This is a genomic window from Mycobacterium stomatepiae, from assembly GCF_010731715.1.
In the GTDB taxonomy this organism is placed as follows: Bacteria; Actinomycetota; Actinomycetes; order Mycobacteriales; family Mycobacteriaceae; genus Mycobacterium; species Mycobacterium stomatepiae.
Genome location: NZ_AP022587.1, coordinates 5,737,180 through 5,967,865 on the forward strand (window position 1 = coordinate 5,737,180; position 230,686 = coordinate 5,967,865).

Genomic DNA, 230,686 nt, shown 5'->3' on the forward strand with positions numbered 1-230,686 from the left:
GAACGCGTGGAGCGCGGCCTTCGCCCGCTACGGCCGCACGGTCGGGCAGGTGCTGCTGACCGCGCAAGACATTTCGATGCGGGCCCAGCACACCAACGCCCAACGCACCCTGGACCGGTTGCGCGCGCTGCACGCGGTGGCGATCGTCAACGAGAACGACACGGTGGCCACCAACGAGATCCGGTTCGGCGACAACGACCGCCTCTCGGCATTGGTGGCCCACCTGGTCGGCGCCGAGGCGCTGGTATTGCTCTCCGACATCGACGGCCTGTACGACACCGACCCGCGAAAGACCGAGGGGGCGCGCTTCATTCCGGAGGTGGCTGCGGCGTCGGATCTTGATGGTGTGGTGGCCGGGCCGGGCAGTGCTCTGGGCACCGGGGGCATGGCCTCGAAGATGTCCTCGGCTCTGCTGGCCGCCGACGCCGGAGTGCCGGTGCTGTTGGCGGCGGCAACGGACGCCGCGACGGCGCTGACCGATGCCTCGTCGGGGACGGTGTTCGCCGCTCGGCCACAACGGATGTCAGCCCGCCGGTTCTGGTTGCGCTACGCCGCCGATTCGACCGGCTCCCTGACCCTCGACGAGGGTGCGGTGCGTGCGGTCGTCGGGCAACGCCGTTCGCTGCTGGCAGCGGGTATCACGGCGGTGTCCGGGCAGTTTCACGGCGGCGATGTGGTCGAATTGCACGGGCCGAATGCGACTGTGGTGGCCCGCGGCGTGGTTGCCTACGACGCGACCGAGCTCGCGACGATTATCGGCCGGTCTACTTCGGAGCTGCCCGACGAGCTGCGCCGGCCCGCGGTACATGCCGACGACCTGGTCGCGGTGTAGCGTCTCAGCTCGATTGGGACTTGAGATACAAAGTGGCCCAGATTATTTCGGCTAACGTGGCGAATAGTTCGGCGTCGTAGGACTCCGGTGCGCCCGGCAGATTCTGCTGGCAGGTCCGCTCCACCATCCAGGTCAGCGCGCTGGCCGTGGTGACCGCGGGCAGCTCGGGCCGGATGGAACCGTCGGCCTGGCCGTCTTCGATGACGCGCGTCAGCCGCCCGGCGACCGCGGTCAACAGGTTGCCGTAGGTCGCGCCCACCACCGAGTCGTAGGCGGCCATCTCGTTGAGTGCGACGAGCACCGGCTGGTGGCGGCGATAGCTGGCAACCAAGCCCGCCATGGCCGCGCGGACATCGGCGGGATCGTGGCGGCCCGCCACGCTCCACCAGCGATCCGCGCTCTCGGCCAGGTCGGCGAACACCTGGCCGGCCAGCCGGCGCAGCAGATGGCCCTTGTCCTCGAAGTAGATGTAGAAGCTCGCCCGCGAGATACCGGCCTCGGTCGACAGCCGGTCCACGCTCAGTTCGGTGAAACTGGCCCCGCCGCGCATCAGCCGCTCGGTGGCGTCCAACAGCTGGCGTTCCATCTCCTCGCGCCGCTGCTGGCGCGACTGCTCGCGCTTGGGCTGCGGCTTGCGGGTCACCGACGGCATTTCCCGAGCATAACCGACGGTTCAACATATTGACTAGACATACCGTCTAGGCATACTGTCGACAACGTTCGCGACAGGGACTACATGACGGAGGACGAACGATGGCAGTGCTGACCGGGCGGTCCAGTCGCCCCCGCGCGTATGACGCGATCGACCTGTCCTCGCGCGCGTTTTGGTCGACGACGGCCGCCGACAGGGAGCGCTCGTTTGCGGTGCTGCGGGCCGAGCGGCCGGTGAGCTGGCATCCCCCGGTCGAGGACTCCCTGATGCCCGATCCCGATGATCCCGGTTATTGGGCGGTCACCCGGCGTGCGGACATCGTCGCGGTCAGCCGCAATAATGAGGTGTTCCTGTCCGGCAAGGGCGTGATGTTCGAAAGCATTCCGGTGGAACTGCTGGAGGCATCGCAATCCTTCTTGGCGATGGATCCACCGCGGCACACCAAGCTGCGTAAGCTCGCCCATGCCGCATTCACGCCTCGGCAGGTGCGCCGCATCGAGGAGTCGATCCAGGCGAATGCGAAGACGATTGTCGAGGAGCTTCGCGAGGCCAGCAGCGGTGCGGATTTCGTCAATCTCTGCGCCAAGGAGCTGCCCATCCGCACGCTGTCGGACATGGTGGGTATCCCGGATTCCGAGCGAGAGCGCATGGCGCATGCCACCGACGCACTGGTGTCGTGGGCCGACCCCGAATTCCTCAACGGCCGGCCCGCACTGGAAGTCGTCCTCGAACAGCAGATGTACCTTCACCAGGTCGTCGGTGCGCTCGCGGCCGAGCGCCGCGAAAAGCCGGGGGAAGACCTGATCAGTAGCCTGGTACACGCCGAGGTGGACGGTGACCGGCTCACCGATGCCGAGGTGGCCGCGTTCTTTGTGTTGCTCTCGGTGGCGGGCAATGACACCACCCGACAGACGATGAGCCACACTATGAAAGCCCTTACCGACTTCCCGGCCCAAAGGGCTTGGCTGCTAGCCGATTACGACAACCGGATCGGTGTGGCGGTCGAGGAGTTTGTGCGCTGGGCGACCCCGGTGATGACCTTCCGTCGCACGGCGGCAACAGATTTCGAGCTCGGGGGTCAGACCGTCGCCGCGGGGGAGAAGGTGGTGATGTTCTATTCATCGGGCAACTGGGACACCGAGGCGTTCCAGCGTCCGGATCACTTCGACCTGAGCCGCAGCCCCAACCCGCACGTCGGGTTTGGCGGTGGCGGGCTGCATTTCTGCCTCGGCGCCCACGTGGCACGCGCGCAACTGCGCGCGATCTTCGGTGAGTTGTTCCGCCAGCTGCCGGACATCCGGGCAACCGATGCGACATACGTGGCGGGTAACTTCGTGCACGCCGTGCGCAGCCTGCCGTGTGAGTTCTAGCGTTTTACCGCAAGGCCAGTGGCGCCAGCGCACCTCCCAGTTCGGAGGCGAGCAGCACCAACAATTCCGAGCAGCCGGCGTCGAGTTTGACGGTGGCCAGATCGTCGCCTCGGGTGGGCCCGCGGTTGACGATGGCGATCGGTAGGCCGAGTGCGGCGGCGTGCCGCACGAATCGGTAGCCGGAGAATACGGTCAGCGACGAGCCCGCGACCAGCAGTTCGTCGGATGTGCCGACCATCGAAAAAGACCGTGCCACAGTGTCTTTAGGGACGTTTTCACCGAAGTAGACGATGTCGGGCTTCAGCATGCCGGTGCAGCGCGGGCAGTCCAGATAGCGAAACGACCCGGTATCGGTGACGACGGCGTCGGCGTCGGGTGCCACCGCCAGCCCACCGATCGTCTCCGCGCGCTCGATGAATCCCGGATTGAGTGCCTCGAGCTCTTCGGCCAACGCCGCGCGACTCATCGTGTGGCCGCAGCTCAGGCAGATCACCTGCGCATAGGTGCCGTGCAGGTTGATCACGTTTTCGCTGCCGGCCTTGGTGTGCAGCAGGTCGACGTTCTGGGTGATCACGCCGCTGACCACGCCGGCGCGCTCCAGCGCGGCCAGCGCCCGGTGCCCCGCGTTGGGCTCGGTGTCGTTCATGTGCCGCCAGCCGACGTGGTTGCGCGCCCAGTACCGCTGCCGGAACGCGGCATCGGAGGTGAACTGCCGTATCGTCATCGGGTTGCTCGGCGGCGAATCCGGGCCCCGGTAGTCGGGAATGCCCGAGTCGGTGGAAATCCCGGCGCCGGTCAGCACCGCGATTCGGCGTCCAGCCAACAGCGCGACCAGTTCCGGAGATTCGGGGCGCGCTGTCACCTGTTCGAGAGTACGGGCCCAATCGATGCGTATGCCAACGCGACTTCAGAGGCTAGCAAGCCTTACGTTTCGCCCAGTGGTGCGGTCGTCTCGATCAATGTGCGGCCGGCGGTGCTGCACTTGCCGGCGTTCATGGGGTACTTCCTGGCCCACCTGCTGTTCTTGGACAAGCTCAGGGACATTCCGCTCTACGAACTCGACTGGCAGGAGCTACGACGCGAATCGCCGGTGGCATTCCCGTATGTGCTCATCGCACTGGTCCAGCACAACCTGAGCCTGATCTACGACAACGTCCCAAGCGGCGTATTCAAGGAGTACGGCCTCGATTCGATACTTGGTACCGCTACCGTGCCGCTTGCCGAGCCCGATACGGTTCCTGCTCACGCACCGCCGCGAATGCGAACGCCATGTTCTCGACACGGTGCGCGAGAGATTCCAAATCCGTTGCCGTCCAATCAATGAGCAGCGGGTAGCCGGCCAAACCGGATGAGTGGATCAAGCTGCTCAACCACGGCGCCGGTTATGCCCCTTACGATTTGGCGAGTTCTCGGGGATCCGCAGATGCGCGCTGACGACGGGTGCAACGCGATCCGTGAGTTCGGCGACCGGCGCGTAGGCAAGGGGCTCGACCTGCAGGATGTATCGCAAGAAGGCGACACCGAGCAGCTGGGCCATCGCCAGATCGATTCCGATCTCGGCATCCGGCCCGGGAAGCTGCGATGCGATCTGCTGGTACAACTGGCCCTGGATGAATTGCCGCACCAACGTGGCCGACTCCTCATGCGTGGCGGCCCCACGCAGAATCGCCAGCAATGAGGCGCGGCTGTCGGGGTGCTCCCAAAACTCGAGGAACACCTCACTGAGTCGTCGGCCCATCTCGTCACGGCCCTCTTCCGCGATGCGACCGGCGACTTGCTGCGGATCGAACGGCCACCCGATCGTGGTCCGGAACAGGTCGTCCTTGGTGCCGAAATAGTGCCGAATCAGCGCGGTGTCCACCTGCGCCTCGGTGGCGATGTCCCGAAGCGACGTCTTGTCGTAACCGCGTTCGGAAAACAAGCGGCGAGCGGTCAGCAGGATCTGATCGCGCGTATCGGTTTTTCCCGGCCGCCGGCCGACGGGTGACATGCGACAAAACTCTACAGCTGTGGACTTTCTGGCCGCGCGGGGCTATCGTCGACCATAGAATTCCACAAGCGGGGAATTATTAGGAGGAAGACCATGCGAACAACTGTGGCCAGCGCCGGGTCAGCGGCGTTCTTTGTGGTGGCTCCGGGCACCGTTGTGGGTCTGATCCCCTGGTTGATCACCGGGTGGGCGCTGCCCCACGGCGGCGCGCCGTTACGGGTGGCGCAGGCAGTGGGCGTCGTGCTGATCGCAGCGGGGCTGATCCCGCTGCTGCACGCGTTCACGCAATTCGCCAGGGCCGGAGGAACTCCCGCGCCCGTTGCGCCGACGGAACATCTGGTGGTCACCGGGTTCAACCGCTATGTCCGCAACCCGATGTATGTCGGACTCGTGCTGGCAATTCTCGGGCAGGCATTGCTCTTTCGTAGTCCGGAGCTGGTGGTCTATGCCGTGATCGTGTGGATTGCCACCGCATCTTTTGTTCTTCTGTACGAACAGCCGACCCTGACAAGGCGATACGGGAACCAGTACGAGGAGTACAAACTCAACGTGCCGGCCTGGCTGCCGCGGCTACGGCCCTGGTGACCAGGGCGCGAAAGGTCAGGGGATCAGGATGTAGCTCATCCCCGGTACTTGTGCGACGGTGCGTGTGTCGAATTCGTGGAAGCCCGTGGTGCGGTAGCCGTTTGACACGGTGGCCCCATAACCAGTGTTCATTTCGGTGATAGTGATGGTGTTGCCGTTCACGGCATCGACCCAGGCGACGTGTCCGACGCCCCCGACGAGCGTGCTGCTGAACACGGCGATCGAGTGGGGCTGCGCTTCGTTGACTACCGTCCAGCCTGCCGCTTGGGCTTGGCTGGCCCAGTTTTCGGCATTTCCGGTGAGCGCTCGGATGTAGTAACCGGTGTGGGTGTGGATTTGTTCTTGGGCGCCCCAGGTGCAGTAGCCCTCGAAGTCGCCGCTAAAGGGGTTGTGATCGGTCGTGCGGCTTATGCTCGATGCCGGATCCCCGCTGGCCGGGGCCGGCGCCATCGACGCTCCCAGGGAGAGTGCGCTTGTCACCGCGGCGGCGGCCAGAACTGCGCTGCGCTTCATCCGCGTCCTCTCGCCGCCTCATCAACCCGTTATCTTCCTGTTATCGCAGCGAGACCAGAATTCGTTTCGCGCGGTCGCTCTTTGCTCAAAGGGGACCGCTTCAGCGCTGCCGAATAGTCGGCTAATCGCGGCGGTGATTTCGATCCCATTCGTTGGTCAGGAAGCATGAAGGCATGACCCTGGTTCGCGCGGGACTGGCTGAGGGTTACTACTTTGGCGAGGACGCGGCGTTGTTGGCCTTAGACGCCGGCGGAGTGACTATCTTTCTCGCGGCACTGATTCAAGCGAAGCAAGAGGGGGCTTCGCACCTAGAAATCGGCCGGACGACGTACGAGTTCTTCATCGAGGGCAGCGCGTCAGACATTGAGTTTCATGATAACGACGACACGGTGGTGTGGCGCCTCGGCGGTGGGAAGGCGCAAGAAAGTAAAATTGCTTTCCGATTCCGATCCGGTCGGTGGGATGCGGCGCTAACCCATCAGCGCCCGGGCTGCTTGTTCCCCAGCGGGATTGAGTTGGAGCCAAATCCGGAAGTCATACAAATCCGGCTCGTCGTAGTGGTCGACGAAGAGGTCACGGACGCGGTCCATGGCGGCATCGATTGAGAGGTCCCACGGCACGACGCGTTCATCAGAAGCGCCGAATATGTCGCCGATCTTCATGAGCCCGTCGTCGAGCAACGATCGGATGGTGCGCAGTACTAAGTCCTGGTGGGCAGCGACATTGTCGGCGAGGTTTTCGCGGCTGATGATCGCTGTGACTTGTGCCATCGGTATGCACATTGCCGTTCCATCGAGCAACAGCTCATTGCGCAGGATGTCGTCGGCGTTCAACCGGAGCTCGTCACGATCGCGAAACGGGTCAAAAGGTCCAGTCATCGCTCTCCCCACTCCTGCCGATATCTTGCGTTGCCTGCAATCGTCACTCTTCGGGCCCTACGAATTCTTCTGGGATCTCGCCCAATAGTGGGAATCGGTGATCCTTGGTGTGCGGTATGTGGATGGGGTGAGGTCCAGTTGCTGGCGAATTCGGGGGTAGGCCGCCGAAAAGCGATCCCGGCAATCCTCCGCCGCTATTTGCCTTTCCGGGAATGGGCTTAGGCGACGGTGCCACTTCAGTCGGCTGGTGGGCTGGCGCTTGAGGAGTGGTGGCAGGTTCTCCTGCCGCGGGAGGGCCGACAGACCGCGGCGGGGAGGGTGCCGCTAGTGCCGGTACGCCCCCTCGTGGGTTGATATGGATTTTCGTGTAGTCCCCTCGATCGGGGAACTTGATGTCGAGAACTTGTTGTCCGTTGGACTCGGCGCTCCAGCGCCGCCCAACCCTCGTCCCGTCGGGTAGCTGGTATTCGACGCCCTTACTCGGGTCGCCGTATGCATTTGGGATCTCGGCTCCGTGTTGCTTGGCCCAATTCAATATATTCTCAAGGTCCTGAGGCGTGCGGACCTCTCTGATGGATGGTCGGTTGCCAGCGGGCAGTTTGTCGAGCACCCGGCGGATATCGTCTCCGCTCGGACCGTCGCTTTGCCCGGGTTCCGGGTTCGGAGCGTCTTTGAACGTGAGTAAATCAACTGTTTGAATTTTCGGCTTGTCGTCGCCGGGCGCGGACGGAGATTCAGGGAAGGTCACAGCGTAGAGGGGCGCGGTGGCGGCGGTGATTTTGGCGGCGATCTCTTGGTCGTGGACGGCCAGCTGGACGGCGCGTTCTTGAATCTGTGCGGCGTACAGCTGCGCTTGCGCCCGCGCGGCGGCGCCACTGCGCGACGGTGACACCGAAAGGTCTTCGCCCACCACATAACCGGCGGCGCTCGCCTCCCTGGCTACGTCCAGCACGCTCTGCTTGGCCGAATAGAGGGTCTCGGCTCCCCGGCGCGCTACGGCCGCGGATTCGTGCAGCGCATCGGCCAATCCCCGAACTTTTACGAGATCAGCGAAGGCGCGTTCCTGTGCGGCTTCGGCAGCGACGCCTTCCCAGACCGTCCCGCCCGGCGACACGGACGCCCGATGAATCGAGCTAAACGATGTTTCCCAATGCCGGGCGGTGGCCGTCCAGTCCCTGGCCGCGTTTTCGAGGTGGGCGACGTCCCACGCTTGAATCTCTGACAAGCTGGGCGCCCCGACGCCAACAACGCCGACCACTGGTCACGCCTGAGTGATCGAGCTACCTAGTGCGGCAACGCTCTGCGCCCCAGTGCTGTCGCTGGCAACGAACTCAGCGCCGGCTACGGCGGCCTTGATCGCGCTTGCCTGCGATCTTCCCGCCAAGGTGGCGATTATGCCGTCGAGCACCGCATATGCGGATCCGACGGCGTGAGAAGTCGCCTGGAATGGTAGCCCCACAATGGGTACTGGAGTCGCTACCGCAAAACGCGCTGAAACCGCGTCGCAATGCGCCGCCAGCACCTGCAGCCCCTCATTGCTCACGTGCAGCACGTCTGCCACCTTGCAAAGTCTAAAGCTCACGCGGAAATAAGCTAGTCACTTCACCGCGAATCGCGCGGTGCGCCGACTCCGAGATCACGGTCGCGGTCCGTAGTCCAACCACATGCGTTGCTAGCCAACCCTTTTGATTGGACGATTGTGAGAAGGATCTGGTGAATGCCTCGCTACTCACGGCGATCGAGCAAGAGAAATTACGTTTCGGAGCTCTGAACACCCACTACGCCGGTACGGTAAGTGCACCCACAGTCTTCGGTGAGGAGGCGTTTCGTGCGGCGAAAACTATTCATGCTCACGGGGGTGGTGGCCACCGCGGTGCTGATCGCGGGATGCTCGAGCGGCAAGTCGGGGTCGAGTCAGACGCCGTCGTCGAGTTCATCTGTCACGCAGACAGGTTCGGCGGCCCAGGCGCCCGACGCGTCGACGTGCCTGGACATCTCGTTTGCCAAAGACAGCCTCATGCTGTCCACCAAACGGGAGGATGCGCGCAAGAACGCCGACATCCTCGAGAAGTACAACCCTCCCGACAACGTCAAGGCCGCGATCGAGCATTTCGTCAACACCGTCGGCGCAGCCCCCGGCGACCCGGACCGCGAAGCCAACGACCACCTGATCGCCAATTGGCTCAAGCAAATGTGCCCCAATGTGAACACGTACTGATTCACTGAAACCCCGCGCAGACGGAAAGGATGGGTCAGGTTTGGGTGAGACGGATTCCGCGGACGTCGTCAGACTTGTGTCGGAGGATGGTCCTTAGCCGAGGCAGTCGGCCGCGGTCGTCAACTCGGCTGACATGTTCTCCGCCATCATCTTCAACGCTGCCGCGCCGAGCTCGTCGTCGATGTGGGCGACGGCGTCCGTCGGAACCACGACTTGCAGGTGGCGTACGTAGGCGTCCAGTGCGGTGTAGAGGATGCACTGCTCGGTGACCTGGCCGGTCAGGATCAAGCGATCGGTGTCGAGACGGGTGAGCAGATACTCCAGCGAGGTCGAATAGAACGCGCTGTGGCGGACCTTGGTCAGCAGCAGGCTACCCTTCGCCGGCACGATCGGCTCCACGAGGTCCGGACGTGCGCCGTGGCATGCGGATTCGACGAGATCGTGGAATTGCGCGGTGAAGTCGCCATAGTTGTCGTTGACATAAACCAGGTCGACGTCGTCGGATTCGCGCGCACGACGGACCAAGTCGGCCAGCGGATCGATGATTTTGCCGACATTGGGTATCAGTACTTCGGCGTCCTCATGCTGATAGCTATTCATCATGTCGACAACCACCACAGCGATTTTGCTCATGTTGGGGTGATACCCGGCGAATACTTGTTGACACCGGTTGCGGGACAATGGAAGGGCGATGGACTTTTACAACAGCTACAGCCAGGGCTTTGTCCGGGTCGCCGCGTGCACGCACCACACCACGCTGGGTGACCCGGCGGCCAACGCCGCCTCGGTGTTGCGGTTGGCCGCCGACTGCCACGACGACGGTATCGCGCTGGCCGTCTTCCCCGAATTGACGCTGTCCGGCTATTCGATCGAGGACATCGTCCTGCAGGACGTTTTGCTCGACGACGTCGAAACCGCCCTTGCCGACATCGTCACCGGATCCACCGAGCTGCTGCCGATCCTGGTGGTCGGCGCGCCGCTGCGCTACCGACAGCGCATCTACAACACCGCGGTCGTCATCCACCGCGGTGTGGTGCTCGGGGTGGCCCCCAAGTCGTACCTGCCCACCTACCGCGAGTTCTACGAGCACCGCCAAGTCGCACCCGGCGACGACGAGCACGGCGTCATCCGCTTCGGCGACATCGAAGCGCCCTTCGGGCCCGACCTGCTGTTCACGGCCACCGACTTTCCCGATTTCGTACTGCACGTGGAAATCTGCGAGGACATGTTCGTGCCGATTCCGCCTAGCGCGGAAGCGGCCCTGGCCGGTGCGACGGTGCTGGCGAACCTGTCCGGCAGCCCGATCACGATCGGGCGGGCCGAGGACCGTTGCCTGCTGGCGCGTTCGGCATCGTCGCGATGCCTGGCCGCCTACGTCTACGCCGCCGCGGGCGAGGGGGAGTCGACGACCGACCTGGCCTGGGACGGGCAGACCATGGTCTACGAAAACGGGGTGCTGCTGGCCGAATCCGAACGTTTCCCCAAGGGGGAGCGTCGTTCGGTGGCGGACGTCGACACCGGGCTGCTGCGCTCGGAGCGGCTGCGGATGGGCACTTTCGACGACAACCGGCGCCATCACCGGCCATCAGTGGAGTCGTTCCGGCGCATCGAGTTTCGGCTCGATCCGCCCACCGGTGACATCGGACTCCGCCGAACGATCGAGCGTTTCCCGTTCGTCCCCGCCGATCCGCAACGGCTGGAACAGGATTGCTACGAGGCCTACAACATCCAGGTCTCTGGGCTCGAGCAGCGGTTGCGTGCGCTGAACTACCCCAAGGTCGTCATCGGGATTTCCGGGGGGTTGGATTCGACGCACGCGTTGATCGTTGCCGCCCGCGCGATGGACCGCGAAAACCGCCCGCGCAGTGACATTCTGGCGTTCACCCTGCCCGGCTTCGCGACCGGCGAGCGCACCAAGCGCAATGCGATCGAACTATGCCGTCCACTCGGCGTGACCTTCGCCGAGATCGACATCCGCGACACCGCGGCGCTGATGCTCAAGGAGATGGATCACCCGTTCTCCCGCGGCGAGAAGGTCTACGACGTCACCTTCGAGAACGTCCAGGCCGGTCTGCGCACCGATTACCTATTCCGGCTGGCCAATCAGCGCGGCGGCATCGTGCTGGGCACCGGTGATCTCTCCGAGCTAGGCCTGGGATGGTCGACTTATGGTGTCGGCGACCAGATGTCGCATTACAACGTCAACGCCGGTGTGCCCAAGACGCTGATTCAGCACCTGATCCGCTGGGTCATCGCGTCGGGACAGTTCCCGTCCGACGTCGACGCGGTGCTGCAATCGGTGCTCGACACCGAGATCACTCCCGAACTCATACCGACCGGTGAGGAAGAAGAACTGCAGAGCAGCGAGGCCAAGATCGGACCGTATGCGCTGCAGGACTTTTCGTTGTTCCACGTGTTGCGTTACGGATTCCGGCCGTCGAAGATCGCGTTCCTGGCCTGGCACGCGTGGAACGATCCCGAGCAAGGGAACTGGCCGCCCGGGTTCCCCGAGGACAAGCGGCCGTCCTATCAGCTCAAGGAAATCCGCCATTGGTTGCAGATCTTCGTGCAGCGGTTCTACTCGTTTAGCCAGTTCAAACGTTCGGCATTGCCCAACGGCCCCAAGGTGTCCTACGGCGGCGCGCTGTCGCCGCGTGGAGACTGGCGCGCCCCGTCGGACATGTCGGCGCGCATTTGGCTCGACGAGATCGACCGTGAGGTCCCCGAGGACTAGCGCCTACTCGAATCGGGTTGCCGCGAGCGTAAACCCACTGCGAAAAATCGGGCTTGAGTTCAAGGGGTGGTTGCAACACTTCGTAGTTAGGGGTGTTGATGACGGGTCAGCCTCAGTTGTTGGTGGTGCAGCGGCGGTATTGGGATTTGATCGCTGCGGGATGGTCCTCGGAGGATGCCGGGGTGGCGGTCGGCGTGTCGGCGACGTGCGGTAGCAAGTGGTTTCGCAGGTTTGGTGGTGTGAATCCACGATGGTCAAAGCCTCAAGGACAGCGACGGCCGCGGCTGTCGGCGGATGAGCGTGAACAGATCATGATCGGCACCGCGCACGGTGAGTCGATCCGTTCGATGGCGCGCCGGTTGGGCCGGGCGCCGTCGACGATCATGCGCGAGATTGCCCACAACGGTGTCATGCGAGGGCATGTGGGCCGTTATCGCGCCCGGTATCGGTTCGGGCCCGCCGGGCCGGTTGGGACGCGAAGTCGGGCTACTCGGCGCGCATCGCTCAGCGGCGCAGCGAGCAACGGGCGCGTCGACCCAAGACCGGCAAGTTGGGCCGCTGTGAGCAATTGCGGGCCGAGGTGCAAGCGTTGTTGGTCAACAAGTACAGCCCCGAACAGATCGCCGGGGTATTGACCGCGACCTATCCTGACCGCCCGGAGATGCAGGTGTCCCACGAAACCATCTACCAGGCGCTTTACGTGCAAGGGCGCGGAGAACTGCGCCGGGAACTGAGGACATGCCTGCGCACCGGGCGCGCGTTGCGTAAACCGCGCCGACGGGCCCGCGCCGGTGACGGCCGCGGCCGTATCCAAGGCATGGTCAACATCAGTGAGCGGCCCGCCGAAGCTAACGACCGCGCCGTGCCAGGCCATTGGGAAGGAGACCTGATCATCGGCAAGGACCAGGCCTCTCAAATCGGCACGCTGGTTGAACGTTCCACCGGATATGTCCGACTGCTGCACCTACCCCATACCCGTAGCGCCGAGGCCGTCGCCGAGGCCATGATCGCCGCGGTCAAAGACCTGCCCGCCACCTTGCGCCGCACCGTGACCTGGGACCAAGGCCACGAAATGGCCCACCACGCCCGCATCAGCATCGACACCGGCATCGAGGTTTACTTCTGCGATCCCCACTCACCCTGGCAGCGCGGTAGCAATGAGAACACCAACGGCCTACTACGGCAATACTTTCCAAAGGGCACCGACCTTTCGGTGCACGACGCCGAACACCTCGCCTACGTCGCCGACGAACTCAACGGACGACCCCGAAAACGCTTCAACTGGGACAACCCCACCAACCGCCTCAACAAGCTACTGTCCACCCCGACAGACACAACTGTTGCAACCAAACCTTGAATCCACCGGCGAGAATTCGCAGTGGGCTTACGCTCGCTAAGCAGCTACGTCCGTGCGCGGCGCCAGCCCTGGTATTGCAGCTCGGCGAAGAACAGCGTGTAGAGGCCGGAGCCCAAGGTGACGACCACACCGGTGGCGGTCAACGGGAAGACCTCGGCGAGCACCAGAACGACGGAAGCGACGGTGAAAAGCAGGTTGCCGATCACGACGGCCATACCGGCACGGCGTACCGACGGCAGCGAGGCCAGCCAGAGCACCAGTACGCCGTAACCGATCAAGAACGCGGCCATGCCGTACTCGAACGCCTTCGTGGTGCCGGAGGTCGTGGCCAGGTAGCCGGCCAACGGGATGCCGGCGAGGCCGACCAGGCCGCTGATGGCGGCGTCGGCGCGCATCGCGAGGCGAAGCAAACCGTCGCGGGTGCCTTTGCGGTCAAGAGTGGTGGCGGGCATGGGGTTCCCTTCTGTTGGGTGTGATACCGATGCCACCGACGTTGCTCGCAAAGCACTGCCAGATCGACGCCAGGCGCTGCCAAGTACTGCCAACCGCAGGTCAGCAGGCGTGCGGCGGACGCAGCGATTGCCGCGAGCCTGACGCCACTGCGAAAGATCGAGCGTGGATTCGCAGCAGCGTTAGGCTCGCGAACGGAGGTGCTTCCAGTTCGCTGACGCCGCGGCCTAGCGTTCATAGGTTCCGGTCAGCGTGCCGCGAGCCAGTACGTGCCCGGTCATCGCGGCCAGCAGAGCCTTCGCGCTACTTACCTCGGCCGGAATCGCGACCTCGATCGCGAACACATGGAAGCGGTAATGGTGCAGCCCGTGGCCAGGAATCGGTCGTGGGCCGGCATAGCAGCGATGCCCTAGATCAGCGCGGACAAACCGGATCCCCGCCGTCCCCGGCTGCAATCCGCCCGCCGCGACGCGGTCAACCGTCGGGTCGATCACGGCGACCGTGTGCAGCAGCGGACGGGGGAGCGGAACGTCGACGTCGTCGATGATCAGCACCGTCTGCCGGGTCGCGGGCGGCAGCCCCTCCCAGCGCAGCGGAGGCGACGTGTTGTCACCCACGCCCTTGCCCGCACTCGACGACGGCATCGCCGCACCGTCGGCGAATGCCGTGCTGGTGACGGTGATGGAATGCGCCGCGTCAAAGCCGCTGCCGGACAGCGGTCCTCGTTGTGCACCGGCCCGGACGCCACGCAGCAGCCTGCCCAGCAACGCCATCACGCTCCGCTTCCGGCGCCGCGCATGGCGACCGCGCTGGAGCGCAGCAGCTCGCCAAGTTCGGCGGGCAGGTATCCCTGCGCCGCCAGCCGGGGCATGACGCCTCCGCTCTCGATGATCTCGAGAATCAGGTCGGGCAGTTTGGGAACCATCCCGGACTCTCCGGTGCTGTCATTGCGCCAGCCGCCGTCGGTCAGATTGAAGGCCCCGATATCGCCCTCGCTGAACACGGTGGTGGCATGAGGAATGGTGATCGCGGGCAGCCCGGCGTTGACGGCGTTACGGAAAAACAGCGAGTTGAATTCCTCGGCAACGAGCCCGGCGACGCCGAGTTCTATGAAAAGCGAAGCGACCGGTCGCGACGAGCCGAGTCCGAAGTTCTTGCCCGCCAGAACGATATCGCCTGGCGAAACCTGATCGGTCCAACCCGGCCGCACCTCGTAGAAGATGTGCTTGGCCGCTTCGGCGGGCTCCATTTTCATCGCGAACGCGGGGTACATGGCGTCGGTGTTCAGGTTGTCGCCGAACACCCATACCTTGCCGGAGAAGTTCAGCGTCATGCCGCCACATTCCGCGGGTCGGTGATGTACCCGGCGATCGCCGATGCGGCAACCGTCGCCGGTGAGGCCATGAAGATCTCGGCCTCGGTGCTGCCCATGCGGCCGGTGAAGTTGCGCGTGCTCGACGTGATGCACACCTCGCCGGGCCCGATGACCCCCATGTGATAGCCAAAGCACGCGCCGCAGGTCGAATTGGTGACGACGCCGCCCGCATCGGCGATGTCCTGCAGGTAGCCCAGTCGCATGGCCTGGCGGTACACCGCCTGGGAGGCCGGCGTCACCAGCAGTCGCACACCCGGAGCAATGGTCTTGCCGCGCAACACCCTTGCGGCGATCTCGAGATCCTCGAGTTGACTGTTCGCGCATGATCCGATGAACGCCTGGTCCACCTTCTGCCTGCCCAACTGCGAGACGGGCAACCCGTTGCGGCTCACGGTGCCCGGCCGGGCCACATAGGGTTCCAGGGCGGACAGGTCGATGTGCCGCACATCGTGGTAACCCGCGTCGGGATCCGGCGCCGCCGCGTCATATCCGGTGACGCCGGTGTCGTCGAGGAATCGGGCCAGCACGTCGTCGGCTTCGAAGGTGCTGAAATCGGCCGACACCTCGGCGCCCTGGGTCGCGATGGTGCGACGGTCGTGCATCGGTATGCCGGCCAGGCCCGGTCCGCCGAATTCCAGGTTGAGGTTGGCGGCGTCGCCGTACTTGTCGGCGATGTGCAGGAAGATGTCCTTGCCGCTCAGCGTGTTCGGCTTGGCGCCCTCGAGTTCATAGCGCACCGTCGGGGCGACCTGGAACCAGGTGGTGCCGGTGCACATGATCGAGTAGATCTCGGCGGGACCCAGTCCGCGGGCAGCAGTGTTGTAGGCGCCCGCGGCACAGGTGTGAGAATCGGTGCAGGCCAAGATTTCTCCCGGCCGTGCCAGGCCGTTCTCGGCGATGACCTGATGGCAGATGCCGTGCCGGCCGACATCGTAGAAGCGTTCGATGCCGAAGTCGGCCACGAACTTGCGCGCATGCGGGCCGCCGGCAGCATCCTTGATGGTCGGTGCGGGCACGGCGTGGTCCATCACGACGGCCAGCTTGTCGGGGTCGTGAATCCGGTTGGGCTGGATCCACATGGTGGCGAACTGCAGATCGATCAGCACGGTCATGTCGACGTCGACGACGGTGTCGCCCGGCGTCACGGAGTCCAGACCAACCTTGCGCGCGAAGATCTTTTCGATGATGGTCATGCTCATGAGGCGTCCTTAGTCGCGTACCTGGTGTCGAGCTCCAGCCACTCGGCCATGCCGACCAGGTTGAAGAAGTCGGTGGGGCTGGTGGGCAGGTGAGCCGCTAGAGCGTTTGGGTCGCTGCCGTTGAGCTGGCAAAGGGTTTGGAGCATACCGAACGTCGCTTGCATCAACAGGTTGCCCGGGTGAATCGCGATCGCGTAACCCAACTCTTGCAGCCGGGAGGCCGACTCCAGCGGGGTGAGCCCGCCCAGTACCAGATTGATCAGCAGGGGAGCGTCGACCTCGCGTGCGACGCGCTCGACCTCTTGCTCGTCCTGCGGCGCCTCGACGAAGATGATGTCCGCCCCCGCCTCGGCATAACGATTCGCTCGTTCGATCGCGGCGTCCAACCTGAGCGGCGCGCGGGCGTCGGTGCGGGCCACGACGAGCAGGTCGTCGTCGGAGCGAGCGTCCAGCGCGGCCGCCAGCGTCTGTTCGAACACCGTGGCATCGACGACCTGCTTGTCCGGCAGATGGCCGCAGCGTTTGGGAAACACCTGATCTTCCAACTGGATTGCGGCCGCCCCGGCAGCTTCGTAGGCGCGCACGGTGCGCACCACGTTCATCGGCGCGCCGTAGCCGGTGTCGGCGTCGGCGATCAACGGAATGTCGCCCAACGCGCCGGTGATCATCCGGACCCGGTCGGCCATCTCGGTCGCGGTGACCAATCCGATGTCGGGCAGGCCGAATCCGGACGCCGCGACTCCCGCGCCGGTCAGGTACGCCGCGACGTGCCCGGTACGTTTCGTCAGCTGTGCGGAGATGCCGTCGAAAACCCCCGGCGCGACTACGAGTTCGTGATTGTCCAACAGCTCACGCAGCCGTTGCCTTGCCGGTGTGCTGGCCATTGAGAGTCCTTTCAGTCCAGGGCGCCTGCGACGGGCGCGGCGAGCAGATCGATGAGATGCCCGATGTCATCGAGGTTTTCCAGGCCAACCACCGCGCACTCGATCGCGTTGGCGCGGCCCCGGTTGGTCACCCGATCGGCCAAGGAGTGAAACTTCGCAGCGAGTTCATCGTTGGTGACCGGGTCGGTGGGCCCGCCGTGCGGCAGGTCGACGCGCGCACGGTGTACCGTGCCGTCCCTCGAGGTCACTGAGACATCGGTGCGAAACCGCTCGGTGATCGGCGCGCCGGCCAATGACTCGTCCAGGTGCACCGATGTGTTGGCGATCAGCGACCAGATGTCGTCGGAGTCCAGCCGGGATGCGGTGAACTGCTCCGGCAGTACGTTGCCGTCCAGCAGTGCAGCGGCGGTGGCGTACCCGATATTCATCTGAGCGCCGATCGGCGTGAGGGGACGCTGTGGATTCCACCAGCCGTGCTTGTAGACAGTCTCGCCGACGGTGATGTCGGCCTTCGAGATATCTTCGGGTGCAACCGAACTCCGTAACTGCCGGCCCGCGTCGATCGCGCCGTGAAGGCCGCCCATCGCGGCGTAGGACTTGACCATGATGATCGTGATCTCCCAGCGCTCGCCGAGCTCGGCGGTCAAGACAGCGGCGTCAGGATCGTGGCCTTCCCCGAAAACGCTCAGGAATCCGCCATATTCACGCTCGAACACCCGCTTGATACCGGTATAGCCGGCGGCGGCCAGCCCGGCCGCGTAGAAGCCGTTGCGGGCCGCGAGGCCGTGGTGCATGCGCTTGCTCATCGCCTCGTACTGTGCGGCCATCAGTCCCGCCGATTGGGTGCCGGCCAAACCGAGCGCATCCTCGAGCTGCGCGGGCGGCAGACCGCGCAACTTGCCCGACGCCATGGCCGCCGAGTGTGTGCCGAAGACCGGCCCCGAGTGCCAGCCACGGTCCAGCATCTGGGTTCCGTGCAACGTGTATCCGACGCGCGGACCCACCTCGAACCCGGCGACCGCCGCGAGCAGGAGTTCGGCACCGGTCGTCGAATGCGGCCGCACCGAGGCCGTCGAGAGCAACGCCGGAATCAGCAGCGAGCAGCTGTGCAACGGCGCCAGCGGATGGAAGTCGTCGAGTTCGAAGCCCTGGATGAAGGTGCCGTTGAGCACCGCGGCCGCGGGTGCGCCGGTGGTGTGGCCGGTGCCGATCACCACTGAGTCGCCGGGGCTCTCCAGCCCCAGGACCGCGCCGGTGGCGACACGTGACCAGGGCAATTGGGCACCGACCAGGGCACAGCCCAGCCCGTCGAGCAGGAGATATTTCGCCCGCTCGACCACGCCCGGCGGGACATCAGCGAGCGTGAGGCCGGCGACCCAGGTGGCCAATCGTCCGGTCGGGCCCGCCGGGTCGGTGGCGGCGTGCTGTGGCACCGCGGTCATCGGATCTCCCCACCATGTCAGTTGTTATATACATATAACAACTGAACCACCGGCGCAAGGGAGGCGGTGTGAGAGCATGACGACCATGCAGGGGGCCAATGCCGAAGGCGGCCCGGTATCCGCCGGCGCCGGGGTGCCGCTACACCGGCAGCTCTTTTTGGTGCTACACGACGAGATCGACCGCGGCGTGCTGGCTCCCGGCGACGCGTTGCCCACCGAGCAGACGCTCTGCGACCAGTTCGGCGTTTCGCGCATCACGGTGCGCCGCGCGCTGGCCGACCTGGCCGACCAGGGATACATCGAGCGCCGGCACGGCGTCGGTTCGTTCGTGCGCCAGCACGCCCCGGCCGACCTACCGGTGGCGGGTGGTTCCTACCTGGATGGACTGCGCCAGGCACAGTTCGAGACCGAGGTCGACGTGCTCGAACTCGGTCCGCGCCGGCCTTCGCGGCTCGTCGGCGACGCGCTCGAGACGTCCGGCGAGCTGCTGTACGTAGTGCGGGTGCGGCGCCAGCGCCGAACCGGCGAGCCGTTGATGGTCACCGAGGCGTGGCTGCCAAATCAATTGGCGGACAAGCTGACCGAGTCGGCGTTGCGGAGCGAACCACTCTACGAGCTGCTATCGAATCTCGGGATCGTGGTGGAGCGAATGCGACACGAGATCACCGCCGAGGTTGCTGGCCCGCGTCACGCCCGCCTACTCGAGACGGCGATCGGTGCCGCGCTGCTGCGCGTCAACCGCCTCGCGTTCGTGGCGGGCCGGCCGCATCACTACCTGTCGATTCTGTTGTCTCCGAGCCGCAGTCGGGTGTTGATGAGTCAGTCGGCGGCCGAACTGGAAACGGGCGACGGCTTGGCGATCGCCCACGATGTGCGCTGGGACTCGTGCTAACGCATCAGTCCGACGCCCGGGATGAAGCGACCGACGGTCGCCGCAAAGCCCCGATAGGCGTCGCCGTGGGCTCGCAACAGGTGCGGCTCCTTCACGCGGCGCACCTGCAGTTCGACAGCGGCAATAAGCAGGATAAAGCCAGTGCAGGCAGCAAGATTCGTGGTTGCCAGTGCGATCTCGAAGCCGAACGCGAACATCGCGGTGTAGATCGGATTGCGCACTTGCCCGAACACGCCGGTCCGCACCAGGGTGGTCTCCCGTTCGTCGACGACGGCGGCGTTCATTGCGCGGGGTCGGGCACGGCCGCGTCGATGGCGGCGGAATCCGGTGCGCAGTCACCGGCCCCGGGCACCAGTGTCGACAGCGCCGCCGCGGCGCAGGCGCGTTGCAAGGCGGTCAGCCGCCGCGTCCGCGAACCCGGGTCGGAAGGCCAGTTCGCTGCCAGTACGCCGGCGAAAACGTCGCCGGCACCGGTGGTGTCTACCGCGCTGACCGTGGGTGCGGGTACCCAGAGCTCGTCGTCGGGACTGACGTAGCGGGCGCCTCGGGCACCGAGAGTGGTCACCAAATGGGCCGGGCGCCAGGGCAATTCCTCGGCTTCGGCTTCGTTGGCAATCACCACGTCCGCGAGCTCAGCCAGTTCGGCCAGCGCGCTTCGCTGTTGGGGGGTCGGTGAGGCGTTGACGATGACGACCGCGCCTGCCGTTTTTGCTTCGCGTGCGGCGGCCACCGCGGTGGCGATCGGAATCTCCAACTGGGTCAACAGCACATCGCAGTCGGCGACCGTGCGGGTGGACGCGGCGGTCAGGGTCAGCTGCGCGTTGGCGCCCGGCGCCACGACGATGGTGTTCTCGGCGCCGGCATCCACCACGATGATCGCCGTCCCGCTGGGACCGGCCACCGCCACTGTCGCGTCCAGCCCAACGCCGTTGGCTACCAGATGCGCCCGCAACGATTCGGCCGCGGCGTCGTCGCCGAGCGCGCCGACGAATTGCACCTGTGCCCCCGCGCGGGCGGCGGCCACGGCCTGGTTGCCACCCTTGCCGCCGGGTGCGTGATTCAACGACGACGCGAGCACCGTTTCGCCCGGGCGAGGCAGGGTGTCGACGTCGCAGGTGATGTCCATGTTCACGCTGCCCACGACGCAGACCCGAGCCATCTGGTCGACGTTAGTCGCGTCCGGCTTACCTTTTGAAGGCGATCGCAAGCCTCAAACGCCAATTTTGTGATGTCCGCGCGCTAATGTGCTGCGTGAGCAGCGCCTCTTTGGGAAGGGGAAGCGAGTGACACCCAGTGAGCTGGCCGACGCCAAGTCGGCCACCGACTCCGTCCCGGCGCAAGAGGCGGCGGCTGCCGAGGACGGGTCGCGCAAGGGTCGCAGGTTTCGCCGCCGCCGATTTGTGCGGGTGGGCATCCAGTCCAAGCTGTTGATGACGCTGCTGATCTGCAGCATTTTTTCCGTGGCGGTCGTCGGCCTCATCGGTGCCATCACCGGCCGTGACGCCCTGCGGCAGGTCGAGGCTGAGCGGCTGACCGAGTTGCGTGAGTCGCAGAAGCGGCAGTTGGATGCGCTGTTCAAGCAGATGACGAATTCGCTGATCGTCTACAGCGGCGGGTTCAGCGTTGTCCAGGCGATGCAGGCCTTCACCACAAGTTTCGATCAGTTGGGCAATGCGACGATCAGTCCCGCGCAGCAGCAGTCACTGGTCAACTACTACGACAACCAGATGATCAAACCGATCAAACGGATCACCGGTGACACGATCGATATCAATGCGGTGATGCCGAGTTCCAACGCGCAGAAATACCTTCAGGCGAACTACACCGCGCCGCCGCGGCCCGGCGCCGACGGATTGCCGGTCGTGGATGCCGGCGACGGCAGTGCGTGGTCGGCGGCGAACGCCCGGTTCGACTTCTACATGCGCGGCATCGTTACCCGCTTCGACTATCGCGATGTGCTGTTGCTGGATAACGACGGCAATGTCGTCTACTCGGTGGCCAAGGGGCCCGACCTCGGCACCAATGTCCTCACCGGCCCGTATCGCGAATCCAATTTGCGCGAAGCATTCCAAAAGGCGTTGCGCTCCAACGACGTCGACTTCGTCTGGATAACCGACTTCCAGACGTATCAACCGGCACTGGATGTTCCCACAGGTTGGGTCGTGTCGCCGATCGGGATGAACGGAAAGATCGAAGGCGTCATGGCGTGGCCGCTGCCGACTGCGAAGATCAACCGGATCATGACCGCCGACAGGCAGTGGGACGCCGCGGGCATGGGTCCGTCCACTGAGTCGTACCTGGTGGGTCCAGACGGTTTGATGCGCTCGGACTCTCGGCTTTTCCTCGAGGATCCGGAGGAATATCGCAAGGAGGCCGTCGCTGCCGGAACTCCGCCCGACGTGGTGAACAGGGCGATCCAGTTGGGCACCACGATCCTCGTGCAGCCGGCACAAACCGCGGGATTTCGCGCGTCCCAGCGCGGCCAGACCGGAACCGTCACCGCCACCGACTACACGGGCAACAGCGAGATGGAGGCCGATACCCCGTTGGTGGTGGCGGATTCTGACCTGCATTGGTCGATTCTGGTGACGCGCGACGACTCCGATGCTTTCGCGCGGCTGGGCAGGTTCAGCCAAACGTTGGTGGTCGGCGTCGCGTCGATGATCTTCGTCGTGTGCGTCGCTTCGATGCTGCTGGCCCAGATCATGCTGCGGCCGGTCCGGCGTCTCCAGGCCGGTACGCAGAAGATCAGCTCCGGTGACTACGAGGTCAACATCCCGGTCACGTCGCGCGACGAAATCGGTGACCTCACTCAGGCTTTCAACGAGATGAGCCGGAATCTCGCGATCAAGGACGAGTTGCTCAACGAGCAGCGGAAGGAAAACGATCGTCTGTTGCTGGCGCTCATGCCGGAGTCGGTCGCACAACGCTACCGCGAGGGTCAGGAGACCATCGCGCAAAAACACCAGGACGTAGCCATCATCTACGCCGATATCGTTGGCCTGGACGAGATTTCGATCGACCTCTCCGGCAGCGAACTGGTGGGCATCGTCGACGAGTTATTCCGGCAGTTCGACGCGGCGGCCGAAGCTCTTGGCGTCGAACGGATTCGTACCTTCCACAACGGCTACCCCGCCAGCTGCGGGGTAGTCACGCCGCAGCTGGACAGCATTTACCGAAGCCTCGACTTCGCGCTGGAGATGCGTCAGATCATCGAGCGGTTCAACGGTCAAACCTCGCACGAACTGAAGCTGCGAGTCGGCATCAACACCGGCAATGTGATCAGCGGACTGGTGGGACGATCGAGTCTTGTCTATGACATGTGGGGCGGGGCGGTAAGCCTGGCCTACCAAATGCACAGTGGCGCACCGCAGCCCGGCATCTACGTCACCTCGAGTGTGTACGAGACGATGCGGGATGTCCGGCAATTCACGCCGGCCGGCACGATCTCGGTCGCCGGAAAAGATCAGGCGATCTACCAGTTGTCGGAGCGGTAATGAACGCCTTCCACTCCTCGTGGTTCTACTGGGCAATCGGCGTGGCGATCGGATTCCCGGTCACTGTGATCCTGCTGACCGAGGTGCACCACGCACTCGTTCGCCGAAACAATCGGCTGGCCCGGCAAGTCAGCCTGCTGCGCAACTTCTTGCTGCCGCTCGGCGCACTGTTGCTGCTGCTGGTCAATGCCGCACAGATCCCGGCCGGAGACGGCCTGGTGCGCATCCTGTCCACGCTGTTCGGCTTCCTGGTGTTGGTCATGTTGCTGTCCGGGCTCAATGCGACCGTATTCGAGGGTGCACCCCAGGGCAGCTGGCGCAAACGACTACCCACGATTTTCCTCGACGTCGCGCGCTTCGCGCTGATCGGCGCCGGCCTGGCCGTCATCTTGTCCGTCGTTTGGGGTGTGCGGGTCGGCGGCCTGTTCACCGCGCTGGGCGTGACGTCTGTCGTGCTGGGTTTGATGCTGCAGAATTCCGTCGGCCAGATCGTGTCGGGCCTGTTCATGTTGTTCGAGCAGCCCTTCCGCATCGACGATTGGCTCGACGCGTCCAACGAGCGCGGGCGAGTCGTCGAGGTCAACTGGCGGGCCGTGCACATCCAAACCGGCAGCGGAATACGGGTCATGCCGAACTCGATGCTGGCCAGTACCTCGTTCACCAATCTCAGCCGCCCGTCCGGCACCCACAAACTGTCGATCACGACGACATTCGCCGCCGCCGACCCGCCCGACCGGGTCTGCGCGATGTTGACCCGTGTCGCCTCTGAGCTGCCGCAACTCAAGACCGGCAGCGTTCCCCGGTCCGTCCCGCTGGGCAAGGGCGAATACTCCACGAGCATCGGGCTGAACTCGCCCGGCGACGACGGCGGCGCGCGATCGACCTTTCTGCGCTGGATCTGGTACGCCGCCCGGCGCGAGGAACTGCACCTCGACGAGGCCGACGACGACTATTCGACCAGGGAACGGGTGGAAGACGCTCTGCGATCCGTGGTGGCACCCGCGCTGCGGCTCAGCGTTGCCGATCAGCAGGCGCTGCACTCCTCGGCGCGAATCGTCCTCTACGGCGCCGACGAAATCGTCGAGTACGCCGGGCAGGTGCCGATCGGGATGACCTTCGTGATCGCCGGGCGGGTGCAGATGATGGCGACCGCCGAGGACGGGGCGGTCGTGCCGATCAGCACGCTGGAGGCTGGTTCGTTCCTGGGCCTGACCGCACTCACCCGGCAACCGAACCTCGCCAGCGCGTACGCGTTGGAGGAGGTCACCGCGTTGATCATCGATCGCGACCACCTCGAGCATCTGGTGATGCGTGAACCGTTGCTGCTACAGGACTTTGGCAACATCCTGGAAGAGCGGCAGAGCAAAGTGCGCCAGGCCGAGCGTGGTGAGCGCGTCGGCTGAGCCCGACCGGCACCCAGGCCGCCTTACCTGACCGGCTCAGGCCCGTTACCCTGGATCAATGAGTCTGCAAGCGCCATCGCGTCCTGACTTGCGTCAGGAGGTCCACAACGCCGCCCGGCGCGCCCGCGCCGCGTCCCGCGCACTGGCGTTGTTGCCGACGGTCGCCAAGGACCAGGCGCTGAAGTCCGCGGCCGACGCGATCACCGCCAACACCAGGCAGATCCTGGCTGCCAATGACGAAGATCTGAAGGTTGCCCGGGCCGCCGGGACACCCAACGCGATGCTCGACCGGTTGGCGTTGAACCCCAACCGGGTGGATGGAATCGCTGCAGGTCTGCGCCAGGTTGCCGGGCTCCCGGACCCGGTCGGCGAGGTGCTGCGCGGTTACACGTTGCCCAATGGGCTGCAGTTGCGTCAGCAGCGGGTTCCGCTCGGCGTGATCGGCATGATCTACGAGGGCCGGCCCAATGTCACCGTCGACGCTTTCGGGTTGGCGCTCAAGTCCGGCAATGCCGTACTGCTGCGCGGCAGTTCGTCGGCGGCGCGCTCGAATCAGGCACTGGTCGAGGCGCTGCGTGCGTCACTGGTCAGCGAGGATCTGCCCGCCGACGCGGTCCAGCTGCTTTCGTCCGACGACCGATCCACGGTCACGCACCTGATCCAGGCGCGCGGCCTTGTCGATGTGGTGATCCCGCGTGGGGGAGCGAGCCTGATCGACGCCGTGGTCCGCGACGCCCAGGTGCCCACGATCGAGACCGGGGTCGGCAACTGTCATGTCTATGTGGACGGGGGCGCAGACCTGGATGTAGCCGAACGGATTCTGCTGAACTCCAAGACCCGCCGGCCCAGCGTGTGCAACGCGGCCGAGACGCTGTTGGTGGACACCGCGATCGCCGCGAACGCGGTGCCCCGGCTGGTGGCGGCCCTGCAGGACGCCGGTGTGACGGTGCATCTCGACCCGGACGAGGACAACCTGCGCCGCGAGTACCTGTCGATGGACATCGCGGTGGCGGTGGTCGACGGCGTCGATGCCGCGATCGCTCACATCAACGAATACGGGACCGGGCACACCGAGGCCATTGTGACCACCAATATGGCTGCGGCCCAACGGTTTTCTGATGGCGTCGATGCGGCCGCCGTGATGGTCAACGCTTCGACGTCGTTCACCGACGGCGAGCAATTCGGTTTCGGCGCCGAGATCGGCATCTCGACGCAGAAGCTGCACGCCCGCGGTCCGATGGGCCTGCCCGAACTGACCTCGACAAAATGGATCGCGTGGGGTGACGGCCAGGTTCGTCCGGCCTGACCCCGAGCTACCAAAAGCGTTTTAGGAGAACTGAGATTGTGAGCGTGCCCGCCCGGCCCACTCCGCTGTTCGCGGACATCGCCGACGTCTCCCGGCGGTTGGCCGAGACCGGTTACCTGCCCGACACCGCCACCGCAACGGCGGTGTTTCTTGCCGACCGGCTGGGCAAGCCGTTGCTGGTCGAAGGTCCCGCTGGCGTCGGCAAGACCGAGCTGGCCCGCGCCATCGCGCAGGCCACCGGCTCGGGTCTGGTTCGGCTGCAGTGCTACGAGGGTGTCGACGAGGCTCGCGCCCTCTACGAATGGAATCACGCCAAGCAGATACTCCGTATTCAAACCGGCAACGCTGCCGGACAAGGCGACTGGGACCAGACCAAGGACGATGTGTTCAGCGAGGAGTTCCTGCTGCAGCGTCCACTGCTGACCGCGATCCGGCGCACCGAGCCGACGGTGCTGCTGATCGACGAAACCGACAAGGCCGACATCGAGATCGAGGGCCTGCTGCTCGAGGTGCTCTCCGATTTCGCGGTGACCGTGCCGGAGTTGGGCACGATCACCGCCGCGCGCACGCCGCTGGTTGTGCTGACCTCCAACGCCACCCGGGAACTGTCCGAGGCGCTCAAGCGTCGCTGCCTGTTTTTGCACATCGACTTCCCCACGCCCGACCTGGAACGGCGCATCCTGTTGTCCCGGGTCCCGGAGTTGCCCGCGCATCTCGCCGAAGAGCTGGTGCGCATCATCGGCGTCCTGCGTGCCATGCAGTTGAAGAAGGTGCCGTCCGTCGCCGAGACCATCGACTGGGGCCGCACGCTGCTGGCGCTGGGACTGGACACCATCGACGACGCGGTCGTCGCCCAGACACTCGGCGTGGTGCTCAAACACCAATCCGATCAGCAACGCGCGGCCGGGGAACTGAGGCTGAACTGATGCCCCCGCGGCGCGTCCGCCCCACCAGACCCCTCGCCCCGTACGGGTTGCCGGGCCACCTGGTGGGCTTCGTGGAAGCGCTTCGTGGAAGCGGGATTTCGGTGGGACCGTCGGAGACGGTGGATGCTGGCCGGGTGATGGCCACCCTCGGCCTCAGCGATCGCGACGTGCTGCGCGAAGGTATCGCGTGTGCGGTGCTACGCCAGCCCGACCATCGCGACACCTACGACGCGATGTTCGACCTGTGGTTCCCCGCGGCGATCGGTGCGCGCGCGGTCGTCCTCGATGACGGCGGGGCCGGCCAAGACAGCGAGGCCCTGCCCGCCGACGACGTCGACGCGATGCGGCAGATGCTGCTGGACCTGCTGACCCAGAACGAGGACCTGGCCGACCTGGACGAACGACTCATCGCGATGATCGCGCGGATCGTGGAGGCCTACGGCAAATACAGTTCCAGCCGCGGCCCGTCATTTTCGTCGTATCAGGCGCTCAAGGCGATGGCGCTAGACGAGCTGGAGGGCAAGCTGCTCGCGGGCCTGCTCGCCCCGTACGGCGACGAGCCCACGCCCACTCAAGAGCAGATTGCTAAAGCGCTTGCCGCGCAGCGGATTACTCAGCTGCGCAAGATGGTCGACGCCGAGACCAAGCGGCGCACCGCCGAGCAGCTCGGCCGCGATCACGTCCAGATGTACGGCATCCCGCAGCTTGCGGAGAACGTCGAGTTCCTGCGGGCATCCGGTGACCAGCTGCGTCAGATGCAGCGAGTGGTGGCGCCGTTAGCCCGCACGCTGGCCACTCGGCTGGCGGCACGACGGCGTCGCAGCCGCGCCGGCACGATCGACCTGCGCAAAACGCTGCGCAAGTCGATGTCCACCGGCGGCGTGCCGATCGATCTGGTGTTGGCCAAACCTCGTCCGGCACGCCCGGAACTGGTTGTGCTGTGCGACGTGTCGGGTTCGGTGGCCGGATTCAGCCACTTCACCCTGCTGCTGGTACACGCTCTGCGCCAACAGTTTTCGCGCGTGAGAGTGTTCGCCTTCATCGACACCACCGACGAGGTCACCCACATGTTCGGGCCGGAAGCCGACCTCCCCGTGGCGATCCAGCGGATCACCCGCGAGGCCGGCGTCTACAGCCGCGACGGTCACTCCGATTACGGCAACGCATTCGTCTCGTTCCTGCAGGCCAATCCGAACGCCTTGTCGCCGCGCAGCTCCCTGCTGGTGCTGGGGGACGGCCGCACCAACTACCGCGACCCGGCCATCGACGTGCTGTCCGACATGGTCACCGCCGCCCGGCACGCGCACTGGCTCAACCCCGAGCCCAAACACCTTTGGGGCAGTGGCGATTCGGCGGTGCCGCGCTACGAAGAAGTGATCACCATGCACGAATGCCGTTCCGCCAAGCAACTCGCCACGGTGATCGACCAACTGCTGCCGGTGTGAACCCTTCGTCTTCTGATAGACGAGCCAGCACATCTCGATCGGGCTCATCTCACCAACGATAGGAAAAGCGTTGATGCCACGAATCGACCCGGGGTACCAACGCGTGGCCGGCCAAGCGCCGGGCAGGGGTCACCTCCGCACCCGGGCATCGGGTTGCTCACCGAACAGCGACGGCCCCGGGGCGGCCGCGAAGATCCGCATAGATCCGCACACACACGGTCTGGTATTCGTCGATCGGCCCCGGGCGGCAGGTCGACGGCTGTGGCGATGTCCCCGACTGTCGCGGCGTCGAGCAATCACGCGACGATCGACTCCCGCGCCTTCACCGATTCGGATCGGGAACTGTCCACCCGGTTCTGCTACCCGGCCGGGTAGACGTGAGCTCGCGAATCGGCCCGATTCGGACGGCCCGGTAAGCTGGCAAATCGTGCAAAAGCGCCGTCGCAGACTAGGAGTAATGGGTGGGACATTCGACCCCATCCATTACGGGCACCTGGTTGCAGCGAGTGAGGTAGCCGACCTGTTCGACCTCGACGAAGTGGTGTTCGTGCCCAGCGGCCAGCCATGGCAGAAGACCCGCAATGTCTCCGCCGCCGAGGACCGGTACCTGATGACGGTGATCGCGACCGCCTCCAATCCGCGGTTCTCGGTCAGCCGGGTCGACATCGACCGCGGTGGCCCCACCTACACCAAGGACACCCTGCAGGACCTGCACGCGCTGAACCCGGATTCCGAACTGTTCTTCATCACTGGAGCAGACGCGCTGTCGTCCATCCTGTCCTGGCATGGCTGGGAAGCGCTGTTCGAGCTGGCGCGGTTCATCGGCGTTAGCCGGCCCGGCTACGAGCTGCGCCACGAGCACATCACCGAGGTGCTCGGCGAACTGGCCAAGGACGCGCTGACCCTCGTTGAGGTTCCGGCACTGGCGATCTCGTCGACCGACTGCCGTCAGCGCGCCGCCGAACGCCGTCCGCTGTGGTACCTGATGCCCGACGGCGTCGTGCAGTACGTCTCCAAGCGCCGGCTTTACCGCGGCCCGGTCGAGGGCGAGGCCAAAGCCACACTCGGCCCATCGCAGTCCAGCCTTTCGACGGGGAACAACCCATGAGCGCCACCCAGGAAGCCATCGACATGGCGACGATCGCGGCCAACGCGGCGGCTTCGAAGCTGGCCAACGACGTTGTGGTGATCGACGTCTCCGGGCAATTGGTCATCACCGACTGCTTCGTCATCGCCTCGGCGTCCAACGAGCGGCAAGTCAACGCGATCGTCGACGAGGTCGAGGAGAAAATGCAGAAGGCCGGCTACAAACCCGCACGCCGCGAGGGCGCTCGGGAGGGACGCTGGACGCTGCTGGATTACCGCGACATCGTCGTACACGTCCAGCACCAGGACGACCGCAACGTCTACGCCCTGGACCGCCTATGGGGTGACTGCCCGGTGATACCGGTGGACTTGGCGGCCGATTCCCAGGATTCGGCGAGCGCGCAATGAGCATTCGTCGCCTGGTGATGTTGCGGCACGGCCAAACCGACTTCAACGCCGGCAGCCGCATGCAGGGGCAGTTGGACTCCGCGCTGACCGAACTCGGCCGCGCCCAGGCGATCGCCGCCGCCGAGGTGCTGGGCAAGTTGCAGCCGCTGCTTATCGTGTCGTCGGATCTGCATCGCGCCTACGACACCGCGGTCAAGCTCGGGGAGCGGACCGGGCTACAGGTGCGGGCGGATGAACGGCTCCGCGAGACGCACCTGGGCGAGTGGCAGGGCCTGACCCACACCGAGGTCGACGGGCAGGCCCCGGGCGCCCGGATCACCTGGCGCGACGACGCCACCTGGGCACCGCACGGCGGGGAAAGCAGGGTCGACGTTGCCGCCCGCAGCGTGCCGCTGGTCGCTGAGCTGGTGGCCGGCGAGCCCGAATGGGGAGACTCCGACGAGCCCGACCGGCCGGTGGTGCTGGTTGCCCATGGCGGGCTGATCGCCGCGTTATCGGCTGCGCTGCTGAAGCTTCCGGTCGCCAACTGGCCGATCCTGGGTGGGATGGGCAATGCTAGCTGGGTGCAGCTCTCCGGCCACTCGCAGGACTCTGGTGCCCACTTCGGCAGCATCCGTTGGCGCCTCGATGTGTGGAATGCTTCGGCGCAGGGCTGAAAACGATGTCCTCTGAGGTACGGCGCACGCTGCTGGTCTTCGCCGACTCTTTGTCCTACTACGGCCCCACCGGGGGACTGCCCGCCGATGATCCACGCATCTGGCCCAATATCGTTGCCTCCCAACTAGATTGGGATGTAGAGCTGATCGGGCGCATCGGCTGGACCTGTCGCGACGTGTGGTGGGCCGCCACGCAGGACCCGCGGGCCTGGGCGGCGCTACCCAAAGCGGGTGCGGTGATTTTCGCGACCAGTGGGATGGATTCACTGCCATCGGTGCTGCCGACCGCGCTGCGTGAACTGATCCGCTACGTCCGCCCGCCGTGGCTGCGGCGCTGGGTCCGCGACGGCTACGGGTGGCTGCAGCCGAGGCTATCGCCGATGGCCCGGGCCGCCCTGCCACCGCATTTGACGGCCGACTATCTCGAGCAGACGCGGGGCGCAATCGATTTCAACCGTCCCGGCATCCCGATCGTGGCGTCGCTGCCGTCGGTGCACATCGCCGAGACCTACGGCAAGGCCCACCACGGGCGCGCCGGGACCGTGGCGGCCATCACTAAGTGGGCACAGCAGCATGACGTGTCCCTGGTCGACCTCAAAGCCGCTGTGGCCGAGCAGGTTATGAGCGGGCGTGGTAATCCCGACGGCATCCACTGGAATTTCGAAGCCCATCAGCGGGTCGCGGAGCTGATGCTAAAGGCGCTGGCCGAAGCCGGCGTGGCAACGATGCAGAGCGCGCAGCGCGATGAGGAGGCGCCGCGCAATCAGGCCGGCGTTGCTTCCGAGAAGCCGCGCGGCTGAACACATGACCCGCGCCGACGACGATGCAGAGCGAAGCGATGGGAAGGAGCGGCGCTCGTGACCGTCGTCGTGGTGACCGATGCCTCGTCGCGCCTCCCGGCCGATCTGCTCGAAAAGTGGGCGATACGCGTTGTCCCACTGCATGTCCTGCTCGACGGCGGCGACCTGCGCGACGGGGTCGACGAGATCCCCGACGAGGTCTATCGGCACCACGCCACGACGGCGGCAGCCACCCCGGCTGAACTCGAGAAGGCCTACCGCCAAGCGTTGGCCGACTCCGACGGGGATGGCGTGGTGGCCGTGCACATTTCGTCGGCGCTGTCGGGCACCTGTGGCGTGGGTGAACGTACGGCAGCCGAAATCGGCCAGGCCGTCCGGGTTGTCGATTCGCGCTCGGCGGCCATGGGTACCGGCTTCGTCGCACTGGCCGCCGCACGCGCCGCGGCGGCGGGCGCCGACCTGGACGCCGTGGCCACCGCCGCGAACGCCGCGGTAAACCGCACTCACGCGTTCATCGTGGTGCACGGTCTGGACAACCTCCGGCGCAGCGGCCGCATCGGTGGCGCCAAGGCATGGCTGGGCACGGCGCTGTCTCTCAAGCCGCTGCTGCGCATCGACGACGGTAAACTCGTTCTGGCCCAACGGGTAAGGACCGTCAGCAAGGCGACGGCAGCGATGCTGGACCGGGTCTGCGAAATCGTGGGCGATAGTTCCGCGGCGGTGGCGGTGCATCACGTCGTCAACCCGGACGGCGCGAACGAGGCGGCGGCCGCATTGGCTCGCCGGCTACCGGCCTGCGAGCCGGCGATCGTCACATCGCTGGGACCGGTGCTGGGTGTCCATGTCGGCCCCGGAGCCGTCGCGGTGTGCGTGGATGTGCACACGCCTTAGCCCGGCAACGATGCCGCCCGCGGCGGACGCTGAGGAGCCCGGCAATCAGGCTCGGGCGGATGCCGGCTTTCGGGCGTTGTCACCGCGCGGATGCACGACCTGTGGCCACCAGAACCAGCGTCCGAGCAGCGTCGCGATCGAGGGCATCAAGAGGGTCCGCACGATCAGCGTGTCGAGCAACAGACCGATGCAGACCGTGGACCCGAACTGGCCGAGAATCGTCAGGTTGCTGCCCAGCATCGACGCCATCGTGAAGGCGAACACCAGGCCGGCCGCCGTGACCACCCCGCCGGTGCCGGCCATCGAACGGATGATCCCGGTCTTGAGCCCGGCGTGGATCTCCTCCTTGAATCGCGAGACCAGCAGCAGGTTGTAGTCCGATCCGACGGCCAGCAGGATGATCACCGACAGGGCCATCACGATCCAGTGCACCTTGATACCGAACAGGTCCTGCCAAATCAGCACGGACAGACCGAATGACGCGGCGATCGAGCTGGCCGCGGTGCCGACGATCACCAGTGCGGCAACCGCGCTTCGAGTCAGCAGCAGCATGATCATGAAGATCAGCGTCAGTGCCGACACCACCGCGATCATCAGGTCGTATTTGGCACCGTCGGCCATGTCCTTGAAGGTCGCGGCGGTCCCGCCGAGATACACCTTGGCGTCGGCGAGCGAGGATTGCTTCAGCCCTTCCTGGGCCGCCGTTCGCTCGGCGCCGACCCGCGAAATGCCTTCGGGGGTCATCGGATCGCCCTGATGGGTGATGAAGAAGCGCGCCGACTTACCGTCTGGGGACAAGAACATCCGCAGCCCGGTCTGGAAATCGGGGTTGTCGAAGGCCTCCGGCGGCAGATAGAAGAAGTCGTCGTTCTTGGACTGGTCGAAGCTCTGGCCCATCACGATCGCGGTGTTGCTCATCGACTCCATCTGGTTGATCATCGCCCGGAAGGTCTGATAGAGCGTCAACGTGATGCCCCGGGTGGTCTTCAGCGTCGTGATCAGCGTGGGAAACAGCGCATTCAGGTCGTGGGTGGCCTGGGCGGTGTGCTTGATGTCGGCCGTGAGGTAGTGGAACTGCTCGGCAAGTTGGTCGAAGCCATCCAACGTGTCGAACAGCGATCGCAGCCCGTAGCACAGCGGGATGTCGTAGCAGTGCTTCTCCCAATAGAAGTAGGTGCGCACCGGCCGGAAGGTGTCATCGAAATCCGCGATGTGGTCGCGCAGGCTATCGGTGATTTGTGACGTCACCGCCGTGGTCGCCGCGCTGTCGTCGGCGGCATGGGCCAGATCCAGCGACACCTCGTACTGGCGTTGCGTGGTGTCGATCTGGGTCTGCAGGTCATCAGCCATCTTGAGGATGTCGTTCATGCGCTCCTTGAGGAAGCCCATGTTCTGCATGGTCGTCTGGCTTTGGATGCTGTTCTGGAGCGGTATCGAGCTGTGCTGAATCGGAATCCCCAGCGGCCTGGTGATGTCCATGGATCATGGCGATGCCCAGGACGCGAATAACGTTGTGCGTCACCCTGTCCAGTACCAGCATGTCGGCCGGATTCCGCATGTCGTGTTCGGCCTCGATCATCAACATGTCGGGGTTCATCCGGGCTTGGGAGAAGTGCCGGTCCGCGGCGGCCTGTCCCAGGTTGGACGGCGCGGAGGCGGGCAGGTAGTGACTGTCGTTGTAGCTCGTGTGGTAACTCGGCAGCGCGACCATGCCGACCAGGACGACCGCGGCGCTGACCGCCAAAACCGCTGCGGGCCACCGCACTACCGCGGTGCCGACCCGCCGCCAGAGCCGGCCTTGCTTGGCGGCACGCTTGGACTCGAAACGGCCGAACTTACTGCCCAGGAACACGATCGCGGGACCCAGCGTGACGCCGGCCAACACCACGACCAGCATCCCGATCGCCACCGGTGCACCCATGGTGTTGAACCACGGCAGCCGCGCGAAACTCAGGCAGTAGGTCGCACCGGCAATCGTCAGGCCCGACCCAAGCACCACCGGGGTGACACTGCGAAACGTCGTGTAATACGCGGCTTCTCGATCCTCGCCACTACGGCGCGCCTCTTGATATCGGCCGACGAGGAAGATCCCGTAGTCGGTGGCCGCGGCGATCGCCAGCATGGTGAGGATATTCGCGGCGAACGTCGTGAGCCCGAATGCGTTGTTATAGGCGAGAACCGCCACGACTCCGCGCGCGCACGCCAGTGAAACCAGGGTCATGAACAGCTGGATCAGGGTGGTGGCAATCGAGCGGTAGACCAGCAGCAGCATGATCGCGATCGCGCCCAGGGTGAACAGCGTGATCTTGGCCAGGCTCGCGTTCCCGATGACGTGTGAGTCGTCGCTGAACGCTGCGGGGCCGGTGACATAGACCTTGAGTCCGGGCGGTGTGGCGTTCTTTTCGATGACCTTGCGGACCGCCTCGACCGACTCGTTGGCCTGGGTGGTGCCCTGGTTGCCGGCCAGGTTCAGCATCACGTAGGCGCCCTTGCCGTCGGCGCTTTGAGCGCCCGCCGCCGTCAACCGGTCACCCCAGAAGTCCTGGATGTGCTGGATGTGGTTGTGGTCCTGCTGCAGTTGGTGAATCAGGTTGTCGTAATAGCGATGTGCGTCCGGGCCCAGCGACTCCTGACTCTCCAGGACGATCATGATCGTGCTGTTCGAGTCGAATTCCTTGAAGTTGTGCCCCAGCCGCATCATCGCCTTCATCGACGGCGCGTCCAAGGGTGCCATCGGCGCCGAGTGCGCCTCACCGACGACCTCGAGGGGAGGGACGGCCGGACGGTGACGAGCAACCAGCCCAACAGGACCGGCACCGCGAACAGACGGATCATGTGCGGGATAACGGGCCGGTGCGGGTGCTGGGGGTCCGCCTGGGCCGGTGCACCGATCGGTCCGGTGTCGGTGTCGTCCAGGCCGGTGTGACTCTTGTTGTTCAGGTCGCTCACGCGGATTTCACCAGGCGGAACGTCTGAGCGTTGTGGCCATCGGAGTTTTGCTGGTCGCGGACGACGTTGTCCACCGTGATCTTGCAGCTGATGCGGTTGCCGTCACTTTGGGCCATGATGTTGGCGCTTACCGATGGCAGCGTGGTCGAGATCGTCGTCGACCACGGCAGCGGCGCGTTGTCGATCTGGTGGGTGTTGGCGTTCTCGTCCCAGTAGTTGATGTTCGCGGTGGCGCCCGGCGGGCCGGAGATTTCGTAGACGACGACCTTCGGGTTGAACTGCACGATTTCGATGCCCTTGCCGGCATTGGCGTTGAGGTCCTGCGAGCCGAAGATCTTGTGCAGCCGCGACACGACCAATGCCGAGACGGCCAGTACCACAATTAACAGCAGGGGAATCCACGCCCGCTTGAGCGCCCGAGTTATCGCGTCCGGGTTCGGCGAAGCCCGCATCTTGACCGCCTTCCGCTCACCGCTGCGGGGCCTGCCGTCCTGCTATGGAAGGCTCACCACCGTCGTCGACAACCTTAGTTGTCGGCGGAACCTTTGCTCGGCTAAGTACTCTAAGCCTAAAGGACGGAAGCGTTCCTCCGGGGTGCCCCGGCTGTGGCCGGCTTCGTACGCCTAGCGAGCCAGGCGCCCGGTGACCGGCGGTAAGTCGGCGAGGGTCGCGATCCCTGGTTTGGCGGCCACCACGGCGGGGACGGCGTTGGTGACCGGCATCGCGGTATAGATCATGCCGAGGCCCATGAACCCGGGCTCCGTCCAATCCTTCGGCGGCAGGCAGTGCAGCACGGTCCGCATGTTGGGCAAGCCGAAGACCTGAATGACGTGGCCGTGCTCGAGCGGCTTGGGCGGGACGATGTGATTACCCATGGTCCAGTTGAATCCGACGCTGACGACGTTGCGATCGCCTTCCCAGCCGCGATGAAAGCCGTACACGCCGCCGACCGTGCCCGCGGGGATCTTCATGAAGCCCAGGTCGGAGTCGCCGGTGGCCGCGGTGAACGTGACGTCGAAGGTCATCTTGTCCAGCTTGGCGCCGATCGCGTCGGCCATCATCGCCGCCGACTCGGCGAAGACTTCGCTTTCCCGCCGCACGTTCTCCGCCAGTCCCGGTGTGTCAGAGTCTTGCGAGAAGCCCATCGCCGTCTGGGTCTCCGCGGATTCGTAGGTCGAGCAGTCCACCGACTCGGTGATCCGGATTTCGTCGACGCGCTCGCATGAGGCGGACAGCACCATGCCGACCATGTTCGTCATGCCGGGATGCGCGCCGCTGCCGAAGATAGTCGAATTGCCTTTGGCGCAAGCATCTTCGATGCGTTTGCGGTCCTGTGGTGTCTGCTTGCCGCCGGTGATCCAGGCCGCGCTGGAGCACACGTTGACCCCTGACTCCAGCAGCCGCACCAATTCGTCGACGTTGGGCCACAACGGGTTATAGCAACATGCATCCGCGCGCAGCGCGATCAGCGCATCGATGTCGTTGGTGGCCTGCACCCCGGTCGGCTCCGGCCAGCCGGAGAGTTCCGCGGCATCGACACCGACCTTGTCCGCCCCGTGGGCGTACACCCCGACCAGCTCCATGTCGGGCCGGCCGATGATCGCGTGCAGCGAGCGGCGCCCGATGTTCCCCGTCGTCCACTGGATGACGCGTAAGGGACGGTCTGTGCTGGCTGTGCTCATCGTGGCTCCTTTGCCGCTGCGGGGGTGGAACCATTATGCGAACGCCGCAGCCGGGTGCGGCGTTCGGGCGTGCCGGGTCAGGCGTCCAGCCGAATGAACTGGTCCTGGCGGTACTGCTCGACGCACGCGGCGCGGCGGATCTTGCCGCTCGTCGTGGTGGGAATCGAGCCGGGAGGCACCAGCACCAGATCCCCGACGTTGAGTCCGTGCGCATTGGAGATCGCCGCCGTGACCTGGCTCGTGACGTCACCCAGCCAGCGCATCGCATCGACGTCGGATCGCTTCTTGAGCTCGATGACGGCGACCAGCTGCTCGGTGCCGTCCACCGGGACCGAGATAGCCGCGACCCGGCCACGGGTGATCTCTTGGATCGTCGCCTCGATGTCTTCGGGATAGTGATTGCGCCCGCGGATGATCAGCAGGTCCTTGATGCGGCCGACGATGAACAATTCGCCGGAGTAGGTGAAACCCAGATCGCCGGTGCGCAGCCACGGCCCGTCGGGCGTGCCGGGCGACGGGTCGACGAGTGTTGCGCCGAAGCAGCGCTGCTCTTCCGGTGGCCTGCGCCAGTAGCCGTCGGCGACGTTCTCGCCGTGCACCCAGATTTCACCGATCGAGTCCGGCGGGCATTCCCGGTTCGTCTGACTGTCGACGATCCGCACCGTGGGCGATGGCGGCACCTGGTACTTCACCAGTGCCGTGCCCTTCCGTGGCGCGCATGGCTCTACCCGCCCCGCGCCGAGCGCTTCGGTGTCGAAATGCGCCGCCGGCGCCGATTCACTCCAGGTACCCGTCGCCACGAAGACGGTGGCCTCGGCCATACCGTAGGAAGGACGCATCATGTAATCGCGAAAGTTGAAGTGCGCGAACCGATCTACGAAGCGACGCAAGGTAACCGGCTCGACCCGCTCGGCGCCGCTGATGATGCCCAGCACGCCGCCGAGATCGAGCCCGGCCAGGTCTTCGTCGGTGGTCTTGCGAGCGGCCAAGTCAAAGGCGAAGTTGGGCGCCGACGACCACGTGTGGGGGTTTTCGGCGAGCGCTCGCACCCACCTGGCGGGCCGCTCCAAGAATCCGAGCGGACTGGTCAGCTCGGCACGCTGGCCGCTCAGGATCGGAGCGCAGACTCCCAGCACCAAACCCATGTCGTGGTAGAAGGGCAACCACGACACGATCGTGGCTTCCGACGGGATTTTGGTTCGTGAGTCCGCGAAGAAGCTGCGCATCAGCTGGTCGAAATTCACTTCGAGATTTCGGTGCGAGATCATCACTCCGGTTGGCGTTCGGGTCGAGCCCGAGCTGTACTGCAAATACGCGATGCCAGGCAAATCTGTTGTCTGGAAGCTGGTTTCGCGATCGCTATCCAGATTGAGCGAGTCGATTGCGACGATCTTCGGAACGTCGGCCATCCTTGCTCGATCGACATATTCGGCCACGTCTTCGGCGTGCACGGATGTGGTGAGAACAACCGAAGGCGAGGTATCGGCAAGGACCGCGCCCACCCGCTCGTCACTCGAGCCGCGATGCGGCAACGGAAGTGGAACAGCGATGAGCCCGGCCTGCATGGCTCCCAGGAACGCCGCGATGTAATCAAGCCCCTGTGGAGCCAGGATTACCGCCCGGTCGCCGACCGAGCCGTGCGGGCCGAGATCGCGTGCCGCATTGAGTGTTCGACGGGATATCTGCGACCACGTCAGGCTCTCGCGAACACCGTCCCAATTGCCTTCGTAATTGGTGAACGTGTACGCCACATCATGCGGGCGCATGCTGGCGCGCCCATGCAGCATGGCGAGAATCGACGATCCAGACATAGGCGCGTGGTCAGTGGTCGACTTGGCCTGCGCCGTGCGACAACACGGACGTGGCACCGGCAAGGATCTGGGAAAGCGGGTCGGCGCCGCCGCCGAACGTCGCCTGGTTGGCGGGCGCGGTGACTTCCGCCGGGTCGAAGCCGTGCACCGGGTCCACCTGAACCGGCGCGGTCGCCGGGTCGTCGTTGCGCGAGTAGCCCGCGTTCACCCGGGGAATCAGGATCGCGTCCAGCTTGTTGAGCGTGCCTTCGTCGATCCCGACGTACTTCAACGGCATGACAAGCGGCAGGTGCTTCTCCGGGACCATGATCGTCGTGTCTTTCGCGCCCCGGGAGTTGATCGTCGTTCTGATGTTCTGTGGCGGCACCATGCTCGCGTTGGTGAAGGCCACCGCGGTGTGACCCGTGGCGAGGCCCAGCAGCGTGTTGGCCAGCGCGAACAGGTTGTCCGGCCGGTCGGGGAAGTCCGCGATCGAGTCGTATGCGGCCACGAATCTGTTTGTGTCGTACTGACTCTCATACGGCGGGGGCATGGTGTAGTCGAGGGCTGGAACAACGGTGCCGACCGGGAACATGGCACTCAGGAAGCTCTGACCGAAAGCATGACGCCCGATCGGGTCGCCGAATGTGGCGAAGTTCAGTTTGTCCGGCGGGGGAGCAGTCGGGTCGTTGGCCAGGCGCGCCTGCTCGCCGTCGACCACGAACCCGCCCTCGGACAAGCCGATCGCGGTTCCGGGGCGACCGGCGCGGATCGCCGCATCGAGGTTGTCGACGCCCACGTCGACCGACTCGCCGACGCTGGGGCCGTCCAGACCAAGGCCGGGGAAGAGTTCATCGAACCGGCCGATGCCGGGGAAGAGCCGTTCCAGCACGTGACCCTGCACCTGGCCCGCCGGGTAGCGGACGATTTCGCGTTTCTGGCCGGGGAACCATTGGGCACCCTCCTGACGGATGTACTCGTCGTAAGGGATGCCCAGCACGTGAGCGCCGCCGAGCGCGAACGCGGTCTGGTCGCCCGGTGCTCCGGGTGTCGGCGGCCCGCCGATGGGCGTGTCGTCAGCCGACGCGGTACCGACACCGAAATAACCTGTGGCGCCGACGGTTACCAGCGCCGAAACTCCTGCGAGTAGTTTCTTCATTCCTAATCCTGACCGCTCGGATTCGTTTCGTAGTCTCACATAGATCATGCGTACGCCCTAACCGGGTTGCGGCTCGGCGCGTCGGACGGTTGAGTGCCGCTCGCTCCGTTGCGATGGCCACCAGTTTGCCCGTCCGAGCAGTGCCGCGATGGCCGGAACCGTGATGGTGCGGACCAAGAAGGTATCCAGCAAAATTCCGACACCGATCACGACACCGCCCTGGACCACGGTGCCAATGCTGGAGAACAACAGGCCGCACATCGAGGCGGCGAAAATCAGACCCGCCGCGGTGATCACACCGCCCGTCGAACTCAGCGTGCGAATAATGCTGTAGCGCATGCTCTGCGGCGATTCCTCACGCATTCGCGAAACCAGCAGCATGTTGTAGTCGGCTCCCACCGCGACCAGCACCACGAATGCCAGCGGCGGTACGCTCCAATGCAATTGCTGGCCCAGTAGGTATTGAAAGACGAGGACGCCGATACCGACTGCCGACAAATACGAAATGACCACGGAAGCAACCAGATACAGTGGCGCGACTATCGCACGCAGCAACGCGACCAAGGTCACCAGAACGACGAGCAGCGTAACCGCGATGATGAACCGGATGTCGTGTTGGTAGTAGTCACGGGTGTCCTTCAGGGCGACGGTGTACCCCGACATCGAAATCGTGGCGTCCGAGAGCGCGGTATTCGGCTGTGCTCCGCGAGCGGCCGCACTGATCGCACTGACCTGGTCCATGGCTTCGGTGCTGAACGGATTCAGTTTGGTTTGAACTAAATACCGCACCGAGTGGCCGTCCGGGGAAATGAATACCTTGGCGGCCTTCTGGAACTGTTCTAACTGCAGCAGCTGGGGCGGAATGTTGAATCCGGCCATTGCCGGTTGTGCCGCATCCCGTTTCAGCGAGAGCAGAAATGCCGCCGACTCGCTGAGCCCAGTGCCGAGCTGTTTGACTTGGTCGACGAGTTGCGCCACCGCATCGGCGACTTGCCGGCTCCCGCCGGCGAGCTTGTTTGCGCCATCCTGCACGCTGTTCAGATTTGCCTGCAGGCCGCCGGGTTTGTCCATCCCCATGGAGTGCATCACCTTGGTGAGCTTGCCCAACGCGGCACGCACGCGGTCCGTCGACGCTTTCAGCGCCTTCTTGTCCTGGTAGTCCTGCAGCTGGTGGGCCAAATCGTTGATCGCGTCGAGGTCGGCTTGATCGCGCGAACCAACCAGCTGCTCGAACGCTCCGCGGGTGGTGCTGCACGATTGATCGGCGTCGCAAACCGGGTTGCCCTGCAGCGCCGTCAACACCGGACCGATCCAGGCGAACACGTTCTTGGCCGCCGAGAAATTCCAGCCCATGGCATTGCTGAGCGAGTTGACATGGTCGACGAGCTGGGCGGCGATATCGACCTGCTTGACCAGGGCGTCGCCGCTGTACTGGCTCTTCGCCGACGAGAAGGCACTTTGCAACTCCTCGAGGCTGGCCGCGAGCTGGGTGACCTGGCCACGGACGTCACCGAGGCTGTTGGCCAGCGTGCCCGCCCCATTGACCAGCCGGTTGAGGTCATTGGTGTGGTCGTTGATCATGGTGGACCCGCCGGCCAGCAGGGTGCCGATAGCCCCCGCCTGATAGGTGGCCCGGAATTGTTCGGGCACGATTCCGGTGGGACGCGTAATACCGCTTACCGCAGCAATATTCGGCAATTGGCTGACCCGGTCGGCCATCTGCTCCAGGTCCGCGAGGGCTTTCGGTGTGCGAAGGTCATGCGGCGACTGGATGAGGATGTACTCCGGAATGGATTGATTCACCGGGAAATGACGATCCAGCGCGGCATAGCCAATCGAGCTCGGCGCCGACGAACTCAAGGCCTTGCGGTCGTCGTAGTTGTAGCGCACCAAGCCGGCGCAGCTGGCCAGGATGATCAGCACCAGCACACTGGCAACCAGATTGGCCCTGGGCCGGCGCACGATGCGGATGCCGGAACGTCGCCAGAACCGCGCGGTCAACTCGCGTCGTGGCTTGACCCAACCGCGGGGGCCCGCGAGCACCAGAATCGCCGGCAGCAACGTCAGCGCGGCGAGGAACGCCACGCCGACCCCGATCGCCGACGACGCGCCGACCGTTTTGAAGACTCCCATGCGAGCGAAGCTGATCAGCAGAAAAGTGATTCCGACGGTCGCCGCGGAGGCACCGATCACTTTTCCGATCGAGATCATTGATCGCCTGATCGCTTGATCGGAATCCGCACCGGACCGCAAGTAATCGTGATAGCGACTGATCAGAAAGACCGCGTAATCCGTTCCGGCACCGGCCATGATGGCGCTCAGAAATACGATCGACTGGTTCGAGACGCCCGAGCCGGTGAATTGGGAGTAACCCGCCACCACCGCCTGCGCGATTACCAGGGATATCCCGATCGTCAGCAACGGCAGCAGCATGGTGACCACGCTGCGATAAATCACCAACAGGACGATGAGCACCAGCACGGCGATCGCCAGCTCGATCGGAAGCCGATCCTTTTCGCCCGCGACGGTGAGGTCGGCGACGGTCGCCGCGGGGCCGGTGACGTTCACCGCCAACGGAGCTCCGGCGACCGAGCGTGCCACGATGTCGCTGATCCGGTTGAACGCGGCGTACGACTGTGGAGTGCCCAACTCACCGGCGACGCCGACCGGCAGCACCCAAGACTTGTGATCCTTGCTGGTCACGACCGAGCGCAGCGGCGGTGTGCTGATGAAATCCTGCACCATTACGACATCGCGGGTGTCCTGGCGCAGCGTATCCACCAGTTTGCGGTAAGCGGCTTCGTCGGCGGGGCCAAGCCCCTTGTCGTCGGTCAGAACCACCAATAGCAGGTCTTCTGAACCGGATTCGTGAAACGCCTTGGTCATCTCTCGAGCAGTGACGCTCGACGGTGCATCGGCGGGCAAGAGGGCCAGCGGGTGCTTCTGCGCCATCTCGCCCAGCGACGGCAAAGTCAGCGGCAGCGCGACCGCAACCGCGACCCACAGCCCGATCACGACCCAGGGCCACCGCACCACGAAATCGGCTAGCCGTCGCATATTGCCCTCGCCCCTGGTCGGCGCAATCGTGTGCGCCCGCCGGCGACGCTCGCCGGCGCTTTGTCGCGCCGCGCTAGTTCGCAGCGCGCCCGATCGAAATTCGCGCACCGCGGAAAACCCCTAGCCATCGGATGACCCACGCTACGCGACGCGCCCCCAGTGTCCGCTGCCAGCGACACGCTCGCACACAGACTTCATTGCCGCCATGTACCGGCCAACTGATTTCTGTGCAATCGGATTGTCGGGATGCATGATCGCCATGACCGTGCCTTCGCCGTACCGGAATACATAAATCGTCAGCTGATACGAATACCGACCGTCGGGATAGATTCCGATATTGTTGGCCAGGCCTAGGTCGGCCGCGGCGAGAACGGCGTTCAGTGGCGCGGCGCCGCCGTGAAAAAAGTTCGACACCGGAAAGTTCGGTCGTGGCCAGCTCAACCACGGCGCCAATTCCAATACGCGGTAGTAGGGCACTTTCGCCATGTCCAGACTTGAATCGAAAGAAGCCTGTGCAGCCCACGCGGCATCGCCGAATGAGGCGGCGGCGATGGGCACGGTGATCGGAATCAAGCCGGTGAACCAGCCTTGCGTCATCAAATTGTCCGCGGCTGTCCGGGAATCTCGGGGAGTAAGCCCGTAATACGTGAGCGCGCCGGTGAATTCATGCTCCAGCAGGGCGAAGCAGGCAAATAGGCCGCCGACGAAGCGCGCGCCGGCCGACTGGCAGGCCGATTCGAATCGCTCCGTCTGCGCTACATCCATCAGAAGTTCGGAGGCCATCGTGCTGCTACTCGACTCGCGCGGGTTACCCAGGGGGAGTGGGAATTCGGGAAACCCACCATTGTTGTTCTCCGCGAACTCAATCCACGCCCGCACCTCGGGCGAATCCAAGGTCAGTGTTGACGTGAATTCGCGTTCGCGGATGCAGAAATCATCGAAGCTGCCGGCATCGGGAAGCGCGAGTGCCTCACCGCCGCCGCTCAGCGCCGTGTACATCCCGTTGGCTTCCATCATCGTGGTGCCGATCAGCGTCGCGTCCCCGTGCACGTGGTCCATGGCCGCAAAGAATGTGAAGTGGCTCTCACTTTGGATGATCCCGAACGTGAAGCAGCCCCATTCCAGTGGGTCCGGGATGGACACGACATGAGCGCGTATCTCGTCCACGGTCATCTGACCGTGAGCGGTTGGGGTGAACTCGATATCGGCCGGATCGCGCAACGTATGCCGGACGAACTCTCCGCTGCCGGTGTGCTCGAACCAACTGCGGAACGTGTCGTGTCGGCGCAGGTAGGCGTTGACTGCGTGGTCCATCGCGGCGACATCACAAGTCCCAGGTAACTCACAGGTGGCGATGATCTGCCGGGAGAAATTCAGCCCCTCGGCCGCCCGTTCGCAGTAATTGCGAAGGTGTTGGCCCTGCATGTAGCTGACCGGTACGGAGCTGACGGGCGCCCGCCGGACCTTGTCCTTTGCCGCGTCGGTGGGGTGCCACGAGGTGACCGAGCCAGGGGTCAGCGTCCAATCGTCGAGTGCGCCGATCGTAATTTTCCCGATGCGCAAAACTACGTCCCCCTCGGTTAAAACGGTCCCGGTCCGGCCACTGGCGGCGACACCAAGATAACTCGCCCGGCGATCACCTCCGCAGCCATACGCGGCCCACCGCCTACACTCACTCAGGGATCCGACGGGCTGTTGTGACGATCGAACGGCCGGGCCAGAGACGCAGGGCGGCAGCCGCACTGACTGTCGTTACGCGGTGCGAGCACTGCAATTGCGGTGCTGGCCTTCGGAAAGTTGCTTCTGAAGCGCAATCGGGCCGGCGGGTGGGTCGAACCCTTCATCGGCCAGGGCAGGGGAGGTCAAGGACGTGGCATCCGTAGAAGATCTGAGCGAGCAGACCTCGGGTTTTGCGATTGTCGGCTACGCCGCCCGGTTTCCGGGTGCCGCGGATGCCGATGAATTCTGGGATGTGTTGCGGCACGGCCGGGATGCGATATCCGAGGTGCCGCAGGACCGCTGGGACGTCGACGAATTCTTCGACCCGGAACCCGGTGCGCCCGGAAAGGTCGTGACCCGCCGTGCGGGTTTCGTCGACGACGTGACGGGCTTCGACGCGCCGTTCTTCGGGATGTCGACGCGCGAGGTCAGGTTGATGGATCCGCAGCACCGGATGTTGTTGGAGACGGCATGGCGGGCGGTCGAGCATTCGGGCACCGCGCCAACGTCCCTGGCTAACAGCAACACTGGCGTCTTCGTCGGTTTGGCCACCCACGACTACCTGGGCATGGCATCCGACGAACTGACCTACCCCGAGATCGAGGCCTACATGGCCATCGGGACATCGAATGCCGCGGCAGCGGGCCGGATCAGCTATCGGCTGGGGCTGCAAGGGCCCGCGGTCGCGGTCGACACCGCGTGCAGCTCGTCGCTGGTGGCAATCCATCAGGCCTGCCAAGCCCTGCGCTTGGGAGAATGCGACCTCGCGCTGGCCGGCGGAGCGAACGTTCTGCTCACCCCGGCAACCATGATCACGTTCTCCAGCGCACACATGCTCGCACCGGACGGCCGGTGCAAGACGTTCGACGCGGCAGCGGACGGCTATGTACGCGGCGAGGGTTGCGGCGTCATCGTGATCAAGCGCCTCGACGACGCGATTCGCGATGGCGACCGGATTCGGGCCGTGATCCGCGGCAGCGCGATCAACCAGGACGGTGCGTCGGGCGGATTGACGGTCCCGAATGGCGTTGCCCAGCAACGGGTTATCGCCGAGGCGCTGAAGCGCGCCGACCTCGAACCCCACGATGTCGGGTATCTGGAGGCACATGGCACCGGGACGTCGTTGGGTGACCCGATCGAGGCCCAGGCCGCGGGTGCGGTGCTCGGCGCCGGACGCGAACCCAGCCAGCCGCTGCTGATGGGCTCGGTGAAGACAAACATCGGGCACTTGGAGGCTGCCGCGGGAATCGCCGGTGTGATCAAAGTCATTCTGTCGCTCGAAAACGAGTTGCTGCCGCAGCACCTGCACTTCGAGAACCCGTCCCCGCACATTCCCTGGGATCGGCTCGCGGTGCAAGTGGTCAAGGAGGCCACGGCCTGGGAACGCAACGGGCGCCCGCGCATCGCGGGAATCAGTTCATTCGGATTCGCGGGGACAAACGCTCACGTCATCGTCTCCGAAGCGCCCGAGCAACACGCGCAGCCTTTCGCGGCACCGGTCCCGATCGAGCAGTCCGGGGGCCGGCGGTTCAGCATTCTCCCGCTCTCGGCGCGAACACCCGCCGCGCTGGTGCGGCTCGCCGAGGAATACCGCAGCTGGATGAGCGCACACCCGGAGGCCACCCTGGCGGACGTGTGCCACACCGCCGGGACAGCGCGGGCACACTTGGAGCACCGCGCCGCGCTGGTGGTCAATTCGCGAGAATCCGCGATGGAGCTACTCGGCGCCCTCGCGGACGACCGCCCGGCACCCGGCTTGTTCCGCGGGGAATCCCATGACACGCCGAAGACGGCGTGGCTGTTCACCGGTCAAGGAAGCCAATGCCCCGGCATGGCCCGGGAGCTGTTCGACACCGAGCCCGTATTCGCCGAGACGCTGAATCGTTGCGCCGCAGCGGTCGACGACGTTCTCGAAAAGCCGCTGATCGAGTTGATTTTCGATAGGGACAGCCCGGACAGCGAAGCGACGCTGCGGCAGACGTCGTACGCACAGCCCGCGTTGTTCGCGGTCGAGATGGGCCTGGCCCGTCTTTGGCAGTCGTGGGGCTTCGAACCGGACGTCGTGCTGGGCCACAGTGTCGGCCAGTATTCGGCGGCCTGCGTCGCGGGCGTGCTCAATCTCGAGGACGGCGCCCGGCTGATGGCCGAACGCGGCCGCCTCTTTGGCAGTTTGCCCGCGGGCGGGCGGATGGTTGCGGTGTTTGCCGCCGCCGAGCGTGTCGAGAACCTGACCAACGAGTTCCCGACTCTGTCGGTCGCGGCCTACAACGGTGCGAACACCGTATTGTCCGGCCCCGCAGGCGATCTGGAACAAGCCGTGACCCCTCTGGCGGCTGACGGTGTCCGGTGTGACTGGCTCGACACCAGCCACGCATTCCACTCGGCGCTGCTCGACCCGATTCTGGACGAATTCGAGTGGTATGCGGATCAGTTCGAATTCGGTACACCGCAACGGATTCTGATCGACAATCGCACCGGCGCCGCGCTCGGCCGCAGCGTTAAGCTCGACGGTGCCTATTGGCGACGTCACGCACGTCAGCCGGTGCAATTCGCCAAGAGCGCGCGGACCCTGGCTGAGCTCAATTGCAAGGTGTTGCTGGAGATTGGCCCGCGACCCGTGCTCGCCGCAGCGGCGCTGAGTGCCTGGCCGGACCAAGCCGCCGCGCCGCGCGCGATCACGTCGCTGCGCCGAAACACCGCCGACCACCGACAGATCAGCGAAGCCGTTGCCGAGGCCTATGTTCTGGGCCACCTACCCGAATTCGACACCTTCCGTCGGGCGCACGCGCGAAAGCTCGACCTGCCGACCTATCCGTTCGAGCGCCGCCAGTACTGGTTTCGCGACAATCAGGATTCCGCCGGTCAACCGGCGCAGCTGCCCGCGCGTACCCAGGCCATCCGCCTGCTCGAGGACGGCCGGATCGAGGAGCTCGCGGCCCTGCTCGACGGCGCAAGCGATCATCGAACCGTCGATGTGCTCACTAAGCTTGCGGCACAGCACAACCACGAACGGACCAGCCAGTCCATCGCCGACGACCGTTACGAGATCCGCTGGGAGACAGTCACAGCGGATCACTGCGCCGCGCAAGCGGGCGAGGGATCCAGCTGGCTGCTGATCGGCGAGGAGTCCGCGGCGCTTGCGCCGTTGGTCGACGAGCTCATCGCACGGGGCCAGCGGCATCGGTTCCTCGGGTTGCCTGCTTCGGATGCCGACACCGAACAGCTCACGGTCGCGTTGCGCGCTGCCGCGGCAGAGGAGTCGACGCTGCGCATCGTTCATGTCGCGGCGGTCGATGCGGATGCGGCCTCGCAGATCGTGCCGTCGATGCAGTCACTGTTGCGGATGCAACACCGGATCCTGGCCGGGACGCGGCGGTTCTTCAGTGCCGCGGTCGCCGCCGACCTGCGTGCCCCGATCTGGCTGATAACCCGCCGCGCACAGCGAGTCACCGACGCGGACACCGTGGCGCCGGATCAGAGCTGCGTGTGGGGCTTCGGACGTGCTGCGTCGCTGGAGCATCCGCAGCTATGGGGCGGGCTGGCCGACCTGGCGCAGGGCACTGCCGCCGAGTGGGCTCGCTTGATCGACGGCATAACGACGCCCAGCGAGCTCAGCGAAGACCAAATCGCGCTGCGTGATCAAGCGGTCTACGTGCCCCGGCTGGTTCGGCGAGATGGGCAGCCGACCGGGACAGCGCTGGAATTGCGCGACGATGCAACATATTTGGTCACCGGCGGGCTGGGGTCGATCGGACTGGAAATCGCCGGCTATCTCGCCGCGCACGGCGCCAAACATCTGGTGCTGACCAGCCGGCGCCCCCCCGGCGAGGCCGCGCGGCAGCGAATCGATGCATTCGGCGAACAGTACGACTGCGAATTCCGGGTCGTTACCGCCGATGTCGCGGATGCGCACGACGTCGCCCGCCTGCTGGCGGGCGTGCGGGCCGAACTGCCACCGCTGGCCGGCATCGTCCATGCCGCGGGCGAGATCGGTACCACGCCGCTGAGCGGCGCCGACTTCGACTCTCATCAAGCCGAGGTCGATCGGGTCTTCGCTGGAAAAGTTTGGGGTGCTTGGCATTTGAGCCAAGCAGTGACCGACTTGCAGCTCGACTTCTTCATCAGCACCTCCTCGATCGCCTCGGTGTGGGGCGGATACGGTCAGACCGCCTACGGCGCGGCCAACGCATTCCTCGACGGGCTGGCCTGGCGCTTGCGCGAGCAGGGCACCGCCGGGATCAGCGTCAACTTCGGCCCCTGGTCGGCCGGTATGGCCGACGCGGAATCCCGTGCCCGACTGGATCAGCGCGGGGTCCGGACGCTGACACCCGCCGACGCCTTGGCGGGCCTGGCCGACGTCGTCGCGGCGTCGTCGGCTCAAGGTGTGGTGGCCCGGATCGACTGGACCCGTTTCCTGCCGCTCTACCAGCAGGCCGGCCGTCGGGCATTCCTGGCCGAATTGGACCGCGAGGTACCCGATGCGGCGCCGACCGTGCTGCCTTCTGGGAAGACACAACTGGTCGAGCGACTGGCGGGCGCGCCGGTACAGCAGCGCAAGAAACTGCTGACCGATTACCTGCGTGAAGCGGTGGCGGAGATCACGCGCGTGGACGCCGCGGAGATCCGCGAGGACGCGGGGTTCTTCGACCTCGGCATGGATTCGCTGATGGCCGTCGAATTGCGGCAGCGCATCGAGCAAGGCGTGGGCAAGCAGGTACCGGCCACCCTGGCGATGGACCACCCCCGGTTGTCCGACGTGGCCGACTACCTGCTCGGCGAGGTGCTCGGACTCGGCGGGCAGGCGGCGCCATCGAGCCCGCGGCCGGAGTCGGTGGTGACGCGGACCGACGAGCCGATCGCGATCGTCTCGGTGTCGTGCCGTTTCCCCGGTGCGCCCGACCCAGAAGCCTTCTGGGAGTTACTCTCCGGCGGTGTTGATGCAATCCGGGAGGTCCCGGAGGAGCGATTCGACATCGACGAGTTCTATGATCCCGATCCCGAGACGCCGGGCAAGACCTACACGCGGTTCGGTGGATTCCTCGATGAGATCGACGGATTCGATCCCGAATTCTTCGGCATCTCGCCGCGTGAGGCGGTCTGGATCGAGCCGCAGCAGCGGCTGATGCTCGAAACGGTCTGGGAGGGGCTGGAACGCGCCGGCTACTCACCGGGGGCGTTGCGCGGCAGCCGGACCAGCGTTTTCGCGGGGGTGGCGGCCAACGAGTATGCGCATCTACTGTCCGCCGAGCCGATCGACAAGATCGAGCCGTACTTCATCACCGGCAATGCGCTCAATGCCATCTCGGGTCGCGTTGCCTTTGCGCTGGGACTCGAAGGGCCGGCCGTGGCGGTCGATACCGCATGCAGTTCGGCCCTGGTGGCCGTGCATCAGGCCTGCCAGGCGTTGCATTCCGGTGACTGCGACCTAGCGGTGGCCGGCGGTGTGAACGTCTTGCTCTCCCCGGTGACGGTCATCGCGGCCTCGCGTGCGCGGATGCTTTCCCCGGTCGGTCGGTGCAAGACGTTCGACGCCTCCGCCGACGGCTATGTACGCAGTGAGGGCTGCGGAATTCTAGTGCTCAAGCGGCTGAGCGACGCGCAGCGCGACGGCGATCGGGTGCTGGCCGTGATTCCGGGCAGCGCGGTCAACCAGGATGGCGCATCCAGCGGACTGACGGTGCCCAACGGTGGTGCACAGCAACGACTTATCGGTGCTGCACTGACCCGGGCCGGTCTGGCCGGCGGGGATGTCGACTACCTCGAAGCGCACGGAACGGGTACCCCGCTGGGTGACCCGATCGAGGTGCAGGCGGCCGCGGCCGCCTACGGAGGCTCGCGTGACGCGGACCGGCCGCTGCTGATGGGATCGGTGAAGACCAATATCGGGCACACCGAATCGGCATCGGGGGCGGCGGGCCTGATCAAGGTCGTGTTGTCGCTACAGCACGAATTGCTGCCGCAGAGCCTGCATTTCGACACACCGTCGCCGCACATCCCATGGGACTCGCTGCCGGTGCGTGTGGTGGGCGAGTCGACGCCGTGGCGAGCCAACGGCAGGCCGCGACGCGCCGGCGTGAGTTCCTTCGGGTTCACCGGCACGAACGCGCACGTGCTGATCGAGGAGGCCCCCGCCGCGGCGGCATCACCCGCGCAGGATCTGCCGGAACCGGCGGACGACGCCGCGGTCACCGACACCCAGTCGGTCAATGTGCTGGCGCTGTCCGCCCGCTCACCGGAAGCACTGACGGCGCTGGCGCAGCGTTACGAGTCCTGGCTGAGCGAGCACCCGGATGTGGACCTCGCCGAGGTATGCCTCACCGCCGGGACGGGCCGGTCACACTTCGAGCATCGCGCCGCGCTGGTGGTGGATTCGGTCGAGGCTGCGCGCGACGGCCTGGCCGAGTTGGCCGAGAACCGGCTGCGGCCCGGTGCGGTACGTGACGAGCACACGCACCACCCGACGACGGCGTGGTTGTTCACCGGGCAGGGCAGCCAGTACCCGGGGATGGCGCGTGAATTGTTCGAATCCGAACCGGTGTTCGCCAAAACCGTGACACGGTGTGCGGACGCGGTCAAGGACATGCTGCCGCGTCCATTGCTTGAGGTGTTGTTCGCCACCGATCGCGAGGCTGGAGAAACACTGCGGCACACGTCGTTTGCCCAGCCTGCTTTGTTCGCCGTCGAGATGGGACTGGCGCGCCTGTGGCAGTCGTGGGGCATCGTGCCGGACGTGGTGCTGGGGCACAGCGTGGGCCAGTACGCGGCGGCATGTGTGGCAGGGGTTTTCAGTCTCGAGGACGGCGCCCGGCTGATGGCCGAGCGCGGCCGGATGTTCGGCAGTCTGCCCGAGGGCGGGCGCATGGTGGCGGTGTTCACCGACGCCAAGCACGTCGAGCATATTGCCGGTGAGTTCCCGCGGGTGTCGGTCGGCGCGTACAACGGACCCAACACCGTGCTCTCGGGACCGGCCGACGACCTCGAGCAGATCGTCGCCAAGTCCGGTGACGAGGGCATCCGCTGCACCTGGCTGGAGACCAGCCACGCTTTTCACTCGGAGCTGCTGGATCCCGTTCTCAACGAATTCGAGTCCTACGCAGCACAGTTGGAGTTCGCGGCCCCGACGCTGCCGTTGGTGTGCAACCGGACCGGCGCGGTGCTCACGACCCAGACCCCGCTCGACGCCGGGTACTGGCGGCGGCATTCCCGCCAGCCGGTGCAGTTTGCCGAAAGTGTGCGCACCGTGGCGGCGCTCGGCTGCTCGGTCGTGATGGAGATCGGTCCGCAGCCGGTGCTGACCGCGGCAGCGGTGCAGATCTGGCCGGAGCACCTGGCGGCACCGCGGGCGATCGTCTCGCTGCGGAAGGGTGTCGGCGATCGCCGTCAGATCGCCGACGCACTGGCGGCGACCTACATCAGTGGGCACCGACCCGATTTCGCCGCGCTGAATCGTCAGGCCCGTCGCCGACTCGAATTACCCACCTATCCGTTCCAGCGCCGCCGCTTCTGGCCGAAGTCGTCCGGGATCGCGGTCGATGGACCCGCGGTGTCCGGAATCCTGGGTAGCACAAAGGAACTCGCCTCCGGCGACTCGGTGTACACCAGCAGGCTGTCGGTCAAATCTCAGCCATGGCTTTGCGACCACGTCATCTACGGCACCGTAGTCGTCCCCGGAGCGACGTACGCGGCGATGGCCTTGGCCGCGGTCGGTACGCCGGCACGGGCGAAGGATGTCTTCTTTTACGAGCCGATCATCTTGCCCGAGAAGAGTTCTCGCGAGGTGCAGCTGACCTTGCACCCGCAGGAGGACGGCGACGGCTGGAAGTTCCAGGTGCACAGCCGTCCGTACGGCGAACGCGGTGCGGAGTGGTCGTTGAATGCCGAGGGTGCTGTGGTCGCCGGTGTCGGCGACGAGCAGGCCACCGAAGAAGCGGATCCCGTCGACGAAGCGATCGAGCGGCTGAACCGGATGCGGCCGCAGGAATTGTTCGAGACCTTTGCCGACTTGGAGTTGGCATGGGGTCCAACCTGGTCCGGCTCGCTGAAGTCGCTGTGGCTCGGTGACGGTGAGGCGATCGGCGACATCGTCGTCGGCGAAGAACTCGCCGAACAACTCGGCGCCGAGCCGATGCACCCGGTGCTGATGGACCTTTGCACCGGTGTCGCGTTCCCCGCGTTCCCCGCACTTCTGGCGGCCGAGCAGGGCGTCAACGATCTGTTCCTGCCGCTGCGGTACGGGCAGGTGACGCTGCGCGAGAAGATGCCGCGACGGTTCTACTGCCGCGCGAAGTGGCACACCAGCGCCCTCGACAGCGAAACCCAGGTCTTCGACCTCGAATACATCGATCGAGATGGTCGGCAGCTGGGCGGGATTCGCGACTTCACGGTCAAGCGTGCACCCCGCGAGGCCCTGCTGCGCGGTCTGGGCGGCGACGCCACCAGGCTGCTCTACACCCTCGGCTGGCACGAGGTGCCGTCCCCGGCACCGGACCAGGACGCCGCCGTTGCGAACGGCACCTGGCTGATTGCGGGTTTCGACGAGCTTGCCGCGAACGTACCCGGGTGTATCCCGTTCGACCGCAACACCGATCCGGAGCCGTTGGGACGGGTGTTGGCACAGGCTCACGAGCGTGGCCTGCCGTTCTCCGGTGTGGTCTGGCGCAGCGCTGCGCCGAACGGAACAGATATCGCCGCGCGGGTCGAGACCGAAATCGCCAACCTGCTCAGCGCCGTGCATACGGTGCAAAGTGGTGAGGTGAAACTGCCTGGCGGCCTGTGGATCATCACCGAGCGTGCCGTGGCCACCGAATCCGGCGAGCCGGTCGACCCGGGGCAGGCGGCGCTGTGGGGATTCGGGCGCACCACGATCAACGAGGAACCGGCGCTGCGCTGCAAGCTCGTCGATTGCGACGGATCCGAGGAGGCGGTGCGGGCACTGGCCGGTCTGATTTCCACACCGGTCGACGAACCGGAACTGGCTCTGCGGCAGGGGAAGTTGCTGGCCTCGCGGTTGCTGCCGTGGGCGCGCAGTGGCCATCTCACGGTGCCACGCTCGTCGGACTACGTGCTGGCGCCCACCGAACGCGGTGCGATCGACAATCTGCGGCTGACCGAGGCGGAGGTGCCCGCGCCGGACGACGGCTACGTGCAGGTGCGGGTGGAGGCCGCCGGCCTCAACTTCCGGGACGTACTCAACGTCCTGGGCCTCTACCCGGGTGACCCGGGCCCGATCGGCGGGGACTTCGCCGGAACCGTTACCCAATTAGGCGGTGGTGTAACAGGACTCGAGGTCGGTCAGCGCGTCTACGGCTTCATGCAGGGCGCATTCGCCAGCCGGTTCAATGTGCCGGCCCAGCTGCTGGCGCCGATTCCCGCCGGCCTGAGCGCGGTGGACGCGGCGACGATTCCCGCCGCGGCATTGACGGTCCGGCTCGCGTTCGACTGGGCGCAAGTGCGGCCCGGCGATCGTGTGCTCATTCACGCCGCCAGTGGCGGTGTCGGCCTGGCCGCGATCCAGATGGCACAGCAGTGCGGTGCCACGGTCTTCGCCACGGCCAGCACGTACAAACGCGCGACGCTGCGCAAGTTGGGCGTGAAGCACGTATACGATTCGCGCACAACTGATTTCGCCGACCAGATCCTAGCCGATACTGGCGGCGCCGGCGTCGACGTGGTGCTCAACAGCCTGACCAACGAGGGTTTCCTCGAGGCGACCGTGCGGGCCACCGCCAAGAACGGCCGGTTCGCCGAGATCGCCAAACGCGACATCTGGACGCCCGAGCAGATGGCGGCGGTCCGCCCGGACATCGCTTACGAGATCGTGGCGCTGGACACGGTGACCTTCCAGGAGCCCGAGCGGATTCGCGGCTTGTTGACCGAAGTGTCGGAGGGACTGGGCAAGGGCGAGTGGACGCCACTGCCCGCCGAGATCTACCCGCTCACCGAGGCGAGGGCCGCGTTCCGTCGCATGCAGCAGGCGCGGCACATCGGAAAGATCGTGGTGCAGATTCCGAATCGGTTGCAACCGAAGGCCGATCGGAGCTATCTGATCACCGGCGGGCTGGGCGCGATCGGCCTGCACACGGCGTCGTATCTGGCCCAACTCGGGGCCGGTGACATCGTGTTGACCAGCCGGCGCGCGCCCGACGCGGACGCGCTGCGCGCTATCGAGGAGATCGGCGAACGCTCCAAGTGCCGAGTCCATGTGTTCGCGGCCGACGTCGGCGACGAGTCCGAGGTTGAGAAGCTGTTGGAGCGAATCCGCGCGGAACTACCGCCGCTCGCGGGTGTGGCCCATTTGGCGGGCGTGCTCGATGATGCGCTGCTGTCCGAGCAAAGTCTCGAGCGATTCCGAACGACGTTGGCGCCCAAGGCGTTCGGCGCTTGCCACTTGGACAAGTTGACGAAGGACGACGAGCTGGACTTCTTCATCGTGTCCTCCTCGGTGTCCAGCCTGTTCGGTTCACCGGGTCAGTCCAACTACGCGACCGCCAATGCGTTGCTTGACGGCCTGGTTGCGCAACGACGGGCCCGGGGCCTGCCAGCCACCGGGGTCAACTTCGGTCCGTGGGCGCAGGGCGGCATGGCCTCGTCGGAAGCGGCGATCGCCAATATCACTGCCCAGGGCCTGATTCCGCTGGAACCGTCGGCGGCGCTGAACGCTCTCGCCGAGGTCGTCGCCAACGGCACCGGGCAGGTCACCGTCCTCAAGGCCAATTGGCAGCGTGCCGCCAAGGTGCTGGGCAGTTCGCGTCCACCGATCCTCGACCTGGTGTTGCCCAGCGCCGTCGGGGAGGTGACCGGCGACAGTGAGTTGCTCAAGCAACTGATGGAGGTACCGGTGCCGCAGCGGGCGGGTTTCGTGACCGAGTTCCTGCAGCGCGAGGTGCAGAACTTCCTGCGGCTCGCGCAGCCGCCGGCCGCGACCAGTCGATTCCTGGACCTGGGTACGGATTCGCTGATGGCGATCGAATTGCGCAACCGCTTGCACAGTCAGTTCGGCGGCAAGTTCACGATCAACGCCACCGCGGTGTTCGACTATCCGACCATCGGGGGCCTGGCCGAGTACCTCGTCGCTCAGCTGCCCGACGCCCAAGCGGCACCACAGGACGCGGGACCGGTTACGACGCCGTCCGAGGAAGCGGAACTGGAATCGCCGCCCGCGGAAACGGATTTGCTCGCGGAGGAGCCGGAATCGGACGAGGAGCGAGAGGCGAGCTGAGCTGGCGAGTCAGGGCGCTGAAGGGTACCGGCCGTGATTTCCGACGGCTCGCCGGCATCGTTGACTATCCGTAGTCCGAGCGATGACGACTGGCCTGCGATGGACCTGTTGGAGGCGGCGAGTTTCGGCAACCCCATGGCTTCCGAGCTGACCGTGTGGCGATCCTTGTTGATCGCCGACGGTGCTGTCGTGGCCTGCGACGGCTCGGATGTAGTGGGGATGGCGCTGGCGGTGGATCTGCGGATGACGGTGCCGGGCGGAGCGGAGCTTTCGACTGCTGGCCTGACTTGCGTCGCGGTCGCACCCACACATCGGCGACGTGGAGCACTGCGTGCGATGTGCGCCGAATTGCACCGGCGCATAGCAATTTCTGGTCGTCCAATGGCGGCGCTGTACGCCACCGAGGGCGGTATTTATGGCCGGTTCGGCCACGGTCCCGCCACTGTGGTCCACGAATTCGCCGTTGAGCGACGTTTCGCCGAATTCCATGCTGACGTGCCCCGCGTTGACGGGGTCCGCTTGGTCCGGCCCGCGGAGCGCCGCCGCGAGTTGGCGGCAATCCACGACCGCTGGCGTCAGCAGGTGCCGGGCGGGCTGGCGCGCACAGCGGCGCTGTGGGACTTGCTACTGGCCGAAACTAAAGCCTTCGCGTTGCTGCATCCCGACGGCTATGTGCTCTACCAGGTGGACGAAATGAATCCGAGGGTGGTTCAGGTCGCCGAGTTCAAAGCGTTGACCTCCGACGCACACATTGCGTTGTACCGCGTGCTGTTTGGGCTCGACCGAATGGAACAGGTGATCATTCCTACCCATCCGGACGACGCGATGCCGTACTTGTTGACCGATCCTCGGGTGGCGCGCACGAGCGGGCGCAGGGATGCAGTCTGGCTACGCATCATGGATGTGGCCGTCGCCCTCGAGGCACGCACCTATGATGCGGATCTTACGGTGGTGCTTGATGTTTCGGGCAGCGGGCGGTTCGCGCTCGAGATTCGTGACGGCCACGCTCGCTGTACTCCGACCGACGAGACCGCCGAAGTCGGGTTGGATCAAGACGTCCTAGGCAGCCTGTACCTGGGCGCGCACCGTGCGTCGACACTTGCCGCAGCGAACCGATTGCGCAGCAAGGATTCGCACCTGCTGCGTCGCCTCGACGCTGCGTTTGCTACCGATGTCCCGGCCGCGGCCGGGCTAGCGTTCTAACTAGAGCCGGGCCAAGTCGTAGTCGCCGAGGTGGTCGATCAGGTTGTGCACGTGATCGCCCGAGGTGCCTAGGGTGTGCTCGATCGCGGTGAGCCGGGCCGCGTAGTGGCTCACCGGGTATTCCGCCGTCACGCCGATTCCGCCGTGCATCTGGATCGACTCCTGCGCGATGTGGCGACCCGACCGGCCGATCTGCAGCTTGGCCCGCGACGCGATCAACGGGTCGAGGTTGCCGTCGGCGATCGACATCGCGGCGTACAGGCTCATGCTGCGGGCCATTTCCAGCGACACATACATGTCGGCGGCCCGCTGGGTGAGCGTCTGAAATTTGTTGAGCGTGACGCCGAACTGTTTGCGGGTCTTGAGGTAATCGGTGGTCAGCCGCAGCGCTTCCTCCATCGCCCCGAGCGCTTCGGCGCACAGCCCCGACTGGATGCGAACGATCGCACCGCTGATCGCACCCGACGCGTCGACCGCCTCGCCCAGTGGTTCGGCGGGTGTGCCGTCCAAGTCGATCTGCGCGCCGCGCTGCCCGTCGAAGGTCCGGAAGGGGTGACGGGTGACCGCGTTGGCGTCGACCAGGAACAGGCCGGTGCCGCCGTCCGGCAACGCGGCGCTGACCACCAACGCGTCGGCGCAGTCCCCGGCGAGCACGGGGTTCTTAGCTCCGGTCAAGGCCCATGAATCACCCTGCCGCGCAGCCTGAGTCGTGACCGTCGTGGTCGGCTTGCGGTGGCCGGGCTCCAGGTGGGCGAAGGCCAGCAGCCGTTGACCCGCCGCCACCTCGTCGAGCTGTTCCTTCTGGGCGTCGGTGCCCAGCTCGGCGATCAACCCACCCGGGGCCAGCGCGGCGTGCAGGATCGGCTCGGGGGCCAACCGCCGCCCGGCCTCGGTGAGCACGACCATGATCTCGAGCTGGCCGGCCTCCTCCGGGTCGAAACCCAGGCCGAGAATTCCGGTGTCGGCGAGCTGATTCCAGACCTCACGGCTCCAGCCGAGATCGGAGCCGATCACCTTGTTGCGGCTTTCCGGGTCGTAGGCGCGGGATAGCAGATCGCGCGTCGTGTCGCGTAGCAGGCTCTGCTCGTCGTTCAACTGAAAGTCCATGGCTGCCTCACAATCCCAGAATGGTGGACGCGATGATGTTGCGCTGCACCTCGCTGCTGCCGCCGTAGATCGACGTCTTGCGGTAGTTGAGGTAACGCGGCGCGCTGTGTTGTGCCCAGTCCGGGGAAGCGATGCCGTCGCCGTCGGCGGGCAGCGCGTCCGGGCCGGCCACTTCGACCAGTAGCTCGGTGGCGATCTGCTGCAATTGGCTGCCGCGCAGTTTGAGCACCGACGACGCCGGGTTGGGCTGCCCGTCCGCGGAATCCGTCACCACCCGTGACTGGGTGAGTTCCAGTGCCAGCAGCTCGTTTTCGGCCTCGGCCAGCCGGGCCGCGAACAGGGGGTCGTCGAGCACCCCGACTTCGGCCGCGTACTTCTTCACCTCGGCGAGGCGCACCTTCGTCCGCCCCACGCCGGCGATGCCGGTGCGCTCGTTGCCCAGCAGGAACTTCGCGTACGTCCAGCCCTGATTCTCTTCTCCGACAAGCTGATTGGCGGGCACGCGAACGTCGGAGAAGAACAACTCGTTGACCTCGTGGCCGCCGTCGATCGTCTTGATGGGCCGCACGGTGATGCCCGGAGTTTTCATGTCGAACAGCAGGAAGGAGATACCGGCCTGGCGCTTGGGCGCCTGCGGGTCGGTGCGGACCAGGCAGAAGATCCAGTCGGCGTACTGGCCGAGCGTCGTCCATGTCTTCTGGCCGTTGACGACGTAGCTGTCGCCGTCCCGCACCGCCGTGGTGCGCAGCGACGCCAGGTCGGAGCCGGCCTCGGGCTCAGAAAAGCCCTGACACCACCAGATGTCGAGGCTGGCCGTCGGCGGCAGGAAGCGTTCCTTGATCTCCTGAGACCCGAACTCGGCGATCACCGGGCCCACCATCTTGGTGTTGAAGTTCAGTGGCTCCGGGACGCACGCCAATTGCATCTCGTCGGCCCAGATCTGGTGCTGAGTGGGCGTCCAGTCCTTGCCGCCCCACTCGACCGGCCAGCTCGGTACCGCCAGGCCGTGTTCGTGCAGGATTTTGTGGCTGGTTACGACGTCGTCGTGGACGACTTCCGCCGAACCCCGGCGTACCCGATCGCGCATCTCCTGCGGAATCTTGGTGGTGTAGATGGTGCGGAGCTCGTCGCGGAATGCGGCTTCCTCCGGCGTCAGCGCCAGTTGCATTGCAGACTCCTTTGCCTGGGTCGAGCGTGGCGACCGCTTTTTGCGACGGATGGGCGATCCCGTGCGGTCGTGCGCTCCGAGTTCCATCTTGACCCATCCGGCGCTGTGCTTGTGCACAGCCTCCGGTTAATCCACAGCAAGCGATGCAGACGCCGACGGTCGGGCCGTTACGGCGGTCGGCGCCCCTACCGTCGGCGCATGCGAACAGAACAACCCGGCGAGCGACTGCACCGGCGGCTCGGCGCCGCCCCGGATGCCGATGTGCGAGCCGAGGAACCGGGCCCGGACGCACCCGATGAGGATCAGAACTCGTTGCTGCCGCGCTGGCTTCCCGACGCGTCGGAGGGCGGGAGCTGGCGGGCCCGGCTGCGGGCCGATCCGGGCCGCGCCGGCGCGGTCGCGTTAGCGGTGGTGGCCGCCCTGGCGGTGCTGATCACGATCTTCACCCTGGTCCGTGACCACCCTGCGCCGGTGATGTCGGCGAAACTGCCGCCGGTCGAAAAGGCGAGCTCCAAAACGTCGGCGAGCGTCGGCCCGGACCGGCCGGTAGTGGTCAGCGTGGTGGGGCTGGTGCACAAGCCCGGGCTGGTCACGTTGACGCCCGGCGCGCGGATCGCCGACGCGGTGCAAGCCGCCGGGGGTGCGATGGACGGCGCCGACACCATCGGACTGAACATGGCGCGCCCGCTCGGAGACGGCGAGCAGATCGTGGTCGGGCTGGCGCCCGTGTCGGGGCACCCCGCGCTGGGCAGCTCGGTGGCCGGTGCGACTCCGGCTACCAAGACGCCGGCACCGACGGGGCCGGTCAAGGGATCGGCCCGGCCGAAACCCGGCGAGGTGCTCGACCTGAATACCGCGACCGTGGAGCAGCTGGACGACCTGCCCGGGGTCGGGCCGATCACCGCGGCCGCGATCCTGCGGTGGCGGCAGGCCAACGGCAAGTTCACCAGCGTCGACCAGCTCGCCGACGTCGATGGCATCGGGCCGTCGCGACTGGACAAGCTGCGCGCCCTGGTCCGTGTCTGACAGCGTCGCGCCGCGAATCTCCTCGGAGCTCGCTCGCCTCGATGTGCGGCTGGTCCCGGCCGCACTCACCGGCTGGATCGTCACTGCCGCCGGGATCGTATGGCCGGTTGGCCGCGCGCTGGGCGTGTGCTGCGTCGCGTTGGTCGCCGTGGCAGGGGTGCTGGCCCGCTACCCGGTGTGCGGAGGGCTTCCGCGGCCGCGGGCCGTCGGTGCCGGTCTGGCGGCGATCGGAGTGGTCGGCGTGGGGTTCGGATTCGCGATCGCGCTGCGCGCCGACGCGGTGGCGCGCCACCCGATCACCGCGGCGTTCGGGACGGTGGCGCCGGCGGCGCTGTTGCCGGCGCTGGTCCTCGGCGACACCTCGGGGCTCACGGCCGACACCGGCCGGGAATTCCGGGCCGCCGGCATGACGCACCTGACGGCCGTTTCGGGAGCCAACGTCACGATCGTGTGCGCGGCGGTGCTGTTCTGCGCGCGGCTGATCGGCCCGCGGGCGGCCGTGCTGCTCGCCGCGCTGGCGTTGGTGGCATTCGTGATCGTCGTCCAGCCCACGGCAAGTGTGTTGCGGGCGGCGGTGATGGCCGCCATCGCGCTGGCGGGCATGCTGACTTCGCGCCGGCGACAAGCGATTCCGGCGTTGTCGGCCACCGTCCTGATACTGCTCGCGGTGGCTCCCCAACTGGCCGTCGATGCCGGCTTCGCGCTGTCGGTGCTGGCGACCGGCACGCTGATCGTCGTCGCGCCGGTCTGGTCGCGGCGCCTGGCGGCCAAAGGTTGGCCCAAGCCGCTGGCGGACGGGCTCGCGGTCGCGTTGGCCGCGCAGGTGGTCACCGCGCCGCTGGTTGCCGGTATCTCGGGCCGGTTCAGCCTGGTGGCCGTGGCCGCCAACCTGGCCGCGGCACCCGTCATCGCGCCCATCACCGTGCTGGGCAGTGCGGCGGCCGTGCTGTGCATGCTGTGGCCGCCGGGTGCACAGCTGCTGATGCGTTTCACCGGCCCGGAGGTGTGGTGGGTGTCAACGGTGGCACACGTCGCGGCCGGTGCGCCCGCCGCGACCGTGCCGGTGCCCGACGGCGTGGCCGGTGTGCTGCTCGTCGGTTGTGCCACCGCACTGCTGCTGACGCTGTCGACGGTGCTGTGGCGGCGCGCCTGGTTTCGCGCTTCGACCCGGGTGGCCGGGCTGGCCGCGGTGGCGTGCGCGCTGGCCTGGTCGGCATCGGAGCTGCTGGATCCCCGAGCGGATTGGTCGGCCCTTCGTGACACCATCGTGGGGTGAGCGAGGCTTCGCCGTTGCACTTGGTCCTGGGGGACGAGGATCTGCTGGTCGAACGCGCCGTGGCCGACGTGCTGCGGGCGGCGCGCAAACGCGCCGGCACCGACGACGTCCCGGTCAATCGCATGCGGGCCGGTGATGTCAGCAGCTACGAGCTCGCGGAGCTGCTCAGTCCGTCGCTGTTCGCCGAAGAACGCATCGTCGTGCTCGATGCCGCGGCCGAGGCGGGCAAGGATGCGGTCGCGATGATCGCGGCGGCCGCCGCCGACCTGCCGCCGGCCACGATGCTGGTGGTGGTGCACTCGGGCGGCGGCCGGGCCAAGGCGCTGGCCGACCAGCTCAAGTCGCTGGGCGCCGAGGTTCACCCGTGCGCGCGGATCACCAAGTTGAGCGAACGCGTCGACTTCATCCGCAAGGAGTTCCGCGCGCTGCGCGTCAAGGTCGACGAGGACACCGTGACCGCCCTGCTCGATGCCGTGGGCTCCGACGTGCGCGAACTGGCCTCGGCCTGCTCGCAGCTGGTCGCCGACACCGGCGGTGAGGTCGACGAGGCCGCGGTGCGCCGCTACCACAGCGGCAAGGCCGAGGTGAAGGGCTTCGATATCGCCGACAAGGCCGTGGCCGGGGATGTCGCTGGCGCGGCCGAGGCGCTGCGGTGGGCGATGATGCGCGGCGAGCCGCTGGTGGTGCTGGCCGACGCGCTGGCCGAAGCCATCCACACCATCGGCCGGGTGGGGCCGCTCTCCGGCGATCCGTACCGGCTGGCGGGTCAGCTGGGCATGCCGCCCTGGCGGGTGAAGAAAGCGCAGAAGCAGGCCCGGCGGTGGTCGCGCGACAGTGTGGCAACCGCGATGAAAGTGGTCGCCGAACTCAATGCCAACGTCAAGGGCGCCGCGGCGGACCCCGACTACGCGCTGGAATCAGCGGTCAGAAAGGTGGCCGAGCTGGTAGCCGACCGGGGCCGGTAGCCCAGGGCTCAGATCTTGTTGAGGGACCGCGCCAGCGCCGACTTCTTGTTGGCGGCCTGGTTCTTGTGGATGACGCCCTTGGTGGCCGCCTTGTCCAGCTTGCGATTGGTCGACACCAGCAATTCGGCGGCCTTGTCCTTGTCGCCTGCCTCAGCGGCCTCACGAAACGCGCGCACGGCGGTGCGCAGCGACGACTTCACCGACTTGTTGCGCAGTCGGGCGCGCTCGTTCGTCTTGATGCGCTTCTGCTGCGACTTGATGTTGGCCACGCGGAACTTTCCTTCGCTAACTTGGTCTGTGCGGTATTCGTTTCGGGGGGCGCCCCACACCCGATTGCGACTGCTCAGGTTAGCAGTCGGTTACGTTTTCTCCCAAAACGGGAACTCGTGGCCTGCCATAACCTCGATTTGAGGCAGCATCCTAAAAGTGAGTCTTGCGAACCAGGTTGAAACAGCCAGGCGCGGGTCGCGTAGCGCTGCGCGCGCGCAGGTGCGCTCCGAGCGCATATTCGGCGGATACAACTCGTCGGACGCCTATCAAATGGCTTTCGACGAGATGTTCGATGCGCAGGGCAACGTCCGGGGCCCCTACAAGGGCATCTACGCGGAGCTGGCGCCGTCGGACGCCTCGGACCTGCGGGCCCGCGCAGACGCGCTGGCCCGTGCGTTCATCGACCAGGGCATTACCTTTTCGCTATCGGGCCAGGAGCGGCCGTTTCCGCTGGACCTGGTGCCGCGGGTGCTGTCGGCGGCCGAATGGACCCGGCTCGAGCGCGGCATCGTCCAACGGGTCAAAGCCCTCGAGATGTATCTCGATGACATCTACGGCGACCAGGAGATCCTGAACGACGGCGTGATCCCGCGTCGCCTGGTCACGTCCTGCGAGCATTTTCACCGTCAGGCCTTCGGCATCGTCCCGCCCAATGGCGTGCGCATCCACGTCGCCGGCATCGACCTGATCAAGGACGAAAAGGGCACCTGGCGGGTGCTGGAGGACAACCTGCGCTCGCCGTCGGGCGTGTCGTACGTGATGGAGAACCGGCGCACGATGGCGCGGGTCTTCCCGAACCTGTTCGCCACCCACCGGGTGCGCGCCGTCGACGACTACGCCTCGCACCTGCTGCGGGCGCTGCGCAATTCCGCGGCGACCAATGAGGCCGACCCGACCGTCGTGGTGCTGACGCCCGGGGTCTATAACTCCGCGTACTTCGAGCACTCGCTGTTGGCCAGGCAGATGGGTGTCGAACTGGTCGAGGGCCGTGACCTGTTCTGCCGCGACAACCAGGTTTACATGCGCACCACCGAGGGGGAACGCCAGGTCGACGTGATCTATCGGCGTATCGACGACATCTACCTCGACCCACTACAGTTCCGCGCCGACTCGGTGCTGGGGGTGGCCGGGCTGGTCAACGCCGCCCGCGCCGGCAACGTCGTGATCTCCAGCGCGATCGGCAACGGCGTCGGCGACGACAAGCTGGTCTATACGTACGTGCCGACGATGATCGAGTACTACCTCGGCGAGAAGCCGCTGCTGGCGAATGTGGACACCTACCGGTGCTGGCTGGACGACGAACGCGAGGAGGTGCTCGACCGGGTCGACGAGCTGGTCATCAAGCCGGTCGAGGGATCCGGCGGCTATGGCATCGTGTTCGGTCCGGAGGCGTCCGAGAAAGAACGGGCGGCCGTCAGCAAGAAGATCCGCGACGACCCCCGCAGCTGGATTGCGCAGCCGATGATGGAGCTGTCGACCGTGCCGACCCGGATCGGCAACTCGTTGGCACCGCGCTACGTCGACCTGCGGCCGTTCGCGGTCAACGACGGTGACGAGGTGTGGGTGCTGCCGGGCGGGTTGAGCCGGGTGGCGTTGGTCGAGGGCTCGCGGGTGGTCAACTCCAGCCAGGGCGGCGGCTCCAAGGACACCTGGGTGTTGGCGCCGCGCACCTCGGCTGCCGACCGTGAGCTGGGCGCCGCCGAGGTGGTGCGGTCGCTGCCGAAGTCCATGGCCGAGCCCGAGCCCGACGGTTCGCCGGAGTCGGCGCACCAACAGCCGCTGCAGGCCGAACAACCGCAGGACGGAAAGTCTCCGAAAAAGCCGAAGCAAAAGCAGCAACAGCAACAACAGCAGAAGATGGTGCTGTGATGTTGGCCAGAAACGCAGAGGCGCTCTACTGGATCGGCCGCTACGTCGAGCGGGCCGACGACACCGCGCGCATTCTCGATGTGGCGCTGCACCAACTTCTCGAGGACTCCAGCGTCGATCCCGACCAGGCGTCCAGGCTGTTGTTGCGGGTGCTCGGCATCGAGCTGCCCAAGCACGACTTGGATGTCTGGTCGTTGACCGACCTCGTCGCCTACAACACCGACAACAAGGGTGGTTCCTCGATCGTCGAGGCGATCACGGCGGCACGCGAAAACGCCAAGTCGGCCCGCGAAGTGACCTCCATCGAAATCTGGGAATGCCTCAACACCACCTTCCATGCCCTGTCCGAACGCGAACGTGCCGCCAAACGCCTTGGGCCACACGAGTTTCTGTCCTTCATCGAGGGCAGGGCAGCGATGTTCGCCGGCCTGGCGGACTCGACGCTCTCGCGGGACGACGGATACCGGTTCATGTTGTTGGGCCGGGCGATCGAGCGCGTCGATATGACCGTGCGGCTCTTGCTGTCTCGGGTCGGTGACAGCGCGTCCTCGCCCGCATGGGTGACGCTGTTGCGCTCGGCGGGCGCTCACGACACCTATCTGCGCACCTATCGCGGGGTGCTGGATGCCGGCCGCGTGGTCGAGTTCATGCTGCTCGATCGGTTGTTCCCCCGATCGGTCTTCTATTCACTGAAGCTGGCCGAAGAAAGCATCGAAGAGCTGGTGCGCAACCCGACGAGCCGGGTGGGAGCCACCCCCGAAGCGCAACGACTGCTCGGGCAGGCCCGCAGTGAACTGGAATTCATGCCGCCCGGGGTGTTGCTCGACACGCTGGAGACGCGTTTGGCCGGCTTGCAGACAACCTGCCGCGATGTCGGAGATGCTTTGTCGCAGCAGTACTTCCACGTGACGCCGTGGGTGGCGTGGTCGGATGCCGGCCATGGCGCCGGCCTGGTCACCCGGAACGGAGACACCTGATGTGGCGGCTGCGAGTAGTGCACACGACGGGGTTCGCCTACCAGTCGGCGGTGACCGCCTCCTATAACGAGGCCAGGCTGACCCCGAGCTCGGACACCCGGCAAAACGTGATCCTCAACCGTGTCGAAACCATTCCGGCAACCCGGTCCTACCGGTACATCGACTACTGGGGGACCGCCGTCACGGCCTTCGACCTGCACGCGCCGCACAGCGACCTGACGGTCACGTCTTCGTCGGTCGTCGAGACCGAGCAGCCCGAACCGCCCGCCAAGGACGTCAGCTGGAGCGACCTGCATTCCGCGGCGGTGATCGATCGGTTCGACGAGTTACTGCAGCCCACCGAGTACACGCCGGCCAGCAAACGGCTCCGGTCGGTCGGCAAGAGAATCGCCAAAAGCAACGAGCCGCAGGAAGCCGTTATGGCCGCGGCCAGTTGGGTGCACGAGGAGTTGGACTACCTTCCGGGGACCACCGGAGTGCGCTCGTCCGGGCTGGACGCTCTGCGGGAGGGCAAGGGCGTCTGCCAAGATTTCGTTCACCTGTCATTAATGCTATTGCGCGACATGGGAATTCCGGCCCGCTACGTGTCGGGCTATCTGCACCCGGCGCGCAACGCCGTCGTCGGGGACACCGTAGAAGGCCGAAGCCACGCCTGGCTGCAGGCGTGGACCGGCGGCTGGTGGAATTACGACCCCACCAACGACACCGAGATCACCGAGCAATACATCAGCGTCGGTGTCGGCCGCGACTACACCGATGTGTCCCCACTGAAGGGCATCTACTCGGGGCAGGGTGCAACCGATCTCGACGTGGTCGTGGAAGTCACTCGACTGGCCTAGCGGTTCAGAGCTTTTCCGAAACGGCTCCGGTCGGCGGGACTTCCACCCGATGCAAGTCGTCGCCGAGCTCGATGCGCCCGCCGAATTCCGAGGCGGCCAGCGTCCGCCACTGTTCCTCCTGTCCGGGCACTAGCGCCGGCACGTAGTGGGTCATGACTAAAGTCCCGACTCCCGCGCGCGCCGCGGTCGCCGCGGCCTCTTCGACCGACGAGTGGTAGTCGCAGATGTCCTGCAGCCGCTGCTGTGGGATTTGCGTGACGATGTCTTTGCGAATCGCGGTGTGCACCAACGCGCCCGCCCCGACCGCCAGTTCGTCGAGGCCCGCGCATGGCACCGTGTCCCCGGCCAGCACCACCGACGCGCCATTGGTGTCGATCCGGAACCCGATGGTCGGCGCCACCGGCCGGTGGTCGGTGGGTGCCACCCGAATCGAGACGCCGTCGCGGTCCCACACCGGGCCCTCGGTGTGTTCGTGCACCTCGATCGGTGGCGGCGTGTTCAGGTCGTCGTGGTGGGCGATTCGGTAACCGATGTCGTGGCCGAATGCCTTCAGGATGGCCTCGACCGTCTCCGCGGTGCCGGGCGGCCCGATGATCGGGAACGGCGCGGGATCCGGGGTGAACGTGGTGATCCACCGCGTGATGAGCAGGTCGCCCAGATCGCCGATGTGGTCGCTGTGCAGGTGGGTGAGCAGCAGCGCCGACAGCCCGGCGGCGCCCACGCCGACGGCCGCCGCGCGCTGCAGGACGCCGCGCCCGCAATCCACCAGGAACACCTGCCCGCCGGCCCGCACCAGCGTCGCCGGACCCGCCCGGTTGGGGTCGGGGATGGGACTGCCGGTTCCCAACAGGGTGATCTCGATCATGGCCCTCATCCTTCAAGACGCGTCGGCGGATTGTGGGCCATTCGGGTGAACGAAGGGGATCGGCCGTTGTCAGTGGCGCGTTTGACCCGCGGGCCCGCGGGTATCGGGTGATGATCGGTTAAGGGTTTTCGCGTTGCCTTTCCCGCCGCGCGAGATAGCCGTAGCCTGGTGTGAAGCAGATCACAACGAGCTGGAGGCTTGATGCGGATAGCGGACGTTTTGCGTAACAAGGGCGCGGCGGTCACGACGATCAATCCGGATGCGACTGTCCGGGAGCTGCTCGCCGGCCTCGCCGAGCAAAACATCGGCGCCATGGTGGTGGTCGGCGACGAGGGAGTGGTCGGCATCGTGTCCGAGCGCGACGTCGTGCGCCAACTGCACGCGCATGGCTCCAGCATGCTGACCCGCCCGGTCTCCAAGATCATGACCGCAACGGTCGCGACATGCACGAAGTCCGACACGGTCGACGAGATCAGCGTGCTGATGACCAAAAACCGGGTGCGCCACGTGCCCGTGCTCGACGGTAAGAAGTTGATCGGCATCGTCAGCATCGGTGACGTCGTGAAGACGCGCATGGAAGAACTCGAGGCCGAACAGCAGCAGTTGCAGTCCTACATCACCCAGGGCTGATCGCCCTTTTCGCCGTTGGCGATGGCACGAGTCAGCGCCAGGCGTAGTCGGTGCGCAGGCGGGCGGCCACCACGTCGAAGACCTCGCGTTGCAGGATCGCGCCCTCGCGGCGGATGCCCTCTTCGGGCACGTCGAGCACCCGATCCAGCCGCACCCAGCTTTCCCGGCCCTCGTAATCCCAGTCGCCGGCGCCGATCGCGACCCAATCCGGGTCGGAGGCGTGGTGCTCCTGGCTGGACAGCATCAGCCCGAGCAGGACGCCACGGTCACGGCCCACGACGAGGACCGGGCGGTCCTTTCCGCGGGTGGGATCGTCCTCGTAGACCACCCACGTCCAGACGATTTCCCCGGGATCGGCCCGGCCGTCGAGGTCTGGGGCGTAGACGACCTTGCGGGCCCGTTGTGCGGTGGGGAAGCTGTCGCTGGTCACCGGCCGGCCCTCGGTGAGCGACGCCGACCCCGCGTCGGCGCCGGAAGCCCGCGCGTTCGCGGTGGTCTTCACCACCTGCTCGATCTCGCGGTACACCGCATGCGCGGTCTGTACCTGCTGAATGAGTCGCGGAACCCCGTAGACGATCGCGTTCTGGGCAAACCGCTGGAAGGTCCTCCATTGCGATTTCCGGCCGGACGCCATAGGTGCAGTTTAGACGCGAGTGACCGATGGCGACTGTGTCCGAGTGTGTCTCGACCAGCCTGCATAGATACCCTGGACATACCGCGAACCGCCGGTCAAGCGCCTGAACTCTCACCAGCACAGGAGATCCCCATCAGCAGTTTCGCCGACAAGACATTCACCGCGCCGGCGCAGATCAGGAACTTCTGCATCATCGCTCATATCGACCACGGCAAGTCCACGCTGGCCGACCGGATGCTTCAGCTCACCGGCGTCGTCGACGAACGGTCGATGCGTGCTCAGTACCTGGACCGGATGGACATCGAACGGGAGCGCGGCATCACGATCAAGGCGCAGAACGTGCGGCTGCCCTGGCAACTCGACGGGACCGACTACGTGTTGCACCTGATCGACACCCCCGGCCACGTCGACTTCACCTACGAGGTGTCGCGCGCGCTGGAGGCGTGCGAGGGCGCGGTGCTGCTGGTCGACGCGGCACAGGGCATCGAGGCTCAGACGCTGGCCAACCTCTACCTGGCGCTGGACCGTGACCTGCACATCATTCCGGTACTCAACAAGATCGACCTACCGGCCGCGGACCCGGAGCGCTACGCGGGCGAGATCGCGCACATCATCGGCTGCGAACCCGGCGACGTGCTGCGGGTGTCCGGCAAGACCGGCGAGGGTGTGACCGACCTGCTCGACCACGTCGTGCGCGAGGTGCCGCCGCCGCAGGGCGACGCCGACGCGCCCGCTCGCGCGATGATCTTCGACTCCGTCTACGACATCTACCGCGGCGTGGTGACCTACGTCCGGGTGGTGGACGGCAAGATCACGCCCCGCGAGCGCATCGCGATGATGTCCACCGGCGCCACGCACGAGCTGCTCGAGGTCGGCATCGTCTCGCCCGAACCCAAGCCCAGCGCGGGGCTGGGCGTGGGGGAGGTGGGCTACCTGATCACCGGGGTCAAGGACGTCCGCCAGTCCAAGGTCGGTGACACGGTGACGACGGCCCGCAACGGCGCCAAGGAGGCGCTGACGGGTTATCGCGAACCCAAGCCGATGGTCTACTCGGGGCTGTATCCGGTGGACGGTTCGGATTACCCGGACCTGCGCGATGCGCTGGAAAAACTACAACTCAACGACGCGGCCCTGACCTACGAGCCAGAGACGTCGGTGGCGCTGGGCTTCGGATTCCGTTGTGGCTTCCTGGGTCTGCTGCATATGGAGATCACCCGCGAACGGCTGGAGCGCGAGTTCGACCTCGACCTGATCTCGACGTCGCCCAACGTCGTCTACCGGGTGATCAAGGAGGACAACACCGAAATCGTGGTGACGAACCCATCGGACTGGCCCGAAGGAAAGGTCCGCGAGGTCTACGAGCCGGTGGTCAAGACCACCGTCATCGCGCCCAGCGAGTTCATCGGCACCATCATGGAGCTGTGCCAGTCGCGTCGCGGCGAGCTCGGCGGTATGGACTACTTGTCGCCGGAGCGCGTCGAGCTGCGCTACTCGATGCCGTTGGGGGAGATCATCTTTGACTTCTTCGACTCGCTGAAGTCGCGCACCCGCGGCTACGCCAGCCTCGACTACGAGGAGGCCGGCGAGCAGCTGGCCGATCTGGTCAAGGTCGACATCCTGCTGCAGGGCGAGGCGGTCGACGCGTTCAGTGCGATCGTGCACAAGGACGGAGCCTCAGCCTACGGCAACAAGATGACCACCAAGCTCAAGGAACTGATCCCGCGCCAGCAGTTCGAGGTGCCGGTGCAGGCGGCGATCGGGTCGAAAATCATTGCCCGCGAGAATATCCGCGCGATCCGCAAAGACGTACTCTCCAAGTGCTATGGGGGAGACATCACCCGCAAGCGCAAACTTCTGGAAAAGCAGAAGGAAGGCAAGAAGCGGATGAAAACCATCGGACGCGTGGATGTTCCGCAGGAGGCTTTCGTCGCGGCGCTGTCCACCGATGCGGCCGGGGATAAAGCCAAGAAATGAGCGGCCGCCGGTGGTGCAGGGTGGCGCCGCTGGTCGCTGTCGTGCTGGTCGCCGGCTGTACCGCGGCAACCGGTGGCAAGGCGGTTCCGGCACGAAATCAGCTGCCCCATCCGGTGCTTGGTGAAACGGTCAAGCAGGTACTGCTGGATGCCGGTGCCGTGTCGAAACTTCTGGGCCGCACGTTTCAGGTCGTCTCGCAATTCCCGCCGTCCTTCGGTGGCATCGAGATGTTGGTCGACGACTACCCATTGGCTTCGCCCGCCGAGTGCGTGGGCGTCGTCTACATGACGCATAAAGCCGCTTACCCGTCGGCCAGCGTCAAGAACATCGCTCGGGCGCTGTGGCAGCAGGCAGGGGCCTCGGCAACCGCGACCGATGTCGCAGAGGGCGTCGTCGCGTTCCCCACCGCGGCGGACGCCAACGCGTTGTTCGCGAAGTTCACCGATCAGTGGCGGCGCTGCGATGGCACGACGTTGACGGTGCCCTCGAGCAGTTTTGCCCAGGACGGCATCAGCGGCGTGCGTGTTACGGATTCGGTTGTCGCGGCGAGTGTTTCGCGAGACCCCGGCGAGAATTCGATTCTGCAGGCCGTCCCTGAAGTTCGTGCCGTTGGAGTGCGGGGGAACTGCTTGGTCGAGGTCGAGGTCGCCTTGGTCGGCAGCACCGACCTGACGGATCAGCCGTCCGCCATGGCCGATGCGGTTGCCGTCGCGCACGCCATGATGGACAAGGTGAGCGCGCTGAGCTGACGGTTACACCTGCTTGTTGGCGATCACGTCCGAAGACACCGCATCGATCGTGACCCGATGTTCGACGATGTAGCTGTCCCAGGCGACGGCTTGCCACACGGTGGTGCCGTTGCTGTCGCCTAGGCTCAGCTCGCTGATCGAGGCGCCCGCGATGGTGGCCAGAATCTTTTCCGCCGCCGCCCGGTAGTCCACCCGCGCGGCCTGCGCCCAGGCGCGGGTCTGGGCTTTGTCGGTGTCGCTTTCGTTCGTCGGGGTCGGCCCGACCATCAGGGTGACTCCGTCAGACGACACGTCCATGGATTGATCCGTCCCGTCCGGAGCGGCCACCACGACCCGCCATGATCCGGTGTCCTGAGACCTGATCAACGTCACCTTGCCGTTCGGCACCGTCGCCAGCGCAACGGATCCGGCGTGCAGCGGCGTCTGCGGGTCGGGCGGTGCGGCCGCCCTCATCGCCCCGCCTATCGTGTCGAGTGAAAGGCTTTGCTGAACAACGACTTACGTTACATGGGCGCGTTGGCGGGCTGGAACATCCCGGAGCCGTCGGACTCCTCCTCGGCGCGGATCACGTGTACCACCGCGTTGATGAGCGCCAGGTGGGTGAACGCCTGCGGGAAGTTGCCCAGGTGCCGGCCGGTGCGCGGCTCGATCTCCTCGGCGTAGAGATGCAGCGGACTGGCGTACGACAGCAGCCGCTCACACAGTCGCTTGGCCCGTGCCACCTCACCGATTTCGACCAGCGCGGACACCAGCCAGAACGAGCAAATGGTGAATGTGCCTTCCTCGCCGGACAATCCGTCGTCGGTCTGCTCGACGCGGTAACGCAGCACCAGACCTTCCTCGGTGAGTTCGTTGGCGATCGCCAGCACGGTGTTGCGCACCCGAGGGTCGTCGGGCGGCAGGAACCGCGTCAGCACCACCAGCAGCAGCGAGGCGTCCAGCGCGTCGTGGCCGTAGCGCTGGGTGAACACGCCGCGGGAGTCCACTCCGTTCTTGAGGATGTCGGCCTTGATCTCCTCGGCGATGACCCGCCACTGTTGGGCATAGCTCTTCTCGCCCTGCCGTTCGGCCAGTTTGGCCCCGCGGTCCAGCGCCACCCAGCACATCACCTTCGACGACGTGAAGTGCTGCGGCTCGCCGCGTACCTCCCAGATGCCGCGATCGGGCTCCCGCCAGTGCGCGATCGCCTCTTCCACCTGCTTCTTGAGCACCGGCCACAACGTCTCGGGAACCTGCTCGCGTGACTTGGCGTGTAGGTAGAAGGAATCCAGGATCGAGCCCCAAATGTCGTGCTGGATCTGGTCATACGCGCCGTTGCCGATCCGCACCGGCCGCGCGTGGTCGTAGCCGGAAAGGTGGTTCAGTTCCTCTTCGACCAGGCTGCGTTCGCCGCCGACCCCGTACATCACCTGCAGCGGATGGCGCTCGTTGTTGTTGGCTCCCGACACGTCGGCGATGAACGCGAAGAAATCGTCGGCCTCGCGATCCAGGCCCAGCGTGTACAGGCCCCACAGCGCGAAGGTCGAGTCGCGGATCCAGGCGTAGCGGTAGTCCCAGTTGCGCTCGCCCCGCGGTGTCTCCGGCAACGATGTGGTGCTGGCGGCCAGCAGCGCACCGGTGGGAGAGTAGGTCAGGCCCTTCAGGGTGAGCGCGCTGCGCTGCAGATAGGCCCGCCACGGATGGTCCGGGAAGTTGCCGATATTGATCCACTGCCGCCAGCACTCGGTGGTCTGCCACATCTTCTCGGCGGCCTCTTCGTAGGTCTGCGGCGCCGGGTGCTTGGTCCAGCTGAGCGCGACGAACACGTCGTCGCCCTCCTTCATCCGGGTGCGCGCCCGTGCTTCGCGGCCCTCTAGCCCGATGTTCAGGTTGCTGGTCAGGCGCAACTCGGGGTGGTCGTCCGGTTGCTTGCTGGCGCGAGCGAGCGCCTCGCCATAGGCGTTGGCGGAGTATTCCCAGGTGGGGCCGATGCGGTGGTAGTCGAAGGCCGGTTCGCAGCTCATGACCAGCTCGACGGTGCCGCTGACACAGCGCACGGTGCGAAGCAGGATGTGCTCGGCGTCCCAGTCCATCGGTGTGCGGCGGTGCGTCTTGGACCGTCGCTCGATGTCATGCCAGGGACCCATCACCAGCGCGTCGCGCACGATCAGCCAGCCGGTGTGGGTTTGCCAGGTCGTTTCCATGATCAGGCTGCCGGGCAGGTAACGGCGGGCCGAGGGCACCGAGACGCCGTACGGGCCGAGCCGGAAATGGCCGGCGCTGCGGTCCAGGATCGCGCCGAACACGCTCGGCGAGTCCGGCCGGGGCACGCACAGCCACTCGACCGAACCGGCGGGGGAGATCAGGCACGTCGTTTCCCAGTCGGACAGAAATGCGTAGTCGGCGATCGGCGGAAACGGGTTGCGCAGCGCGCTGCCGGACGTGAATGCCGCCGGCGCGCTGAAATCGAGCGGCGACGCCAGCGGCGACTGACGGTCGGGAGGAAACCCCTGCGCGGGAGCTGCGGCGGCGGGCTGGTCGGCGGGTTCGGCGTGCATGACCATCTCGCCATCATCATCTGTCGACCCGCCCGGCGTCCATTTTTTGCCGAGCTGGGCCGTGGCGGCGTGTGCCGGCGGATTACCCGTGGGGTCGGGCGAACTCCGGCGCGTGCTCGGACACCGGACCGATCGCCACCAAGTAGGCGAGGGCTCGCCGCAGGGCCGGCAACCGGCCTGCCAGCCGAACGCCCCGCGGCGCCTCGCCATCGCTACCGGCCACCACCTCGGCGACCACCTGCGCGTGGATCGTCCGCTGCACGGCCTGGATGATCGCGGTGGGTATCCAGCGCCTTACCTGCACCCGCAACAGTTCTCGTGTGGTTACCCGGCCGGTTTGCAGCGGGCCGGCCAGCAAGCGCGCGGTGGCCACCGCATCGGCGACCGCGAGGTTGATTCCGACCCCGCCGACCGGCGACATCGCATGCGCCGCGTCGCCGATGCACAGGGCGCCGTCGGTGTACCAGCGGCGCAGCCGATTGAGTTGCACGTCAAGCAGTTTCACGTCGTCGAACGAAGCCAGCGCGCCGACCCGGTCGGCCAGCCAGGGCACCAGTCCCACCAGCACCTGGTGCAGCGCTTCGATGCCCTCGGCTCGCATCTCGGTGTCGGCACCCTTGGGAATGATGTAGGCGATCTGGTAGTAGTCGCCGCGGTCGATCATGATGAGCCCGTGTCCGGACACGAACCTGCCGGCGAGTCCGCTCGGGTCGTCGGGATGCCGGGGCAACCGGAACCACCACACGTCCATCGGGGCGCCGAACCGCCGCGGTTCGAATCCGATCGCCGAGCGCACCGTGGACCCGCGCCCGTCGCAGGCCACCGTCAGCAACGAGCGCATCTGCTTGCTCTCACCGCTCGAGTCGCGGTAGGTGACGCCGCTGACGCGGTCGCCGTCGCGAACCACCCCGGTCACCTCGCTGCGGCGTAACAGCTGGAAGCAGGGTTCGGCCTCGGCCGCGCTGGCAAACATCTCCAAAAAGTCCCACTGGGGCACCAGGGCGATGTGCTGATGCGCGCCCGGCAGCCGGGAGAGGTCGAGGTTCAACGGCTGGCCTTGCATCTCCAATTGGATACTGTCGATCAGACGGTGGGGGAGCTCGGTGAAGCGCGATCCCAAACCGAGTTCGTCGAGCAGCCGCAGCGTGCTGGCGTGCACGGTGTCGCCGCGGAAGTCGCGCAGGAAATCCGCGTGTTTTTCCATCACGGTGACTCTTACGCCGCCGCGTGCCAACAGCAGGCCAAGCACCATGCCGGCCGGACCGCCGCCGGCAATCACACAGGTGGTTTCCTCGGATGCGACCGCCACCCGCCGATCTTCACATATTGGAGTTTCGGGTTCCGCGACGAATAGGGTGAGCCCGGTGAGCGGGTTCCTCAATTGGTGGGACGGAAATGAGCTGTGGATTTCCGGACTTCCCTTCGTGCTGCAGGCGATGGTGGTGATGCCCGTCGTGCTGGCGGTGGCCTACTTTGCGGCGGTGGCCCTGGACGCGGTGCTCAGCAAAGGGATCGAACTGTTGCGGCGCGCCCGTCAGGTCGATGGGACGTCCAGGTAATCGGGGATGCCTCGGTCTCATGTGACGTTGGTTCTCGTCACGCTCGTCGTGTTGGTGATCGTCGCGTGGTGGGTGACGCACTGAGGCGGGTGTGCCGACTTGCGCCGGGGGCCGGTCCGGTGGCGGGACAGTGAATTCCTGTTAGGCTTCGCGCCATGCACCTGACATCCGCAGCCCCGGAATGTGATGTCTTCGTGCACTGTTGTCGCTGAACTACCACCCGCGCGCGGTTTGGTAGGGAGTTCGCGAATTTCCCTGACGTTTTCAATGCCTTTCCGCAGCAATGGGACCGATATCCATAAGCCCGCACCGAAAGGCCGTCAATGCATATGGACAGCGTCAGCGCATCGCGCTGGCGACCTTTCGGCGCGCTCGCACTGATCTCGGTTGTCGTCGCGGCGTGTAGCCCCGGTCCCAGCGACGCGGTGGGCGGCGGTGGCCTGTCCAATGCGCATACGACGATCACCCTGGTCGCTTATTCGGTCCCAGAACCGGGGTGGAGCAAGGTGATTCCCGCGTTCAATGGTTCGGAAGAGGGCAAGAGCGTGCAGGTGATCACGTCGTACGGAGCCTCCGGCGACCAATCCCGCGGCGTGGCCGACGGCAAGCCGGCCGACCTGGTCAACTTCTCGGTGGAACCCGACATCACCCGCTTGGTCAAGGCGGGCAAGGTCTCCAAGGATTGGAATACCGATGCGACCAAGGGCATCCCGTTCGGGTCGGTGGTGTCGTTGGTGGTGCGCAAGGGCAATCCGAAGAACATTCGGGATTGGGACGACCTGCTGCGACCCGGCGTGGAGGTCATCACACCCAGCCCGTTGAGTTCGGGTTCGGCGAAGTGGAACCTGCTGGCGCCCTACGCCGCAAAGAGCGATGGCGGCAGGAACAGCCAGGCCGGCATCGACTTCATCAGCCAGTTGGTGCATGAACATGTCAAATTGCGCCCCGGCTCGGGACGCGAAGCCACCGATGTTTTCATCCAGGGCAGCGGCGACGTGCTGATCAGTTACGAGAACGAGGCCATCGTCGCGGAACGGGCCGGCAAACCGGTCGAACACGTCAACCCGAGCCAGACCTTCAAGATCGAGAATCCGGTGGCGGTGGTGACGACCAGCGCGCACCTGGACGCCGCGACCGCGTTCAAGAACTTCCAATACACCGCCGCGGCGCAGAGGGTATGGGCGCAGACCGGTTTCCGGCCGGTCGATCCCGCGGTCGCCGCCGAGTTCCGGAACCAGTTCCCGGTTCCGGCGAAACTCTGGACCATCGCCGACCTGGGCGGCTGGGCCACGGTGGATCCGCAGTTGTTCGACAAGAACAACGGCAGCATCACCAAGATCTACACGAAGGCCACCGGATGACGGCGGCGATCCTCCCGGATCCCGAAGCGATCCGGGCCCAGCCCGACGAGCCCGAGGGCAACGGACCGCGCCGGCCGGTGGATTCCTTCGTCCGGCCGGGCACCACCTCGCTGCGGGTCGGGGTGGCGACGGTATGGCTCTCGGTGATCGTGCTGCTCCCGCTGGCCGCAATCGCTTGGCAGGCCGCCGGTGGTGGCTGGCACGCCTTCTGGCTGGCGGTCACCTCGCACGCGGCAGTGGATTCGTTTCGGGTGACCCTGACCATCAGTCTCGGTGTCACGGTGGTCAACGTCGTGTTCGGTCTGTTGATCGCCTGGATTCTGGTGCGCGACGACTTCTTCGGTAAACGACTTGTCGATACGGTCATCGACTTGCCGTTCGCGCTGCCCACAATCGTGGCCAGCCTGGTGATGCTGGCCCTCTACGGGAACCACAGCCCCGTGGGCTTGCACCTGCAGCACACCGCGTGGGGTGTGGCGGTGGCGCTGGCGTTCGTGACGTTGCCCTTCGTGGTGCGCGCGGTTCAGCCGGTGCTGCTGGAAATCGACCGTGAGACCGAAGAGGCGGCGGCGTCGCTGGGCGCCAGTGGCCCGAAGATCTTCACCTCCGTCATCCTGCCGTCGCTGCTGCCGTCTCTGTTGTCCGGCGCCGGCCTGGCATTTTCGCGGGCGATCGGCGAGTTCGGTTCGGTGGTGCTGATCGGTGGGGCCGTCCCCGGCAAGACCGAAGTCTCGTCGCAGTGGATCCGGACCTTGATCGAGAACGACGACCGAACCGGCGCCGCGGCGATATCGATTGTGTTGTTGCTGATTTCGTTCGTCCTGCTCTTCATTTTGCGGCTGGTGGGTGCCCGGGCCGCGCGACGAGAGGAGAGCTCGTGACGTCGTCACCGTGGGTTCGTTACCTCACTCGCTATCTTGGCCTGTCGTACCTCTTTGTGCTGCTGATCGTTCCGGTTTCCGTGATCCTCTGGCGGACCTTCGAGCCGGGATTGGGTCAGTTCTACGACTGGGTGAGTACGCCGGCAGCGCAATCGGCGCTGGACTTGTCGCTGCTGGTGGTGGCGATCGTGGTGCCGCTCAACGTGGTCTTCGGCATCCCCACTGCATTGGTGCTGGCGCGCAACAAGTTTCGTGGCAAGGGGGCGTTGCAGGCCGTCATCGACCTGCCCTTCGCTGTCTCGCCGGTCATCGTCGGCGTCGCGCTGATCCTGTTGTGGGGATCGGCGGGTGCGTTCGGATTTTTCGAGCGAGACTTCGGGTTGAAGATCATCTTCGGCCTGCCGGGTATCGTCCTCGCCAGTATTTTCGTCACGCTGCCGTTCGTGGTCCGTGAAGTCGAGCCGGTGCTACACGAGTTGGGCACCGACCAGGAGCAGGCGGCCGCGACACTGGGTTCTAGTTGGTGGCAGACCTTTTGGCGGATCACACTGCCGTCTATCCGGTGGGGCCTGACCTACGGCATCATGCTGACCATCGCCCGTACCCTCGGCGAATTCGGCGCGGTGACCATCGTGTCGTCCAACCTTCCGGGGAAGTCGCAGACACTGACGCCGCTGGTCTCGGACCGATACAACCGGGGCGCCGAGTACGGCGCCTACGCGCTATCCACACTGCTGATGGGAGTCGCGGTGGCGGTTCTGATCGTCCAGGTGATTCTCGACGTTCGCCGAGCACGGGCGAATAAGGTTGCTTGACAAGGAGACACGGATATGACCGCCATCAAGACAGACAACGCGATCATCGTTCGCGACGCCAACAAGCGCTACAACGACTTCGTGGCCTTGGATCATGTGGACTTCGTGGTTCCCACTGGGTCGCTGACCGCATTGCTCGGCCCTAGCGGTTCGGGTAAGTCGACCCTGCTGCGCACCATCGCCGGTCTCGACCAGCCGGACACCGGGACCGTGACGATCAACGGAATCGACGTCACCCGGGTTCCGCCGCAGCGGCGCGGCATCGGCTTCGTGTTTCAGCACTACGCCGCGTTCAAGCACATGACGGTCCGCGACAATGTCGCGTACGGATTGAAGATCCGCAAGCGACCCAAGGCCGAGGTCAAGGAGAAGGTCGACAACCTGCTAGAAGTGGTGGGGCTCAGCGGATTTCAAGGTCGCTACCCAAACCAGCTCTCCGGCGGTCAGCGCCAGCGGATGGCCCTGGCGCGAGCGCTGGCTGTCGACCCACAGGTGCTGCTGCTCGACGAGCCGTTCGGCGCGCTGGACGCCAAGGTTCGCGAGGATCTGCGGGCCTGGCTGCGCCGTCTGCACGACGAGGTCCATGTCACCACGGTGCTGGTCACCCACGATCAGGCCGAGGCGCTGGATGTGGCCGATCGGATCGCGGTGCTCAACAAGGGCCGCATCGAGCAGGTCGGGTCCCCGACCGAGGTGTACGACGCGCCCGCGAACGCGTTCGTGATGTCGTTCCTGGGTGCGGTCTCGACACTGAACGGCAGTTTGGTTCGCCCGCACGACATTCGGGTCGGCCGCAATCCCGAGATGGCGATCGCCGGCGGAGACAGCGCCGCCGAGTCCATCGGGGTGGTCCGGGCTACCGTCGACCGGGTGGTGGCACTTGGTTTCGAGGTGCGCGTCGAATTGACCAGCGCGGCCACCGGTGGCAGTTTCACCGCCCAAATCACCCGGGGCGACGCCGAGGCGCTGGCCCTGAAGGACGGGGACACCGTCTACGTGCGCGCGACCCGCGTGCCGTCCACGATCACCGATGCCGCGCCGTCCGGCAGCGCCGACGAGGACCAGAGCACGTTGACGTCGGCCTGAGTGTTATTGCAGCGTCGACCAATAAGGCGGTTGCTGCGTTAGCCGCTCGATATATTCGGTCACCGTCAGCTCGTCGGATTCGGACGTGTCGTCGCCATGGGCGAACGGGCACCAGCGCGGATCGGCTTCGGTAATCCACACCGCTACCAGTTCCACCTCGGGGACCGGGGCGCCCGGCGGCGGTGAAATCAGGTCCGCGGCGAATCCTTCGGCGCCCGGCCAGGTGAGGCCGTCGCTGTAAATGACCTCGTTGTTCCGGTTTTGAGCGACGACGTGATAGTGCGGCAGCCCGGCCAAATGCTCGGCAAGGCCGTGCGTGTCGCGGTCGCCCATCTCTCCATGTTAGTGCTGCAAGCGATTCGATGGAGGGTTAGGCCGCAATCTGCTCGGCGGCCGTCGTGGCGAAGCGATCCAGCACGGTCTCGGCCACCAAACGGTGAGCACCCAGCGGGGCCGCCATCTCGATGCCGGCCTTCGCGGCGAATCTTTGCACCCGGTCGGGGAGCAGTCCCGGCGCCAAGAACCACGGCGCGATGATTACCCGGCGGGCACGCTGGCGGCGCAGCCTGCCCAGGGCTTCGGACAGCGAGCGTTCCTGGTGGGTGGCGAAAGCGGTGGTTGCGCCCGCCCAACCCGTGCCCGCCAACAGCTTTGGAGCGACCCGGCCCGTGCGCTCGTTCACCGCCGGGTCGGACGTGCCGATCGCCACTATGAGGACACCGACACTATCGTCGAGGCGCGAGACTCCCAACTCCGTCACGCGCCGGCGCAGCACCGACACCAGCCGGTCGTCCTCGCCGAGCACCGGAGCCTGCGATATGTGTTGGTTCGTAACGCAACTGGCGATCTGGGCAGGCATGTCCACCCGAGCGTGGTAGGCGTTGGCCAACAGTAGCGGAGTGACCACCGCTGGGCCATCCAGCGACGTGAGCACGTCGGTCAGGCTCGGTGAACTGTGTTCCAGGAATGCCAGTCGCACATCGAGATTCGGCCGCATGACCGTCAGCCGGTCGGCGACGGCCTGCGTATTGGCCACCGACCGTGGATCCTTGCTTCCATGTGCTGTCAGCACGAGCTGAGGCTGGATGGCGCCGCCCCTCCGTATCGCTTCGCTCTGCATCGTCGCCGACGCGATCACGACGCGTGCAACCCGCATTCGGTTTTTGCCTGCCCCTGCCAACGCCCGCTGCGCGGGTCGGCACCCTCCTCGGGCTTGGCCGTGCAGGGGGCGCAGCCAATCGACGGATATCCTTCGTAGACAAGCGGATTGACCAGGACATCGTGCTCGTCGATGTAGTTCTGCATGTCGTCGTCGGTCCATGCCGCCAGCGGGTTGATCTTCACCAGTTTGAACGCCTCGTCGAAACTGATCAGCGGCGCGTTGGCGCGGGTCGGTGCCTCGACCCGGCGTATCCCGGTCACCCAGGCGGAGTAGCCGCTGAGCGCCTTGCTCAGCGGGACGACCTTGCGCAGCCGGCAGCATTCGCCGGGGTCTCGTGCGAACAGGTCCTTGCCCTTGAGTTCGTCTTGCTCGGCAACTGTGTGTTCCGGCGTGACGTTGAGAACCCGTACGTCGTAGACGGATTCGACCGCGTCGCGAGTGCCGACCGTTTCGACGAAGTGATAGCCGGTGTCCAGGAACAGCACCGGTACGCCGGGGCGCACCTTGGACGCCATATCCACCAGCACGGCGTCCTGCATGTTGGAGGCGACGATGTAATTGCACGTCGCCCAGCCGCGTGGCCCGTTGATACCGCCGAAGTTCTCGTCGGTCCAGCGCAGCAGCTCGGTCGCGCTGGCGCCCTCCAATTCGGCCGCGCCTCGGGCGGCGAGCTCACGCAGGGCGGCGTAGGCCGGATCGGCCACATCGCTGCTCATCGCAGATCGCCCTCCTCGGCGCGAAGTGCCCATTGCGCGAACCGCTCCCCGTCGCTGCGGTGCTTGAGGAAGTTGCGCACCACTCGATCGATGTAGTCGCCCAGCTCGTCGCTGGTGACCTTGTGCTGGCGCAGTTTTCGGCCGAATCCGCTGTCGAGGCCGAGGCTGCCGCCCAGATGCACCTGGAAGCCCTCGACAGAGTTCCCGTCGCCGTCGTCCACCATCTGGCCCTTGAAGCCGATGTCGGCGACCTGAATGCGCGCACACGAGTTGGGGCAGCCGTTGATGTTGACGGTGATCGGAACATTGAGTCGCGAGTTGATGTCTTCGAGCCGGGCTTCCAGCTCGGGCACCAACGTCTGTGCCTTGACCCGGGTTTCGGCGAAGGACAACTTGCAGTACTCAATCCCCGTGCACGCCATCAGGTTTCGGCGCCAGTGCGACGGCTGTGACTGCAATCCGAGTGCCTCCAAGCCGGCGATCAAATCGTCGAGCTTGTCGTCGGGAATGTCGAGGATGACCAGCTTCTGGTAGGGCGTGAACCGGATCCGGTCGGAGCCGGCCTGCTCGGCGAGGTCGGCCACCGCGGTGAGGATGGTGCCGGACACGCGTCCCGCGATCGCGGCGACCCCGACCGCGTTGAGCCCGTTCTTGAGCCGCTGAACGCCGACGTGGTCGATCGGATGCTTGACCGGCTCGGGCGCCGGGCCGTCGATCAGCGGACGCTTCAGGTACTCGGTTTCCAGAACTTCCCGGAACTTCTCGATGCCCCAGTCCTTGATCAGGAACTTCAGCCGCGCCTTGGCCCGCAGTCGCCGGTAGCCGTAGTCGCGGAAGATCGACGTCACCGCGTGCCATACCTCGGGCACCTCTTCGAGCGGGACCCAGGCGCCGACCCGCTGGCCGAGCATGGGGTTGGTGGAGAGTCCGCCACCGACCCAGAGGTCGAGGCCGGGGCCGTGCTCGGGGTGGTTGACACCGATGAATGCGATGTCGTTGACCTCGTGCACCACATCTTGCAGTCCCGAGATCGCGGTCTTGTGCTTGCGAGGCAGGTCGGCGAAGGCGGGGTCGCCGATGTAGCGGCGCACGATCTCGTCGATCGCCCAGGTCGGGTCGAGCACCTCGTCGAGCGACTCACCGGCCAACGGTGACCCCAGGATGACGCGCGGGCAATCCCCGCACGCCTCGGCGGTCTGCAGTCCGACCTCGGCAAGCCGACGCCAGATCTCGGGGACGTCCTCCACCCGTATCCAGTGGTACTGCACGTTCTCTCGATCGGAGATGTCGGCGGTGTCGCGGGCGAATTCGGTGGAGATCTGGCCCACGGTGCGCAGTGCCGCCGCCGACAGCGCGCCGCCGTCGCAGCGCACCCGCATCATGAAGTATTTGGCTTCCAGCAAATCGGCATTGTCGTCGCCGGTGAACGAGCCGTCGTAGCCCTGCTCGCGCTGGGTGTATAGACCCCACCAACGCATCCGGCCGCGTAGATCGTTCTTCTCGATGCTGTCGAAGCCCTCTTTGGCGTAGACGTTTTCGATGCGTTCCCGCACCTCAAGCGGGGGGCCGGCCTGCTTGAACTCCTCGTTGGGGTTGAGCGGCTCTCGATCCCCCAGCGCCCACTGGCCCTCGCTTCGAGTCTTTTTGTCGGGCGCAGCGGGACGGGCTGTGGTCATTCGAAGGTCTCCTTCGCGGGCTGTGCAAGCGTGGACGGGCGACTCACCGGGGATTTGCGGCGGCCGCAGATCCGGCGCCAGCTGGACGTACAGGTGGGCGGGTCTACGGGGTCAAGCCGGACAGCTACAGCTGCAGACACGCTTGAGATCGATGTGCCGCCGCGCCACTAACGCAATGCGCAAGCTGGGCTGGGCGACGGTCACGGCCCCATTCTGCCACGGATAACGACGAGCCATGCCACCAGGTCGGATTTGTTCTCACGGTGAGCAAAACTACCCGACAATCCTGGGTAATTCGACGTACAAAACCGAGAAATCCCTGTGAGGCCGCCGCCCGTTTGTCTACGTGCCCAATTAGCTGACCGTCCGGGCCGGGCGATCGGGCGTCGGGCCGGGGTGAATTTGCTCACCTACGCATTCGTCGCGCGAGCGGGGCGACCCGGCGAACGTGCAATCATTTGGGCATGGCCCTTCGCGCGGCAGCGGTTGAGTTGCCCGGGATGCAGCGCAGTCCCGAACAGTCGTTCGGGGTGTACGTCCATGTCCCTTTCTGCATAACCCGTTGCGGCTATTGCGATTTCAATACCTACACACCCGCCGAGTTGGGCGGCGTCAACCCGGACGGGTGGCTGGAGGCGCTGCGCACCGAGCTGGCGCTGGCCGCCGCACGACTCGATGCGCCGACGGTGAACACGGTGTTCGTCGGGGGTGGGACGCCGTCGCTGCTGGGCCCGGCGCGCATCGTCGCGCTGCTGGACATGGTGCGCGAGCACTTCGTCCTGGCGCCGGATGCCGAGATCACCACCGAGGCCAACCCGGAGTCCGCCTGGCCGGACTTCTTCGAGGCTGCCCGGGCGGCCGGATACACCCGGGTGTCCCTCGGCATGCAGTCGGTGTCCCCGTTCGTGCTGGGTGTGCTCGACCGGATTCACACGCCGAACCGGTCGGCGGCGGCCGCCCGCGAGGCGTTGGAGGCGGGCTTCGAACACGTCAGCCTCGACCTGATCTATGGAACGCCGGTCGAGACCGACGACGAGCTGCTGCGCTCGGTCGACACGGCGATCGCGACCGGCGTCGACCATGTGTCCGCCTATGCGCTGGTCGTCGAGGAGGGAACCGCGTTGGCGCGCAGGGTTCGCAGCGGCGAGCTGGCGGCACCGGACGACGACGTGTTGGCCCACCGCTACGAGCTGCTGGACGAGCGCCTGTCCGCGGCCGGCTTCGATTGGTATGAGGTGTCCAACTGGTCGCGGCTGGGCGGGGAGTGCCGGCACAACCTCGGCTACTGGGACGGTGGTCAGTGGTGGGGTGCGGGACCGGGTGCACACGGATACGTGGGCGCAACGCGGTGGTGGAATGTCAAGCACCCCAACAGTTACGCGGAGGCGCTGGCCGGTTCGGTGTTACCGGTGGCGGGCTTCGAGCAGCTCGACGCCGAGGCGTTACATACCGAGGATGTGCTGCTGAAAACCCGTCTGCGCCAAGGCCTCCCGTTGGAAGTGCTAGACGCTGACGAGCGGGAACGAGCCAAAACCGTTGTTGCCGATGGCTTGCTGGTAGCTGACGCCGACCGGCTGGTCCTCACGCCGCGCGGCCGGTTGCTGGCCGACGCGGCCGTGCGGACGCTGCTGGGATGAGGCGTCAAACGCCGAACCACTGTTCGATGACGCGGGCGATCTCGATGTAGAGCGGGATTCCGATCGTGACGTTGTAGGAGAGCGTCAGACCGAGCGACGCCGCGAGCGGCAAGGTCGGACTCGCTTCCGGGATTGCCAGTCGCTGGACCGCGGGCACGGCGATGTAGGACGCCGCACCGCACAAGACCGCGAACAGCACATACGTGCCCGTCTTGAAGTCGGTATGGGTCACGCTGGCATAGGCGCAGGCGACGAAGATCCCCAGTGTGGCAAAGACATTCGGGGCCAGCACGGCAAAGAAGATGAATCCGGGCCCCGCCGTTCTCAGGTCCTTCAACTTCCGCGATGCCGTCATCCCCATCTCGAGCAGGAACAGACACAGCACACCCTGGAACGCCATGACGAAGAACTTGTCGTCGTCCTGCACGACCTTCTGGCCCTGCAGACCACTGATCAGGCCGATTACGATCCCGCCGATCAGCAGCACCAACCCGGGGTTAAGGAAGACCTCCTGGAACAGCTCGCGGGAGAACAGGGACGGCTTTTTCTTGGTGAGTTGGGCACTCGGGCTGACGTCGAGTTCCACTGTGCGCTCGCCCTTTTCCAGCGAAAGCTCGAGTTCCTCCTCGATCCCCAATGCGCGCTCGGTCTCCAGGCTCTGGCCCTGCGGGGGCCGGGCTGCGGTGCCCGGACCGACGCCGACCTTGACCGGCGTGTAGCCCGGCTCGTCGGCCATGTTGCCCGCCGAGTCGATTCCCCGGTGTCGCAGGTGGGCCACCAGATAGAGCGCCACCAGGCAGCCGGGAATCTCCATGACGGCCAGCATCACCGGCATGTAAGCGTTGAAGGCGATGTTCACTGCGGCAAGGACCGCCACGCAGGTGGCGAACGTTCCAGCCGAGTCCGACCCGTAATAACCGGCGATGGTTGCCCGGTCGATTCTGCGCAATTTGGTAACCCAACCGAGCAGGTAGTAGGCGATGATGCCGATCACGAAGTTCAGCACGAAGCCCAGCACCATGAATCCGATGATCGCCCCGATGCTGGAGGCATTGACCTCGGCGAGTTCCTCACCACCGTGCCAGCCGATAGCCAACAGCAGGTACATGGTGAGGCCTTGATAGATCACATAAGGGAACTCGAACCGGACCTTCAAGATCGGAATCAGGAATCCGAAGTAGAAGAAAAGCAGCAGCGGCTTGAACAGGTTATGCGTGAAGTTATGCCAGAACTCTTGCAGCATTGGTGCCTCTCTTATCCATCCGGTGGCCCGGGGGAAGCACTGTCCGCAAGGGGCTACCACGAATGTCCCGACGACCGTGAAAAATTTAGCTCCGCTGCTGCCGATCCGCCACTCGGATCTGAGCCGAAATGTGGATGGCGTTCCAAGCCGCGTCGAAATGCCGGCGCCTTACAAAACCCGTGGTCACAGCGATGCTGGTAGGACCAGGTGAGGTGCGGCTAGCGTGAATCTGGTGTGAGTTCGCTGTGCATTTACTGTCAGGATTAGCGTGTCGACGCTCAACCGGAAATTAGCGAGGGTCTGACCCCGGCGCCTCGTTTGCGGTGCGTCACCGAAAGCCATGCGGACGGCGAGTAATGCGTCGTAATTTCTTCGAATCCATCGACCCGCGAAACCGTAAGCACGCCGGTTTCTTGATTAATTTCGAGTTCGTCGCCCTCGGATGCGTGGACTTCCTCACCGTTGGCGAGCCTGATCACGAACATGACGTTCCTCTCCGTCGATGGGAGCTAATCGCGATCGGGCATTTGCTGGGTCATTTCCCGCCCGGCCGGGATTAAGCCTCCGTTACGTTTTCTGTCAGCGGCCAACGGGGCGTCCGGCACGCGGCGCGCGGCCCTCAGGCGCACGCGGGTGCTTCGAATCCTTTTGGGGTCCACCCGAACTCCCCCTTCTGCGCGCCGATCGGCTTGGTAAGCCCCCGATGCAGACGGCGCCGGAGGAAGTGATGGTACGGGGAACACAGACATGGTAGCCCGTTCCTATGCACTTGGCAGCTGAACGAGAGGCAAACGTTTAGGCTCCGCGACTCCGCCGCGGCGCTCGCCGCACCGACCCTGACGCGATAGCATTCATCGCCACTGCCTGCCGAAACGTGCGATGAGTGAAAGCCGCGCGGCGAACTGCCCGGATCCGGTGCGGGGGTGATGCCGGATTAATTCCGAGCGAGTTCTGACTGAGTGCGGCGGCTTGAGAGACCCGACTTTATGAGGCGGGTATGTTAGGTTAGCCTTACCAATTGTGACAGAAGCTAGCGTCGAGACAAATTCGGTCGGTGCGGCGTTCCCGCTGATTCCCATGCCGGCCCGCGTCGACCCCGCGGATCTGGCCGCCGAGTTGGCAGCGGCGCTGCATGAGCGGGTCGGCGAGCAGTATTTGCTCTACGAGCACACCGGCCAATGGGTGCTGGCCGGCGGGGTCGAGGCGATGATCGAGCTGGACAGCGACGAATTGCGCGTTATCCGTGACGGCAAGACGCTGCGACAACAGTGGTCCGGGCGCCCCGGATCGATTCTCGGTGCGGCGATTGACGCGCTGCTGGAAGAAACAGACCAGGTTTTCGGATGGATCGCATTCGAATTCGGCGTCTACAAATACGGGCTGCAGCAGCGGCTGGCTCCGGGCACGCCGCTGGCCAGGCTGTTCTGGCCGAGCTCGCGGATTGTGGTGAGTCAGGACGGCATCTCGCTTTCCTCGGACGCGCATCGCGAAGTGGTTCTCGAATTGTTGCGCGGGGGCGTGCCCGACCTGCGGGAAACCCGCGGGATCGATATCTTCGCCGACGGATCGAAGTACCGCGATCGGGTAAATACGGCGATCGGCGAGATCGCGGCCGGACAGTACGACAAGGTGATTCTTTCCCGTTCCGTGGAAGTGCCTTTCGCGCTGGACTTTCCGTCCACCTATCGGTTGGGCCGTCGGCACAACACGCCGGTGAGGTCGTTTCTGCTGCAGCTGGGCGGAATCCGGGCGCTGGGCTACAGCCCCGAGCTCGTCACGGCCGTCCGCCGGGACGGCGAGGTGATCACCGAGCCGTTGGCCGGCACCCGCGCGCTCGGTCGCGGACCGGCGAACGACCGTCAAGCTCGCGACGACCTGGAGTCGAATTCGAAAGAGATTGTCGAGCATGCCATCTCGTTGCGTACCTCGCTGCAGGAGATGATTGAGATCGCCGAACCCGGAACGGCGGTCGTCACCGATTTCATGACCGTGCGGGAGCGGGGGAGTGTGCAACACCTGGGCTCCACCGTCGCCGGGCGTTTGGATGCGTCCAGCGACCGGATGGACGCATTGGAGGCGCTGTTCCCGGCGGTCACCGCCTCGGGCATCCCGAAGGGCGCGGGCGTCGAGGCCATCATGCGTCTCGACGAAGGGCCGCGCGGGCTCTATTCCGGTGCGGTGGTGATCGTCTCGGCCGACGGAGCTCTGGATGCCGCACTGACGTTGCGGGCGGCCTACGAATCCCCCGGAAAGACGTGGCTGCGGGCCGGCGCTGGGATCATCGAAGAGTCGTTGGCCGAGCGGGAATTCGAGGAGACCTGCGAGAAGCTGTCCACGCTGGCGCCGTATCTGATTGCGCGCCAGTAGCTCTCAGTTGGCTGTTCGCCGGCGCGCCGCCAACTCGTCGAGCGGTGTGTCGGCTCCGGCTTCCGGCGAGCGTTCGAGGTAGTCGGCGAGGATGCGGCTGGCCAACGACTCGATGTTCGATTCGATCGAGGATGCCAGCGTGGCGGTGACGGTGGCGACCGCCTGAGTCCGGAACCGAACCAGCATCGTGATTAACTCGGCGATCTCGGCATCCGCCGGCAGCGCGTGGCCCGCCTTGATCTTGTCGAGGACGTGTTCGGCGCCGGCGCGCACCAGCAGGTCGCTGATCTTGTCGATCTCCGGAACGATCTGCTCGTGCAGGTCTACGAGCTTTTCCAACTCGACACCGTAGCCTCGGATCTCGTTGAACGCCTCGATCAGTTTGGGCCGGGTAACGGTGGCTTGCTCGCCGTCCACCCGGATCACCTGCAAGGCGACCAGCCGGTCGAACGCGGTCGGGTCGTCGACGAGCCGCTGGGCATCGCCGAGCGGCATGGTTTGCGGCTTCTCGGTGGTCCAGCTGCCCATGATGGCCGTCTCCAGGCCTAGTACATCGCCGAGGCTCTTGCCTTCCTCCCACGCGCCGAGCATTTCCCGTACGTGTGCGATGTTGTAGCCGCGATCGAGCATCGAGGTGATCAGCCGCAGCCGGGTCAGATGGGTGTCGTTGAACAGGGCGATGCGGCCGACCCGCATCGGCGGCGGCATCAGCCCCCGATCGCGGTAAACCCGGATGTTGCGGGTGGTGGTGCCGGCCAGCCGGGCCAGGTCGTCGATCCGGTACTCCCCGGAAGTCCCGTGCGGATGGCGCGCGGCCGCGTCGAAGAGTTGAGCGACCGCCGTCTCGATGAAGTCCCGCGATTGGCGGCGAACGCGTTTCGGTGCCCGTCGCACGTTGTACAGGACGCTGGCGATGGTGCCGGGCTCCGGGCGGTTCTGTGCCATCTCGGCCTCAGACGGTGGAGGCGATGCGCGCCGTGGCCCGGCGCGCCACCGCCTGGTAGTCCGCGTAGCGGAAATCGTTCATCTGGCGAAGATACTGCGTCGCAAAACCCGGGTACATCGAGCCGTTGAACCCGTCCTTGGTCAGATACCAACTGCGGCACCCCGACATCCAGGTCGTCTTGGTGAGCCGGCGCTGGATGTCCTCGTTGTGGCGTAGTTGGACGTCTTCGCGCACGTCGAGATAGCGCAGGTCGTCGTCGAGGATGGTGCGGATGCCGCGCACCGCGTAATCGAGCTGGCCCTCGATGTAGACCAGCAGCGAGTTGTGACCCGGCCCGGAGTTGGGGCCGGTCATGAAGAACAAGTTCGGAAAGCCGTGCGCGTTGATGCTCTTGTAAGCCTGTGCGCCGTCGGCCCATTCGTGGGCCAGCGAGCGTCCGCCGAGACCGGTCACGGCGAACGGTGGGCCAGTGAGGTGCACGTCGTAGCCGGTGGCGAACACGATCGCGTCGAGGTGGTGTTCGATGCCGTCGCTGGTGCGGATGCCGACCGGGCTCAGCGTCGCGATGGCCCACGAGATCAGTTTGCAGTTGTCGCGCTGTAGCGCGGGGTAGTAGTCGCTGGAGACCAGCATCCGCTTGCAGCCGGGGGCGAAATCGGGCGTCAGTTGCCGGCGCAACCACGGGTCGGAGACCGTGGCGCGCAGATGGGCCTGGCCGAGACGCGCGACCAGCGAGGTGAGCGGCGTATTCCACACCAGTGCCGTGGCACTGGCTTCGTGGCCCCAGAACAGCACCTGCCGGGCAAGTTGTTGGACGGCTGGAACTTTGGCGAACAGGGTCTGCACCGCGGTTGGGGTCGCCACGTCCAGACGGGGCAGCACCCAACCGGGAGTACGTTGGAACACCCTGACGAACCCGGCCTGCTTGACCAATTCGGGAATGATCTGGATGGCGCTGGCGCCGGTTCCGATCACGGCGACGCGCTTGCCCGCGAAGTCGTAGTCGTGATCCCAGCGGGCGCTGTGGATCTTGTGTCCGCGGTAGCTGTCCAGGCCGGGGATGTTCGGGAAGCAGACATCCGAAAGGGGGCCTGACGCCAGCACGACGGTGCGGGCCCGAAAACGCTTGCGGTTCTTGGTCTTGGCCGTCCACAACCCGGCCTCCTCGTCGAAGCTCATGCCGACGACCTCGTGCTTGAACCGGATATGGCGACGGATGTCGAATTTCGTCGCCATGTCTTCGAGGTGACGGCAGATCTCCGGGGCGGGCGAGTAGGTTCGCGACCACGTCGGATTCTTCACGAAGGAGTACGAGTACAGCAGCGACGGGACATCACAGCTGGCCCCCGGATAGGTGGTGTCGCGCCACGTGCCGCCCACCCGGTCGGCGCGCTCCAGTATGACGATGTCGGTAATCCCGGCCTCGGCCAACCGAATTGCGGCACCGAGTCCGGTGAAGCCGGCTCCGACGATCAGGGTTGCGTAGATGTGGTCTGCCACGATCACGCCGCCGGGTCGTGGGTGAGTTCCTTCGACCAGCTCGGCGCCGGTCGCAGCAGTGGCTTGGGATAGAAATCCGACAGCCACACCATGGAATTGGCCAGTAGTTGATAGGGGTGTCGCGGGTTGACCACCCACATGCCGTGCCGCTTGAGCAGCTTATAGGTGGGCACTCGGCGGGCGTGCTCGCCGCGGTCGCCCAGTTGCTTGAAGCGGTTGACCGCGTTGAACAACCGTTCGCTGTCCATGCCCATGCCGGCCATCTCGTTGCGGACGCGGTTGAGCAGTGGCACGTACATGATCATCCCGAGGATCAGGCCGGGCGAGGCGAAGCGGCCGACGAAGTCGATGGCCAGCCGCCGCGCTTTAGCTTGGCCGATCATCTCCAGCACTTCGAAATCGACCGCGATGTGCCGGGATTCGTCATTGTTGATTTTCTCGAAGACCTGGTGACAGACGGGGTCCTCCACGGACTCGAGCAGGAACTTCAGCAACGCGCCGTCGAGGGCCACCTCCAGCATCGGAATGACCGTGCCCAGCACCGACAGCGGCATGTCGTCGGCGAAGGTGTCCAGCCACTCGATGGCCAGCTTGATGTTGACGTTGGGCTTGGGGATCTCGCCGTCGTCGAGCATGCCCCAGCGCTTCATCAGCGCCAACTCCGCATTGGCATGGCGCTGCTCCTCCGCGTGGAAGTACCGGTAGATTTCGGCGATCGTCGGGGTAGGCGCCTTCTTGGCCAGCGCCGCAAATCCGCGGGCGCCGATGTTCTCGATCCAGCACAGGTCGGCCATGAAGGCCTTGAGCTTGGGCCGGAATTCGGGCCGAATGGTGTCGGCACCCGGTGCGTCCCAGTCGATATCGGCGAGTGCCCACTGCCGATCCTTGATCTTGGCGAGCATGGCTTCCATGTCGATGGCCACTTCTGGCTCCCTTCCCCTTGTCTGTCAGTGCATGTTTGCGCGGGATACCAGGCCGACCGCTCGGGTATAGGCCTGTGGGGCAATATGTTTGATGTTCCAACCGACCTTGGCGTCGAGTTGTGGCATGCTGTAGAGCTCGCCGCGGTCATGAGCATCCAGGCAGATCCGCGCCACCTTCTGCGCCGAGAACCCGTTCCAGCGCATCAGTTTGTTGGCGAGATCGCTGGATTCCTCGGTGATGCGGCCTGATGCGACGATGTTGGTCTTGACGAACGTCGGGCATAGGACGGTGACCCGGATTCCGGTGCCGGACAGCTCGGCGGCCAGTGTTTCGGACAGCGAAAGCACGCCGGCCTTGCTGACGTTGTAGGCGGCCATGCCGGGAGCGGCACCGAACGCCGCCGCCGAGGCGACATTGATGATGCCCCTTGGGGCATGCCCGGATTCACAAGGCCCGGCCGCGCGCAGGATCGGGGTGAACACGTGGCAGCTGTGTATCGGACCCCACAGGTTGACGCCCAGGGTCCACACCCAATCATCCAGGGGCACATCGCCGATGGCCGCGCCGCCGGCACCGACGCCGGCGTTGTTGATGACCAGCGTGGGTGCGGACCCGAAGAAGGTCTGTGCCGCTTCGGCCAGCGCGCTGACGTCGTCGATCCGCGAGACGTCGCAGCGCATCGCCATCGCCTTCGCGCTCAGCCCGGCGATCGTATCGGCGGTCTCTTGCGCGGCGGCTTCGTCAATGTCGCTGCAGACCACCGCGCCGCCGCGGCGGCCCAGCTCGACCGCGAACGCGGCGCCGATCCCGCTGCCGGCCCCGGTCACCACCGCCAACGCGCTGTTGCTGGTGGTCTTGGACGAGCGGAGCAGGTTGCCCAGTGGTCCGAGCATCGTCAGCCCGCCTCGTCGGCCAGGACGCGCGCATCCTGCAACGCGTGAGCGATGAACCGTACGACGTAGGCCATGGCCTTGGCGGCTTCGGGTGTCATCCGCGGAAGTGCTTGGAACACATGGACTTGGTGCGGCCACACTTGCAGCTCGCAGCGGCCGTCGGCCGCCTTGATGTCCGCGGCCAGCTGCCGTGCGTCGTCCTGCAGTATTTCGGCCCCGCCGGCCTGAACAAGCGTCGGGGGCAGCGTCGGTCCGCCGGCGACGTCGAGCGTCAACCGGGGGTGGGTGAGGTCGACACCCGGGTGATAGAGCGCGACCAGGCGGACCGCGTCGGCCACCCGGATGGCGGGATCGGGGCGAATCTTCTCGCGGGCGAGCGAGCGCGCGAACGTCATGTCGATCAGCGGCGAGAACAGCACCAGGGCGGCCGGAGATTGCGCCGCGACCTCGGGTTGCAACAGCATATCGACCGTCAGGTGGCCGCCCGCCGAATCACCGGCGATCACAATCTGTTTCGCCGGTACGCCACACGTTTGTACCAGCCAATCCCAGCCCGCCCGAACATCGTCGGCGGCGGTCGGGAAGTGATGGCGCGGCGCCAGCCGGTAGTCGATGCTGAACACCGGCAGCCCGGTGAGCGACGACAGCCACGATGTCAACCGCCGGTGGGTCTTTGGTGAACACACGGCGTAACCGCTGCCGTGCACGTAGTAGATGGCTTCGGTGACGGTCGACGAGCGGGGGGTCTCGCTCGTTGGGGTGCGGGGGCCGTACACCCATTCGCCCTTGACCCGGCGGCCGTCGGGCAACCTCGTGTCGACCTGTTGGGCGCGGGTTCCTGTCAGCGAGGGGCCGAAGGTGGCCATGACCCGCGCGATCATCCGACGTGACAACCAGATTCCCCATGCCCGTTCGGGCGGCACCAGTCCGCTGAACGGCCGCAAGGTGTACGCACTCACCGCTGCCGCTGCCGCGCCGCGAGACCGCAGCGACCCGCGGGCCGGGACGACCATGTCCGCCATGCCAGGTAGTCAACCGCAAATGGTGACATTCGCCAATGGCAGCTTTGCGGAGTCGGCGGGCGCCTGTAGACGCGGTTGGTCGGAGTAGGGGGGGTCGGGGTGCGCTCAGTCGACGATCGAGGACAGAGCCGTGGTGAGGTCTTCTTCCTCGACAGCATCGGTGAAGTGGGTCAGATAGGTGCCGTCGGGTCCGAGGACGTAGGTGAACGCCGAATGTGGCATCCGGTAGCCGCCGGGTTCGTCATGGTCGGAGACCTCGGTGGAAAAGACCCGAAACGTTCTCTTCGCCCACTCGATCTGCTGCGGCGATCCGGTGAGACCCGTGAAGCGCGGATGTGCCTCTGCCAGAAACTCTTTCATCACCGCGGGAGTGTCGCGCTGCGGGTCCACCGTCAGGTACAGCGGCTGGATGCGCTCGGCTCGTGGACCCAGCCGATCGAGCACCGCCGAGAGCCGGGCCAGAGCCCGGGGGCATACCGCCTTGCAGTGCGTGAAACCGAAAAAGATCACGACATACTTGCCGCGGTAGGTCCGTCCGTTGACTTGGTGTCCATTGTCATCGACCAAGTCGAAGGTGCCGCGAACGTGGTGAGCGGCAACCTTGGGCAAGGGCGTATTCATCGGAGGATCTAGCCGCGGCGCTGCAGCGTGAACACCGGGATGGTGCGCGTGGTCTTCGCTTGGTAGTCACCGAAATACGGTGCGACGGACACAATCTCGCCGAACAGCCGATCGCGCTCGTCACCCTCGGCTTCCCGGGCCGTGGCCGGGAACGACTCGGTGCCCACCTCCACGCGGACTTCCGGAGTAGCGCGCAAGTTGTGCACCCAGGCGGGGTCTTTGGGCGCACCGCCACGGGAGCCGGCGACCACCATGGCGCCATCGATCGTGAAATATGCCAACGCCGTTAGGCGCGAAAGACCCGACTTGGCGCCGGTCGTGGTCAGCAACAACACCCCGATGTCTTCGAAGACGCCACCGACGTTGCCGTCGTTTTCCCGAAACTCCTGGATGATCTGGTCGTTGAACGTCTGCAGCGCCACCGTATCGGTGCGGAATCGTTCAGGATCAAACTCTTGCATCCTCTCGAAAGTAGAGCGGTTGGTGCCGGGTGGGGGACTGCCGACCGTCAAGACAACGATTGTTGTCCCGACGGTGGGCAGTTGGGACGCACCGTCACGTCGCGTCAGTGCGTCCTTCGTCAGTGCGACGAGGAGGGACGATCACACCACTTGAGACCAGGGATGACCAGGGCCGAGAGATGCCTGCGGCGGCGTCAGTCTGGGCTTCGGGCAATCATGGTCGCGTTGGTCTCTTGGTTTGGGGGCGTGAACGGAGCCACTGTCGACGCCGCCCCGGATGCGGCCGCGTAGCCATCCATCGCCGTCACATCCTGTCCCCACATCTGTGCGTAGTCGGCCTCCGTCGTGGCGATCGCCGTGCCGTTCTGGCCGAGGAAGTTGGTGGCGACCAACGCCTGCAGGAAGCTGCGATTGGCCGGATCCGCTGCCGGAGGCACCGTCATTGCGAACGTTGTTTCAAAGGCCGCCGTTGTCTCTTGCGCCTTGGCTGCGGTGAGGTCTACGGTTGCGGCCGACGTCGCCGTCCACTCCGCATACTTTCCAACTGCGGCGGTTGCCGCCGCCGCATCCCATCCCAAGACGAATCTGTGAGCTCAGACATCGCCGACTGACAAAAACACGCCATCGAATACAAGTCCTCGGCCAGGTTGCCCCAGGCTGTCGCGGCGGCTCTCATCGGTGCCGAGCCCGGGCCGGCATATATTCGCGCGGAATTGATTTCCGGTGCGAGCGCGAAATCCATTGCGAGAATTCGTTGTCAGCGCAGGTCGGTTCATGCCATCGATATTGCGCGCTACAAGTCCGCGGCAGTAAAGGTTCCACTGTTGTGGACTCACAATGTGCGTTTGTGATTGGATTGATTATGGTCCTCAGCCCTCGCATGCCGGAACTGTCGGCGTTTGAAGTCTTTCTCGCGGTCGCCAAGACAGGCAGCCTTGGCGCCGCGGCTCGAGAACTTGGCTTGACGCAGCAGGCGGTTTCGGCGCGAATCTCGTCGATCGAATCGCAAACCGGTGTGCGGCTTGCAATTCGAAGTGTTCGCGGCACCGACCTGACCTCGGCGGGGGTTGTTGTCGCGGAATGGGCTCAGCGGTTGATCGATGTTGCGTATCACGTCGATGCTGGATTGGCATCGCTGCGAACCGAAAGTCGTCAGAAGATAAAAGTGGTCGCGAGCTTGACCATTGCCGAGCAGCTGATGCCTCGCTGGCTGGTGTTAATGCACGCGGAGGCGTCCCGTCGTGGCCAATCCCCACCGGAAGTAATTCTTACCGCCACCAACAGCGAGCACGCAATTTCAGAAGTCCGCAACGGGACCGCAGACCTCGGATTCATCGAAAGCCCAGGCGTGCCAAAGGCGCTCCGTAGTCGCGTTGTCGCGCAGGACGAACTCGTCGTCATCGTGTCGCCCGACCACAAGTGGGCTCGTCGCTCGAGAATCCTAAGTGCGCGTGAACTTTGCGACACGCCGCTTGTTGCGCGAGAGCCGGGGTCGGGTACCCGCGATTGGCTAACCGGTGCGCTGCGCGAAGTTCTCGGTGACGGGGTGGAACAGGCAATCCCGATGCTGGAGTTGTCGTCGGCGGCGGCGGTGCGCGGAGCCGTCGTTGCCGGTGCCGGGCCCGCTGTGATGAGCAGGCTTGCCGTGGCCGACGATCTTGCCGTCGGACGACTACGCGCCGTCGAAGTGCCGGAGCTTCGCTTGCGTCGTCAGCTGAGAGCCATATGGATTGGCGGACGCACTCCGCCCGCTGGGGCCATCCGAGATCTGCTGAACCACATCAGTACTAACGCAGTGTGAGTGCTACGCCGTCAGCGAGACGACTCGCGTCCTGCTGGCAGCTCATCCACAGCGGCAAGACGTCGTTCAGTCGCTGCATGAACTTTGCCAGGCCAATCCGATAATGCCCAGATTCCAGCCGGTCGATCCGGTACTCGGGGAATGCGATTCCCACACCGAACAGCCCAGGGGCCAGAATGCCATTCGCGGTGTCGCATTCTAGCGATCCCCACTGTGGCGTTTCCGGGAGCCGCCTGCGTTGGAATCCGACCGTGTAGACAACGTGGTCGCACGCGCGAAGCCGCTCTTGAAACTCCGGACTCAGCACGGAGTGCCTTTCCAGGCGTTCCGGGCATCTGCCGTCGATGTTCTCGCGGGCCCAACGAGCGGCCTGCCCTTTGAGGCCGGTGCCGTCGAATAGTATCCAACCTTTAACGGAGACCGCGTATTTGAGTGGACTACGGTAGAAGTTGACGATATTTTTCACCGGTGTCCCCAAGAGGTTTGGCAACACGACCATCGTCGAGTGAGAAGATCCGAAGACGGCGACTGTGGCGCCTTCGAGGGAGAGACGTTCGAGCTTGTCTGGATCGAGCGCCGTTTCGATCGGAATCTCCTCCAACTCGGGGTATGACAGCTTCTTGGGAACCGCGCCAACCGCGAGGATCACGTTTTTCGAGGTGATTTCGTCACGGTTGGTCTTCACGGTCCACCGGTTGTCGTGTAGTGAAAGCTCCACTGCGATGTCTCGGTAGCTGCACACCTGCTCACGGAGGTGTTTGGTGATCCACACCAGGGGATCGGCGACTAGCCCGAGCGGGCATGTTCGATGTGGTTCGATGCTGCTCAGTTCGAAGGCAGGCGCATCCGCAAAGCGAAACGAGGGCGAGGCCGTCAAGAACTCGAGAAACTGCGCGACTGTAGTGTTGCCGGGCACTGCGCGCCATTTGCCGCCGAAGTCGCCCGCCGCGAAATCGGGATCGAGCCAAGCGATTTCCTCGGCCGCTACGCCGCAGTCGAGCAACTTGGCAACCGCGGCGATGCCCGCGGGCCCTGCTCCGATCACCGTCCAGTTGTACATAGTCATTTCGGGTCTCCCGGGTAGAAGGGAATTCGATGCGCTGGGTCGGATCACGATCGGCATGAACGAAAGCCTGCACTCCAACACTCACTTCGATGGTTCACCGAGCGTGCCCGCGCGAGTAGGGATGCCGTCCTTGTTGGATCACAAGCGGAGCTTGTGGGTCCCCGGTTACTCCGGCCGATAGCGATAGGTCGACGTCCGGATCTGATTCCCGCCGGCGCGTTTGGCCTCGTACATCGCGGCGTCGGCGGCCTCGACGAGGCTTTCGATGATGCGCCGGCCGGGATCTTCGATAACCATCGGCAGACGCGTGCTGCTGATGCCCAAGCTGGCGGTCACGTACCAGGGGGTGGCAGCAATCGCCACTCGCATGGCTTCGGCGGTCTCGAGCGCTTCCGGTAATCCGATGCTCTCGGCGACCAGAAATTCCTCGCCGCCGACGCGGGCGATCACCGCCTTGCCGTCACGGATTTGGCGGAGGTTGTCGGCGACGGCCACCAAGATCCGGTCTCCAGTGCCGTGACCGTAGGTGTCGTTGATGCGCTTGAAATTGTCGAGATCGATCATCAATACGCTTACGCAATGCGGGCGCTCTCCGTCGGTGAGCAGTCTGGGCGCCGTCCGATAAAAGCCCCGGCGGTTGCGCAGGCCGGTGAGCGGATCGGTCGAGGACTTCAGGGCGTCCACGGACAGCCAATGCACGAGTACCTGTCCGCAGAACGGCACGGCCAGAATCCCCGCGCCGAGCACCAGCCAGTCGGCGGCCGCGATCAATGCGTCGCCGTTCGCGGCGATCCGGGCGGCGCAGATTGCCGCGGCGCCCGACGCGGTGCCGAGGATAAATACCAATAAGCGAGCGGAGTGGAAGAACGCGACATAGCCGGCCAGGCCACCGAATGCCGCGCACCCGAGCATTCCGTTGCGCGGGTCGTTCTGCAGGACGCAGATCGCGGCGATGCTCAGGGCCCCGACCGCCGCAAAGCTCTGAGATTGAACACGCGTCGGCCAGCGCAGCAGGTATACCAGGGCGAATCCGGCGAGGACGACTACGGCCGCCACCGCGATCGCGCGCTGCGCGGGTGCGTGGGGGCCCGACGGGCTGCTGAGCATCAGCACCGCGGCGGCCGCCAGGGTGGTCAGGATGGCCACGAGTAGAAAGCGGACGAACAGCTTCAGCCCACGCCCGGCGAGGTAGTCCGACAACCAGTCGTAGTGGTCGGGCTGTCGCCACCACGCGCTGATCCACCCCATGTACCGACGCCCCCCGCCCCGGTGACGTCAGGAAACGACGCTACCGACCAAACCTCCGGTCGCATGTTACTTAGCAGTAGCGCAGGTGCACGGTGGTTCGCGCAAAAGCGGGCCGGAAGCCGGGCCGCCCGATGGGAACTGATCGGCCCGGATAACGGGTTTTGCTCCTAGCGGCCCGGCAGCGCGAACGGCGTCGGCGCAGCGGGGCCCGCCCCTGGCAGCGGGAACGGATTGATGCCGGCACCTGGCAGCGGGAACGGCATGGCGCCGGGAAGTTGCATCGGGAACGGCATCTTGCCGTTGGCCAGCGATGTCATTACGCCCGGGCATTCCATCTGAATCGCCATGCTGGCGACCATTCCGGCCATATTCGGCGGAAGACCTTTGATCAGACCCAACTGCGATGTTACCGACGCAAGGGTCGCTCCCGGCTTGACCAGCGCCGGGCAGATCGACTGGCCGATCCCCGCAAGACTGTTGGTCAGCGAGCCGTTGGTGCCGTTTCCCATACCGTTCAGCGCAGCGGTGACGGGGTCGGGGGACGGGTCGGCCTGCGCGAGAGCGGGCAAGGCCGCCCCGGCGGTGAGTATGCCCGCCGCGACCGCGAGCGGACGGATCGCCGCCGCAGCCGCACTGATGAAATCTGCCCATACCGTCGGTTGGCGATCCCCTGAGGAGCGACGAGCCGTCTGCGGAGTCCATGGGCGGTATAGCATCAGTGCGGTCATATTGCTCCTAGGTGATTGCGAACGCGCACAGCGGCGCACTGCCTAGAACTTCGGTAACAATCCGCAAGCTGTTACAAAACGAATCGATATACCGCTGCCCCGCTGGTGGGGCGGGGTGCGGAGTCTGGTGGGGTGGGGTGCGGAATCGCCCCGACGGATAGTCAATCCGGTGTCGCCGAGATCCGCCAAGAAGGGAAAATCGCCGATGGTCCGCGGAAAGTCCGTCGTCGTAACGGGTTCCACGTCTGGTATCGGTCTTGCCGTCGCGCGGACCTTCGCCGCGGAGGGAGCGAACGTCACCCTCAATGGCTTCGGCGACCCGGACGCCATCGAGCAGCTACGGCGCGATATCGAGGAGACTTTCGGGACGACGGCGGCCTACTCGGGTGCCGACGTGACCAAGCCGGTCGAGATCGCCGAGATGATCGCCGAGGCCGAAGAGACCTTCGGATCGGTCGATGTCCTCGTCAACAATGCCGGCGTCCAGTTCGTGGCGAAGCTGGAGGACTTTCCGGTCGAGAAGTGGGACGCGGTGATCGCGACGAATTTGTCGGCCGTTTTCCACACGTCTCGGTGCGCACTGCCCGGGATGAAACGCCGCGGCTGGGGCCGAATCATCAACATCGCCTCAGCGCACGGCCTTGTCGCAAGCGCCGAGAAGTCGGCCTACGTCGCAGCCAAGCACGGCGTCGTCGGACTGACCAAGGTAGCGGCGATCGAAACCGCCGACCACGGCATCACCTGCAACGCAATCTGTCCCGGGTGGGTCATGACACCTCTGATAGCGCAGCAAATCGAAACGTTCGCCGCCGCGACGGGAAAGTCCTTTGACGAGGCCAAGCAGGAATTCGTCGCCGAAAAGCAGCCGATGGCCCGGTTCACCCGCCCGGAAGACGTTGGCGCACTAGCGGTTTTCCTGTCCGGCGACGCGGCCGCCACCATAACCGGCGCGAGCTACTCCATCGACGGTGGGTGGACCGCCCAATAATGCCCAGTGCGGCTACGTGGTTTGTGGCTGCGGCAGCGGACGGCTACGCACCAGCGTCGGCCACCAGAACCACGGCCCGAGGATCCGTAGGATCGCCGGCACCACGAACGACCGCACGATCAGCGTGTCCAGCAGCAGGCCGATGCACACGGTGGAACCCACCTGACCGATCGTTCGCAGATCGCTTGTCAGCATTGCCAGCATCGTGAAGGCGAACACCAACCCCGCCGACGTGACCACGCCACCCGTGCTGCCGAGCGCGCGGATCAGACCGGTGTGAATTCCGGCGTGCAGCTCCTCTTTGACGCGAAGGATCAACAGCAGGTTGTAGTCCGAACCCACCGCCACCAAGATGATGAACGTCAGCGGCAATATCAACCAGTGCAAAGGCAGACCGATCAGATGCTGCCACACGAGTATGGAAAGCCCGAACGCGCCGGCGTAAGAGAAGGCCACCGTGAGGGGAATGACCAAGGCGGCCATCAGACTTCGCGTCAGGAATAACATGATCAAGAAGATCAGCACGAAGGCGGCGATCGCCACGATCAGCAGATCGGACGCGGCGTATTGCTTGATGTCCTTGTTGGTCGCTCCCGAACCGCCGATATAAACCTTGGAGCCAGCCAGCGAGGTCTCTTTGAGCGCCACGGTTATTGCGGTGGGGAACTGTTCGACGTGCTGCACACCTTCGGGCCCGTTGGCGTCTCCCTCATGGGTGACGATGATGCGGGCCGCCTTGCCGTCCGGTGACATCAGCAGCTGCATACCGGTTTTGACGTCCTCGTTGTCGAAACCCTCGTGTGGGATATAGAAGAAGTCATCGCTGCGGGCTTGGTCGAAGTCGAGGCCCACATTGATCTGGTCGTCGAATGTCTGGTCGGTCTGAGTGGACTGCAGCGACGACTGACCGTAGGTGCTGACCAGAAGACTGGCCAACGCCTCCGAGTCGTCGGCGGTGAGTTTCAGCTGCGTGATGATTTGCGGCAAGGTCTTGTCGATTACCTCGAGCGAGGCTACGGCGTCCTTGATGTCGTCGGCCATCTTGTCGAGGCCGTCGATCGACTCGAACAGCGACCTGAATGCGTAACAAACCGGAATATCGAAACAGTGCTTCTCCCAATAGAAATAGCTGCGCATCGGCCGGAAGAAGTCTTCGAGGTTCGCAAGGTTCGACCTCAACTCGTCGGTGACCTGTTGCATGTCCACCATCGTGAGGACCGTCTTGTGCATCTCGTCCGACATCGTCTGGAAGAAGGTGATCTCCTTGCGCAAGACCGCGACGGTATGGTTCGTAATCTCCGCTTGCTCTTGGGTATTGGCGTTTTGTTGCTGGGTGAACGGGAGCTGTTGGCCACTGCCGCTGCCTTGGGTGGTGAACAGGTAGGGGATGGTGGCGTGTTCCAACGCTCGTCCCATCGGCCTGGTGATGCTTTGCACCATCGCGACGCCGGGAAGACGTTCGAGAGCCTTGGCCGCGCGGTCCAACGAGATGAAGTCGCCCGAATTGCGTAGGTCATGATCCGACTCGATCATCAGCATCTCGGAAAACAGCTTGCTCTTCGGGAAGTGCCGATCTGCCGCCTGGAAACCAAGATTGGCGGGGGAATCGTGCGGCTGATACTGACGGTCGTCGTAGTTCTGCCGGTACGTCGGGACGAAGATCGCTCCGAGCATGACGGCAGCGGTGCTGGCCACCAGGATGGGCACCGGCCACCGCACCACGCTGGTCCCGATCCGTCGGTACAGATGCGCCTTGGCTTTGCTTTTCGGGTCGAAGAGCCCGAACAGGCTGCCCACGGTCAGAAATGCCGGGCCAAGCGTCAGCGCCGCCGCGATCGTGAACAGCATGCTGATCGCAACGGCTGGCCCCATCGTGTGGAAGTAGTTGAGACGCGCGAAAGTCAGGCAGTAACACGCTCCGGCGATCGTCAGGCCCGAGCCGAGGATGACGGGCGTGACGCTCTTGTATGCGGTGTAGAACGCCTGCTCCCTGCCTTCGCCGTCATGTCGTGCCTCGTGGTAGCGGCCTATCAAGAAGATGCCGTAGTCCGTGCCCGCTCCCAGGGTCAGCGCGACGACGATGTTCACCGCGAAGGACGAAAGCTCGATGTACCCGAGATGCCCGAGGGTTGCGATGACCCCCTTCGCGACCAGCATCTCGAACAGGACTCCGGCCAACGGCACGAAGAGGGTGACGATGGAGCGGTACACCAGTAGCAGCATCGCGATGATGAGAAAGATCGTCACGATCGTGATGTTGTTCAGGCTGGAATTCGCAATCCCCACCGTGTCCGAGGCGAGCGGGGCCGCCCCGCTGACATAGACCTTGAGCCCGGGTGGGGGCGTGTCCTTCGCGACGATATCCCGAACGGCCGCAACGGATTCGTTCGCTTGCATTTGGCCGATGTCACCGGCGAGACGCAACAGCACATACGCGCACTTGCCGTCGAGGCTCTGTGCCCCCGCGGCGGTGATCGGCTTGCCCCACAGATCCATCACGTACTGCACATGCTTGGGGTCTTGCTTGAACCGGCGCATCAAATCGTTGTAGTACTGGTGATCTGCGTCGCCCAGCGGCCGATTGGCTTCCAGCACGATCATGGCCAAGCTGGTCGAATTCGACTCCTGGAACTTCGCACCGATGGACAACAACGCCCGCTGCGATGCGCGTAGTGAGGAACCACCGGCCCCGCGAGCTCCTCGGCGACCCGCTCGACCTGAGGCATGAAGGTATTCGTCGACACGGCCAGCAGGGCCCAGAAGACGATGATCGGTATCGCGAAGATGCGGACCATTCGGGGGATGAAGGGTCGCTTCACCGGAGGCTGCGACCGATGCTCGCTCATGCGGACTTCACCAGGCAAAAGACGTGAGCGTCTTGATGGGCATCGGACTGTTCAGCGCGGACAACGCCATTCACCCGCAGCCGGCACCCGACTTGGCCACCATGGACCTGCGCCGAGATGCTGCCGGACACCACGGTGAGGGTGGTCGACTCGGTGTGCGACCACGGCAAAGTCGTCAGATCGACCCGGTGCGGATGTCCGTTGACGTCCACCCAGACGAGCATCCCGCCTTCCCCGACCGAGCCGAACAGCTCATACGTGACCCGTTTGATGCTGAACTCCGGTGGGGCCGCGGGCTGGTTGACGGTGATCACGGGTGGGGGATCGGAGAATTCGTGCACCTTCCACATGGCCACCCCGCCGACAGTGAGTGCGATGACGGCAACCAATGGCATCCAGACTCGCGCCAAGACGGTCCTGCCGACCGAACGAGGGCTCGCTCGATCACCTCTTCGAATTCCGGCTCAGACCTTGCGCGCCCATTCCACCCTTGCCCTCACGCCACCCGGATAGTAGACGATCATGTACCTAACGCGACGACTGATCGTCAAGAGTAGCGGCTTTTCGCGAAAACGAGAACACAATGACCACGGACGTTGCCATCCGCCGCATCTCGCGGCAACATCAACAGGCCAAATCAAACCCACGGCGGCTCGAAACGGCCCGACCAGGCCTTTGCTGATCATGTTGTCGGCGTGACGAAATCCGACGTCGAGCGGATATGGCTAACGGCCTCGCCGTTGCTCAAGGCAGTTGCCGCAGGCGCCTTTTCAACCTCACGCTGCGGAGAATCTGAGTCGTGAAGTTCATGGAGGCAAGCATCGGGAACACCCCGAGGAATGTCCGCTCCGACGGCGTCGCCCCATGCAAGTGGTACAGGCTGCCGAACACGTAGAAGCAACCGATCGAGAATAATGCGCCGGGGATGTAGAACGTCATCACGGAGCTGCGGACACCGATGATTTGCTTCGCGTACTCCAGCTCATCCGGCGACAGGGGTTCGCGTTTACGCACCTTCTGAGTGACCGTTCTGGCGATTCCGATTTCGTCGCCGATCGCAGTAGGCGTCAGGTCCCCCAGGCGTTTGATGTATACGGCAGCAAACGTGGCGAATACCAAGGCCAGGGCAAAGGCGACGACGGCCAGCAGTCCATACAGTCCCTGCGCCATTGCTCGCTCCTTCGCTTTTGCTCAGCCCCTTGTGGACGCGATCGATCACTAGCGTAAGCCCGATCCGGCGCCACGGGGAATCCCGCTGCCAGCGTTCGGTCAGGTGCGGGTAACGGTTCGGGCTCGTTTCGGTTATGCCGCCGCACGTCGGGCACTGTCGCGGATCCCGAGGTTTAACAATGCGGGACATGACGCAATCGCGGGAGTCCGACGATGGCGCGTGAGATCTCGCGGCAGACGTTCCTGCGCGGCGCCGCCGGGGCGCTAGCGGCCGGGGCGGTGTTCGGCACCGGCCGGCTCGGTTCCGCGCCGGCTACCGCAGCACCGAATGCCACTGGCTGGGAAGGTCTTTCGTCCGCCCTCGGTGGCAAGGTGCTGCTCCCCGACAGTGCGCAATTCAGCGCGGCCAAGCAGGTTTTCAACACCAATTACAACGGCTTGACCCCGGCGGCGATCGTCACTCCGACCTCGGCGGCCGATGTACAGAAGGCGATGGCGTTCGCCGCGGCCAATCACCTCAAAGTCGCTCCCCGCAGCGGCGGGCACTCCTACATCGGTGCGTCAACGGCCAACGGCGCCATGGTGTTTGACCTGCGCCAGCTGCCCGGGGGTGCCAATTACGACGCCGCCACCGGGCAAGTGACGGTGACACCGGCGACGACTCTGTACTCGATGCACGAGACGCTGGCCGGTGCCGGCCGCGGAGTGCCGACAGGCACCTGCCCGTCGGTGGGCGCCGCGGGACACGCGCTGGGCGGCGGGATGGGTGCCGATTCCCGGCATGCCGGGCTGCTCTGCGACCAACTGACCTCGGCGCAGGTGGTGCTGCCCGGCGGGCAGGCCGTCACCGCGTCCGCCAATAGCAACCCAGACCTGTTCTGGGCGCTGCGCGGCGGTGGGGGCGGCAACTTCGGGGTGACCACCTCGCTGACCTTCAACACGTTCCCCACCCGCGACCTCGACGCCGTCAACCTCGATTTCCCGGCGCAGGCGTTCGCGCAGGTGCTGGTCGGTTGGGCCAACTGGCTGCGCACCGCCGACCGCAACAGCTGGGCACTGGCGGACAGCACCACCGACGGATTCGGCACCCACTGCCGCATTCTCGCGACCTGCCCGGCCGGGTCGGGACCGAGCGTGGCGAACGCGATCGTTTCCGCCGTCGGCCTGCAACCGTCCGGGACCGACACCCACACGTTCAACCGCATGGACATGGTCAGATATCTGGCCGTCAACAACCTGAACCCGCAGCCGCTCGGCTACGTCGGCGGGTCCGATGTGTTTCAGAGCCTCACCCCGGCCGCCGCCCAGGGAATCGCCGCCGCGGTCAGCGCTTTTCCGCGCGGTGCGGGCCGCATGCTGGCAATCATGCACGCCCTCGACGGTGCGCTGGCCACCGTCGCCCCGGGTGCCACCGCGTATCCGTGGCGCCAGCAGGCCGCGCTGGTGCAGTGGTACGTCGAGACCGGCGACGCGGCGGCGGCGACCAACTGGCTGAGCACCGCACACCAGGCGGTGCGACCGTATTCGGTCGGCGGCTACGTCAACTACATCGAGGCCAACCAGCCGCCGGCGCGCTACTTCGGCCAAAACCTGTCCCGGCTGTCGGCCGTGCGACAGAAGTTCGACCCGGGCCGGGTCATGTTCTCGGGGCTGAGCGGCTAGCCGCTCCGCGCCGCTAGCCGCCTCGCGCCGTTCTGGCGTGGAGTGTGCACGAAGGTCGGCGCCTGCACTCAGGGCGTGACTTCACACTCCAAGCCTTGGGCCGGCGCGTGATGCGGCCGAACATGCTGTGCACGCGCGATTCGACATTTGCCATCCCGATTTGCCATCCCGCGCCCGCTCGCCGGGTTCACGAGCTGGCGGGCGTGAGCCTCCGGCACAGTCGCTTCGTCTGCCCGCCGCCAGCGGGCAGACGGGTGTGCAATCGCTGGCCGCAGGACGGTTCGGGAGGCCGGGGAACGACGTAAACCCCTGCCACGGGCTGCGCTGTGTCCGGGATCACCGGGGTTCCTTAACGGGGGCTTGGTAGCAACGGCGCAGGGAGAGAGGATAGGGTAGCCAAAAAATTAGGGCAGCCTGTGCTAATTCAGGGAGGATTCGTGGTGCGTGCCCCCGCGGGCTCGGAGGACATCCGTGCGGAGGTAGCCGAACTGGTCGGCATCGGTGTTGGCGCTGTTCAGCCAGCTGACAGCCTGACGTGTCAGGACCTGACCTCCGTCCGGACGTTGTCGCTGGCCGACCGGTCAGGGCTGGTAGCCGCAGGCTCCGCCGCCGCCGCCGGCGGGGCGGACGTCAGTAGCAACGTCGCCCGGGCCCTCAGTGAGCACCATGACATTCCGTGATCTGATCAGCATGCCGTCCACCTTCCCGTCCTGGATCAAGCTCGTGCCGGGCCGCAGCGAGAAATCGACCGTGGGCGCCACAGTGGTGTTTCCGCACGCAGGAGCGGCCGCCGCGAGCTACCGGGTGCTGGCCGCCGCGCTGGCCGCGGGTGGCGACACGTACATCGTGCAGTACCCGCAGCGCGCCGACCGGCTGGCCGAGCCCGCCCACGAGACGGTGCACGACCTTGCCCTCGGACTCTTTGAGGCCGGGCCTTGGCGCAGCGTCGCACCCTTGCGGTTGTTCGGGCACAGCATGGGCGCCGTCGTGGCGTTCGAGTTTGCCCGGGTGGCCGAAGAGCGCGACGTCGACGTGCAGAAGCTGTGGGCTTCCGCGGGTCCGCCGCCGTGCGTCGTCGCCGAGATGCCGGAGCTGCCGACCAGTGACGACGAAGTGCTGGCCGAACTCGCCGACCTGGGCGGCACGGATCCCGAGCTGCTTGCCGACGAGGAATTTTCCGAGCTGCTGACCACCGCGATGCGCACCGATTACCAGGCCTTCAACCGCTACGACCCCAGTCCCGACATCCGGGTCGGTACCGACATCCACGTCCTGGGTGGCCACGACGATCACCGCATCGCGATCGATGTGCTGCGGCGCTGGGAACGGCACACCGCCGGGTCCTTCGAGCTGTCGCTGTACGACGGCGGGCACTTCTACGTCTACGACCACGTCGACGCGATCGCCGCACGGGTGAACGCCGATGTCTGAGCGCGGGTTAGAACCCATCGATATCGACCCCATCGTGATCGTCGGGATGGCCGTCGAAGCACCCGGCGGCATCGACACCGCCGACAGCTACTGGGACATGCTGGCACACGGTCGCGAAGCGCTAGGCCCGTTTCCGGCCGACCGCGGCTGGTCGGTCGCCGACCTGCTCGCCGGATCGCGTCGCAGTGGATTCAAACAGATCCACGACCGCGGTGGATTCCTCAGCGGGGCAGCAACATTCGACCCGGAATTCTTCGGCATCTCGCCGCGCGAGGCGATCGCGATGGACCCACAGCAGCGGGTGACGCTGCGGGTGTCTTGGCGCGCGCTGGAGAACAGCGGCATCAATCCCGACGACCTTGCCGGCCACGATGTGGGGTGCTTTGTCGGCGCGTCCATGACCGGCTACGGGCCCGAGATGGCCGAGTTCTCCCGCCACAGTGGCCATCTGCTCGCCGGGACGGCGCTGAGCGTGATCTCGGGCCGGGTCGCGTACACGCTGGGCTTGACCGGTCCGGCGCTCACCCTCGACTCCTCGTGCGCGTCGGCGCTGGTGGCCTTCCACGTTGCGGTGCGCGCCCTGCGCGACGGCGACTGCGACCTGGCGCTGGCCGGTGGGGTCAATGTGCTGGGCTCGCCGGGTTTCTTTGTCGAGTTCTCCAAGCAGCATGCGCTCTCCGATGACGGTTACTGCCGTCCGTACAGCGCGCAGGCCAGCGGCACGGTGTGGGCCGAGGGATCGGCAATGTTTGTGCTGCAACGCAAATCGGCCGCGCTGCGGGCCGACCGGCAGATCATCGCCGAAGTCCGTGCCACCGCCGTCAACCAGGACGGCCGCAGCGCGGGCCTGTCCGCCCCCAGCGAGGAGGCGCAGGTCCGGCTGTTCCGCCGCGCGATCACCCAAGCCGGGATCACGCCCGAGGAAGTCGGGATGATCGAGGGGCACGGCACCGGTACCCGGCTCGGCGACCGCACCGAATTACGTTCGCTGGCAGAAACATACGGCGACACCGAACCCGGCTCCGGAGCGCTGCTGGGTTCGGTGAAATCCAACGTCGGCCACTCGTTGGCCGCCGCCGGCGCGCTCGGCCTGGCCAAGGTTCTCGTCTCGGCCGCACATGGCGCCATCCCCGCCACCCCGCACGCCACCGAGGCCAGCCCCGAAATCGACTGGGAAGGACAGGGTTTACGCCTAGCGCAGACTCTGACGCCCTGGCCGGTGATCGCCGGCCGACGGACGGCCGTGGCGTCGGCATTTGGGATCGCGGGCACCAACGCACATCTGATCGTCTCCATGCCTGAGGTGGCGTAGTGCTCGATCGTGTGTTGCCCGACGGCCGTGTGCCGGTGCTGTTCAGCTCGCACGACAAGGAGCTGATCCGCCGAGATGCGGCGGCCATCCTGGACTATCTGGACCGCACCGGTAACGCCGCACCGGATGTGGCTGCGGCGATCGCGTCGACCCTGCTGCGGCTGCGGCGAGTGCGACGTCACCGCGCGGTGCTACGCGCGGGCGATCGCACCGAACTCCTCGACGGCCTGACCGCGCTCGCCGGCGACGAAGAGCACCCCCTGATCACTTGGTCCGCTAAAACCTCGACGCCGCGGATCGCGTTCGTTCTTCCCGGCCAGGGCAACCAATGGCAGGGGATGGGCGCCGACGCTTACCGGCGGCTGCCGGCCTATCGGGAGACCGCGGACGAGTGCGGAGCGGCGTTCGTCGCGGCCGGGCTGCCCTCACCGCTGCCGTACCTGACCGACGAGCTGGAGCAGAACTGGTCGCGGACCCAGATCCAGGGAGCGCAGTTCACGCACGCGGTCAGCCTGGCCGCGGCGTGGCGAAACCACGGGGTGGTTCCCGAGGTCGCCATCGGGCACAGCCTCGGCGAGGTGGCGGCGTCGTATGTGGCCGCCACCATCACGCTGCCGGACGCGGTCAGGTTGGTCGGTGCGCGCGCGACCGTCGTCGACCGGCTGACCGGACGGTACGCGATGGTGGTGCTCGGAGTGGGCGTCGAAGAGGCGGAGTCGCTGCTGGCCGATGCACCGGGTTGGCTGGAAGTGTCGGCGGTCAACGGGCCGTCGTCGACCGTGGTGTCCGGTGACCACGACGCGGTCGCCGCCGCGGTGCAACTGGCCGAGCGCCGGGGCATCTTCAATCATCAACTGTCGGTAGACTATCCGGGCCATACCAGTGCGCTGCGGCCGTTGCGCACGCCGCTGATCGAGCTGGTACCCGATTCGGTCTTTCGGCGCGGGGACGCGCGGTTCGTCGGCTCCACGTTCGGTACCGAGGTGGAACTCGACACCGACTTCTCCGAGTATTGGTATGAGAATCTCTGTGGCACGGTGCAATTCGATCGCGCCGTGCGGCACGCGCAGAAACTCGGGGTCGACACGTTCGTCGAGCTGTCCGCTCACCCGTCGCTGCTGTATCCGCTCGCCGACATCGTCGACGAGGAGTCGGCCGTGATCGTCGGGTCGGGGCACCGCGACAAATCCATCACTGACTCGCTGTCTGCGAACATCGCCGCCGTCGCGGCCGCCGACCCGGGTAGCCGGTGGGCCAACGCGATTCCGAACGGGATCCAGCCGCCGCTGCCGCGGTTCCCGAACGCGCCGATGCGGGCGGTGCATCTGTGGGCGACACCGGAACCGCTGACCGACACGGTCGCGGTTCCCGTGCTGACCGCCGCCGTCGAGGACTGGCGGCAGGTCACGTCACCGACCGCCTCCGGCGCAACCGGTTGTGCCATCGGCTTTTTCGGCGAGACCGCCGCGAGTGACCTGACCCGGCAACTGATCGACACCGTTGCCGCCCTCAACGGTTGCTGGGCGGTCCCGCTGCACGAGGCCGAAGTCGTCGTGGTCATCGCCCCGGAACTCCACGAGCTGGATGCGCTGGCGGCGATTGACCAGATCGCCGGCCGGGCCGACGCGGGTTTACCCGACTACGCCGCGATCATCGGACCACGCTGCCGCGCCGTCTGGTTGCTCACCGTGGGCGCCGAACAGGTCGATCGCGATGAACCGGACGTCTCACCGGCACAGGCCGCGCTGGCCGCGATGCACCGCAGCGTCGGTTTCGAATTCCCGGACCAGGCCTTCGGGCACCTGGACCTGCCCGGCCGCGACGTCGACGCCCCGACCGCGCTCGCGGCCGTCGACGTGTTGATCGGTGACGGAGCCGAGATCGCGTTGCGGGGCACCGAATTGCCGCGACGCTATGTCCGGACGTTCCGTGAATGCGGCGGATCGGCGACCAGCCGGCCACTGGATGCCGCCGCGCTGGACAATGTGGTGATCACCGGTGGTAGCGGCGCGATCGGCCTGCAATACGCACGGTACTGCATCGAGCACGGGGCGCGCACCGTTATCCTGTTGAGCCGCAACGGTGTTGACCCGGACGCGTTGGCGCGGCTGTCGGAGAATTCCGACGCGGTGGTCCACGCCCCGCTGTGCGACATCACCGATCCCGCCGCGGTGTCCGCCGTCGCCTTCGAATATGGCGGCCCCGGTGCGTCATTGCTGATCCACACCGCCGGCATCGCCAAAGCGCTGCTGCGCGAGGAACTCACCGGCACGGATGTGGCCGAGGTATGTGACGCGAAGGTTCGCGGACTGGTGGTGCTGGCCGAAGCCTGGCCGACGCAACCCGACTGCCGGATTCTGGCCTGCTCGTCGGTGTTCGGCGTCTGGGGCGGCTACCACCACGCGGCGTACGCGGCCTCCAACCGGATGCTCGACGTCCTGGCCGCCCAGTTGCGGGCCCGCGGCCGGGATTGCGTGGCGATCCGGTGGGGACTGTGGCAGGCCGCCGGTGTGGTGGGGGCCAACGAGATCACCCGCACCGAGCGTTCCGGTCTGATAGCGATGGACCCCGAACTGGCGATCGAAGCTAGCCTGTACGGTTACGACGGTGATCCTCTGATTTTCGACGCGGAATTCGACAGGCTCGCGGTCTTCTTCGAAAGCCAGGGAATGCCAACGCCATTCACCGGATCCGGCAGCGGCGAAAGCTCCGAGCGTGACAACGGCTCTGCTGCGAAACCGCTCGCCGAGGTGGTGCGTGCCGAACTGGCCGCGACCTTGCACTTGGGTGATTCGTCTTCGATTGACCCGAGTGCCTCTCTGATCGACCTTGGTGTGGACTCGTTGCTGGCGCTGGATCTGCGCAAACGCCTACGCCGGACGGTGGGGAGCTCGGTTCCGGTGGCCCGCATGCTCGGCGGGATCACCGTGCACGAATTGATCACTGCCTTGAGCGCGGGCGGGGCCGGCGGGCCCAAGGCGCCGCCGAGGTTAGGAGCCGGCGCCGCTGGAATCGGGCCGCAACACACGACGCTCCCGATGCTAGAAAGGTTGGACTCCTAGCGTGACTGAAACCACCAATGCCAGCACCCAGCTCGACGAGAAGCGCCTGGAATTGTTGCGCCGCAAAATCGCCGAGCGCGGCCTGGCCAGGCCCGAGGCCGAGGCTGCGGTGCCGACCTTCGACGAACCGCGCATGTCCGGCGGTCAACACCGGATGTGGTTCGTGCAGTCGGTTGACCCCGACAGCGCGCTGCTGAACGTCTGTGTCTCGTACCGAGTTACCGGCACCGTTGACGTGGCACGCCTGGGAGACGCGGTCAAGGCCGTCGCCGCGCGCCACCCGGTGCTGCACACCACCTACGAGACCGACACGGACGGTGTGCCGTATCCGGTGATCCGCGAGGACCTGCGGCCGGACTGGGCCGAGCACGACTTGTCGGGCCTGACGGATCAGTCGCGGCGGCTGCGGCTGGACGTGCTGGCGCAGCGGGACTTCTGCCGGCCCTTCGACCTGGCCAAGGATTCGCCGCTGCGGGTCACCGTGGCGCGCTTGGCGGCCGACGAACTGATGCTGCTGTTCACCGCTCACCACATCGCATGGGACGACGGGTCGTGGGCGCCGTTCTTCGCCGACCTCACGCGCGCGTACTCCGATCCGGACGGTTTTGCCGCCGCGCCGGCTGCGCGGGCTCCCGCCGTCCACCCGGCATTCACCGACGCCCCCAATCACCAGGAGGACGCCGAGTACTGGCGGCCGCTGATCGCCAATCTGCCGGAACCACTTGAGCTTCCGGGCCCCAACGGCTCGGTGGTGCCGAGCACCTGGCGCGCGCAGCGCACCACGACGCGGTTGTCGTCCGACATTGCCGAGCGGGTAGCGGCACTGGCCCGGGAAACCGGCGCCACGCCCTACATGGTGTTGATGTCCGCATTCGCCGCGCTGATCCAGCGCTACACGCAATCGAATGACTTCCTGGTCGCGGTCCCGGTGCTGAATCGCGGCGTCGGAACCGAGGACGCGATCGGCTACTACGGCAACACCGTGATCATTCGGCTACAACCGCACTCCCACCAGACATTCCGGGAACTGCTGACCCAAACCCGGGACAGCGCCGTAGGCGCTTTCGCGCATGCACGCGCCGACCTGGATTGGCTGGTGCGCGAATCCAATCCCGATCGTCGCCGCGGCGCGGACCGGATGACCCGAGTGAGCTTTGGGCAGCGCGACGCCGACGGCCCCGGCTTCTGCCCGCCGGGTGTGTAGTGCGCGCGCGCCGAGCTGCGCGGTCACTTCAACCAGCTGCCACTGAGTTTCATGGTCGAGCTGGAGCGCTCGGCGCGCGGCGGCGGGCTGGTCGAAGCCGAGTATCTGGTCGAGGTGCTGGATCGCCCGTTGGTCGAGCAGCTGCTGCGGCACTATGTCGTCCTGCTGGACAGCGCGCTGAGCAACCCCGACGCGAAGCTGGCCGCGTGCGCGCTGATGAGCGGCGAAGACGCCGAGTGGCTGCGGCAAATGTCGACGGGCGAAGAGTTCACCACCCCGGCGGCCACGTTGCCGGAGTTGGTCAGCCGGCGCGCCGCGCAGTCGCCCGATGCCGTCGCCGTCGGCTACGAGGGTCGCAACTACACCTATCGGGAGATCGACGAGGAGTCGAACCGGGTGGCGCACTGGCTCATCCAGCAAGGTATCGGTACCGAGAACCGGGTCGCGCTCCTGCTGGACAAGTCGCCCGAACTCGTCATCACGGCGCTGGGCATCCTCAAAGCGGGCGCGGTGTACATGCCGGTGGACCCCACCTACCCACAGGATCGGATCGCGTTCATCCTAAGCGATGCGGACGCGAAACTGGTCGTGCGCGAACCGGTTACCGGCTTGTCGAATTACCCTGTCACCGCACCCGAGTTGATTCGCCCGCTGAGCCCGCACAACACCGCCTACCTGATCTACACGTCAGGTTCGACCGGGCTGCCCAAGGGTGTTCCGGTGCCGCACGCGCCGATCGCCGAGTACTTCGTCTGGTTCGGCGACGAATACCAGATCGATGCGACCGAATCGCTGCTGCAGGTCGCGTCGCCGAGCTTCGACGTATCGATGGGCGAGATCTTCGGCACGCTGATCATGGGCGCCCGGCTGGTCATTCCGCGCCCGGACGGGCTGCGCGACATCGGTTATCTGACCGATCTGCTCAGTCGCGAAGGTATCACCTTGATGCACTTCGTGCCGTCGCTGCTGGGACTGTTCCTGTCGCTACCCGGCGTCAGCCAGTGGCGCACGCTGCGGCGCGTCCCGATCGGTGGGGAGGCCCTGCCTGGCGAGATCGCCGACAAGTTCCACGCCACCTTCGACGCGTTGTTGTACAACTTCTACGGACCGACCGAGACCGTGGTCAACTGCACCAGCTTTCCGGTACAGGGCACGCAGGGCACCCGGATCGTGCCGATCGGCAAGCCCAAGATCAACACCCAGGTGTATCTGCTCGACGACGCGCTACAACCGGTTCCGGTCGGTGTGATTGGCGAAATCTACATCGCCGGAAAACATGTCGCGCAGGGCTACCACCGCCGCCCGGGACTGACATCCGAGCGGTTCGTCGCCGACCCGTTCACCGCATGCGGGCGGATGTACCGCTCGGGCGACCTGGCCCGGCGCAACGCCGACGGAGATATCGAGTTCGTCGGCCGCGCCGACGAGCAGGTCAAGATCCGTGGCTTCCGCATCGAGCTCGGCGAGATCGCCGCCGCCATCTCGGTCGACCCCAGCGTCGGACAAGCCGTGGTGCTGGCCGTCGACCTGCCGCGGCTGGGGAAGAGCCTGGTCGGATACGTGACCCCGGCACCAGGCTGCGGCACCGAATCCGTTGACGTCGAACGTATTCGCGCCCGGGTGGCCGCGGCGCTGCCGGACTACATGACGCCGGCCGGCTACGTGGTGCTCGACGAGATCCCGATCACCGCGCACCAGAAGATCGACCGGTCCGCGCTGCCGCAGCCCGAGATCGCGGCCAATGCCGAATACCGCGAACCGACGACAGCGACCGAGCGCCGCATCGCCGGACTATTTTCCACCCTGCTCGGCCATGATCGGGTGGGTGTCGACGACTCGTTCTTCGATTTGGGCGGCCACTCACTGGTGGCGACCAGATTGGTCACCGCGATCCGCTCGGATTGCGGTGTGGAGCTTGGTATCCGCGACATCTTCGAGCTGGGGACGGTGGGCCGGCTGGCCGAGCGGGTCGACCAGCTGGGGTCCGGTGCGCTCGTCGAGTCGCGCCCGAAGCTGATCGCGACCGCTCACGACGAGCCGCTGCCGCTCTCGGCGTCACAGCTGCGCAGCTGGTTCGCGTACCGCATCGACGGGCCCAGCTGGGTCAACAACATTCCGTTCGCCGCGAAGCTGAGCGGGCCGTGGGATATCGAGGCGCTGATCGCCGCCATCGGCGACGTCGTTGCCCGTCACGAAATCCTGCGCACCAGCTACGTCGAAATCGACGGCGTGCCCTACCAAGTGGTCAATCCGGCCGGCGACCTGCCGATCCGCCGCGCGTCGTTCGACGGCCTCGCCCAGGACAACGAGGCCTGGCTGACCGAACAGCTCGACGTCGAGCGTCAGCACTGCTTCGAGCTCGACAGCGAGCGACCCATCCGGATCGCCTTGCTGCGCAACGGCATTGACACGTGCGAACACGTGATGTCGTTCGTGGTCCATCACATCGCGTCCGACCACTGGTCGGCGGGCGTGCTGTTCTCCGATGTGTTCACCGCGTACCGGGCGCGGCGGGCCGGGGAGGTTCCGTCGTGGGCACCGCTTCGGGTCCAGTACGCCGACTACGCGGCGTGGCAGGGCGCGTTCCTGGGTGACTCGAGCGGTCACGAGTCCGCGGTTGCCAGCGAGCAACGGGAGTACTGGACCCATCAGCTGGCCGGAATGCCGGAGGACGCCGGGCTGCGGCCGGACTTCGCCCGCCAGCCGGTGCCCAGCGGTGCGGGTGAATCCGTCGACTTCCGCATCGACTCGGCTACCCGCGGCAAGCTTGCCGAGTTGTGCCGCGAGCTGGGCATCACCGAATTCATGCTGCTGCAAACGGCCGTCGCCGTGGTGCTGCACAAGGCGGGCGGCGGCACCGACATTCCGTTGGGCACCCCGGTTGCCGGGCGCACCGAAGCCGAATTAGACCAGCTGATCGGCTTTTTCGTCAACATCCTGGTACTGCGCAACGACCTCGGCGGCAACCCGACGCTGCGCGAGGTGCTGGCGCGGGCGCGGGAGACCGCACTGGCCGCCTACGCCCACCAGGATCTGCCGTTCGACCGCGTGGTCGACAGCGTCAGCCCGGTGCGTTCGCTGTCGCGCAATCCGTTGTTCCAGGTCGTGGTGCACGTGCGGGATCACCTACCCGCCATCCGGGTCATCGATTCGGGGTCCGACGGCAGCGAGGACACGGTGTGCACCTCGCTGGACCCCGTCTTCGACATGGCGCATGCCGACCTCAGCGTCAACTTCCTGGGCGTCGACGGCACCGACGGCACCGGATACAGCTGCAACGTCATCTACCGCACCGAGCTGTACAGCCGGTCCACGATCGAGCGGCTGGCCAGCTGGCTGGCCCGGATCATCACCGAGTTCGCCAACAACGTTGACCAGACGTTGCGCGACGTCGCGGTGATCGACGACGAGGAGCAGCGCCGCATCCTCGACGAGTGGAGCCGCGGCGCCCCGGCGCCGCAGGACCGGCCGCGGACCATTCCGGAATTGCTGGCTCCCAGCCGGAAATGGGGTACCGACCGGATCGCGGTGCGCTGCGGTGACGAGCAGCTCGATTACCCCGCGCTGCATCGTCGTTCGGACAACCTGGCGGCGCTGCTCGCCGAACACGGGGTGGCCCCGGGGTCACTGGTCGGGCTCTCGACACGGCGGGGCATCGACATGGTGGTGGCGCTGGTGGCCATCATGAAAGCCGGTGCCGGTTACTTCCCGATCGACCCGGGCTACCCGCTGGCACGCAAGCAATTCATGCTCGACGACGTGGTGCCCCCGGTGGTGCTGGCGACGGCCGCGGCCGCGGATAGTGCGCCGGAAGTTCACGGGGTCACCGTGATTTCGCTGGACGACCCGCGGGTGCGTGCGGCGGTGGAGAGCAGTGCCGCGGTGGCGCCACCCGCGACCCTGCCCCACCCCGACGACCCGATGTTTCTGGTGTTCACCTCCGGGTCCACCGGCAAGCCGAAGGGCGCGTTGGGCACCCATCGGTCGATGTCGGCCCGGCTGGATTGGCAGTTGCGGCATTACCCGCCCTGCGCCAACGACATTCGCCTGGCGCAGGCCTCGATCACCTTCCTCGAGGGCGGCATGGAGATGCTGGCCGGCCTGGCGGCGGGGGCCACGATGATCCTGGCCGACGACGCCGAGCACCGGGACGCCGAAGCGCTTGGGGCGCTGATGGATCGGCATTCGGTGGCGCAGGTGACCGCGGTGCCCAGCCTGGTCTCCGCGCTGGTCGACACCCGGTTCGATGCGGTGCGATCCCTGTCACGGCTGGTCTGCGGCGGCGAGCCGGTGAGCGCGTCGCTGCTGGAGCGGCTGGTGGCCGCGTGTGCAGACGGCTCAGACATCCAGCTGTTGAACAACATCGGCTCCACCGAGACCTCCGGCGCGATGTCGCGTGGGCCGCTCGGCCCACCGACTCCGCGGGTGGGCAGACCGGTGCCGGGTGGGGATGCCTTCCTGCTCGACGACGGTCTGCGCCCGGTGCCGGTCGGTGTGGTCGGCGAACTGTATTACGCCGGCGACCAGCTGGCCCGCGGCTACTGGAAACGTCCCGCTCTGACCGCGACGCGGTTCGTCGCCAATCCGTATGCGCTGGAGCCCGGTTCGCGGCTGTACCGCAGTGGCGACCTGGCCCGGTGGACCGAGGACGGGCAGCTGGAGTTCGCCGGCCGGATCGACCACCAGGTCAACGTGCGCGGTTTCCGGATCGAGCTGGGTGAACTCGAGGCCGCATTGACCGCGGTCGACGGCGTCGCCGCAGCGGCGGCGTGCACCTGGGAGGTGCACGGCGGTCTCTCGCTGGCCGGATATGTTGTGCCGCAACAGCCGATCGTCGACGACGCCGACAAGGCAACCTTCGCGGGCGCGGTGCGCGCCGCGATCGCGACGACGCTGCCTGGCTACATGATGCCCTCGTCGTTGACGGTGCTCGACGCGATGCCCAAGACCGACTCGGGCAAGCTGAACCGGCCCGGGCTGCCCAAGCCGGCGGTCAACACCGGCGGACAGATCGAGCCGCCGCGCACCGACACCGAGCGGGCGCTGGCCACTGTGTTCGCCGAACTGCTGTCGACTCCGGAGATCGGGCGGTTCGACGACTTCTTCTCCCTCGGCGGCGACAGCATCCTGTCGGTGCAGCTGTCGGCGCGGGCCCGAGCCGCCGGGCTGGCGGTCAGCCCGCGCATGGTCTTCGAGCATCCGACGCCTGCGCAGCTGGCGGCCGCCCTGGACGCCCCGCGCGACGGGCAGACCGACACCGATCAAGCCGACGTGCCGGCGGACACCCGCTTCGAGCCGATGGCGGTGTCCGGACTGTCGGCCGACGATCTGGCTGCCGTGTCGCGGCTGTGGTCGTCGTCGCGTGACGGCACCTCGTGACCGCCACCAAAAGCGATGTCGCGCCTGACATCGAGGACCTGATGGCGTTGAGCCCCCTGCAAGAGGGGCTGTATTCGCTGAGCGCGCTCACCGAATTCGTCGAAGGTGAAGCGGCCGACGATCCGTACATGATCGGGATGGCGGCAGACATCTCCGGCGCGCTCGACGTCGGGCTGCTACACGATTGCGCGGCAAAGTTGTTGGCCAGACACCCGAATCTGCGGGCCAGCTTCTTCAGCCGTGGGATTGCGCGTCCGGTGCAGATCGTGCCTGCTCGGGTCGAATTGCCGTGGCGAGTGGTCCAGGCCGCGCCCGACGGGGTCGAAGCGCTGGAGGTGGCCGAACGCCGGCGACCGTTCAATCTGGAGCGCGGGCCGGCGATCCGCTTCTTGCTGATCGAATTGCCCGGCCCGCGTTGGCGTTTGGTGATCACCGCCCACCACATTGTGATCGACGGTTGGTCGTTGCCGGTGTTCGTCAACGAGCTGATGATCTTGTACGGCGCCGGGGGAGACCCGGCCGCGTTGCCCGCCGCACCGCGGCCGTACCGGGATTACATCGGTTGGTTGGCAAGCCGCGATCCCGAAGCCAGCCAACAGGTTTGGCGTCACCACCTGCCCGGCCTGCCCGGCCCCACGCTGCTGTCGGCTTCGCTTGGTTCGGCCGAGGCGGCCGACGGGCAGCAGACCGGCCTGCCGCACACCACCGAGCTGCGGCTGCCCGCCGAAGACGCCGATCGACTGGTCGAGGGCACCCGTTCGCGCGGCATCACCGTCAGCACCCTGATGCAAATAGCCTGGGCGCTGGTGTTGTCGAGGCTGACCGACACCCATGACGTGGTCTTCGGGGTCACCGTCTCCGGCCGTCCGCCCGAACTCGCCGGCGTCGAGACGATGATCGGACTGTTCATCAACACCGTCCCGATGCGGGTGCGGCTCGACCCGGCCGTCGGCGTCGGCGATCAGTGTCGTGCCGTGCAGCGCAACGCCGCGCTGCTGCGCGAGCACGGCTATCTCGGGCATGCGCAATTGCGCGCGCTGGGCGGGGTGGGCGAGATGTTCGACACCCTGCTGGTCTACGAGAACTTCCCGTTGGACGGCCTGGTCGCTGGTGGCGAATTGACCGCCGGGGCGGCCAAATTCCGGCCGGCCGCGCTGCAGAGCCTGTCCCACTTCCCGGTCGCGATCGCCGCCCACATGGAGGGCCGCGAACTGGTGGTCCTGGTCGAGGTGCTCGACGGCGCGCTGGGGGCCACCTCCGCCGAGCTGCTGGGCAACCGAGTGCTGAGCACCGCCGAGCGGCTGCTGCAAGCCTGGGAGCGCCCGCTACGTGAGGTCAGCGTCCTCTTCGAGGACGAGGCGGTGACGGGCGCGGGTGCGACGGCCCCACCGGCCGCCGGCATCCACACCCGGTTCGCCGGGGTCGCGGCGACAACGCCCGACAACCTCGCGGTCAGCTGGGCGGGTGGCACGCTGAGTTACCGCGAGCTCGACACCCGCGCCAATGCCCTGGCAGCCCGGCTGTCCGAACGCGGGGTGAAGCCCGAAACACCGGTGGCCATAAGGCTTTCCCGTGGCCCGGAGTACATCGTCGCTATGCTGGCGGTGCTCAAGGCCGGCGGCATGTGCGTGCCGATGGAGCCGGGGCTGCCGCCCGAACGGGTGGAGTCGATCCTGCGGCAAACCGGCGCGTCGATCATCGTCGACGAGGAACTGCCGGCGGCGATGGAACGGGATGCCGGGGACTTCCAGCCGGTCGAGGTGCCGCCGGAGCAGGCCGCATATGTCGTCTTCACCTCGGGGACGACAGGAGAACCCAAGGGCCTCATAGGAACTCACGCGGCGCTCGGAGCATATGCCGACGATCATCTGGACAGCGTGTTACGGCCCGCGGCTGCGCGGCTGGCTCGCCCGCTGCGCATCGCGCACGCGTGGTCGTTCGCGTTCGACGCCGCCTGGCAGCCGCTGGTCGCGCTGCTCGACGGCCACGGCGTGCACGTCATCGACGAGCGGACCCAGACCGACGCCGAGGCCTTGGTCGCGGCGATAGCCGAGCACCGCGTCGACATGATCGACACCACGCCGTCGATGTTCGCCCAACTCACCGCGTGCGGTCTGCTCACGACGGTTCCGCTGACGGTGCTGGCGCTGGGCGGGGAAGCGCTGGGCAAGTCCGCCTGGGCCCAGATCCGCGGCGAGTGCGAGCGAACTCAGCTGCGCGCCTACAACTGTTACGGCCCAACCGAAACGACCGTCGAGGCGGTGGTGGCCGACATCACGGAGTACGACGAGCCGGCGATCGGGCGGCCGACCCGGCACACCCGCGGTTACGTGCTGGACTCGGGGCTAAATCCGGTGCCGGTCGGGGCTACCGGCGAGCTCTATCTGGCCGGCGCGCAGTTGGCCCGCGGCTATCTGGGCCGCCCGGGGGAGACCAGTCATCGATTCCTCGCCGATCCGTTCGTCGCCGGGGAGCGGATGTACCGCACCGGCGATCTGGTGCGCCGCGGGACCGCCGGGGCGCTGCAGTACGTCGGGCGCGCCGACGCACAGGTGAAGATTCGCGGCTATCGGGTGGAACCGGGTGAGATCGCCGCGGCGCTCGAATCCCACCCCGCGGTCCAGCACGCCGGTGTCCTGGTGCGACGTCTGCAATCCGGGGCGCGGCTGACCGCTTACGTGGTGATCGCCCAAACCGCCGCGCCCAAGCCGTCGGCGGCCGCGCTGCGCGACGCCCTCGGGACCCGATTGCCGCGCTACATGATTCCGCAGCGCATCGTCACCGTCGACGAAATCCCGCTGACGGCCAACGGCAAGCTGGACGAAGCCGCGCTGAGCGCATTCGATGGGGCCGGGGCCGCCGAAGCCGGGGCCGAGCCGGAAACCCCCACGGAAGTCGCACTGACCGAACTGCTTTCGGAGCTGTTGCACCAGCCCCGGATCGACGTCGCCGCCGACTTCTTGCAGCTGGGCCTGGACAGCATCATGGCACTGTCGGTGGTGCAGGCGGCGCGGGCGCGGGGTATCGCGCTGCGCGCCAGGCTCATCCTCGAATGCGCCAACGTCCGGGAACTGGCGGAGGTGATCGATTCCGAAACGGAGTCTGCGGCAACGGAAGTCGAAGACAGCGTCGGGCCGATGCCGGTGCTGCCCAACGGCCGCTGGCTCTACGAATACGGCGAGCCTCGCCGGCTGGCGCAGACCGAAGCCATCCGGCTGCCCGACGACGTCAGCCGCGAACAACTGGATGCCGCGCTGGCCGGCATCATCGCCGGACACGAAGTGCTGCGCACCCGACTGGACCGGGCCGCCATGACCCTGGTTCCCGCGGAACCCACCGAGACTCTGATCGACGAGGTATCGGCGCCCGAGGATCTGCGGGCCGTGGTCCCCGAGCACGTCGCCGCGGCCGTCGACCGTCTCGACCCAGAGCGCGGAAGACTGCTGGCCGCGGTGTGGCTTTGCCCCGCGGCCGGACCGAGTGTGCTGCTGCTGGCCGCCCACGTGTTGGCGATGGATCCGGCCTCCTGGCGGGTCGTTCTCGGCGAACTGGATTCCGCGCTAACGGCTTTGGGCACCGGCCATTCGCCCGCGCCGATCCGCGAGCACACCAGCTACCGCCGCTGGGTCGGCGCGCTGGCCCAGCGCGCCGACCAGTTGGACACCGCGCAGTTCTGGGCGGCGCAACTGGAGGGCGACGATCCCAATCTCGGTGCCCGACGGGTGAACCCGGGCCGCGATCGGGCCCGCGATCTGATCGTGCGCATGGTCGCCGCCGATGCGGAGACCACCCACCGGCTTTGGGATTGCGGGCTGCCGCTGCCGCATCTGCTGGTGGCGGCCACGGCGGCAATGGTGACGCGCTGGCGCCAGCGTAGCGGACAGCCCACCCCGCCGCCGCTGCTGGCCTTGGAAACCCACGGCCGCGCAGAGAGTTTGGTAGACGGGCCCGGCGCGCGCACCATCGATACGGGCGACACGATCGGTCTGCTCAGCTCCATCTATCCGGTCCGGGTTGCCTCGGCCGACCCGCGTCACGTCGGTGAGCAGTTGGCGGCCATTCCGGGCGACGGACTCGACTACGGCCTGTTGCGCTACCTGCGCGCCGATACCGCCGCGCTTCTGGGCCGGCTGCCCGGTCCGCAGCTGCTGTTGAACTATCTCGGCGCCGCCCACACCGGAGGCGGGACCGTGCTGAAGCCGGAGCGCGCACTGCTGGCCGGGGTATCGCCGCAGCCGGAACCGGATCTCGCGGTGCGCCACGAACTCACGATCATGGCCGCCGTGCTGCCGTTCGACGGGCAGCGTGTCCTCGCCGCGCAGTGGCGCGCGCTGCCCGACATTCTCGACGACGCGGACATCTCGGCGTTGCAACAACTTTGGATTGAATCACTGCGGGAGGTGGTGACATGAGCACGCTAGCGATCCTCGGCGCCGGAGCCAAGGCGGTGGCCGTCGCGGCCAAGGCCAGGGCATTGCGCGACATGGGCGTCGAGGTCCCCGACGTGATCGCCGTCGAACGCACCGGGGTCGGGGCGAACTGGCAGGCGAGCGGCGGCTGGACCGACGGGGCGCACCGGCTGGGGACCAGCCCGGAAAAGGACGTCGGCTTCCCCTACCGGTCGGCGCTGGTGCCGCGCCGCAACGGCGAACTCGACGAGCTGATGATGCGGTACAGCTGGCAGTCCTATCTGATTGCGACCGCGTCGTTCGCCGAATGGATCGATCGGGGCAGACCCGCTCCGCCACACCGCAAATGGAGCCAATACCTGGGCTGGGTCGCCGACCAGGTCGGTATGCAAGTGGTGCACGGCGACGTCGATGGACTCGGCGTCGCCGGCGACCGCTGGGCGCTGTACACCCGCGAGACCACCGTGCACGCGGACGCGTTGATGATCACCGGGCCGGGCCAGGCGGAGAAATCGCTGCTGCCCGGGAACCCGCGAATGATGTCGATCGCCCAGTTCTGGGACCGCGCCGCCGGCCACGACCGGATCACCGCGGAGCGGGTCGCGGTGATCGGCGGCGGTGAGACCGCCGCCTCGATGCTCAACGAGCTTTTCCGGCACCGGGTTTCGACGATCACGGTGATCTCGCCGCAGGTGACGCTGTTCACCCGGGGCGAGAGCTTCTTCGAGAACTCGTTGTTCTCCGATCCGACAGACTGGACCGCGCTGACCCTGGACGAGCGCCGCGACGCGCTGTCCCGCACCGACCGCGGCGTGTTCTCGGCGAATGTGCAGGAAGCCCTGCTGGCCGACGACCGCATCCGTCATCTGCGCGGCCGGGTCGCGCACGCGGTGGGCCGCGACGGGCAGATCCGGCTGACGCTGTCCACCAACCGGTTCAGCGAGAACCTGGAGACGGTGCACGGTTTCGATCTCGTCATCGACGGTTCCGGCGCCGACGCGCTCTGGTTTACCTCGCTGTTCAGCCAGGACGCGCTCGACACGCTCGAACTGGGTCTGGGCGGACAGCTGGACTCCGAGCGCCTGCAAGAGGGGATCGGCTACGACCTGTCTCTCACCGAGGTGACCCCCAAGTTGTTCCTGCCCACCCTGTCCGGCCTCACCCAGGGGCCGGGGTTTCCCAACCTGAGCTGTCTCGGCCTGCTGTCGGACCGGGTGCTGGGGTCGTGGGTCGGTCCGGCGGGTTTGTCCAGATACCAAGCGATGGTGGAGAAGCGATGAGTACTAACCCTTTCGACGACGACAACGGCACCTTCTTCGTGCTGCTGAATGACGAGGAGCAGCACAGTCTGTGGCCGACGTTCACCGACGTTCCGGCGGGCTGGCGCGTGGTGTTCGGCGAAGCATCCCGGGCCGAGTGCCTGGACTATGTCGAACAGAACTGGCCCGACATCCGGCCGAAGAGCCTGCGGGATCCATCGGCGGAAGCCGGTCGGCTGGTTAGCCAGCAAACCCCAAATTCTGGGCTGCTACACAGGTTGCGCACAGATTAGTCGGCGATATCCGGAGTAGCATCTGTCACAACGTGCACAACCACACCATCTACACCAGTGTGGGTGACATTCCCGTCACGACGCTGCACACCGAAGGGGGAATCATGAAATCCGTCAAAGCCATCGTGACAGGTGTGGCCGCTCTGGGTGCCCTTGGCGCCGCAGCCGTCGGCGTCACTTCTGTCGCCGCCGTCCCGGCCGCCCAGGTGCAGCTCGCCGCCGTCGGCGCCCCGCTGCCGCAGGATCCGCCGCCCGTGCCTGTCCCGGACCCCGCTGCCGGCGTTCCGACCGCGGACCAGCTGACCGGCCTGCTCAACAGCCTCGCCGACCCGAGCGTGTCGTTCGCGAACAAGGGCAATCTCGTCGAAGGCGGCATCAGCGGAACCGTGGCGCACGTCGCGGACCACAAATTGCAGAAGGCCGCTAAGAACGGTGACCTGCCGTTGACGTTCAACATCACCAACATTCAGCCGGGCGCTGCGGGAACGGTGACGGCGGACGTCGCGGTTTCCGGCCCGAAGCTGCCGAACCCGGTGATGCAGAACGTCACTTTCGTCAACCAGGGCAGCTGGATGTTGTCGCGCGCTTCGGCGATGGAGCTGATTCAGGCCGCTGGACAGTGATTAACATCTGGCAGGTTGGCCCGATGAAGGGCACTGAAGGGGGAACCGTGAAGTCCGTAGCTCTGAGCGTGGCGGCGCTGGCCGTCGTCGGCGGCGCGGCCGTCGGAATCGCTTCGGTCGCAGCACCCGTGAGTCAGGTGCAACTGGCCGCACTGGGTGCGCCTTTGGCACCGGCACTGCCGCAAGAACCACCGCCACCTCCCGCGCCCGCGCCGGTGGTGCCGGGCCTTCCGACGGCTGAGCAGCTGAGCAACCTGTGCATACAGGCCACCGATCCCGGCGTGGGCTACTCGACGAAGGTCGGCCTGGTCGAAAACGGCATCAATCCCGACGAGGGCCACGTTGCCGACCACGATTTGCGCAAGGCCTACCGGAACGGCAATTTCCCGGAGACCTTCACCGTGACGAACATCGTGCCGGCCGGCCCGAACATGGCCGGCGCCCAGGTGGCCATCACGGGTCCCAAGTTCGCCGGACCGGTCAACAAGCAACTGGTCTTCGTCCAACAGGGCGGCAACTGGGTGCTGCAACACGACGCCGCGCTGGCGTTGCTGCAGGCCGCGTCCGCGGTGAACTAGCCGGAGGCGGCGCTCAGGTCGAGCCGGGCGATGCGCTCCGGGTCGGCCAGCACGTCGATCGCGGCGACCACGCCGTCGCGCACCACGAACGCCATGACCGAGGCGGGCCGGCCGCCGACGAATACGACCGCGCCCGCCGCGCCGTTGACGGTTGCCGCGCGCACCTCGCGTTCGGGGCCCGCGTAGCCGCGGGCCAGCTTGGCCACCGACGATGCACCCTCGGCGCGGAAAAGCCCTGCGCCGGAACCGAAGTCGCCACGTAGCACCACGTCGGGATGCAGCACCGACACCAGCCGTTCGAAGTCACCGGAGCGCCCGGCCGCGAAGAAGGCGTCGACGGCCTCGCGTTGTGCGGCGATGTCGGAGTCGGGAAGCGGATCCGCCTCCTGGATTCGTCGTCGCGCGCGGCTGGCCAGCTTGCGGGTCGCCTCCGGCGTACGGTCGACGATCGGCGCGATCTGGTCGAACGGCACGGTGAAGACGTCGTGCAGGACGAACGCCAGCCGCTCGGCCGGCGTCAGGGTGTCCAGCACGACGAACAACGCCAGGCCCACCGCCTCGGCCAGCATCGCGCGGTGCTCGGGGTCGAATTCGCCGGCGGTGTCCACGATCGGGTCCGGCAGCTGGGCGACCGGCTCCTCGCGACGACGGGCATGACGGTCGCGCAAGGTGTTCAGGCAGATGCGGGCGACCACGGTGGTCAGCCAGGCGTCCAGGTTGACGATGTCGTCGACGGAGCCGCGGTTCAACCGCAGCCAGGCCTCCTGCACGGCGTCCTGAGCGTCGTCGATCGAACCCAGCATGCGGTAGGCGAGGGCACCCAGCCGCGGCCGTGCCGCCTCGAAGCGGGCCGTCGCTGCGGCCGTCATCGGCGGGGGGCTTCGGGCAGCGCGCACACCCGGCCGGCGGAGAAGCCGGCCGACCCGATGCCCAGCGCGATGTTGAACCGGGCCCGCATGTTGCCCAGGTTGATGACGTGCGTGAGGCCGACCAGCTGCGGCGTGTCGAAGTGGGCGCGCAGCGCGTCGAACAGCTCGTCGGTCACCTCGACCGGGGTCCGGCTCATCGCGGTGGCGTACTCGAGGATCAGCTTGTCGGCGTCGGAGAAGCACGCCGCGTTGCGGTAGTCCGCCAGCGCCAGCAGTTCCTCGTCGGTCACATCCCACTGGCGGGCGATCTGCGAGCCGAGGTCGATGCAGTATTCGCAACGCACCGTCGCCGCCGCCTTCAACTCCGCCAGCGCGAGGTGGCGCGGGCGCAGGATGTCCAGCTTCGATTCGGCCTGTTCGAGCTTGCCGTAGGCGCTGAGCAGCCGGGGAATGTGGGCATACATCCGCAGCGGTTCGAGCATGCCGGCCGTCTCCTGACCGGCCATCTGCGCGAGCTTGCGCTTGGTGAAGAAGAAGGCGATCTTGGCGCCGAGGCCGGCGTCGTGGTCGGAGACTCCTTGAAGGCGGGACATGGCGAACCTCCCGAATTGTCCTGGATGGTCCCTGGATGGTCGTAGTGCGGACCTCGCGGAAACTCCGCGGCCCTCATTACGTCGACACCCGGCGACGCGCAAACGTGACCGGGCTAGTGCCCGAACGTCGAACCCGATCCCTGGGTCTGCGCGCTGAGCGGCACGTCCATGTCGTATACCCGGGCATGCAGCACGGTGCGATTCCGCAGCGCCGCGCGCACCGCGCGATGCAGGCCGTCCTCGAGATAGATGACGCCCCGCCACCGCACCGCGTGCGGGAAGAGATCGCCGTAGAAGGTCGAGTCCTCCGAGAGCAGCCGGTCCAGCGCGAGCACCGTTGTGGTGGTGACCAATTCGTCGAGCCGGATCTGCTGCGGCGGTATCTGCGACCAGTCCCGGTAGGACAGGCCGTGTTCCGGGTAGGGCTTCCGTTCACGTACGCCCTTGAAAATCATTGGCGGATCTTCTCCGATGCGTGGTCGAGGCCCTGCCGATACCTGCTGGACAAGGCTAGCCGCAAAGTCGCCGGCAATGCGCGGCGAACGCGTGCGCAACGAGGTCAGCGCGTCGTGTGAGACCGTAAAATGGACGCGATCAAGGAGGTAGCAACCAATGGGTAGTGCTGACGACCGGCGCTTCGAGGTGTTGCGTGCCATCGTCGCCGACTTCGTCGCCACCAAGGAGCCCATCGGTTCGAAGTCGCTCGTCGAGCGGCACAACCTCGGCGTGTCCAGTGCCACCATCCGCAACGACATGGCGGTGCTGGAGGCCGAGGGCTACATCACCCAGCCGCACACCAGCTCCGGGCGGGTGCCCACCGAGAAGGGCTACCGCGAATTCGTCGACCGGATCGACGACGTCAAGCCGTTGTCGTCGGCCGAGCGGCGCGCGATCCAAAGCTTCCTGGAATCCGGCGTCGACCTCGACGACGTGCTGCGCCGGGCGGTGCGGCTGCTGGCTCAGCTGACCCGTCAGGTGGCCGTGGTGCAGTACCCGACGTTGTCGACGTCGACGGTTCGGCATCTTGAGGTGATCGCGTTGACGCCGGCCCGGTTGCTGATGGTGGTCATCACCGAATCCGGGCGGGTGGATCAGCGCATCGTTGAACTCGGTGACGTCATCGACGATCACGAGCTCTCCCAGCTGCGCGAGATCCTGGGCCAGGCCCTGGAAGGCAAGAAGCTCGCCGCGGCGTCGGTCGCCGTGGCCGACCTTGCCCAGCAGTTGGGCGGCGCCGGCGGGCTGGGCGACGCGATCGGTCGGTCCGCGACCGTGTTGCTGGAGTCGCTGGTGGAGCACACCGAAGAACGCCTGCTGATGGGCGGCACCGCGAACCTGACCCGCAACTCCGCGGACTTCGGCGGTTCGCTGCGCTCCATTCTGGAGGCGCTCGAGGAGCAGGTGGTGGTGCTGCGGTTGCTGGCGGCGCAGCAGGAGGCCGGCAAGGTGACGGTGCGCATCGGCCATGAGACGGCGGCCGAGCAGATGGCGGGCACTTCGATGGTGTCTACCGTGTACGGCACCATGGACACCGTGTACGGCGGGATGGGTGTGCTGGGACCGACGCGGATGGACTATCCGGGAACTATCGCCAGCGTGGCCGCGGTTGCTCTTTATATTGGCGAAGTCCTGGGTGCTCGATGACAGCGCACCCGCAGGGTTTGAGGACAGCCGCGTAACGGCGCGGCACAAGAAAGGTCAGGCGTGGCACGCGACTATTACGGGCTGCTCGGCGTGAGCAAAAACGCCGGCGACGCGGAGATCAAACGCGCATACCGGAAGCTGGCGCGCGAGCTGCATCCGGATATCAACCCCGACGAGGCCGCGCAGGCGAAGTTCAAGGAAATCAGCGTCGCCTACGAGGTGCTCAGCGATCCCGAGAAGCGCCGGATCGTCGACCTGGGCGGGGACCCGCTGGAGAACGCGGCCGCGGGCGGCGGGTTCGGTGGGTTCGGCGGCCTTGGTGACGTGTTCGAGGCGTTCTTCGCCGGCGGCTTCAGCGGCGGCGGGACATCTCGCGGCCCGATCGGCCGGGTTCGGCCGGGCTCGGACTCGCTGCTGCGGATGCGGCTGGATCTCGAGGAGTGCGCGACCGGCGTGACCAAGCAGGTCACCGTCGACACCGCAGTGTTGTGCGACCGCTGCCAGGGCAAGGGCACCAACGGCGATTCCGCGCCGATCCCGTGCGACACCTGCGGCGGCCGTGGCGAGGTGCAGTCGGTGCAGCGCTCGTTGCTGGGCCAGATGGTGACGTCGCGGCCGTGCCCCACCTGTCGCGGCGTCGGCGTGGTCATCCCCGACCCGTGCCATCAGTGCGTGGGCGACGGCCGGGTGCGTGCTCGCCGCGAGATCAGCGTCAAGATCCCCGCCGGTGTCGGCGACGGCATGCGTGTGCGGCTCGCCGCGCAGGGTGAGGTCGGGCCCGGGGGCGGGCCGGCCGGCGACCTCTACGTCGAGGTGCACGAGCAGGCCCACGACATCTTTGTCCGCGACGGCGACGACCTGCACTGCACGGTTTCGGTGCCGATGGTCGACGCCGCACTCGGCGCCACGCTGAGCGTCGACGCCATCCTCGACGGGACCAGCGAGATCGCCATTCCGCCTGGCACCCAACCGGGTTCGGTCATCACGCTGCGCGGCCACGGGATGCCGCAGCTGCGCTCGGCCGCCCGGGGCAATCTGCACGTCCACGTCGAGGTGGTGGTTCCCACCCGGCTGGACCACCAGGACAGCGAACTGTTGCGCGAGCTGAAGAGCCGGCGCAGCCGCGACGTGCCCGAGGTCCGCTCGACGCACAGCGGCGGTGGCCTGTTCAGCCGGCTGCGCGAGACCTTCACCGGGCGCTAGCGACGACCCGAGGGCCCGCGCATGGTGGCGACGCTGTTCTACGTCGAAGCACTGCCCGACGCCGGTGGGCTGGCCGTCGTCGACGGCGATGAGGGGTTTCACGCCGCGACCGTGCGGCGGATCCGGTCCGGGGAGGAATTGGTGCTCGGCGACGGCCACGGCGACCTGGCCCGCTGCGTGGTCGAGCAATCCGGGCGCGACGGGCTGCGGGCCCGGGTGCTGGACCGCTGGACCGTCGACCCGCCGTGGCCGCCGGTGACGGTGGTGCAGGCGCTGCCGAAGTCCGAGCGCTCGGAGTTGGCGATCGAATTGGCCACCGAGGCCGGGGCGGATGCGTTCGTGGCCTGGCAGGCGGCCCGCTGCGTGGCCAGCTGGCAGGGGGCCCGCGTCGAGAAGGGGCTGCGCCGGTGGCGCGCGGTGGCCCGGTCGGCGGCCCGGCAATCGCGGCGGGCACACATCCCGCCTGTCGACGGCGTGTTGTCGACGGCGGCGCTGGTCCAGCGGGTCCGCGACGAGGTGGCCGGCGGTGCGGCGGTCGTGGTGCTGCACGAGTCGGCGGCCGAGCGGATCGCCGACGTCGCGGTCGCGCGGGCACCCTCGCTGTTCCTCGTGGTCGGCCCCGAGGGAGGCATCACGCCTGACGAGCTGGCGGCGCTGACCGACGCGGGCGCCGGCGTGATCCGGCTGGGCCCGCAGGTGCTGCGGACTTCGACGGCCGCCGCGGTGGCCCTGGGCGCCCTGGGCGTGCTCACCGGCCGATGGGAGCAAATCGCCGAGGTCGGGGCGCCTGGACCGCTCGCGGCTGACCAGGCGGAGCCCTCGGCGTAGACTAAGACATCCGCACAACCACCTGACGAGCCGAGAAGGCAGGCACCGGAAACCACGTGACGCCACGCGAGACCAACGCTGCTGACGCAGCAGGGGCCCTGCAGGCCGACGCTCAGGTTCGCAGCAGTATCGACATTCCCCCTGATCTCGTCGTCGGTTTGCTGGGCTCGTCAGACGAGAATCTGCGCGCCCTCGAGCGCATACTCAGCGCCGACCTGCATGTTCGCGGCAACGCCGTCACGATCTCGGGCGAACCGGCCGACGTCGCGCTCGCGGAGCGCGCGATCTCCGAGCTGATCGCGATCGCGGCCAGCGGCCAGTCGCTGACCCCAGAGGCAGTGCGCCACAGTGTCGCGATGCTCGTCGGCAGCGGCGACGAGTCACCCGCGGAGGTGCTCACCCTCGACATCCTGGCGCGCCGGGGTAAGACGATCCGGCCCAAGACGCTCAACCAGAAGCGCTACGTGGACGCCATCGACGCCCACACCATCGTGTTCGGCATCGGGCCGGCCGGTACCGGCAAGACGTATCTGGCCATGGCCAAGGCGGTCAACGCGCTGCAGTCCAAACAAGTCACCCGCATCATCCTGACCCGGCCGGCCGTGGAAGCCGGTGAGCGCCTTGGCTTCTTGCCCGGCACGCTGAGCGAGAAGATCGACCCCTATCTGCGGCCGCTGTACGACGCGCTCTACGACATGATGGATCCCGAGCTCATCCCCAAGCTGATGTCGGCCGGTGTGATCGAGGTGGCACCGCTGGCCTACATGCGGGGACGCAGCCTCAACTCCGCGCTCATCGTGCTCGACGAGGCGCAGAACACCACCCCCGAGCAGATGAAGATGTTCCTCACCCGGCTGGGGTTCGGCTCCAAGATGGTCGTCACCGGGGACATCACCCAGATCGACCTGCCGGGCGGAGCGAAGTCGGGCCTGCGGGCGGCCGTCGACATCCTCGAAGACATCGACGACATTCAGGTCGCCGAGCTGACCAGCGCGGACGTGGTGCGCCACCGGCTGGTGTCGGAGATCGTCGACGCCTATGCTCGCCACGAGGACATGGACGCCGGCATGAATCGAGCCGCACGGCGAGCGTCCGGAACCCGAAACCGCCGATGAATGATGCGGTGAGCAGCCCATGACTATCGAAGTGTCCAACGAATCGGGCATCGACGTCTCCGAAGCCGAATTGGTGAGCGTCGCGCGATTCGTCATCGCCAGAATGGACGTCAATCCGAGCGCCGAACTGTCGATGGTGCTGTTGGACACGGCGGCGATGGCCGACCTACACATGCGCTGGATGGACCTGCCCGGTCCGACCGACGTGATGAGCTTCCCGATGGACGAGCTCGAGCCCGGCGGCCGTCCGGATGCGCCGGAGCCGGGACCGTCGATGCTGGGTGACATCGTGCTGTGCCCGGAATTCGCGGCCGACCAGGCCGCCGCGGCTGGCCACAGTCTCGGACACGAGTTGGCGCTGTTGACAATTCACGGCGTGCTACACCTGCTCGGCTACGACCACGCCGAGCATGACGAGGAGAAGGAGATGTTCGCCCTGCAGGGGCGGCTTCTCGAAGAGTGGGTAGCCGACCAGGTCGAGGCGTACCACTACGACCGGCAGGACGAGAAAGATCGCCGGTTGCTGGACAAGTCAAGGTATTTCGACAATTGAACCTTTTGAAGAGAGCACTTTGGATCACGGTGTCCGCTGCGATGGCGTTGGCGCCGTCGGTGGTGCTGGCCACCACAGCCGGTGTGGCACAAGCCTCTCCGTGCGCCGGCGAGGGGTCGAACCCCGTGTCGTGCCAGCACTGCCTGTTCTATGTGAACGCGTATCACACCGCGAACGTGTGTAACGCCCCCGCGCCGCGACCGGCCCCGGCGCCGACGAGCACCCCGGTGTATATCCCGGAGCCGCCGCCGCTGCCCCTGCCGCCCAGTTCCACCCGCCCGGCGCCGACGCCGGTGCAAACCCCGAAGATCAATCCGCAGGCCCCGGGGGCGCCCCGAAACGTCGGGGTGATGGCACCGCCGAAGAAGCTGGATGCGCCGCCGCAGGCGGTCGCGGCGGCCAAGGCCGCACCCGCGGCGCGGCTCAATCCCGCGGACCCGCCGAAGCCGCCCACCCCGACCGATTTCAACCAGCAGGTGCAGAACGTCATCAGCGCCCACAGCGAAAACATCGACCAGGTTAGGGCCGATAACAAGGTGCTGGTCCGCCCCCGGCACTGGGACTTCATCGACTACGACGAGTACCACCGCCCGATGCTGTACAACCCGCTCAGTCAGGCGATGACGTTCCGCTACACCTACGACGGCGCCTCCCAGGAGGCCTACCTTCCGGCCGGTGGTCGGATCGTGCTGGATGCCGGCACCGTGGGCCTGGTCTCGTTCACCGCGGTCGGCGATAGCTATCTGGCGGCGGGCAGCTTCTACGGCGGGGCCTTCGTACCGCCGCCCAACTGGCAGGGTCCGCCGCCCCCGGAGTACGTCGCACCGGCACCGCCGACCCTCTATCAGAACGTCTTGGCCGACGTCCCCGCCGACAACCAGATCGTGCAGATCGGCCAGGTGGCGGTGGTAGGCCGCGACGAAAGCCAACCCGTGGGCAGTCAGGACACCTTCCTGCTTGACGACACCACCGTGGCCTGGGGCCAGGTCAACGATCCCACCAGCGGCGTGCAGATCAGGGTGAGCAAGACCCAGTCGCTGCCGGGCTTCGGGCCCACCGACAACGGCGACTTCCTGGCGGCACTGGCGGTCCGCGGAGACCAAAGCCAGCCCGCACAGCCCGCGCCGCCCGCCCAACCCTGGTGGCCCTGGGCGATGCGGTACGGCCTGCTGGTGCTGGCAGTCGTCTTGATCGCCGGGTTGCTCAACCGGCGGGCCAAGAATGACGAGGCCAAAGAAGAGTCCGCGTCCGAGCCAAGGCATTAGCGCCGTTGACGGGGATACCTCAGCTGCTCGGCGCGTTGGCACTGATCATTCTGGGTGGGGTCTTCGCGGCGATCGACGGTGCCATCAGCACGGTGTCGCTGGCTCGGGTCGCCGAGCTGGTGCGCGACGAGCGCCCCGGGGCGCGGTCCCTGTCGAAGGTGATGGCCGATCGCCCGCGCTACATCAACCTGGTGGTGCTGTTGCGCATCGTGTGCGAGGTCACCGCGACCGTGCTGCTGGTCGTCTTTTTCTACGACAACTTCGGCCTGAACTGGGCGGTGTTCGGCGCCGCGACCATCATGGTGCTGACCAGCTTCATCGTCATCGGCGTGGGTCCGCGGACGCTCGGCCGTCAGCACGCCTATCAGATCTCGCTGGTGCTGGCGATCCCGCTGCAGGTGGTTTCGTCGCTGCTGATGCCGGTCAGCCGGCTGCTGGTGGTCATCGGTAACGCGCTCACCCCGGGCCGCGGCCTGCGAAATGGGCCGTTCGCGTCCGAGATCGAGTTGCGCGAAGTCGTCGACCTGGCCCAGCAGCGTGGCGTCGTCGCCGCCGACGAGCGCCGGATGATCGAGTCGGTGTTCGAACTCGGTGACACCCCGGCGCGTGAGGTGATGGTGCCGCGCACCGAAATGATCTGGATCGAGAGTGACAAATTCGCCAGCCAAGCGACCGTCTTGGCCGTGCGCAGTGGGCATTCCCGCATCCCGGTGATCGGCGAGAACGTCGACGACATCGTCGGGGTGGTCTACCTGAAAGACCTTGTCGAGCAGACGTTTTTGGCCGCTGACGGCGGCCGGGACATCAAGGTCGCCCAGGTGATGCGCCCGGCGGTGTTCGTGCCGGACTCCAAGCCCCTGGATGCGCTGCTGCGCGAAATGCAGCGCGACCGCAATCACATGGCGCTGCTCGTCGACGAGTACGGGGCGATCGCCGGTCTGGTCAGCATCGAAGACGTGCTGGAGGAGATCGTCGGCGAGATCGCCGACGAGTACGACGAGGCAGAGGTCGCTCCGATAGAAGACCTGGGGGACAAGCACTTTCGGGTGTCGTCGCGGTTGCCGATCGAAGACGTCGGCGAACTCTACGACGTCGAGTTCGACGACGATCTCGACGTAGATACGGTCGGCGGCCTGATGGCACTGGAATTGGGCCGCGTTCCGCTGCCCGGCGCCGAAGTGGTTTCGCACGGCCTGCGGTTGCGCGCCGAGGGCGGCCCCGACCATCGCGGGCGGTTGCGGATCGGCACCGTGCTGCTGAGCCCGGCCGAATCGCAGGAACACGAGCTCGAGGGCACGCGCCATGGCTGAGCAAGTCGACTCGGCCGGCCGCACCGGGATTCCGATATGAGTGAATTCCGTTCAGGTTTCGTCTGTTTGGTGGGCCGGCCGAACACCGGCAAGTCGACGCTGACGAACGCGCTGGTCGGCGCCAAGGTCGCGATTACCTCCAAGCGCCCGCAGACCACCCGCCACACCATCCGGGGCATCGTGCACCGGGAGAACTTTCAGATCATCCTGGTCGACACTCCGGGTCTGCACCGGCCGCGCACCCTGCTGGGCAAACGCCTCAACGACCTGGTCCGGGACACCTATACCGAGGTCGACGTGATCGGGTTGTGCATCCCGGCCGACGAGGCGATCGGTCCCGGAGACCGCTGGATCCTCGACCAGATTCGTTCGGTCGCAACGAAAACGGCCCTCGTGGTGATCGTCACCAAGATCGACAAGGTGCCCAAGGACCGGGTGGCCGCGCAGCTGGTCGCGGTCAGTGAACTCATAGAACACTCGGCCGGCTCGGCCGAAATCGTCCCGGTGTCGGCGGTGGCCGGCACCCAGGTCGACGTCCTGATCGACGTGCTGGCAGCGGCGTTGCCTCCGGGGCCGGCGTATTACCCCGACGGCGAGCTGACCGACGAGCCCGAAGAGATCCTGATGGCCGAGCTGATTCGCGAGGCCGCGCTGGAGGGCGTTCGCGACGAGCTTCCGCACTCGCTGGCGGTGGTGATCGACGAGGTCAACCCGCGCGAGGACCGCGACGACCTGATCGACGTGCACGCGCTGCTCTACGTCGAGCGGGACAGTCAGAAGGGCATCATCATCGGCAAGGGGGGCGCCCGGCTGCGTGAAGTCGGGACGGCAGCGCGCGGCCAGATCGAAAAGCTGCTGGGCACCAAGGTCTATCTCGACCTGCGCGTCAAGGTCGCCAAGAACTGGCAGAGTGACCCCAAACAGCTTGGGCGGCTTGGCTTTTAGTCGACTCCTTCGCGGCATCGAGTTTTCGGCCGACGCCAACGCTTCTAGTCGTGCGGACGGAAGTGTTCGTGCTCCCACCACACCTTCGGCTGCTTGGCGGCCCAGCCGCAGACGGCCTCCAGTTCGGCGGCCAGCGAGATCAGCATTCCCTCGCTGTTGGCCGGGCCCATCAACTGCACACCGATCGGCAAGCCCTCCGAGGTGAAGCCCGCCGGCACGTTGATCGACGGCCAACCCAGCACATTCCACGGCCAGGTCGCCGGGCACGCCTTGATCATGGCGCGGTCGGTGCCGAAACCGCTCAGCCGGTCGAAGGAGCGGGCCAGCGGGGGTGGCTGGGCGGTCGTCGGGGCTACCACCACGTCGACGATGTCGAAGATCGAGCCGACCCGGCGCTGCAGCGCGGCTTCGTGTACTCGCGCGTTGCGCAGGATCGCTTGCCCCAGCACATGACCCATCCGCAGGTTGGACAGGGTACGGCGATCCAGGACCACGCCGTCGCCCAGCCGCTCCTCCCATTCCCGCAGTCCCGCAGTCGATCTGGCCAGGAAGTCCCACGCCAGCCGCACGCCGTAGTCCGGGTTGCCGGTGACGATCGTATGACCGAGCAATTGGAGCTGCTTACCCACGGCTCGAGTGGCGGCCAGGATCTCGGGATGCAGCTTGGCGCGAAAGAACGTGTACGCGAACCGGGTTGACAGTGCGATGTTCAACGGGCCGGGAGCGATGCTGACATAGTCGGACGCCCGCAGCGGCGGCGGCTGGTGCCGATCGCCCTCGACATTGCCCGACGCGGCGTCGAGCACCAGGGCCGCGTCGGCCACCGTGCGGGCCAGCACGCCGTTGACCGTGATTCCGTTGAACGACTCCGGCAGCGGCCACGTCGAGATGCGGCCGCGCTGCGGCTTGATCCCGACCAGGTGCGTCCACGCCGCGGGGATGCGGATGCTGCCGGCGCCGTCGGAGCCGATCGCGGCGGTGACCAGACCCGCGGCTACCGCGGCCGCGCTGCCGCCCGACGACCCGCCGGGAGTGTGTCGCCGTGACCACGGATTGCGGGTGTGGCCGAACCCGGGCCCGCTGGTGAACGGCCACTGACCCAGCTCGCAGGTATTGGTCTTGCCGACGATCACCGCCCCGGCGGCCCGCAGCCGCCGGACCACCTCCGAATCCTGGGAGGCGGGCCGGACGTAGCCGTCGGTGCCGAAGGCGGTGGGCACCCCAGCAACATCGACGTCGTCTTTCACGGCGATCGGGACACCCAGCAACGGCGCTGTGTCGCCGGCGGCCCGTCGCCGATCGGCCTCGGCCGCGTCGGCCAGCGCCGACTCGGTCAGGACCACTCGGAATGCGTTCAGCGTGGACTGGCTGACATCGATCGCGTGCAGCGAACGCCGCACCAACGTGTCGGAGGTCACCGAGCGGCTGTTCAGTTGATAGAGCAGGTCAGTGAGTGTGGGCAGGCGCGTGCCACGGGGCCCGGAAACAGACCCGGAAGCGGACTCAGAAGCGCCAATCACGGGGTACGAGACTATCGGCGCGGATCCCCGAGATGTCGCGGCGGGGTGCAAAACTATTGAGATGCGGCTATATCGAGACCGAGCGGTAGTGCTGCGCCAGCACAAGCTCGGCGAAGCCGACCGGATCGTCACCCTGCTGACGCATGATCACGGGCTGGTTCGTGCGGTGGCCAAAGGCGTGCGCCGCACCCGCAGCAAATTCGGAGCGCGACTGGAGCCGTTCGCGCACATCGATGTGCAGCTGCATCCCGGCCGGAATCTCGACATCGTCACCCAGGTCGTCTCGATCGACGCGTTCGCCAGCGACATCGTCAGCGACTACGGCCGGTACACCTGCGGGTGCGCGATGCTGGAAACCGCCGAGCGCCTGGCCGGTGAGGAGCGTGCACCTGCCCCGGCGCTGCAACGGCTCACGGTCGGCGCGCTGCGGGCGGTGGCCGACGGGCGCCGCCCTCGTGACCTGCTCCTGGACGCCTACCTGCTGCGGGCCATGGGCATCGCCGGCTGGGCGCCGGCGCTGACCGAGTGTGCCCGCTGCGCCACGCCCGGCCCGCATCGGGCCTTTCACATCGCCGCCGGGGGCAGCGTATGCCCGCACTGCCGCCCCGCGGGCTCGACCACGCCGCCGCTGGGCGTGCTGGAACTGATGTCCGCGCTGCACGATGGCGATTGGGAGGCCGCCGAGGCGACGCCGCAATCCCACCGCAGCCATGTCAGCGGGTTGGTGGCCGCCCACCTGCAGTGGCATCTGGAACGCCAGCTCAAGACGTTGCCGCTGGTGGAGCGCAATTATCGGGTGGACCGAACCATCGCCGATCAGCGCCCCGCGCTGATCGGGCAGGATGAGGCCTGTGGCTAAGCACCACGAGCGCAAACTGAGGTCTACCGACTTCCCGCAACTGCCCGCCGCGCCCGAGGACTATCCGACCTTTCCCGACCGGTCGACGTGGCCGGTGGCGTTCCCCGAGTTGCCGCCCTCTCCGGACGGCGGCCCGAGCCGGCCACCGCAGCACATTTCGAAGGCGGTCGCGCCGCGGATCCCGGCGGACCGGTTGCCCAACCACGTGGCCATCGTGATGGACGGCAACGGCCGCTGGGCCACTCAGCAGGGGCTGACCCGTACCGACGGCCACAAGGCGGGGGAGGCGGTCGTCATCGACGTCGTCTGCGGGGCAATCGAAATCGGGATCAAATGGATCAGCCTCTACGCGTTTTCCACCGAGAACTGGAAGCGTTCCCCCGAGGAGGTCCGCTTCCTGATGGGCTTCAACCGTGACGTGGTGCGCATGCGCCGGGTGAACCTCAAGACGATCGGGGTCAAGATCCGGTGGGTGGGATCGCGGCCACGCCTGTGGCGCAGCGTGATCAACGAATTGGCCGTCGCCGAGGAGATGACCAAGGGCAACGACGTCATCACCGTCAACTATTGCGTCAACTATGGCGGCCGCGCCGAAATCGCGGAATCCGCAAGGGAGATCGCACGCCTGGCGGCCGCCGGCCGGCTGAACCCCGAGCGCATCACCGAGGCGACGGTGGCACATCACCTGCAGCGGCCCGACATCCCCGACGTGGATCTCTTTCTGCGGACCTCGGGGGAGCAGCGCTCCAGCAATTTCATGCTGTGGCAGGCCGCCTACGCCGAGTACATCTTTCAGGACAAGTTGTGGCCCGATTACGATCGCCGCGATCTATGGGCGGCCTGTGAAGAATATGCGGACCGCAACCGACGGTTTGGGAGTGCCTAATGCCATCTCTGCAGGAGCGCCTGGCTTCGATCCTCCGCGACGTGCTGACGGTCGAGGAGGAAGCCGACGGCGGGCTCACCGTGCACCACGACGGCACCTTCGCGTCGTTGCGGGTGGTCAACATCGCCGAGGGACTGGACCTGGTGTCGCTCACCCAGGTCGTCGCCTGGGACCTGCCGCTGACCAAGAAGCTCGGCGATCAGGTGGCCAAACAGGCGCACGACAGCAACTTCGGCAATGTGACGGTGGTCGAGAAGGTCAGCGAGAAGGCCGCGCAGCGCAACTCCGGCAAGGGCGCGGCCAAAACCGCGGACGTGATGCTGCGCTACAACTTTCCCGGCGCCGGCCTGGCCGACGACGCCCTGCGCACGCTGGTGCTGCTGGTGCTCGATAGCGGCTCGCAGATCCGCCGGGTGCTGACGGCCTGATTTCTCGCCAAGTGCCCCGCCAGCCGGGCTTTGGGCACCGAGTGCCCCGCCAGCCGGGCACTCGCCGGTGTCACGGGATCAGCTAGCGACAGTCCGAGCAGGTCCCGAAGATCTCGATGGTGTGGCTGACCTCGGAGTAACCATGCTGGGCGGCCACCTGCGAGGCCCACTCCTCGACCTCGTGGTCGCCCACCTCGATCGTGGACCCGCACTGGCGGCACACCAAATGGTGGTGATGGTGCTCCGAGCAGCGCCGGTAGACCGACTCGCCGGTGTCGGTACGCAGCGTGTCGACCATCCCGGCCGACGCCATCGACTGCAGCGTCCGATAGACCGTGGTCAGCCCGATGTTTTCACCGCGGCGTCGCAGCTCGTCGTGTAGCTCCTGGGCCGAGCGGAATTCGTCCAGGGTCTCCAGCAGCGTGGAGATCGCCGCGCGCTGACGGGTGGAGCGAACGCTGGCTCCGGTCATGGGCGCCACTCTCCCCGGCACGCGGGAGGTGCCCCCACTGCATCGTCGCTGTTGCGCGTCATGGTGTGTCCTCGCTGGCATGGGCGACGGCGTCGACGACGATGTGTGCCAGGTGGTGGTCGGCCAGGCGGTACAGCACCTCGCGGCCGGACCGCTCCCCGGCGACCACTCCCGCCGCCTTGAGAATCTTCAAATGCTGGCTGACCAGCGGTTGTGGCACCGCCAGCGCGTCGACCAGCTCATGCACGCAGCGCTGGGATTCGCGTAGTTGCAGCACGATGGCGATTCGCACGGGGGCGGCTAGCGCACGCAGCAGCTCACCCGCGGCGTCCAGGATCTCTCGCGACGGTGGCACCGGGTACTCGGCGAACGGCGAATGCTCGCCCGCTTCGCCGTGCCGAACAGCAACCAGGTCCGATGACGAGCCATGGGAAGCGGTCGGCGACGAAGAGGACATCACCATGCGAGCGTCATCACCTCGAGAAGTGCCGGGTACCTGCCGTGCCCACTGTAGGGAACGACTTCCACCTTCACATGCATGATGACGCATGTCAAAGACCACGGCGCGGTCGATACCATTGTTGATGTTTCGCGGGCGACGATTCGCCGCCCCGCCTCGCAGCCATCCGAAAGGGAGTGGACCACCCCGTGGCGTCCGTCATCGACACCGTCGTTAAACTGGCCAAACGGCGTGGATTCGTCTATCCCTCGGGTGAGATCTACGGCGGCACCAAGTCGGCGTGGGACTACGGGCCGTTGGGTGTGGAGCTCAAGGAGAACATCAAGCGGCAGTGGTGGCGGGCCGTGGTCACCGGCCGCGACGACGTCGTCGGACTCGACTCGTCGATCATCCTGCCGCGACAGGTGTGGGTGGCATCCGGGCACGTCGAGGTGTTCCACGACCCGCTGGTGGAGTCGCTGATCACCCACAAGCGTTACCGTGCCGACCACCTGATCGAGGCCTACGAGGCCAAACACGGGCATTCGCCGCCCAACGGGCTGGCCGATATCCGCGACCCGGAGACCGGGGAGCCGGGGCAGTGGACCGAGCCGCGCGAATTCAACATGATGCTCAAGACCTACCTCGGCCCGATCGAGACCGAGGAGGGGCTGCACTACCTGCGGCCCGAGACCGCGCAGGGCATCTTCGTCAACTTCGCCAACGTGGTGACGACCGCGCGGCGTAAGCCGCCGTTCGGCATCGGCCAGATCGGCAAGAGCTTCCGCAACGAGATCACCCCGGGCAATTTCATCTTCCGCACCCGCGAGTTCGAGCAGATGGAGATGGAGTTCTTCGTCGAGCCGTCGACCGCCAGGCAGTGGCACCAGTACTGGATCGACACCCGGCACCAGTGGTACACCGACCTCGGCATCAACCCCGAGAACCTGCGGCTCTACGAACACCCCAAAGACAAGCTGTCGCACTACTCCGACCGCACCGTCGACATCGAGTACAAGTTCGGCTTCCAGGGCAATCCGTGGGGTGAGTTGGAAGGCGTCGCCAACCGGACTGACTACGACTTATCAACGCACGCAAAGCATTCCGGTGCCGACCTGTCGTTCTACGACCAGGTAAGCGACACCCGGTACACGCCGTACGTGATCGAACCCGCGGCCGGCCTGACGCGGTCGTTCATGGCGTTTTTGATCGATGCCTACGCCGAGGACGAGGCCCCGAACGCCAAGGGTGGCGTGGACAAGCGCACCGTGCTTCGCCTGGACCACCGGCTGGCCCCGGTCAAGGCGGCGGTGCTGCCGCTGTCCCGGCGCGCCGACCTGAGCCCCAAGGCCCGCGACCTGGCCGCCGAATTGCGGAAATCCTGGAACATCGATTTCGACGACGCGGGCGCGATCGGGCGCCGCTACCGGCGCCAGGACGAGGTCGGGACGCCATACTGCGTGACGGTGGATTTCGACTCGCTGCAGGACAACGCCGTCACCGTGCGTGAACGCGACGCGATGACGCAGGAGCGGGTCTCGATGGACTCCGTCGCCGACTACCTGGCGGTTCGGCTCAAAGGCGCGTAGCGACCCATTTGGGCAAACCGGGCAATTTTGGCGTAGTGCTCCCTAGGATCCGGCCTTAGTCTTATACGCAGTGTGTATCCAGTCGAAGCAATGACTGTCGGGGTGCAGTTGTAACGCCGTTGAAGCGGCTGGTCGTGTCGAGGTAGTGGATGCTTCTGGATTTTGTGTTCTTCCCGCCGGAGATCAACTCGGCCCTGATGTACGGCGGTGCCGGCTCGGGACCGCTGCTGGCTGCTGCCGCGGCATGGGACGGTTTGGCCGCCGACATGTGGGCGTCGGCGTCGTCCTTCGACTCCGTGGTGTCGGGTCTGGCGGCGAACGGGCAGTGGATCGGTCCGTCCTCGGAGTCGATGACGCAGGCGGCGGCGCCGTATTTGCAGTGGTTGCACACGGCGGCGGCGCACGCCTCCATGTCGGCCGTGCAGGCCCGGGTGGCGGCGACGTCGTACGAGTCGGCATTCGCGGCGACGGTGCCGCCCGCGGCCATCGCGGCGAACCGTATCCAGCTGATGACCTTGATCGCGACCAACATCCTGGGCCAGAACACGGCGGCCATCGCGATGACCGAATTCGAATACATCCAGATGTGGCTTCAGGATGTGTTGGCGATGTTCGGCTACCACGCGGGGGCGCAATCGGTCATGTCGGCGTTGCCGTCGATCGGTTCAGCCCCGTCGAGCTTGGCGGGGTTGTTTACCACGCCGCTGAGCACGTTGGCCTCGCAGTTCACCGGGGCGTTGTCGTCGTTGGGCGGGCAGATATTCGGCCCCGGGTTCTCCTCGGCGGTGACCGCGATCCAATCCGCGCTGTCCCAGGTGGGATCGATCGTTACGTCGGCGCCGGTGTCGTCCTTGATGTCGGCGGCCCAGATCGGGATGTATCCCGCGAGCGCGTTGATGCCGCCGATGATGGCGCTGAGCCAGGGCACCGCGCCGGTGACATCGCTGGCCGGTGCGACGAGTGTGGCCGCCACCGGGGCGTCGCAGACCGTCGGCTCGACCGGCCCGGCGATGCGCATGATGAGCGGCGACGGGAGCTGGGGCTCGTCCATCTCGGCCGGTCTGGGTAGGGCTCGGTTGGTGGGCGCCATCTCGGTGCCCCCGGTGTGGCAGGGCTCAACCCCGGCCCCGATCGTCAGCTCGGCGATGGCGGGAGCGGGAGCGAGCGGCGCCGCGGTGGAGCCGGCCGGAACCACCAGCGGCATGCCGATGCCGGCGCGGGCGGGCGCGGGGCATGACAAGCCGGCCGAAATGGTGGGCCGGGGCGGAACCAGTCAGACCCACGTGGTGCAGACCCGGCCGAAGGTGGTGCCGAGAAAGGGAGCTTGAGGGGACCGGCGCAATTGCCGGGGCGGTCATACGAATAGATCGAACGCGTCGCAAATTTCTCGACATGCTGCTAACGCGTATTCATCGGTTACACGCTTAATCAAACTATTAGGTACGGTTTGCGACGCGAATGATTCCGGCGTGCGCGATGCTCGGCGTAACACTCGTACCGCGAGTAGCCGCTTCGCTGCCCGCCCAGTTCTCGGTTGCGACGGCCTCGAACCAGCTGTGATCGGGCCGGGGTGCGCGGCGCGGGCCGCCGCGGACCCCATCGCCGCTTGAGCGCAGAGTTCTTGTCGAGCAACAATTTTCGTATTCGAGCCGCAGACTGGTGGACCGAGTCGCGCCGTCAGCCCCCGTTGAATTAGCCCCTCCCGAGTTCGACCGGCTCGCCGACGCTCGCGCTCTCGGGCTGCCGGCTGGCTGAGTTTCGTGATTAACGGCGATAGAGATTCGAAATCTCCAACAATTGTCCTTAGGTTTGCTTTAGGATGAAAAATACTCGGCGGCGAATTGTACGCCGTTGGGGTTTGTGTGAACAGAGTTTCGGGTGTGGAAGGGGGCATCATGCTTTTGCCTCTTGGTTCACCTCTGCCGGACGATTCGGTCGAGGCAGTTCGGGGTGAGTCAGGCATGCTCGGTCGCTTAACGGTTCCGCTCAGTTGGGGCGTGGCCGTGCCGCCGGACGACTATGACCATTGGGCACCGGAGCGCGAAGAGCTCGCCGCTACCAATGACAAGGCGACCGACGGGCCGGATTCAGAGGCGGCTGCCGACGGCATGAGTGAAAAGAAGGACTGGGGGCATTGGAACGAATGGGGAGGCGAAGCCCAACCTCGTTTCGAAGCGCCACGAGCCGGCACCGTGGTACCGCATTCTCCGTGGGCTGGTTGAGAGGAAACGGTCGGCCAACCGGTCCGGCACGTCAGTGGGTTCACTACGCGTAGCTAAGGAACAGGCAACATGGCAACACGTTTTATGACCGACCCGCACGCGATGCGTGCGATGGCGGGCCGTTTTGAGATGCATGCGCAGACGGTGTCGGACGAGGCTCGCAAGATGTGGGCGTCGTCGATGAACATCGCCGGTGCGGGCTGGAGCGGTCAGGCCCAGGCCACGTCGTACGACACGATGGGTCAGATGAACCAGGCGTTCAACAACATTGTCAACATGCTCCACGGCGTGCGTGACGGGCTGATCCGTGACGCGAACAACTACGAGACGCAAGAGCAGGCCTCGCAGCAGGCCCTCAGCCACTAGCCGCGACAACACTTGGAGACGTAGACAATGTCGATCAATTACCAGTTCGGAGATGTGGACGCGCATGGCGCGTTGATTCGCGCGCAGGCCGCCTCGTTGGAGGCCGAGCACCAGGCCATCGTTCGCGATGTGTTGGCTGCCGGTGACTTCTGGGGCGGCGCCGGTTCGGTGGCGTGCCAGGAGTTCATCACCCAGTTGGGTCGCAACTTCCAAGTGATCTACGAGCAGGCCAACCAGCACGGGCAGAAGGTGCAAAGTGCCGGCAACAACATGGCCAGCACCGACAGCGCCGTCGGGTCCAGCTGGGCCTAACAGATTCCGAGTCGTAGGGGCGTACCGGGCAATCGGTACGCCCCTACTGCTGTCGAGGGCTCAGAAGCGTCCGCCGCCACCCATGAAGCCACCGTCGCCGGGTGACGAATTCGACGAGCCGCCGAACGACGTGGAGCTCCAGCCACCGAAGCCGCCCCGCATTCCGCCGCTGAGCAGGTCACCGATGATGATGCCGCCGAGCATCGCACCCGTGTCGTTGCCGCCGGCCTGGGTGTAGGCACGCTGCGCCGAGACCACGTCGGCGTTGGCCAGCGACTGCGCGTTGGCCGCCAGCGTCGACGCCGCATTGGCATGGGTGATCGCCTCGGCCGGGTCGGTCGCCCTTTTGGCGTGCGTGGCCTCGAGATGGCGTTGGGCTTCGGCGAGCCGGGTCCGGGCGTCGGGCCCGACGCTGCCGCGACGGGTGTCGATGTACTCCGAGACCCCGCGCACCCTCGATTCCGCGGTGAACAACGCCTGTTCGAGTGAACGGTTCAGCCGCTCGGCGTCCGCTTGTTCCTTGGCCACCGTGGCCAGCAGCCGATTGAGGTCGGAGTCGGCCTTGGCCAGCTGGGCGAAAGTGCCCAACGGATCGGCGGATCCACCGCCGGCGGCATCGACGGCTCGGGTGGCGGCGTCCCGGGCCGTGGCGAGTTCGCCGGCGTGCGGGGCTGTTGCGTTCTGCCCCTGCAGCTGCTCGGTGGCGTGCTGGATGCCCGCCTGGATGTCGGTCATCACCGCCGGCAGCCTCTCAACGGCACGCCGGATATCGCTTGCGGCGTTGTCCACCGCATCGAGCAGCGCGCGAGCCTGCCCGAGCGCCGACTCGGCGGCGCGCACCGCGTCGACCAAACCACTCTGCTGTCCGCTGACCGCGTTGCCGGCCAGGGTGCGGGCCGAGTCGATGTTGCGGTCGGCGAACGCCAGCCGCTCCTTGCTGGTAGTCACATTGCCCGACACCGAACTCAGTGCCGCAGGGCCGAATTCCTTGTTCAACTCGGCCAGCCGCCGTTCGGCCGGCTCGATGCGGGCGGTGAGCTCGACGACCTGCTGCGTCAGCGCGTCGAGCCGCGTCGCGGCGTTGACCACCAAATCGCGTAGCTGCTCGAACGCCTCGGTCTGTGCTTCCAGTTCGCGGTCCGCGCCGGCCGCCGACACGATTACCTGGGTGAGCAATTGGCGCCGCTGCGCGGGTGTCTCGGGCACGGCGTCGTCAAGTTGCTGGCGGGCCGTAAATGCTTGGGATAGCGCGGCTTTGGCGTTGTTGACGGCCCGGGTGAAGGGTTCGGTGCGCTCGGTGCCGAACTCGTCGATCGCCAGGGCGAGCTCGTTGGAGCTGGTGCGCACCGCGTTGTCGACCTCCACCACCATCGAGCGCGACAGGTCGTCGAGAGCGGCCAGCGGCACGGCGGCCAGCGCGGTCGGATTGGTGGGGTCCACCCGGCGGGCGGCGGCCAAATCGGCGCTGCGGCGCCGCCGGCGGCGATAACGCGTCACGAGCACCAAGGCCACCACCGCGACGATGATCACGCCGAGGCTGGCCAGCAGCCAGAAACGGCTCGACGAATTCGGCTTCGCATCAAGGCCATTCGCCGCGGAGACCGCGGCGCCACGCCAGTCCCCCTCGCGCAGGGCGGGTTCGATTTCGTTGCGGCGCAGCTCGTCGACCTGAGTTTGGGTGACGCCTTTCACCCCGGACGGCACCAGGAAGGCGTACGCGCGTGCGGTGGTCGCAACCGCCAGCAGCGCATCGTAGGTACCCAAATCGCTTTCGTGGATCGTGCGCTGTCCCCAGGTCGAAGCATTCTGGCCGGAGAAGTCTTCGACGTAGACCACCCACAGCCGGATGTGGCGCTCGGCGTAAAGGTGGTCGACGGCCGCGCTCACGTCGGCCCGCCCGGAGGGCGACAGCGCGCCCGCGTTGTCGGTGACATACCCCGGCAGCCGGAACGGGGGCTCCGCGCCGGCGGCCGGTGCCGCCAGCAGTCCGGTGATGAGCATTGTCAGGATCACGCCGAGTAAGCGAGCAAAGCGCATAGGTCAATTTAAGCCCCGCAACGGCGCGGGTCGGGGCGGAGCCACTCCCCGGCATTCCCTGGCAGACTGTGCTGCGGTGACTAACAAGGTGATCACGAACGTGCAAGACCCCTACGACGACTTCGACCGGCAACGGCGGGTGGGCGAAGCGCCCAAGACCGCGGGTCTGCCGGGCACGGAAGGTCAGCACCGCACCGACTTCGCCCGGGACCGGGCGCGCGTGCTGCACAGCGCCGCGCTGCGCCGCTTGGCGGACAAGACCCAAGTCGTCGGGCCCCGCGAAGGTGACACCCCGCGCACCCGGCTGACGCACTCGCTGGAGGTCGCGCAGATCGGGCGCGGCATGGCGATCGGTCTGGGTTGCGATCTCGATCTCGTCGAGCTGGCCGGGCTGGCCCATGACATCGGGCACCCGCCCTACGGGCACAACGGCGAACGCGCACTCAACGAGGTCGCCGATCAGCACGGCGGTTTCGAAGGCAACGCTCAGAATTTCCGGATCCTCACCAGCCTCGAGCCCAAAGTGCTTGACGAGCAAGGCAATAGCGCGGGACTGAACCTGACCCGCGCCTCGCTGGACGCGGTGACCAAATATCCGTGGTACAGCGGAAGACGGCTTGGAAAAGGAAGAACGAAGTTCGGGTTCTACGAGGAGGACCGCGAAGCCGCCGACTGGATGCGCGCTGGGGCGCCGCAGGACCGGATGTGCCTGGAAGCACAGGTGATGGACTGGGCTGACGACGTCGCCTACTCGGTGCACGACGTGGAGGACGGTGTCGTCTCACAACGCATCGATTTGCGGGTCCTCGCCGACGACGACGAGGCGGCGGCGCTGGCCAAACTGGGGGAGAGCGAATTCTCCAGGGTGAGCGCGGACGATTTCATGGCAGCCGCGCGCCGGCTGTCGGCGCTGCCGGTGGTCGCCGCGGTCGGCAAGTACGACGCCACGCTCGCGGCGTCGGTCGCGCTCAAGCGGCTGACCAGTGAATTGGTGGGCAGGTTCGCCTCGGCCGCGATCGCGACCACGCGTGCGGCGGCAGGTCCCGGCCCGCTGGTGCGTTTCCAGGCCGATCTGCAGGTGCCCGATTTGGTGCGGGCCGAGGTCGCCCTGCTGAAAATCCTGGCGCTGCAGTTCATCATGTCCGATCCGCGACATCTGGACACTCAGGCCCGGCAGCGCGAACGCATTCATCAAGTCGCGCAATGGCTGTACGCCGGAGCGCCTCGCACGCTCGACCCGTTCTTCGCCACGGCATTCACCACCGCCGCCGACGACGGCGCCCGATTGCGGGTCGTCATCGATCAAATCGCCTCGTACACCGAAGGCCGGCTGGAGCGAATCGACCCCAGCCCGGCCGGCACGTGAGGGCATTTTGCGCCCGGACACCACCGGTTAGGCTGCGGGCATGAGCAGAAACACCGCCGTTACCGCCGCCCTGTTGTCGATCCCGATCGTGGCCATCACCGCGTGCAGTTCGCCTCAGCATGCGAGCACCCAGCCCGGCACCACGCCGCCGGTGCACAGCGGCTCCGCCTCGACGACATCCAGTGCGGTGGCGCCCAGCGGCCAAGCGCTCTCGGCCGTACTCAAAACACCCGACGGTCGGCAGGTGGCCACGGCCACCTTCGACTTCACCAACGGCTATGTCACCGTCACCGTCAAGACGGACACTCCCGGCATCCTGGCGCCCGGTTTCCACGGCATGCACATTCACGAGATCGGCAAGTGCGAGCCGAACTCGGTGGCCCCGACCGGCGGTCCGCCGGGGAACTTCTTGTCCGCGGGCGGACATCTCCAGGCACCCGGACACACCGGGAAGCCCGAAAGCGGTGACCTGACCTCGCTCGAAGTGCGCCAGGACGGCTCGGCTTACCTGGTGACCACCACCGACGCGGTCAACCGGGACCTGCTGTTGGGACCGAACAAGACCGCCCTGATGCTGCACGGGGCCGAAGGCGGCGAGATGCCCGGCATGCCCGGGATGCCCGCCATGGCGGGCGGGGCGATGGAGCGGGTCGCCTGCGGCGTGATCGGCCCGGCCAGCTGAGGTTTGGTGAGAAGGCCGGCGCCGGCGTCCTAGACTGAGCCGATGGCTGGCCGGATCTCCGATCGTGATATCGCCGCCATCCGCGAACGTGCCCGTATCGAGGAAGTCGTCGGCGACTACGTCCAGCTGCGCCGCGCGGGTGCGGACTCCCTGAAGGGCTTGTGCCCCTTCCACAACGAGAAGTCCCCGTCTTTTCACGTCCGCCCCAACCACGGCCACTTCCACTGCTTCGGCTGCGGTGAGGGCGGCGACGTGTACGCGTTCATCCAGAAGATCGAACACGTCAGCTTTGTCGAAGCCGTCGAATTGCTCGCCGACCGGATCGGCCACACGATCACCTACAGCGGCGCGGCGGCCACCAACGTGCAGCGCGATCGCGGCAGCCGCAGCAGGCTTATCGCGGCCAACGCGGCTGCCGCCGAGTTCTATGCCGAGGCGCTGGAGTCCGACGAGGCGGCACCGGCCCGTCAGTATCTGAAGGAACGCAACTTCGACGCCGAGGCTGCCCGTCACTTCGGCTGCGGATTCGCGCCGTCGGGCTGGGAGAAGCTGACAAAGCACTTGCTGCGCAAGGGATTCGAGTTCAAGGAGCTCGAAGCCGCCGGCCTGTCCCGGGAGGGACGCCGCGGCCCGATGGACCGCTTCCACCGCAGGCTGCTGTGGCCCATCCGCAGCTCGGCCGGCGAGGTGATCGGGTTCGGGGCCCGCCGGCTTTTCGACGACGACCCGATGGAAGCCAAGTACGTCAACACCCCCGAGACGCTGCTGTACAAGAAGTCGTCGGTGATGTTCGGCATCGACTTGGCCAAACGCGACATCGCCAGGGGACACCAGGCGGTCGTCGTCGAGGGCTACACCGATGTGATGGCGATGCATCTGGCCGGGGTCACCACCGCGGTCGCGTCGTGTGGCACCGCATTCGGCGACGAGCATCTGGCCATGCTGCGCCGGCTGATGATGGACGACAGCTTCTTTCGCGGCGAACTGATCTACGTCTTCGACGGCGACGCGGCCGGCCGCGCGGCCGCGCTCAAAGCCTTCGGTGGTGAGCAGAACCTGGCCGGGCAGTCGTTCGTCGCGGTCGCACCCGACGGCATGGATCCCTGCGACCTGCGCCTGGCGTCCGGCGACGGCGTGCTGCGTGATTTGGTGGCACGGCGAACCCCGTTGTTCGAGTTCGCGATTCGCACCGCGCTCGCCGAATTCGACCTGGACAACGCCGAAGGCCGGGTCGCCGCGCTGCGCTGCTGCGTGCCGATGGTGGGCCAGATCAAGGACTCCACGCTGCGTGACGAGTACGCCCGCCAGCTCGCCGGCTGGGTCGGCTGGGACGACGTCGCGCAGGTTATCGACCGGGTCCGGACGGAGGCGAAAAAGTCCACGGCGCCGGCGGCCCGGGCGGGTTCGGCGCCGGCCCCGCGCCGTGGCGCCCAGCAGCCGGCCCCAGGCGCCCCGGCCGAGCCCGCCGCCGGGCGTCCCAATCCCAAGGACCCGACGCTGTGGCCGCAGCGCGAGGCGCTCAAGTCGGCGTTGCAGTACCCGGCGTTCGCCGGCCCGGTGTTCGACACGCTGACCGTCGAGAGCTTCACCCACCCCGGATACGCGGCCGTGCGTGCGGCCATCGACGCGGCCGGCGGCACCGGTGCCGGTTCCAGGACCGGCACCACCGGCGCGCAGTGGATCGATGCGGTCCGCCAGCACACCACGTCGACGCTGACCGCCGGTCTGATCAGCGAGCTCGGCGTGGAAGCCGTCGCCGTCGACGACGAGAAGCTGCCCCGCTACATCGCCGGGGTGCTGGCCCGGCTGCAGGAAGTCTGGATGGGCCGCCAGATCGCCGAGGTCAAGTCCAAGCTGCAGCGCATGTCACCTATTGACCAGGGCGACGAATATCATGCGCTGTTCGGCGACCTGGTCGCCATGGAGGCCTACCGGCGCAGCCTGCTGGAGCAGGCTAGCGGCGACGATCTGACGGCGTAAGGGCCTCGTCGGTCGGCCGCTCGACTTCGCGCTGCACCACGGCCGTCTCGTTGTCGATCTCGGCCACGGTGACAAAACCCGCGTCCGGCGAGATCGTGTTCGCGATCTTGCGTCGGCCACCGTCGATCATCAACTGGGCCATCGGACTGCTGGTCAGCGCGCGATACGTGGCGACAAGCTGCTCGTATCGGCGACGGCCGGCCTTCGAGCCCAGCACGTAGCCCAGTCCGAGCACGACGACATATCGGATCAAAGCGTCCCTCCCGAGGCGGTGCGGATGGGTCCATCCTGCCTCACTGGGCCGGGTGCGCGCGCCCCCGATCGGTCGAGCGGGCACGCGCCGCCCGCCCTGAACTTGGGTGCGGGTGTGCCAGTACGCTAGAGTCGTCCAGCGATCCGCGCCAGATTTCGCGCGGGCCAGGTTAATCCCCTGTAGCTCAATTGGCAGAGCATTCGGCTGTTAACCGAAGGGTTGGTGGTTCGAGTCCACCCGGGGGAGCAGGCAACGGCGCATCTCCAGCACACCGGGCACGCGGTGCTCAGGGCGCCGTCAACCGGGGGGCTCGGCAGCGATGGTTCGAAATTTGACAGGTGTACAGCGCGCGGTGCGTTTACGTCACCGTCAGTTCAGCAGCAATGCGTACGGTTTGGCCATCGCACTCGTGTGTGCCCGCACATGACGGCTGGAGGGTGGTGTCGTTCGGTGCCGTTGAGCGGATTGCTGACCACATTCGACGCATTCATTCGCGCCGGATACCCGCATGGCGTTCCGCGCGCCGACTACGTCCCGCTGTTGGCCCTGCTGCGCCGCCGCATGCCCGACAGCGCGGTGGCCGCGGTCGCCACCCAGGTGGCGGCCAACGGCGACCTGAACATCAATGCCGCCGACATTCGCGCGACGATTACCCGGGTCGCCGATGAACTGCCCAGCGCGGCCGATCTCGAACGCGTCCAGCGACGGCTTGCGGTGATCATCGAATTAGCCCAGCAGTCAGCGTAATTGGGGCAGGGCGCTAGTCGTCGATGACGGCGAGTCCACGCCGTTCGAGGTCCACCAAGCCGTCCCGCATGGCTTGCAGCTGTTCGGACGAATGCCCCACCCAGTCGGTGAGCTCGCCGACGATCCGCACCGGCTGCCGGGTGCGGTAAGAGCGAGTGGGATTTCCGGGGAACTTTTTGTCAGTCACGTTCGGGTCGTCTTCCAGCGTGCCTTCGGGTTCCACAATGTAGATGCGGCCCTGGCCTTCTCCCTTGGCGAGCTCGGCTCCCCATACCGCGGCATCCAACGTCTGTGTCACGTAAACGTGGTTGGCCAGGCGTCCTTCGGCGTAGTTCGACCGACGTCCGGGCACCAGGAGATCACCGACCGCGAGGTCGGATTTGGTGCCGTGCAAGAAGACGCCTGATTCGTGCACTTCGAAAGGCTTCGGCGCGCTCATCGGACTAGCCTGTCTCGCAATGGCTTTCGCGATCGATCAGATGGAGAAGTCTTCACCGTGCCAGACGCCGGCTTCGGGTGGCCGGATGACGCGGCCGTTCTGCTGATTGTTGTCGCCTTGGGCCTCGAGTTTGGCCACCCGGGTGAGCAACTGCTGCAGGCTGACTCCCACCAGATCGGGCATCAGCGAGTCGTTCGGGCTGCCGGGCTTGGCGGTGCTGATGACCTGCCCGGGTACACCGACGACGACGGCGCCCGACGGGACCTCCTTGACCACAACGGCATTGGCGCCGATGCGGCTGTCGTCGCCGATCTTGATTGCGCCGAGTACCTTGGCCCCGGCGCCGATGACCACCCGGTCGCCGATGGTGGGGTGACGCTTCCCGGTGTCCCTGCCGCTGCCGCCCAGCGTGACGCCGTGATAGATCGTGACGTCGTCGCCGACTTCAGCGGTTTCGCCGATCACCACGCCGGTCGCGTGGTCGATGAACAGTCCCTTGCTGAGGGTCGCACCGGGATGGATCTCGACGCCGGTCAGGATGCGGGTGAGTTCGGCGAATCCCCGCGCGGCGACCTTGGCGCCACGGTTCCACAGCGACTGGCTGATCCGATGACCCCAAATGGCGTGCACGCCGGGATAGGCGACGATGACCTGCAGCGTCGACGGATTGGCCGGATCGCGTTCCTTGGCCGCCCGGATGTCCTGCCGAATCGCTGCCAGCACCACTACTCCGTCACGTCGTCGAATAATGGCGTGCTCAAATACCGTTCGCCGAAATCGGGCAGCACAACCACGATCAGCTTTCCGGCGTTCTCGGGCCGGCGGGCGACCTGCAGCGCGGCCACCACGGCCGCACCCGAGGAGATGCCGACCAAAAGTCCCTCTTCGCGGGCCAGCCGCCGGGCCAGGTTGATCGAGTCCTCGTTGCCGACGGTGATGATCTCGTCGACCAGATCCAAGTCGAGCACCGGCGGAACGAACCCCGCGCCGATGCCCTGGATCGGGTGCGGACCCTTCTGGCCGCCGGACAGCACCGGCGACGCGGCCGGCTCGACGGCTATGAACTGCACCGAGGGCTTACGTTCCTTGATGACCTGGGCGACGCCGGTGATCGTGCCGCCGGTGCCGACGCCCGCGACGAAAAAGTCGATCTTGCCGTCGGTGTCGCGCCACACCTCTTCGGCGGTGGTCTTGCGGTGGATGGCCGCGTTGGCCGGGTTCTCGAACTGCTGGGGCACGAAATACCGCTGGTCGGTCTTGGCCAGCTCCTCGGCCTTGGCGATGGCGCCCGGCATGCCTTCGGAGCCCGGGGTCAGGATCAGCTCGGCACCGAGGGCACGCAGCAGCTTGCGCCGCTCGATGCTCATCGTCTCCGGCATGGTCAGCACGATCCGGTAGCCACGGGCCGCGGCCACGACGGCCAGCGCGATGCCGGTGTTTCCGCTCGTCGGTTCCAGGATGATCGTGTCCGGCTTGATCAGACCGGCTGCTTCACCCGCATCGATCAGGGCGACCCCGAGGCGGTCCTTCACGCTGTTGGCGGGGTTGAACGATTCCAGCTTGGCGACCACGTCCGCGCCGGCGCCGTCGGTGACCCGGTTCAACCGGACCAGGGGAGTGTTGCCGATCAGTTGCGTGATGTTCTCAGCGATGGTCACAAACGCCATTCCAGCGAATGTCGAAGTGGATTGCAACGTCAGAGGGTACGGCCAGGGCGACCGGCGTGAATTGTTCCGGTGCCTCGGGTGCGACTCCGGTCAGCACTCCACCGGTGAATCGGTGCGGACTTGTCGCGGTCAACGTCGCCGCCGAGGCGCCCGGCGCTGGTCGCAAGTAGAAGTCGGTGCCCGGGTGGACTATCCCGTCGACGGCGAAGCCGTCGGCGTCAACCAGCGAGTGGTCGTCGGCAACGTTGAACGTCAACGGGATTCGCACCTGAAATGGCCCCACGAGTTCGGGCCCGGCCGTGGCCTCGGTATCGATCAGGACGGAGTCGTCGGGCTCCTGCGGCGCCTTCAGCGCTCCGGAGAGCAGGTAGTTGTAGAGGTGCACGACGGCGTCGGCGTTGCGATAGTGGCGAGTACCGGTCAGCCGGAAGCCCACGTGGCCGATCCGGGGTGTGCTGCCCGACGCCGCATCGGCGACGAGCCGGTAGTAGCGGTAACCGTGTCCGCGGTGTCCGTGGCTGCTGCTCGACAAGGTGCTGCCGATTCCCAGCGCACGTTCGTGGCGTCCCCGCGCCCCGTCCGTCGTCAGTTGTGAGCCTGAAACATCTTGCCAGTCAACGCCATTGGCGGACTTCTGCAGCCGAAGCGTGACGGCGCCGTCGGAGGCGATCCACACCGAGTAGCCGCCGAGCTGGGGTTGACCGTCGAATTCGAAGGTGATCATCGGTCCGGGCCCGTGGTGCACCGCGATCGGTACGTTCAGGGGCTGAGTGTCCAAAGCCAGGCCGTTGGTCAGATACCAGATCGCCGCCTGAGTAGCCGCGATGGCTTCGTGTTCTTCAAGATTGGCGTGTCCCAGCGGGTAACCGGCCCGGCGCAACTGTTGACTGAGCTCCGCGGTCGTGCGCATCGGATACGAGTGGCGCAGAATCCAATCCACTTCGGTTTCGTAGTCGCGGCTGCGTAGATGCGGTAGGGCCGACCAGGTCCCCAACCGGTAGCGCGACGGCAAATGTGGTGCGATGCCGGCGAAGTCCAGTGAGTAGGCGTGCAGGCTGGGGTGCAGCCGGATCAGATCGGTGCGCGCGGTGCTGCCGTCGCTGAACACGATCTTGTCGACGGTGTGCGAATAGGTGCCGCCGCGGTAGCGCGTCATGTGCGGTAGCTCGGTGGCCGGCCGGACCTCGATGCGACGGCGGGTCGCCACCGGCGCCAGTGCGCGGCTGGATATGGATAAAACGGTCATCGCTGGTTGGTCTTCCCGGAAGATTTCGACTGTTGCGCGCTTCCGTACGCGCGGGCGAATGCCCGCTAGCGGGAAAAAAGCGCGACGATTAGAAAGTCAGAATTGGGTCGTCAGGAATCAACAACAGCAACAACAGTCCACGGCAAGGCGGCGCGAAGGAACGAAGCGCGGCTGTGCAACGTGGTGCATGTGACCACTATAGGGCAATATCGGGGCAGGGTTCGCCAGACCTCGCAGCACCGACCCGTGGTGGAAAAAATCTCGATGAGTTTTACACTTGCCTCGGCTCAGCGTGGAGCTCTCAGGTTGGTGACCTGTGGCTCTACATCCGTGCTAAGCGTTCGACAATGACGGAAGGACCAAGATGACGTCGGCTCAAAACGAGTCTCAGGCTCTCGGGGATCTCGGTGCCAGGCAGCTCGCCAACGCGACCAAGACTGTCCCGCAGCTCTCGACGATAACGCCTCGGTGGCTGCTGCACTTGCTGAGCTTCGTGCCGGTGGAAGCCGGTATCTACCGGGTGAACCGGGTGGTCAACCCCGAGCAGGTCGCCGTGACGGCCCAAGAGGGAGCCGCGCTGGACACGCCGCTGGCGGAGACCTTCGTCGACTACGAGACCAGCCCCCGCGAATACACGCTGCGCAACATCTCCACGCTGCTCGACGTCAGCACCCGGGTCTCCGACCTGTACTCGAGCCCGCACGACCAGGTCACTCAGCAGCTGCGGCTGACGATCGAGACGATCAAAGAGCGCCAGGAATTCGAGCTGATCAACAGCCCCGAGTACGGGTTGCTCGCGCAGGTGACCCCGGAGCAGACGATCCAGACCCTCGGCGGCCCGCCGACCCCCGACGACCTCGATGCGCTGATCACCCGGGTGTGGAAGACGCCCAGCTTCTTCCTGACCCACCCGCAGGGTGTCGCGGCGTTCGGCCGCGAGGCCACCTACCGCGGCGTGCCGCCGGTCGTCGTCAGCCTGTTCGGCGCGCAGTTCATCACCTGGCGCGGCATTCCGATCATTCCGTCGGACAAGGTGCCCGTCGAGGACGGCAAGACCAAGTTCATCCTGGTGCGCACCGGCGAGGAGCGCCAGGGTGTGGTGGGCCTGTTCCAGCCGGGCCTGGTCGGAGAGCAGGCGCCGGGCCTGTCGGTGCGGTTCACCGGCATCAACCAGTCGGCGATCGCGCGCTACCTGGTGACCCTGTACACGTCCTTGGCTGTCCTCACCGACGATGCGCTCGCCGTGCTCGAAGACGTGGCTGTGGACCAGTTCCATGAGTACAAGTGAGTGCCGAGCGGTAGACGCCGAAAGCGACCTGCCCTTGGGCGCCGCGGAAATCGCGGCGCTGGCCAACCAGCTGTACGCGGCCAGCATCCGCCCGGGACCGGACAGCCCACCGCAGTCGGCGCCGGTCGCCCCCCGGGGCAGCGTGCCGGACACGACGGCGGCCACCTCGGCCGGGCAGACCGCGGCGGGCAGCTCCGATCTGTATTCGGCGCCGCTACCGCTACTCGGTATCAAGGACATCTACGTCCCCGCTCCGACATCTCCCGAGCCGGAACCGCCACCCCAGGCGGTGCCGGTAGCTCCGCGCGGCAATGCGCCGGACACCTCGGCGGCGCCGTCGGGCGCCCACGCGATCGGAAGCGTCGCCGACCCCTATGTGCCGTCCGGCGTCGCCGATTTCAGCGCGTTCGAGGTGCCCAGCGCCGGCATTGTTCCGACGGTGCCCGGTGTGCTGGCCGGGGCCTCGAATCCGGGGCAGCCGAGCGCTCCGGTGGCACCGCGGGGTTCGGCTCCGTACTCGGGCATCGGGTGGCATCCCGATGCGCCGACGGTTGGCAAAGTGGGCTGGTCCGACGCGGTGCCCGCCGCGCCGGCAGCGCTGCATGCGCCGACAGGTGACGAGGCCAATTACCACTTCCTGACGGCGTCGGACCCGGTGCCTCAACTGGCGGAAGACCACGAAGTGTTCGACGTCAACGCGATCCGGGAGGACTTTCCGATCCTCAAGGAGCAGGTCAACGGAAAGCCGCTGATCTGGTTCGACAACGCGGCGACCACCCAGAAGCCGCAGTCGGTGATCGACCGGATCTCGTACTTCTACGCGCACGAGAACTCCAACATCCACCGTGCCGCACATGAGTTGGCGGCCCGGGCCACGGATGCCTACGAAGAGGCTCGCGACACCGTCGCCGACTTCATCGGCGCGCCGTCGTCGGAGAACATCGTGTTCGTGCGCGGCACCACCGAAGCGATCAACCTGGTTGCCCATGCCTGGGGTGGCAAGCACCTGCAGCCCGGCGACGAGATCGTCATCACCAACCTTGAGCACCACGCCAATATCGTTCCCTGGCAACTGGTTTCGCAGAAAACGGGCGCGATTCTCAAGGTGGCGCCGATCGACGACGCCGGCAATCTACTGCTGAACGAATTCGAGAATCTGCTCGGGCCCAGAACCAAGTTGGTCTCTGCCAGCCAGGTGTCCAACGCGCTGGGCACGGTGGTGCCGGTTGACAAGATCGTCGAACTGGGCCACCGCTACGGCGCCAAGGTGCTGATCGACGGCGCTCAGTCGATTCAGCACATCCCGGTCGACGTCGCCGAACTCGGGGCCGACTTCTTCGTGTTCTCCGGACACAAGATCTACGGCCCCACCGGAATTGGTGCGCTGTACGGGACCGAGGAGGCGTTGACCGAGACGCCGCCGTGGCAGGGCGGTGGCCACATGATCGCCGACGTCACGATCGAACGCTCGCTGTATCAGGGGCCCCCGACCAAGTTCGAGGCCGGCACCGGCAACATCGCCGACGCGGTCGGGCTCACCGAAGCGCTGCGCTATGTGCAGCGCTTGGGTGTCGAGCGCATCGCGGCTTATGAGCAGCGGCTGCTCGACTACGCCACGCCACGCCTGGCCGACATCCCCGGTGTCCGGTTGGTGGGTACCGCGCAGGAGAAGGCCAGCGTGCTGTCGTTCGTGTTGGCCGGACACGAGCCGCTCGAAGTCGGCAAGGCCCTCAACGCCGAAGGCATCGCGGTGCGTGCCGGTCACCATTGCGCGCAACCGGCGCTGCGGCGTCTCGGATTGGAGGCGACGGTGCGTCCTTCGTTCGCCTTCTACAACACATTCGAGGAGATCGATGTGTTCCTGTGGGCGGTGCGCCGAATCGCCGAGGGCGGCACCAACGTCGGCTAGCGACCCTCACTGTGCGGCTGGGGTTTTGAGTGTGCGGTCACGGCGGCTTCGGCATGGGTGGATTCAAGGTTTGGTTGCAACAGTTGTGTCTGTCGGGGTGGACAGTAGCTTGTTGAGGCGGTTGGTGGGGTTGTCCCAGTTGAAGCGTTTTCGGGGTCGTCCGTTGAGTTCGTCGGCGACGTAGGCGAGGTGTTCGGCGTCGTGCACCGAAAGGTCGGTGCCCTTTGGAAAGTATTGCCGTAGTAGGCCGTTGGTGTTCTCATTGCTACCGCGCTGCCAGGGTGAGTGGGGATCGCAGAAGTAAACCTCGATGCCGGTGTCGATGCTGATGCGGGCGTGGTGGGCCATTTCGTGGCGTTGGTCCCAGGTCACGGTGCGGCGCAAGGTGGCGGGCAGGTCTTTGACCGCGGCGATCATGGCCTCGGCGACGGCCTCGGCGCTACGGGTATGGGGTAGGTGCAGCAGTCGGACATATCCGGTGGAACGTTCAACCAGCGTGCCGATTTGAGAGGCCTGGTCCTTGCCGATGATCAGGTCTCCTTCCCAATGGCCTGGCACGGCGCGGTCGTTAGCTTCGGCGGGCCGCTCACTGATGTTGACCATGCCTTGGATACGGCCGCGGCCGTCACCGGCGCGGGCCCGTCGGCGCGGTTTACGCAACGCGCGCCCGGTGCGCAGGCATGTCCTCAGTTCCCGGCGCAGTTCTCCGCGCCCTTGCACGTAAAGCGCCTGGTAGATGGTTTCGTGGGACACCTGCATCTCCGGGCGGTCAGGATAGGTCGCGGTCAATACCCCGGCGATCTGTTCGGGGCTGTACTTGTTGACCAACAACGCTTGCACCTCGGCCCGCAATTGCTCACAGCGGCCCAACTTGCCGGTCTTGGGTCGACGCGCCCGTTGCTCGCTGCGCCGCTGAGCGATGCGCGCCGAGTAGCCCGACTTCGCGTCCCAACCGGCCCGGCGGGCCCCGAACCGATACCGGGCGCGATAACGGCCCACATGCCCTCGCATGACACCGTTGTGGGCAATCTCGCGCATGATCGTCGACGGCGCCCGGCCCAACCGGCGCGCCATCGAACGGATCGACTCACCGTGCGCGGTGCCGATCATGATCTGTTCACGCTCATCCGCCGACAGCCGCGGCCGTCGCTGTCCTTGAGGCTTTGACCATCGTGGATTCACACCACCAAACCTGCGAAACCACTTGCTACCGCACGTCGCCGACACGCCGACCGCCACCCCGGCATCCTCCGAGGACCATCCCGCAGCGATCAAATCCCAATACCGCCGCTGCACCACCAACAACTGAGGCTGACCCGTCATCAACACCCCTAACTACGAAGTGTTGCAACCACCCCTTGAACTCAAGATGTCGCCACCCTGACCGCACACTCGTCGCCATCGATGCACGCTCGAACACGTGAGGAAATCGCTCGGAAGCAACGCAAATTGCCTTCATTCTGAACGGAACTGTTGCTTTGGCACGCACGCGGCCGGACGGTGACGGGCGGCGGCAATAGTCGCGAATCCTCGAGTGGGCTTCGATATGGCGGAAAGCAATTCGCGCTGCCGTTTCAGCCTCGGCGCTGGCGAACGGTCTTTTGTCGACTTTTGCTGCCGTCGGCATGACGCAGCCATTCCATGTTCGGTGCTGCGTTGGCCGCGACGCCGCGCCCCACCCTGAGCGCCACGCTCCCTTCTTCATGGCGTCCAGCCAGCGAGTTCGGCACGAAATGTCGCTCGACCGTTCATCCGGCCCGTCAGATTTCTTCTGGTTGATTGCAACCCTGACGCCGGGCATCGTCTTGCCCGTAAATTGCGGCGATGTTCTATGTGTGCAAACAGAAGCCGCGGTCCATATGTAAACGACGCTGACCCTTATGGGCCAGTTAGTTACGTACGCGTAAAGATTATTACGAAAATGGGGGACCGCATGAGCCGAATCGACCGTCGGCGGTCTGGGCAGGTGCTGTGAACGGGACCGCCATCGCAAAGCCGATGAATGCCCTGGGCGAATTCTTCATGCTCAGCGCCGAAGCGCTGGTGACGGCGCTGCGAAGGCCGTGGGCCTGGCGCGAGACTCTCGAGCAGATCTGGTTCGTCGCCCGGGTGTCGATTTTCCCGACGATCATGCTGTCGATTCCGTACACGGTGCTGATCGTGTTCGTGCTCAACATTTTGCTCGTGGAGATTGGTGCCGGAGATCTCTCCGGTGCCGGGGCGGGCCTGGCGTCGGTGACCCAGGTGGGGCCGGTTGTCACGGCGATGGTGGTCTCGGGCGCCGGGTCGACCGCGATGTGCGCGGACTTGGGCGTGCGCACCATCCGTGAGGAAATCGATGCAATGAAGGTCATCGGCGTCAATCCGGTTCAGGCTCTGGTGGTTCCGCGCATCATCGCCGCCACCTTCGTCGCGGTCCTGCTGTACTCGGTGGTCGCGGTCACCGGACTGGTCGGTAGTTACGTTTTCGTCGTCTTCGTCCAGCACGTCACTCCCGGTGCCTTCATCGCCGGAATGACCCTGGTCACCGGGCTGCCGCAGGTGGTGATCTCGCTGATCAAGGCCACCTTGTTCGGCTTATCCGAGGGCTTGATCGCCTGCTACAAAGGGCTTTCGGTGGGCGGCGGTCCCACCGGCGTCGGTAACGCGGTGAACGAGACCGTGGTGTTCTCCTTCATGGCCTTGTTCTTCATCAACATCGTGACCACCGCGCTCGGAGTGAAAGTGACTGCCAAATGACCGATCTCGCACGGGGTCCGTCGTGGCTGGACACTCTTGGCCCGAGGCTGGTGGCTTCCACCCGCAAACTCGGCGAGCAGACCGAGTTTTACGGAAAGTCGTTGGCGGCCACCGTGGACGCGGTACGGCGCTACCCGAACGAACTGCTGCGCCTGATCGCCGAGATGGGAATGGGCACGGGTGCCCTGGCGGTGATTGGGGGAACCGTCGGCATCATCGGCTTTTTGACGCTGACGACCGGCGCTCTGGTCGCCGTGCAGGGCTACGACACGCTGTCCAACATCGGCGTGGAGGCACTGACCGGCTTCTTGTCGGCGTTCCTGAACGTCCGGATGATCGCGCCCTGCACCGCCGGGCTGGCCTTGGCGGCCACGATTGGCGCCGGCGCGACGGCTCAGCTGGGCGCGATGCGCATCAACGAGGAGATCGATGCGCTGGAAGTCATGGGTATCCGTTCGATCACGTACCTGGCGTCCACGCGGATCATTGCCGGCGTCCTGGTCGTCATCCCGCTCTACGCCGTCGCGGTTCTGATGTCGTTCATCGCGGCGAAGTTCCTCACGATCTACGCCTACGGCCAGTCCCGGGGCGTCTACGAGCACTACTTCTCGACCTTCCTGCGGCCGAGTGACCTGATGTGGTCCTTTCTTTCGGCGCTGACGATGGCGACGGGTGTGATGGTCGTGCACACCTATTACGGCTTTACCGCGACAGGTGGTCCCGCCGGTGTGGGGGAGGCTGTCGGTCGTTCAGTGCGGTCCTCGATGATCGTCACGGCGTTTGTGTGCCTGATGATTTCGCTGTCCGTGTATGGGCAATCCGGCAACTTCAACCTGTCGGGGTAACCATATGAGCAACCACAGGGACAGCGGGCCAGCACGGCGAAACAGAGTCCGCAGCAGCAGGATTGATCCGATCTGGTGGGCGCCCACGCTGTTCATCCTGGTCGCGGCGCTGATCGCGGTGACCGCCGGCGCGTTCTCGGGAAAGTTTGTGGACTTCATACCGCTGACGCTGGTGTCGGACCGGGCCGGATTGGTGATGGAGCCGGGCGCCAAGGTGAAGCTGCGCGGGGTGCCGGTCGGTACGGTCGCGTCGATCGGCACCGACGTGAAAGCGGCTCAGCTGCAGCTGAAGATGGATCCGGATCCGTTCAAATATCTGCCCAGCAACCTCGAGGCCGAGATCAAGTCGACCACCGCGTTCGGATCCAAATATGTCGACCTGATCGTGCCCAGCGAAGCCAGCCACACACCGTTGAAGCCGGGCGCGGTGCTGCATTCGCGCAATGTCACCGTCGAGTTCAATACGGTTTTCGAGAATCTGCAATCCGTGGTTCAGGCGCTCGACCCGGCGAAGTTGAACGCGATCTTGTCGGCCTTCGCCCAATCGGTGCGCGGTAAGGGCGATCGGATCGGAGAGTCGATCACCGATGCCAACAACATCCTGCTCACCGTCAACCCGCGCATGGACACGATCCAGCGGGACTGGCGGCTGTTCGGGAAGACCACGGCCATCTATTCCGATGCGGCGCAGGACATCCTGTCGATCCTCGATTCGGCCTCGACCACTAGCGCCACCCTCACCGAAAACGACCGGTCATTCGATTCGCTGCTGCTGTCGGCGATCGGCTTCAGCCAGACAGGCATCAGCGTGATCGGCAGAAACGAACCCAACATCGTGCAGTCGATGAAGCTGCTCGACCCGACGTTGACCCTGTTCAACAAGTACTCACCGACCTATACCTGCCTATTCCAGGGTGCGCAGTGGTACGTCGACCACGGTGGCAGGGACATGCTTGGCGGCAACGGCTACTCGTTCATCATGGACGCCGCCCTACTGTTCGGCGACGACCCGTACCGCTACCCGAAGCACCTTCCGAAAGTTAACGCAACGGGCGGCCCCGGTGGTAAACCCAGCTGCGGTTCACTGCCTGACCCGAGTGCCAATTACCCGGTGCGCCAACTAGTTACCGATACCGGTTGGGGGGCTGCCCCGAACGAGATTCGCAGCAATGTGGCCGCGGGCAATCCCTGGTGGGGCAACTGGTTCCCGACCACGAAGAACGCTCCCGAGCCGCCACGCTACTTCTGGCGCGGAGGTCAGCCGCCGCCATGAGAAGGAAGCTGTCCAGCATCATCGTGCGGGTCGGGATATTCACGGCTGTCTGCCTGCTTTTCACGTTCACCTTGGTCACCGTCTTCGGGCAGTTGCGCTTCGAGGACCGCACCGACTATCAGGCGATCTTCACCAATATCTCCGGTCTGAAATCCGGCAACTTCGTCCGCATCGCCGGGGTGGAGGTCGGCAAGGTCGGCGATCTCGAGCTGCATCGTGACGGCACGGTCACCGTCGGCTTCGCGGTCGACAAGGGGATACGACTCACCGAAGGCACCAAGGCCGTTGTGCGGTACGAAAACCTAATCGGTGACCGCTATTTGGCGCTCGAAGAGGGACCCGGATCCCCTCGCCGGTTGCCGGCGGGTTCGACGATTCCGCTGGCGCGAACGGCGCCGGCCCTCGACGTCGACGCACTCATCGGGGGATTCCGCCCGTTGTTCCGCGCGCTGGATCCCGATCAGGTCAACGCGCTGTCCGGTCAGTTGTTGCGAATCTTCCAGGGACAGGGCGGCACGCTGGCCTCGGTGTTGTCGCAGACCTCGATACTGACCTCGACGTTGGCGGGGCGCAGCGAACTGATCGGACAGCTGATCGCCAATCTGAATACCGTGCTGCACACCTTCGCCGCGCGCGACCACGAGTTCGCGGACGGCTTGGACAAACTGGTTCAACTCGTGGACGGCTTGGCGCAGCGGAAGGACGACATCTCCACCGGGCTCGCCTATCTCAACGCCGCCGCTGGCTCGGTCGCCGACCTGCTTGTCCAGGCCCGCCAGCCGATCAAAGACGTGGTGCACGAGACCGATCGGATGTCGACCCAGGTGCTTGCCGACCGTGACTATGTGGACAAACTGCTCCAGGATCTCCCGAACGTCTATCAAGTGCTGTCCAGGCAAGGCCTGACTGGCGATTACTTCGGTTTCTACTTCTGCGAAGTTCTGCTCAAGCTCAACGGCAAGGGCGGAAACCCGATCTTCGTCAAGCTATTGGGCCAGCCCAGCGGGCGGTGCACGCCTCGATGAAATGGAACCTGCCGAAGATCAAATCCCGTGGCCGTCGCAGCCCCGTCATGTTGGGAGTCATGGGCACCGCAATCCTGACATGCGTGACCATCGTCGCTTTCCAGTACAACAAGCTGCCCTTCGTCAAGAACACGGACGACTACTCCGCGTATTTCTCCGAGGCGGGCGGCATCAAAACCGGTAACACGGTGCGGGTTTCGGGGATGGGCGTCGGGAGGGTCTCCGAGATTCGGCTGGAGGGCACCAAAGTCCGGGTCACCTTCACCGTTCGCCAGGGCATCGAGCTGGGTGACCGCACCGAGGCGGCGATCAAGACGGAAACGATCCTGGGCTCCAAGATGCTGGAACTCACGCCGCGCGGGGAAGGACGGCTATCGGGCACGATTCCGCTTTCCCGCACCCACTCGCCCTATGACCTGCCTGACGCGCTGGGCGATCTGACGACCACCATCAGTGGCCTCGATACCGCCCAATTATCGTCGGCGCTAACGACATTGGCGAGCACTCTCAAGGAGACACCGCCAAACCTGCGACCCGCGTTGGAGGGGGTGGCCCGGTTTTCGGACACTCTCAACGGCCGCGACGCGCAGCTGCGTAGCCTGCTCGGCAACGCCAACAAGGTGTCAACCGTGCTGGGCAAGCGCAGCCAGCAGATCGCCGGACTGGTAGCGAATTCCAACGCGTTGTTGGCCGCACTGCTGGACGAGCGGGACTCGCTGGACGCCCTGATGAACAACCTGACCGCGGTGTCGCATCAGATTTCCGCACTGGTCGACGACAACAGAACCCAACTCAAGCCGGCTCTGGACAAGCTCAACGGCGTGCTCGAGATCCTGGACAACCGCAAGGAGGACATCCAGAAGACACTGCCCAAGTTCAAACGGTATGCGATGTCGTTCGGGGAAGTACTGGGCTCCGGGCCCTTTTTCAAGGCCTACGTGGCGAACCTGATTCCCGGTCAGATTGGCGGGCCGATGCTCGACGCCGACATGTATGACCGGTTCTTGGATCCCGACCAGAAGCTGCCCTCGGAGGCGGTCGACCCGCCCACCGGAACGCCACCGGTGCCGCCGGAAAACGCGCCGGTGCCGCTGTGGTCGCAGCCGCCCTCGACGCCACCGATACGCACCATCCCGCCGCCCTCGCCCCACGACTACGACGGGCCATGAACATGAGTCGCGACACCTTGCGCAAAATCACCGCCGTCAGCCTGGTGCTGACGCTGGTTGTGGCGTCGTTTCTGGTCGTCAAGAAACTGTGGAAAGACGTCGAAAAGAACACGTAATCGGCGTATTTCACCGAAGCCAACGGCTTATTCGTCGGTGACGAGATTCGGATCCTCGGTGTCGCGGTCGGCGTGGTGGACAAGATTGAGCCGCAGCCCGCCAGCTCCAAAGTGACGTTCTCCGTCGACAAGGAATATGCGGTCCCGGCCGATGTCCGTGCCGCGATGCTGTCGCCGTCGCTGGTGACCTCGCGAGCGATTCAACTCGTCCCCGCGTATTCCGGTGGACCGAAATTGACGCCGGGCGCTTCGATTCCGCTGAATCGCACTGCGGTGCCCGTCGAATGGGACGATTTGCGCAGACAGCTGGAAAAGCTGACCGAAGCGTTGCAGCCGACCGGTCCGGACGGAGTCAACTCGGTCGGCGAGTTCGTCAACTCGGCCGCGGACAACCTGCGCGGCCAAGGAGATACCGCGCGCGAGACCGTCATTAAGCTTTGCCAAGCACTTTCGGCGCTCGGAGATCACGCCGACGACATCTTCAGCACGGTGCGCAACCTGCAGCTACTGGTATCCGCCTTGTCCTCCAGCAGTGATCTGCTGGAGTCATTCAACAAGAACCTGGCCAGCGTTACCACGGTGCTCACGAATAGCCCGAACGAAGTCGGTAATGCGTTGAAGGCTGCTGACGGGGCATTGACGGACGTGCGTGATTTTCTCGCCGAAAACCGCGAAGCCATGGGCGTCACGTTCGACCGGCTGGCTTCCATCACAACCGCCCTCAACGACAGCCGTGGCGACATCAAACAAATTCTGCACACAACTCCCACGGTGTTTCAGAACTTCATGAACATCTACCAGCCGGCGCAGGGGGCGATGTCCGGCATCATCGCGCTGAACAACTTCGCCGACATCCCGCAGTTCATCTGCAGCTCAATCGAAGCGGCGTCCCGCGCGCGGTTGGCGCGAGTTTCGAAGCTGTGCATGCAGTACCTCAACCCGATCATCAAGAATCGCATCTACAACTACATACCAGCGGGGATCAACCCCTTTGTCGGGGCGCAAGCCCGGCCCAGTGAGATCACCTACAGCGAGGACTCCCTGCGTCCTGGCTACGTGCCTGCTGCACCGCCACCCGAGGCGCCACCACCACCCAGTGCGCGGCCGTCGGCCGATGCCCCGCCGCCGGTAGAGCCGCCGCCACCGAGCGCCGGCATGAGCTCGATCCAGGTGCTGCAGAGCCTGATGCTTCCGACGGGGTCGTCATGAGACGCGCGATAGCCGTAGTGCTCGGTTTAGCATGCGTGACAACGCTTTCGGCGTGTAGCGGATGGCGCGGCCTGAATTCGGTCACCCTGCCCGGAACTTTCGGGGATGGGCCGGGTGCGTACACGATCCAGGCGCAGATGCCCGATGTCGTGACGATTCAGCAGAACACCCGGGTCCGGGTCGACGACGTCAACGTCGGCAACGTCACCAACATCGAGTTGCAGGATTGGCATGCGCTGGTCACGATGCGCATCAACGGCGATGTGCGCTTGCCGGCCAATTCGACCGCCAAGCTCGGTCAGACCAGCCTGCTCGGCTCGATGCACATCGAGCTCGCGCCGCCCAAGGACGAGGCACCCACCGGCCAACTCAAGAACGGATCCGTCATCCCGTTGAGCCACGCGAGCTTGTACCCGTCTACCGAGCAGACGTTGGCTTCGGTGTCGATCCTGCTCAACGGCGGGGGAATTGGGCAGTTGCAGGAGATCAACCAGGCCGTCGCCAAGGCGTTCGCGGGCCGGGAGAACGAGATGCGCAGCCTGCTGAACCAACTGGACGAGTTCGTCGCCCGCACCAACGAGCAGACCGACGACATCATCGCCGCTGCCGAGAACCTCAATGCCTTGGCGGGCCAAGTTGCCGCCAAAGATCCGGTCGTCGACAAGGCGCTGATGACGGTGCCCAAAGCGCTTTCGGTGCTGGCTCAAGAGCGCACCAAGATCGCCGATGCGATCGATCAGGTGGGTAAGTTCAGCGCGATCGCGGCCGACACCATTCACCAGAGCCGGGAATCGTTGATCAACAACCTGCGTAATATCGCGCCGGTACTGCGGTCGCTGGCAGACGCGGGTCCGGCGCTCACCAAAGGTCTGGATTGTTTGGCGACCTACCCGTGGCCAACGTCCACCGTCACCAACTGGTTTCGTGGCGACTACGCGAACCTCACGATGATTGTCGATCTGACCCTGAGCCGTATAGACACCGGGCTCTTCACCGGATCACGCTGGGAAGGCAACCTCACCCAACTCGAGATGCTGTGGGGTCGCACCATTGGCATGCAGCCCAGCCCCGTCACCGGCGGTAACCCGCTGACCTACCCGTATCACTTCGGGGGGTACTGAGTGCTGCGCCTCAATCGCTGGACCTGGATCCAGTTGGCCGTTTTGACGCTAGTGACCGTGGTTTCTTGTGGCGCAATGGCATTCAACTTCATGAAGCTGCCCGCGACACTGTTCGGGATCGGGGAGTACAACGTCACCGTCGACTTGCCTCAGTCCGGCGGCCTATACCAGACCTCGGTCGTTACCTACCGCGGCACTGACGTCGGCCAAGTCAAGTCGGTCGATGTCACGGCCACCGGAGTCCGCGCGGTGCTCGCCATGCGCTCCGGCGTCAAGGTGCCGTCCAACGTGCAGGCCTCGGTGCACAGCCGCTCGGCGATCGGTGAGCAATACATCGAGTTGACCCCGCAGCAGGGCAAGGACGGCGAACAAACCCGGGCGCTACGGGCCGGCGACGTCATTCCGGCCGGCCACGTCGACGCGCCGGTCGACATCGGCCACCTGCTCGACATGACCAACCGTGCGCTACAAGCGATTCCGCGGGACAACCTGCGGACGGTGATCGACGAGACCAACCGCGCGGTGGGGGGCCTTGGTCCCGAGCTATCCCGGATCGTAGATGGATCGACGTCATTGGCCATCGCTGGAGGCCAAACCGTCGATCCGCTCGCCGCATTGATCGACCAGTCGCCCGCGGTGTTGAACTCGCAGGTCCAGACATCGGACGCGATCGCCACCTGGGCCGGTCGGACGTCGGCCCTGATGGCGCAGTTCAAGGCGCAGGATGCTGCGGTGCGAGATCTCCTGACGCAGGGCACTTCCGGCATCGAAGAAGGTCGTGCGCTGTTGGACCGAGTGTCGCCGGCCTTACCGGTGTTGTTCGCCAATCTGGTGAGCCTAGGTGACATCGCCGTCGTCTACCGCCATGACATCGAACAGCTTCTGGTGCTGTTGCCGCAGGGCATAGCGGTGATGGCGGCGGCTTTGGTGCCGAACTTGAACATCAAACAGGAGTACAAGGGATTTTTCCTGGACTTCAACCTCAACCTGAATCTCCCGCCGCCATGCTCAACCGGCTTTCTGCCGCCCACCCAGCGCCGATCTCCGGCCAGCGTTGATGCCCCGGATCGCCCGGCGGCCGACCTGTACTGCCGGGTTCCGCAGGATTCCGAGTTCAATGTGCGTGGGGCGCGCAATATTCCGTGTGAGACCAAGCCGTGGAAGCGTGCGCCCACCGTCGAGTTGTGCGAGAGCGACGAGGAGTACGTGCCGCTCAACGAGGGCTACAACTGGAAGGGTGACCCCAACGCCACCACGTCCGGTCAGGGTGTGCCGCAGTATCCGCCGGGCCAGGATCCGCGGCTGCCACCTCCGCGTGGTACGGCGCCGTCGACCCCACCCCTTTCCGTGACCACCTATGACCCGGCCACCGGTGACTACATAGGTCCGGACGGAAAGCGTTACACCCAGTCCGACTTGGCGCACCCGCGTGCCAAAAACTGGCAGTCGCTCCTGGTGCCGCCAGGCTAGGAATGAAGGAGAAACATGGCCGACGAGCCCGATACGCCCGCGGCTGAGGAAAGGCTCAGTGAGTCAACGACTGCCGCCGCTGAAGAAGACGTCGTCGAAGACGACGCCGACGAATCCGGCGACGAGAGCGCAAGTCCGGCCGATGGCCGGTTCGCGCGCTGGAGGCACCGGACCACCGGCCGGCGGCTTTCCCGCGCCGGGTCGGCGTTGGTCGCCAGCACCGCGATTCTGGTGCTGCTGGCCGGATTAACCGGCTGGCTCGGGTACCGTGCCTACGAAAAGCACCAATCTCAAGCTCAGCGTGAGCAATTCCTCCAGGTCGCTCGCCAGGGCGCGGTGAATCTCACGACGATCAACTACAGCCAGGTCGATGCGGACGTCCAGCGAATCCTCGATGAGGCCACCGGAGCGTTCCGGGAGGATTTCGAGCAGCGGGCTAAGTCGTTCATCGAGGTCGTCAAGGCGGCGCAGTCGAAATCGGAGGGCACCGTCACCGATGCCGGTCTGGAATCGCAGCGGGGCGACTCCGCTCAAGTCCTGGTCGCGGTCGCGGTGAAGTCGCGGACGGCGGGCGGTGAGGAACCGCAGCGGGAATGGCGGATGCGCATCGAGGTTCGCTCGGTCGGCGGCGACGCCAAGGTGGCGAACGTGGTGTTCGTGCCATGACGACCGTCGACGACGACATCGAAACCGACACTCCCGACGAGGAGATTGTCGAGGAGACAACGGAATCGGCCGACGCTACGGAATCGGCCGAGACAACGGAATCGGCCGAGGCAGAGACCGAAGCCCGACGTATCCCGTGGTCGCGGGTGCTGGCGTTTGCGGTGTTACCGGCAATCGCCTTGCTGCTGGCACTGGCATCCGGCTACTTCCGGTGGGTGGTCGGGTCGGCCGATGACCTCGAGCTGGCCCGCACCGAATCCGTCCGGGCCGCAAGCGAAGACGCGGCGGCGTTGCTGTCCTACAAGGCGGACTCGGCCGACAAGGATCTCGGTGCGGCGCGCGAGCGGCTGACCGGCGAGTTCAAGGACGCCTACACCGCGCTGATCCACGAGGTGGTGATCCCGGGCGCGAAAGAAAAGCACATCTCGTCGGTGGCTAAAGTGACTGCGGCATCGTCGATTTCGGCAAATTCCTATCACGCCGTCGCCCTGCTCTACGTCAATCAGACGGTGACCATAGGCGACGGTAATCCCACCGACACCCAGCCCGTCATCAAGGTGACGCTGGACAAGGTCAACGGCCGATGGCTGGTGTCGCGTTTCGACCCGGTGTGATTCGAGGAGAGCAGATGACGGTGTGGCTGCGCTTTCTGAGCGTTGGCGTGTTGCTGTCGGTCGCCGGTGCGTGGGCCGCCCCGGCCGCGCGCGCCGACAACAAGCGGCTCAACAGCGCGGTCGTTTCCGCCGTCTACACACTGCAACACCAGGCGGGCTGCACCAACGATGTGATCCGCAACAATGCGCTGACGCTGGCCGCCCAGTGGCACGCCGCCGACATGATCAACAACCGAAACATCAACGACGACATCGGATCCGATGGGTCTACGCCGCAGGATCGCGCCAACGCGGCCGGCTATCGGGGCAAGGCCGCCGAGACGGTGGCGATCAATCCGGCCATCGCGATCAGCAGCCTGGAGCTGGTCAACCAGTGGTACTCCAATCCCGCCGACATGGCCATCATTCGCGATTGCACCAACACCAATATCGGGGTGTGGTCGGACAACAGCCTGGACCGCACCGTCGTGGTCGCCGTGTACGGGCAACCCGCGCTTTAGATCCGGCTAGTCGTAAACCGGCTCCCACTGGGTGTCGGCCACGGCCTGGGCGACATCGTCGTGGCTCGTCGTGGCCACCCCGTCCGCGGTCGCGGCGTGGTAGACGGCCTCGGCGACCGCCGTCGAGATCTCGCGCAGGTTTTGCACGTCCGGCAACAGAGAGTCCCCGGCTGCTTTCGGTCTTGCTTGCCGCACAATGGCTTTGGCCGCGGCTTGCAACATGCTCGGAGTGACTTTCGCGGCTCGGGCGACGATGGTGCCGAGTCCGATTCCCGGGAAGACGAGCGCGTTGTTGGCCTGGCCGATGGTGTAGGTGGTCCCGTCGTGGACGATGGGGGCCACGGGAGTGCCGGTGGTGATCAGCGCTTTGCCGTGCGACCAAGCCAGCACGTCGGCGGGCATGGCTTCCATGCGCGACGTCGGGTTGGACAGCGGGAAGATCATCGGCCGCTCGGATGCTGCGGTCATCGCCTCGACGACCTCTTGGGTGAACGCGCCGAACACGGCCGAGGAGCCCAGCAGAATCGTGGGCGAGGCGAGCTTGATCGCGTCCACCAAACCCACCCGCTCTCCGGCGGCCACCCCGAGTTGATCGCGGTTCTTCGCGTACGGCACCTGGAAGTCGCGCAGATCGTCCATGTCGTCGAACAGCAAGCCCTGCTTGTCGATCGCCCAGATCTGCGAGGTGGCGCCTTCGACCGTGGCACCGTCGGCGACCATGGCGTCCCGTATTTGGTCGGCGACGCCGATCCCCGCGGTTCCGGCACCGAAGACGATCGCCTTCTGGTCACGCAGCGCGACGCCCGTGACGTGGCATCCGCCGTACACGGCAGCGACCACCACCGCGCCGGTGCCCTGGATGTCGTCGTTGAAGACGCAGTAGTCGTCGCCGTAGGTCCGCAGGATCTTGCGCGCGTTGATCGGTCCGAAGTCCTCGAAATGCAGGATGGCGCGCGGGAACAGCTGGTGGGCGGTCTCGATGTAGCGCTTGACGAAAGCGTCGGACTTGTCGCCGCGGCGGCGGGCATGGCGGTTGCCCAGGTAGTAGGGGTCCTGCAGCAGCTGTTCGTTATCGGTGCCGACATCCAGTGAGACCGCGATGCAGCGTCGAGGATCGATGCCGCCGCCGGCGGTGTACAGCGCCAACTTGCCGACCGCGATCTGGATGCCGCCGACGCCCCAGTCGCCGATTCCCAGGATGGCCTCGGCGTCGGTGCACACGATCAGGTCGACATCGTCGGGACCCAGGCCGAACGTTTCGAAGGCGTCCTTGATCTCGTCGGGCTCGTCGATGCTCAGAAACAGCCCCCGCTGCCCGCGGTATTCGTCGGAGAAGCGTTGGATGGCCTCTCCGACGGTGGGCGTATAGACCACCGGCATGAGTTCAGGTAGATGCTCAGCCAACACCTTGTAGTACAACAGCTCGTTTCGATAGTGCAGCTGCTCGAGGAGCAGGTTGCGGGCTAAATCTGTTGCTACGCTTTGTAATTGGTGCCATACCCGGTCGGCTTGTTGCTCGAGGGTGAGAACGGCCGACGGCAGCCGCCCGGTCAGCCCGAGCTGCCGTCGCTGCTCGTGAGTGAAACCGACGCCACGATTGAGGCTCGGTGAGGACATCGCGAGTGGGATCCGGGGTGTGTGGGCGTCGCTCATCACACCCTCCGTCCGTTGGCGTGGCGCATGCTGACACGGTAGCGCTGATCACGGTGAACGGACTCTGAAGAGCGCTTTAAGCGACGACGCTCACGTTTTAACCGCGGCGCCCGGCGCCGAGTCGAGACAGGATCGCCTCGGCGTCCGATGCCGCGCCGCGGTTGTACGGCAATTTGGACAGCGCGGTTCCCATCGCGCAGCTGTTGGAGATCGCGGCGTAGGTCAGGCCCACCCCGATTGCCCCCGCCAGCCATTTGAGTCGCGGGACGGCGACACTGCCGAGAACCGACGACAGCACGATCGACCCCGCGACCAGACGGACCTGACGCTCGAGGTCCCATCGCTGCGCGCCCCGGTCGACCGCGAAACCCCATCGCTCCCAATCGGAAATCCCGTTCTCCCGAACACGCCCGCTGTTCAGCCCCGCGTTTCGCAACAGCGCCTGCGCCTTGGTCGCGCGCTGGCCCGAACGGCACACCAGCACCGCATCGTGCTCGTCGCCGAGGCGTTGCGCGATGTCACCACCGTGCTGATCCACCACGTCGAGGGGGACGTTGTAGGAGCCGGCGATATGTGAGGTCTCGAATTCGGCGGGAGTCCGGACATCGACGACGCGTGGCGCCGCAGGCGATTCCAATAGCGTCCGTAGCTCCGGCGAGGTAATGACATCGGCCGTTGCAGCACCCATTTTCAGCTCCCATCGTCGTGTGAGTTAGCACTACCCGGCCGGCCACAGCGCCACGGGCTTTTGTTCAAAGTGAATTTTTTGGCGCGGTGTCCGACGCGGTGTCCGGCGTGGTGATTGCCAGCCTTTCGGCGTTGTCGTAGGCGTCGTCGATCAGCACGACGCGTCGACGGTGCCGGTCGAGCACCGCCGCGGCGATCGACGCGCGATAGCCGCTGGCGCAATGGATCCACAGCTCGCGGTCGGCGGGGATCTCGGCGAGGCGTTCCGGCAACTCGTGCACTGCGATGTTGACCGCCCCGCGCACCCGGCCGGCTTCGAATTCGTGCCGCTGGCGGACATCGAGCACGAGAACGTCGTCGTGCGCCAGAACGGCGGCAAGTTCGCCGAAGTCGGCCACCCGGTAGCTGCGCAGCGGTTTGCCGTCGGCCAGGTCGCGGATGTCGCCGCTGGCGCCGCCGGTGATGCGCTCGACACCGATGCGGGAAAGCTGGCGTTGTGCGTCGGCGATCTGCTTGGCGTCGTCGCCGATCAAGGTCAGCGGTGCGCCCCAGGCATAGAGCCAGCCGAGATAGTTGACGAACGAACCGGACAACTCGAATCCGTATGTGCCAGAAAGATGTCCGGACGCGAACGCGGTTCGATTGCGGAGGTCGACCACCCATTCGCCGGCATCGACTCGCCTGCGAAGCTCGTACGGGTCGACCGGCGCGAGCGGTGACAGGTCAGCGGCGGCGGGGCCATTGCGGTTGATCACGCCCATGTGTGCGTAGTAGGCGGGGAACGCCGTCAGGCCGGCGAGCAGTTGGTCGACGTAGTCCTGCTCATCCTGGGTCAATGCGGGGTTTTTGCGGCGTTGGTCCGCGATGGTGGAGTCGTCGCCATCGGTGGGGGCGGCCGAACAGAAGCTCCCGAAGCCGTGGGTCGGATAGACCGGTGTCGGTGCGGGCAGCTCATCGGCGAGGCGCCGGACCGAATGGTATTGCAGCCGAGCCAATTCCTCGGTGTGCTCGTCGCCGAGCAGGTCGGTTCTTCCGGTACTGCCGAAGAGCATCGACCCTCCGGTGAACACTCCGACGGTGCCGCCGGACTCGTCACGAAGCACGTAGCTGACGTGATGATGGGTATGACCCGGTGTGAGGAGCACATCCAGATGGATTGCGCCGCTGTCGATGTGGTCGCCGTCTCCGACGGCGCGGCAGGCGAATTCGACGTCTTCGCCTGCGGGCAGCACATATTCGGCCCCGGTCGCGGCGGAAAGCGCCAACCCGCCGGTGACATAGTCGTTGTGGATGTGCGTCTCGAGTACGTGCGTGATCCGTAGCTCGCGCGTTAGCTCGAGCACCCGATCGATGTCGCGCTGCGGGTCGACGACGACCGCTACCTCACCGTCGCTCACCAGGTAGCTGCGATCGCCTAACCCTGAGGTTTCGATGATCGATACGTCCAACATGCTTGTGCCCCATCCACGGAGGTCTTTCGACGGTACTGCCCGACGGCCGGGATGAGCAGCGCCGAGGTCCACGTTCGGCACCTGCCGTTTGACAATCTCGCTTTGATACGTTCGGCGGGTACACGCACGATTCGAATTCGACTTCGTGACAACGGCAACGCCTCATCAGGTCATCGAGCTGATGACCGATTTCTCGCCAAGCGACCGGACCGCTGGCCGGCGTTGTCGGCCAAGGAGTTCGAGGTGTATCACGTGGGCCGAACCGAGGCCGACGTCCGCGAGCGGCAAGCCTTTCCGAAGGTGTGGGCCTAATGGCACTACGACTGGTCGAAGCCGAATTCGGTGGCATGGCTTAGCCCGTCGACTTCCTCAGCGTGCGCTCAAGGATTCGACTGTGTGCGTCGACCGCGGCCTCCGCCCGGCGTGGCCCCGCCCCGGCCGCACACTCGAAGCCAAGGACGCACACTAGACGCGGCCGGTAGCCGCAGGGGCTTAGCCCGCCTCGGCGTCCAGCGGATCGTATTCCAGGTAGTCGCGGGCGGGCAGCCGTAACGCCCGCCAGCGCTCGCGGGCGAGATGCTGCACGTAGACCTTGTCGCGCTGGACCTGGGAGAACGCAAAATCCAGGTCGATGGGCAGCCCCGCCCAATCGATCAAGCCAGCCGGTCGCTCCTGGTCACCCGGGTGATCGTGAGTAGCCATGCGGGCACCCCTTCATCGAGTACGCACCAAGTTGTTGAGCACATGGTGCGACAGCGATGTTTCGGCCGCGGATGGCCGACGTTTCGGCCGTATTACGCGTTTTAATAGACGTCGCGGTGGTAGCGCTTGTCCGCGCTGAGCGACTGGGCATACTCCTCGGCCGCGTCCAGGTCCAGGTTGCCGTGCTCGGCCGCGATCTCGCACAGCGCGCGGTCGACGTCTTTGGCCATCGGGTTGGCACTGCCGCAGACATAGAGCTGCGCGCCGTCCTGCAGCCAGCTCCACAGCTGGGCGCCGCGCTTGCGCATCAGGTGCTGGACGTAGACCTTCTCCTGCTGATCCCGGGAAAACGCCAGGTCCAGCTCGGTGAGGAGGCCGTCGGCGTGCATCTTCTCGATCTCGTCGCGGTAGTAGTAGTCGGTCTCGGCGTGCTGCTCGCCGAAGAACAACCAGTTGGGCCCGGTGTGGCCGAGCGCGCGGCGCTCCTGCAGGAAGCCGCGGAAAGGCGCGATACCGGTACCCGGGCCGATCATGATCATCGGCGTGTCCGACTCACGCGGTGGCCGGAAATTGGTCGACGGTTGCAGGTAGACCGCGACTCGATCACCGGGGGAGCGGTCGGCAAGGTAGGTCGAACAGACCCCGCGGCGCGGGACGCCTTGGTAGTTGTAGCGCACCGGCGAGACCGTCAGGTGGGCTTCGCCCGGGCACTCTTTGGGGCTCGACGAGATCGAGTACAGCCGCGGCTGCAGGCGTTTGAGGACCCGCAACCACTCGTGGGCCGATGCGTAGACCGGCAGCTGCGCCAGCAGGTCGACCGACTGGCGGCCCCAGGTCCAATTGCTCAGGGCGGCTTTGTTTTCCGGCCGCATCAGCTCCGCGAGTTTCGGGTCTCAGGTGCGCTCCTGCACGAAGCGCACCAGGTCCCGGCTGATGTTGGCTATCTCGATTCGCTCGGTGAGCGCCGAGCGCAGCGACATCAGGCCGTGCTCACCGACCTCGACCGGGGTCTGCCCGTTCAGTCCGGTGACCGACAGCCATTCGTCGACCAGCTGGTCGCTGTTGCGCGGCCACACGCCGAGCGCGTCGCCCGCCTCGTAACTCGCGGCCTCGCAGGGAAGGTCGAAGACGATCTGCCGCACGTCTTTGGCGGAGTTCGGGCCGCTGAGGGTGGTGTTGCGGATCATGTCGGTGACCAAAGGGCGTTTCTTGCTGTACTCGGGCGTCGCCGGACGGGGCGCCGGACGCGGAGCGGACGTGGTGGCGGCCGATTTCGGTGCGCCGACGCGGCTGGGTGTGCGCCGCAGCGCCTCGATGACGCCGCCCATCCATGCCGCGGCAGCCTCTTCGTAATCGGGCTCGCAGTCGACCCGGCTGACGAGGCAGGTAGCACCCAGCTCCGCGAGCCGCTCGTCGAGCTTGCGGCCATACCCGCAGAAGTCGTTGTAGTTGGAGTCACCTAGCGCCAGGACCGCGTAGTGGGTGCCGCTGAGCTGCGGCGCGCCGTCATCGGCCAGCGCCCGCCACAGGGCGGCGCCGTTGTCGGGCGGTTCGCCGTCACCGGTGGTGCTGGTGATCACCAACAGTTCTCGCGTGCTGGCCAGGTCCGCCACCGGGAACTCGCCCATGCAGTGCAATGCGGCCGACAGCGCGGAATCTGTCAGCCGGGCAGCGAAATTAGCGGCGAGTTCTTCGGCATTGCCCGTCTGCGAGGCCCACAACACCACAATCGGAGCCTGCTTGGGCTCAGCTTCGGCTCCGGGAGCCGTGGGCGGTGCGTGGTTGGGAGAGGCCGGCGTGATGGCCGGCATCGACGGGGGCGCCTCGGTACGGGAGAACATGCCCGCGAGCAGGCCATCGACCCACAGCCGGGTGTTGATGTCGAATGGTGCGTTGAGCGGCAGGGTGGGTATCCCGGCCGTGCGGCGGCCGGCTTCCGTGCGCAACCCCGCCAGCACCCCGGCCAGGTAGGTGCGGCCGAGCGGACCAAACTGCGGCACCGGTTCGTTTGCCACACCAAGGATCTCGGCGAGGGCGTCAACCTGTGACCCGCTGAGTTCGGCAACCTCCACGGGCGCGGGTTCTGCAGCACCGGTGGCCGCCGAAGGCTCGGAGTCGGAATCCGCTGTGGCGACGACGATCTTGGTGACGCTGACCGCACACGCCTTGAACTCCGGCTGGAAGGACACCGGATCCACGGCGTCGTTGGTGACCGCGTTGATCGACAGGTACTCGCCGAACGCGTCGTTCCAGTGGAAGGGCGCAAAGCAGTTGCCCGGCCGGACCCGGTCGGTGACCACGGCGGGCAGCACGGCTCGGCCACGGCGCGAGGCGAGTTCGACCCGATCGCCATCGGCGATATCGTGCCGTGCGGCGTCGTCGGGGTGGATTTCGACGAACGGCCCCGAGTTGAGTTTGTTGAGCTTGGCAACCTTGCCGGTCTTGGTCATCGTGTGCCACTGATGCGGCAGGCGCCCGGTGTTGAGCAGGAATGGGTAGTCGTCGTCCGGCATCTCCTCCGGCGACAGGTGTGGCCGCGCGAAGAACATCGCCCGACCGCTCGGGGTGGCGAACGCCAACCGCGGCACGGTGCCGTCCTCGCGGACCAGCCGCGTCTGGCTGACACCGTCGTTCAGGTAGCGAATCGGGTTGCGGTCATTGGCGCCGTCGGGCGGGCATGGCCACTGTAGCGGGGTCTGCCGCAGCCGGTCGTAACTCGCGCCGCGTAAGTCGTAGCCCGTCCTGGGATTCCAGAACCGCTTGATCTCCTCGAACACGTCCTCGGCGGAGTCGTAGCTGAAGGAATCCGAGAAGCCCATTTCGCACGCGATCCGGGCGATGATCTGCCAGTCCGGCATCGCCTGGCCCGGTGCCTGCACGGCGGGCTGGAACAGCGTCATGTTGCGCTCGGAGTTGATCATCACGCCCTCGGACTCGCTCCACAGGGCGGCGGGCAGCAACACGTCGGCGTAGCCGCTGGTTTCGGTCTCGAAGAAGGCGTCCTGGACGATCACCAATTCGGCACTTTCCAGCCCTGCCAGCACCGTCTTCCGATTAGCAACGCTGGCAACGGGATTGGTGCAGATGATCCAGCAGGCCTTGATATCCCCCTTGGCCATGCGGGAGAACATGTCAACGGTGCCGGCGCCGACCTCGCTGCGCAGCGACCCGCGCGGGATGCCCCACTGGTCCTCGACGAAGTCACGGTCGGCGGCCGCGGTCACCACGCGCTGGCCCGGCAAACCCGGTCCCATGTAACCCATTTCGCGCCCACCCATCGCATTGGGCTGCCCGGTGAGCGAGAACGGGCCGCTGCCCGGCTTGCAGATCGCGCCGGTTGCTAGGTGCAGGTTGCAGATTGCGTTGGTGTTCCAGGTGCCGTGGGTGCTCTGGTTGAGACCCATCGTCCAGCAGGTCACGAAGTTCTCGGCTTCGCCGATCCAGCGTGCCGCGGTACGGACGTCGTCCGCGGGAATGCCCGTGAGCTTGCTGACCTTCTCCGGCGTGAAGTGCTCGAGGAAGCTCGGCATCTCGTCCCAGCCCTCGGTGAACTCGGCGATGAATTCCGGGTCGGTGTGGCCGTTTTCGACGATCAGGTGCAGCAGACCGTTCAGCAGGGCGAGGTCGGTGCCGGAAGAGATCTGCAGGAAGAGGTCGGCCTTTTCCGCGGTTGCGGTGCGGCGCGGGTCGACGACGATCAGCTTGGCACCGGCCCTGACGCGGTCCATCATCCGCAGGAACAGAATCGGGTGGCAGTCAGCCATATTCGCGCCGATGACGAAGAAGACATCGGCCTTTTCGAAATCCTGATAGGAACCGGGCGGCCCGTCCGCGCCCAGCGACAGCTTGTAACCGGAACCTGCGCTGGCCATGCACAGTCGGGAGTTCGACTCGATCTGGTTGGTGCCGATGAATCCCTTGGTCAGCTTGTTCGCGAGGTACTGAGCTTCCAGCGACATCTGCCCAGACACGTACAGGGCGAAGGCGTCTGGGCCGTGCTCGTCGATGATCGCCCGCAACTGCTTGGCGGACTGGGTGATCGCGGCGTCGATGTCGATCTGCCCGAGGGCCTCGCCGCGCTCGGCGCGCCAGTAAGCCGAATCCATCCGGCCCGGTGCGGCCAGCATGTCCGCGGTGGTCGTGCCCTTGGTGCACAGGCGGCCGAAGTTGGCCGGATGGCTTTTGTTTCCAATAGATTTCGCAATGTGACGGCGCTCGCTCGCGGGATCGGTTGTGACCTGCAACACCATGCCGCATCCCACGCCGCAGTAGGCGCACATGCTGTTCACGGCATCCTGACCGTGTTCCACAGCCACGCCTAAGTCCCTCCTTCCGAGCGCGCAAGGGCCTATCCGCTAAATCGTCCGACATGGATGTTTCGGCATCGGGCGTCCGATGTTTCCGCCGTTTTACGGCTTGATCTCACCGGATCCGAATGCATTTGTGAGGTCTCTGTAAACCCCGTGGCTGAGCACGTAACCGCAGGTCAGCATTGATCTGCGCCTTGCAGACAGATTACGCACGGACCCTTGCGAATTCCCTGTCAGAACGGGGTTTCGGACCAAACAAATGGGACATTCACAGTTTTCGCTAAGCTCATAAAGTGCGACGTCACATTGTGATTCTTCTAGCTTTGTTGGCCGCGTCTTGCGGCGGAAAGTCAACGACACAGCCGGCGTCGCGGGCGGATACGTGCAAGGAGTCCGACGGGCCGAGTGCCGAGACCGTGCGGCAGGCGATCGCGTCCGTTCCCGTCGAGGTTCCCGGCTCGAGCTGGGTCGAGATCGGACGTGGCCACACCAAGAATTGCCGGCTGTACTGGGTGCAGGTCATCCCGACCATCGCCAGCGAGTCGACGCCTCAGCAGCTGCTGTTCTTCGACCACAACCGGCCGCTGGGCACCCCGACGCCAAACCCCAAGCCGTACATCACCGTGCTGCCCGGCGGCGACGATGCGGTCACGGTTCAGTATCAATGGCGGACCGGCAACGAAGAGCCCTGTTGTCCCAAGGGAATCGGCACCGTTAAGTTCCACATCGGGCCAGACGGCGCGTTGCAGGCACTCGGCAAGATTCCGCACCAATAGGTTTACCGCACATTATGTTCCGATATTCCGAGAGATTCGGTCTTGGTATCGAAGGGATTACAGTGCTCGAACGCGACGACGCGTCCAGTACGAATGGCCACGCGAGTGGGTAGGTCGCGTCACCTCTCGCATTGGGACGCAGAAGATGTGCAGGCCTGGGAGGCCGGCGGCAAGACCGTCGCGCGGAATAACCTGTTGTGGTCCGCGGTAGTCGTGCACCTGGGTTACGCGATATGGGCGCTGTGGCCGGTGATGGCACTGTTCATGCCCAGGGAGGTCTACGGCTTTTCCGCCGGGGACAAGTTGCTGCTCGGGATTACCGCCACCCTGGTCGGGGCATGCCTGCGGCCGGTGTATGCCGTGGCGACCGCGATCTTCGGCGGCCGCAATCTGGCCATGTTCTCGGCATTCGTACTGGTGGTCCCGGTGACCGTCGCGATGGTGCTGCTTGCTCATCCGGGGCTGCCGTTGTGGCCGTACCTCGTGTGCGCGGCCCTGTCCGGCATGGGTGGCGGTAACTTCGCGGCCTCGGCGAGCAACGCCAACTCCTTCTACCCGCACCGGCTCAAGGGCGCGGCGCTGGGGATCGCCGGGGGCATCGGCAATCTCGGGGTGCCGATGATTCAGGTCGTCGGGCTGGTAGTCATCGCCGCCGCGGGCGACCGGCAGCCGTACTGGGTGTGCGGCCTGTATCTGATCCTGTTGACGACTGCGGGTATCGGCGCGACGTTGTTCATGAACAACGTCGCCCAGCACCGGGTGGAGCCGGGCAAGCTGCGGTCCATCCTGGCGGTGGTGGTCTCCACTCGCGATACCTGGCTGCTCTCGCTGTTGTATCTCGGCACCTTCGGATCGTTCATCGGATTTGCGTTCGCATTCGCCCAGGTGCTGCAGACCAGTTTCGTGGCCGGCGGCCAATCCACCTCCACCGCGTCGCTGCACGCCGCCCAACTGGCCTTCATCGGACCACTGCTCGCCGCGCTGTCGCGTATCTACGGCGGCCGGTTGGCCGACCGGCTCGGCGGGGGCCGAGTCACCTGTGCGGTCTTCGTCAGCATGGGTTTGGCCGCCGGAATGCTGATCACCGTCGGCACCCTCGAGGATCCGCACGCGGGGCCGGTCAGCGGCCTGGCGATGGCCGGTTACGTGGCCTGCTTCATCGCCCTGTTCACCCTCGCCGGGTTGGGCAATGGATCGGTGTACAAGATGATCCCTACGATTTTCGAGACGTGCGGCCGCAACCTGGATGTGAGCGAGACCGACCAGCGTCAGTGGTCACGCGTGATCTCGGGCATCGTGATCGGTTTCGTCGCCGGCGTCGGGTCGCTGGGCGGTGTCGGGATCAATGTGGCGTTGCGGCAGTCCTACATCAGCGCCGGCACGATGACGCCGGCATTCTGGATCTTCCTGTTCGTCTACATCGGCGCCGCACTGCTGACTTGGGCCAGGTATGTGCGCCGACCGCTGAGTACGTCCGCGAACAACAGCGTCGGTGCGCTCGAAGCCGGTTGAGCCAACCGGGGGTTCAGTCGGCGTCGGGCAGGTTCTCCGGGTGCAGCATCTCGGCGTAGCGCAACGACGCCGGGATTCCGAAGCCGTCGACCAGCGTCTTGGCATGCGGGCGTAGGGCCCGGCACCGATCGTTGATCCCGCGGGTGACCGCCTTGGCTCGCCCGGTGGACAGGTAGCCGTGCTCGATGTACCAGGCCTTGTCGTCCTCGATCACGGTCAGCGCGTACAGGTCGCAGACGATCTCCAAAAGCTCACGGGCTTCGGTGTTCTCGCAAGCGTCGATGCCGGCCACGAACGCCTCCAGCACGATCCGGTCGATGTGGGCACTCGCGGCGTGCAGCACGTGATCCTGCACGGCGTTGAACGCGTCGAACGCCGAGATCTCCTTGGACTTGCCCTGTAGCCGGCGCGCCACCGAGGACAGTAGGTACTCCTCGCGGGCTTCGAACATGTTGACCTGGGTGCCGCGGTTGAACAGGCTACCCTCTTCTTCGCTATCCTGGCGGGCGTCGACGATCTTTTGCATAATCGCTTCGGCCGCAGTGCGTTTCATCACCCGCTCGCCGACGGTATTGGCGGCGAACCGCACCCAGTCGACCGGGCTCATGCTCTTGATGTCGTCGGCGTAGGCGGTCAGCAGCTCCTTGGCCACCAACTGGGTCAGCACGTGGTTGTCGCCCTCGAAGGTGGTGAACACGTCGGTGTCGGCGCGCAGTGCGATCAACCGGTTTTCGGCCATGTAGCCGGCACCGCCGCATGCTTCCCGGGCCTCCTGAATGGCTTTCGAGGCATGCCAGGTGTTGGCCGCCTTCAGGCCGGCGGCACGCGATTCCAGCTCGCGCTGTTCCTCGGCATCGGGGAAGTCCGACGTCTGCAGGTCGTGACACTTGGCCACCAGCTCGTTCTGCGCGAACTGCAGCGCGTAGGACTTGGCTATCAACGGGAACAGCCGCCGTTGATGCACCAGATAGTCCATGATCAGCACTTCATGCTCGTCGTCGTCGGGTGCACTGAATTGCCTGCGCTGCAACGCATATCGAGTCGCGATATCCAACGCGACGCGGGCGGCGGAGCCCGCACTGCCGCCGACTGTGATCCGGCCACGGATCAGCGTGCCGAGCATCGTGAAGAACCGCCGGTCCGGGTTGTCGATCGGCGAAGTGTAGGTGCCGTCGGTCGCGACGTCGCCGTATTTGTTCAACAGGTTTTCCCGCGGCACCCGGACGTGGTCGAACATGATGCGGCCGTTGTCCACCCCGGGCAGACCGCCCTTGTAGTCGCAGTCCGACGTCGTCACGCCGGGTAGGTCGTTGCCGTCGGCATCGCGGATCGGGACCAAGACGCAGTGCACGCCGTGGTTGACCGGCTCGCCGTCTTCGGTGGTGATAAGCTGCGCGAAAACCGATGCCATGGTTGCGGTTTCGGCAGCACCGCCGATGTAGTCCTTGCGGGACGACGGTGTGGGGGAATCGATGACGAACTCTTCGGTCTCGGGGTCGTAGGTCGCGGTGGTCTCTAGCGACTGGACGTCGCTGCCGTGTCCGGTTTCGGTCATCGCGAAACAACCGCGCAGCTCGAGGCTGATGATCTTGGGCACGTAGGTCTCGTGGTGGCGCTCGGTGCCCAGGTTCTCCACGGCGCCGCCGAACAGCCCCCACTGCACCCCGGCCTTGACCATCAGCGATAGGTCCGACATCGCCAGCATCTCGATCATCGTGACCGCCGCACCGACGTCGCCGGTGCCGCCGTGCTCCTTGCGGAACGAGTCGGCGGCGGCGCCGAAGGCCGCCATGATCCGCATCTGCTCGGCCACCTTGGTGCGCGCGATGACCGTGTTCGGCGTGTAGTGCGGGCGGAACAGGTCCTCGCTCATCGCGTCGCGCATCCGGTCCTTCACGTCGCGCCAGCGCCCGTCCAACGCCTTGCGTAGCTGTTCGGCAGTGTTTGTCGTGTCTGGCGCCATATTCCGACGGTAACGTGCCGCTCGCTCCACGGGAACAATCCCCAGGTGTCGATCGTGCGGCGATGGAATCGACGTTGCGGACGCCGCCAGATGCGATTAGATGACGTCATGTTCCGGACCGACAGTCCGTCCAGGACCCGACGCTCGACGTCGGGCACACCCATCCCGATGTGAGCGGGGGCTGGCTGCGTGCGGCGCGGTCGGGCTGCTGATCGCCGGCGGCCTGACCGCTCGCTACACGCGCAAACCGGCGTGGTGGGCCGCGACTCGGCAGCTGATGTTCGGTGAGATCGCCGTCGCCTGCTGGGGCTGTTCGTGGCGGCGGTCATTTGATGCCGGTCCGGTTGCTCGCATTGTGTGGGTTGTGTCTTGCCTGGTTGCTGTCCGGTTGTGACACGGCGCGCCCTCGGCTCCGCCGAACACGCCGTGGCCGGTGCTGGCCTATCTCGGTCAGGTGCAGGTCCCGTTCGGCGCCACCTTCGCCGACACGGTGATCGGCAGCTTGTCCGCGATCAGCTACGACCCGGGACGCCAGCTCTACTACGTGATCAGCGATGACCGCTCGGAGAGGAACCCGGCCCGGTTCTACACGGTGCAATTGTCGTTGTCGGACAAGGGAATTGACGGGGTGACATTCACCGGTACCCACCCGCTGCTGGAGCAGTCGGGTCAGCCTTTTCCGCCGCTGGCGCTCAGCGCCACGCCGCCGGTCGTTGCTCCCGACCCGGAGGGCATCGCCTTCGACCGCGGCCGGCAACGGTTGTATTGGAGTTCGGAAGGTGAGCGGCTGACCGAGGGCCCGGTGCGGCTGGACCCGTGGGTCAGGACGGCGGGACTCGACGGCGCCTATTTCGGCCAGTTCGCCTTGCCGTCGAATCTGGCCGTGTCGGCGCAGCAGACCGGACCGCGGCGCAACCGGGCGCTCGAGGGCGTGACGTTGACGCCCGACGGCCGATCGGTGTTCGCCTCAATGGAGGATCCGGGTTACAACGACGGGTCCGAGACCGGCGACGGTCACCAGGTGCTGACCCGGTTCACCAAATTTGACATCGCCAGCGGAATGCCGGTCGCGCAGTACGCCTATCCGATGGAGCCGCCCACGCCGCCGGCCGAGGAAAACGGTGTCTCGGATCTGGTCGCGCTGACGGATACGACGTTCCTGGTGATCGAGCGGACCGATTCCATGCCGCAGACCGTCCGTGTCTATCGAGCTGAAATCGCTTCTGCCACAGATATATTGGATATGCCGTCGATGACGGACGTCGCGCTGACGCCAATGGTCAAATCGTTGGCAGTCGACATGACCACGACCCCGGGCCTGTCGTTGCTGGGCAACGTCGAAGGCGTCACGCTGGGACCGAAATTTGTCGATGGACGTCAATCGGTGGTGTTTGTCAGCGACAACAACTTCTCACCGCGGGGGATCACTCAGTTCCTGCTGTTCGCGATGTAGCGGCCGCGGGTGGATTTCACCTGCGGGCGGCCGAAGCCGGTACCGGGCAAACCCGGCCCACAGCGCGCCGAAGCCGGCGAGCACGAGCACGTCGAATATCCACCAGCCCGCATAGTGCGCCCACACCAGGATGTCGGCGGCCTGCGCGTCGACCCGGTGCAGGTCGACGGTCGAGGCGGATGCCGCGAAACCCCACTGTGCCGGGACGAACCACGAGATCTGGTCGTAGCCCCAGGTGCCCACCAGCGTGATCAGGCCGCCGGCGAACAGCGCTGAGGCCAGGATCACCGGCACGGCCAGTGGCAGAACTTCGCGCAACGACTTGCCCAGCGTGGAGAGCGCCAGACCCACGATCGCCGAGACGACGGCCGTCAGCGCCACGCTGACATATAGCTCGAGGGTGGCGTTCTGCAGCAAGACGGCGCCGCGCACCGGCCCTCCCTTCTGGGCGATCACGATGGCGAACACGATCGCGGTCAGGGCGGCCGCGGCCACGCTGGAGAAGACGATCTTGGCCGCCAGATACGCCGACGTCGAGAGCCCGACGGCCTGCTCGCGCCGGAAGACGCGCCGCTCGCCCACCAGTTCGCGAATGGTCAGCGCGGTGCCCAGCAGCACGGCGGCGATGTTCAGCGCGGCCAGGATCTCGACGGCTTCATGCGGGTTGCGGCTCGTCGCGTCGGGGCGACCCAGGCCGGAGTCGCCGGGAATCAGCAGCGTCAAGCCTGCCAACGCGAACGGCAGCGCCACCAAGAACACGGTGTAGAGCGGGTCGGCGAGGAGCAGCCGCGCTTGCCGCCGCGCCACCAACCAGGCCTGCCGGGTCCGGGTGGGCGTTGGCGGCAGCGGCCAGGGTGCGGCGACCTCGGGCGGTTCCGTCGGAGCCTGTGCCTGTTGCCGCCCGGAATACGCGCGGTGGGCGCCGTCGGGGTCGGCACTTATCTTTTCGATGGCTTCGGACCAGTCGGCGGTGCCCAGATCGGACTCGATCTGGGCGGGCGCTCCGGCGAACGCCGTGGTCCCGGCGGCCGTAAGCAGCAGAACCTGGTCGCAGATGGTGAGACGGGCCGGCGATGTGGTGGCCACCACGACAACGCAGCCGAGGTCGGCCTGACGTCGCAGCACCGTCATCACGTGAGCTTCCTGCGCCGGATCCAGTCCGATGCCCGGCTCGTCGACCACCAGCAGGCTTGGTCGGGTGATCAGTTCGATCGCCACCGACGCGCATCGCCGCAGTTCCGGCGAGAGCTTGCCGATCCGGGTGGTGCGGTGCGGCGTCAGGTCCAGCTCGTCGAGCACCTGGTCGACTACCCGGTCGCGGTGCTCGCGGGGGGTGTCCGGCGGCAGTCGCAGCTCGGCGGTGTAGCTCAGGGCGCGTTCGATACTCAGCCGCCGGTGAATTCGTTCGCCGCGCCCGACGATCCCGATGCGGGTGCACATGGACTCGGGTTCGGCGTACACGTCGTGGCTGTCGACGGTGACCTGCCCGGTGCTGGGCGTCCGGGTGCCGGCGAGCATCCCCAGCAGCGCCGAATTGCGGGCGGCCGACGGACCGGTGACCGCGGTCAGCGTGCCCGGACGCGCCGTGAACGACACGTCCGCGAGCAGTTCGTGTCCGTCGGCGCGCAGGCCCAGCCGGTAGGCGTTGACGCCGACCGTGCGGGCGCCGGCCCCGAGCGGCAACCGATAGGTCGTGTTCGGCTCTTCGGCGGGGAACGCCGTGGTGGCCGTGGCCGTGGCCGGGCCGCTTGCGCGCAGCTTTCGCGTCGCGCCGGTCACCCGCTCGATCAGGCCGGGGCCTTTCGGCTGCTCCTCCGAAACGACGGACTGCTCTGCCGGTGGCGCGGGCGATTGCGCTTGCGGCGATGAGTAAGACGGTGGCGGCGGCGCGACCGGAGGCGGCATTGGGGATGGCGGCAGCGGTGGCCGTTGCATCGGTGGTGGCCCGATCGGCGCCGCCGGCGGTAGTGGCGTTGGCGGTAGTGGCGTCGGCGGGACGGTGCGCTCGACCGTCGGCTCTCGCGATGGCGCGATCCGCATGCGCTGGGTTTCCCGCTGCGTCGGGATCTGCGGCGGGGGCTGGTTCGGCGCAGGAGGCGGCGGCTGGTGCGGCGGCATCGGCGGCCGCTGCGGCATCGGGGGCGGCATTGGCAGCGGTGGTCCGGAAGGCGGGGGTGGCTGCACGGGCGGCGGATGAGGCGCGCGCCGCGGAGGACCCGGCGGAGGACCCGGCGGCGCGGGCGGCGCGCCAAGCCGGAAAACCAGTCGTGGCCCGTGTTGCGGATCCCCAAGCGCAATCGTCTGGCCGTCACGGATGTCGACCGTCGGAACCCGGGCCCCGTCGACGAAGATGCCGTGGCGACTTCTATCGATGGCAACCCAGCGTGTTCCGGCAAAGCGAAGCAGCAGATCCGGCTGCGGAATCGGCGGCGGCGGCGCGGCGAAGCCCAGGCGGTCCAGCGGGATGTCGCACCAGTCCCCATAGGCGACGATCACGTCGCGGCCCGGGGCGAAGACATACCTCGTCGAGCCGACGAAGACGGTGAGCGGTGAGGCCGGGAACGCGGAAGCCACTGACTAAGTGTCTACCCGCCGGCGGACATCCACCGACAAGAGGCGGGGGCCGGTCACAGTGTGTTGCGCCGCGGTGTCGCCGCGGCGTTGTCGAGCAGCCGCCGCAACACCTGGACTGCCTCGGTGAGCACCTCGCGGTCTGCCGGCTCGAGCATCGCCAACTGCGGTTCGATCGCGGCGGCGCGGTCGGCTCGAACCGCGTTCAGGGTGCGCCGCCCTTCGGCCGTGATGCGGATCCGTACCGCGCGGGCATCGCCCGGGTCGACGGTTCGGCTAACCAGGCCGGCGTCCTCGAGTCGGCGCACCTGGGTGGTCATCGTGGGTTGCGAACAGTGGTCGACGGCGGCGAGGTCGCCGATGCGCGCTTCTCCGTGAGCCTCGACAGTCGCAAGCAGTCTGGCCTGTGCCGACGGCAGTGGCATCTGGATGCGTTGCGTCGCCAGTCGGTTCAGCCGCGCGACCACAGCGAGCAGATCCGCGCCCAGCCCCTGCTGAAGTGTGGTGTTTGCGGTGTCGACGACGTTGTCCATATGTCCATGCTTGCATAGCTTTGCTATGCGAGACCAACCGCCGCCACCTCCACCCCGAAGAACGGCACGACCCAGCAACGAACCGTTAACTCACGGCGCATGGATAGTAGGCCTGGCACAATCGAGAAAGTGACCGCGCGCCCGCTTCGGCACAGTCCGAGTGGACCGCTGCAGCCGAACGAATTAGCTCAGGCTGCGGTGATGGGGGCGCTCTGCTCAGTGACCGCCATCATCGCCGCGGTCATTCCGTTCGCTCAGGGCCTGGGCGTGCTCGGCGCCGTGCCGATGGGGTTGCTCGCCTACCGCTTCCGTCCCCGGGTGCTGATCGCCTCGGCCGTCGCCGCGACGATCATCGCCTTCTTGATCTCCGGAATGGGCAGTTCCGCGATGGTCGTCGACGCCGCCTGGGTCGGCGGGATATGTGGAATCGTCAAACGCAAGGGCCGCGGCGTGCCCACGGTCATCGCCGCGTCCCTGGTCGCCGGATTCCTCTGGGGCGCGGCCTGGGTCGGGGTGTTCGCTGTACTAACTCGGTTGCGGCAGTTGATCTTTGGGGTGCTGACCGCGAACGTCAACGGTGTCGCCGCATTTCTGCGCTGGGTACATCTGCCGCGGGTCGGTGAGACTCTGCAGCACTGGGTCGCCGAGGGGCTGCGGTACTGGCCGTGGTTGGTGCTGCCGTATCTGGTTTTCGTGGTCGTGCTGGTGACGTTGATCGGGTGGTCGGTGTTGTCGCGTCTGCTGGAGCGGATGGGCGACATCCCCGATGTGCACAAATTGGATCCACCCGACGTCGACGTGCCCGAGGACGCCGGTATCGGTCCGGTGCCGGTGCGGCTGGACCGGGTGCGGTTCCGCTATCCCAACGCCGCCAAAGACGCCCTGCGCGAGGTCAGCCTCGAAGTCCGGGGCGCCGAACACGTCGCGATCACCGGTGCCAACGGCTCCGGCAAGACGACGCTGATGCTGATCCTGGCCGGTCGCAAACCCACATCGGGAATCGTGCACCGGCCCGGCGCAGTGGGTTTGGGCGAGCTGGGCGGCACCGCGCTGGTCTTGCAGCACCCGAAGAGTCAAGTGCTGGGCACCCGGGTCGCCGACGACGTGGTGTGGGGCTTGCCCCCCGAGGCCAAGGTCGACGTCAGCCGGTTGCTGCGCGAGGTCGGGCTCGACGAAGTCGCCGAAAGCGACACCTCGAGTTTGTCCGGCGGGCAGCTGCAGCGTCTGGCCCTGGCCGCCGCACTCGCCCGCGGGCCCACACTGCTGATTGCCGACGAGGTCACCTCGATGATCGATCAGAAGGGTCGCGACGCGCTGCTGAGCGTGATGTCGGGCCTCGCCGAGCGGCACCAGACTGCCCTGGTGCACATAACCCACTTCGACGACGAGGCCGCGTCCGCGGACCGCACGATCAATCTCAGCGAATCTTCGGACAACACCGCCGCGGTCGGGATCGCCGACGCGCCGGTGCCCAGTCCCGCGGCACCGCAGCGGCACGACGCGGGAGCGATCGAACTGATCGGCGTCGGGCACGAATATGCCAGTGGCACACCGTGGGCCAAGACCGCGCTGCGCGACATCAACTTTGTCGCCGAGCAGGGCGACGGTGTCTTGATCCACGGCGACAACGGGTCGGGCAAGTCAACGCTGGGGTGGATCATGGCCGGGTTGACCACCCCGACCACCGGTTCCTGCCTGATCGACGGCGAGCCCACCCACGAACATGTCGGCGTGGTGGCGTTGGCATTCCAGTCGGCCCGACTGCAATTGATGCGCAGCCACGTCAACCTGGAAGTGGCTTCGGCGGCCGGCTTTTCGCATCGCGACGAAGACCGCGTGGCCGCGGCACTGGGTTTGGTCGGGCTCCAGCCCGCGTTGGCCGCACGGCGCATCGATCAGCTCAGCGGTGGCCAGATGCGCCGCGTGGTACTGGCCGGACTGTTGGCGCGTTCACCGCGCGCGCTGATTCTCGACGAGCCGTTGGCCGGATTGGACGTCGCCAGCCAGCGCGGCTTGCTGACGCTGCTCGACCGCTCGCGTCGTGAGCAGGGTCTGACGTTGGTGGTCATTTCGCACGACAGCGTCGGCCTGGAAGGGATCTGCCCGCGCACCTTGCATTTACGCGACGGTGTGCTGGAAACGGTGCCGACCACGACAGAGGGTGTGGCATGAGCGAGACCGCCCCACCGGCCGCCGACAAGGGCCGGGCCAAATCCCCTCGGCGTCCGGTGGTGCTGTTGGTTCCGGTGCCCGGGAACACCGTCATGCACAAGTTGTGGGCCGGCACCAAGCTCTTGGTTGTCGTCGGCACCGCGGTGCTGCTGACCTTCTATCCGGGTTGGGTGACCATCGGGCTGCTCGGGGGTCTGACGGTGGCCGCGGTGTGGTTGGCTCACATTCCGCGCGGTGCCCTGCCTACGGTGCCACGCTGGCTGTGGTTGGTGATGGGGCTGGGCTTTGTGACCGCCGCGCTGTCCGGCGGCAGTCCGATGATTTGGGTGGGCGGGCTTCATGTCGCGCTGGGCGGATCGTTGCACTTCCTGCGGATGACCGCGCTGACCATCCTGCTGATCACGCTCGGGGCGATTGTTTCCTGGACGACCAACGTCGCCGAAATCGGGCCCGCACTAGCAACTTTGGGGCGCCCGTTCAAGATCTTCCGCATCCCGGTCGACGAATGGGCGGTGGCGTTGGCGCTCGCGTTGCGTGCCTTTCCGATGTTGATCGAGGAATTCCAGGTGCTCTACGCGGCCCGCCGATTACGGCCCAGGGACGCACCGCGCACCCGCAAGGCTCGGCGCAAGCAGCAGGGCCGTGAGCTGATCGACCTGTTGGCGACGGCCATGGTCGTGACGTTGCGGCGCGCCGACGAGATGGGCGACGCGATTACCGCGCGAGGCGGGGCGGGTCAGCTCGCCGCGTCACCGGCACGGCCGAAAACGGCGGACTGGGTGACACTGGGCCTATTTGTCGCGGCGGGCGCCGCCTCGGTGGCGCTCGAGACGATGCTGCATCTCAGCCCGCTGTAACGAGGCTCTTCCCGTAGCGTAAGCGCGTGGCCGACATCCAGCGCACTCGTATCATTGCGGCTTGCGTGCAAGAAGTCTGGGATGTGCTGGCCGACTTCGGCGCCATCAGTGTGTGGGCCGGCAACGTCGACCACTCATGTATCCTGTTTTCGGGTCCCGACGGAGCGCCCGTCGGCACGACGCGGCGCGTCCAAGTCAAACGCGACACCCTCGTCGAGTGCATCACCGAGTTCGACCCGCCGCGTGCGCTCGCCTACGACATCGAAGGTCTGCCCCGGCTGCTGCGCCGGGTGGCCAATCGCTGGACGCTCGAGGCCAGTTCAGGCGACGCGACCGCGGTGACACTGACCAGCACGGTCGAAATCGGGCCTCGCGCACCTCAACGGCTCGCCGAACGCGTGGTCTGTCGCGTCGCGGTACGACAATCCGACTCGATGCTTGCCGGGCTCGCGAACCGATTGGAGAATGCTCGTGTCTGATCGCCCCGACATCGTCATCCTGATGACCGACGAGGAACGTGCGGTGCCGCCCTACGAGACGCCCGGCGTGCTCGCCTGGCGTGATCGAATACTGCGGGGGCGCAAGTGGTTCGACGATAACGGCGTCAGCTTCGGCCGCCACTACACGGGCTCGCTGGCCTGCGTGCCCAGCCGTCCGACCATCTTCACCGGGCAATACCCGGACTTGCACGGTGTCACCCAGACCGACGGCATCGGGAAGACGGCCGACGATTCCCGGATGCGCTGGCTTCGCCGCGGCGAGGTGCCCACCCTAGGCAACTGGTTCCGCGCGGCGGGATACGACACGCACTACGACGGCAAGTGGCACATCTCGCACGCGGATCTCACCGATCCCGACACCGGCCGTTCGCTGGCAACCAACAATGACGACGGCGTCGTCGACCCGGTCGCGGTGCAGCGCTATCTCGACGCGGATCCGCTTGGGCCGTATGGCTTTTCCGGATGGGTTGGCCCGGAGCCGCACGGGGCGCTGTTGGGCAATGCCGGCATTCGCCGCGATCCGCTGATCGCCGATCGTGTCGTCGCCTGGCTCACCGACCGCTACGCCCGCCGTCGCGCCGGCGACCCCGGCGCGCGGCGTCCGTTCCTGTTGGTGGCCAGCTTCGTCAATCCGCACGACATCGTGCTGTTCCCGCTGTGGTCGCGCCGCGGTCCGGTCAAGCCGTCGCCGCTGGACCCGCCTCCGGTCGCCCCGGCGCCCACTGCCGACGAAGACCTGTCGACCAAGCCGGCCGCGCAAATCGCCTTCCGCGAGGCCTACTACTCGGGCTACGGCCCGGCGCCCGCGATCGACCGGACCTACCAGCGCGGCGCGCAGCGCTACCGCGATCTGTACTACCGCCTGCACGCCGAGGTGGATGGGCCGATCGACCGCGTCCGGCGCGCCGTCACCGAAGGTGGTTCGGAAGACGCGGTTTTGGTGCGCACCGCCGATCATGGCGATCTGCTGGGCGCGCACGGCGGGCTGCATCAGAAATGGTTCAACCTCTACGACGAGGCCACCCGCGTTCCCTTCGTCATCGCCCGCATCGGTGCGCGTACGACGGCGCCCCGGGTGGTCACGGCGCCGACATCGCACGTCGACCTGGTCCCGACGCTGCTGGGAGCCGCAGGTGTCGACGTCGCGAAAGCGGCAGCCACACTGGCCGAGTCGTTCTCGGAGGTGCACGAGCTGCCGGGCCGGGATCTGATGCCGGTCGTCGACGGCGCACCCGCCGACGAGACCCGCGCCGTCTACCTGATGACCCGCGACAACATGCTCGAGGGCGACAGCGGCGCCTCGGGCCTGGCGCGCCGCCTGAAGCAAACCGTCAATCCGCCTGCGCCGCTGCGCATCCGGATACCGGCTCATACCGCGTCGAATTTCGAAGGCCTGGTGGTCCGGGTCGACGATGCGGGCGGTGCCGGGCATCTGTGGAAGCTGGTCCGCACGTTCGACGACCCGGGGACCTGGACCGAACCGGGCGTTCGCCATCTGGCGGCCAATGGCATTGGGGGAGAGGCGTATCGGACGTCTCCGCTGGATGATCAGTGGGAGCTTTACGACCTGACCGCCGACCCGATCGAAGCCGAGAACCGCTGGAGCGATCCGGCGCTGCATGAGCTGCGGCAGCACCTGCGGATGCAGTTGAAGCAGGCCCGGGCGAGTTCGGTGCCGGAACGAAACCAGCCGTGGCCCTACGCGACTCGCCGACCGGCGACCCGGCCCGAGCGTGTTGCGCTATGGCGTCGAGTGTTGCGCTAAGGCGACGTGTATGGCGTCGAGTGTTGCGCTAGGGCGAAAATCGGCCCAGATCTCGCCATGGTGCAACACTCGACGTGAACACTCGCGAGCCGTTAGGTCCGCATTCGGTCGATGAGGTTCGACAGCACGACGATGCTTTCGCTACGCTCGATGTCGGCACTTGAGCGGATGCGTTCGAGTATCGGCTCGAGGTGGCGCATGTCGCGGGCCAGCACATGCAGGATGGCGTCGGACGTGCCGGTCACCGTCGCCGCGCTGACCACCTCGGGCATGTCCACCCAGGCCGCTCGCAACTGATCGGGGGCGATCGTGCCGTGGCAGTACACCTGCACATAGGCTTCGGTGTTCCAGCCGAGCGCATTGCGGTCGACGATAGTGGTGAAACCCCTGACCACACCGCTGTCGATCATCCGGTCGACGCGACGTTTCACCGCGGGTGCCGACAAATTCACCTTCTCGCCGATCTCGGCGAAGGTGGCGCGCGCATGCTCGGTGAGCTCGGTGAGGATGCGTTCGTCGGTGTCGTCCAGGCGGTCCATCGCCTCTCATTTCAGCGTCACGCAATAAATCGTTGCTTTGGGCGCTCTAGCGCAATAAAACGTTCATGGACACGCAAGAATCGGCGTTTGATTGTGTCCATCTGCCAAAATACCCTGGAAATATGACGGATTACTATGTCGACCCGGCGCCGCACGCCGCGCCCGCGGCATGGCATGACGCCGCGCTCCAGCGGACCAGAACAGCTCAGACACGTCGGTATGCGATGACGCCGCCGGCCTATTACGCGGTGGAGTACGCGATCAATCCCTGGATGGACACCGGAATGCCGGTGGACGTCGGTGTCGCACACGCGCAGTGGGAAGCGCTTCGGCAGACCTACTTGGCGCTCGGCCACCGCGTCGACATCGTCGAGCCGGTGCGCGGCCTGCCGGACATGGTCTATGCCGCCAACGGTGGGTTCATCGCCGGCGACGTCGCCATCGTCGCGCGATTCCGTTACGTGGAGCGGGCCGGCGAGGCGGCGGCCTACGGCGAGTGGATGTCGTCGATGGGTTTTGAACCGGTCACCACCCGGTTCATCAACGAGGGCCAGGGCGACCTGCTGATGGTCGGCGAAAAGGTGCTGGCCGGTTACGGCTTTCGCACCGATCGGCGCGCGCATGCCGAGATTTCGGCGGCGCTGCGCATGCCGGTGATCTCGCTCGAACTCGTCGACCCCCGGCTCTATCACCTCGACACCGCGCTCGCCGTACTGGACGATCACACGATCGCGTTCTACCCGCCGGCGTTCAGCGCGGCCGCGCAGGAGCAGCTGCACGTGTTGTTCCCCGACGCTATCGTGGTGGGGAGCGCGGACGCCTACGTACTCGGCCTCAACGTGGTATCCGACGGCCTGCATGTCGTTCTTCCTTCCGCCGCAACGGGTTTCATCGCTCAATTGCGGGAGGTGGGCTTCGATCCCGTCGGCGTCGATCTCTCCGAGCTGCTCAAGGGGGGCGGTTCCGTCAAGTGCTGCACATTGGAGGTGTTTGAATGACGATTCTCGACCACCCGGCGACGTTGGCCCCCAACGACGCGATCGAGTTAGTCGAAACGTATGCAGCGCACAACTATTCGCCGCTGCCGGTGGTGGCGGCCAGCGCCGAGGGCGCCTGGATCACCGACGTCGAGGGTCGGCGCTACCTGGATTGTCTGGCCGCGTACTCGGCGGTCAACTTCGGCCACCGCAACCCCGAGATCACCGCGACAGCCCATGCCCAGCTCGACACCCTGACGCTGGTTAGTCGCGCATTCCACGCCGCGAATCTGGGGCCGTTCTGCGCTGGGCTGGCTCGGCTGTGCGGCAAAGACATGGTGCTGCCGATGAATTCGGGTGCCGAAGCCGTCGAGAGCGGCCTCAAGGTCGCCCGCAAGTGGGGCGCCGACGTCAAGGGCGTGTCCGAGGGCCGCGCGAACATCGTGGTGGCTGAGAACAATTTCCACGGCCGCACGATCAGTATCGTCAGCTTTTCGTCGGACCCGACGGCGCGGGGCGGCTTCGGTCCGTTCACCCCCGGATTCCGCACGGTGCCCTTCGGCGATACCGCGGCGTTGGCCCGCGCGATCGACGAGGACACCGTCGCGGTGCTGCTCGAACCGATCCAGGGTGAGGCGGGCATCAACGTCCCGCCCGACGACTACCTGCCGGCCGTCCGCGCGCTGTGCACGGATTACAACGTGCTGATGATCGCCGACGAAATCCAGTCCGGGCTGGCGCGCACCGGCTACACGTTCGCCTGCGACCGCTGGCGCGTCGTGCCGGACGTCTATCTGCTCGGCAAGGCGCTGGGCGGCGGCGTCGTCCCGCTGTCGGCGGTGGTCGCGGACCGCAACATTCTCGGCGTGCTGCATCCCGGCGAGCACGGCTCGACGTTCGGCGGCAACCCGCTGGCCGCCGCGATCGGCACCACGGTGGTCGCCATGCTGGCGCGGGGCGAATTTCAGGCCCGCTCGGCCGAGCTGGGTGCCCATCTGCATCGGCGGTTGCGCGACTTGATCGGTGACGGCGTGATCGCGGTGCGTGGCTTCGGGTTGTGGGCCGGCGTCGATATCGAGCCGACCCTGGCCACCGGCAAGGAGATCAGCCGGCGCCTGGCCGAGCGTGGCGTGCTGGTGAAAGACACCCACGGCTCGACGCTGCGGTTCGCCTCACCGCTGGTGATTACCGAGCAGGAGATCGACTGGGCCGTCGACCAGTTCGCTCGAGTGTTGCGAGAGGCTGCATAATCAGCTGATCCAGCACTAGGGGGCCATTTGCCAGCCAGCTCGATCAGCCTGAGTCAACAGATGCTGCGGCGGCGCCCGGCGGTCGGCGCACCCGTCGCGCACGGAGCGGCGGGTCACCTCAAGCGTGGGATCGGCACGTTCGAGCTCACCATGATCGGGGTCGGCTCGACGATCGGCACCGGCATTTTCTTCGTGCTGTCGCAGGCGGTGCCGGAATCCGGACCGTCGGTGATCGTCTCCTTCATCATCGCGGGGATCGCGGCCGGGCTCGCCGCCGTCTGCTATGCCGAATTGGCGTCGGCCGTGCCGGTGGCGGCCTGCCTGCTGCTCGAATACGGGGTGGCGACGGCCGCGGTGTCGGTGGGCTGGAGCGGTTACGTCAACAAGTTGCTGCACAACGTATTCGGATTTCAGCTTCCGCGTGCGCTGTCCGCGGCGCCCTGGGATTCCGACCCCGGCTACGTGAATCTGCCGGCGGTCATCCTGATCGCCATGTGCGCGCTGTTGCTGATTCGCGGCGCGAGCGAATCGGCGCGCGTCAACGCGATCATGGTGATGACCAAGCTGGGCGTGCTGGGCATGTTCGTGATCATCGCGTTCACCGCCTTTGACACCAACCAGCTCAAGGACTTCGCCCCCTTCGGCGTTTCGGGCATCGGCGCGGCGGCGGGGACGATCTTCTTTTCGTTCATCGGCCTTGACGCGGTGTCGACGGCGGGCGAGGAGGTCAAGGACCCGCAGAAGACCATGCCGCGCGCACTGATCGCGGCACTCGCGATCGTCACCGCCGTCTACGTCCTCGTCGCGCTCGCCGCGCTCGGCACTCAGCCGTGGCGGGCCTTCGCCGGGCAAGAAGATGCCGGACTGGCCACCATTCTCGACAACGTCACACACCAGGGCTGGGCCAGCACGATTCTGTGTGCGGGCGCGGTGATTTCGATCTTCACCGTCACCCTGATCACGATGTACGGCCAGACCCGGATTTTGTACGCGATGGCCCGCGACGGGCTGCTGTCGTCGCGATTCGCGATGCTCAACACGCGCACGATGACTCCGGTGACGAACACGGTGATCGTGGCGATCGCCACCGCCACGCTGGGCGGCTTCATCCCGCTGGACGAGCTGGCCGACATGGTGTCGATCGGCACGCTGACCGCGTTCATCGTCGTCGCGGTCGGCGTGATCATCCTGCGGGTGCGCGAGCCGGACCTGCCGCGCCCGTTCAAGGTGCCCGGTTACCCTGTCACGCCGGTGCTTTCGGTGCTGGCCTGCGGCTACATCCTGGCCAGCCTGCACTGGTACACGTGGATCGCCTTCAGCGGTTGGATCCTGGTGGCGTTGATCTTCTACTTCGTGTGGGGCCGCCACCACAGCGCGCTCAACGACGCCGATTAGCGCTGCGAGGCGGCATTGGCCGCGGCCTGCGCCTCCCGCAGCGTGGTCGCGACGTCGCCACGGCCGAGGAACATCTCGTCGAAATAGCCTTGCAGGGCGGTATTTCCGGCGGCGAAGCCGGCACCGCCCGGGGCCGGGATGCGTGGGCCGTCGAGGACGGCGAAGAAGGGTGTGACGTCCACGCCGCGTTCCGACCAGTAGTTGAAGTAGACGTGCTGGGCTGAGCGCACCGCGGGGATCGCCGCGCCCTGACTGCCCAGATAGGCATTGCCCTCGTTGCTGCCCATCCAGGCCAGCACCTGACGCACCGCGTCGGGATGCTTGGAGGCCGAATTAGCCGCGGCGGCAATGCCATTGGTGACACTGACCCGGCCCGCGGGTCCGATCGGCAGCATCGCGACTCCCCACCGGAATCGGGCATCGCGCGCGATCGACGCGAGGTTGTAGGTGCCGGACTGAAAGAGCGCCATCCGGCCGGCCAGAAACTGGTTGTGGGAGAAGTCGCCGTTGGTGTTGGTGTCCGACGCCGGGGGTGCGACGTGGTCGTCGTTGATCAGGCCGACCAGGTAGCGGAAGGCGGCGATGGCGCCGGGGTTGTCGAACGCGAACTCGTCGCCGCGCTGGAACACGCCGCCCGCCGAGCCGATGTAGTTGAGGTAGATCGCCTGCGCGTCGTTGGCCGCGTTGTAGCCCCACTGCCGAATTCGGCCAGGGTCGAAACCCGCTGTGCCCGCTCGGTTTCCATTGACGTCGACGGTGAGCCGGGCCGTGACCGGGCGCAGCGTGTCGTCGCCGTTGGGATCCCACCGCAGGCTGTTCAGCTGGGCGGGATCGACGCCGGCGGCCGAAAGCAGCTCCGCGTTGTAGTACACCGCGATGCCGCCGTCGGTCAGCTGCGGCACGCCCCACAACGATCCGCCGCGGGTGAACTGGTCCACCACCGCCGGTTCCCAGTCATCGGTTTTGCTGATGTTCAGGAGCCGGCCGTTGTCGGCATAGGCGGCGAGGTAGGCGTTGGAGAGCCAGAAGATGTCGTCGGCGCCGCCGCCCGCGACGTCGGTGCGCAGCGTGTTGAAATACGTCGAGTACGCCACCAGGTTGATGCGCACCTCGATATCGGGATGTGCGCGGTGGAACGCGGCGAACGACTCCCGGTAGGCGTCGGCGAGCGAGGCATCCCAGATCCGCACCCGCACCACGATCTTGTCGCCGTGCGGTTCGCCGGAATAGTTCAACAGCATGGCGATTGCGGCCAACAGCACCGCGACCAGTCCCAACGCACCGGCGGCCACCGTGGACGAGCGGGGCCGGTTCACTTGACACCCGAGAGGACGATCGAGGCGACGATGTGTCGCTGGGACGCGATGAACAGGAGCACCAGCGGCACGATCGCGAGCGTGGTCGCCGCCATCACCAGCGTCCATTGCGCGTTGAAGCGCGACTGCAGTTCGGCCGTCGCCACGGTGAGCACGCGCCATTTGTGCCCGCTGGTGATCACCAACGGCCACATGAAGTTATTCCATTGCGAGACCACGGTGATCAGCGTCAGCGCCGCGAGCACCGGCCGGCTCGACGGAATCACCACATGGGTGATCACGTCCAACGTGTTGGCGCCGTCGAGGCGCGCGGCGTTGATCAAGTCGTTGGGGATCTGGCGAAAGTGCTCGCGCAGCAAGAAGATCGCGTACGGTGAGCCGAACATGAACGGCAGCACCAATGCCCAGAACGTATTGCGCAGCCCGGCTTGGGCCATCATCAGATACAGCGGTACCACGGTGACCGTGCCGGGCACCATCAACGTCGCGATGTAGACCCAGAACAACACGTCGCGCCCGGCGAAATCCAGGCGCGCAAAGGCGTACGCGGCCAGCACCGAGAAGGTCAGTTGGCCCACCAGGATGACCGCCGTCATCAATGCCGTCACGGCCGCGGCACGCCCGAACCCGGCACCGCCCAGGTCACCGTAGTTAGCCAGCGTGGGTGGGTGCGGCAGTTGCAGCGGTGTGCCCGTCGCGAACTGGTGCGCCGAGGTGAACGAGGTCAGCAGGCCAAGTGCGAAGGGCAGCAACGTGATCAGCGCGCCGACGATCATGCCGGCGTAGAGCAGAGCGGCCGAGACGCGACTAGACGAGGTCATAGGTGATCCGCCGCCGGAAATACAGATGCTGAACGATCGTGACGCCGACCAGGATCACGAAGAGCACTACCGCCATCACCGAGGCGCGGCCGATGGACGCCGAACCGAACGCCTCGGCGTAGATGCGGTGGGCGACCAGGTCGGTGCTGTTGCCCGGCCCGCCGTCGGTCAACGCGTACACGGTGTCGAAAACCTGTGCTGTGCTGACAATCCCGGTGACCAGCACGAAGAACATGGTCGGGCGCAGCATCGGCAGGGTGATGCGCCAGAACCGTTGCCAGGCGTTGGCGCCGTCGGTGCGCGCGGCGGCGTGGATGTCGTTCGGAATGGCCAGCAGGCCGGCCAGGAACGACAGCGAGTTGTAGCCCACGTTCATCCAGACGACGACCGCCGACACCAAGGGCAGCGCGAAGGTCGGATCGGAGAGCCACTCAATGCTGTGCCCGAGCAGGGTCGCGATCGCACCGTCGGTGGGTGCCAGGATCCAGCGCCACAACACGGCGATCGCCAGCGGCGCGCAGATCCACGGCAACACGAACACCGTGCGGAAAAAGCCGGTGCCCGGCAACAGGCGGGCCAGCATCGAGGCGACCGCCAATCCCAGCACGGTCTGCGTCGGGACCACGATCGCCACAAAGATCGCCGTGACGAACAGCGAGTGCCCGAACCCGGTGTCGGTCAGCACCGAGCGCCAGTTGGCCAGGCCCACATAGCGCAGCGGAGCCAGCAGGTCCCACCGGTACAGGCTGAGCCAGATCACCACGAGGATGGGCAGCAGCAAGAAGGTGACGACACCGAACAGGCTGGGCGCCAGCAGCCCATATGCCAGCACGCTGGTTCGCGGCTGACTCCGTGCGGCGGCCATGCAGCTTATTAAAGCGGGCGCTGCAGGGGTTTGGAGTGCACAGTCGTTACGGTGGAGCCGTGACAGCCAATCGGGGGATCGATGCCGACTTCCTCGGCCTGCCGCGACACGAGCTCGCGGAGGCCGCGTTGTCGGCGGCCACGACAGCCGGAGCCAGCTACGCGGACCTGCGAATTCAGCGCATCAACACCGAGATCATCCAGCTGCGCGACGGTGAGCTCGAGACCGCGGTGATCACCCGGGATGTCGGTTTGGCGGTGCGGGTCATCGTCGACGGCACCTGGGGATTCGTCTCGCACGCCGAGTTGGCGCCCTCGGTCGCGGCCGAGACCGCGCGCCGCGCGGTGCACGTGGCCACCACGCTGGCGGCGCTGAACACCGAGCGCGTGGAGCTGGCGCCCGAGCCGGTGTACGCCGACGCCAGCTGGGTGTCGAGTTACCGGATCGACCCGTTCGACGTCCCTGCGGCCGACAAGATCGGCGTGCTCGAGGAGTACTCCGGGCGGCTGCTGAGCTCCGACGGCGTCGACCACGTGTCGGCCGGTCTGACCGCGGTCAAGGAGCAGACGTTCTATGCCGACACCTTCGGGTCGGCGATCACCCAGCAGCGGGTCCGGGTGATGCCGTCGCTGGAGGCGGTGACCGTCGACCCCGAGGCGGGCAGTTTCGACTCGATGCGCACGCTGGCGCCGCCGATGGGGCGCGGCTGGGAGGCGCTGGTCGGCGACGAGGTGTGGAACTGGACCGACGAGCTCGCGCAGCTGCCGGCGCTGCTGGCCGAGAAGGTCAAGTCGCCCAGCGTGATCGCGGGGCCCACGGATCTGGTGATCGATCCGACCAACCTGTGGCTGACCATTCACGAATCCATCGGCCACGCAACCGAATACGACCGCGCGATCGGCTACGAGGCCGCCTATGCTGGTACGTCGTTCGCCACCCCGGACAAACTGGGAACCATGCACTACGGCTCGCCGGTGATGAACGTGACCGCCGACCGGACCGTCGAATTCGGTTTGGCCACCATCGGTTACGACGACGACGGGGTGGCCGCGCAAAGCTGGGACCTGGTGCGCGACGGCATCTTCGTCGGCTACCAACTCGACCGGGTGTTCGCGCCCCGGCTGGGACAACCGCGGTCCAACGGCTGCTCGTATGCCGACTCGCCACACCACGTGCCGATCCAGCGGATGGCCAACGTGTCGCTGCAGCCCGGCTCCGACGGGTTGAGCACCGAGGATCTGATCGGCCGGGTCGAGAATGGCATCTACATCGTCGGCGACAAATCCTGGTCAATCGACATGCAGCGGTACAACTTTCAGTTCACCGGCCAGCGGTTCTTCCGCATCCGCCACGGCCGCATCGACGGCCAGCTGCGCGACGTGGCCTATCGGGCCACCACCACCGACTTCTGGAATTCGATGGAAGCCGTGGGCGGTCCGTCGACGTGGCGGCTGGGCGGGGCGTTCAACTGCGGCAAGGCCCAGCCCGGACAGGTCGCCGCGGTCAGCCACGGCTGCCCGTCGGCGTTGTTCCGCGGTGTCAACGTGCTCAACACCCGGGAGGAGGGCGGTCGATGATCACCCCGCAGCACGTCGTCAACCTCGTCTTGGAGGAGGCGACGAAACTGGGCCGCGCCGACGAGACCATGGTGCTGGTCACCGACAAGGTCGAGGCGACGCTACGGTGGGCCGGCAATTCGATGACCACCAATGGGGTGTCGCACAGCCGCAACATCACGGTCATTTCGATTGTGCGCAAAGGTGATAGCGCTTCGATCGGGACGGTGGTGTCCGCCGAGGTGGACCCGCGGGTCATCCCGGGTCTGGTGGCGGCCTCGCAGGATGCGGCCGCCGCCGCGCCGGAGGCCGGCGATGCCGCACCGCTGCTCGGCGACACCGGGGTGCCCGCCGATTGGGATGCGCCGGTGCCCGGCACCGGGGCCGAGGTGTTCGCCGGGGTGGCGGGCTCGCTGAGCCGCGGATTCGCAGGCACCGACCGGCTGTATGGCTTTGCGCACCACAGTGTTTCGACGACGTTCCTGGCCTCCTCGACGGGGCTGCGCCGCCGCTTCACCCAGCCCGCGGGCGCGGTGGAGATCAACGCCAAGCGCGGCGAGGCCAGCGCCTGGGCCGGCATTGGGACCGCCGATTTCGTTGATGTGCCGACTGATTCGCTGCTCGAGGACCTGTCGCTGCGACTGGGCTGGGCGGAGCGCACCGTGGCGCTGCCGGCGGGTCGGTACGAGACGATCATGCCGCCGTCGACGGTGTCCGACATGATGGTCTACCTGGCCTGGTCGATGGCCGGTCGCGGCGCACAAGAGGGCCGCACCGCGTTCTCGGCGCCCGGCGGCGGAACCCGGGTGGGGGAGCGGCTCACCGATCTGCCGTTGTTGCTGTTCTCCGATCCGCTGGCGCCGGGGCTGGCGTGCACACCGTTCGTGACGGCGAGCAGTTCCACGGAGACCGTGTCGGTATTCGACAACGGCATGGAGATCAGCCAGGTCGACTGGATCCGCGACGGAGTGATCAACGCGCTGGCCTATCCGCGCGCTACCGCCGCCAAATTCGACGCTCCGGTCGCCGTCGCGGCCGACAACCTGGTGATGACCGGCGGGGAGAAAGACCTCGCCGACATGATCGCGGGCACCGAGCACGGCCTGCTGCTGACCACGCTGTGGTACATCCGCGAGGTGGATCCCACCACGTTGTTGCTCACCGGGCTGACCCGCGACGGCGTGTACCTGATCGAGGACGGCGAGGTCACCGCGGCGGTCAACAACTTCCGCTTCAACGAGAGCCCGCTGGATCTGCTGCGACGGGCGACTGAGGCGGGCGTCAGCGAGAAGACCCTGCCGCGGGAGTGGGGTGACTGGGTCACCCGGGCGGCGATGCCGACGCTGCGGATCCCGGATTTCCACATGTCGTCGGTGAGCCAGGCACAGTAGTCGTAACGTATCCGGCATGGTGACTCCGGCTACGGTTCGTGATGGTCAGCTAGCCCGGTTGGTGGTTTTGTCCCCGCCGGGGGATGCTCGCCTGGTGGGCCTGGTCCGTCGGGTGTGCGCGCAGACGATGTCGTTGCCCGGGTTGCCCGTCGAAGTGGAAGTCGCTCAGCCGGCATCGGAGGCCGAGACCGTCGTCGCCGAGTTCGCCGAGCAGTTCAGCGCCGACGTCTCCGCGATCACCGTCGAGCAACGGTCTCTACTGTTTAAGACGCTGGGGGACAGCACCTTTGGTGTCGTGGTGGCGATGTACATCGCCGACTTCGTGCCGCGGGTGCGGGCCGGGCTCGAGGCGTTGGGCGTCGGCGCGAGTTTTCTGGGCTGGACCCGTGGGCCGATCGAGTGGGATCACGCCACCGACCCGTCGGGCGAGGTGTTCAACGAGTTCCTGCCCGCGGTGGGCCGGATGCGTGCGCTGGATCCGGTGACGTCCGAGCTGGTGCGGCTGCGCGGCGCGGCCGCGCACAACTGCCGGCTGTGCAAATCGGTGCGCGAAAGCAGGGCACTCGATGCCGGGGGGTCGGAGTCGCTCTACGACGACATTGCGCAGTTCGAGCAGTCGACGTTGATCGACGATCGCGCAAAAGCAGCGCTGCGGTATGTAGATGGGTTAATTTGGACGCCGGCGCACCTCGACGCCGACGTTGTCGCCGAGGTGCGCGCTCGGTTTTCCGAGGTCGAGGCCGCCGAGCTCGCCCTCGATGTCATGCGCAATGCCAGCAACAAGATCGCGGTCTCGCTGGTTGGGGACGCGCCCCGGGTGTCGGAAGGTACCGAGACCTACCTGCTCGACGTCGACGGTCAGACGGTGTTCGGCTGACCGCTCGAGGTCAGTGCTGCGGGACCTCGATGTCGGAGACCAGTACCCGGACGCCGCCGGTGGCAAGGCGCCCGAGGGCTTCGAAGAACGCGCCTGCCTCCGGGGTCGTCACGGCGACGCTGACGTCGTCGTAGGTCGGGTAGTACAGATCGATCATGCGGTACGCAGGTGTCGGGCTGCCGTCTTCTTTCGGCCAGACCTTCGACGCCTCGAGCCGCAGATATCCCGGGATCCGCCGAGCGAGCTCCAATTGCTCTGCTTCATAGGCGCTTTCGAAGGCGGCCGGGTCGGTGGGGTTGTCGTAGATGACCGTGAGCTTGGTTTCAGACACTGGATTTCCTCGCATCGTTGTCGGGGCTGGTCTGGGGTCTCTCAGCGGTAGTAAGTCTCGCAGCATGGCTGGGGCCCTGTCGTGCCGAATCGAACAACTCGCGAGCGCGAAGCCGCCGGCGGTTTATGACGCCATGCTTCGAACGTGTGTGCGATGGATATTCGTCGGTCATGGCTGACGAGACGCGGGCAAGCGCCGCAGGAAAATCCCGGAAAAGAGACCTCCGAATGGGTGACCGGCGATGAGCCGATGACCGGCCCGCAGCGTAGTTATCTACACACGCTGGCCCAGGAGGCCAACCGCGACCTGCCCGACGACCTGACGAAGGCGCAGGCGTCGGAGCTGATCGATGAATTGCAGCAAGCGACCGGACGAGGCACGGACTAAGGGCCACGCCGTCGCCCGGGGTGGGGACTGAGGCTAAGGTCGAACCCGTTGAACACCAGGGGCGGTAGCTCAGTCGGTTAGAGCCGCGGACTCATAATCCGTTGGTCGCGGGTTCGAGCCCCGCCCGCCCCACTTCAGAGCTGTATGACCTCGGTTGATGCGTGACATTTTGTCTTCGGGTGATGCCTGACAGTGTTTCGGCTGATGCTTGACACCTATTTCGGCTGATCCTTGACACTCCCTAGATGAGGGAGTTGAGCGTGGCCGAGCAGAGGTATCAGGCCGTGTTAGCGGTGATCAGTGACGGCCTATCGATTTCGCAGGTCGCCGAGAAGGTGGGAGTGTCGCGCCAGACGCTGCACTCCTGGTTGGCCCGCTATGAGGCCCAAGGTCTCGACGGGTTGGTGGATCGGTCGCATCGGCCGGTGTCGTGTCCGCATCAGATGCCGGCTGAGGTCGAGGCTAGGCTGTTGGAGTTGCGGCGCTCGCGTCCGTATTGGGGGCCGCGGCGGCTGGTGTTCGAGTTGGCCAAGCGCAAGGTTTCCCCGGTGCCGTCGTCCTCGGCGGTATACCGGGCGTTGTTGCGGGCCGGGTTGATCGACCCGAGCGTGCGGGATCGGCGCTCGCGTAAGTGGAAGCGCTGGGAGCGTGGGGCGCCGATGGAGTTGTGGCAGATGGACATTGTGGGCGGGTTCCCGTTGGCCGATGGGACCAGCGCCAAAGCCCTGACCGGTATCGACGATCACTCCCGGATGTGTGTCTGTGCGCGGTTGATGGCCCGGGAGCGCACCCGTGCGGTCTGCGATGGGCTGCGTGATGCGCTGGCACGCTACGGAGTTCCTGAGCAGATCTTGACCGATAACGGCAAGGTGTTCACCGGCCGGTTTTGTCATCCGCCGGTGGAAGTGCTCTTTGATGCGATCTGCCGCGAAAACGGCATCGAACATCTGTTGACTCAGCCGCGGTCGCCGACGACGACGGGCAAGATTGAGCGGTTTCATCGCAGTCTGCGCGCGGAATTCCTCAGCGGCGCAGCACCGTTCACGAATCTGAACACAGCCCAGCGGGCTCTCGATGAATGGGTGGGTGACTACAACACCAACCGGCCGCACCAGGCGTTGAAGATGGCGACCCCGGTGCAGCGCTTCGGCGCCGGCGGGCCGGCCTTAGCCCCGTCGACGTCGAAAAGCGCGCGCACCAAGCGCGGCGGCGACGACTGGGTGAGTCGCCGGGTCACCACCAACGGGGTGGTGTGCGTGGCCTGGCAGCAAGTCAGCATCGGCCGCTACTACGCCGGTCAGCGCTGCGACGTCCACGTCGACGGTGACCTGCTGCGGTTCTGGGTCGGCGAAAATTTGGTCAAAACGGCCGCCCGCCGTACTACCGGCGAGGTACGAAACAAACGAGCCCTGCGCACCAGCGCCGGGAGCTAAAACCTAACAACAAGTGTCAAGGATCAACCGAAACAGAAATGTCACCCATCAACCGACTCTGAACAGCCCCACCTATTGCGCGTCAGTCGCACAGCCCCACTTCAAAGCAGGTAGTTAGCTTACCTATTCGTATGATCCGACTTAATGTTCGTACTTAATTTCCCGGTCCAACAGCGCGGTGACCTCGCGCTTTATTAGAGGCGGCCCCGTTTAGCCGTTGAGATCGTGACTGCGACTAGCGTGTGACTGAGCGTGTTGGTGGCCGATGGTCTCCGGCGAGGTCGGGATCTTGATTGGGGAAGACCCTTAGTAAGACGTGGAGGTCCAGCGATCGAGGGGGCTGCCGCCAGTCGGAGCCGAGCAGGCGGTCTAGCACTGAAATGCGTTGATAGAGCGTGTTGACGTGAACGTCGAGTGCTCGCGCGGTGGGTGCGGCCCGGCATCCGTGGTCGAGAAAGGCTTTGAGGGTAGCCAGCATCGGCACGTTTCGATTTTGCTGCTCAGATATCATCGCACCGAGTGCCTCATTGAACTGAGCCCGTAATTCGCGCTGGCCGGTGTGATTCAACAGAATGCGGTAGATGCCAAGTTGGTCAGCCGTGGCAACGGCCCCCGTCCGGCCGAGGGTCAGCAGGGCGCCCAGGGTGTCGACGGATTCTCGATAACAGCGATGCAGATCTGCCGGACTTGCGGCTGGTCCGGCAACGCCCGCCGTCGCCCTCGCGCCATTGTTCGCGCTCCAGCTCGTTAGCACTGTATCTGGGTGTTTGGCCGGTACCACTGCGACCAGCCGTGTGCCGTCGGCCACTACGACGGTTCCTGCGGGCTGCTTTGCGGCAACGCTGCTCCACTGCCTACGCGGGAGCTCATCGAAGGGTTGTGCCGCGATGACGCAGTACGCGAGGCCCGGAACTAAACTGGCGTTGTGCATTCGTTGCCGCGAGGTCGCCCGATCGGCAGTTTCTCGGGTCAACAGGTCGAGCAGCATCGCGTCGCGGGTCAATCGGGTCGCCTCGGCGACGGCCTGCGCACCGGTCATTGCGAGTGCGAGGGCGGGGGCAGCTCGTTCGAGCAATAGCCGATCGCTGCTCTGGTCGCTGCCATCGATGAGTAGCAACGCCCCGAGCACTTCTCGGCCCGCAATGATGGGCGCCAGCTGCACGGATCCATTACCCGCTACGATCACCCGATTCTCCTGTGCCGGTTGGGTTTTCGTTGCTGTGAACGTGTCGATCAGCTCGGGGTATCGAACAGCGATATCGCGGGGTAGGTCGGCGTCCGCGTCGAGCAGCATCAGTCGACCGGTCGCCACAGCAGCGATCTCACTTACCAAATCCTCGACGTCACCGCCCTTGAGGACCACGTTGGTCAGTTGGTGATCCCATGCCAACGTCTGTTCGAGCTGGCGGTTAGCCGTGTTGAGCTGCTGGGCGGTGTCGCGATATTGCCTGAGCGTAGTTGCGTTGTCGATTGCGACAGCTGCGTGCGAGGCCAGTGCCGCCAGCAGGCCAATCTCGTCATTGGCGAAGCGACGCTCGGTCCGTTTGCACGCGAACAGCGCCCCTAACGCCCGCCCGTCAACGGTGAGTGGAACGCCGAGTACCGCCCGGATCTGTTCGGCGGCAACCATATTGTTGAAGGATTCGTGAGCAAACGAGGTCTCCGCGGCGTAGTCACTTGTCCAGACCGGCTCGCCGCGACCGATTACCAGGCTCAGCAACCCCGCGCCGCGGGGCACGTGCAGACCGACTAGCTGCGATGTTAATGCGCCACTGGCAACTTCGATGACGAAGTCGTTTCCGCGAACGACCCCGATGTATGCCAAGTCGACCCCAAGTAGTCGCAGCGTTTGCGCGGTGATTTGGGGGAGTAGCTGGTCGACGGCGTGGGTGCTGGTCAATTGCGCCGCGATGTCGTTGAGCGCTGTCAACCGCGAAACCCGCTGGCGCCTGTCATCGAGCAGCGCGTGTAGTTGAACCGCGGCACCCGCGTGCCGCTCGGCTTGGGCAGCGTCGACACCGGCTTCGACGAGTTCGTCGCGGTGATCGTAGATCGCCTTGACGGGCACACCCGCCAGCAGCAAGTCCAACCACTTCTCCGATGCACTTCCCGGCATGTGTACATAACCTACGCCAATTTCGCCTAATCAGGCTGATCTGTCTATACGTTTTGTCATGCCCGGGCCCTAGCTTGAAAGCATGACCGTCGGTATTCAGTCGGTTGCCGACCAGACTTAAAGGAACCAAGATGGCGACATATGACCTGGTGATCCGCGGCGGAACGGTGTTCGACGGTACTGGCGCGGCGCCGAGCATCGCCGATGTTGGGGTGCGCGGCGACAGGATCGCGGCCATCGGCAACGGACTGCCCGACGGTATGCGCACCATCGATGCGACCGGGCGGTGGGTTATTCCAGGGATGTTGGACGTGCACACCCATTACGACGCCGAGGTGCTGGCTAGTCCCGGGTTGGGTGAGTCGGCGCGACACGGGGTAACAACCATCATCCTCGGCAATTGTTCACTGTCGACGGTGTACTCCGAGGCCGACGATTGCGCGGACATGTTCGCGCGGGTGGAGGCGCTGCCGTGGAGTGTCGTGCACTCGGCGGTCAAAGAACGCAAGACTTGGCATGATCCGGCGAGCTATGTTGCCGCGATCGAAGCACTGCCGCTTGGGACGAATGTCGCGGCGTTTATCGGTCATTCGGACATGCGTGTCGCGACAATGGGATTAGGTCCTTCGGTCGACTCGACGAGTCGGCCATCGCGAGACGAACTTGATCGGATGCGGCGAATGCTTACCGACGCGCTCGACGCCGGTTTCGTCGGGCTTTCCACAATCCGCAGTTCGTGGTCGAAGCTAGACGGAACACGTTATCCCGCGAGGCAATTGCCCTCGGCGTACGCGACTTGGGGCGAGTATCACGTCCTCAACAAGATTCTTCGGCAGAGAGGACGAGTGCATCAGAGCACGCCGAACCTCACACGCCGTGCAGAGGTGGCGTTCTACTTGTCCCAGAGCATTGGCGCGGGTTTACGCAAACCACTGAAGACCACCTTGATTTCGGCTGCCGATATCAAGGCGGACCGTGGCGTCGCCCGCGCAGCGATCGCCGCGGCGACGACCACCAACCTATTGGGCGGGCAATTCCGTTGGCAACATTTGCCGGTCCCGTTTGAGGTCTACGCCGACGGCGTGGATCTGGTGATCTTCGAGGAATTTGGTTCCGGTGCGGCTGCATTGAATATCCGCGACGCGTTGCAGCGAGGTCGGCTACTCGACGACGAGGAGTACCGGCGGCGATTCCGCGAAGACCTCGCGAAACGATTCGGCCCGCGCGTTTGGAATCGGGACCTCGCCGACGCCGAAATCGTGTCGTGCCCCGACAAGAGTGTGATCGGAAAATCCTTCGCGCAAGTCGGCAACGAACGCGGTATCACACCCGCCGACGCCTTGCTTGATCTGACGGTCGAGCACACCGAAAAGCTCCGGTGGCGCACCACAATTGCTAATGATCGCGACGATGTGCTGGACCGCCTCCAACGGTCACGCGCCGTTCAGGTCGGCTTCGCGGACTCCGGCGCCCACCTACGCAACATGGCGTTTTACAACTTCGGTGTTCGGATGCTTGAGCGCGTTCACCAACGTGGTTTCATGCCGATCGAAGCTGCTGTGCATCGGCTCACCGGAGAGCTTGCCGATTGGTATGGCCTCGACGCTGGCCATCTTGGCGAAGGCTGTCGTGCCGACCTTGCCGTCATCGACCCATCAGGCTTCGACGGTTCCGGTCGCAAATACGCTGAGGCGCCGTATCCCGGTGCCGATGGAGTCAAACGCATGGTCAACCGGAACGACCGTGCTGTCACCGCGACCGTGGTGGGCGGCCACATCGTTTACGCTGAGGGCCAATTCGCGCGTGGATTTGGCCAGACGCTGCACGCCGGCACATTCCTTCGTGCGCGCGATAGCAAGAACACGGCGGTTGCGACTCCCGTGCCTAGTGCGCGGTAACGTGTTGGCCACACCGCATGCGATCAAAGCCAACCAGTGCCTGGCCATAGTTCAACAGTGATGCAATCGGCCGCATAGTGGTGACTCAGGCCACCGCAGAGCTACCAAATGTTCGACACCTGTTCTGTGTCTGTGGTTTTCAGCTCGACGTCGGAGAATCCTTACTGGGTTTCATCGCTAAGCGCCCGACTGGCGGAGTGTCGAGGGCGATAATTTGACTGTGCACGACCCGCGTACCGTCTTCCTTAGCGATGCTCCGCAAGGCGCCACGCTTGAGGCCGTCGGCCGCCTCGAGCCCCTCAGCCTATGCGCCAGCAGTCAGAACCTGACTCTCGCTGCTTAGCAAACGATTTCGTCTACGTACATCGTGGCTACGAGGATAAGGCTATCCTCCCGATGGGCCAAGAATTTCTGGCGAAACGCGCCGCCGCGCTCCCGCTGGTCTGAGATCGGGTGATCCGGACACAACCGAACCGCGCAAATTTCCCGAATGACGTCTACCGGCAACGCCAATCGATCCAGGGGTATTCGAAATTTGTGCTGGGAGAGGCCACCCGTATCGGCGATGGCGAATGGATTTGTCGAGTCCCAGACCGCGAGATCGCCTGGACGCAAGGTTATTCGCGGTCACGCTGGGCCACGACGCAGGACTCCGTCCTCTGCAACCCCAAGAACAGACTCGGCTTGAAGTCGTTGCGCGGCAACGCCTTGTACTGAACCTTGACGGTGCTCGTGGTCACGGACCACACCGTCAGCTCACCCAGGTCGGTGATCGCCAAGTTCGTTGGAACCGGGCCGTGATCGTCTGGATAGTCGATCTCAAGCGGCGCCAGCGTCCTCCAGACCGTGGCGCGCACCACTTCTTCGCGATCGGCGGCCGGGATTCGCCGAGCGTCGAAGATGACCGTCACTGCGATGCCCTCGTACCCGCCGGGTCGGCGCTTCTGCCGAGCGTGTCGTAGTGCAACATGCGTCCCAACCAGTTCTAACCGCGACAATTCTCCGATTTTGCCATCATCGGAGCGTCGGTCAGCAAAAGATCGTCCAGGGAGTTTCCGAGTTTGCGGATCGCACGGCTCAGGACGTGAAGCCCGGACCGTCTCGGTGTAGGTTAGAGCGTCTAAGCTTACCCTTTAAAGTAGTTGATTAGCCTTCGCCCCTGGTTAGGAATGCCCATGACGACCACCAAGCCATGGACAGAGTCGCGCGACCCTAAGGCTCCCTCGAGCCCCGAGGAAAAACCCGGTCCACAGCGCGTCAGGAAGAAGGGTCTGTTCAGCCGGTTCTGGCTCGTCCTCACCATTGCGGCCGTCGTCGCTCTATCGGGTTTCATGGTTTACCGACTGCACGGAATCTTCGGCGTCCACAAGGGTTCGTTCGGTGGGGGCACGTCCGGCGAGGTTCTTGACCAGTTCAACGCCAAGACCATCACGCTCGAGGTCTGGGGCTCGCCGGGCAGCACGGCCACCATCAACTACCTCGACGAGAACTCCCACCCGCAGCAGGCCCTCAACGTCCCCTTGCCCTGGAGCACAGTATTGAGTTCAACGAAGCCCGGCATCCCGGCAAACCTGGTAGCGCAAGGAGACGGGAGTTGGATTGCCTGCCACTTCGTCGTCGACAACCATGACGGGCGCGGTGCGGTGATCAAGGGTGCTAATCAATCGCCCGCCAACGAGAACGTCAATGCCATGGTCTACTGCCTGGACAAGTCCGCATGAGCGAGGCCACCGAAGAGGCTCCGCCGCCGCGCGTCGATCAGCCGCTGATCCCGCCGTTCCTGCCGCGGATGATCCACCGGCTTGCATTGCCGATTGTCCTGGTGTGGTTGGGCATCGTCTTCGTCACCAACACCATCTCTCCGCAGTTGGAGGTCGTCTCCAAGAGGCAGTCGGTGTCGCAGAGTCCCACGGACGCGGTGTCGTTTCAGTCGATGATGAAGGTCGGATCGACGTTCAAAGAGTTCAGTACCGACAGTTCGGCGATGATCCTGCTGGAGGGCGACAAGCCGCTGGGGGCCGAGGCGCACCGCTATTACGACAAGATTGTCAAGCGACTCGAGCAGGACAAGAAGCACGTTCAGCACATCCAGGACTTCTGGAGTGATCCGCTGACCGCCGCGGGCTCCCAGAGCCACGACCAGAAGGCCGCGTACGTCCAGGTCTACCTCGCCGGCAACATGGGCAGCGCGATGTCCGGCGAATCCACGGAGGCGGTCCGCAAGATCGTGAACTCGGTGCCCGCGCCGCCCGGCATCAAGGCCTACGTCACCGGGGCGGGTCCACTGTTTGCCGATCAGTCCCACGCGGGTGAAAAGGGCGTAGCGACCGTCACGATGATCACCTTCCTCGTGATCATCGTGATGCTGCTGTGGGTCTATCGGTCGGTGATCACCATGCTGATCATGCTGGTCATGGTCTTCATCGAATTGGCCGCGGCCCGCGGTGTCGTCGCGACGCTCGGCAACTACGGCATCATGGGGCTTTCGACGTTCGCCAACAACATGCTCGTGCTGATGGCGATCGCCGCCGGAACGGATTACGCGATCTTCGTGGTCGGCCGCTACCACGAAGCCCGCGGTCAGGGCGAAGACCGCACCCAGGCGTTCTACACGATGTTCCACAGCACGGCGCACGTCGTATTGGGATCCGGGCTCACCATCGCCGGCGCGATGTATTGCCTGAGCTTCTGCCGGCTGCCCTATTTTTCGTCACTCGGCATACCCTGCGCCGTCGGCATGCTGGTCGCGGTCCTCGCGGCCTTGACTTTGGCCCCGGCGATCCTGACCGTGGCGACGTTCTTCAAGCTGCTAGACCCGAAGCGAAAGCTGCAGACCCGGGGCTGGAGACGCATCGGCACCGCCATCGTTCGCTGGCCCGCACCGATTCTCGCGGTGACCATCGCCGCCGCATTGGTCGGCCTGCTCGCGTTGCCCGGCTACAAGACGGACTACGACACCCGTCACTTTCTACCGGAAGACACCCCGGCCAATGTCGGATATGCGGCCGCCGACCGGCACTTCGACCAGGCTCGGCTCAATCCCGAGCTGTTGATGATCTCGACCGATCACGACCTGCGTAACCCGGCCGACTTCATCATCCTGGACAAGGTCGCCAAAGCGGTGTTCCACATCCCCGGTATCGGCCGGGTGCAGACCATCACCCGACCATTGGGCACTCCGCTCGACCACAGCACTCTCGGTTTTCAGATGGGTGCACAAGCCGCGGCGCGGCTACAGACTCAGCACTACCAGGAAGAGCAAGCGCAGAACCTGCTGAGCCAGGCGGACGAGCTCAAGAAAACGATGGCAACGCTGCGTGAGCAGATGCAGGTCACCCAGGATCTGAGCAACACCACCCACGAAACCACCAGGCTTACCAAGCAGACCGTCGAGATCACCGAGAAGTTGCGCGACGACATCGCCAACTTCGACGACTTCCTCCGGCCGATCCGTAGCTACTTCTACTGGGAGAAGCACTGTTTCGATATCCCGGTTTGCTGGGCGATCCGGTCGGTGTTCAACGCGCTCGACGGCATCGACCAGGTCGCCGAGAACATCGTGAACCTCAGCGCGAATCTCGACAAGCTGGACCAGATTCAGCCGAAGTTGGTGGCACTGATACCGCCGCAGATCGAGAGCCAACAGCACAACCTCGACACCATCATGTCGAACTACGCGATCACGAAGGGTCTCAACGACCAGGCGAAAGCCCAGGCGGACAACGCCACCGCGCAGGGCGATGCGTTCGACAAATCCAAGAACGACGACACGTTCTACCTTCCGCCGGAGGCGTTCAAGAGCCCCGACTTCGCGAGGGGTCTCAAACAGTTCATCTCGCCGGACGGGCACTCTGTCCGGTTGATCATCTCGCATGAGGGCGACCCCGCGACCCCTGAAGGCGTCAACCATATCGGGCCGATCAAGCAGGCCGTGCACGAGGCAATCAAGGGCACGCCCTGGGAGGGTGCCCACGTCTACCTCGGCGGTACCGCCGCGACGTACAAGGACATGCACGACGGTTCGAACATCGACCTGTTGATCGCCGGAATCTCCGCAGCCACACTGATTTTCATCATCATGCTGGTGATCACCCGAAGCGTCGTAGCGGCCTTCGTGATCGTCGGCACGGTGTTGCTGTCGCTGGGCGCCTCGTTCGGACTCTCCGTGCTGCTATGGCAGTACATTCTGGGGATCAAGCTGCACTGGATGGTGCTGGCGATGGCGGTCATCCTGCTGCTGGCGGTCGGCTCGGACTACAACCTGCTGCTGATTTCGCGGTTCAAGGAGGAAATCCACGCCGGCCTCAAGACGGGGACGATCCGCGCGGTTGCCGGTTCGGGCTCGGTCGTGACCGCCGCCGGCCTTGTGTTCGCCGCCACTATGGCCACATTCGCCTTCAGCCCGCTGCGGGTGATGGCCCAAGTGGGTACGACGATCGCGCTGGGTCTGTTGTTCGACACCTTGATCGTGCGGTCGTTCATGACCCCGTCGCTAGCCACCTTGCTCGGGCGCTGGTTCTGGTGGCCGCAGCACGTGCGTCCACGGCCGGCCAGCACCATGCTGCGACCGTACGGACCGCGTCCCGCCGTGCGCGAGCTGATCGATCACGACCTTGACGACATCCCACCGGGCGGACTGGTCACAAAGCGCTAAAAGCTATGTCGCGCTGGCGGTTCCAGCCGAGAGTTCCGCCCAAGGTGCGCTGAGGGCGAAAAGTGAGCCGCCTTGAGTTCAAGGGGTGGTTGCAACACTTCGTAGTTAGGGGTGTTGATGACGGGTCAGCCTCAGTTGTTGGTGGTGCAGCGGCGGTATTGGGATTTGATCGCTGCGGGATGGTCCTCGGAGGATGCCGGGGTGGCGGTCGGCGTGTCGGCGACGTGCGGTAGCAAGTGGTTTCGCAGGTTTGGTGGTGTGAATCCACGATGGTCAAAGCCTCAAGGACAGCGACGGCCGCGGCTGTCGGCGGATGAGCGTGAACAGATCATGATCGGCACCGCGCACGGTGAGTCGATCCGTTCGATGGCGCGCCGGTTGGGCCGGGCGCCGTCGACGATCATGCGCGAGATTGCCCACAACGGTGTCATGCGAGGGCATGTGGGCCGTTATCGCGCCCGGTATCGGTTCGGGGCCCGCCGGGCCGGTTGGGACGCGAAGTCGGGCTACTCGGCGCGCATCGCTCAGCGGCGCAGCGAGCAACGGGCGCGTCGACCCAAGACCGGCAAGTTGGGCCGCTGTGAGCAATTGCGGGCCGAGGTGCAAGCGTTGTTGGTCAACAAGTACAGCCCCGAACAGATCGCCGGGGTATTGACCGCGACCTATCCTGACCGCCCGGAGATGCAGGTGTCCCACGAAACCATCTACCAGGCGCTTTACGTGCAAGGGCGCGGAGAACTGCGCCGGGAACTGAGGACATGCCTGCGCACCGGGCGCGCGTTGCGTAAACCGCGCCGACGGGCCCGCGCCGGTGACGGCCGCGGCCGTATCCAAGGCATGGTCAACATCAGTGAGCGGCCCGCCGAAGCTAACGACCGCGCCGTGCCAGGCCATTGGGAAGGAGACCTGATCATCGGCAAGGACCAGGCCTCTCAAATCGGCACGCTGGTTGAACGTTCCACCGGATATGTCCGACTGCTGCACCTACCCCATACCCGTAGCGCCGAGGCCGTCGCCGAGGCCATGATCGCCGCGGTCAAAGACCTGCCCGCCACCTTGCGCCGCACCGTGACCTGGGACCAAGGCCACGAAATGGCCCACCACGCCCGCATCAGCATCGACACCGGCATCGAGGTTTACTTCTGCGATCCCCACTCACCCTGGCAGCGCGGTAGCAATGAGAACACCAACGGCCTACTACGGCAATACTTTCCAAAGGGCACCGACCTTTCGGTGCACGACGCCGAACACCTCGCCTACGTCGCCGACGAACTCAACGGACGACCCCGAAAACGCTTCAACTGGGACAACCCCACCAACCGCCTCAACAAGCTACTGTCCACCCCGACAGACACAACTGTTGCAACCAAACCTTGAATCCACCCGGCGTGTCGCCGCCAGAGCACGCTCGGCGAGAAGAGTGCGAGCGCGAAGTCCAGTCGCCGCTGAATAGCCCGCCCTCTAGTGACGTCCGCCTAGGGCTCCGGTTCACCGGTGATTTCCATGCCGACGCTGTGCGTAGATAGCAATCCTGCGCCCGTGTCTACTGCGAAACGCGGCCGCGATAAAAATCAGCGCATTCACTGATGCTGTCAATCAGTGCCCCCACATAGATTCCTCACCGTTACGCGGAAATCAGCAGCGACCCGACGATGGGGTGACATGTCAGCCGAACTGACCGACCAGCAGCTTTTGCACGAACTTGAAACTACTTCGCCAGCCGATTGACAGACTCGGTCATCTACGTCAGCTTCCAGGAACTGGCCACCCGGATCTTTCACCGCAACACCGGCAAGGTCTGCAACGACCCGATCGCTGACCAGTTGATGGCCAGGATCTCCGCCGACGAGAACTTGCACATGATCTTCTATCGCGACGTCGCCGAAGCCGCCTTCGACGTCGCCCCCAACCAGACCATGGCGTCGTTGCAGCTCATCTTGCGGAATTTCAGGATGCCCGGTTTCGCCGTGCCTGGATTCCGGCGCAAGGCGGTGATCATCGCTGTCGGCGGTGTGTACGACATTCGGATCCACCTCGACGAGGTCGTCAAGCCAATCTTGAAGAAGTGGCGCATTTTTGAGCGCGAGGACTTCACCGGTGAGGGCGCCAGGTTGCGCGACGACCTCGGCGCGCTGATCGACGAGCTGGAAATCGAATGCGACAAATTCGAACAGTCCAAGAGCCGCTACCTCGAGCGGCAGGCTCGCCGCACCGACCACAACCTCGCCCGCAAAGTCCTGACCACCGAGGGCACGCTCGGCATGAGTAGGCGCTAACCCGACGGTTGCACCGCAACAAGGTGACGCGACCGAGGAGCGCAGCCTCGTCACGGTCGGGCAGGGAGCCGGCTGATAACACCCTATCGAAACAAAGCTACTAAAACAGATTCGAATTGGTTTAGTTATTTATAGCCGATCTCAAACCTCGAACTGGACGCCGTACATCAGCAGTCAAATCCCGTCGTATTAACTGTTGCAAAACGTGTGTTTTCGTCGATGTGCTTCTCGCGTCGGAAACGCGACACCCCCCTTGCCGCGATTGCAAAGCCGCAGGTCCGACGGGATAACGTGCGCCACGTGCCGCGAATTTTACTCCCGCCGAATCAAGCGTTTGTCGCGTGGTTCATGGCTCGCTAAGAATCGCCGCGCACATACATTACAGAATGAAATCAAAGTGGTAACTGATATTGGAGTTCACCGCGTCGAAGATGATGATCGAATTCGAACAATTGGCGTCTTTATGCATCTCCGATACGCACATTGATTGGAATCCCGGTGAACCCATACAGAACCGTCGTGACTGTACTGGCCAGCGTCGTGACCCTCGAGGTGGCGATGATCGTTTCGCCCTTCTCCATGGCCGCGTTACGAGCCGACGTGAAATCCCCCGCGGTCATCGCCCTCGGCGACAGCTACATCTCCGGGGAAGGCGGACGGTGGCAAGGAAACGGCGAAGCCTCCATGCCAGGCAGTCGACACGGCACCGATCTCGCTGCCTACCTCTGCGGCCCCTGGGAAACGGTGTGCGCGCACGACCCCAAACGGGTGTACGGAACGTCCTTCAAGAACGGCTGCGATCGATCCAGCGGCGCCGAAATCACCTACGTGTCCCAAGTCCAAGTCGGCAACCGCAACTACACCATTGCCCAGCCAGACCGCGTCAACGTTGCGTGCTCGGGCGCCACCACTGCCGATATCGACCAATCGTCATTCAAAGGTGAACCGAGACAAGTAGACCAACTCATGCAGTATGCCCTGGCCAAAGACATCAAACTCATAGCGGTATCGATCGGCGGCAACGACATCAAATTCCGAGACATGGCCGGAGAATGCGTCAAGGACTTCATCACCCACGGCGCACACTGCAACCCGACATTGGCAGTCGAGCTCAACCAGCCTGGCTGGCCTGAACCCGATCGGTTGATCCATGGCTTATGAGAGTCTTGCGGCCCCCGTTGTGGGTAGGAAGGCTCGACAAGATTATGGCGACGAGGAAGTGGCACAGTCCCGAGCAGATTGTGCGTAAGCTGGCCGCGGCCGACCGGCTGCTGGCCGAGGGTAAGGACACCGCGGCGGTGTGCCACGAGCTGGGTGTCGCTGAAGCGAAGTATCACCGCGGCCTCCACACGTGGGATGCCCTCGATGACTCCGGCATCGATTAGCGCCTGGCGCTTCCACCGAAACAGGGTGGCCTGACAGATCCCGGTCTGGACCGCCACGGCAGCGACAGGTTGACCCGATCGCAGCCAACGATTTGCCGGCGGGCTGAAGACGAATACATACGGGGCATGTGACCTCCCGATGATCACTCTGCCCCCAGCTCCCACAACGGTGGACCTACAATCACGGGTACAGATCTCGTGGACCAGTTCACGCGGTTCGGTCACGCGAGTGGCACTTGCGCCGGACGCGGCAGGCTTCAACCGCTTAATCGTGGCCGAGTTTTACGCGATGCCCGAGGACAGTCCGCACGCCACGCCACCACCCTCGACACCGAAATCGCCTTACCTAGACCGAACTCTCGCACAGGCGCTACATTCGTTCGTATGACTGTCCTCGCCGAGTATATGGACGCGTGGGTAGCTGCTGATCCCTTGAGGATCGTGGCGACTGTGACCGATGACTGCGTGATTACTGAATGCTATGGGCCTATCTACCGCGGGCGAAACAGGGTGCGCGACTGGGCAGAGACGTGGTTCGAAACTGGTGGGCAAGTCCATTCGTGGAGGGTTACTGACGTATTCTCGACCGATAATGATGTGGCTGCACAATGGGTGTTCGACTACACGTGGAATAACAAGCGACGCCGTTTCGAGGGAGCAACAATCGCACGACTGGCCAACGGTCTCATCGCGGAACTACGTGAATACGAGACGAGTGCAGAACTGTATGAATGGACTGGGTCTTGGCGCACAGTACCCTAACTGGAAGGTCCCGGAATCCAGAGCGGTGCTGACCGTACCGACAGTCTCACCTGGACGATGATCGAGGAACGATTTCGCGGCCACCGTCACGCCGAAATTATTCTGAGCATGCCTGGTTTCGGCGTCATCCTGGCCTGACCCCGATTGGTTGGTCCATGGTTTATGAGAGTCTTTCGGCCCGCGTTGTGGGTAGGAAGGCTCGACAAGATTATGGCGACGAGGGAAGTGGCACAGTCCCGAGCAGATTGTGCGTAAGCTGACGGCGGCTGTCCGGCTGCTGGCCGAGGGTAAGGCACCGCGGCGGTCTGCTGTGAACTGGGTGTCTCCGAGGCTACCTATCACCGGTGGCGCAACCAGTTCGGTCGGCTGAAGGCCGAGGATGCCAAACGTCTCAAGGACCTCGAACGCGAGAACGCCACCCTCGAGCGGTCGTTGGCGGATGCCGAGTGGGAAAAGTACGCGCTGCGGCAGATCGTCAAGGACGCTCCTAGAGATGTCAAGTGCTGAGTTTCGCGTAGTCGGCGCGCAGCGCGTGAAAGATCTCGCGAGCCAGGTAACGCTTCTGGCATCGGATGATTTCGGGCATTGACAGGCCCTCGCTGGTGCAGCGGTCGGCGTAGGCACGGCTGCGGGGGTCGTAGCGCAGCCGGACGACTGTGGCGATATGAAGGGCGCTGTTGCTGGCCCGGTCACCGCCGCGGTGCAGCCGGTGTCGGTTGGTTTTGCCCGACGATGCTGGGATCGGGGCCGACACCGCAGAGGTGAGCGAACGCGGCTTCACTGCGTAGCCTGTCGGGGTTGTCGCCGATGGTGATCAGTAATGCGGAGATGGTATCTGGGCCAAGCCCGAACACAGCACTGGTGGCAGGTGCGGCAGCTTGGATGAGTTCATCGAGTTGCTTTCGTAGGGAACGTTTTTCGGTGTCAAGATGTTAAACCCGTAGGGCTATCGAGCGCAAGGCATGTTTAGCTCCCTGGACTGGCTCGGCGAGGTTGGTCAGGTCGGGCCGCAGACGTGCGCAGGCGGTGACCAGTTGTGCCGGGGATAGGGACCGCAGCTGGGTGCGTAACGGCTCGGGAGCGGTGATGACCATCGAGCGCAGGGTGTTCAGGGCGGCTGTGCGGGCCTTGACCGCTCCGTTGCGGGCGATGCGCAGCATCCGGATGGCCTCGATCGGACCGTCGGCGAGCTTCGGTGCGCCGCTTGCCTTGCCTGCCAGCGCGGTTCGCGCTGCAGCTTCATCGTCGATGGGATCGCTCTTGCCGCGCTGGCGGCGGATACGTCGGTCAGGACGTGACACTTCGAGCACTTCGATGCCTTGATCGTGCAGGTAGCGAGCCAGTCCGGCCCCGTAGGCCCCGGTTCCTTCGACGCCGACTTGACCTAGTTTCCCCTTCCCGCACATCCATGTCAGCATTGATGCGTAACCGGCTGGTGTGGCAGGGAATTCGGCATCGGCGATCAGTCGGCCGTTGAGGTCGATGACCGCGGCGTGATGCGTTGCCGCGCGGGTGTGGACACCGCCAATGATGGATCGTTTGCTGGCTGCCATAGCAGGACTTGTTCCTCTCCGGGGCGTGTCAGATGGTTTGTGTAGCGGTGGCTGCTGATGAATGGAGCAGTATCGGTGGATGTGATCACTGACGGGCCGATGTCGGGCGCTGATGCTGTTCAGGGCTTGCAGTCCGCAGGTGTGTTGGACGATGTGTTGGCCAAGATCGACGCCGGCCAGTTGCAGTTGACCGGTGAGGGCGGGTTCTTACCTGAGATGGTCAAAGCGGTTCTGGAGCGTGGACTGGCTGCCGAGCTGACCGACCACTTGGGCTATGAGAAGGGTGATCCGATCGGGCGTGAACTTCCTTGAGTTCAAGGGGTGGTTGCAACACTTCGTAGTTAGGGGTGTTGATGACGGGTCAGCCTCAGTTGTTGGTGGTGCAGCGGCGGTATTGGGATTTGATCGCTGCGGGATGGTCCTCGGAGGATGCCGGGGTGGCGGTCGGCGTGTCGGCGACGTGCGGTAGCAAGTGGTTTCGCAGGTTTGGTGGTGTGAATCCACGATGGTCAAAGCCTCAAGGACAGCGACGGCCGCGGCTGTCGGCGGATGAGCGTGAACAGATCATGATCGGCACCGCGCACGGTGAGTCGATCCGTTCGATGGCGCGCCGGTTGGGCCGGGCGCCGTCGACGATCATGCGCGAGATTGCCCACAACGGTGTCATGCGAGGGCATGTGGGCCGTTATCGCGCCCGGTATCGGTTCGGGCCCGCCGGGCCGGTTGGGACGCGAAGTCGGGCTACTCGGCGCGCATCGCTCAGCGGCGCAGCGAGCAACGGGCGCGTCGACCCAAGACCGGCAAGTTGGGCCGCTGTGAGCAATTGCGGGCCGAGGTGCAAGCGTTGTTGGTCAACAAGTACAGCCCCGAACAGATCGCCGGGGTATTGACCGCGACCTATCCTGACCGCCCGGAGATGCAGGTGTCCCACGAAACCATCTACCAGGCGCTTTACGTGCAAGGGCGCGGAGAACTGCGCCGGGAACTGAGGACATGCCTGCGCACCGGGCGCGCGTTGCGTAAACCGCGCCGACGGGCCCGCGCCGGTGACGGCCGCGGCCGTATCCAAGGCATGGTCAACATCAGTGAGCGGCCCGCCGAAGCTAACGACCGCGCCGTGCCAGGCCATTGGGAAGGAGACCTGATCATCGGCAGGACCAGGCCTCTCAAATCGGCACGCTGGTTGAACGTTCCACCGGATATGTCCGACTGCTGCACCTACCCCATACCCGTAGCGCCGAGGCCGTCGCCGAGGCCATGATCGCCGCGGTCAAAGACCTGCCCGCCACCTTGCGCCGCACCGTGACCTGGGACCAAGGCCACGAAATGGCCCACCACGCCCGCATCAGCATCGACACCGGCATCGAGGTTTACTTCTGCGATCCCCACTCACCCTGGCAGCGCGGTAGCAATGAGAACACCAACGGCCTACTACGGCAATACTTTCCAAAGGGCACCGACCTTTCGGTGCACGACGCCGAACACCTCGCCTACGTCGCCGACGAACTCAACGGACGACCCCGAAAACGCTTCAACTGGGACAACCCCACCAACCGCCTCAACAAGCTACTGTCCACCCCGACAGACACAACTGTTGCAACCAAACCTTGAATCCACCTTCCCAATGCCCGTAACGGGTTCACACCCAAGACCGTGGCCAGTGAGGTCGGTGATGTCGGGTTGGCGATCCCGCACGAGCCGGCGAGGGCAGTTTCGCGGGCTTGTCAAGGTAGCTGTGTAAGGTGTTGCGGCGGTTTGTCTTTGGGTCGTAGTGGGAGTCGGTCGGGGAATTGGATGGTGACGGTGTTGGGTGGCGCACCAGCTTCCTGCAGGAGCCCGGCACCGTGCTGGGAACCTTCTGCCGCTGTGGGGAAAACCGTTGTTGGCGTTGGCTCCCGGGGAGAAGACCGACATGGAGGCCGTGCGTCGACTGACCGCTGCCGTGGACTAGGCGCCATTAGAGGTGCCACGTCAGCGATTGGACCGGCCCGTCATGCTCGCCGAGGGCGGCAACGACGAATTATGTGTGCCCGGTACGGTGGTCCGCCTTGCCCACGATCTGCGCGCCAAGGGCAGCGAGGTTGATTACCATTTCTATCCCGAGGCGGGCCATCTCGCGGCGCCGCACCACGCGTTCGTCGACGCCCTGCAGTTTGTGCGCCGCATCGCCCCCTCGTGCCAAGGTTCGCAGCCAGACATCTCAGACCTGGTGCCGCGATAAACCTCGGAGCTTTGACCGATGATGGCCCGTCTGCGCTGAGACAGGCTCACTGTTGTGGCTAAGGTAACTGAGGCCGGTTCGGTTCCCGAGCCAATGCCTTTGGCGGGTGGCGCGGTCGAGCATTGGCAGGACCGCGTACTATGTGCCACAACCGATCCCAGGTCTTCTTTCCCCACGATAAGAGCCCCGACCGTGATGCCAAATCGGTCTGTCTGTCTTGCCGGGTGCGCGAGCAGTGCTTGGAGTACGCCATGGAACATGACGAGCGCTTTGGTGCCTAGGGCGGCTTGTCGGCGCGCGAGCGTCGGCTTCGGCGGCTGGAAATCGGACGCTGGGTCAACTAGTGGTCGAAAACGCCGAAAGCGACCCGTGGGCGCTCACCCCGCCGACGGCAGCCGCGTCCCGAAGGTGGGCCGGAAACCGTATTGCGGCGTGGGGCGGCCGTAGGAACGGGTCGCCGGTGCGCCGCCCGGCATGCCGGGTACGGCAGTTGTGCTCGGGGGCGCAACCATGGGTGTGCCTGCCGGCGCCGAGGCCACCGTGACCGCCGACGGAGGCATTGACGCCCAACCCGCCGGGACCGATAGCGGTCCGATCAATGCTGCCTTGCCGACGCCGGCGGTCGCCGCCGCGCCGCCCACGTGTGCGGCTTCCACGGATTCGGTGGCGGCCGACGCCAGTGCGGCGCCGGCGGTGTCACTGAGTGCCGACGCGGTCTGTCCGCCGTTGAGCCCCATGAAGTCGGTGACATTGCCTAACCAGTTGCCGGGCATGAAGAACGCTGATGAGAAGATCGTGTCCCACAAGGTGGCGTTGGGTCCTCAGTTGCTCCACAAGGTCTGCAACCATGGCGGCACCGGTGGACCGCAGCCGAGCCGGCGAATAGGTGGTCCGGCGAGCGGCCGGCGTGGGTCTCCGACCGCGGGGAAGCAAGTTCCTGCAGGGCGTCGGGTATCGACGTAATCAATTGCTGCCAAGCCGATTTGTCGACCCCGCTGCCTTCTCGCGCGGCGTCAAAAGTAGCAGTGGCCAGCGCGCCCATGTTGCTCACGACCGGTGTCGGTGTCGAGAAGGGAACCAACCGTGTGGCGGTAGCCGATGCGCTTGCATAGCTGTACATCGCGATGGCGTCCTGGGCCCACATTTCATCGTACTGCGCTTCGACGGCCGCGATCGCCAGTGAGTTGTGACCCAAGGAGTTGGTGGAGACCAACTCGACCGGGCGGATGCGATTGTCCACGACAGTATCGGGCGAAATGGTCTGTGCGAAGGCGGTTTCGTAAGCGCGCGCCGCCGCCGCGGCGTGGTCGGCCGCCAGCTCCGCCTATCGTGCCGCGTTGGTCAGCCACGTCACGAAAGCGGTTGCCGCAGTAGCCATCGAGGCTGCCGCCGGGCCGCGCCATTCGTCATCGGTCAGCGCCGCGACAACGTTTCGATACGAAAGTGACATAAGGTGCAGTTCGGCGGCGAGCCCTTGACATCCCGAGGAAGCAGCCAGCATGGGTGCCGACCCGGGACCGGAATGCATTCGTGCCGAGTTGATTTAGGGCGGCAATGCGGAGAAGTCGATCGTGGCGCGCAATCGTTGACCTGTCCTTTCATTTCGGTTGCGCCTCGGTCACGACGGGCAACCTAGAGGACGATGCGATTGACGCATAAGTATGAGATTGGTAGGAACGTATATGATTCGGTGGTGAGACGGCACCATGTGACCAGACTGGGAAATCGAGCGGTTAGTAGGGTGTGGCCGTCGGGCGGCGACCGACTCACGCGCAAGGGGCGCGCAGCATGATGAAGTGAGGCAGAAAATTGGCGGCAGAGTTCAAAGGCAAGATCGAGCTGGATATCCGTGATTCGGAGCCGGATTGGGGCCCGTACGCGGCGCCGACAGCCCCGGAGAATTCTCCGAATATCCTGTACCTGGTATGGGATGACACCGGTATCGCCACGTGGGACTGCTTCGGCGGCATGGTGGAGATGCCGGCCATGTCGCGGATTGCCGAGCGGGGTGTGCGACTGTCGCAGTTTCACACGACCGCACTGTGTTCCCCGACCCGGGCGTCGCTGCTAACCGGCCGTAACGCCACCACGGTGGGGATGGCCACGATCGAAGAGCTCACCGACGGGTTTCCGAACTGCAACGGCCGCATCCCGTTTGAGACGGCACTGCTGCCGGAGGTGCTGGCCGAGCGTGGTTACAACACTTACTGTGTCGGCAAGTGGCACCTCACTCCGCTCGAGGAGGCCAATCTAGCGTCGACGAAGCGGCACTGGCCTACCTCACGCGGCTTCGAGCGGTTCTACGGGTTCATGGGCGGCGAGACCGACCAGTGGTACCCCGACCTGGTCTACGACAACCACCCGGTCGATCCGCCCGGCACGCCGGAGGACGGCTACCACCTGTCCAAGGACCTCGCCGACAAGACGATCGAATTCATCCGTGATGCCAAGGTGATTGCGCCGGACAAGCCGTGGTTCAGCTATGTGTGCCCCGGTGCCGGATATGCCCCCCATCATGTCTTCAAGGAGTGGGCCGACAAGTACGCTGGCAAGTTCGACATGGGCTACGAGAAATACCGCGAGATCGTGCTGGAAAACCAAAAGGCCATGGGGCTGATCCCCATCGAAACCGAACTGCCCCCGATCAACCCGTACCTGGATGTCAAGGGCCCTAACGGAGAAGACTGGCCACAGCAGGACACCGTGCGACCCTGGCGCTCGCTGGACCGCAAAGAGAAGAAGCTCTTCAGCCGGATGGCCGAGGTGTTCGCCGGCTTCCTGAGCTACACCGACGCCCAGATCGGTCGGATCCTGGACTATCTCGAGGAGTCCGGTCAGTTGGACAACACGATCATCGTGGTGATCTCCGACAACGGCGCCAGCGGTGAGGGCGGCCCCAACGGATCGGTGAACGAGGGCAAGTTCTTCAACGGGTACATCGACACCGTCGAGGAGAGCATGAAGCTCTTCGACCAGCTGGGTGGGCCCGAGACGTTCAACCATTACCCGATCGGCTGGGCAATGGCGTTCAACACGCCCTACAAGCTCTACAAGCGCTATGCCTCCCATGAGGGTGGTATCGCCGATCCCGCTATCATCTTCTGGCCCAACGGGATCGCGGCTCACGGTGAGATTCGCGACAACTATGTCAACGTCTCCGACATCACCCCCACCGTCTATGACCTGCTGGACATGAGCCCGCCGGAGACGGTCAAGGGCATCACCCAGAAGCCGCTGGACGGCGTGAGTTTCAAGGCGGCCCTGGACGATCCGGCCGCCGAGACCGGAAAGCACACGCAGTTCTACACGATGCTGGGCACCCGTGGGATCTGGCACAACGGTTGGTTCGCCAACACCGTGCACGCCGCCTCTCCAGCAGGTTGGTCCAACTTCGATGCCGATCGTTGGGAGCTTTTCCACATCGAGGCCGACCGCAGCCAGTATGAGGACTTGGCTGCCAAGCATCCCGAGAAGCTGGAAGAGCTCAAGGCGCTGTGGTTTTCGGAGGCCGCCAAGTACAACGGTCTGCCGCTTTCGGATCTCAATGTGGTCGAGACGAGCAATCAGTGGCGGCCTAACCTGTCCGGCGAGCGGGTCAGCTACACGTACTATCCCGACTGTGCGGGCGTGGGCGTGGGTGCTGCGCCGGAGATCCGGGGCCGATCGTTCGCCGTGCTGGCCGACGTGACCGTGGATACCGCCGGCGCCGAGGGCGTGCTGTTCAAGCAAGGCGGCGCGCACGGCGGGCATGTGTTGTTCATCCAGGACGGATGCCTGCATTACGTCTACAACTTCCTCGGTGAGCAGCAACAGCTGATCTCGTCCCCGGAGCCGGTGCCATTGGGGCGTCACGTCTTCGGTGTCCGGTTCTCGCGGATGGGAACGGCGCAAAATAGCCACACACCCATTGGGGACGTGTCGCTGTTCATCGACGAGCGTGTGGTCGAGGCTCAGGCCGGGGTGATCACCCATCCGGGAACCTTCAGTTTGGCCGGAGCCAGCATCACGGTGGGCCGCAACGACGGGTCACCCGTGTCGAGCCGCTACGAGGCGCCGTTCCGATTCATCGGCGGGACACATCACCAGTGTCAGTCTCGACTTTTCCGGCCGGCCTTATGCCGACGTGGAGAGGGAGCTGGCAATGGCGTTCGCCCGCGACTAAAACCGCTACCGGCCATCAATAGTGTCGATGCGGGGTGCTGTCTCTCGAGGGAGTGGGCAGCACCCCGCATAACGCCGCGGTGACTCGCCATGTGGATCGGTGGACTCGCATAACGCCCAAGGGTGACGAGGATGGGCCGATGTCGCCCGATCATGGCGCGACGCCAGTCATTGGCGCCACGGTTGACCAGCGGACTGACGCTCCTGCGACGCGTGGCTGGTTTGTGCGCCCGCGCGCGGGGGATCCTGGGCCCGGATCCTGCTGCACGACTTTGGACTTGAAGCGGCTGCGGTCGGTTTGGTCGGCTACTTCGACCCGCAGTGGTTTGGTGCGCAGCCCGGTTTCAGTGGAGTCTGCGGCCGACACCGCGCCCCGTATGCCCAGCAGCTTCCGCCAAAGATGTTGTTCTTCAACGACTTCCTCAGTCGGATCCCTTGCCACCGACTCGACGAGCAATATTATGCAGCGTAGCAGCGCGGCCCCGCGGCCCACGGCGGGCAATCTGAGGTGGCACCTCACCGCTGCTTTCCTTGCTACCGCGGAGCCAGGGGAGTTGGAGTACTTCGTTCATCGCACCTTGGCCGACGGCAGGTATTGCTGGCACTTGCGGCCAGCGGATCCCGAAGGCAAGTCTTCTGGCGTTTCAAACAGTGGGGGTCTGGCGTGACTAATCTGACCGCATACCTCAAAGAGCTTAATTGTCAACGTATTAGAAGGAACCCGCGCGGTCGTTAACCCGACCAGTCCGGTATGGCCGCGCAGAATCCGGCGTGTCTCATCTTGTGGAAGTAAGAGGTGGTCCGATGACAACGCCGATATGGATGGCATCGCCTCCAGAGGTGCAGTCGATCCTGTTAAGCGCCGGTCCCGGCCCGGGGTCCATGTTGGCCGCCGCCGCCGAATGGTCGCGCCTGAGCGAGCAATACGCCCAGACTGCAACCGAATTGGCTGCAGTTCTTGTCGATGCCCAGGCTGACTCGTGGCAGGGTCCAACTGCCGGTCGGTACGTCGCGGCGCACCTTCTCTATCTGGCGTGGCTCGACGCCACTGCGGCGGATTACGCCACGACGGCTACGCTTCACGAAGCAGCCGCAGGAGCGTATGCCGCCACGCTGGTCGCAATGCCCACCCAGGCGGAATTGGCGCTCAATCACACCGTGCACGCGGCGCTGATGGCGACCAACTTCTTCGGCATGAACACGATTCCGCTTGCGGTCAACGAAGCAGACTACGTACGCATGTGGGTGCAGGCGGCCGAGACGATGTTCGCCTACCAGGCGGCGTCAGCTGCCGCTTTGACCGCAGTGCCTACCGTCCAGCCGACACCCCGGATCGTCGGGAAGGGGAGCGGCTCCCGGATGGACGACATGGGCTCGGGCACGGCGACATCCGGAATGGATATGGGTCCGCCGACACCGACGACCGGATTGATCAACCAGATCAAGTGGATGATCCAGCAGATCCTGCAGCAGCTGGAATTCCTAATCAAGTGGATCTTCGATCCGTCGACGTTCACGCCCAACAGATTGTGCAGGCGCTGTTTCACACGCTGTGGACCTTGGTGACTCAGCTGATCCCGGACCTGATCATGCACCCCGGGACCGGCAATTTCTTCCTGGTGTTGGTGTATGCATCGATGGCGTTGGTGCATGCGAGTCAGCTGGTGATGCCCTACCTGCTCCCGCTGATCGCGCCGGCGTCGTTGCTCGGCATCGCGGGCCTGGGAAGCTTGGGGGCGCTCGGCGCAATCCCGATGCCTGGGGGTACCGCGCCCGCGCCGGCGATGAATGGTTCCGTCCCGATTCCGGCAGCCCGCGACCGCCTTGCCGCCCTTGCCGCGGCGCCTGTCGCTGGTGCCAGCGAGCCGACGGCACCACCGCACGCCCCGGCGCCCGCCGCCAGTAGCGCGGTAACCGGCCCGCCGGCGCCGGCTGCATTGCCGCCCTGCGTCGTGGTCCCCGCCCCTCCGTTCGGTGGTGAGCTCGGGCCACAGGCGGATGTCGCGACAGCGGTTGCAGCGCAGGCAACTTCAGCACGGTGACACGTCGATACGACAGCGCGCTCCGCCACGGCGGCCAGAAGACAGTCCAGGGCCAAGGACATGGCCCACCGCTACGAATACATGGAGCTGACCCCCGGCGACGCACCGGAACTGGACGCGCCCCGCCTCTCAAACGCGCAGGGTGCCGGGCGACTGGGATTCACCGGCACCGTCCATGCCGACAGGCAAGGCAGGGGGCTCATCCACCGGCCCACCGCCGACCTCGTAAGCGACGACGCACCACTGCTGCCCGGCACCTGGGACCAGACCGACGGCTAACCCGCGCCGGGCCCATCACGATCGGTGGGCATCTACGACATCAAGCGCGAGGCGAAGTCAGACATTTGACCGATGATCAGACGTCGGAACCCTGTCTAACGTGAGCGCTGTGTCGAGGACCACACGGCACCTGGTT

182 protein-coding genes, 2 tRNA genes and 18 pseudogenes (1 of these 202 cut by a window edge) are annotated in these 230,686 nt (G+C 65.7%); 117 read left to right on the plus strand and 85 right to left on the minus strand.

Translation table 11 applies throughout. From position 1 onward, the window contains the following. On the plus strand, positions 1-832 hold the 3' portion of the coding sequence (proB, locus tag G6N54_RS27250) for a glutamate 5-kinase (protein WP_163793657.1). It extends 272 nt beyond the left edge of the window; 832 of the gene's 1,104 nt are visible here — the last part of the coding sequence; its start codon lies beyond the left edge, outside the window; the stop codon is at positions 830-832. Positions 833-836: 4 nt separating this feature from the next. Here the strand turns inward: proB and G6N54_RS27255 are convergent, their stop codons facing one another. Further along, complete coding sequence (locus G6N54_RS27255; protein WP_163793659.1) at positions 837-1,484, minus strand: TetR/AcrR family transcriptional regulator; 648 nt, start codon at positions 1,482-1,484, stop codon at positions 837-839. A gap of 101 nt (positions 1,485-1,585) precedes the next feature. Between G6N54_RS27255 and G6N54_RS27260 the strand changes: the two genes are divergently transcribed. Continuing rightward, positions 1,586-2,854: a cytochrome P450 gene (locus G6N54_RS27260; RefSeq protein ID WP_163793661.1), complete on the plus strand. Its 1,269-nt coding sequence runs from the start codon at positions 1,586-1,588 to the stop codon at positions 2,852-2,854. Positions 2,855-2,858: 4 nt separating this feature from the next. On the opposite strand, the gene G6N54_RS27265 is transcribed toward G6N54_RS27260, so the two are convergent. After that, the gene (locus tag G6N54_RS27265) at positions 2,859-3,716 is read right to left on the minus strand and encodes an SIR2 family NAD-dependent protein deacylase (RefSeq protein WP_163793663.1); all 858 of its coding nucleotides are present in this window, start codon (positions 3,714-3,716) and stop codon (positions 2,859-2,861) included. A gap of 111 nt (positions 3,717-3,827) precedes the next feature. Here G6N54_RS27265 and G6N54_RS27270 point away from each other — a divergent pair, with 111 nt between their 5' ends. Continuing rightward, positions 3,828-4,178 carry a hypothetical protein gene (locus G6N54_RS27270; RefSeq protein ID WP_163793665.1) on the plus strand — a complete coding sequence of 117 codons (351 nt, stop codon included), beginning with the start codon at positions 3,828-3,830 and terminating at the stop codon, positions 4,176-4,178. 42 nt (positions 4,179-4,220) lie between these two features. On the opposite strand, the gene G6N54_RS27275 is transcribed toward G6N54_RS27270, so the two are convergent. Further along, positions 4,221-4,844 (minus strand): TetR/AcrR family transcriptional regulator, encoded by a 624-nt coding sequence (locus tag G6N54_RS27275; protein ID WP_163793666.1) that lies wholly within the window; start codon positions 4,842-4,844, stop codon positions 4,221-4,223. A gap of 93 nt (positions 4,845-4,937) precedes the next feature. On the opposite strand from G6N54_RS27275, the gene G6N54_RS27280 reads away from it, so the two are divergent. Beyond that, complete coding sequence (locus G6N54_RS27280) at positions 4,938-5,429, plus strand: methyltransferase family protein (protein WP_163793668.1); 492 nt, start codon at positions 4,938-4,940, stop codon at positions 5,427-5,429. A gap of 15 nt (positions 5,430-5,444) precedes the next feature. Here the strand turns inward: G6N54_RS27280 and G6N54_RS27285 are convergent, their stop codons facing one another. The 4 genes from G6N54_RS27285 to G6N54_RS27300 form a co-directional block, all read right to left on the minus strand. Continuing rightward, positions 5,445-5,942 (minus strand): CHAP domain-containing protein, encoded by a 498-nt coding sequence (locus tag G6N54_RS27285; protein ID WP_163793670.1) that lies wholly within the window; start codon positions 5,940-5,942, stop codon positions 5,445-5,447. A 470-nt stretch (positions 5,943-6,412) separates the two neighbouring features. Continuing rightward, complete coding sequence (locus G6N54_RS27290; protein ID WP_163793672.1) at positions 6,413-6,775, minus strand: hypothetical protein; 363 nt, start codon at positions 6,773-6,775, stop codon at positions 6,413-6,415. A gap of 88 nt (positions 6,776-6,863) precedes the next feature. Beyond that, positions 6,864-8,045 (minus strand): WXG100 family type VII secretion target, encoded by a 1,182-nt coding sequence (locus tag G6N54_RS27295; RefSeq protein ID WP_163793674.1) that lies wholly within the window; start codon positions 8,043-8,045, stop codon positions 6,864-6,866. Positions 8,046-8,081: 36 nt separating this feature from the next. After that, positions 8,082-8,381, minus strand: a complete 300-nt coding sequence (locus tag G6N54_RS27300) for a hypothetical protein (RefSeq protein WP_163793676.1) — start codon at positions 8,379-8,381, stop codon at positions 8,082-8,084. Positions 8,382-8,648: 267 nt separating this feature from the next. On the opposite strand from G6N54_RS27300, the gene G6N54_RS27305 reads away from it, so the two are divergent. Further along, the gene (locus G6N54_RS27305; protein ID WP_163793678.1) at positions 8,649-9,038 is read left to right on the plus strand and encodes a hypothetical protein; all 390 of its coding nucleotides are present in this window, start codon (positions 8,649-8,651) and stop codon (positions 9,036-9,038) included. A gap of 93 nt (positions 9,039-9,131) precedes the next feature. On the opposite strand, the gene G6N54_RS27310 is transcribed toward G6N54_RS27305, so the two are convergent. Further along, positions 9,132-9,671: a cysteine hydrolase family protein gene (locus tag G6N54_RS27310; protein ID WP_163793680.1), complete on the minus strand. Its 540-nt coding sequence runs from the start codon at positions 9,669-9,671 to the stop codon at positions 9,132-9,134. A gap of 58 nt (positions 9,672-9,729) precedes the next feature. On the opposite strand from G6N54_RS27310, the gene G6N54_RS27315 reads away from it, so the two are divergent. Next, positions 9,730-11,772 carry an NAD(+) synthase gene (locus G6N54_RS27315; RefSeq protein WP_163793683.1) on the plus strand — a complete coding sequence of 681 codons (2,043 nt, stop codon included), beginning with the start codon at positions 9,730-9,732 and terminating at the stop codon, positions 11,770-11,772. A 98-nt stretch (positions 11,773-11,870) separates the two neighbouring features. After that, a pseudogene (locus G6N54_RS27320) lies at positions 11,871-13,129 on the plus strand (IS30 family transposase). Between the two features lie 44 nt (positions 13,130-13,173). Here G6N54_RS27320 and G6N54_RS27325 read toward each other — a convergent pair. From G6N54_RS27325 to G6N54_RS27350, 6 genes are all read right to left on the minus strand, one after another. Next, positions 13,174-13,581: a hypothetical protein gene (locus G6N54_RS27325; protein ID WP_163793684.1), complete on the minus strand. Its 408-nt coding sequence runs from the start codon at positions 13,579-13,581 to the stop codon at positions 13,174-13,176. 225 nt (positions 13,582-13,806) lie between these two features. Continuing rightward, positions 13,807-14,352, minus strand: coding sequence for a YbhB/YbcL family Raf kinase inhibitor-like protein (locus tag G6N54_RS27330; RefSeq protein WP_163793689.1), 546 nt, complete (start codon positions 14,350-14,352; stop codon positions 13,807-13,809). Then, positions 14,352-14,912, minus strand: coding sequence for a LeuD/DmdB family oxidoreductase small subunit (locus tag G6N54_RS27335; RefSeq protein ID WP_163793691.1), 561 nt, complete (start codon positions 14,910-14,912; stop codon positions 14,352-14,354). The genes G6N54_RS27330 and G6N54_RS27335 overlap by 1 nt, the downstream gene beginning before the upstream one ends. Continuing rightward, positions 14,909-16,153: a 3-isopropylmalate dehydratase large subunit gene (locus G6N54_RS27340; RefSeq protein ID WP_163793693.1), complete on the minus strand. Its 1,245-nt coding sequence runs from the start codon at positions 16,151-16,153 to the stop codon at positions 14,909-14,911. The genes G6N54_RS27335 and G6N54_RS27340 overlap by 4 nt, the downstream gene beginning before the upstream one ends. Continuing rightward, a complete protein-coding gene (locus G6N54_RS27345; RefSeq protein ID WP_163793695.1) occupies positions 16,150-17,037 on the minus strand; it encodes an isocitrate lyase/PEP mutase family protein in 888 nt (295 codons plus the stop codon). Before G6N54_RS27345 ends, G6N54_RS27340 begins: the two co-directional genes overlap by 4 nt. Positions 17,038-17,048: 11 nt before the next feature. Then, complete coding sequence (locus G6N54_RS27350; RefSeq protein ID WP_163793697.1) at positions 17,049-18,479, minus strand: MmgE/PrpD family protein; 1,431 nt, start codon at positions 18,477-18,479, stop codon at positions 17,049-17,051. A 76-nt stretch (positions 18,480-18,555) separates the two neighbouring features. Here G6N54_RS27350 and G6N54_RS27355 point away from each other — a divergent pair, with 76 nt between their 5' ends. Next, positions 18,556-19,371, plus strand: a complete 816-nt coding sequence (locus G6N54_RS27355) for a GntR family transcriptional regulator (protein WP_232073044.1) — start codon at positions 18,556-18,558, stop codon at positions 19,369-19,371. Here G6N54_RS27355 and G6N54_RS27360 read toward each other — a convergent pair. Next, positions 19,368-19,640, minus strand: a pseudogene (locus tag G6N54_RS27360) (methyltransferase family protein); the annotation flags it as partial. The gene G6N54_RS27355 and the pseudogene G6N54_RS27360 sit on opposite strands and share 4 nt — an antisense overlap. Before the next feature lie 11 nt (positions 19,641-19,651). Continuing rightward, a complete protein-coding gene (locus tag G6N54_RS27365; RefSeq protein ID WP_163793701.1) occupies positions 19,652-20,530 on the minus strand; it encodes a PfkB family carbohydrate kinase in 879 nt (292 codons plus the stop codon). A 124-nt stretch (positions 20,531-20,654) separates the two neighbouring features. Between G6N54_RS27365 and G6N54_RS27370 the strand changes: the two genes are divergently transcribed. The 10 genes from G6N54_RS27370 (at position 20,655) to G6N54_RS27415 (ending at position 31,789) form a co-directional block, all read left to right on the plus strand. Beyond that, positions 20,655-22,868 (plus strand): adenylate/guanylate cyclase domain-containing protein, encoded by a 2,214-nt coding sequence (locus tag G6N54_RS27370; protein ID WP_372513278.1) that lies wholly within the window; start codon positions 20,655-20,657, stop codon positions 22,866-22,868. Further along, positions 22,868-24,271, plus strand: coding sequence for a mechanosensitive ion channel domain-containing protein (locus tag G6N54_RS27375; RefSeq protein WP_163793703.1), 1,404 nt, complete (start codon positions 22,868-22,870; stop codon positions 24,269-24,271). Before G6N54_RS27370 ends, G6N54_RS27375 begins: the two co-directional genes overlap by 1 nt. 58 nt (positions 24,272-24,329) lie before the next feature. Then, a complete protein-coding gene (locus G6N54_RS27380) occupies positions 24,330-25,577 on the plus strand; it encodes a glutamate-5-semialdehyde dehydrogenase (protein WP_163793705.1) in 1,248 nt (415 codons plus the stop codon). Positions 25,578-25,615: 38 nt separating this feature from the next. Further along, positions 25,616-26,503 (plus strand): AAA family ATPase, encoded by an 888-nt coding sequence (locus G6N54_RS27385; protein WP_163793707.1) that lies wholly within the window; start codon positions 25,616-25,618, stop codon positions 26,501-26,503. Continuing rightward, entirely contained in the window at positions 26,503-27,948 is a 1,446-nt protein-coding gene (locus G6N54_RS27390; RefSeq protein ID WP_163793709.1) for a vWA domain-containing protein, read from the plus strand. Before G6N54_RS27385 ends, G6N54_RS27390 begins: the two co-directional genes overlap by 1 nt. Before the next feature lie 427 nt (positions 27,949-28,375). Beyond that, complete coding sequence (gene nadD / locus G6N54_RS27395; protein WP_163793711.1) at positions 28,376-29,056, plus strand: nicotinate-nucleotide adenylyltransferase; 681 nt, start codon at positions 28,376-28,378, stop codon at positions 29,054-29,056. Beyond that, positions 29,053-29,442, plus strand: coding sequence for a ribosome silencing factor (gene rsfS, locus G6N54_RS27400; RefSeq protein WP_163793713.1), 390 nt, complete (start codon positions 29,053-29,055; stop codon positions 29,440-29,442). The genes nadD and rsfS overlap by 4 nt, the downstream gene beginning before the upstream one ends. Continuing rightward, positions 29,439-30,098 (plus strand): glucosyl-3-phosphoglycerate phosphatase, encoded by a 660-nt coding sequence (gene gpgP / locus G6N54_RS27405; protein WP_163793716.1) that lies wholly within the window; start codon positions 29,439-29,441, stop codon positions 30,096-30,098. Before rsfS ends, gpgP begins: the two co-directional genes overlap by 4 nt. A gap of 5 nt (positions 30,099-30,103) precedes the next feature. After that, a complete protein-coding gene (octT, locus tag G6N54_RS27410; RefSeq protein ID WP_163793718.1) occupies positions 30,104-30,898 on the plus strand; it encodes a diglucosylglycerate octanoyltransferase in 795 nt (264 codons plus the stop codon). Positions 30,899-30,955: 57 nt separating this feature from the next. Further along, positions 30,956-31,789: a DegV family protein gene (locus G6N54_RS27415; RefSeq protein WP_163793720.1), complete on the plus strand. Its 834-nt coding sequence runs from the start codon at positions 30,956-30,958 to the stop codon at positions 31,787-31,789. 45 nt (positions 31,790-31,834) lie between these two features. On the opposite strand, the pseudogene G6N54_RS27420 reads toward G6N54_RS27415, so the two are convergent. From G6N54_RS27420 to G6N54_RS27450, 7 genes and pseudogenes are all read right to left on the minus strand, one after another. Then, positions 31,835-34,624 (minus strand): annotated as a pseudogene (locus tag G6N54_RS27420) (MMPL/RND family transporter). 110 nt (positions 34,625-34,734) lie between these two features. After that, positions 34,735-35,190 carry an MmpS family transport accessory protein gene (locus G6N54_RS27425; protein ID WP_163793722.1) on the minus strand — a complete coding sequence of 152 codons (456 nt, stop codon included), beginning with the start codon at positions 35,188-35,190 and terminating at the stop codon, positions 34,735-34,737. A gap of 171 nt (positions 35,191-35,361) precedes the next feature. Further along, positions 35,362-36,420 (minus strand): NAD(P)H-dependent amine dehydrogenase family protein, encoded by a 1,059-nt coding sequence (locus tag G6N54_RS27430; RefSeq protein WP_163793724.1) that lies wholly within the window; start codon positions 36,418-36,420, stop codon positions 35,362-35,364. A 77-nt stretch (positions 36,421-36,497) separates the two neighbouring features. Next, positions 36,498-38,231 carry an AMP-binding protein gene (locus G6N54_RS27435; protein WP_163793726.1) on the minus strand — a complete coding sequence of 578 codons (1,734 nt, stop codon included), beginning with the start codon at positions 38,229-38,231 and terminating at the stop codon, positions 36,498-36,500. A 10-nt stretch (positions 38,232-38,241) separates the two neighbouring features. Next, positions 38,242-39,369 carry an acyltransferase PE gene (gene pe, locus G6N54_RS27440; RefSeq protein ID WP_163793728.1) on the minus strand — a complete coding sequence of 376 codons (1,128 nt, stop codon included), beginning with the start codon at positions 39,367-39,369 and terminating at the stop codon, positions 38,242-38,244. 57 nt (positions 39,370-39,426) lie between these two features. Next, positions 39,427-42,426 (minus strand): MMPL/RND family transporter, encoded by a 3,000-nt coding sequence (locus G6N54_RS27445; protein WP_179969131.1) that lies wholly within the window; start codon positions 42,424-42,426, stop codon positions 39,427-39,429. A 141-nt stretch (positions 42,427-42,567) separates the two neighbouring features. Continuing rightward, entirely contained in the window at positions 42,568-43,989 is a 1,422-nt protein-coding gene (locus tag G6N54_RS27450) for a condensation domain-containing protein (RefSeq protein WP_163795034.1), read from the minus strand. 307 nt (positions 43,990-44,296) lie between these two features. On the opposite strand from G6N54_RS27450, the gene G6N54_RS27455 reads away from it, so the two are divergent. Together G6N54_RS27455 and G6N54_RS27460 are read left to right on the plus strand one after the other, a co-directional pair. Beyond that, on the plus strand, positions 44,297-55,363 hold the full coding sequence (locus G6N54_RS27455; RefSeq protein WP_163793730.1) for a type I polyketide synthase: 11,067 nt from the start codon (positions 44,297-44,299) through the stop codon (positions 55,361-55,363). A gap of 36 nt (positions 55,364-55,399) precedes the next feature. Then, positions 55,400-56,566, plus strand: coding sequence for a GNAT family N-acetyltransferase (locus tag G6N54_RS27460; RefSeq protein ID WP_264078330.1), 1,167 nt, complete (start codon positions 55,400-55,402; stop codon positions 56,564-56,566). Here the strand turns inward: G6N54_RS27460 and G6N54_RS27465 are convergent, their stop codons facing one another. Then, complete coding sequence (locus G6N54_RS27465; RefSeq protein WP_163793732.1) at positions 56,567-57,673, minus strand: acyl-CoA dehydrogenase family protein; 1,107 nt, start codon at positions 57,671-57,673, stop codon at positions 56,567-56,569. It abuts the gene before it with no gap. A 7-nt stretch (positions 57,674-57,680) separates the two neighbouring features. Continuing rightward, positions 57,681-58,841, minus strand: a complete 1,161-nt coding sequence (locus tag G6N54_RS27470; RefSeq protein ID WP_163793734.1) for an acyl-CoA dehydrogenase family protein — start codon at positions 58,839-58,841, stop codon at positions 57,681-57,683. Between the two features lie 198 nt (positions 58,842-59,039). Here G6N54_RS27470 and G6N54_RS27475 point away from each other — a divergent pair, with 198 nt between their 5' ends. Genes G6N54_RS27475 through holA form a run of 3 tightly spaced genes read left to right on the plus strand, consistent with a single transcriptional unit; the run spans position 59,040 to position 62,108 of the window. Then, positions 59,040-59,867: a ComEA family DNA-binding protein gene (locus G6N54_RS27475; protein WP_163793737.1), complete on the plus strand. Its 828-nt coding sequence runs from the start codon at positions 59,040-59,042 to the stop codon at positions 59,865-59,867. A gap of 16 nt (positions 59,868-59,883) precedes the next feature. Next, positions 59,884-61,143: a ComEC/Rec2 family competence protein gene (locus G6N54_RS27480; RefSeq protein ID WP_408632604.1), complete on the plus strand. Its 1,260-nt coding sequence runs from the start codon at positions 59,884-59,886 to the stop codon at positions 61,141-61,143. Between the two features lie 14 nt (positions 61,144-61,157). Beyond that, complete coding sequence (holA, locus tag G6N54_RS27485; RefSeq protein WP_163795039.1) at positions 61,158-62,108, plus strand: DNA polymerase III subunit delta; 951 nt, start codon at positions 61,158-61,160, stop codon at positions 62,106-62,108. Between the two features lie 8 nt (positions 62,109-62,116). Here holA and rpsT read toward each other — a convergent pair whose 3' ends face one another. Next, positions 62,117-62,377: a 30S ribosomal protein S20 gene (gene rpsT / locus G6N54_RS27490; RefSeq protein WP_025736070.1), complete on the minus strand. Its 261-nt coding sequence runs from the start codon at positions 62,375-62,377 to the stop codon at positions 62,117-62,119. 148 nt (positions 62,378-62,525) lie between these two features. Here rpsT and G6N54_RS27495 point away from each other — a divergent pair, with 148 nt between their 5' ends. The 3 genes from G6N54_RS27495 to G6N54_RS27505 are packed head-to-tail and all read left to right on the plus strand — an operon-like array spanning position 62,526 to position 66,063. Continuing rightward, on the plus strand, positions 62,526-64,247 hold the full coding sequence (locus G6N54_RS27495; RefSeq protein ID WP_372513282.1) for a circularly permuted type 2 ATP-grasp protein: 1,722 nt from the start codon (positions 62,526-62,528) through the stop codon (positions 64,245-64,247). Then, a complete protein-coding gene (locus G6N54_RS27500; protein ID WP_163793745.1) occupies positions 64,247-65,224 on the plus strand; it encodes an alpha-E domain-containing protein in 978 nt (325 codons plus the stop codon). The genes G6N54_RS27495 and G6N54_RS27500 overlap by 1 nt, the downstream gene beginning before the upstream one ends. After that, the gene (locus G6N54_RS27505; RefSeq protein ID WP_163793747.1) at positions 65,224-66,063 is read left to right on the plus strand and encodes a transglutaminase family protein; all 840 of its coding nucleotides are present in this window, start codon (positions 65,224-65,226) and stop codon (positions 66,061-66,063) included. The genes G6N54_RS27500 and G6N54_RS27505 overlap by 1 nt, the downstream gene beginning before the upstream one ends. A 4-nt stretch (positions 66,064-66,067) precedes the next feature. Here G6N54_RS27505 and G6N54_RS27510 read toward each other — a convergent pair whose 3' ends face one another. Beyond that, complete coding sequence (locus G6N54_RS27510; protein WP_163793749.1) at positions 66,068-66,928, minus strand: ribonuclease Z; 861 nt, start codon at positions 66,926-66,928, stop codon at positions 66,068-66,070. A gap of 201 nt (positions 66,929-67,129) precedes the next feature. Between G6N54_RS27510 and G6N54_RS27515 the strand changes: the two genes are divergently transcribed. After that, on the plus strand, positions 67,130-67,558 hold the full coding sequence (locus tag G6N54_RS27515) for a CBS domain-containing protein (protein WP_163793751.1): 429 nt from the start codon (positions 67,130-67,132) through the stop codon (positions 67,556-67,558). 31 nt (positions 67,559-67,589) lie between these two features. Here G6N54_RS27515 and G6N54_RS27520 read toward each other — a convergent pair whose 3' ends face one another. Further along, on the minus strand, positions 67,590-68,192 hold the full coding sequence (locus G6N54_RS27520) for a type II toxin-antitoxin system PemK/MazF family toxin (protein ID WP_163793752.1): 603 nt from the start codon (positions 68,190-68,192) through the stop codon (positions 67,590-67,592). Here G6N54_RS27520 and lepA point away from each other — a divergent pair. After that, a complete protein-coding gene (gene lepA / locus G6N54_RS27525; protein ID WP_372513277.1) occupies positions 68,169-70,166 on the plus strand; it encodes a translation elongation factor 4 in 1,998 nt (665 codons plus the stop codon). The genes G6N54_RS27520 and lepA overlap by 24 nt on opposite strands. After that, positions 70,163-70,915 (plus strand): sensor domain-containing protein, encoded by a 753-nt coding sequence (locus G6N54_RS27530; RefSeq protein ID WP_163793755.1) that lies wholly within the window; start codon positions 70,163-70,165, stop codon positions 70,913-70,915. Before lepA ends, G6N54_RS27530 begins: the two co-directional genes overlap by 4 nt. A 3-nt stretch (positions 70,916-70,918) precedes the next feature. On the opposite strand, the gene G6N54_RS27535 is transcribed toward G6N54_RS27530, so the two are convergent. From G6N54_RS27535 to G6N54_RS27545, 3 genes are all read right to left on the minus strand, one after another. Next, a complete protein-coding gene (locus G6N54_RS27535) occupies positions 70,919-71,368 on the minus strand; it encodes a hypothetical protein (RefSeq protein ID WP_163793757.1) in 450 nt (149 codons plus the stop codon). 50 nt (positions 71,369-71,418) lie between these two features. Continuing rightward, positions 71,419-73,377, minus strand: a complete 1,959-nt coding sequence (locus G6N54_RS27540) for a glycoside hydrolase family 15 protein (protein WP_372513281.1) — start codon at positions 73,375-73,377, stop codon at positions 71,419-71,421. A gap of 157 nt (positions 73,378-73,534) precedes the next feature. Further along, positions 73,535-74,761: an FAD-dependent oxidoreductase gene (locus G6N54_RS27545; protein ID WP_163793761.1), complete on the minus strand. Its 1,227-nt coding sequence runs from the start codon at positions 74,759-74,761 to the stop codon at positions 73,535-73,537. A gap of 46 nt (positions 74,762-74,807) precedes the next feature. Here G6N54_RS27545 and G6N54_RS27550 point away from each other — a divergent pair, with 46 nt between their 5' ends. The 5 genes from G6N54_RS27550 (at position 74,808) to G6N54_RS27570 (ending at position 79,154) form a co-directional block, all read left to right on the plus strand. Next, entirely contained in the window at positions 74,808-75,011 is a 204-nt protein-coding gene (locus G6N54_RS27550) for a hypothetical protein (protein WP_232073056.1), read from the plus strand. A 329-nt stretch (positions 75,012-75,340) separates the two neighbouring features. After that, the gene (locus tag G6N54_RS27555) at positions 75,341-76,372 is read left to right on the plus strand and encodes a sulfate ABC transporter substrate-binding protein (protein WP_163793765.1); all 1,032 of its coding nucleotides are present in this window, start codon (positions 75,341-75,343) and stop codon (positions 76,370-76,372) included. After that, the gene (gene cysT, locus G6N54_RS27560; RefSeq protein WP_163793767.1) at positions 76,369-77,253 is read left to right on the plus strand and encodes a sulfate ABC transporter permease subunit CysT; all 885 of its coding nucleotides are present in this window, start codon (positions 76,369-76,371) and stop codon (positions 77,251-77,253) included. Before G6N54_RS27555 ends, cysT begins: the two co-directional genes overlap by 4 nt. After that, the gene (gene cysW, locus G6N54_RS27565; protein WP_163793770.1) at positions 77,250-78,068 is read left to right on the plus strand and encodes a sulfate ABC transporter permease subunit CysW; all 819 of its coding nucleotides are present in this window, start codon (positions 77,250-77,252) and stop codon (positions 78,066-78,068) included. The genes cysT and cysW overlap by 4 nt, the downstream gene beginning before the upstream one ends. 15 nt (positions 78,069-78,083) lie before the next feature. Continuing rightward, positions 78,084-79,154, plus strand: a complete 1,071-nt coding sequence (locus G6N54_RS27570; RefSeq protein ID WP_163793771.1) for a sulfate/molybdate ABC transporter ATP-binding protein — start codon at positions 78,084-78,086, stop codon at positions 79,152-79,154. A 3-nt stretch (positions 79,155-79,157) separates the two neighbouring features. On the opposite strand, the gene G6N54_RS27575 is transcribed toward G6N54_RS27570, so the two are convergent. From G6N54_RS27575 to G6N54_RS31780, 5 genes are all read right to left on the minus strand, one after another. After that, positions 79,158-79,487, minus strand: coding sequence for a hypothetical protein (locus G6N54_RS27575; protein ID WP_163793773.1), 330 nt, complete (start codon positions 79,485-79,487; stop codon positions 79,158-79,160). A gap of 37 nt (positions 79,488-79,524) precedes the next feature. Next, positions 79,525-80,274 carry a sirohydrochlorin chelatase gene (locus G6N54_RS27580; RefSeq protein ID WP_232073831.1) on the minus strand — a complete coding sequence of 250 codons (750 nt, stop codon included), beginning with the start codon at positions 80,272-80,274 and terminating at the stop codon, positions 79,525-79,527. A gap of 14 nt (positions 80,275-80,288) precedes the next feature. Then, complete coding sequence (locus G6N54_RS27585) at positions 80,289-81,032, minus strand: phosphoadenylyl-sulfate reductase (protein ID WP_163793777.1); 744 nt, start codon at positions 81,030-81,032, stop codon at positions 80,289-80,291. Further along, positions 81,029-82,708 (minus strand): nitrite/sulfite reductase, encoded by a 1,680-nt coding sequence (locus tag G6N54_RS27590; RefSeq protein WP_163793779.1) that lies wholly within the window; start codon positions 82,706-82,708, stop codon positions 81,029-81,031. The genes G6N54_RS27585 and G6N54_RS27590 overlap by 4 nt, the downstream gene beginning before the upstream one ends. A 111-nt stretch (positions 82,709-82,819) precedes the next feature. Further along, entirely contained in the window at positions 82,820-82,945 is a 126-nt protein-coding gene (locus G6N54_RS31780) for an Ms4527A family Cys-rich leader peptide (protein WP_372513276.1), read from the minus strand. A gap of 227 nt (positions 82,946-83,172) precedes the next feature. Here G6N54_RS31780 and hemW point away from each other — a divergent pair, with 227 nt between their 5' ends. Next, a complete protein-coding gene (gene hemW / locus G6N54_RS27595) occupies positions 83,173-84,345 on the plus strand; it encodes a radical SAM family heme chaperone HemW (protein WP_163793781.1) in 1,173 nt (390 codons plus the stop codon). 4 nt (positions 84,346-84,349) lie between these two features. Here hemW and G6N54_RS27600 read toward each other — a convergent pair whose 3' ends face one another. Both G6N54_RS27600 and G6N54_RS27605 read right to left on the minus strand, forming a co-directional pair. Continuing rightward, positions 84,350-85,588: a sodium-dependent bicarbonate transport family permease gene (locus G6N54_RS27600; protein ID WP_163793783.1), complete on the minus strand. Its 1,239-nt coding sequence runs from the start codon at positions 85,586-85,588 to the stop codon at positions 84,350-84,352. A 278-nt stretch (positions 85,589-85,866) separates the two neighbouring features. Beyond that, entirely contained in the window at positions 85,867-86,073 is a 207-nt protein-coding gene (locus G6N54_RS27605) for a hypothetical protein (RefSeq protein WP_163793786.1), read from the minus strand. Between the two features lie 535 nt (positions 86,074-86,608). On the opposite strand from G6N54_RS27605, the gene G6N54_RS27610 reads away from it, so the two are divergent. Then, positions 86,609-87,955: a salicylate synthase gene (locus tag G6N54_RS27610; RefSeq protein ID WP_163793788.1), complete on the plus strand. Its 1,347-nt coding sequence runs from the start codon at positions 86,609-86,611 to the stop codon at positions 87,953-87,955. A gap of 3 nt (positions 87,956-87,958) precedes the next feature. Here G6N54_RS27610 and G6N54_RS27615 read toward each other — a convergent pair whose 3' ends face one another. The 8 genes and pseudogenes from G6N54_RS27615 to G6N54_RS27650 form a co-directional block, all read right to left on the minus strand. Further along, positions 87,959-88,900: a MerR family transcriptional regulator gene (locus G6N54_RS27615; RefSeq protein ID WP_163793790.1), complete on the minus strand. Its 942-nt coding sequence runs from the start codon at positions 88,898-88,900 to the stop codon at positions 87,959-87,961. Positions 88,901-88,907: 7 nt separating this feature from the next. Beyond that, positions 88,908-90,404: a flavin-containing monooxygenase gene (locus G6N54_RS27620; RefSeq protein WP_372513280.1), complete on the minus strand. Its 1,497-nt coding sequence runs from the start codon at positions 90,402-90,404 to the stop codon at positions 88,908-88,910. Further along, on the minus strand, positions 90,404-91,324 hold the full coding sequence (locus G6N54_RS27625; RefSeq protein ID WP_163793793.1) for a ferritin-like domain-containing protein: 921 nt from the start codon (positions 91,322-91,324) through the stop codon (positions 90,404-90,406). Before G6N54_RS27625 ends, G6N54_RS27620 begins: the two co-directional genes overlap by 1 nt. A 24-nt stretch (positions 91,325-91,348) precedes the next feature. Further along, positions 91,349-92,218 (minus strand): SDR family NAD(P)-dependent oxidoreductase, encoded by an 870-nt coding sequence (locus G6N54_RS27630; RefSeq protein ID WP_163793795.1) that lies wholly within the window; start codon positions 92,216-92,218, stop codon positions 91,349-91,351. A 2-nt stretch (positions 92,219-92,220) separates the two neighbouring features. Beyond that, positions 92,221-93,231, minus strand: coding sequence for an alpha/beta hydrolase (locus G6N54_RS27635; protein ID WP_372513279.1), 1,011 nt, complete (start codon positions 93,229-93,231; stop codon positions 92,221-92,223). A 114-nt stretch (positions 93,232-93,345) separates the two neighbouring features. Beyond that, complete coding sequence (locus G6N54_RS27640) at positions 93,346-93,861, minus strand: SCO family protein (protein WP_163793799.1); 516 nt, start codon at positions 93,859-93,861, stop codon at positions 93,346-93,348. Between the two features lie 8 nt (positions 93,862-93,869). After that, positions 93,870-94,322, minus strand: coding sequence for a nitroreductase family deazaflavin-dependent oxidoreductase (locus G6N54_RS27645; RefSeq protein WP_163793801.1), 453 nt, complete (start codon positions 94,320-94,322; stop codon positions 93,870-93,872). Between the two features lie 194 nt (positions 94,323-94,516). Continuing rightward, positions 94,517-95,064: pseudogene (locus tag G6N54_RS27650) on the minus strand (PPE family protein). A 120-nt stretch (positions 95,065-95,184) separates the two neighbouring features. Here G6N54_RS27650 and G6N54_RS27660 point away from each other — a divergent pair. Continuing rightward, a complete protein-coding gene (locus G6N54_RS27660; RefSeq protein WP_163795043.1) occupies positions 95,185-96,123 on the plus strand; it encodes a LysR family transcriptional regulator in 939 nt (312 codons plus the stop codon). Here the strand turns inward: G6N54_RS27660 and G6N54_RS27665 are convergent. The 3 genes from G6N54_RS27665 to G6N54_RS27675 all read right to left on the minus strand — a co-directional run bounded on the left by G6N54_RS27665 (position 96,110) and on the right by G6N54_RS27675 (position 99,165). Next, positions 96,110-97,189, minus strand: coding sequence for an NAD(P)/FAD-dependent oxidoreductase (locus G6N54_RS27665; RefSeq protein ID WP_163795045.1), 1,080 nt, complete (start codon positions 97,187-97,189; stop codon positions 96,110-96,112). The genes G6N54_RS27660 and G6N54_RS27665 overlap by 14 nt on opposite strands. A 165-nt stretch (positions 97,190-97,354) precedes the next feature. Beyond that, entirely contained in the window at positions 97,355-98,437 is a 1,083-nt protein-coding gene (locus tag G6N54_RS27670; RefSeq protein ID WP_163793807.1) for a GGDEF domain-containing protein, read from the minus strand. Between the two features lie 167 nt (positions 98,438-98,604). Then, positions 98,605-99,165 (minus strand): DUF732 domain-containing protein, encoded by a 561-nt coding sequence (locus G6N54_RS27675; RefSeq protein WP_163793809.1) that lies wholly within the window; start codon positions 99,163-99,165, stop codon positions 98,605-98,607. Positions 99,166-99,334: 169 nt separating this feature from the next. Between G6N54_RS27675 and G6N54_RS27680 the strand changes: the two genes are divergently transcribed. Next, positions 99,335-100,153 carry a 3-hydroxybutyrate dehydrogenase gene (locus G6N54_RS27680; RefSeq protein ID WP_269475873.1) on the plus strand — a complete coding sequence of 273 codons (819 nt, stop codon included), beginning with the start codon at positions 99,335-99,337 and terminating at the stop codon, positions 100,151-100,153. A gap of 12 nt (positions 100,154-100,165) precedes the next feature. On the opposite strand, the pseudogene G6N54_RS27685 reads toward G6N54_RS27680, so the two are convergent. The 3 genes and pseudogenes from G6N54_RS27685 to G6N54_RS27695 all read right to left on the minus strand — a co-directional run bounded on the left by G6N54_RS27685 (position 100,166) and on the right by G6N54_RS27695 (position 104,169). Next, a pseudogene (locus tag G6N54_RS27685) lies at positions 100,166-102,999 on the minus strand (MMPL/RND family transporter). Next, positions 102,996-103,394, minus strand: a complete 399-nt coding sequence (locus G6N54_RS27690) for an MmpS family transport accessory protein (protein ID WP_163793811.1) — start codon at positions 103,392-103,394, stop codon at positions 102,996-102,998. Before G6N54_RS27690 ends, G6N54_RS27685 begins: the two are co-directional and overlap by 4 nt. Positions 103,395-103,743: 349 nt before the next feature. Further along, on the minus strand, positions 103,744-104,169 hold the full coding sequence (locus G6N54_RS27695) for a hypothetical protein (RefSeq protein ID WP_163793813.1): 426 nt from the start codon (positions 104,167-104,169) through the stop codon (positions 103,744-103,746). A gap of 213 nt (positions 104,170-104,382) precedes the next feature. Between G6N54_RS27695 and G6N54_RS27700 the strand changes: the two genes are divergently transcribed. From G6N54_RS27700 to G6N54_RS27750, 11 genes and pseudogenes are all read left to right on the plus strand, one after another. Continuing rightward, entirely contained in the window at positions 104,383-105,831 is a 1,449-nt protein-coding gene (locus tag G6N54_RS27700; RefSeq protein ID WP_163793815.1) for an FAD-dependent oxidoreductase, read from the plus strand. Between the two features lie 440 nt (positions 105,832-106,271). Beyond that, complete coding sequence (locus G6N54_RS27705; protein WP_163793817.1) at positions 106,272-106,511, plus strand: hypothetical protein; 240 nt, start codon at positions 106,272-106,274, stop codon at positions 106,509-106,511. Further along, positions 106,498-107,262 (plus strand): thioesterase II family protein, encoded by a 765-nt coding sequence (locus tag G6N54_RS27710; RefSeq protein WP_163793819.1) that lies wholly within the window; start codon positions 106,498-106,500, stop codon positions 107,260-107,262. Before G6N54_RS27705 ends, G6N54_RS27710 begins: the two co-directional genes overlap by 14 nt. Then, the gene (locus G6N54_RS27715) at positions 107,255-108,574 is read left to right on the plus strand and encodes a beta-ketoacyl [acyl carrier protein] synthase domain-containing protein (RefSeq protein WP_163793821.1); all 1,320 of its coding nucleotides are present in this window, start codon (positions 107,255-107,257) and stop codon (positions 108,572-108,574) included. Before G6N54_RS27710 ends, G6N54_RS27715 begins: the two co-directional genes overlap by 8 nt. After that, complete coding sequence (gene mbtD, locus G6N54_RS27720; RefSeq protein ID WP_163793823.1) at positions 108,574-111,636, plus strand: mycobactin polyketide synthase MbtD; 3,063 nt, start codon at positions 108,574-108,576, stop codon at positions 111,634-111,636. The genes G6N54_RS27715 and mbtD overlap by 1 nt, the downstream gene beginning before the upstream one ends. A 1-nt stretch (position 111,637) precedes the next feature. Then, positions 111,638-118,219: pseudogene (locus G6N54_RS27725) on the plus strand (amino acid adenylation domain-containing protein). Next, on the plus strand, positions 118,216-122,631 hold the full coding sequence (locus G6N54_RS27730) for a non-ribosomal peptide synthetase (RefSeq protein WP_163793826.1): 4,416 nt from the start codon (positions 118,216-118,218) through the stop codon (positions 122,629-122,631). Before G6N54_RS27725 ends, G6N54_RS27730 begins: the two are co-directional and overlap by 4 nt. Beyond that, positions 122,628-123,908 (plus strand): NADPH-dependent L-lysine N(6)-monooxygenase MbtG, encoded by a 1,281-nt coding sequence (mbtG, locus tag G6N54_RS27735; RefSeq protein WP_163793828.1) that lies wholly within the window; start codon positions 122,628-122,630, stop codon positions 123,906-123,908. The genes G6N54_RS27730 and mbtG overlap by 4 nt, the downstream gene beginning before the upstream one ends. Further along, positions 123,905-124,180 (plus strand): MbtH family protein, encoded by a 276-nt coding sequence (locus tag G6N54_RS27740; protein WP_163793831.1) that lies wholly within the window; start codon positions 123,905-123,907, stop codon positions 124,178-124,180. Before mbtG ends, G6N54_RS27740 begins: the two co-directional genes overlap by 4 nt. Before the next feature lie 104 nt (positions 124,181-124,284). Further along, positions 124,285-124,803, plus strand: a complete 519-nt coding sequence (locus tag G6N54_RS27745; RefSeq protein ID WP_163795049.1) for a hypothetical protein — start codon at positions 124,285-124,287, stop codon at positions 124,801-124,803. Positions 124,804-124,826: 23 nt separating this feature from the next. Beyond that, the gene (locus G6N54_RS27750) at positions 124,827-125,381 is read left to right on the plus strand and encodes a hypothetical protein (RefSeq protein WP_163793833.1); all 555 of its coding nucleotides are present in this window, start codon (positions 124,827-124,829) and stop codon (positions 125,379-125,381) included. Here the strand turns inward: G6N54_RS27750 and G6N54_RS27755 are convergent. The 3 genes from G6N54_RS27755 to G6N54_RS27765 form a co-directional block, all read right to left on the minus strand. Beyond that, the gene (locus tag G6N54_RS27755) at positions 125,378-126,250 is read right to left on the minus strand and encodes a sigma-70 family RNA polymerase sigma factor (RefSeq protein ID WP_163793835.1); all 873 of its coding nucleotides are present in this window, start codon (positions 126,248-126,250) and stop codon (positions 125,378-125,380) included. The genes G6N54_RS27750 and G6N54_RS27755 overlap by 4 nt on opposite strands. Beyond that, positions 126,247-126,843: a carboxymuconolactone decarboxylase family protein gene (locus G6N54_RS27760; RefSeq protein ID WP_163793836.1), complete on the minus strand. Its 597-nt coding sequence runs from the start codon at positions 126,841-126,843 to the stop codon at positions 126,247-126,249. Before G6N54_RS27760 ends, G6N54_RS27755 begins: the two co-directional genes overlap by 4 nt. A gap of 113 nt (positions 126,844-126,956) precedes the next feature. After that, positions 126,957-127,298 (minus strand): type II toxin-antitoxin system VapB family antitoxin, encoded by a 342-nt coding sequence (locus G6N54_RS27765; protein ID WP_163793838.1) that lies wholly within the window; start codon positions 127,296-127,298, stop codon positions 126,957-126,959. A gap of 157 nt (positions 127,299-127,455) precedes the next feature. On the opposite strand from G6N54_RS27765, the gene hrcA reads away from it, so the two are divergent. From hrcA to era, 8 genes are read left to right on the plus strand one after another with little or no spacing between them, the layout of a single operon-like run. Further along, on the plus strand, positions 127,456-128,487 hold the full coding sequence (hrcA, locus tag G6N54_RS27770) for a heat-inducible transcriptional repressor HrcA (protein ID WP_163793839.1): 1,032 nt from the start codon (positions 127,456-127,458) through the stop codon (positions 128,485-128,487). A gap of 60 nt (positions 128,488-128,547) precedes the next feature. Continuing rightward, positions 128,548-129,690, plus strand: a complete 1,143-nt coding sequence (gene dnaJ, locus G6N54_RS27775; RefSeq protein ID WP_163793841.1) for a molecular chaperone DnaJ — start codon at positions 128,548-128,550, stop codon at positions 129,688-129,690. Positions 129,691-129,711: 21 nt separating this feature from the next. After that, positions 129,712-130,518, plus strand: a complete 807-nt coding sequence (locus G6N54_RS27780; RefSeq protein ID WP_163793843.1) for a 16S rRNA (uracil(1498)-N(3))-methyltransferase — start codon at positions 129,712-129,714, stop codon at positions 130,516-130,518. Between the two features lie 56 nt (positions 130,519-130,574). After that, positions 130,575-131,633 carry a PhoH family protein gene (locus G6N54_RS27785; protein ID WP_163793845.1) on the plus strand — a complete coding sequence of 353 codons (1,059 nt, stop codon included), beginning with the start codon at positions 130,575-130,577 and terminating at the stop codon, positions 131,631-131,633. A 19-nt stretch (positions 131,634-131,652) separates the two neighbouring features. Beyond that, complete coding sequence (ybeY, locus tag G6N54_RS27790) at positions 131,653-132,186, plus strand: rRNA maturation RNase YbeY (protein ID WP_163793847.1); 534 nt, start codon at positions 131,653-131,655, stop codon at positions 132,184-132,186. Between the two features lie 41 nt (positions 132,187-132,227). After that, positions 132,228-133,451, plus strand: coding sequence for a hypothetical protein (locus G6N54_RS27795; RefSeq protein WP_179969269.1), 1,224 nt, complete (start codon positions 132,228-132,230; stop codon positions 133,449-133,451). Positions 133,452-133,456: 5 nt separating this feature from the next. Then, positions 133,457-134,761 carry a hemolysin family protein gene (locus G6N54_RS27800; protein ID WP_163793849.1) on the plus strand — a complete coding sequence of 435 codons (1,305 nt, stop codon included), beginning with the start codon at positions 133,457-133,459 and terminating at the stop codon, positions 134,759-134,761. A gap of 36 nt (positions 134,762-134,797) precedes the next feature. Continuing rightward, positions 134,798-135,706, plus strand: a complete 909-nt coding sequence (era, locus tag G6N54_RS27805) for a GTPase Era (RefSeq protein ID WP_163793852.1) — start codon at positions 134,798-134,800, stop codon at positions 135,704-135,706. 44 nt (positions 135,707-135,750) lie between these two features. Here the strand turns inward: era and G6N54_RS27810 are convergent, their stop codons facing one another. Continuing rightward, entirely contained in the window at positions 135,751-137,226 is a 1,476-nt protein-coding gene (locus G6N54_RS27810; RefSeq protein WP_163793854.1) for an amidase, read from the minus strand. Between the two features lie 61 nt (positions 137,227-137,287). On the opposite strand from G6N54_RS27810, the gene recO reads away from it, so the two are divergent. From recO to G6N54_RS27825, 3 genes are read left to right on the plus strand one after another with little or no spacing between them, the layout of a single operon-like run. After that, positions 137,288-138,085 carry a DNA repair protein RecO gene (gene recO, locus G6N54_RS27815; protein WP_163793856.1) on the plus strand — a complete coding sequence of 266 codons (798 nt, stop codon included), beginning with the start codon at positions 137,288-137,290 and terminating at the stop codon, positions 138,083-138,085. Then, positions 138,078-138,971 carry a decaprenyl diphosphate synthase gene (locus G6N54_RS27820; RefSeq protein WP_264078326.1) on the plus strand — a complete coding sequence of 298 codons (894 nt, stop codon included), beginning with the start codon at positions 138,078-138,080 and terminating at the stop codon, positions 138,969-138,971. Before recO ends, G6N54_RS27820 begins: the two co-directional genes overlap by 8 nt. Continuing rightward, positions 138,971-139,399 carry a hypothetical protein gene (locus G6N54_RS27825; protein WP_163793860.1) on the plus strand — a complete coding sequence of 143 codons (429 nt, stop codon included), beginning with the start codon at positions 138,971-138,973 and terminating at the stop codon, positions 139,397-139,399. Before G6N54_RS27820 ends, G6N54_RS27825 begins: the two co-directional genes overlap by 1 nt. Before the next feature lie 82 nt (positions 139,400-139,481). On the opposite strand, the gene G6N54_RS27830 is transcribed toward G6N54_RS27825, so the two are convergent. Both G6N54_RS27830 and G6N54_RS27835 read right to left on the minus strand, forming a co-directional pair. Further along, on the minus strand, positions 139,482-139,871 hold the full coding sequence (locus tag G6N54_RS27830; protein ID WP_163793863.1) for a Fur family transcriptional regulator: 390 nt from the start codon (positions 139,869-139,871) through the stop codon (positions 139,482-139,484). Positions 139,872-139,929: 58 nt separating this feature from the next. After that, the gene (locus tag G6N54_RS27835) at positions 139,930-140,334 is read right to left on the minus strand and encodes an ArsR/SmtB family transcription factor (protein ID WP_163793865.1); all 405 of its coding nucleotides are present in this window, start codon (positions 140,332-140,334) and stop codon (positions 139,930-139,932) included. 173 nt (positions 140,335-140,507) lie between these two features. Between G6N54_RS27835 and G6N54_RS27840 the strand changes: the two genes are divergently transcribed. The 5 genes from G6N54_RS27840 to G6N54_RS27860 all read left to right on the plus strand — a co-directional run bounded on the left by G6N54_RS27840 (position 140,508) and on the right by G6N54_RS27860 (position 144,799). Beyond that, positions 140,508-141,899 (plus strand): glycine--tRNA ligase, encoded by a 1,392-nt coding sequence (locus G6N54_RS27840; RefSeq protein WP_163793867.1) that lies wholly within the window; start codon positions 140,508-140,510, stop codon positions 141,897-141,899. Positions 141,900-142,048: 149 nt separating this feature from the next. Beyond that, the gene (locus G6N54_RS27845; RefSeq protein WP_163793870.1) at positions 142,049-143,227 is read left to right on the plus strand and encodes a PPE family protein; all 1,179 of its coding nucleotides are present in this window, start codon (positions 142,049-142,051) and stop codon (positions 143,225-143,227) included. 567 nt (positions 143,228-143,794) lie between these two features. Further along, on the plus strand, positions 143,795-144,121 hold the full coding sequence (locus G6N54_RS27850; RefSeq protein WP_276056844.1) for a hypothetical protein: 327 nt from the start codon (positions 143,795-143,797) through the stop codon (positions 144,119-144,121). A 69-nt stretch (positions 144,122-144,190) separates the two neighbouring features. Further along, a complete protein-coding gene (locus G6N54_RS27855; protein ID WP_025735564.1) occupies positions 144,191-144,487 on the plus strand; it encodes a WXG100 family type VII secretion target in 297 nt (98 codons plus the stop codon). Positions 144,488-144,514: 27 nt separating this feature from the next. Then, on the plus strand, positions 144,515-144,799 hold the full coding sequence (locus tag G6N54_RS27860; RefSeq protein WP_066824871.1) for a WXG100 family type VII secretion target: 285 nt from the start codon (positions 144,515-144,517) through the stop codon (positions 144,797-144,799). A gap of 60 nt (positions 144,800-144,859) precedes the next feature. Here G6N54_RS27860 and G6N54_RS27865 read toward each other — a convergent pair whose 3' ends face one another. After that, positions 144,860-146,836 carry a TPM domain-containing protein gene (locus G6N54_RS27865; protein ID WP_163793872.1) on the minus strand — a complete coding sequence of 659 codons (1,977 nt, stop codon included), beginning with the start codon at positions 146,834-146,836 and terminating at the stop codon, positions 144,860-144,862. Positions 146,837-146,912: 76 nt separating this feature from the next. On the opposite strand from G6N54_RS27865, the gene G6N54_RS27870 reads away from it, so the two are divergent. From G6N54_RS27870 to dnaG, 3 genes are read left to right on the plus strand one after another with little or no spacing between them, the layout of a single operon-like run. Then, positions 146,913-148,202, plus strand: a complete 1,290-nt coding sequence (locus G6N54_RS27870) for a deoxyguanosinetriphosphate triphosphohydrolase (protein ID WP_163793874.1) — start codon at positions 146,913-146,915, stop codon at positions 148,200-148,202. Between the two features lie 40 nt (positions 148,203-148,242). Beyond that, positions 148,243-148,884 (plus strand): superoxide dismutase[Cu-Zn], encoded by a 642-nt coding sequence (gene sodC / locus G6N54_RS27875; protein WP_163793875.1) that lies wholly within the window; start codon positions 148,243-148,245, stop codon positions 148,882-148,884. A gap of 42 nt (positions 148,885-148,926) precedes the next feature. Beyond that, a complete protein-coding gene (gene dnaG / locus G6N54_RS27880) occupies positions 148,927-150,864 on the plus strand; it encodes a DNA primase (protein ID WP_163793877.1) in 1,938 nt (645 codons plus the stop codon). Here dnaG and G6N54_RS27885 read toward each other — a convergent pair. Beyond that, positions 150,839-151,117, minus strand: coding sequence for a hypothetical protein (locus G6N54_RS27885; RefSeq protein ID WP_163793879.1), 279 nt, complete (start codon positions 151,115-151,117; stop codon positions 150,839-150,841). The genes dnaG and G6N54_RS27885 overlap by 26 nt on opposite strands. Positions 151,118-151,290: 173 nt before the next feature. On the opposite strand from G6N54_RS27885, the gene G6N54_RS27890 reads away from it, so the two are divergent. Then, positions 151,291-151,363, plus strand: a tRNA-Asn gene (locus G6N54_RS27890). Between the two features lie 177 nt (positions 151,364-151,540). Further along, on the plus strand, positions 151,541-151,864 hold the full coding sequence (locus G6N54_RS27895) for a DUF3349 domain-containing protein (RefSeq protein WP_163793881.1): 324 nt from the start codon (positions 151,541-151,543) through the stop codon (positions 151,862-151,864). A gap of 13 nt (positions 151,865-151,877) precedes the next feature. Here G6N54_RS27895 and arr read toward each other — a convergent pair whose 3' ends face one another. From arr to G6N54_RS27915, 4 genes are read right to left on the minus strand one after another with little or no spacing between them, the layout of a single operon-like run. Continuing rightward, the gene (arr, locus tag G6N54_RS27900) at positions 151,878-152,303 is read right to left on the minus strand and encodes an NAD(+)--rifampin ADP-ribosyltransferase (RefSeq protein WP_163793884.1); all 426 of its coding nucleotides are present in this window, start codon (positions 152,301-152,303) and stop codon (positions 151,878-151,880) included. Between the two features lie 36 nt (positions 152,304-152,339). After that, positions 152,340-153,026 (minus strand): serine O-acetyltransferase, encoded by a 687-nt coding sequence (gene cysE, locus G6N54_RS27905; protein ID WP_232073060.1) that lies wholly within the window; start codon positions 153,024-153,026, stop codon positions 152,340-152,342. Between the two features lie 2 nt (positions 153,027-153,028). After that, a complete protein-coding gene (cysK, locus tag G6N54_RS27910; RefSeq protein WP_163795056.1) occupies positions 153,029-153,961 on the minus strand; it encodes a cysteine synthase A in 933 nt (310 codons plus the stop codon). Beyond that, positions 153,948-155,216 carry a thioester domain-containing protein gene (locus tag G6N54_RS27915; RefSeq protein ID WP_163793886.1) on the minus strand — a complete coding sequence of 423 codons (1,269 nt, stop codon included), beginning with the start codon at positions 155,214-155,216 and terminating at the stop codon, positions 153,948-153,950. Before G6N54_RS27915 ends, cysK begins: the two co-directional genes overlap by 14 nt. Before the next feature lie 364 nt (positions 155,217-155,580). Here G6N54_RS27915 and G6N54_RS27920 point away from each other — a divergent pair, with 364 nt between their 5' ends. Together G6N54_RS27920 and G6N54_RS27925 are read left to right on the plus strand one after the other, a co-directional pair. Next, entirely contained in the window at positions 155,581-156,504 is a 924-nt protein-coding gene (locus G6N54_RS27920; protein ID WP_163793889.1) for a family 2A encapsulin nanocompartment shell protein, read from the plus strand. Continuing rightward, positions 156,491-158,413 carry a family 2A encapsulin nanocompartment cargo protein cysteine desulfurase gene (locus G6N54_RS27925; RefSeq protein WP_163793891.1) on the plus strand — a complete coding sequence of 641 codons (1,923 nt, stop codon included), beginning with the start codon at positions 156,491-156,493 and terminating at the stop codon, positions 158,411-158,413. The genes G6N54_RS27920 and G6N54_RS27925 overlap by 14 nt, the downstream gene beginning before the upstream one ends. 63 nt (positions 158,414-158,476) lie before the next feature. On the opposite strand, the gene G6N54_RS27930 is transcribed toward G6N54_RS27925, so the two are convergent. Continuing rightward, positions 158,477-159,736, minus strand: a complete 1,260-nt coding sequence (locus tag G6N54_RS27930) for an IS30 family transposase (RefSeq protein WP_456299234.1) — start codon at positions 159,734-159,736, stop codon at positions 158,477-158,479. 648 nt (positions 159,737-160,384) lie between these two features. On the opposite strand from G6N54_RS27930, the gene G6N54_RS27935 reads away from it, so the two are divergent. The 11 genes and pseudogenes from G6N54_RS27935 (at position 160,385) to G6N54_RS27985 (ending at position 171,160) form a co-directional block, all read left to right on the plus strand. After that, positions 160,385-161,152, plus strand: a complete 768-nt coding sequence (locus G6N54_RS27935) for an MlaE family ABC transporter permease (RefSeq protein ID WP_163793893.1) — start codon at positions 160,385-160,387, stop codon at positions 161,150-161,152. Next, positions 161,149-161,997, plus strand: coding sequence for an ABC transporter permease (locus G6N54_RS27940; RefSeq protein WP_085221293.1), 849 nt, complete (start codon positions 161,149-161,151; stop codon positions 161,995-161,997). Before G6N54_RS27935 ends, G6N54_RS27940 begins: the two co-directional genes overlap by 4 nt. A gap of 4 nt (positions 161,998-162,001) precedes the next feature. After that, a complete protein-coding gene (locus tag G6N54_RS27945) occupies positions 162,002-163,270 on the plus strand; it encodes an MCE family protein (RefSeq protein ID WP_163793895.1) in 1,269 nt (422 codons plus the stop codon). Beyond that, a complete protein-coding gene (locus G6N54_RS27950) occupies positions 163,267-164,295 on the plus strand; it encodes an MCE family protein (protein WP_163793897.1) in 1,029 nt (342 codons plus the stop codon). The genes G6N54_RS27945 and G6N54_RS27950 overlap by 4 nt, the downstream gene beginning before the upstream one ends. Further along, on the plus strand, positions 164,292-165,464 hold the full coding sequence (locus tag G6N54_RS27955; protein WP_163793899.1) for an MCE family protein: 1,173 nt from the start codon (positions 164,292-164,294) through the stop codon (positions 165,462-165,464). Before G6N54_RS27950 ends, G6N54_RS27955 begins: the two co-directional genes overlap by 4 nt. Further along, a pseudogene (locus tag G6N54_RS27960) lies at positions 165,461-166,789 on the plus strand (MCE family protein). Before G6N54_RS27955 ends, G6N54_RS27960 begins: the two are co-directional and overlap by 4 nt. Further along, entirely contained in the window at positions 166,786-167,910 is a 1,125-nt protein-coding gene (locus tag G6N54_RS27965) for an MCE family protein (protein WP_163793901.1), read from the plus strand. Before G6N54_RS27960 ends, G6N54_RS27965 begins: the two are co-directional and overlap by 4 nt. Continuing rightward, positions 167,911-169,380 carry an MCE family protein gene (locus tag G6N54_RS27970; RefSeq protein ID WP_163793903.1) on the plus strand — a complete coding sequence of 490 codons (1,470 nt, stop codon included), beginning with the start codon at positions 167,911-167,913 and terminating at the stop codon, positions 169,378-169,380. A gap of 15 nt (positions 169,381-169,395) precedes the next feature. Beyond that, positions 169,396-170,046 carry an Mce protein gene (locus G6N54_RS27975; RefSeq protein ID WP_163793905.1) on the plus strand — a complete coding sequence of 217 codons (651 nt, stop codon included), beginning with the start codon at positions 169,396-169,398 and terminating at the stop codon, positions 170,044-170,046. After that, positions 170,043-170,660: a hypothetical protein gene (locus tag G6N54_RS27980; protein WP_163793906.1), complete on the plus strand. Its 618-nt coding sequence runs from the start codon at positions 170,043-170,045 to the stop codon at positions 170,658-170,660. The genes G6N54_RS27975 and G6N54_RS27980 overlap by 4 nt, the downstream gene beginning before the upstream one ends. A 14-nt stretch (positions 170,661-170,674) precedes the next feature. Then, positions 170,675-171,160, plus strand: coding sequence for a CAP domain-containing protein (locus G6N54_RS27985; RefSeq protein ID WP_163793908.1), 486 nt, complete (start codon positions 170,675-170,677; stop codon positions 171,158-171,160). Positions 171,161-171,166: 6 nt separating this feature from the next. On the opposite strand, the gene G6N54_RS27990 is transcribed toward G6N54_RS27985, so the two are convergent. The 5 genes and pseudogenes from G6N54_RS27990 to G6N54_RS28010 all read right to left on the minus strand — a co-directional run bounded on the left by G6N54_RS27990 (position 171,167) and on the right by G6N54_RS28010 (position 179,933). Then, on the minus strand, positions 171,167-172,813 hold the full coding sequence (locus G6N54_RS27990; protein WP_163793910.1) for an NAD-dependent malic enzyme: 1,647 nt from the start codon (positions 172,811-172,813) through the stop codon (positions 171,167-171,169). Between the two features lie 97 nt (positions 172,814-172,910). Next, entirely contained in the window at positions 172,911-173,501 is a 591-nt protein-coding gene (locus tag G6N54_RS27995) for a rhodanese-like domain-containing protein (RefSeq protein WP_163793912.1), read from the minus strand. 64 nt (positions 173,502-173,565) lie between these two features. Beyond that, positions 173,566-174,948 carry an MBL fold metallo-hydrolase gene (locus tag G6N54_RS28000; protein WP_163795060.1) on the minus strand — a complete coding sequence of 461 codons (1,383 nt, stop codon included), beginning with the start codon at positions 174,946-174,948 and terminating at the stop codon, positions 173,566-173,568. A 495-nt stretch (positions 174,949-175,443) separates the two neighbouring features. Beyond that, complete coding sequence (locus tag G6N54_RS28005; RefSeq protein ID WP_163788006.1) at positions 175,444-175,653, minus strand: hypothetical protein; 210 nt, start codon at positions 175,651-175,653, stop codon at positions 175,444-175,446. Between the two features lie 101 nt (positions 175,654-175,754). Then, positions 175,755-179,933 (minus strand): annotated as a pseudogene (locus G6N54_RS28010) (molybdopterin-dependent oxidoreductase). 353 nt (positions 179,934-180,286) lie between these two features. Between G6N54_RS28010 and G6N54_RS28015 the strand changes: the two are divergent. Both G6N54_RS28015 and G6N54_RS28020 read left to right on the plus strand, forming a co-directional pair. Continuing rightward, positions 180,287-180,739, plus strand: a complete 453-nt coding sequence (locus tag G6N54_RS28015) for an LppP/LprE family lipoprotein (protein WP_276056309.1) — start codon at positions 180,287-180,289, stop codon at positions 180,737-180,739. A 93-nt stretch (positions 180,740-180,832) separates the two neighbouring features. Beyond that, positions 180,833-182,251, plus strand: coding sequence for a nitrate/nitrite transporter (locus tag G6N54_RS28020; RefSeq protein ID WP_163793915.1), 1,419 nt, complete (start codon positions 180,833-180,835; stop codon positions 182,249-182,251). A 13-nt stretch (positions 182,252-182,264) separates the two neighbouring features. Here G6N54_RS28020 and G6N54_RS28025 read toward each other — a convergent pair whose 3' ends face one another. Then, complete coding sequence (locus G6N54_RS28025) at positions 182,265-184,214, minus strand: acyl-CoA dehydrogenase family protein (protein ID WP_163793917.1); 1,950 nt, start codon at positions 184,212-184,214, stop codon at positions 182,265-182,267. A gap of 193 nt (positions 184,215-184,407) precedes the next feature. Here G6N54_RS28025 and G6N54_RS31785 point away from each other — a divergent pair. Then, a pseudogene (locus G6N54_RS31785) lies at positions 184,408-184,608 on the plus strand (hypothetical protein); the annotation flags it as partial. 39 nt (positions 184,609-184,647) lie between these two features. Further along, positions 184,648-185,667: an esterase-like activity of phytase family protein gene (locus tag G6N54_RS28030; RefSeq protein WP_232073064.1), complete on the plus strand. Its 1,020-nt coding sequence runs from the start codon at positions 184,648-184,650 to the stop codon at positions 185,665-185,667. On the opposite strand, the gene G6N54_RS28035 is transcribed toward G6N54_RS28030, so the two are convergent. Both G6N54_RS28035 and G6N54_RS28040 read right to left on the minus strand, forming a co-directional pair. Continuing rightward, positions 185,626-188,241, minus strand: a complete 2,616-nt coding sequence (locus G6N54_RS28035) for an ATP-binding cassette domain-containing protein (RefSeq protein WP_163793919.1) — start codon at positions 188,239-188,241, stop codon at positions 185,626-185,628. The genes G6N54_RS28030 and G6N54_RS28035 overlap by 42 nt on opposite strands. A gap of 53 nt (positions 188,242-188,294) precedes the next feature. Beyond that, on the minus strand, positions 188,295-188,771 hold the full coding sequence (locus G6N54_RS28040; RefSeq protein WP_163793921.1) for a MarR family winged helix-turn-helix transcriptional regulator: 477 nt from the start codon (positions 188,769-188,771) through the stop codon (positions 188,295-188,297). 99 nt (positions 188,772-188,870) lie between these two features. On the opposite strand from G6N54_RS28040, the gene G6N54_RS28045 reads away from it, so the two are divergent. Genes G6N54_RS28045 through G6N54_RS28060 form a run of 4 tightly spaced genes read left to right on the plus strand, consistent with a single transcriptional unit; the run spans position 188,871 to position 194,065 of the window. Then, positions 188,871-190,943, plus strand: a complete 2,073-nt coding sequence (locus tag G6N54_RS28045; protein ID WP_197939557.1) for an ABC transporter ATP-binding protein — start codon at positions 188,871-188,873, stop codon at positions 190,941-190,943. Continuing rightward, the gene (locus G6N54_RS28050; RefSeq protein ID WP_163793924.1) at positions 190,940-191,800 is read left to right on the plus strand and encodes an energy-coupling factor transporter transmembrane component T family protein; all 861 of its coding nucleotides are present in this window, start codon (positions 190,940-190,942) and stop codon (positions 191,798-191,800) included. The genes G6N54_RS28045 and G6N54_RS28050 overlap by 4 nt, the downstream gene beginning before the upstream one ends. A gap of 26 nt (positions 191,801-191,826) precedes the next feature. Next, a complete protein-coding gene (locus G6N54_RS28055; protein ID WP_163793926.1) occupies positions 191,827-192,279 on the plus strand; it encodes an SRPBCC family protein in 453 nt (150 codons plus the stop codon). Next, complete coding sequence (locus tag G6N54_RS28060; protein ID WP_163793928.1) at positions 192,272-194,065, plus strand: sulfatase-like hydrolase/transferase; 1,794 nt, start codon at positions 192,272-192,274, stop codon at positions 194,063-194,065. The genes G6N54_RS28055 and G6N54_RS28060 overlap by 8 nt, the downstream gene beginning before the upstream one ends. Before the next feature lie 92 nt (positions 194,066-194,157). Here the strand turns inward: G6N54_RS28060 and G6N54_RS28065 are convergent, their stop codons facing one another. Next, on the minus strand, positions 194,158-194,604 hold the full coding sequence (locus G6N54_RS28065) for an Lrp/AsnC family transcriptional regulator (protein WP_163793930.1): 447 nt from the start codon (positions 194,602-194,604) through the stop codon (positions 194,158-194,160). 122 nt (positions 194,605-194,726) lie between these two features. Here G6N54_RS28065 and ddaH point away from each other — a divergent pair, with 122 nt between their 5' ends. The 3 genes from ddaH to G6N54_RS28080 are packed head-to-tail and all read left to right on the plus strand — an operon-like array spanning position 194,727 to position 198,226. Beyond that, a complete protein-coding gene (ddaH, locus tag G6N54_RS28070) occupies positions 194,727-195,602 on the plus strand; it encodes a dimethylargininase (protein ID WP_163793932.1) in 876 nt (291 codons plus the stop codon). Continuing rightward, on the plus strand, positions 195,599-196,831 hold the full coding sequence (gene rocD / locus G6N54_RS28075) for an ornithine--oxo-acid transaminase (RefSeq protein ID WP_163793934.1): 1,233 nt from the start codon (positions 195,599-195,601) through the stop codon (positions 196,829-196,831). Before ddaH ends, rocD begins: the two co-directional genes overlap by 4 nt. Before the next feature lie 27 nt (positions 196,832-196,858). Continuing rightward, on the plus strand, positions 196,859-198,226 hold the full coding sequence (locus G6N54_RS28080; RefSeq protein ID WP_163793936.1) for an APC family permease: 1,368 nt from the start codon (positions 196,859-196,861) through the stop codon (positions 198,224-198,226). On the opposite strand, the gene G6N54_RS28085 is transcribed toward G6N54_RS28080, so the two are convergent. From G6N54_RS28085 to G6N54_RS28095, 3 genes are read right to left on the minus strand one after another with little or no spacing between them, the layout of a single operon-like run. Beyond that, positions 198,223-199,542, minus strand: a complete 1,320-nt coding sequence (locus G6N54_RS28085) for an ABC transporter substrate-binding protein (protein WP_163793938.1) — start codon at positions 199,540-199,542, stop codon at positions 198,223-198,225. The two genes, G6N54_RS28080 and G6N54_RS28085, sit on opposite strands and share 4 nt — an antisense overlap. After that, positions 199,539-200,363 (minus strand): carbohydrate ABC transporter permease, encoded by an 825-nt coding sequence (locus G6N54_RS28090; protein WP_163793941.1) that lies wholly within the window; start codon positions 200,361-200,363, stop codon positions 199,539-199,541. The genes G6N54_RS28085 and G6N54_RS28090 overlap by 4 nt, the downstream gene beginning before the upstream one ends. After that, positions 200,350-201,228, minus strand: coding sequence for a carbohydrate ABC transporter permease (locus G6N54_RS28095; RefSeq protein WP_163793944.1), 879 nt, complete (start codon positions 201,226-201,228; stop codon positions 200,350-200,352). The genes G6N54_RS28090 and G6N54_RS28095 overlap by 14 nt, the downstream gene beginning before the upstream one ends. Positions 201,229-201,287: 59 nt before the next feature. On the opposite strand from G6N54_RS28095, the gene G6N54_RS28100 reads away from it, so the two are divergent. From G6N54_RS28100 to G6N54_RS28110, 3 genes are read left to right on the plus strand one after another with little or no spacing between them, the layout of a single operon-like run. Continuing rightward, positions 201,288-202,805 (plus strand): TldD/PmbA family protein, encoded by a 1,518-nt coding sequence (locus tag G6N54_RS28100; protein WP_163793946.1) that lies wholly within the window; start codon positions 201,288-201,290, stop codon positions 202,803-202,805. Continuing rightward, positions 202,802-204,175 carry a metallopeptidase TldD-related protein gene (locus G6N54_RS28105; protein WP_163793948.1) on the plus strand — a complete coding sequence of 458 codons (1,374 nt, stop codon included), beginning with the start codon at positions 202,802-202,804 and terminating at the stop codon, positions 204,173-204,175. The genes G6N54_RS28100 and G6N54_RS28105 overlap by 4 nt, the downstream gene beginning before the upstream one ends. A gap of 16 nt (positions 204,176-204,191) precedes the next feature. Continuing rightward, positions 204,192-205,052, plus strand: coding sequence for a carboxymuconolactone decarboxylase family protein (locus G6N54_RS28110; RefSeq protein WP_163793951.1), 861 nt, complete (start codon positions 204,192-204,194; stop codon positions 205,050-205,052). Between the two features lie 10 nt (positions 205,053-205,062). Here G6N54_RS28110 and G6N54_RS28115 read toward each other — a convergent pair whose 3' ends face one another. Beyond that, complete coding sequence (locus tag G6N54_RS28115) at positions 205,063-205,383, minus strand: EthD family reductase (RefSeq protein WP_163793953.1); 321 nt, start codon at positions 205,381-205,383, stop codon at positions 205,063-205,065. A gap of 153 nt (positions 205,384-205,536) precedes the next feature. Between G6N54_RS28115 and G6N54_RS28120 the strand changes: the two genes are divergently transcribed. From G6N54_RS28120 to G6N54_RS28130, 3 genes are all read left to right on the plus strand, one after another. Further along, positions 205,537-205,770 carry a DUF3072 domain-containing protein gene (locus G6N54_RS28120; protein ID WP_163793955.1) on the plus strand — a complete coding sequence of 78 codons (234 nt, stop codon included), beginning with the start codon at positions 205,537-205,539 and terminating at the stop codon, positions 205,768-205,770. A 58-nt stretch (positions 205,771-205,828) separates the two neighbouring features. Beyond that, positions 205,829-205,902 (plus strand) — tRNA-Ile (locus tag G6N54_RS28125). 113 nt (positions 205,903-206,015) lie between these two features. After that, the gene (locus tag G6N54_RS28130; RefSeq protein ID WP_163793957.1) at positions 206,016-207,203 is read left to right on the plus strand and encodes an IS481 family transposase; all 1,188 of its coding nucleotides are present in this window, start codon (positions 206,016-206,018) and stop codon (positions 207,201-207,203) included. A gap of 235 nt (positions 207,204-207,438) precedes the next feature. Here the strand turns inward: G6N54_RS28130 and G6N54_RS28135 are convergent, their stop codons facing one another. Then, positions 207,439-209,319 (minus strand): helix-turn-helix domain-containing protein, encoded by a 1,881-nt coding sequence (locus G6N54_RS28135; RefSeq protein WP_163793959.1) that lies wholly within the window; start codon positions 209,317-209,319, stop codon positions 207,439-207,441. Positions 209,320-209,450: 131 nt separating this feature from the next. Here G6N54_RS28135 and G6N54_RS28140 point away from each other — a divergent pair, with 131 nt between their 5' ends. Further along, complete coding sequence (locus tag G6N54_RS28140) at positions 209,451-211,217, plus strand: N-acyl-D-amino-acid deacylase family protein (protein WP_163793962.1); 1,767 nt, start codon at positions 209,451-209,453, stop codon at positions 211,215-211,217. A gap of 617 nt (positions 211,218-211,834) precedes the next feature. Here G6N54_RS28140 and G6N54_RS28145 read toward each other — a convergent pair. Next, positions 211,835-212,128, minus strand: a complete 294-nt coding sequence (locus tag G6N54_RS28145; RefSeq protein WP_163793964.1) for a hypothetical protein — start codon at positions 212,126-212,128, stop codon at positions 211,835-211,837. Positions 212,129-212,392: 264 nt separating this feature from the next. Here G6N54_RS28145 and G6N54_RS28150 point away from each other — a divergent pair, with 264 nt between their 5' ends. The 8 genes and pseudogenes from G6N54_RS28150 to G6N54_RS28185 all read left to right on the plus strand — a co-directional run. Beyond that, entirely contained in the window at positions 212,393-212,938 is a 546-nt protein-coding gene (locus G6N54_RS28150; RefSeq protein ID WP_163793966.1) for an MmpS family transport accessory protein, read from the plus strand. Beyond that, on the plus strand, positions 212,935-215,871 hold the full coding sequence (locus G6N54_RS28155; protein WP_163793968.1) for an MMPL/RND family transporter: 2,937 nt from the start codon (positions 212,935-212,937) through the stop codon (positions 215,869-215,871). The genes G6N54_RS28150 and G6N54_RS28155 overlap by 4 nt, the downstream gene beginning before the upstream one ends. A 117-nt stretch (positions 215,872-215,988) precedes the next feature. Then, complete coding sequence (locus G6N54_RS28160) at positions 215,989-217,248, plus strand: IS30 family transposase (RefSeq protein ID WP_456299235.1); 1,260 nt, start codon at positions 215,989-215,991, stop codon at positions 217,246-217,248. Positions 217,249-217,577: 329 nt separating this feature from the next. Continuing rightward, positions 217,578-218,147, plus strand: a pseudogene (locus G6N54_RS28165) (acyl-ACP desaturase); the annotation flags it as partial. A gap of 519 nt (positions 218,148-218,666) precedes the next feature. Then, on the plus strand, positions 218,667-219,308 hold the full coding sequence (locus G6N54_RS28170; RefSeq protein ID WP_163793972.1) for an SGNH/GDSL hydrolase family protein: 642 nt from the start codon (positions 218,667-218,669) through the stop codon (positions 219,306-219,308). Positions 219,309-219,352: 44 nt separating this feature from the next. Then, a pseudogene (locus G6N54_RS28175) lies at positions 219,353-219,487 on the plus strand (IS3 family transposase); the annotation flags it as partial. Between the two features lie 450 nt (positions 219,488-219,937). Further along, the gene (locus G6N54_RS31790; RefSeq protein WP_408632605.1) at positions 219,938-220,294 is read left to right on the plus strand and encodes a nuclear transport factor 2 family protein; all 357 of its coding nucleotides are present in this window, start codon (positions 219,938-219,940) and stop codon (positions 220,292-220,294) included. A gap of 210 nt (positions 220,295-220,504) precedes the next feature. Beyond that, a pseudogene (locus tag G6N54_RS28185) lies at positions 220,505-220,774 on the plus strand (transposase); the annotation flags it as partial. Positions 220,775-220,790: 16 nt separating this feature from the next. On the opposite strand, the gene G6N54_RS30835 reads toward G6N54_RS28185, so the two are convergent. From G6N54_RS30835 to G6N54_RS30845, 3 genes and pseudogenes are all read right to left on the minus strand, one after another. Further along, positions 220,791-221,075, minus strand: a complete 285-nt coding sequence (locus G6N54_RS30835) for a transposase (protein WP_232073066.1) — start codon at positions 221,073-221,075, stop codon at positions 220,791-220,793. Between the two features lie 10 nt (positions 221,076-221,085). After that, positions 221,086-221,148, minus strand: a pseudogene (locus tag G6N54_RS30840) (hypothetical protein); the annotation flags it as partial. A 78-nt stretch (positions 221,149-221,226) separates the two neighbouring features. Continuing rightward, entirely contained in the window at positions 221,227-221,847 is a 621-nt protein-coding gene (locus tag G6N54_RS30845; RefSeq protein WP_232073068.1) for an IS110 family transposase, read from the minus strand. A gap of 99 nt (positions 221,848-221,946) precedes the next feature. Here G6N54_RS30845 and G6N54_RS28195 point away from each other — a divergent pair. From G6N54_RS28195 to G6N54_RS28210, 4 genes and pseudogenes are all read left to right on the plus strand, one after another. Then, a pseudogene (locus G6N54_RS28195) lies at positions 221,947-222,156 on the plus strand (IS256 family transposase); the annotation flags it as partial. A gap of 44 nt (positions 222,157-222,200) precedes the next feature. After that, positions 222,201-223,458: pseudogene (locus G6N54_RS28200) on the plus strand (IS30 family transposase). 367 nt (positions 223,459-223,825) lie between these two features. Then, positions 223,826-224,068 (plus strand): alpha/beta hydrolase family protein, encoded by a 243-nt coding sequence (locus G6N54_RS28205; RefSeq protein ID WP_163793976.1) that lies wholly within the window; start codon positions 223,826-223,828, stop codon positions 224,066-224,068. A 140-nt stretch (positions 224,069-224,208) separates the two neighbouring features. Continuing rightward, positions 224,209-224,349 carry a WhiB family transcriptional regulator gene (locus tag G6N54_RS28210; RefSeq protein ID WP_269475874.1) on the plus strand — a complete coding sequence of 47 codons (141 nt, stop codon included), beginning with the start codon at positions 224,209-224,211 and terminating at the stop codon, positions 224,347-224,349. Positions 224,350-224,445: 96 nt separating this feature from the next. On the opposite strand, the gene G6N54_RS30850 is transcribed toward G6N54_RS28210, so the two are convergent. Next, complete coding sequence (locus G6N54_RS30850; protein WP_232073075.1) at positions 224,446-224,874, minus strand: PE/PPE C-terminal domain-containing protein; 429 nt, start codon at positions 224,872-224,874, stop codon at positions 224,446-224,448. Then, positions 224,823-225,596: pseudogene (locus G6N54_RS30855) on the minus strand (PPE family protein). Before G6N54_RS30855 ends, G6N54_RS30850 begins: the two are co-directional and overlap by 52 nt. A gap of 281 nt (positions 225,597-225,877) precedes the next feature. Here G6N54_RS30855 and G6N54_RS28220 point away from each other — a divergent pair. From G6N54_RS28220 to G6N54_RS28235, 4 genes and pseudogenes are all read left to right on the plus strand, one after another. Next, positions 225,878-228,230 (plus strand): annotated as a pseudogene (locus G6N54_RS28220) (sulfatase-like hydrolase/transferase). An 803-nt stretch (positions 228,231-229,033) separates the two neighbouring features. After that, a pseudogene (locus tag G6N54_RS28225) lies at positions 229,034-229,585 on the plus strand (PPE family protein); the annotation flags it as partial. Between the two features lie 206 nt (positions 229,586-229,791). Continuing rightward, positions 229,792-230,271, plus strand: coding sequence for a hypothetical protein (locus tag G6N54_RS28230; protein ID WP_163793980.1), 480 nt, complete (start codon positions 229,792-229,794; stop codon positions 230,269-230,271). A 60-nt stretch (positions 230,272-230,331) separates the two neighbouring features. Continuing rightward, positions 230,332-230,550, plus strand: coding sequence for a hypothetical protein (locus G6N54_RS28235; protein ID WP_163793982.1), 219 nt, complete (start codon positions 230,332-230,334; stop codon positions 230,548-230,550). Positions 230,551-230,686: the final 136 nt, after the last annotated feature.

Bases quoted from the DNA above. Each gene is read 5' to 3' on its own strand.
- G6N54_RS27255 (WP_163793659.1), bottom strand. From the start codon at position 1,484: ATGCCGTCGGTGACCCGCAAGCCGCAGCCCAAGCGCGAGCAGTCGCGC.
- G6N54_RS27260 (WP_163793661.1), top strand. From the start codon at position 1,586: ATGGCAGTGCTGACCGGGCGGTCCAGTCGCCCCCGCGCGTATGACGCG.
- G6N54_RS27275 (WP_163793666.1), bottom strand. From the start codon at position 4,844: ATGTCACCCGTCGGCCGGCGGCCGGGAAAAACCGATACGCGCGATCAG.
- G6N54_RS27280 (WP_163793668.1), top strand. From the start codon at position 4,938: ATGCGAACAACTGTGGCCAGCGCCGGGTCAGCGGCGTTCTTTGTGGTG.
- G6N54_RS27285 (WP_163793670.1), bottom strand. From the start codon at position 5,942: ATGAAGCGCAGCGCAGTTCTGGCCGCCGCCGCGGTGACAAGCGCACTC.
- G6N54_RS27310 (WP_163793680.1), bottom strand. From the start codon at position 9,671: ATGAGCAAAATCGCTGTGGTGGTTGTCGACATGATGAATAGCTATCAG.
- G6N54_RS27315 (WP_163793683.1), top strand. From the start codon at position 9,730: ATGGACTTTTACAACAGCTACAGCCAGGGCTTTGTCCGGGTCGCCGCG.
- G6N54_RS27325 (WP_163793684.1), bottom strand. From the start codon at position 13,581: ATGCCCGCCACCACTCTTGACCGCAAAGGCACCCGCGACGGTTTGCTT.
- G6N54_RS27330 (WP_163793689.1), bottom strand. From the start codon at position 14,352: ATGGCGTTGCTGGGCAGGCTGCTGCGTGGCGTCCGGGCCGGTGCACAA.
- G6N54_RS27335 (WP_163793691.1), bottom strand. From the start codon at position 14,912: ATGACGCTGAACTTCTCCGGCAAGGTATGGGTGTTCGGCGACAACCTG.
- G6N54_RS27340 (WP_163793693.1), bottom strand. From the start codon at position 16,153: ATGAGCATGACCATCATCGAAAAGATCTTCGCGCGCAAGGTTGGTCTG.
- G6N54_RS27345 (WP_163793695.1), bottom strand. From the start codon at position 17,037: ATGGCCAGCACACCGGCAAGGCAACGGCTGCGTGAGCTGTTGGACAAT.
- G6N54_RS27350 (WP_163793697.1), bottom strand. From the start codon at position 18,479: ATGACCGCGGTGCCACAGCACGCCGCCACCGACCCGGCGGGCCCGACC.
- G6N54_RS27355 (WP_232073044.1), top strand. From the start codon at position 18,556: ATGACGACCATGCAGGGGGCCAATGCCGAAGGCGGCCCGGTATCCGCC.
- G6N54_RS27365 (WP_163793701.1), bottom strand. From the start codon at position 20,530: ATGGCTCGGGTCTGCGTCGTGGGCAGCGTGAACATGGACATCACCTGC.
- G6N54_RS27375 (WP_163793703.1), top strand. From the start codon at position 22,868: ATGAACGCCTTCCACTCCTCGTGGTTCTACTGGGCAATCGGCGTGGCG.
- G6N54_RS27380 (WP_163793705.1), top strand. From the start codon at position 24,330: ATGAGTCTGCAAGCGCCATCGCGTCCTGACTTGCGTCAGGAGGTCCAC.
- G6N54_RS27390 (WP_163793709.1), top strand. From the start codon at position 26,503: ATGCCCCCGCGGCGCGTCCGCCCCACCAGACCCCTCGCCCCGTACGGG.
- rsfS (WP_163793713.1), top strand. From the start codon at position 29,053: ATGAGCGCCACCCAGGAAGCCATCGACATGGCGACGATCGCGGCCAAC.
- gpgP (WP_163793716.1), top strand. From the start codon at position 29,439: ATGAGCATTCGTCGCCTGGTGATGTTGCGGCACGGCCAAACCGACTTC.
- octT (WP_163793718.1), top strand. From the start codon at position 30,104: ATGTCCTCTGAGGTACGGCGCACGCTGCTGGTCTTCGCCGACTCTTTG.
- G6N54_RS27425 (WP_163793722.1), bottom strand. From the start codon at position 35,190: ATGCGGGCTTCGCCGAACCCGGACGCGATAACTCGGGCGCTCAAGCGG.
- G6N54_RS27430 (WP_163793724.1), bottom strand. From the start codon at position 36,420: ATGAGCACAGCCAGCACAGACCGTCCCTTACGCGTCATCCAGTGGACG.
- G6N54_RS27435 (WP_163793726.1), bottom strand. From the start codon at position 38,231: ATGTCTGGATCGTCGATTCTCGCCATGCTGCATGGGCGCGCCAGCATG.
- pe (WP_163793728.1), bottom strand. From the start codon at position 39,369: ATGAAGAAACTACTCGCAGGAGTTTCGGCGCTGGTAACCGTCGGCGCC.
- G6N54_RS27445 (WP_179969131.1), bottom strand. From the start codon at position 42,426: ATGCGACGGCTAGCCGATTTCGTGGTGCGGTGGCCCTGGGTCGTGATC.
- G6N54_RS27465 (WP_163793732.1), bottom strand. From the start codon at position 57,673: ATGGACTTTCAGTTGAACGACGAGCAGAGCCTGCTACGCGACACGACG.
- G6N54_RS27470 (WP_163793734.1), bottom strand. From the start codon at position 58,841: ATGCAACTGGCGCTGACGCCGGAGGAAGCCGCATTCCGCGACGAGCTC.
- G6N54_RS27475 (WP_163793737.1), top strand. From the start codon at position 59,040: ATGCGAACAGAACAACCCGGCGAGCGACTGCACCGGCGGCTCGGCGCC.
- G6N54_RS27500 (WP_163793745.1), top strand. From the start codon at position 64,247: ATGTTGGCCAGAAACGCAGAGGCGCTCTACTGGATCGGCCGCTACGTC.
- G6N54_RS27505 (WP_163793747.1), top strand. From the start codon at position 65,224: ATGTGGCGGCTGCGAGTAGTGCACACGACGGGGTTCGCCTACCAGTCG.
- G6N54_RS27510 (WP_163793749.1), bottom strand. From the start codon at position 66,928: ATGATCGAGATCACCCTGTTGGGAACCGGCAGTCCCATCCCCGACCCC.
- G6N54_RS27515 (WP_163793751.1), top strand. From the start codon at position 67,130: ATGCGGATAGCGGACGTTTTGCGTAACAAGGGCGCGGCGGTCACGACG.
- G6N54_RS27520 (WP_163793752.1), bottom strand. From the start codon at position 68,192: ATGGCGTCCGGCCGGAAATCGCAATGGAGGACCTTCCAGCGGTTTGCC.
- G6N54_RS27530 (WP_163793755.1), top strand. From the start codon at position 70,163: ATGAGCGGCCGCCGGTGGTGCAGGGTGGCGCCGCTGGTCGCTGTCGTG.
- G6N54_RS27535 (WP_163793757.1), bottom strand. From the start codon at position 71,368: ATGAGGGCGGCCGCACCGCCCGACCCGCAGACGCCGCTGCACGCCGGA.
- G6N54_RS27555 (WP_163793765.1), top strand. From the start codon at position 75,341: ATGGACAGCGTCAGCGCATCGCGCTGGCGACCTTTCGGCGCGCTCGCA.
- cysT (WP_163793767.1), top strand. From the start codon at position 76,369: ATGACGGCGGCGATCCTCCCGGATCCCGAAGCGATCCGGGCCCAGCCC.
- G6N54_RS27570 (WP_163793771.1), top strand. From the start codon at position 78,084: ATGACCGCCATCAAGACAGACAACGCGATCATCGTTCGCGACGCCAAC.
- G6N54_RS27575 (WP_163793773.1), bottom strand. From the start codon at position 79,487: ATGGGCGACCGCGACACGCACGGCCTTGCCGAGCATTTGGCCGGGCTG.
- G6N54_RS27580 (WP_232073831.1), bottom strand. From the start codon at position 80,274: ATGCAGAGCGAAGCGATACGGAGGGGCGGCGCCATCCAGCCTCAGCTC.
- G6N54_RS27585 (WP_163793777.1), bottom strand. From the start codon at position 81,032: ATGAGCAGCGATGTGGCCGATCCGGCCTACGCCGCCCTGCGTGAGCTC.
- G6N54_RS27590 (WP_163793779.1), bottom strand. From the start codon at position 82,708: ATGACCACAGCCCGTCCCGCTGCGCCCGACAAAAAGACTCGAAGCGAG.
- G6N54_RS31780 (WP_372513276.1), bottom strand. From the start codon at position 82,945: ATGGCTCGTCGTTATCCGTGGCAGAATGGGGCCGTGACCGTCGCCCAG.
- hemW (WP_163793781.1), top strand. From the start codon at position 83,173: ATGGCCCTTCGCGCGGCAGCGGTTGAGTTGCCCGGGATGCAGCGCAGT.
- G6N54_RS27600 (WP_163793783.1), bottom strand. From the start codon at position 85,588: ATGCTGCAAGAGTTCTGGCATAACTTCACGCATAACCTGTTCAAGCCG.
- G6N54_RS27605 (WP_163793786.1), bottom strand. From the start codon at position 86,073: ATGTTCGTGATCAGGCTCGCCAACGGTGAGGAAGTCCACGCATCCGAG.
- G6N54_RS27615 (WP_163793790.1), bottom strand. From the start codon at position 88,900: ATGGCACAGAACCGCCCGGAGCCCGGCACCATCGCCAGCGTCCTGTAC.
- G6N54_RS27630 (WP_163793795.1), bottom strand. From the start codon at position 92,218: ATGCTCGGACCACTGGGCAACCTGCTCCGCTCGTCCAAGACCACCAGC.
- G6N54_RS27635 (WP_372513279.1), bottom strand. From the start codon at position 93,231: ATGGTCGTCCCGGCCCGCGGGTCGCTGCGGTCTCGCGGCGCGGCAGCG.
- G6N54_RS27640 (WP_163793799.1), bottom strand. From the start codon at position 93,861: ATGAATACGCCCTTGCCCAAGGTTGCCGCTCACCACGTTCGCGGCACC.
- G6N54_RS27645 (WP_163793801.1), bottom strand. From the start codon at position 94,322: ATGCAAGAGTTTGATCCTGAACGATTCCGCACCGATACGGTGGCGCTG.
- G6N54_RS27660 (WP_163795043.1), top strand. From the start codon at position 95,185: ATGGTCCTCAGCCCTCGCATGCCGGAACTGTCGGCGTTTGAAGTCTTT.
- G6N54_RS27665 (WP_163795045.1), bottom strand. From the start codon at position 97,189: ATGACTATGTACAACTGGACGGTGATCGGAGCAGGGCCCGCGGGCATC.
- G6N54_RS27670 (WP_163793807.1), bottom strand. From the start codon at position 98,437: ATGGGGTGGATCAGCGCGTGGTGGCGACAGCCCGACCACTACGACTGG.
- G6N54_RS27675 (WP_163793809.1), bottom strand. From the start codon at position 99,165: ATGACCGCACTGATGCTATACCGCCCATGGACTCCGCAGACGGCTCGT.
- G6N54_RS27690 (WP_163793811.1), bottom strand. From the start codon at position 103,394: ATGCCATTGGTTGCCGTCATCGCACTCACTGTCGGCGGGGTGGCCATG.
- G6N54_RS27695 (WP_163793813.1), bottom strand. From the start codon at position 104,169: ATGGCGCAGGGACTGTATGGACTGCTGGCCGTCGTCGCCTTTGCCCTG.
- G6N54_RS27700 (WP_163793815.1), top strand. From the start codon at position 104,383: ATGGCGCGTGAGATCTCGCGGCAGACGTTCCTGCGCGGCGCCGCCGGG.
- G6N54_RS27710 (WP_163793819.1), top strand. From the start codon at position 106,498: ATGACATTCCGTGATCTGATCAGCATGCCGTCCACCTTCCCGTCCTGG.
- G6N54_RS27715 (WP_163793821.1), top strand. From the start codon at position 107,255: ATGTCTGAGCGCGGGTTAGAACCCATCGATATCGACCCCATCGTGATC.
- mbtG (WP_163793828.1), top strand. From the start codon at position 122,628: ATGAGCACGCTAGCGATCCTCGGCGCCGGAGCCAAGGCGGTGGCCGTC.
- G6N54_RS27740 (WP_163793831.1), top strand. From the start codon at position 123,905: ATGAGTACTAACCCTTTCGACGACGACAACGGCACCTTCTTCGTGCTG.
- G6N54_RS27745 (WP_163795049.1), top strand. From the start codon at position 124,285: ATGAAATCCGTCAAAGCCATCGTGACAGGTGTGGCCGCTCTGGGTGCC.
- G6N54_RS27750 (WP_163793833.1), top strand. From the start codon at position 124,827: ATGAAGGGCACTGAAGGGGGAACCGTGAAGTCCGTAGCTCTGAGCGTG.
- G6N54_RS27755 (WP_163793835.1), bottom strand. From the start codon at position 126,250: ATGACGGCCGCAGCGACGGCCCGCTTCGAGGCGGCACGGCCGCGGCTG.
- G6N54_RS27760 (WP_163793836.1), bottom strand. From the start codon at position 126,843: ATGTCCCGCCTTCAAGGAGTCTCCGACCACGACGCCGGCCTCGGCGCC.
- G6N54_RS27765 (WP_163793838.1), bottom strand. From the start codon at position 127,298: ATGATTTTCAAGGGCGTACGTGAACGGAAGCCCTACCCGGAACACGGC.
- hrcA (WP_163793839.1), top strand. From the start codon at position 127,456: ATGGGTAGTGCTGACGACCGGCGCTTCGAGGTGTTGCGTGCCATCGTC.
- G6N54_RS27780 (WP_163793843.1), top strand. From the start codon at position 129,712: ATGGTGGCGACGCTGTTCTACGTCGAAGCACTGCCCGACGCCGGTGGG.
- ybeY (WP_163793847.1), top strand. From the start codon at position 131,653: ATGACTATCGAAGTGTCCAACGAATCGGGCATCGACGTCTCCGAAGCC.
- G6N54_RS27795 (WP_179969269.1), top strand. From the start codon at position 132,228: ATGGCGTTGGCGCCGTCGGTGGTGCTGGCCACCACAGCCGGTGTGGCA.
- era (WP_163793852.1), top strand. From the start codon at position 134,798: ATGAGTGAATTCCGTTCAGGTTTCGTCTGTTTGGTGGGCCGGCCGAAC.
- recO (WP_163793856.1), top strand. From the start codon at position 137,288: ATGCGGCTATATCGAGACCGAGCGGTAGTGCTGCGCCAGCACAAGCTC.
- G6N54_RS27825 (WP_163793860.1), top strand. From the start codon at position 138,971: ATGCCATCTCTGCAGGAGCGCCTGGCTTCGATCCTCCGCGACGTGCTG.
- G6N54_RS27830 (WP_163793863.1), bottom strand. From the start codon at position 139,871: ATGACCGGAGCCAGCGTTCGCTCCACCCGTCAGCGCGCGGCGATCTCC.
- G6N54_RS27835 (WP_163793865.1), bottom strand. From the start codon at position 140,334: ATGGTGATGTCCTCTTCGTCGCCGACCGCTTCCCATGGCTCGTCATCG.
- G6N54_RS27845 (WP_163793870.1), top strand. From the start codon at position 142,049: ATGCTTCTGGATTTTGTGTTCTTCCCGCCGGAGATCAACTCGGCCCTG.
- G6N54_RS27850 (WP_276056844.1), top strand. From the start codon at position 143,795: ATGCTTTTGCCTCTTGGTTCACCTCTGCCGGACGATTCGGTCGAGGCA.
- G6N54_RS27855 (WP_025735564.1), top strand. From the start codon at position 144,191: ATGGCAACACGTTTTATGACCGACCCGCACGCGATGCGTGCGATGGCG.
- G6N54_RS27860 (WP_066824871.1), top strand. From the start codon at position 144,515: ATGTCGATCAATTACCAGTTCGGAGATGTGGACGCGCATGGCGCGTTG.
- G6N54_RS27865 (WP_163793872.1), bottom strand. From the start codon at position 146,836: ATGCGCTTTGCTCGCTTACTCGGCGTGATCCTGACAATGCTCATCACC.
- sodC (WP_163793875.1), top strand. From the start codon at position 148,243: ATGAGCAGAAACACCGCCGTTACCGCCGCCCTGTTGTCGATCCCGATC.
- dnaG (WP_163793877.1), top strand. From the start codon at position 148,927: ATGGCTGGCCGGATCTCCGATCGTGATATCGCCGCCATCCGCGAACGT.
- G6N54_RS27895 (WP_163793881.1), top strand. From the start codon at position 151,541: ATGACGGCTGGAGGGTGGTGTCGTTCGGTGCCGTTGAGCGGATTGCTG.
- arr (WP_163793884.1), bottom strand. From the start codon at position 152,303: ATGAGCGCGCCGAAGCCTTTCGAAGTGCACGAATCAGGCGTCTTCTTG.
- G6N54_RS27915 (WP_163793886.1), bottom strand. From the start codon at position 155,216: ATGACCGTTTTATCCATATCCAGCCGCGCACTGGCGCCGGTGGCGACC.
- G6N54_RS27920 (WP_163793889.1), top strand. From the start codon at position 155,581: ATGACGTCGGCTCAAAACGAGTCTCAGGCTCTCGGGGATCTCGGTGCC.
- G6N54_RS27925 (WP_163793891.1), top strand. From the start codon at position 156,491: ATGAGTACAAGTGAGTGCCGAGCGGTAGACGCCGAAAGCGACCTGCCC.
- G6N54_RS27930 (WP_456299234.1), bottom strand. From the start codon at position 159,736: ATGACGGGTCAGCCTCAGTTGTTGGTGGTGCAGCGGCGGTATTGGGAT.
- G6N54_RS27940 (WP_085221293.1), top strand. From the start codon at position 161,149: ATGACCGATCTCGCACGGGGTCCGTCGTGGCTGGACACTCTTGGCCCG.
- G6N54_RS27945 (WP_163793895.1), top strand. From the start codon at position 162,002: ATGAGCAACCACAGGGACAGCGGGCCAGCACGGCGAAACAGAGTCCGC.
- G6N54_RS27950 (WP_163793897.1), top strand. From the start codon at position 163,267: ATGAGAAGGAAGCTGTCCAGCATCATCGTGCGGGTCGGGATATTCACG.
- G6N54_RS27955 (WP_163793899.1), top strand. From the start codon at position 164,292: ATGAAATGGAACCTGCCGAAGATCAAATCCCGTGGCCGTCGCAGCCCC.
- G6N54_RS27965 (WP_163793901.1), top strand. From the start codon at position 166,786: ATGAGACGCGCGATAGCCGTAGTGCTCGGTTTAGCATGCGTGACAACG.
- G6N54_RS27975 (WP_163793905.1), top strand. From the start codon at position 169,396: ATGGCCGACGAGCCCGATACGCCCGCGGCTGAGGAAAGGCTCAGTGAG.
- G6N54_RS27980 (WP_163793906.1), top strand. From the start codon at position 170,043: ATGACGACCGTCGACGACGACATCGAAACCGACACTCCCGACGAGGAG.
- G6N54_RS27985 (WP_163793908.1), top strand. From the start codon at position 170,675: ATGACGGTGTGGCTGCGCTTTCTGAGCGTTGGCGTGTTGCTGTCGGTC.
- G6N54_RS27990 (WP_163793910.1), bottom strand. From the start codon at position 172,813: ATGAGCGACGCCCACACACCCCGGATCCCACTCGCGATGTCCTCACCG.
- G6N54_RS27995 (WP_163793912.1), bottom strand. From the start codon at position 173,501: ATGGGTGCTGCAACGGCCGATGTCATTACCTCGCCGGAGCTACGGACG.
- G6N54_RS28005 (WP_163788006.1), bottom strand. From the start codon at position 175,653: ATGGCTACTCACGATCACCCGGGTGACCAGGAGCGACCGGCTGGCTTG.
- G6N54_RS28020 (WP_163793915.1), top strand. From the start codon at position 180,833: ATGGCCACGCGAGTGGGTAGGTCGCGTCACCTCTCGCATTGGGACGCA.
- G6N54_RS28025 (WP_163793917.1), bottom strand. From the start codon at position 184,214: ATGGCGCCAGACACGACAAACACTGCCGAACAGCTACGCAAGGCGTTG.
- G6N54_RS28040 (WP_163793921.1), bottom strand. From the start codon at position 188,771: ATGGACAACGTCGTCGACACCGCAAACACCACACTTCAGCAGGGGCTG.
- G6N54_RS28045 (WP_197939557.1), top strand. From the start codon at position 188,871: ATGGATAGTAGGCCTGGCACAATCGAGAAAGTGACCGCGCGCCCGCTT.
- G6N54_RS28050 (WP_163793924.1), top strand. From the start codon at position 190,940: ATGAGCGAGACCGCCCCACCGGCCGCCGACAAGGGCCGGGCCAAATCC.
- G6N54_RS28065 (WP_163793930.1), bottom strand. From the start codon at position 194,604: ATGGACCGCCTGGACGACACCGACGAACGCATCCTCACCGAGCTCACC.
- ddaH (WP_163793932.1), top strand. From the start codon at position 194,727: ATGACGGATTACTATGTCGACCCGGCGCCGCACGCCGCGCCCGCGGCA.
- rocD (WP_163793934.1), top strand. From the start codon at position 195,599: ATGACGATTCTCGACCACCCGGCGACGTTGGCCCCCAACGACGCGATC.
- G6N54_RS28090 (WP_163793941.1), bottom strand. From the start codon at position 200,363: ATGACCTCGTCTAGTCGCGTCTCGGCCGCTCTGCTCTACGCCGGCATG.
- G6N54_RS28095 (WP_163793944.1), bottom strand. From the start codon at position 201,228: ATGGCCGCCGCACGGAGTCAGCCGCGAACCAGCGTGCTGGCATATGGG.
- G6N54_RS28105 (WP_163793948.1), top strand. From the start codon at position 202,802: ATGATCACCCCGCAGCACGTCGTCAACCTCGTCTTGGAGGAGGCGACG.
- G6N54_RS28110 (WP_163793951.1), top strand. From the start codon at position 204,192: ATGGTGACTCCGGCTACGGTTCGTGATGGTCAGCTAGCCCGGTTGGTG.
- G6N54_RS28120 (WP_163793955.1), top strand. From the start codon at position 205,537: ATGGATATTCGTCGGTCATGGCTGACGAGACGCGGGCAAGCGCCGCAG.
- G6N54_RS28130 (WP_163793957.1), top strand. From the start codon at position 206,016: ATGAGGGAGTTGAGCGTGGCCGAGCAGAGGTATCAGGCCGTGTTAGCG.
- G6N54_RS28135 (WP_163793959.1), bottom strand. From the start codon at position 209,319: ATGCCGGGAAGTGCATCGGAGAAGTGGTTGGACTTGCTGCTGGCGGGT.
- G6N54_RS28140 (WP_163793962.1), top strand. From the start codon at position 209,451: ATGGCGACATATGACCTGGTGATCCGCGGCGGAACGGTGTTCGACGGT.
- G6N54_RS28150 (WP_163793966.1), top strand. From the start codon at position 212,393: ATGACGACCACCAAGCCATGGACAGAGTCGCGCGACCCTAAGGCTCCC.
- G6N54_RS28155 (WP_163793968.1), top strand. From the start codon at position 212,935: ATGAGCGAGGCCACCGAAGAGGCTCCGCCGCCGCGCGTCGATCAGCCG.
- G6N54_RS28160 (WP_456299235.1), top strand. From the start codon at position 215,989: ATGACGGGTCAGCCTCAGTTGTTGGTGGTGCAGCGGCGGTATTGGGAT.
- G6N54_RS31790 (WP_408632605.1), top strand. From the start codon at position 219,938: ATGGACGCGTGGGTAGCTGCTGATCCCTTGAGGATCGTGGCGACTGTG.
- G6N54_RS30845 (WP_232073068.1), bottom strand. From the start codon at position 221,847: ATGGCAGCCAGCAAACGATCCATCATTGGCGGTGTCCACACCCGCGCG.
- G6N54_RS28210 (WP_269475874.1), top strand. From the start codon at position 224,209: ATGTGCCACAACCGATCCCAGGTCTTCTTTCCCCACGATAAGAGCCCC.
- G6N54_RS28235 (WP_163793982.1), top strand. From the start codon at position 230,332: ATGGCCCACCGCTACGAATACATGGAGCTGACCCCCGGCGACGCACCG.